This is a genomic window from Rahnella sp. CG8 (assembly GCF_023701875.1).
Lineage (GTDB): Bacteria > Pseudomonadota > Gammaproteobacteria > Enterobacterales > Enterobacteriaceae > Rahnella > Rahnella aceris.
Map to the genome: position 1 here is coordinate 1 of NZ_JABAED010000010.1, position 187,122 is coordinate 187,122.

The 187,122-nt window shown below is 53.3% G+C and carries 166 protein-coding genes, 1 tRNA gene and 3 pseudogenes; 87 read left to right on the plus strand and 83 right to left on the minus strand.

Annotated features, from left to right (window positions below; all coding sequences use genetic code 11):
* Nucleotides 1-419: 419 nt before the first annotated feature.
* Nucleotides 420-1,109: a FadR/GntR family transcriptional regulator gene (locus HGO41_RS11230; RefSeq protein WP_013577664.1), complete on the plus strand. Its 690-nt coding sequence runs from the start codon at nucleotides 420-422 to the stop codon at nucleotides 1,107-1,109.
* On the opposite strand, the gene rbsR is transcribed toward HGO41_RS11230, so the two are convergent.
* The 7 genes from rbsR to kup all read right to left on the minus strand — a co-directional run bounded on the left by rbsR (nucleotide 1,092) and on the right by kup (nucleotide 9,008).
* Nucleotides 1,092-2,102: a ribose operon transcriptional repressor RbsR gene (rbsR, locus tag HGO41_RS11235; protein WP_241916825.1), complete on the minus strand. Its 1,011-nt coding sequence runs from the start codon at nucleotides 2,100-2,102 to the stop codon at nucleotides 1,092-1,094. The two genes, HGO41_RS11230 and rbsR, sit on opposite strands and share 18 nt — an antisense overlap.
* Complete coding sequence (gene rbsK / locus HGO41_RS11240; RefSeq protein ID WP_250981034.1) at nucleotides 2,103-3,032, minus strand: ribokinase; 930 nt, start codon at nucleotides 3,030-3,032, stop codon at nucleotides 2,103-2,105.
* Between the two features lie 67 nt (nucleotides 3,033-3,099).
* Nucleotides 3,100-3,990 carry a ribose ABC transporter substrate-binding protein RbsB gene (gene rbsB / locus HGO41_RS11245; RefSeq protein ID WP_013577667.1) on the minus strand — a complete coding sequence of 297 codons (891 nt, stop codon included), beginning with the start codon at nucleotides 3,988-3,990 and terminating at the stop codon, nucleotides 3,100-3,102.
* Nucleotides 3,991-4,013: 23 nt separating this feature from the next.
* The gene (gene rbsC / locus HGO41_RS11250; protein WP_013577668.1) at nucleotides 4,014-4,985 is read right to left on the minus strand and encodes a ribose ABC transporter permease; all 972 of its coding nucleotides are present in this window, start codon (nucleotides 4,983-4,985) and stop codon (nucleotides 4,014-4,016) included.
* Nucleotides 4,986-4,991: 6 nt separating this feature from the next.
* Nucleotides 4,992-6,497 (minus strand): ribose ABC transporter ATP-binding protein RbsA, encoded by a 1,506-nt coding sequence (gene rbsA / locus HGO41_RS11255; RefSeq protein WP_013577669.1) that lies wholly within the window; start codon nucleotides 6,495-6,497, stop codon nucleotides 4,992-4,994.
* 7 nt (nucleotides 6,498-6,504) lie between these two features.
* A complete protein-coding gene (rbsD, locus tag HGO41_RS11260) occupies nucleotides 6,505-6,924 on the minus strand; it encodes a D-ribose pyranase (RefSeq protein ID WP_013577670.1) in 420 nt (139 codons plus the stop codon).
* Nucleotides 6,925-7,139: 215 nt separating this feature from the next.
* The gene (gene kup, locus HGO41_RS11265; protein ID WP_013577671.1) at nucleotides 7,140-9,008 is read right to left on the minus strand and encodes a low affinity potassium transporter Kup; all 1,869 of its coding nucleotides are present in this window, start codon (nucleotides 9,006-9,008) and stop codon (nucleotides 7,140-7,142) included.
* A gap of 267 nt (nucleotides 9,009-9,275) precedes the next feature.
* Between kup and ravA the strand changes: the two genes are divergently transcribed.
* From ravA to phoU, 23 genes are all read left to right on the plus strand, one after another.
* The gene (ravA, locus tag HGO41_RS11270; RefSeq protein ID WP_037033892.1) at nucleotides 9,276-10,784 is read left to right on the plus strand and encodes an ATPase RavA; all 1,509 of its coding nucleotides are present in this window, start codon (nucleotides 9,276-9,278) and stop codon (nucleotides 10,782-10,784) included.
* 2 nt (nucleotides 10,785-10,786) lie between these two features.
* The gene (gene viaA / locus HGO41_RS11275) at nucleotides 10,787-12,256 is read left to right on the plus strand and encodes an ATPase RavA stimulator ViaA (RefSeq protein WP_112197581.1); all 1,470 of its coding nucleotides are present in this window, start codon (nucleotides 10,787-10,789) and stop codon (nucleotides 12,254-12,256) included.
* 20 nt (nucleotides 12,257-12,276) lie between these two features.
* Entirely contained in the window at nucleotides 12,277-12,738 is a 462-nt protein-coding gene (asnC, locus tag HGO41_RS11280; RefSeq protein WP_013577674.1) for a transcriptional regulator AsnC, read from the plus strand.
* An 88-nt stretch (nucleotides 12,739-12,826) separates the two neighbouring features.
* Nucleotides 12,827-13,270: an FMN-binding protein MioC gene (gene mioC, locus HGO41_RS11285; RefSeq protein WP_013577675.1), complete on the plus strand. Its 444-nt coding sequence runs from the start codon at nucleotides 12,827-12,829 to the stop codon at nucleotides 13,268-13,270.
* Nucleotides 13,271-13,649: 379 nt separating this feature from the next.
* A complete protein-coding gene (gene mnmG, locus HGO41_RS11290) occupies nucleotides 13,650-15,539 on the plus strand; it encodes a tRNA uridine-5-carboxymethylaminomethyl(34) synthesis enzyme MnmG (RefSeq protein ID WP_112152011.1) in 1,890 nt (629 codons plus the stop codon).
* Nucleotides 15,540-15,668: 129 nt separating this feature from the next.
* Complete coding sequence (gene rsmG, locus HGO41_RS11295) at nucleotides 15,669-16,289, plus strand: 16S rRNA (guanine(527)-N(7))-methyltransferase RsmG (RefSeq protein ID WP_013577677.1); 621 nt, start codon at nucleotides 15,669-15,671, stop codon at nucleotides 16,287-16,289.
* Nucleotides 16,290-16,938: 649 nt separating this feature from the next.
* Entirely contained in the window at nucleotides 16,939-17,337 is a 399-nt protein-coding gene (atpI, locus tag HGO41_RS11300; protein ID WP_013577678.1) for a F0F1 ATP synthase subunit I, read from the plus strand.
* Between the two features lie 22 nt (nucleotides 17,338-17,359).
* Nucleotides 17,360-18,142 carry a F0F1 ATP synthase subunit A gene (gene atpB / locus HGO41_RS11305; protein ID WP_013577679.1) on the plus strand — a complete coding sequence of 261 codons (783 nt, stop codon included), beginning with the start codon at nucleotides 17,360-17,362 and terminating at the stop codon, nucleotides 18,140-18,142.
* A gap of 49 nt (nucleotides 18,143-18,191) precedes the next feature.
* Nucleotides 18,192-18,431, plus strand: coding sequence for a F0F1 ATP synthase subunit C (atpE, locus tag HGO41_RS11310; RefSeq protein ID WP_004093904.1), 240 nt, complete (start codon nucleotides 18,192-18,194; stop codon nucleotides 18,429-18,431).
* A 65-nt stretch (nucleotides 18,432-18,496) separates the two neighbouring features.
* The gene (atpF, locus tag HGO41_RS11315) at nucleotides 18,497-18,967 is read left to right on the plus strand and encodes a F0F1 ATP synthase subunit B (protein ID WP_013577680.1); all 471 of its coding nucleotides are present in this window, start codon (nucleotides 18,497-18,499) and stop codon (nucleotides 18,965-18,967) included.
* Between the two features lie 14 nt (nucleotides 18,968-18,981).
* Entirely contained in the window at nucleotides 18,982-19,515 is a 534-nt protein-coding gene (atpH, locus tag HGO41_RS11320; protein WP_013577681.1) for a F0F1 ATP synthase subunit delta, read from the plus strand.
* A gap of 12 nt (nucleotides 19,516-19,527) precedes the next feature.
* Nucleotides 19,528-21,069, plus strand: coding sequence for a F0F1 ATP synthase subunit alpha (gene atpA, locus HGO41_RS11325; protein ID WP_013577682.1), 1,542 nt, complete (start codon nucleotides 19,528-19,530; stop codon nucleotides 21,067-21,069).
* Nucleotides 21,070-21,140: 71 nt separating this feature from the next.
* Entirely contained in the window at nucleotides 21,141-22,004 is an 864-nt protein-coding gene (atpG, locus tag HGO41_RS11330) for a F0F1 ATP synthase subunit gamma (protein ID WP_013577683.1), read from the plus strand.
* A 32-nt stretch (nucleotides 22,005-22,036) separates the two neighbouring features.
* The gene (gene atpD / locus HGO41_RS11335) at nucleotides 22,037-23,419 is read left to right on the plus strand and encodes a F0F1 ATP synthase subunit beta (RefSeq protein WP_013577684.1); all 1,383 of its coding nucleotides are present in this window, start codon (nucleotides 22,037-22,039) and stop codon (nucleotides 23,417-23,419) included.
* A 27-nt stretch (nucleotides 23,420-23,446) separates the two neighbouring features.
* On the plus strand, nucleotides 23,447-23,869 hold the full coding sequence (locus tag HGO41_RS11340; RefSeq protein WP_013577685.1) for a F0F1 ATP synthase subunit epsilon: 423 nt from the start codon (nucleotides 23,447-23,449) through the stop codon (nucleotides 23,867-23,869).
* A 271-nt stretch (nucleotides 23,870-24,140) separates the two neighbouring features.
* Entirely contained in the window at nucleotides 24,141-25,511 is a 1,371-nt protein-coding gene (glmU, locus tag HGO41_RS11345; RefSeq protein WP_013577686.1) for a bifunctional UDP-N-acetylglucosamine diphosphorylase/glucosamine-1-phosphate N-acetyltransferase GlmU, read from the plus strand.
* Between the two features lie 132 nt (nucleotides 25,512-25,643).
* Entirely contained in the window at nucleotides 25,644-27,473 is a 1,830-nt protein-coding gene (glmS, locus tag HGO41_RS11350; RefSeq protein ID WP_037033885.1) for a glutamine--fructose-6-phosphate transaminase (isomerizing), read from the plus strand.
* Between the two features lie 184 nt (nucleotides 27,474-27,657).
* Nucleotides 27,658-28,530: a 23S rRNA pseudouridine(2604) synthase RluF gene (gene rluF, locus HGO41_RS11355; protein ID WP_013577688.1), complete on the plus strand. Its 873-nt coding sequence runs from the start codon at nucleotides 27,658-27,660 to the stop codon at nucleotides 28,528-28,530.
* A gap of 216 nt (nucleotides 28,531-28,746) precedes the next feature.
* Nucleotides 28,747-29,787, plus strand: a complete 1,041-nt coding sequence (gene pstS / locus HGO41_RS11360) for a phosphate ABC transporter substrate-binding protein PstS (RefSeq protein WP_013577689.1) — start codon at nucleotides 28,747-28,749, stop codon at nucleotides 29,785-29,787.
* Nucleotides 29,788-29,881: 94 nt separating this feature from the next.
* On the plus strand, nucleotides 29,882-30,838 hold the full coding sequence (pstC, locus tag HGO41_RS11365; protein WP_013577690.1) for a phosphate ABC transporter permease PstC: 957 nt from the start codon (nucleotides 29,882-29,884) through the stop codon (nucleotides 30,836-30,838).
* A 1-nt stretch (nucleotide 30,839) separates the two neighbouring features.
* On the plus strand, nucleotides 30,840-31,727 hold the full coding sequence (pstA, locus tag HGO41_RS11370) for a phosphate ABC transporter permease PstA (RefSeq protein ID WP_013577691.1): 888 nt from the start codon (nucleotides 30,840-30,842) through the stop codon (nucleotides 31,725-31,727).
* A 92-nt stretch (nucleotides 31,728-31,819) separates the two neighbouring features.
* Nucleotides 31,820-32,587 (plus strand): phosphate ABC transporter ATP-binding protein PstB, encoded by a 768-nt coding sequence (gene pstB, locus HGO41_RS11375; RefSeq protein WP_013577692.1) that lies wholly within the window; start codon nucleotides 31,820-31,822, stop codon nucleotides 32,585-32,587.
* Nucleotides 32,588-32,597: 10 nt separating this feature from the next.
* Entirely contained in the window at nucleotides 32,598-33,329 is a 732-nt protein-coding gene (gene phoU, locus HGO41_RS11380; protein ID WP_013577693.1) for a phosphate signaling complex protein PhoU, read from the plus strand.
* A gap of 84 nt (nucleotides 33,330-33,413) precedes the next feature.
* Here the strand turns inward: phoU and HGO41_RS11385 are convergent, their stop codons facing one another.
* On the minus strand, nucleotides 33,414-34,106 hold the full coding sequence (locus tag HGO41_RS11385; RefSeq protein WP_013577694.1) for a TetR/AcrR family transcriptional regulator: 693 nt from the start codon (nucleotides 34,104-34,106) through the stop codon (nucleotides 33,414-33,416).
* Between the two features lie 110 nt (nucleotides 34,107-34,216).
* Here HGO41_RS11385 and HGO41_RS11390 point away from each other — a divergent pair.
* Nucleotides 34,217-35,020, plus strand: a pseudogene (locus HGO41_RS11390) (sugar phosphate isomerase/epimerase family protein); the annotation flags it as partial.
* 16 nt (nucleotides 35,021-35,036) lie between these two features.
* On the opposite strand, the gene yieH reads toward HGO41_RS11390, so the two are convergent.
* On the minus strand, nucleotides 35,037-35,702 hold the full coding sequence (gene yieH / locus HGO41_RS11395) for a 6-phosphogluconate phosphatase (protein ID WP_037033882.1): 666 nt from the start codon (nucleotides 35,700-35,702) through the stop codon (nucleotides 35,037-35,039).
* A 152-nt stretch (nucleotides 35,703-35,854) separates the two neighbouring features.
* On the opposite strand from yieH, the gene HGO41_RS11400 reads away from it, so the two are divergent.
* A complete protein-coding gene (locus HGO41_RS11400; RefSeq protein ID WP_095924037.1) occupies nucleotides 35,855-37,192 on the plus strand; it encodes an NCS2 family permease in 1,338 nt (445 codons plus the stop codon).
* 74 nt (nucleotides 37,193-37,266) lie between these two features.
* Here HGO41_RS11400 and HGO41_RS11405 read toward each other — a convergent pair whose 3' ends face one another.
* The gene (locus tag HGO41_RS11405) at nucleotides 37,267-37,836 is read right to left on the minus strand and encodes an NADPH-dependent FMN reductase (RefSeq protein WP_013577698.1); all 570 of its coding nucleotides are present in this window, start codon (nucleotides 37,834-37,836) and stop codon (nucleotides 37,267-37,269) included.
* Nucleotides 37,837-37,927: 91 nt separating this feature from the next.
* Nucleotides 37,928-38,653 (minus strand): 4'-phosphopantetheinyl transferase family protein, encoded by a 726-nt coding sequence (locus HGO41_RS11410; protein WP_013577699.1) that lies wholly within the window; start codon nucleotides 38,651-38,653, stop codon nucleotides 37,928-37,930.
* Nucleotides 38,654-38,976: 323 nt separating this feature from the next.
* Between HGO41_RS11410 and HGO41_RS11415 the strand changes: the two genes are divergently transcribed.
* A complete protein-coding gene (locus HGO41_RS11415) occupies nucleotides 38,977-40,872 on the plus strand; it encodes a methyl-accepting chemotaxis protein (protein WP_013577700.1) in 1,896 nt (631 codons plus the stop codon).
* A 75-nt stretch (nucleotides 40,873-40,947) separates the two neighbouring features.
* On the opposite strand, the gene HGO41_RS11420 is transcribed toward HGO41_RS11415, so the two are convergent.
* Entirely contained in the window at nucleotides 40,948-41,835 is an 888-nt protein-coding gene (locus HGO41_RS11420; protein WP_250981035.1) for a LysR substrate-binding domain-containing protein, read from the minus strand.
* Between the two features lie 100 nt (nucleotides 41,836-41,935).
* Here HGO41_RS11420 and HGO41_RS11425 point away from each other — a divergent pair, with 100 nt between their 5' ends.
* Nucleotides 41,936-42,535 carry a short chain dehydrogenase gene (locus tag HGO41_RS11425; protein WP_015690617.1) on the plus strand — a complete coding sequence of 200 codons (600 nt, stop codon included), beginning with the start codon at nucleotides 41,936-41,938 and terminating at the stop codon, nucleotides 42,533-42,535.
* Between the two features lie 71 nt (nucleotides 42,536-42,606).
* On the opposite strand, the gene mnmE is transcribed toward HGO41_RS11425, so the two are convergent.
* The 5 genes from mnmE to rpmH all read right to left on the minus strand — a co-directional run bounded on the left by mnmE (nucleotide 42,607) and on the right by rpmH (nucleotide 46,460).
* Nucleotides 42,607-43,971, minus strand: a complete 1,365-nt coding sequence (mnmE, locus tag HGO41_RS11430) for a tRNA uridine-5-carboxymethylaminomethyl(34) synthesis GTPase MnmE (RefSeq protein WP_013577703.1) — start codon at nucleotides 43,969-43,971, stop codon at nucleotides 42,607-42,609.
* A gap of 112 nt (nucleotides 43,972-44,083) precedes the next feature.
* On the minus strand, nucleotides 44,084-45,718 hold the full coding sequence (yidC, locus tag HGO41_RS11435; protein WP_013577704.1) for a membrane protein insertase YidC: 1,635 nt from the start codon (nucleotides 45,716-45,718) through the stop codon (nucleotides 44,084-44,086).
* 2 nt (nucleotides 45,719-45,720) lie between these two features.
* Nucleotides 45,721-45,978 carry a membrane protein insertion efficiency factor YidD gene (yidD, locus tag HGO41_RS11440; RefSeq protein ID WP_013577705.1) on the minus strand — a complete coding sequence of 86 codons (258 nt, stop codon included), beginning with the start codon at nucleotides 45,976-45,978 and terminating at the stop codon, nucleotides 45,721-45,723.
* Complete coding sequence (rnpA, locus tag HGO41_RS11445; protein ID WP_071823635.1) at nucleotides 45,942-46,301, minus strand: ribonuclease P protein component; 360 nt, start codon at nucleotides 46,299-46,301, stop codon at nucleotides 45,942-45,944. Before rnpA ends, yidD begins: the two co-directional genes overlap by 37 nt.
* A gap of 18 nt (nucleotides 46,302-46,319) precedes the next feature.
* Nucleotides 46,320-46,460 carry a 50S ribosomal protein L34 gene (gene rpmH / locus HGO41_RS11450; RefSeq protein ID WP_009637487.1) on the minus strand — a complete coding sequence of 47 codons (141 nt, stop codon included), beginning with the start codon at nucleotides 46,458-46,460 and terminating at the stop codon, nucleotides 46,320-46,322.
* Between the two features lie 686 nt (nucleotides 46,461-47,146).
* On the opposite strand from rpmH, the gene dnaA reads away from it, so the two are divergent.
* From dnaA to HGO41_RS11480, 6 genes are all read left to right on the plus strand, one after another.
* Nucleotides 47,147-48,538 (plus strand): chromosomal replication initiator protein DnaA, encoded by a 1,392-nt coding sequence (gene dnaA, locus HGO41_RS11455; protein ID WP_014333276.1) that lies wholly within the window; start codon nucleotides 47,147-47,149, stop codon nucleotides 48,536-48,538.
* Nucleotides 48,539-48,542: 4 nt separating this feature from the next.
* Nucleotides 48,543-49,643 (plus strand): DNA polymerase III subunit beta, encoded by a 1,101-nt coding sequence (gene dnaN / locus HGO41_RS11460; RefSeq protein WP_013573353.1) that lies wholly within the window; start codon nucleotides 48,543-48,545, stop codon nucleotides 49,641-49,643.
* A gap of 127 nt (nucleotides 49,644-49,770) precedes the next feature.
* On the plus strand, nucleotides 49,771-50,859 hold the full coding sequence (recF, locus tag HGO41_RS11465; protein WP_250981036.1) for a DNA replication/repair protein RecF: 1,089 nt from the start codon (nucleotides 49,771-49,773) through the stop codon (nucleotides 50,857-50,859).
* A gap of 19 nt (nucleotides 50,860-50,878) precedes the next feature.
* Nucleotides 50,879-53,293 (plus strand): DNA topoisomerase (ATP-hydrolyzing) subunit B, encoded by a 2,415-nt coding sequence (gene gyrB / locus HGO41_RS11470; RefSeq protein ID WP_013573355.1) that lies wholly within the window; start codon nucleotides 50,879-50,881, stop codon nucleotides 53,291-53,293.
* Nucleotides 53,294-53,436: 143 nt separating this feature from the next.
* Nucleotides 53,437-54,252 carry a sugar-phosphatase gene (gene yidA, locus HGO41_RS11475; protein WP_013573356.1) on the plus strand — a complete coding sequence of 272 codons (816 nt, stop codon included), beginning with the start codon at nucleotides 53,437-53,439 and terminating at the stop codon, nucleotides 54,250-54,252.
* A gap of 26 nt (nucleotides 54,253-54,278) precedes the next feature.
* Complete coding sequence (locus tag HGO41_RS11480; protein ID WP_250981037.1) at nucleotides 54,279-55,541, plus strand: YidR family protein; 1,263 nt, start codon at nucleotides 54,279-54,281, stop codon at nucleotides 55,539-55,541.
* Between the two features lie 42 nt (nucleotides 55,542-55,583).
* Here HGO41_RS11480 and HGO41_RS11485 read toward each other — a convergent pair whose 3' ends face one another.
* The gene (locus tag HGO41_RS11485; protein WP_013573358.1) at nucleotides 55,584-55,961 is read right to left on the minus strand and encodes a YceK/YidQ family lipoprotein; all 378 of its coding nucleotides are present in this window, start codon (nucleotides 55,959-55,961) and stop codon (nucleotides 55,584-55,586) included.
* Between the two features lie 379 nt (nucleotides 55,962-56,340).
* Here HGO41_RS11485 and ibpA point away from each other — a divergent pair, with 379 nt between their 5' ends.
* Both ibpA and ibpB read left to right on the plus strand, forming a co-directional pair.
* Nucleotides 56,341-56,751 (plus strand): small heat shock chaperone IbpA, encoded by a 411-nt coding sequence (gene ibpA / locus HGO41_RS11490; RefSeq protein ID WP_013573359.1) that lies wholly within the window; start codon nucleotides 56,341-56,343, stop codon nucleotides 56,749-56,751.
* 129 nt (nucleotides 56,752-56,880) lie between these two features.
* Nucleotides 56,881-57,315, plus strand: a complete 435-nt coding sequence (gene ibpB / locus HGO41_RS11495) for a small heat shock chaperone IbpB (RefSeq protein WP_112152005.1) — start codon at nucleotides 56,881-56,883, stop codon at nucleotides 57,313-57,315.
* Between the two features lie 178 nt (nucleotides 57,316-57,493).
* Here the strand turns inward: ibpB and HGO41_RS11500 are convergent, their stop codons facing one another.
* Both HGO41_RS11500 and HGO41_RS11505 read right to left on the minus strand, forming a co-directional pair.
* The gene (locus HGO41_RS11500) at nucleotides 57,494-58,249 is read right to left on the minus strand and encodes a YopT-type cysteine protease domain-containing protein (protein ID WP_112152004.1); all 756 of its coding nucleotides are present in this window, start codon (nucleotides 58,247-58,249) and stop codon (nucleotides 57,494-57,496) included.
* 357 nt (nucleotides 58,250-58,606) lie between these two features.
* Nucleotides 58,607-59,857, minus strand: a complete 1,251-nt coding sequence (locus HGO41_RS11505; protein WP_119261057.1) for a valine--pyruvate transaminase — start codon at nucleotides 59,855-59,857, stop codon at nucleotides 58,607-58,609.
* Nucleotides 59,858-60,108: 251 nt separating this feature from the next.
* On the opposite strand from HGO41_RS11505, the gene HGO41_RS11510 reads away from it, so the two are divergent.
* Nucleotides 60,109-61,320 (plus strand): hypothetical protein, encoded by a 1,212-nt coding sequence (locus tag HGO41_RS11510; protein ID WP_250981038.1) that lies wholly within the window; start codon nucleotides 60,109-60,111, stop codon nucleotides 61,318-61,320.
* Between the two features lie 67 nt (nucleotides 61,321-61,387).
* Here HGO41_RS11510 and ghrB read toward each other — a convergent pair whose 3' ends face one another.
* The 10 genes from ghrB to HGO41_RS11560 form a co-directional block, all read right to left on the minus strand.
* Nucleotides 61,388-62,365: a glyoxylate/hydroxypyruvate reductase GhrB gene (ghrB, locus tag HGO41_RS11515; protein ID WP_153376198.1), complete on the minus strand. Its 978-nt coding sequence runs from the start codon at nucleotides 62,363-62,365 to the stop codon at nucleotides 61,388-61,390.
* Nucleotides 62,362-63,654 carry an MFS transporter gene (locus HGO41_RS11520; protein WP_112152000.1) on the minus strand — a complete coding sequence of 431 codons (1,293 nt, stop codon included), beginning with the start codon at nucleotides 63,652-63,654 and terminating at the stop codon, nucleotides 62,362-62,364. Before HGO41_RS11520 ends, ghrB begins: the two co-directional genes overlap by 4 nt.
* A gap of 43 nt (nucleotides 63,655-63,697) precedes the next feature.
* A complete protein-coding gene (locus HGO41_RS11525) occupies nucleotides 63,698-64,447 on the minus strand; it encodes a sugar phosphate isomerase/epimerase family protein (RefSeq protein ID WP_037033869.1) in 750 nt (249 codons plus the stop codon).
* A gap of 213 nt (nucleotides 64,448-64,660) precedes the next feature.
* Nucleotides 64,661-65,695, minus strand: coding sequence for a LacI family DNA-binding transcriptional regulator (locus HGO41_RS11530; RefSeq protein WP_013573368.1), 1,035 nt, complete (start codon nucleotides 65,693-65,695; stop codon nucleotides 64,661-64,663).
* A gap of 67 nt (nucleotides 65,696-65,762) precedes the next feature.
* On the minus strand, nucleotides 65,763-67,049 hold the full coding sequence (locus tag HGO41_RS11535) for an MFS transporter (RefSeq protein WP_112197566.1): 1,287 nt from the start codon (nucleotides 67,047-67,049) through the stop codon (nucleotides 65,763-65,765).
* Nucleotides 67,050-67,107: 58 nt separating this feature from the next.
* The gene (locus HGO41_RS11540; RefSeq protein ID WP_250981039.1) at nucleotides 67,108-69,234 is read right to left on the minus strand and encodes an alpha-galactosidase; all 2,127 of its coding nucleotides are present in this window, start codon (nucleotides 69,232-69,234) and stop codon (nucleotides 67,108-67,110) included.
* Between the two features lie 140 nt (nucleotides 69,235-69,374).
* A complete protein-coding gene (locus HGO41_RS11545) occupies nucleotides 69,375-70,382 on the minus strand; it encodes a LacI family DNA-binding transcriptional regulator (RefSeq protein ID WP_014411432.1) in 1,008 nt (335 codons plus the stop codon).
* A gap of 103 nt (nucleotides 70,383-70,485) precedes the next feature.
* Complete coding sequence (locus HGO41_RS11550; RefSeq protein WP_037033864.1) at nucleotides 70,486-71,148, minus strand: OmpA family lipoprotein; 663 nt, start codon at nucleotides 71,146-71,148, stop codon at nucleotides 70,486-70,488.
* Nucleotides 71,149-71,369: 221 nt separating this feature from the next.
* Nucleotides 71,370-71,813, minus strand: coding sequence for an N-acetyltransferase (locus HGO41_RS11555; RefSeq protein ID WP_013573373.1), 444 nt, complete (start codon nucleotides 71,811-71,813; stop codon nucleotides 71,370-71,372).
* Nucleotides 71,810-72,382, minus strand: coding sequence for a DNA-3-methyladenine glycosylase I (locus tag HGO41_RS11560; protein WP_037033862.1), 573 nt, complete (start codon nucleotides 72,380-72,382; stop codon nucleotides 71,810-71,812). Before HGO41_RS11560 ends, HGO41_RS11555 begins: the two co-directional genes overlap by 4 nt.
* A gap of 190 nt (nucleotides 72,383-72,572) precedes the next feature.
* Between HGO41_RS11560 and HGO41_RS11565 the strand changes: the two genes are divergently transcribed.
* From HGO41_RS11565 to HGO41_RS11620, 12 genes are all read left to right on the plus strand, one after another.
* Nucleotides 72,573-74,579 carry an autotransporter outer membrane beta-barrel domain-containing protein gene (locus HGO41_RS11565; protein ID WP_119261062.1) on the plus strand — a complete coding sequence of 669 codons (2,007 nt, stop codon included), beginning with the start codon at nucleotides 72,573-72,575 and terminating at the stop codon, nucleotides 74,577-74,579.
* A 78-nt stretch (nucleotides 74,580-74,657) separates the two neighbouring features.
* Nucleotides 74,658-74,906, plus strand: a complete 249-nt coding sequence (locus HGO41_RS11570; RefSeq protein ID WP_013573376.1) for a type II toxin-antitoxin system Phd/YefM family antitoxin — start codon at nucleotides 74,658-74,660, stop codon at nucleotides 74,904-74,906.
* Nucleotides 74,896-75,180 carry a type II toxin-antitoxin system RelE family toxin gene (locus HGO41_RS11575; protein ID WP_013573377.1) on the plus strand — a complete coding sequence of 95 codons (285 nt, stop codon included), beginning with the start codon at nucleotides 74,896-74,898 and terminating at the stop codon, nucleotides 75,178-75,180. The genes HGO41_RS11570 and HGO41_RS11575 overlap by 11 nt, the downstream gene beginning before the upstream one ends.
* A 121-nt stretch (nucleotides 75,181-75,301) precedes the next feature.
* A complete protein-coding gene (gene glyQ / locus HGO41_RS11580; protein ID WP_037033860.1) occupies nucleotides 75,302-76,237 on the plus strand; it encodes a glycine--tRNA ligase subunit alpha in 936 nt (311 codons plus the stop codon).
* Between the two features lie 7 nt (nucleotides 76,238-76,244).
* Nucleotides 76,245-78,314, plus strand: a complete 2,070-nt coding sequence (gene glyS / locus HGO41_RS11585; RefSeq protein WP_250981040.1) for a glycine--tRNA ligase subunit beta — start codon at nucleotides 76,245-76,247, stop codon at nucleotides 78,312-78,314.
* A gap of 210 nt (nucleotides 78,315-78,524) precedes the next feature.
* Complete coding sequence (locus tag HGO41_RS11590) at nucleotides 78,525-79,247, plus strand: DUF3053 domain-containing protein (protein WP_013573380.1); 723 nt, start codon at nucleotides 78,525-78,527, stop codon at nucleotides 79,245-79,247.
* Nucleotides 79,248-79,424: 177 nt separating this feature from the next.
* Complete coding sequence (locus HGO41_RS11595; RefSeq protein WP_121020031.1) at nucleotides 79,425-80,219, plus strand: DsbA family protein; 795 nt, start codon at nucleotides 79,425-79,427, stop codon at nucleotides 80,217-80,219.
* Nucleotides 80,220-80,453: 234 nt separating this feature from the next.
* Entirely contained in the window at nucleotides 80,454-80,633 is a 180-nt protein-coding gene (locus HGO41_RS11600; protein ID WP_013573382.1) for a hypothetical protein, read from the plus strand.
* A 30-nt stretch (nucleotides 80,634-80,663) separates the two neighbouring features.
* Nucleotides 80,664-82,208, plus strand: a complete 1,545-nt coding sequence (locus tag HGO41_RS11605) for an anti-phage dCTP deaminase (protein WP_013573383.1) — start codon at nucleotides 80,664-80,666, stop codon at nucleotides 82,206-82,208.
* A gap of 487 nt (nucleotides 82,209-82,695) precedes the next feature.
* Nucleotides 82,696-84,609 (plus strand): PTS mannitol transporter subunit IICBA, encoded by a 1,914-nt coding sequence (locus HGO41_RS11610; RefSeq protein WP_013573384.1) that lies wholly within the window; start codon nucleotides 82,696-82,698, stop codon nucleotides 84,607-84,609.
* A 134-nt stretch (nucleotides 84,610-84,743) separates the two neighbouring features.
* Entirely contained in the window at nucleotides 84,744-85,892 is a 1,149-nt protein-coding gene (locus HGO41_RS11615; RefSeq protein ID WP_250981041.1) for a mannitol-1-phosphate 5-dehydrogenase, read from the plus strand.
* Nucleotides 85,893-86,028: 136 nt separating this feature from the next.
* Complete coding sequence (locus HGO41_RS11620; protein ID WP_014411435.1) at nucleotides 86,029-86,577, plus strand: MltR family transcriptional regulator; 549 nt, start codon at nucleotides 86,029-86,031, stop codon at nucleotides 86,575-86,577.
* Nucleotides 86,578-86,707: 130 nt separating this feature from the next.
* Here the strand turns inward: HGO41_RS11620 and HGO41_RS11625 are convergent, their stop codons facing one another.
* Entirely contained in the window at nucleotides 86,708-87,316 is a 609-nt protein-coding gene (locus HGO41_RS11625; RefSeq protein WP_013573388.1) for a LysE family translocator, read from the minus strand.
* A 144-nt stretch (nucleotides 87,317-87,460) separates the two neighbouring features.
* On the opposite strand from HGO41_RS11625, the gene HGO41_RS11630 reads away from it, so the two are divergent.
* Together HGO41_RS11630 and HGO41_RS11635 are read left to right on the plus strand one after the other, a co-directional pair.
* Nucleotides 87,461-88,960: an aminotransferase-like domain-containing protein gene (locus HGO41_RS11630; RefSeq protein ID WP_250981042.1), complete on the plus strand. Its 1,500-nt coding sequence runs from the start codon at nucleotides 87,461-87,463 to the stop codon at nucleotides 88,958-88,960.
* 65 nt (nucleotides 88,961-89,025) lie between these two features.
* Nucleotides 89,026-89,385, plus strand: coding sequence for a YibL family ribosome-associated protein (locus tag HGO41_RS11635; RefSeq protein ID WP_013573390.1), 360 nt, complete (start codon nucleotides 89,026-89,028; stop codon nucleotides 89,383-89,385).
* 171 nt (nucleotides 89,386-89,556) lie between these two features.
* Here the strand turns inward: HGO41_RS11635 and yiiM are convergent, their stop codons facing one another.
* The 4 genes from yiiM to fdhD all read right to left on the minus strand — a co-directional run bounded on the left by yiiM (nucleotide 89,557) and on the right by fdhD (nucleotide 94,223).
* The gene (gene yiiM / locus HGO41_RS11640) at nucleotides 89,557-90,228 is read right to left on the minus strand and encodes a 6-hydroxyaminopurine reductase (protein WP_250981043.1); all 672 of its coding nucleotides are present in this window, start codon (nucleotides 90,226-90,228) and stop codon (nucleotides 89,557-89,559) included.
* A 103-nt stretch (nucleotides 90,229-90,331) separates the two neighbouring features.
* Nucleotides 90,332-92,278: a methyl-accepting chemotaxis protein gene (locus HGO41_RS11645; protein ID WP_112151993.1), complete on the minus strand. Its 1,947-nt coding sequence runs from the start codon at nucleotides 92,276-92,278 to the stop codon at nucleotides 90,332-90,334.
* Nucleotides 92,279-92,549: 271 nt separating this feature from the next.
* On the minus strand, nucleotides 92,550-93,170 hold the full coding sequence (gene sodA / locus HGO41_RS11650) for a superoxide dismutase [Mn] (protein ID WP_013573393.1): 621 nt from the start codon (nucleotides 93,168-93,170) through the stop codon (nucleotides 92,550-92,552).
* A gap of 210 nt (nucleotides 93,171-93,380) precedes the next feature.
* Nucleotides 93,381-94,223 carry a formate dehydrogenase accessory sulfurtransferase FdhD gene (gene fdhD, locus HGO41_RS11655; protein ID WP_250981044.1) on the minus strand — a complete coding sequence of 281 codons (843 nt, stop codon included), beginning with the start codon at nucleotides 94,221-94,223 and terminating at the stop codon, nucleotides 93,381-93,383.
* 145 nt (nucleotides 94,224-94,368) lie between these two features.
* On the opposite strand from fdhD, the gene fdnG reads away from it, so the two are divergent.
* The 6 genes from fdnG (at nucleotide 94,369) to exaC (ending at nucleotide 102,259) form a co-directional block, all read left to right on the plus strand.
* Complete coding sequence (fdnG, locus tag HGO41_RS11660; RefSeq protein ID WP_250981045.1) at nucleotides 94,369-97,416, plus strand: formate dehydrogenase-N subunit alpha; 3,048 nt, start codon at nucleotides 94,369-94,371, stop codon at nucleotides 97,414-97,416.
* 12 nt (nucleotides 97,417-97,428) lie between these two features.
* Complete coding sequence (gene fdxH / locus HGO41_RS11665) at nucleotides 97,429-98,340, plus strand: formate dehydrogenase subunit beta (RefSeq protein WP_131638504.1); 912 nt, start codon at nucleotides 97,429-97,431, stop codon at nucleotides 98,338-98,340.
* Nucleotides 98,337-98,990, plus strand: coding sequence for a formate dehydrogenase cytochrome b556 subunit (gene fdoI, locus HGO41_RS11670; RefSeq protein ID WP_112197178.1), 654 nt, complete (start codon nucleotides 98,337-98,339; stop codon nucleotides 98,988-98,990). The genes fdxH and fdoI overlap by 4 nt, the downstream gene beginning before the upstream one ends.
* On the plus strand, nucleotides 98,987-99,892 hold the full coding sequence (gene fdhE / locus HGO41_RS11675; RefSeq protein ID WP_112151989.1) for a formate dehydrogenase accessory protein FdhE: 906 nt from the start codon (nucleotides 98,987-98,989) through the stop codon (nucleotides 99,890-99,892). Before fdoI ends, fdhE begins: the two co-directional genes overlap by 4 nt.
* Before the next feature lie 85 nt (nucleotides 99,893-99,977).
* Complete coding sequence (locus HGO41_RS11680; protein ID WP_013573399.1) at nucleotides 99,978-100,619, plus strand: glutathione S-transferase; 642 nt, start codon at nucleotides 99,978-99,980, stop codon at nucleotides 100,617-100,619.
* Between the two features lie 101 nt (nucleotides 100,620-100,720).
* Nucleotides 100,721-102,259 (plus strand): acetaldehyde dehydrogenase ExaC, encoded by a 1,539-nt coding sequence (gene exaC, locus HGO41_RS11685; RefSeq protein ID WP_013573400.1) that lies wholly within the window; start codon nucleotides 100,721-100,723, stop codon nucleotides 102,257-102,259.
* A gap of 129 nt (nucleotides 102,260-102,388) precedes the next feature.
* Here the strand turns inward: exaC and HGO41_RS11690 are convergent, their stop codons facing one another.
* Complete coding sequence (locus tag HGO41_RS11690; RefSeq protein WP_013573401.1) at nucleotides 102,389-103,627, minus strand: MFS transporter; 1,239 nt, start codon at nucleotides 103,625-103,627, stop codon at nucleotides 102,389-102,391.
* A gap of 235 nt (nucleotides 103,628-103,862) precedes the next feature.
* Between HGO41_RS11690 and HGO41_RS11695 the strand changes: the two genes are divergently transcribed.
* On the plus strand, nucleotides 103,863-104,858 hold the full coding sequence (locus HGO41_RS11695) for an acyltransferase (RefSeq protein WP_217244445.1): 996 nt from the start codon (nucleotides 103,863-103,865) through the stop codon (nucleotides 104,856-104,858).
* A gap of 163 nt (nucleotides 104,859-105,021) precedes the next feature.
* Nucleotides 105,022-105,564 (plus strand): YjaZ family protein, encoded by a 543-nt coding sequence (locus HGO41_RS11700; protein ID WP_071823615.1) that lies wholly within the window; start codon nucleotides 105,022-105,024, stop codon nucleotides 105,562-105,564.
* A gap of 198 nt (nucleotides 105,565-105,762) precedes the next feature.
* On the opposite strand, the gene HGO41_RS11705 is transcribed toward HGO41_RS11700, so the two are convergent.
* The 5 genes and pseudogenes from HGO41_RS11705 to HGO41_RS11725 all read right to left on the minus strand — a co-directional run bounded on the left by HGO41_RS11705 (nucleotide 105,763) and on the right by HGO41_RS11725 (nucleotide 110,439).
* Nucleotides 105,763-106,677: a GlxA family transcriptional regulator gene (locus tag HGO41_RS11705; protein WP_250981046.1), complete on the minus strand. Its 915-nt coding sequence runs from the start codon at nucleotides 106,675-106,677 to the stop codon at nucleotides 105,763-105,765.
* Between the two features lie 47 nt (nucleotides 106,678-106,724).
* Nucleotides 106,725-107,267 (minus strand): annotated as a pseudogene (locus tag HGO41_RS11710) (isochorismatase family protein); the annotation flags it as partial.
* Between the two features lie 131 nt (nucleotides 107,268-107,398).
* Nucleotides 107,399-107,995, minus strand: a complete 597-nt coding sequence (locus HGO41_RS11715; protein WP_013573406.1) for a DJ-1/PfpI family protein — start codon at nucleotides 107,993-107,995, stop codon at nucleotides 107,399-107,401.
* Nucleotides 107,996-108,082: 87 nt separating this feature from the next.
* Complete coding sequence (idnD, locus tag HGO41_RS11720) at nucleotides 108,083-109,114, minus strand: L-idonate 5-dehydrogenase (protein WP_014411439.1); 1,032 nt, start codon at nucleotides 109,112-109,114, stop codon at nucleotides 108,083-108,085.
* A gap of 122 nt (nucleotides 109,115-109,236) precedes the next feature.
* Nucleotides 109,237-110,439 (minus strand): benzoate/H(+) symporter BenE family transporter, encoded by a 1,203-nt coding sequence (locus HGO41_RS11725; protein ID WP_013573408.1) that lies wholly within the window; start codon nucleotides 110,437-110,439, stop codon nucleotides 109,237-109,239.
* Between the two features lie 138 nt (nucleotides 110,440-110,577).
* Here HGO41_RS11725 and HGO41_RS11730 point away from each other — a divergent pair, with 138 nt between their 5' ends.
* Both HGO41_RS11730 and HGO41_RS11735 read left to right on the plus strand, forming a co-directional pair.
* On the plus strand, nucleotides 110,578-111,144 hold the full coding sequence (locus tag HGO41_RS11730) for a helix-turn-helix domain-containing protein (RefSeq protein ID WP_013573409.1): 567 nt from the start codon (nucleotides 110,578-110,580) through the stop codon (nucleotides 111,142-111,144).
* Nucleotides 111,145-111,172: 28 nt separating this feature from the next.
* Nucleotides 111,173-111,625 carry a GNAT family N-acetyltransferase gene (locus tag HGO41_RS11735; RefSeq protein ID WP_112151985.1) on the plus strand — a complete coding sequence of 151 codons (453 nt, stop codon included), beginning with the start codon at nucleotides 111,173-111,175 and terminating at the stop codon, nucleotides 111,623-111,625.
* Here HGO41_RS11735 and HGO41_RS11740 read toward each other — a convergent pair.
* Nucleotides 111,609-112,091 (minus strand): GNAT family N-acetyltransferase, encoded by a 483-nt coding sequence (locus HGO41_RS11740; protein WP_013573411.1) that lies wholly within the window; start codon nucleotides 112,089-112,091, stop codon nucleotides 111,609-111,611. The genes HGO41_RS11735 and HGO41_RS11740 overlap by 17 nt on opposite strands.
* A 14-nt stretch (nucleotides 112,092-112,105) precedes the next feature.
* A complete protein-coding gene (locus HGO41_RS11745; protein WP_013573412.1) occupies nucleotides 112,106-112,645 on the minus strand; it encodes a hypothetical protein in 540 nt (179 codons plus the stop codon).
* A 172-nt stretch (nucleotides 112,646-112,817) separates the two neighbouring features.
* Here HGO41_RS11745 and yfcF point away from each other — a divergent pair, with 172 nt between their 5' ends.
* Complete coding sequence (yfcF, locus tag HGO41_RS11750) at nucleotides 112,818-113,447, plus strand: glutathione transferase (RefSeq protein ID WP_013573413.1); 630 nt, start codon at nucleotides 112,818-112,820, stop codon at nucleotides 113,445-113,447.
* Here the strand turns inward: yfcF and HGO41_RS11755 are convergent.
* The 3 genes from HGO41_RS11755 to bhsA form a co-directional block, all read right to left on the minus strand.
* Entirely contained in the window at nucleotides 113,439-113,885 is a 447-nt protein-coding gene (locus HGO41_RS11755) for a GNAT family N-acetyltransferase (RefSeq protein ID WP_250981047.1), read from the minus strand. The genes yfcF and HGO41_RS11755 overlap by 9 nt on opposite strands.
* A 19-nt stretch (nucleotides 113,886-113,904) precedes the next feature.
* A complete protein-coding gene (locus HGO41_RS11760; protein ID WP_014411442.1) occupies nucleotides 113,905-114,540 on the minus strand; it encodes a LysE family translocator in 636 nt (211 codons plus the stop codon).
* A 158-nt stretch (nucleotides 114,541-114,698) separates the two neighbouring features.
* On the minus strand, nucleotides 114,699-114,956 hold the full coding sequence (bhsA, locus tag HGO41_RS11765; RefSeq protein WP_013573416.1) for a multiple stress resistance protein BhsA: 258 nt from the start codon (nucleotides 114,954-114,956) through the stop codon (nucleotides 114,699-114,701).
* A 403-nt stretch (nucleotides 114,957-115,359) separates the two neighbouring features.
* Here bhsA and HGO41_RS11770 point away from each other — a divergent pair, with 403 nt between their 5' ends.
* Complete coding sequence (locus tag HGO41_RS11770; RefSeq protein WP_013573417.1) at nucleotides 115,360-115,608, plus strand: GlsB/YeaQ/YmgE family stress response membrane protein; 249 nt, start codon at nucleotides 115,360-115,362, stop codon at nucleotides 115,606-115,608.
* A 63-nt stretch (nucleotides 115,609-115,671) separates the two neighbouring features.
* On the opposite strand, the gene HGO41_RS11775 is transcribed toward HGO41_RS11770, so the two are convergent.
* From HGO41_RS11775 to atzF, 10 genes are all read right to left on the minus strand, one after another.
* Nucleotides 115,672-116,025: a hypothetical protein gene (locus tag HGO41_RS11775; protein ID WP_250981048.1), complete on the minus strand. Its 354-nt coding sequence runs from the start codon at nucleotides 116,023-116,025 to the stop codon at nucleotides 115,672-115,674.
* A 29-nt stretch (nucleotides 116,026-116,054) separates the two neighbouring features.
* Nucleotides 116,055-116,471 carry a DUF2442 domain-containing protein gene (locus tag HGO41_RS11780; protein ID WP_013573419.1) on the minus strand — a complete coding sequence of 139 codons (417 nt, stop codon included), beginning with the start codon at nucleotides 116,469-116,471 and terminating at the stop codon, nucleotides 116,055-116,057.
* Nucleotides 116,472-116,704: 233 nt separating this feature from the next.
* Nucleotides 116,705-117,403, minus strand: coding sequence for an urea ABC transporter ATP-binding subunit UrtE (gene urtE / locus HGO41_RS11785; protein WP_013573420.1), 699 nt, complete (start codon nucleotides 117,401-117,403; stop codon nucleotides 116,705-116,707).
* An 11-nt stretch (nucleotides 117,404-117,414) separates the two neighbouring features.
* Nucleotides 117,415-118,212 (minus strand): urea ABC transporter ATP-binding protein UrtD, encoded by a 798-nt coding sequence (gene urtD, locus HGO41_RS11790; protein WP_013573421.1) that lies wholly within the window; start codon nucleotides 118,210-118,212, stop codon nucleotides 117,415-117,417.
* The gene (gene urtC, locus HGO41_RS11795; protein ID WP_014411446.1) at nucleotides 118,212-119,285 is read right to left on the minus strand and encodes an urea ABC transporter permease subunit UrtC; all 1,074 of its coding nucleotides are present in this window, start codon (nucleotides 119,283-119,285) and stop codon (nucleotides 118,212-118,214) included. Before urtC ends, urtD begins: the two co-directional genes overlap by 1 nt.
* Nucleotides 119,285-120,853: an urea ABC transporter permease subunit UrtB gene (urtB, locus tag HGO41_RS11800; protein WP_119261067.1), complete on the minus strand. Its 1,569-nt coding sequence runs from the start codon at nucleotides 120,851-120,853 to the stop codon at nucleotides 119,285-119,287. The genes urtC and urtB overlap by 1 nt, the downstream gene beginning before the upstream one ends.
* Before the next feature lie 140 nt (nucleotides 120,854-120,993).
* Entirely contained in the window at nucleotides 120,994-122,262 is a 1,269-nt protein-coding gene (urtA, locus tag HGO41_RS11805; protein ID WP_013573424.1) for an urea ABC transporter substrate-binding protein, read from the minus strand.
* A 69-nt stretch (nucleotides 122,263-122,331) separates the two neighbouring features.
* Nucleotides 122,332-123,054 (minus strand): GntR family transcriptional regulator, encoded by a 723-nt coding sequence (locus HGO41_RS11810; RefSeq protein ID WP_013573425.1) that lies wholly within the window; start codon nucleotides 123,052-123,054, stop codon nucleotides 122,332-122,334.
* A 28-nt stretch (nucleotides 123,055-123,082) separates the two neighbouring features.
* A complete protein-coding gene (uca, locus tag HGO41_RS11815) occupies nucleotides 123,083-126,712 on the minus strand; it encodes an urea carboxylase (protein WP_250981049.1) in 3,630 nt (1,209 codons plus the stop codon).
* A gap of 9 nt (nucleotides 126,713-126,721) precedes the next feature.
* Nucleotides 126,722-128,572: an allophanate hydrolase gene (gene atzF / locus HGO41_RS11820; protein WP_013573427.1), complete on the minus strand. Its 1,851-nt coding sequence runs from the start codon at nucleotides 128,570-128,572 to the stop codon at nucleotides 126,722-126,724.
* A 270-nt stretch (nucleotides 128,573-128,842) separates the two neighbouring features.
* Between atzF and relB the strand changes: the two genes are divergently transcribed.
* From relB to HGO41_RS11855, 7 genes are all read left to right on the plus strand, one after another.
* Nucleotides 128,843-129,304, plus strand: coding sequence for a type II toxin-antitoxin system RelB family antitoxin (gene relB, locus HGO41_RS11825; protein ID WP_119261071.1), 462 nt, complete (start codon nucleotides 128,843-128,845; stop codon nucleotides 129,302-129,304).
* Nucleotides 129,305-129,307: 3 nt separating this feature from the next.
* Nucleotides 129,308-129,601, plus strand: coding sequence for a type II toxin-antitoxin system RelE/ParE family toxin (locus HGO41_RS11830; protein ID WP_013573429.1), 294 nt, complete (start codon nucleotides 129,308-129,310; stop codon nucleotides 129,599-129,601).
* Complete coding sequence (locus HGO41_RS11835) at nucleotides 129,601-131,046, plus strand: alpha/beta hydrolase (RefSeq protein ID WP_112151980.1); 1,446 nt, start codon at nucleotides 129,601-129,603, stop codon at nucleotides 131,044-131,046. The genes HGO41_RS11830 and HGO41_RS11835 overlap by 1 nt, the downstream gene beginning before the upstream one ends.
* A 70-nt stretch (nucleotides 131,047-131,116) precedes the next feature.
* Nucleotides 131,117-131,575, plus strand: a complete 459-nt coding sequence (locus HGO41_RS11840; protein WP_013573431.1) for a MarR family winged helix-turn-helix transcriptional regulator — start codon at nucleotides 131,117-131,119, stop codon at nucleotides 131,573-131,575.
* Between the two features lie 134 nt (nucleotides 131,576-131,709).
* Nucleotides 131,710-132,132, plus strand: coding sequence for an organic hydroperoxide resistance protein (locus HGO41_RS11845; RefSeq protein ID WP_013573432.1), 423 nt, complete (start codon nucleotides 131,710-131,712; stop codon nucleotides 132,130-132,132).
* A gap of 271 nt (nucleotides 132,133-132,403) precedes the next feature.
* Nucleotides 132,404-134,083: a kdo(2)-lipid A phosphoethanolamine 7''-transferase gene (gene eptB / locus HGO41_RS11850; protein WP_131638498.1), complete on the plus strand. Its 1,680-nt coding sequence runs from the start codon at nucleotides 132,404-132,406 to the stop codon at nucleotides 134,081-134,083.
* 100 nt (nucleotides 134,084-134,183) lie between these two features.
* Nucleotides 134,184-134,260, plus strand: a tRNA-Pro gene (locus tag HGO41_RS11855).
* A 102-nt stretch (nucleotides 134,261-134,362) separates the two neighbouring features.
* On the opposite strand, the gene HGO41_RS11860 is transcribed toward HGO41_RS11855, so the two are convergent.
* The 11 genes from HGO41_RS11860 to HGO41_RS11910 all read right to left on the minus strand — a co-directional run bounded on the left by HGO41_RS11860 (nucleotide 134,363) and on the right by HGO41_RS11910 (nucleotide 145,231).
* The gene (locus HGO41_RS11860) at nucleotides 134,363-134,839 is read right to left on the minus strand and encodes a type II toxin-antitoxin system YhaV family toxin (RefSeq protein WP_014411451.1); all 477 of its coding nucleotides are present in this window, start codon (nucleotides 134,837-134,839) and stop codon (nucleotides 134,363-134,365) included.
* 6 nt (nucleotides 134,840-134,845) lie between these two features.
* Nucleotides 134,846-135,190 (minus strand): type II toxin-antitoxin system PrlF family antitoxin, encoded by a 345-nt coding sequence (locus tag HGO41_RS11865; RefSeq protein WP_013573435.1) that lies wholly within the window; start codon nucleotides 135,188-135,190, stop codon nucleotides 134,846-134,848.
* 81 nt (nucleotides 135,191-135,271) lie between these two features.
* Nucleotides 135,272-135,490 (minus strand): type II toxin-antitoxin system RelE/ParE family toxin, encoded by a 219-nt coding sequence (locus HGO41_RS11870; protein WP_041672954.1) that lies wholly within the window; start codon nucleotides 135,488-135,490, stop codon nucleotides 135,272-135,274.
* Nucleotides 135,491-135,572: 82 nt separating this feature from the next.
* Nucleotides 135,573-136,952, minus strand: coding sequence for an MmgE/PrpD family protein (locus HGO41_RS11875; protein WP_014411454.1), 1,380 nt, complete (start codon nucleotides 136,950-136,952; stop codon nucleotides 135,573-135,575).
* 19 nt (nucleotides 136,953-136,971) lie between these two features.
* Nucleotides 136,972-137,754, minus strand: a complete 783-nt coding sequence (locus HGO41_RS11880) for an ABC transporter ATP-binding protein (protein WP_014411455.1) — start codon at nucleotides 137,752-137,754, stop codon at nucleotides 136,972-136,974.
* A complete protein-coding gene (locus tag HGO41_RS11885) occupies nucleotides 137,754-138,620 on the minus strand; it encodes an ABC transporter ATP-binding protein (RefSeq protein WP_014411456.1) in 867 nt (288 codons plus the stop codon). Before HGO41_RS11885 ends, HGO41_RS11880 begins: the two co-directional genes overlap by 1 nt.
* Complete coding sequence (locus HGO41_RS11890) at nucleotides 138,613-139,548, minus strand: ABC transporter permease (protein ID WP_112197519.1); 936 nt, start codon at nucleotides 139,546-139,548, stop codon at nucleotides 138,613-138,615. Before HGO41_RS11890 ends, HGO41_RS11885 begins: the two co-directional genes overlap by 8 nt.
* Nucleotides 139,545-140,630 (minus strand): ABC transporter permease, encoded by a 1,086-nt coding sequence (locus HGO41_RS11895; RefSeq protein ID WP_013573440.1) that lies wholly within the window; start codon nucleotides 140,628-140,630, stop codon nucleotides 139,545-139,547. Before HGO41_RS11895 ends, HGO41_RS11890 begins: the two co-directional genes overlap by 4 nt.
* A gap of 29 nt (nucleotides 140,631-140,659) precedes the next feature.
* A complete protein-coding gene (locus tag HGO41_RS11900) occupies nucleotides 140,660-142,258 on the minus strand; it encodes an ABC transporter substrate-binding protein (protein ID WP_217244451.1) in 1,599 nt (532 codons plus the stop codon).
* Between the two features lie 349 nt (nucleotides 142,259-142,607).
* Nucleotides 142,608-144,047 carry a M20 family metallopeptidase gene (locus HGO41_RS11905; protein WP_037033813.1) on the minus strand — a complete coding sequence of 480 codons (1,440 nt, stop codon included), beginning with the start codon at nucleotides 144,045-144,047 and terminating at the stop codon, nucleotides 142,608-142,610.
* Between the two features lie 257 nt (nucleotides 144,048-144,304).
* Complete coding sequence (locus HGO41_RS11910) at nucleotides 144,305-145,231, minus strand: LysR family transcriptional regulator (protein WP_217244452.1); 927 nt, start codon at nucleotides 145,229-145,231, stop codon at nucleotides 144,305-144,307.
* A 728-nt stretch (nucleotides 145,232-145,959) separates the two neighbouring features.
* On the opposite strand from HGO41_RS11910, the gene dppA reads away from it, so the two are divergent.
* The 5 genes from dppA to dppF all read left to right on the plus strand — a co-directional run bounded on the left by dppA (nucleotide 145,960) and on the right by dppF (nucleotide 151,751).
* Complete coding sequence (gene dppA, locus HGO41_RS11915; protein ID WP_037033811.1) at nucleotides 145,960-147,567, plus strand: dipeptide ABC transporter periplasmic-binding protein DppA; 1,608 nt, start codon at nucleotides 145,960-145,962, stop codon at nucleotides 147,565-147,567.
* A gap of 200 nt (nucleotides 147,568-147,767) precedes the next feature.
* Entirely contained in the window at nucleotides 147,768-148,787 is a 1,020-nt protein-coding gene (gene dppB, locus HGO41_RS11920; protein WP_013573445.1) for a dipeptide ABC transporter permease DppB, read from the plus strand.
* A 10-nt stretch (nucleotides 148,788-148,797) separates the two neighbouring features.
* Complete coding sequence (dppC, locus tag HGO41_RS11925) at nucleotides 148,798-149,712, plus strand: dipeptide ABC transporter permease DppC (protein ID WP_013573446.1); 915 nt, start codon at nucleotides 148,798-148,800, stop codon at nucleotides 149,710-149,712.
* Between the two features lie 10 nt (nucleotides 149,713-149,722).
* Entirely contained in the window at nucleotides 149,723-150,748 is a 1,026-nt protein-coding gene (gene dppD / locus HGO41_RS11930) for a dipeptide ABC transporter ATP-binding protein (RefSeq protein ID WP_013573447.1), read from the plus strand.
* On the plus strand, nucleotides 150,738-151,751 hold the full coding sequence (gene dppF / locus HGO41_RS11935; protein ID WP_037033810.1) for a dipeptide ABC transporter ATP-binding subunit DppF: 1,014 nt from the start codon (nucleotides 150,738-150,740) through the stop codon (nucleotides 151,749-151,751). Before dppD ends, dppF begins: the two co-directional genes overlap by 11 nt.
* Before the next feature lie 60 nt (nucleotides 151,752-151,811).
* Here the strand turns inward: dppF and HGO41_RS11940 are convergent, their stop codons facing one another.
* From HGO41_RS11940 to bcsO, 9 genes are all read right to left on the minus strand, one after another.
* Entirely contained in the window at nucleotides 151,812-152,420 is a 609-nt protein-coding gene (locus HGO41_RS11940) for a mobile mystery protein B (RefSeq protein ID WP_013573450.1), read from the minus strand.
* The gene (locus tag HGO41_RS11945) at nucleotides 152,417-152,884 is read right to left on the minus strand and encodes a mobile mystery protein A (RefSeq protein ID WP_013573451.1); all 468 of its coding nucleotides are present in this window, start codon (nucleotides 152,882-152,884) and stop codon (nucleotides 152,417-152,419) included. The genes HGO41_RS11940 and HGO41_RS11945 overlap by 4 nt, the downstream gene beginning before the upstream one ends.
* A gap of 190 nt (nucleotides 152,885-153,074) precedes the next feature.
* The gene (locus HGO41_RS11950) at nucleotides 153,075-154,088 is read right to left on the minus strand and encodes a family 8 glycosyl hydrolase (RefSeq protein WP_013573452.1); all 1,014 of its coding nucleotides are present in this window, start codon (nucleotides 154,086-154,088) and stop codon (nucleotides 153,075-153,077) included.
* A 9-nt stretch (nucleotides 154,089-154,097) separates the two neighbouring features.
* A complete protein-coding gene (bcsD, locus tag HGO41_RS11955) occupies nucleotides 154,098-154,577 on the minus strand; it encodes a cellulose biosynthesis protein BcsD (protein ID WP_013573453.1) in 480 nt (159 codons plus the stop codon).
* Nucleotides 154,578-154,595: 18 nt separating this feature from the next.
* Nucleotides 154,596-158,558: a cellulose biosynthesis protein BcsC gene (locus HGO41_RS11960; RefSeq protein ID WP_250981050.1), complete on the minus strand. Its 3,963-nt coding sequence runs from the start codon at nucleotides 158,556-158,558 to the stop codon at nucleotides 154,596-154,598.
* An 82-nt stretch (nucleotides 158,559-158,640) separates the two neighbouring features.
* Nucleotides 158,641-161,130 (minus strand): cellulose biosynthesis cyclic di-GMP-binding regulatory protein BcsB, encoded by a 2,490-nt coding sequence (bcsB, locus tag HGO41_RS11965; RefSeq protein ID WP_126124567.1) that lies wholly within the window; start codon nucleotides 161,128-161,130, stop codon nucleotides 158,641-158,643.
* Nucleotides 161,127-163,226 (minus strand): UDP-forming cellulose synthase catalytic subunit, encoded by a 2,100-nt coding sequence (bcsA, locus tag HGO41_RS11970; RefSeq protein ID WP_013573456.1) that lies wholly within the window; start codon nucleotides 163,224-163,226, stop codon nucleotides 161,127-161,129. The genes bcsB and bcsA overlap by 4 nt, the downstream gene beginning before the upstream one ends.
* Nucleotides 163,227-163,256: 30 nt before the next feature.
* A complete protein-coding gene (bcsQ, locus tag HGO41_RS11975; RefSeq protein WP_013573457.1) occupies nucleotides 163,257-164,060 on the minus strand; it encodes a cellulose biosynthesis protein BcsQ in 804 nt (267 codons plus the stop codon).
* Entirely contained in the window at nucleotides 164,051-164,821 is a 771-nt protein-coding gene (gene bcsO / locus HGO41_RS11980; protein ID WP_013573458.1) for a cellulose biosynthesis protein BcsO, read from the minus strand. Before bcsO ends, bcsQ begins: the two co-directional genes overlap by 10 nt.
* Nucleotides 164,822-165,380: 559 nt before the next feature.
* Between bcsO and hmsP the strand changes: the two genes are divergently transcribed.
* From hmsP to HGO41_RS11995, 3 genes are all read left to right on the plus strand, one after another.
* On the plus strand, nucleotides 165,381-167,363 hold the full coding sequence (gene hmsP / locus HGO41_RS11985) for a biofilm formation regulator HmsP (protein ID WP_126124568.1): 1,983 nt from the start codon (nucleotides 165,381-165,383) through the stop codon (nucleotides 167,361-167,363).
* Nucleotides 167,364-167,599: 236 nt separating this feature from the next.
* Complete coding sequence (locus tag HGO41_RS11990) at nucleotides 167,600-168,883, plus strand: dicarboxylate/amino acid:cation symporter (RefSeq protein ID WP_013573460.1); 1,284 nt, start codon at nucleotides 167,600-167,602, stop codon at nucleotides 168,881-168,883.
* A 326-nt stretch (nucleotides 168,884-169,209) separates the two neighbouring features.
* A complete protein-coding gene (locus HGO41_RS11995; protein WP_250981051.1) occupies nucleotides 169,210-170,709 on the plus strand; it encodes a M16 family metallopeptidase in 1,500 nt (499 codons plus the stop codon).
* Nucleotides 170,710-170,881: 172 nt separating this feature from the next.
* Here the strand turns inward: HGO41_RS11995 and kdgK are convergent, their stop codons facing one another.
* Together kdgK and HGO41_RS12005 are read right to left on the minus strand one after the other, a co-directional pair.
* Nucleotides 170,882-171,820, minus strand: coding sequence for a 2-dehydro-3-deoxygluconokinase (gene kdgK / locus HGO41_RS12000; RefSeq protein ID WP_013573462.1), 939 nt, complete (start codon nucleotides 171,818-171,820; stop codon nucleotides 170,882-170,884).
* Between the two features lie 193 nt (nucleotides 171,821-172,013).
* The gene (locus HGO41_RS12005; RefSeq protein WP_013573463.1) at nucleotides 172,014-172,217 is read right to left on the minus strand and encodes a 2-hydroxymuconate tautomerase family protein; all 204 of its coding nucleotides are present in this window, start codon (nucleotides 172,215-172,217) and stop codon (nucleotides 172,014-172,016) included.
* A 323-nt stretch (nucleotides 172,218-172,540) separates the two neighbouring features.
* Between HGO41_RS12005 and pdeH the strand changes: the two genes are divergently transcribed.
* Together pdeH and HGO41_RS12015 are read left to right on the plus strand one after the other, a co-directional pair.
* Nucleotides 172,541-173,317: a cyclic-guanylate-specific phosphodiesterase gene (pdeH, locus tag HGO41_RS12010; protein WP_013573464.1), complete on the plus strand. Its 777-nt coding sequence runs from the start codon at nucleotides 172,541-172,543 to the stop codon at nucleotides 173,315-173,317.
* 211 nt (nucleotides 173,318-173,528) lie between these two features.
* Nucleotides 173,529-175,583, plus strand: a complete 2,055-nt coding sequence (locus HGO41_RS12015; protein ID WP_250981052.1) for an AsmA family protein — start codon at nucleotides 173,529-173,531, stop codon at nucleotides 175,581-175,583.
* A 51-nt stretch (nucleotides 175,584-175,634) separates the two neighbouring features.
* On the opposite strand, the gene HGO41_RS12020 is transcribed toward HGO41_RS12015, so the two are convergent.
* From HGO41_RS12020 to HGO41_RS12035, 4 genes are all read right to left on the minus strand, one after another.
* The gene (locus tag HGO41_RS12020) at nucleotides 175,635-176,405 is read right to left on the minus strand and encodes a CDP-diacylglycerol diphosphatase (RefSeq protein WP_013573466.1); all 771 of its coding nucleotides are present in this window, start codon (nucleotides 176,403-176,405) and stop codon (nucleotides 175,635-175,637) included.
* Nucleotides 176,406-176,464: 59 nt separating this feature from the next.
* The gene (locus tag HGO41_RS12025) at nucleotides 176,465-177,787 is read right to left on the minus strand and encodes an MFS transporter (protein ID WP_013573467.1); all 1,323 of its coding nucleotides are present in this window, start codon (nucleotides 177,785-177,787) and stop codon (nucleotides 176,465-176,467) included.
* A 287-nt stretch (nucleotides 177,788-178,074) separates the two neighbouring features.
* A complete protein-coding gene (gene yhjD, locus HGO41_RS12030; RefSeq protein ID WP_013573468.1) occupies nucleotides 178,075-179,199 on the minus strand; it encodes an inner membrane protein YhjD in 1,125 nt (374 codons plus the stop codon).
* 84 nt (nucleotides 179,200-179,283) lie between these two features.
* The gene (locus tag HGO41_RS12035) at nucleotides 179,284-180,183 is read right to left on the minus strand and encodes a LysR family transcriptional regulator (RefSeq protein ID WP_217244457.1); all 900 of its coding nucleotides are present in this window, start codon (nucleotides 180,181-180,183) and stop codon (nucleotides 179,284-179,286) included.
* Nucleotides 180,184-180,309: 126 nt separating this feature from the next.
* On the opposite strand from HGO41_RS12035, the gene HGO41_RS12040 reads away from it, so the two are divergent.
* A complete protein-coding gene (locus HGO41_RS12040) occupies nucleotides 180,310-181,068 on the plus strand; it encodes an SDR family NAD(P)-dependent oxidoreductase (protein ID WP_250981053.1) in 759 nt (252 codons plus the stop codon).
* Nucleotides 181,069-181,071: 3 nt separating this feature from the next.
* On the opposite strand, the gene HGO41_RS12045 is transcribed toward HGO41_RS12040, so the two are convergent.
* Complete coding sequence (locus tag HGO41_RS12045; protein WP_250981054.1) at nucleotides 181,072-181,818, minus strand: flagellar brake protein; 747 nt, start codon at nucleotides 181,816-181,818, stop codon at nucleotides 181,072-181,074.
* 329 nt (nucleotides 181,819-182,147) lie between these two features.
* Between HGO41_RS12045 and HGO41_RS12050 the strand changes: the two genes are divergently transcribed.
* The 6 genes and pseudogenes from HGO41_RS12050 to HGO41_RS12075 form a co-directional block, all read left to right on the plus strand.
* Complete coding sequence (locus HGO41_RS12050) at nucleotides 182,148-182,726, plus strand: cytochrome b (protein WP_250981055.1); 579 nt, start codon at nucleotides 182,148-182,150, stop codon at nucleotides 182,724-182,726.
* Nucleotides 182,727-182,757: 31 nt separating this feature from the next.
* Complete coding sequence (locus HGO41_RS12055) at nucleotides 182,758-183,300, plus strand: tetratricopeptide repeat protein (protein ID WP_013573473.1); 543 nt, start codon at nucleotides 182,758-182,760, stop codon at nucleotides 183,298-183,300.
* A gap of 80 nt (nucleotides 183,301-183,380) precedes the next feature.
* On the plus strand, nucleotides 183,381-183,836 hold the full coding sequence (locus HGO41_RS12060) for a sigma-70 family RNA polymerase sigma factor (RefSeq protein WP_250981056.1): 456 nt from the start codon (nucleotides 183,381-183,383) through the stop codon (nucleotides 183,834-183,836).
* Nucleotides 183,833-184,609 (plus strand): anti-sigma factor family protein, encoded by a 777-nt coding sequence (locus tag HGO41_RS12065; RefSeq protein WP_119261079.1) that lies wholly within the window; start codon nucleotides 183,833-183,835, stop codon nucleotides 184,607-184,609. Before HGO41_RS12060 ends, HGO41_RS12065 begins: the two co-directional genes overlap by 4 nt.
* Before the next feature lie 306 nt (nucleotides 184,610-184,915).
* Entirely contained in the window at nucleotides 184,916-186,565 is a 1,650-nt protein-coding gene (locus HGO41_RS12070) for a malate:quinone oxidoreductase (RefSeq protein ID WP_013573476.1), read from the plus strand.
* Nucleotides 186,566-186,750: 185 nt separating this feature from the next.
* Nucleotides 186,751-187,014 (plus strand): annotated as a pseudogene (locus HGO41_RS12075) (contractile injection system protein, VgrG/Pvc8 family); the annotation flags it as partial.
* Nucleotides 187,015-187,122: the final 108 nt, after the last annotated feature.

The following is a 187,122-nucleotide window of genomic DNA, read 5'->3' on the forward strand; positions in this document are numbered from 1 at the left end:
GATATTTTTTGCCACCGAAGTGGCTGATATCGTCTTGTGAGTGCCCACACAGATTGTCTGATAAATTGTTAAAGAGCATGCCGCGGTTCGCAAGGAATCTTATGCGGCGCGGGAGGCGTATATTACGTTTTCCCGCTGAAGAGTCAAGAGATTATTCATTCGAACATTCTTCTTTTTCTCTTCCCGTCCGGGCGACTTGTCAGTCGTTGTTCCCGGTCAGTGGAGGCGCATTATAGGGAGTTCTCAGAAGGCCGCAACCCCTAATTTCACTTTTTTCACCAACCGTTCATTAATCCGTCAATTTCGTCCAAAATGGACAAATACCGGTCGTTTTTCGCTAAAAACACACCAGTTTCAAGCCAGAGGCTGGAGTAGACTCTCCTTCATAATTAAGAGAAAGACATTCAGGAATACCTTACATGCTACTTAATGCACATCAACAGGCAGCTCAACGTAACCTTTCTTACCTGCTGGCGGAGAAAATTGCACAACGCGTTTTGTCTGGGGAGTATCCGGAAGGGGCTATTCTTCCTGGCGAGAATGAGTTAGGAGAGATTTTTGGTGTCAGCCGGACGGCCGTACGTGAAGCAGTAAAAACGCTGGCGGCTAAGGGAATGCTTTTACCCCGTCCGCGTATTGGTACCCGGGTAATGCCACAATCGAGCTGGAACTTTCTCGATCAGGAATTGCTGACCTGGTGGATGACCCGTGAAAACTTCGATCAGGTGATGGCGCATTTTATTGTTTTACGCAAAGCACTCGAACCTCAGGCTTGTGCGTTAGCCGCACTCGCTGCCAGTAAAGAGCAAAAGCATCAGCTCTCTCTATATATGTATGAAATGCGCCAGTTGCATAACAGCTTTGATCGGGAACACTGGATAACGGTAGATACGCAGTTTCACCAGCTAATCTATGAAGCGGGGAAAAATCCTTTTCTGACCTCTTTTGCGAATTTATTCAGTTCAGTGTATCAGAGCTATTTTCGGGCAATTACAGGCAATGAAGTGATTAAACTGGAACATCACCAGCGGCTGACGGATGCCATTCTGGCCGGTGATGCCAATGCCGCACTTCTGGAATGCCAGAGTCTGTTACTTGCTGATGAATGATCCCACAGACTGACGGACTACCAGCTCTGGGGTGAGCACTAAAACCTGAGGCTCTGAAGCCGGGTCTTGCAACCGATGCAGTAATGCATCAACCGCCAGTTCTCCCAGTGAGTCTTTAGGCTGATGGATTGTTGTCAGCGGCGGCATCATATATTGCGCCAGCTGGATATCATCGTACCCCATCACGGCTACATCATCGGGAACACGCAATCCACGCTGATAAAGTGCCTGATATACGCCAACAGCCATCGCATCGTTACTGGCGAAAACCGCATGCGGCGGTTCGGGCAGCGCCAGCAACTGCTGCATTGCGGCTAATCCGCCTTCAAATTCAAAATCACTACACACCTCATAACCAGGTAAAATCTTCAAACCGGCTTTTTCCATGGCCTGACGATATCCACTCAGCCGTTCCTGTGCGGTGGTTTTATCCAGCGGGCCGGTAATGCAGGCGATGCGATGATATCCCTGACGGATTAAAAACTCCGTCGCCATTTCGCCGCCCAGCAACGCGTTATCCTGAATAATATCTATCGCGCCATCAAACGGTGACCAGTCCATCATCACAATCGGCAGTGACGGATAACGGCTGATAACGTCTTTCGAGGGTCGGTGGTTTTCGGTGCACATGATCAGCAGTCCGTCGACCCGCTTTTGCAACAGCGTTTCCAGGCTGCGGTTCATACGTTCGGCGTCATTATCGGTATTACATAAAATGAGGCTGTAGCCGCGTTCATAACAACTACGCTCCACCCCACGCACCACTTCCGAATAGAAAGGGTTACTGCTGGCGGTCAGTAACATGCCGAGGGTGCGTGTCTGGTTCAGCTTAAGGCTGCGGGCCAAGGCGGAAGGCGCGTAATTGAGTTGTTCAACGGCAGCATTCACTTTCTCAGCGATGGATTCACTGACAAAACGATTCTTGTTGATCACATGGGAAACGGTAGAGGTTGAAACGCCCGCGAGGCGGGCGACATCTTTCATGGTGGCCAATCAGGCCTCCTGTTGTGCGAGGAAATCGTCTATTTCTTTGCGCCACGGGACGGAAGGTTGTGCGCCAGGACGCGTCACGGCAATCGCTGCGGCGGCGTGTGCGAATCGTACTGCGCTGTCCATCGGTTTGCCTTCCAGCAGGGCTGTGACTAACGCGCCGTTAAAGGTATCACCTGCTGCTATCGTATCGACGGCTTTTACACGGAACCCCGCCACTAACTTTCCTTCTCCGTTCTGGCTGAGCCAGATGCCTTTACTGCCCAGCGTAATGATGACAGTCGTGATGCCTTTGTCATGCAAAGCGTTTGCGGCGCGAGCGGCATCTTCATTACTGTCGACTTTAATTCCCGTCAGCTTTTCAGCTTCAGTTTCGTTCGGGGTGATTATATCCACCCGTGCCAGCAATTCATCGGGCAATTCACAGGCCGGAGCCGGATTAAGGATCACCTGCGTACCGTTGTCTTTAGCGATCTTCGATGCCGCGATCACCGTTTCAAGCGGAGATTCAAGTTGCATTAATAAAGCAGAAGCACCAATGACCTGCTGTTTATAGCGATCAAGATATTCAGGTGTAACAGCTTTATTTGCCCCCGCATCTATGCCAATAACATTCTCACCTTCCGCATTCACGAAAATCAGCGCTACGCCAGTGGTGGTGTCTTTAATGGCTTCGATGGGGTGCGTATCAATATGGTCACTGGCCAGCTGTTTGCGAACTCGCTCGCCAATATCGTCATCTCCCACACAGGCAATAAAAGAAATATCAGCGCCACTGCGACCGGCTGCAACAGCCTGATTCGCCCCTTTACCGCCAAAGGCTACGGTGTATTGCTTACCGATAACCGTTTCGCCCGGTTGCGGGAAGTGGTTGATATTCAGAATGTGGTCAGCGTTGATACTGCCGAGTACCACCAGTTTGCCGGTTTTCATGTGGAGATCCCTGAGTCAAATAGCGCCTCCATCAGGAGGCGCAGTTACAGCATCGATAAAAAGAGTATTACGGCTGAGCAACCAGTTTCAAATCAACAGGGATAACAGCCGGCACTTTCTCGCCTTTGAGTACTTTATCTGCAGTCTGAACGCCGATCACACCGATTTGTTCAGGACGCTGTGCCACAGTCGCGCCCATTTTGCCGCTGTTAACGGCTTTGATACCGTCGTCGGTGCCATCAAAGCCAACGACCAGCACATCCGTTTTACCGGCAGTCTGCAGGGCGCGCAATGCACCGAGCGCCATTTCGTCATTCTGAGCGAACACGGCCTGCACGTCCTGATGCGCAGTCAGCAGATTCTGCATGACGTTCAGGCCCTTGGTGCGGTCGAAGTCAGCAGGCTGGCTGGCGAGGATCTGGAAATGGTGTTTTTCAGCGGCCTGAGCGAAACCTTTACCGCGTTCACGGGCAACAGACGTCCCGGCGATACCTTCGAGTTCAATGACTTTAGCGTTTTCGCCCAGTTTTTTGGCGATGTAATCACCGGCCATTTTCCCCCCGAAGGCGTTATCAGACGCGACGTGGCTGGCGACAACACCCTTAGTAGCCTGACGGTCAAGGGTGATCACCGGGATTTTCGCCTGGTTTGCCATCGCAACGGCATTGCCTACCGCATCAGAATCCGTCGGGTTGATCAGCATCAGCTTGGTGCCACGAACCGTCAGGTCCTGTACGTTTGCCAGCTCTTTCGCCGGGTTGTTCTGAGAATCAAGAACCACCAGGTTATAACCCAGTTTGTCCGCTTCTTTTTGCGCGCCGTCTTTCATGGAGACGAAGAACGGATTGTTCAGCGTGGAAACGACCAGCGCAATGGTGTCTTTCGCCAGAACGTTAGCACTGAAAGAAGCGGTGATCGCTGCGGCGGAAACCCAGACAGCCAGTTTTTTCATATTCATGGTCATAAGTCCTGTAGGAGAGTTTATTTGTTGCTTTTGTTATCCACCAGAACCGCCAGCAGGATGACAACTGCTTTTACGATCATCTGGTAGTAGGAAGAAACACCTAATAAGTTCAAACCGTTATTCAGGAAGCCAAGGATCAATGCACCGATCAGCGTTCCAACAATGCGTCCTTTACCCCCGGACAGGCTGGTTCCCCCTAATACCACTGCGGCAATCGCATCCAGCTCATAACCCGTACCTGCGTTGGGCTGCGCAGAAGATAAGCGTGCCACTTCGATGATACTGGCCAGAGCGGCTAACAAACCACACAGGGAGTAGACGATAATTTTGACTTTATCGACGCTGATACCTGACAGACGCGTAGCGGATTCGTTACCGCCCAGCGCGTAGATATAGCGCCCCAGCCGGGTGTGATGCAGCATGTACCATGCCGCAATAAACACCACAGCCATCAGCCAGACGGGTGTCGGGATACCCAGCGGGCGACCGATACCAAACCAGCCAAAAACATCAGCGACATCATTAAAGCCGGTACTGATCGGGCTGCCGTTGGTGTACACCATCGTAATACCGCGCAGCAGCAACATCATGACCAGCGTAGCGATAAACGCCTGGACTTTCCCTTTGGCCACAATCATTCCGGTGACGCCACCCACAGCCGCACCTAACGCCAGCGCGGCGCCAACGGCAACAAACGCATTCACTTCCAGCCCGACAATCGAGGCGGCAACGGCGCCGGTCAGCGCCAGCAAAGAGCCGACGGATAAATCGATCCCGGACGTCAGGATCACCAGTGTCATGCCGACGGCCATAATGGCGTTAACGGACGTTTGCTGAAGGATGTTAAACAGGTTATTGACCGTAAAGAAATTCGGGCTCATGGAAGAGACCACGGCAATCAACACCAGCAGCGCAATCAGAGACTTTTGCTCCAACAACCACTCTTTACTGATCCAGCGCTTTTTGGCTGGCAATGTCTGAGAACTCATATCTGATTACTCCTGCGTCACGCCGTATTGCTTGCCGACAGCGGCAGCCATCAACACTTCCTGCGTAGCCTGTTCTATCGGGAATTCACCGCTTAAATGGCCTTCATGCATCACCAAAACCCGGTCACTCATACCGATCACTTCAGGCATTTCTGAGGAAACCAAAATGATACTCAGCCCTTCGCGCTTGAACTGGTTTATAAGCTGGTAAATCTCTTTCTTGGCACCAACGTCAACGCCGCGCGTCGGTTCATCGAGGATCAGGACTTTCGGCCGCGTCATTAATCCACGGGCAATTGCCACTTTTTGCTGATTACCGCCGGAAAGCAGGCCGATGGTCTGCATCATCGACGGCGTTTTGATATTGAAGAGGCGGATGAAATCGCCGACAGCCTGCTGTTCTTCCGCATGTTTAAGACGTCCGCCAGCGTGGCTGAAATAACGCAGCGCCGTCAGCGACATGTTTTCTTTCACTGACATGCCCAGAACTAAGCCATCGCGCTTGCGGTCTTCAGAGATATAAACAATGCCGTTTGCCAGCCCGTCCTGCGGTGAGTGTGTCACCACTTCGCGGCCATCGAGCGCCACATAACCACTTTTACGCGGTAAGGCTCCGTAGAGAATTTTCATCAGTTCGGTACGGCCTGCGCCCATCAGACCGGAAATCCCCAGAATTTCGCCGCTGTACAGATCAAAGCTGACGTTATCCACGCCCGGTCCGCTGACATCGCGTACCTGCAAACGCAGCGCACCGCGTTCATGATTAATGCGCGGGTATTGCTCTTCGAGGCGACGGCCCACCATCATTTCAATCAGCGTGTCTTCTTCAAGCGAACTGACCGGCCGCTCTGCAATAAACTGCCCGTCACGGAACACCGTCACGTCGTCGCAGATTTCGAAAATTTCTTTCATGCGGTGGGAGATATACACCACACCGCAACCGGCGGCTTTCAGTTCCCGGATCACGTTAAATAAAGAAGCGGTTTCGGTATCGGTCAGGGCATCCGTCGGTTCATCCATAATGATGACTTTGGATTCAAAGCTCAGCACTTTGGCAATTTCGACCATCTGCTGGTCGCCGATGGATAAATCGCCTACCAGCCGGTCGCTTTTGTAACGCAGATTCAGGCGCGCCAGCAGTTTATCGGCCTCGGCATACATCTTTTTCCAGTTGATGCGGCCAAAACCGTTCACAAACTCACGGCCCAGGAAGATATTTTCAGCAATCGTCAGTTGGGGGATCAGGTTCAATTCCTGATGAATGATACCAATCCCGGCTTCCTGAGAGGCTTTAGGGCCACTGAAAACCGCTTCCTTGCCAAGAAAATGCACTGAGCCGGCATCTTTCTGATAGATGCCGGTCAGCACTTTCATCATGGTGGACTTGCCCGCGCCGTTTTCTCCCACCAGCGCCATTACACGTCCCGGATAGACGCTGAGCGCCGCGCCGGAAAGTGCTTTTACGCCGGGAAAGGCTTTATCAATGCCTGTCAGTTGCAGCAAAGGTTGCATAAAGGCCTCAGAAGGTTACGCCAGCACACAGAATAACGTTCGCATAAGGCGAACATTCCCCGCTGCGGATCACAGCCCGACTTTTTTCGCTTTGTGCTTTGAATGACTCATGACTGACGTAATCCAAAGCAATGGTGTTTCCCTGGTGTTGTTCGAGTTGTGTCAATTGGGCGAGCAACGCTTCATGGAGTTGAGGATTTTTAGTGAGGATTTCCTCGGCGAGGATAGCCCGCTCAACCTGCATCTCATGTGTCACTACCTCTAAGACTTGTAAAAAGGTGGGAACTCCCTGGGTCAGGGCCAGATCGATGCGTTGGCAAGCTGCTGGCACCGGAAGTCCGGCATCGCCAATAACCAGCTGATCGGTGTGACCTAACCGGGCAATAACATGTGAGATTTCGGCATTTAACAGCGGTGACTTCTTCATTGTGAACTCCTACAGCGAAACGTTTCGCTCACCGATGAGTTTATAAAGATCCCCGGCCATCGCAACGGAGTTATGATGGAATTGTGATCAGCGTCGAAACGTTTCGCTGAATAATTAAGAAACCGCAGGGAAATTTGAGTTAGTCGTTTCAGAAAGGAGAAAGAGAAAATAAAACAGGGCACCCGAAGGTGCCCTGCGAGCAGTAGAAATGAGGATCAGATTTCTACCTGCGTACCGAGTTCGATTACGCGGTTCGGCGGAATTTCAAACTGATCTGGCGCGCGTAAGGCGTTGCGGCTGAGCGCCATAAAGAGTTTGCCACGGAAGTAGAGATACCAGGGGCGCTTGGTCAGGATCAGTGATTCGTGCGACATAAAGAATGACGTTTCCATCATCCGGCACGGCAATCCTTCCAGACCGCAACGGTGGAACACTTCCTCCACGTTCGGCGTTTCTTTAAATCCGTAGCTGGCGACCACACGCCAGAACGTCGGCGAAAGCTGTTCGATGGTGACGCGCCGGACGTTATGTACATAAGGCGCATCTTCGGTGCGTAACGTCAGCAGTACCACACGCTCATGCAACACTTTGTTGTGTTTGAGATTGTGCAGCAACGCAAACGGAATGACGTTGATGGCGCGCGACATATACACAGCCGTACCCGGAACACGCACCGGCGGGGATTTCTCCAGAGAGGCGATCATCGCTTCCAGGGAATTCCCATGCTCGTTCATGCGGCGCATAAGGCGGAAGCGCTCGCTTTTCCAGGTCGTCATAACGATAAACATGCCCAAACCCAGCGTCAGCGGCAACCAACCGCCGGAGAACAGTTTAGTAGCGTTCGCCGCGAACAGCGGGATATCCATAAACAGCAGACCGATCAGCAAAAGCCCGACCAGGAAAGGTTTCCAGTGCCAGTTTTTGAGTGCCACCGTACAGGAAAGAATACTGGTCAGCACCATCGTACCGGTCACTGCGATACCGTATGCCGCTGCCAGATTGCTCGAATGCTCGAAGCTGGCGATAACGATAACCACCGCAAAGTACAGCAACCAGTTAATGGCCGGGATGTAAATCTGGCCTGCTTCCATTTCTGAAGTGTGGATGATGCGCATTGGCGGTAAATAGCCTAAACGCACAGCCTGACGCGTCAGGGAAAACACACCGGAGATAACAGCCTGAGACGCGATAATGGTGGCCAGCGTTGCCAGCACCAGTAACGGGATCAAAGCCCAGTCAGGCGCCAGCAGGAAGAACGGGTTTTTAATCGACTCCGGATCTTTGAGCAGCAATGCGCCCTGACCGAAGTAGTTCAGCACCAGAGAAGGCAGCACCACGGTGAACCAGGCCAGACGGATCGGGAATTTCCCGAAGTGGCCCATATCCGCATACAGCGCTTCCACACCGGTAATCGACAGAACGACCGCGCCAAGTGCCAGGAAGGAAAACGACTTATGCTCGATAAAGAAGTTAACCGCCCACATCGGGTTCATGGCGCGAAGTACTTCAGGGTTCTGCATGATGCTGTTCACGCCGAGAACAGCCAGCGTCAGGAACCACAACAACATCACCGGCGCAAACAGTTTGCCCACGATGCCGGTGCCGTGTTTCTGAATAATGAAAAGCAGCGTCAGGACAGTAATAGATAAGGGAACGATATAAGGATCAAGTGAAGGTGCTGCGATTTCCAGACCTTCCATCGCGGAAAGAACAGAAATAGCCGGAGTGATCACCACTTCACCATAGAAGAAACTTCCGCCGATCAGGCCGAGAATGACCAAAACGGCAGTGGTGCGTGCCGAGGTGTTTCTGCCCGCCAGAGACATCAGCGTCAGAATACCGCCCTCCCCTGCGTTGTCCGCCCGCATCACGTAAGTGAGGTACTTGAGCGAAACAATGAGGATTAACATCCAGAAAATCAGAGAGAGAAAACCAAAAACGACGCTGGGTTCAACGTTGAAACCATAGTGACCAGAAAAACACTCTCTTAAGGTGTAGAGAGGACTGGTACCAATGTCGCCATAGACCACACCAATGGCGGCCAGGGTTACTGCTGGGAGTGACCGTTTATGTTCAGTGCTCATATTTCGTTTCTTTTTTGCTCGAACATCCGTAAGCGATGAGTGCGCTCGATCTTATGATGCCCACTAAAAGGCGCACAGTATGCACGAATAAATTGGATTGCCTACCCTTAAATGTGCAGCTAAACCGGCGTTCATATGAACGGGGTCACATTTCTGATAATAGAAAATTTTTAGTAATCAACAAGCTATAACGACAAAAATAAACGTGGCATATCGCTATTAGCCAGTACACTATTCAACAACTCAATGGAAACCGGAAGAGACAGTATGGCGCAATCTCCCCTTCTGGCAGAACGGATCGCCCGTCTTGCTAACGCATTAGAACATGGCCTGTACGAGCGGCAGGATGCCATAAGACTTTGCCTGCTGGCAGCCCTGTGCGGCGAAAGCGTTTTTCTGCTCGGCCCGCCAGGTATTGCAAAAAGCCTGATTGCCCGGCGCCTGAAATTTGCGTTCCGACATGCGCGCGCTTTTGAATATCTTATGACGCGCTTTTCCACGCCGGAAGAAGTCTTTGGCCCGCTCTCGATTCAGGCCCTGAAAGATGAAGGCCGCTATCTGCGTCTGACCGAAGGTTACTTGCCGGAAGCTGAAATTGTCTTCCTTGATGAAATCTGGAAAGCAGGCCCGGCCATCCTCAATACATTGCTCACCGCCATCAATGAACGCCGCTTCCGTAATGGCGAACGAGAAGAACCTATTCCGATGCGTCTGCTGGTCAGTGCGTCCAACGAATTACCCGAAGCCGATGGTGGCCTCGAAGCGCTGTACGACCGCATGCTGATCCGTCTGTGGTTGGATAAAGTGCAGGATAAGCAAAATTTTCGCTCACTGCTGACCAGCCGGAACAATGAAAACGCCAATCCGGTGGCAGAGTCCCTGAGTATCAGCGATGAAGAATACCAACAATGGCAGCCGGAGATCGACAAAGTCAATCTTTCAGACAGCTGCTTTGAACTGATCTTCCAGCTGCGCCAGCGCCTTGATGCCCTGGATACGGCACCTTATGTCTCTGACCGTCGCTGGAAAAAAGCTCTGCGCCTGTTGCAGGCCTGCGCATTTTTCAGTGGCAGAAAAGCGATCACGCAGGTGGATCTGATCCTGCTGAAAGACTGTTTATGGCATGACCTTAATACTTATAACCTGCTGCAAACCCAGATTGAGCAACTGATCACCGAACAGGCTTATCAGCAGCAGACACTGCTGATGAAAATTCAGCAACTGAATCAGCAATGGATGCAACATCAGCAGCAACAGAGTTCGCGTCAGTCAATCAAACTGAGCAAGAAAGCCGGCATTTTCAGCCGCAAGCCACAGTACAGCCTGCCTGAATCACTTAACACCACCAACCTGACCCTGTTATTGCAAACGCCTTTACATCTGCATGAAATAAAAGTCACACACCTGTTATTCGAACGCATCATCCTGGAAGAGTGGTTAAATAAAGGAGGCGTACTGAAAGCCAAACTCAACGGGATTGGTTTTGTACAAACCGTGGATCTGGAAATCGATGACAAACAACAACTTCTGGTGCTGGATGTTAGCCGTCAGAGCACGCCGCTGACGCTGCCGGGCCATGAGCATATTGCCGTTCCCGACGAAATGAAAAATACGCTGAGTGACCTGACCGCAAAACTGGCGCAGCAGAGACATGAATTCAGCCAGCAGCAAAACTGTCTGTTTGTTCCGGCAGAATGGATGGCAAAAATAGAAGCCAGCCTGCTTCAGGTGGCTGAACAGTTGCGTCATCAGCAACAGACATTCAGTGGTCACTGATCATGTTCAGTCTCGAGTCACTGGATCTTCTGCTGGCCATCAGCGAAGCCGAACTGATTGAAGAACTGCTCGTCGGCTTGCTGGCTGCGCCAGCGCTGACGGTGTTCTTCGAGAAATTTCCCCGTCTCAAGCGTGCCCTGACCAAAGATCTCCCAGAATGGAAATTGCGCCTTCGCCAGAGGATCCACGAAACGCCGGTTCCCCAAGAGCTGGCGAAAGAATTCTATCTTTATCAGCATTGCCAGCAGATCGACGCCACGGCTTTTCAGTCCGGACTGCCTTCCCTCATCGATGAACTGGAGCAACTCAGCTCTCCCTTTGCCACTGAAGCCCGCACCTTACAGGAGAATAATGAAACCTCACGGACGGCGAAAACCGGCAACAGCTTTCATACCTTGTTCCTCCAGCGCTGGCGCCTGAACCTGACCTTCCAAACGGTGAACGTTCATCATCAGTTACTCGAACAAGAACAGGAGCAGTTGCAGGAAGAATTGCTGCAACGACTGCAGCTCAGCAGCGAGCTCTCTCCTTTATTAGCGGAGAACGATACGGCAGCAGGCCGGTTGTGGGATATGAGTAAAGGGAAGCGTCTGCGGGGTGATATTCAGTCGCTGGCGCGTTTCGGCGCTTTTCTTCAGCAGCAGCCTGAGCTGATGCATCTGGCAGAACAACTGGGGCGCAGCCAGACGGTCAAAACCAGTCCGCATGAAGATGCAAAAATGGAAACTCACCGGCTGATGGTGCGCGAACCCGCAACGGTGCCGGAAGAAGTGAACGGCATTCATCAGAGCGATGATATTTTGCGCCTGATGCCGACGGAGCTGGTGACGCTGGGGCTGCCTGAGCTGGAATACGAATTTTACCGCCGTTTGCTGGAAAAGCGTCTGATGACATATCGCCTGCAAGGGGACGTCTGGCGCGAGAAAGTGGTCAAACGGCCTGTGGTCTATCAGCAACAGGAACCGCAACCGCGTGGGCCTTTTGTCGTCTGCGTCGATACATCCGGTTCGATGGGGGGATTTAACGAACAGTGCGCCAAAGCGTTCTGTCTGGCGTTACTGAAAATCGCACTGGCTGATAACCGCCGATGTTACATCATGTTGTTTGCCAGTGAAGTGATCCATTATGAACTGACCTCCAACGGCGGCCTGGATCAGGCGCTGCGCTTTCTGGGGCAGCATTTTCGTGGTGGTACCGATCTGGCCGCCTGTCTGAATGCCACACTGGATAAACTCGCTTCTCCGCAGTGGGAGGATGCTGATGCCGTGGTGATCTCGGACTTTATCGCCCAGCGGTTGCCAGATGAAGTACAAAAGAAGGTCAGGGCGTTGCAACGGGAAAAACATCACCGCTTTCATGCCCTGGCAATGTCGCACTATGGCAAGCCCGGCATCCTGCGCATTTTCGATCATATCTGGCGCTTCGATACCGGTATGAAAAGCCGCGTACAGCGACGCTGGCAGAGAAATTAAGCCTAAAGAGAAAGATAATCATGACTGAAATTTATCAGCTCGACGAGCTGGATCGCGGGATCCTGAACGCCCTGATGGATAATGCCCGTACACCATATGCTGAACTGGCAAAAGTGTTCACCGTCAGCCCGGGGACGATCCACGTCCGCGTAGAAAAAATGAAACAAGCGGGCATCATTACCGGCGCGCATATTACCGTCAATCCTAAACAGCTGGGTTACGACGTATGCTGTTTTATTGGCATCATTTTGAAAAGTGCCAAGGATTATCCGTCGGCACTGAAAAAGCTCGAAAGTATAGAAGAAGTGGTCGAAGCCTATTACACCACCGGGCATTACAGCATTTTCATTAAGATCATGTGCCGCTCGATTGATTCCCTTCAGCACGTACTTATCAACAAGATCCAGACAATTGACGAGATCCAGTCGACCGAGACGCTGATCTCCCTGCAGAACCCCATCACACGTACCATCCAGCCCTGAGCACTGATTTCTATACCCCTATTATCCACAGGTAGATCCCAGCTCATTCACAGCGTACAATAGCCTCCTTTTCCCGGGTGAGAGCATCATGTCTGACATTACCCTGATCAGTGGCAGTACGCTTGGCAGTGCCGAATATGTAGCAGAACACGTGGCTGAGAAACTGGAAGAAGCCGGTTTTTCCACTCAGATGTTCCATGGTCCGGAACTGTACGAAGTTCCGCAGGAAGGTATCTGGCTGATCGTGTGCTCGACACACGGTGCTGGTGAGCTGCCTGATAACCTGCAACCTTTTATGGAGCAGCTGGAAGATCAGCAACCCGATCTGTCAAAAGTACGCTTTGGCGCATTAGGTTTAGGCAGCAGTGAATATGACACCTTCTGTGGCGCGATCAGTTCTCTGGATCAAAAACTGACGTCATTAGGGGCAAAACGGATCGGTGATCGTCTTGAGATCGACGTGACTCAACACGAAATTCCTGAGGATCCGGCCGAGGTTTGGGTGATCAACTGGATTAATTTGATCAAATAAGTGTAAATTTCAGGCGATCAGATGTGGATAACTATGCTTAAAAGCAGGGTAAAACCCGTAGTTATCCCTCTAACAACTCCTGTACGCTTTTCATGCTGTGCATAACTCTCACTTCTGATCCCAGCTTATACTGTCCAGGATCACCGATCATTCACAGCATTCGATCCTTCTTAGCATACTGATCTTCATAAACAAAAAAGACTTATGCACAGAGGATCGCGATCCTAATAGAAGTATTAATAAGAGATCTTTAAATAAAAAAGATCTTCTTTTAATTAGTGAAGATCCCCGGGGACTTGTGGAAGCTCAAAACTTGAGTAGAATCCCTCCTCCCAACGCCATACAAAGAAAGTTCGCTTGAACGCCGAGGTGCAGTCGCATGTTTTATCCGGATCAATTTGACGTCATCATCATAGGTGGTGGTCATGCAGGTACTGAAGCCGCAATGGCTTCTGCACGCATGGGACGTCAGACCTTATTATTAACCCACAATATCGACACGCTGGGACAGATGTCGTGTAACCCGGCAATTGGCGGGATCGGGAAAGGACATCTGGTAAAAGAAGTCGACGCATTGGGCGGACTGATGGCTACGGCTATCGATCATGCGGGTATTCAGTTTAGGATACTAAACGCAAGCAAAGGCCCGGCAGTCAGGGCAACACGTGCTCAAGCTGACCGCGTTCTGTACCGTCAGGCCGTCCGTACCGCCCTGGAAAACCAGCCAAACCTGATGATCTTCCAGCAACCTGTTGAAGACCTGATCGTCGAAAACGATCGTGTGGTCGGTGCTGTGACCAAAATGGGGCTGAAATTCCGCGCTAAAGCGGTTGTACTGACTGTCGGCACCTTCCTGGACGGAAAGATCCACATAGGTCTGGAAAACTACAGCGGTGGCCGTGCAGGGGATCCTCCGGCGATCTCTTTGTCTCAACGTTTGCGTGAATTGCCTTTACGCGTTAACCGTCTTAAAACCGGTACACCTCCGCGTATTGATGCCCGGACCATTGATTTCAGTGTTCTGGCACAACAGCATGGTGATAATCCGGCACCGGTATTCTCGTTCATGGGCAATGTGTCGCAACATCCGCGCCAGATCCCGTGTTACATGACCTATACCAACGAAAAAACCCATGACGTGATCCGCAATAATCTGGATCGCAGCCCGATGTATGCCGGGATCATCGAAGGGATCGGCCCGCGTTACTGCCCGTCGATCGAAGATAAAGTCATGCGTTTTGCCGATCGCAATTCTCATCAGATCTTCCTTGAACCGGAAGGCCTGACCAGCAATGAAGTTTATCCAAACGGAATTTCCACCAGCCTGCCATTCGATGTGCAGATGCAGATCGTCCGGTCTATGCAGGGGATGGAAAATGCCGTTATTGTTCGTCCGGGTTATGCGATTGAATACGATTTCTTCGATCCGCGTGATTTGAAACCGACGCTGGAAAGTAAATTTATCGCCGGTCTGTTCTTTGCCGGACAAATCAACGGTACGACGGGTTACGAAGAAGCCGCTGCACAGGGCTTACTCGCTGGCATGAATGCTGCCCGTAGTGCCAGCGAAGAAGAGGGCTGGGCGCCACGTCGCGATCAAGCTTATCTCGGTGTGCTGGTTGATGACCTGTGTACGCTGGGCACCAAAGAACCGTACCGGATGTTTACATCACGCGCTGAATATCGACTGATGCTGCGCGAAGACAATGCCGATTTACGCCTGACAGAAAAAGGCCGTGAATTAGGTCTGGTTGACGATGCCCGCTGGGCGCGGTTCAACGAAAAACTGGAAATGATCGAACAGGAACGTCAGCGTCTGCGTGGTATCTGGGTGAACCCTCATCACGCGCAGGTTGAAGAGATTAATGCACATCTTTCTGCACCGCTTTCTAAAGAAGCCAGTGCAGAAGAACTGCTGCGTCGTCCTGAAATGACCTATGAGCTGATTACCCGTCTTTCTCCGTTCGCACCTTCTGTCCCGGATGTGCAGGCAGCAGAACAGGTTGAAATTCAGATCAAATATGAAGGCTATATCGCCCGTCAGCAGGAAGAGATCGAAAAACAGCAGCGTAACGAAAACACTGTGTTGCCTGTTGATCTTGATTACCGCCAGGTTAATGGTCTTTCCAATGAAGTGATCGCCAAGCTTAACGATCACAAGCCGACCTCCATTGGTCAGGCATCGCGGATCTCGGGTATTACGCCGGCAGCTATCTCGATCTTGCTGATCTGGCTTAAAAAACAAGGCTTACTGCGCCGTAGCGCATAACTCACCTCTCTTATGACCGCCCTTTGAAAACAAAGCGGCGGTCAGTTCTTACTTTTCCCATCTTTCTGAGTGTTTTATCATTTCTCAACCGGGCTGTTCCCGAATATCGACTCTTTCTGAGGATTCACTGTGCAAAAGAAACTGGACTCGCTGCTTGCTGCGGCAGGAATAGCGTTACCCGATCAGCAAAAACAGCAACTGATTGGCTATGTGGAACTGCTGCATAAGTGGAACAAAGCCTATAACCTGACGTCTGTCCGTGACCCGATGCAGATGCTGGTACGCCATATCATGGACAGCATCGTAGTAAATGAGCATCTGCAGGGCAGCCGTTTCATCGACGTAGGCACAGGCCCTGGTTTACCGGGAATTCCTCTTGCCATCGTTCGCCCTGATTCACACTTTACGCTGCTGGACAGCCTGGGTAAGCGCGTACGCTTCCTGCGTCAGGTTCAGCATGAACTGGGGCTGAAAAATATCGAACCGGTACAAAGTCGTGTGGAAGAGTTTGAGCCAGACCCGTTGTTTGATGGGGTGATCAGCCGTGCTTTTGCGTCCCTGCAGGATATGCTTTCCTGGTGCCATCACCTGCCACAAAAAGGGCAGGGGCGTTTTTACGCCTTAAAAGGGGTGAGCCCTGATGATGAAATGGCGCTATTGCCGGAAGGTATCACTTTGGAATCGGTCATAAAACTGCAGGTACCAGAACTTGACGGGGAACGGCATCTCGTCATTCTTAGCTCAAACTAAAGTTGCGTTTTATCAAAAAATATTTAAAAAGCGCATGTGTTATTGCAGTTAAAATGAGCAGGCTAATTATATAGCGGTGACAAACACTCAATCACCGCTTTTTTACAGACTGATAGCATTTCAGAGATGTTTTTATTTTAATCCGGACTGTAATAGTCACTTTTGAAATTGAACGGTCATCAACCGGCTGATATTGAACTTGTAATGAAAATGTTGTTATTTGTTGGGTTGTTGTGTCAATAAATCGTGGTTATTTTTAAAGAAGATTGTTTAACGAACAGTGTTTTATTAACAAATTGATTTATAAAGATTTTAAAAGGCCTGATTAGCTAAAGACATTCAAACAGTGCAGGGTATATAAAGTGTCATGAGTTAATTATGTGATCCAGTGCACGCTTCTTTGTCGGGTGATGAAATAACCGTATCAAACCAAAAAGGGCAAATTCAGCTATAGTTTGGTTGTCAAAATAGTCGTGAAGGGGAAAATTTAAATAATTGTTCACCTTTTCGCTACTTATCCATTGAATTCGTCCCTGTGCCCCGTATAATTTGCTCGGTTTTTGCTGCTTGACTCAAAACAGTAAAGGCAGTGATATACGGCATTCAGTCTACCTCCAGCTAGGTACTTGATACGGAGAGAACAAACGTCATGTCTGTATCCGGTATTTTACACAGTACAAATAGTGTGAAGGTTGCCAGAAAGCTGTTGATACTGCAGTTATTGACCTTTGTTCTGCTCAGTGCAGTATTTGGTTTTAAAAGCCTGGAATGGACCACATCGGCTCTTATGGGTGGGTTGGCCGCCTGGGTGCCAAATGTACTGTTCATGCTGTTTGCATGGCGCCATCAGGCGCAAACAACGGTCTCTGGACGGGTTGCCTGGTCCTTTGCAATCGGAGAAGCGCTGAAGGTGCTGGTTACGGTGATCTTAATGGTTATCGCACTTGGCCTGTTTAAGGCGGCTTTTGCTCCGTTGGGGTTGGCCTATTTATCGGTGTTGATGACTCAGATTTTGGCACCGGCCGTCATTAACAGTTACCGTACTTAACTACTAAAGGGTAAGAGGCATCATGTCTGCATCAGGAGAAATCTCTACTCCACAAGAGTATATCGGTCACCATCTGACTCAGCTTCAGATTGGGACGGGATTCTGGTCGATTAACATCGATTCGATGTTTTTCTCCGTGTTCCTCGGAGTACTCTTTCTGGTTATTTTCCATCGCGTAGCCAAAAACGCCACCAGCGGTGTCCCGGGTAAACTGCAAACCGCAGTTGAACTGGTCGTTGGTTTCGTCGACAGCAGCGTACGTGACATGTATCACGGCAAAAGCAAAGTGATTGCACCTCTCGCGCTGACCGTCTTCGTCTGGGTGTTTATGATGAACCTGATGGATTTGCTGCCAATCGATTTGTTGCCGACTATCGGTGAAAAATTGCTTGGTCTGCCAGCGTTGCGTGTGGTTCCTACGGCTGACGTGAACATCACGTTGTCCATGGCACTCGGCGTATTCATTCTGATTCTTTTCTATAGCATTAAGATGAAAGGCTTTGGCGGTTTCATTAAAGAACTGACAATGCAGCCATTCAATCATCCGGTTTTCATTCCGATTAACCTGATTCTTGAAGGTGTCAGCCTGCTGTCTAAACCAGTTTCACTGGGTCTGCGACTGTTTGGCAATATGTATGCGGGTGAGTTGATCTTCATCCTTATTGCTGGCCTGTTGCCGTGGTGGTCACAGTGGATTCTAAATGTGCCTTGGGCCATTTTCCACATCCTGATCATTACGCTGCAAGCCTTTATTTTCATGGTTCTGACGATTGTCTATCTCTCGATGGCATCTGAAAAACACTGATTTTCTTTCAACACTACTGCGTTTTAACTGAAACAAACTGGAGACTGTCATGGAAAACCTGAGTATGGATCTGCTGTACATGGCTGCCGCTGTGATGATGGGCCTGGCGGCAATCGGTGCTGCAATCGGTATCGGCATCTTGGGTGGTAAATTCTTGGAAGGTGCTGCACGTCAGCCTGACCTGATCCCTCTGTTGCGTACACAGTTCTTTATCGTTATGGGTCTGGTCGATGCAATCCCAATGATTGCGGTTGGTCTGGGTCTGTACGTGATGTTTGCTGTCGCCTAACACTGAGCTTGCTCACTGTTAATCGAACTACATCAAATAATTCACTTTGAAAGAGGCATTGTGCTGTGAATCTTAACGCAACAATCCTCGGCCAGGCTATCGCGTTCGTCCTGTTTGTCTGGTTCTGCATGAAGTACGTATGGCCGCCAATTATGGCTGCCATCGAAAAACGTCAGAAAGAAATTTCTGAAGGTTTATCTTCCGCAGAACGTGCCAAAAAAGAGCTGGACTTAGCGCAAGCCGATGCGACCGACCAACTGAAGAAAGCCAAAGCTGAAGCTCAGGTAATCATCGATCAGGCGAACAAGCGTAAAGCTCAAATCGTCGACGAAGCAAAAGCTGAAGCCGAGCAGGAACGTAACAAGATCGTGTCGCAAGCCAAGGCAGAGATCGACGCCGAACGCCAACGCGCCCGTGAAGAGTTGCGTAAGCAAGTCGGAATTTTGGCCATTGCTGGCGCCGAGAAGATTATCGAACGTTCCGTGGATGAAGCTGCTAACAGCGACATCGTTGATAAACTGGTCGCTGAACTGTAAGGAGGGAGGGGCTGATGTCTGAATTTGTAACTGTAGCTCGCCCCTACGCCAAAGCAGCTTTTGACTTTGCCGTTGAGCACCAAAGCTTAGACCGCTGGCAGTCCATGTTAGCGTTCACGGCTGAAGTCACGCGCAATGAACAAATTGAAGAACTGCTTTCCGGTGCTAGCGCGCCTGAAACTTTGTCTAAAACGTTTATTGCCGTATGTGGTGACGAACTCGACGACGCAGGCCAAAACCTGATTAAGGTAATGGCTGAAAATGGACGTTTACGCGTTCTTCCGCAAGTGCTGGAGCAGTTTATTGAACTGCGCGCCTCTCTCGAGGCTGTTGCTGAAGTTGAAGTGACCTCAGCAAATCCGCTTTCGGAAGAACAGCAGGCAAAAATTGCTGCTGCGATGGAAAAACGTCTGTCTCGCAAAGTTAAGCTGAATTGCAAAATTGACAAGTCTGTTCTTGCCGGTGTCGTAATCCGTGCAGGTGATATGGTGATTGATGGCAGCGTTCGCAGTCGTCTAGAACGCCTGGCAGACGTCTTGCAGTCTTAAGGGGACTGGAGCATGCAACTGAATTCCACCGAAATCAGCGAACTGATCAAGCAGCGCATTGCTCAGTTCAATGTGGTGAGCGAAGCTCACAATGAAGGTACTATCGTTTCCGTCAGTGACGGGATCATCCGTGTGCACGGCTTAGCCGATGTCATGCAAGGCGAAATGATTGCGCTGCCGGGTAACCGCTACGCTATCGCCCTGAACCTGGAGCGTGACTCTGTAGGTGCCGTTGTAATGGGCCCTTACGCTGACCTCGCCGAAGGTATGAAAGTAAAATGTACTGGCCGTATCCTGGAAGTTCCAGTTGGCCGTGGCCTGCTGGGCCGCGTGGTTAACACCCTGGGTGCGCCAATTGATGGTAAAGGTCCGGTAGAGCACGACGGCTTCTCAGCTGTTGAAGCAATCGCACCTGGCGTTATCGAACGTCAGTCGGTAGATGAACCTGTGCAGACAGGTTATAAGTCCGTTGATGCCATGATCCCAATTGGTCGTGGTCAACGTGAACTGGTCATCGGCGACCGTCAAACCGGTAAAACAGCTCTGGCGATCGATGCGATCATCAACCAGCGCGATTCCGGCATCAAATGTATCTATGTGGCTATCGGCCAGAAAGCGTCCACCATTTCTAACGTGGTTCGTAAACTGGAAGAGCACGGCGCACTGGCAAACACCATCGTTGTTGTTGCAACTGCATCAGAATCTGCTGCACTGCAATACCTGGCACCGTATTCCGGTTGCGCAATGGGTGAATACTTCCGTGACCGCGGTGAAGACGCACTGATCGTTTATGATGACCTGTCTAAACAGGCTGTTGCTTACCGTCAGATTTCCCTGCTGCTTCGTCGTCCACCTGGCCGTGAAGCTTACCCAGGCGACGTTTTCTATCTTCACTCCCGTCTGCTGGAACGTGCTGCGCGTGTTAACGCCGAGTATGTTGAAGCATTCACCAAAGGTGAAGTGAAAGGCAAAACCGGTTCCCTGACTGCGCTTCCAATTATCGAAACGCAAGCGGGTGACGTTTCCGCGTTCGTTCCGACCAACGTAATCTCGATTACCGATGGTCAGATCTTCCTGGAATCTAACCTGTTCAACGCCGGTATTCGTCCTGCGGTTAACCCGGGTATTTCGGTATCCCGTGTTGGTGGTGCTGCTCAGACTAAGATCATGAAGAAACTGTCCGGTGGTATTCGTACCGCTCTGGCACAGTATCGTGAGCTGGCTGCGTTCTCGCAGTTCGCTTCTGATCTGGATGAGGCAACCCGTAAACAGCTGAATCACGGTCAGAAAGTGACTGAGCTGCTGAAACAGAAACAATACGCTCCGATGTCAATCGTTGCGCAGTCTCTGATCATCTTCGCAGCAGAACGTGGTTATCTGGAAGACGTTGAGTTGTCTAAAGTCGGTAGCTTCGAAGCTGCACTGTTGGCTTACGCTGACCGTGAGCACGGCGAGCTTCTGCAGCAAATCAACCAAACTGGTGCGTATAACGATGAGATCGAGGGTAAATTCAAAAATATCCTCGATACCTTCAAAGCAACCCAGTCCTGGTAACACCTCGCGGCCTTGCTGCCCTGCCTCTGGCAGATAAGCAGCAGGCCGTTTGGTAATGAGGAGAAGCAGAGATGGCCGGCGGAAAAGAGATACGTAGTAAGATCAGCAGCGTGCAAAACACGCAAAAGATCACTAAAGCGATGGAAATGGTCGCCGCCTCCAAAATGCGTAAAACGCAGGATCGCATGGCGGCCAGCCGTCCTTATGCAGAAACCATTCGTGAAGTGATTGGTCACCTTGCGCTTGGTAATCTGGAATACAAGCACCCGTACCTGGATGAGCGTGAAATTAAGCGTGTCGGGTATCTGGTGGTGTCTACCGACCGTGGTCTTTGTGGTGGTCTGAACATTAACCTGTTCAAAAAACTGCTGTCAGAGATGAAAGGCTGGTCCGAAAAAGGTGTTGAAGTTGATCTCGCACTGATCGGTTCCAAAGCAGCCTCTTTTTTCGGCTCCGTTGGGGGCAACGTTGTTGCTCAGGTGACTGGCATGGGGGATAACCCTTCCCTGTCAGAACTGATCGGGCCGGTGAAAGTGATGTTGCAGGCTTTCGACGAAGGTCGCTTAGACAAGTTATGCGTTGTTAGCAATAAATTCGTCAATACCATGTCTCAGGAACCACGTATCGTTCAGTTGTTGCCTCTGCCACCAGCAGAAGACGGCGAACTGGCGAAAAAATCCTGGGATTACCTGTATGAGCCGGACCCTAAAGCACTGTTGGATACTCTCCTGCGTCGCTATGTGGAGTCCCAGGTTTATCAGGGCGTCGTAGAAAACCTGGCCAGCGAACAGGCCGCGCGAATGGTAGCGATGAAAGCCGCAACCGATAACGGCGGCAGCCTGATCAAAGAGCTGCAGTTGGTATACAACAAAGCTCGTCAGGCCAGCATCACTCAGGAACTCACCGAGATCGTCGGGGGAGCCTCCGCGGTTTAAGCTAGGTTTACGAATTACGTAGAGGATTCAAGATGGCTACTGGAAAGATTATCCAGGTAATCGGCGCCGTGGTGGACGTCGAGTTCCCTCAGGATGCAGTACCGAACGTGTACAATGCTCTTGAGGTAGAAAACGGTACCTCCAAACTGGTGCTGGAAGTACAGCAACAGTTAGGCGGCGGCGTTGTTCGTTGTATCGCAATGGGTACCTCAGACGGCCTGCGTCGCGGTCTGAAAGTGAACAACCTGGAACACCCAATTGAAGTACCGGTGGGTAAAGCGACTCTGGGTCGTATCATGAACGTATTGGGTGAACCAATCGACATGAAAGGTGCGATCGGCGAAGAAGAACGTCGTGCGATCCACCGCGCTGCGCCTTCTTATGAAGAGCTGGCAAACTCCCAGGAACTGCTGGAAACCGGTATCAAAGTTATGGACCTGATGTGTCCGTTCGCTAAGGGCGGTAAAGTCGGTCTGTTCGGTGGTGCGGGTGTTGGTAAGACTGTAAACATGATGGAGCTGATCCGTAACATCGCGATCGAGCACTCCGGTTATTCTGTGTTTGCAGGTGTGGGTGAACGTACTCGTGAGGGTAACGACTTCTATCACGAAATGACCGACTCCAACGTTATCGACAAAGTTTCCCTGGTGTATGGTCAGATGAATGAGCCACCAGGTAACCGTCTGCGCGTTGCACTGACCGGTCTGACCATGGCGGAGAAATTCCGTGACGAAGGTCGTGACGTACTGCTGTTCGTTGACAACATTTACCGTTACACCCTGGCCGGTACCGAAGTGTCCGCACTTCTGGGCCGTATGCCATCAGCGGTAGGTTATCAGCCAACGCTGGCGGAAGAGATGGGCGCTCTGCAAGAACGTATCACCTCGACCAAAAGTGGTTCAATCACCTCCGTACAGGCCGTTTACGTTCCTGCGGATGACTTGACTGACCCATCTCCAGCTACCACCTTCGCTCACTTAGATGCGACCGTGGTTCTGAGCCGTCAGATCGCGTCACTGGGTATTTACCCGGCGGTTGACCCACTGGATTCCACCAGCCGTCAGCTGGATCCACTGGTTGTTGGTCAGGAGCACTACGATGTGGCTCGTGGCGTGCAGTCTATTCTGCAACGTTACCAGGAACTGAAAGACATCATCGCGATCCTGGGTATGGACGAGTTGTCAGAAGATGACAAACTGGTTGTATCCCGTGCGCGTAAAATTCAGCGCTTCCTGTCCCAGCCATTCTTCGTGGCCGAAGTCTTCACCGGTTCTCCGGGCAAGTTCGTATCGCTGAAAGATACCATTCGTGGTTTCAAAGGCATTATGGACGGCGACTACGATCACCTGCCGGAACAAGCGTTCTACATGGTTGGCACCATTGATGAAGCAGTGGAAAAAGCCAAGAAACTGTAACGCTAGCTTGTTGTGAGAGAGGATGACATGGCTGAAAAAGCTTACCATCTGGATGTTGTTAGTGCGGAAAAACGTATGTTTACCGGCATGGTACAAAAGATCCAAGTGACGGGTAGCGAAGGCGAACTGGGTATTTTCCCGGGGCATGCTCCGCTGCTCACCGCCATCAAGCCTGGCATGGTGCGCATTGTTAAAGAACACGGTGAAGAAGAGTATATCTATCTTTCCGGTGGCATCCTTGAGGTGCAACCGAATGCAACGACCGTGTTGGCTGATACTGCAATCCGTGGGCAAGACCTCGACGAAGCGCGCGCGCTTGAAGCTAAGCGCAAAGCGGAAGAACACATTAGTGGTTCTCACGGCGACGTTGATTACGCTCAGGCGTCAGCGGAACTGGCTAAGGCGATCGCGAAACTTCGCGTTATCGAACTGACCAGAAAAGCGATGTAACAACATCAGTTAGAAAAGCGACCTTCGGGTCGCTTTTTTTTTGCTTTTAATAAAGTGCATTTTCAGTGTTTTTCCCAAGGCTAATTTTCGCTTTTAATGGAATACTTGGGTGATTAACCGACACTTTACCCTCAGTTTTTTTGGTGTAGTCTATACAGCATACAACCCTTGCAGGCTGCGGCCTGCGGGCGGTTTTTGAAGCGAAATATGTAGTAATCCGCGCACTGAACGGGTTACTTTTGTCACTCAAATTGGATTTGTCAGGTTACCTATGTCGAACAGCGCACTGAGTGTGGTGATCCTTGCCGCGGGCAAGGGGACACGCATGTACTCCAACCTTCCGAAAGTTCTTCACCCATTGGCTGGCAAGCCAATGGTTCAGCACGTCATTGATGCGGCCACGCAAGTGGGTGCCCGGAACGTGCATCTGGTCTATGGCCATGGTGGCGATTTACTGAAGAAAAATCTGGCAGGCAGTGATCTGAACTGGGTATTGCAGGCAGAGCAACTGGGGACCGGTCATGCGATGCAGCAGGCGGCGCCGTTCTTTGCCGATGATGAAGATGTGCTGATGCTGTACGGCGATGTTCCGCTGATTTCCGTCGACACCCTGAACGAATTACTCAAAGCCAAGCCCGATGGCGGCATTGGTTTACTGACCGTCGTGCTGGATGACCCGACCGGTTATGGCCGTATCGTTCGTGAGAATGGCATTGTTACCGGCATTATTGAGCAGAAAGATGCCAGCGAAGAACAGCTGAAAATTCAGGAAATTAACACCGGTATCCTGGTCGCTAACGGCGCGTCATTCAAACGCTGGCTCGGGCAGCTGAATAACAACAATGCGCAGGGTGAATACTACATCACCGATATTATTGCGATGGCGCATGCGGAAGGACATCTGATCGCCACCGTTCATCCGGCGCGAAACAGCGAAGTGGATGGTGTGAATAACCGCCTGCAACTTTCCCGTCTTGAGCGCGTATATCAGAGTGAACAGGCAGAGCGTCTGTTGCTCGAAGGCGTGATGCTGATGGACCCAGCGCGGTTTGATCTGCGCGGTGAACTGTCTCACGGCATCGATGTACTGATCGACACCAATGTCATTATCGAAGGTCACGTGAAACTGGGTGACCGCGTCAAAATCGGTGCGGGCTGCGTGCTGAAAAATTGCGTGATTGGCGATGACTGTGAAGTCAGTCCTTACAGCGTGTTCGAAGATGCGGTGCTGGAAAGCGGTTGTACGGTCGGGCCTTTCGCCCGTCTGCGCCCCGGCGCTGAACTGGCTGAAGGCGCGCATGTCGGCAATTTCGTCGAAATCAAAAAAGCGCGTCTCGGCAAAGGCTCTAAAGCTGGTCATCTCTCCTACCTTGGTGATGCTGATATTGGGGATAACGTTAACATTGGCGCGGGTACCATCACCTGCAACTACGACGGCGTAAACAAGCATAAGACCATCATCGGTAACGATGTCTTTGTGGGGTCAGATTCTCAGCTGGTAGCGCCAGTCACTGTGGGTAATAACGTGACGATCGCCGCCGGTACAACGGTCACGCGCGACGTGCCGGACAATGGTTTACTGTTAAGCCGGGTGCCGCAGGTGCATAAACCTGACTGGCAGAAACCGGTGAAGAAAAAATAAGCTGTTCATAATAATCCCCAACTCTCTACAAGGCTCGGGGAACCGCAAGTACACCGGAAAACGGGGCTTGCGGATAAATCAGGTCAGGCATCAAAAAAGGTCCCGAAAAGACCTTCAATAGGAATAAAACTGATGTGTGGAATTGTAGGCGCAGTAGCGCAACGCGATATTGCTGAAATTCTGTTGGAAGGTTTACGCCGTCTCGAATACCGCGGTTATGACTCAGCCGGTCTGGCTGTCATTGATGCTGACGGGAAAATGGGGCGCTTGCGTCGTCTGGGTAAAGTCCAGATGCTGGCTGATGCACTCGATGAACATCCTTTGCATGGTGGCACCGGTATTGCTCACACACGATGGGCAACCCATGGCGAACCTTCTGAAGCGAATGCTCACCCGCATGTGTCTGATTACATTGCTGTGGTGCATAACGGCATTATCGAAAACCACGAACCTCTGCGTGAATTGTTGATTGAACGCGGCTACCGTTTTGATTCTGAAACAGATACCGAAGTGATCGCGCATCTGGTGCATTGGGAACAACTCCAGGGCGGTACGCTGCTCGAAGTGGTCCAGCGCGTTATCCCGCAACTGCGTGGAGCCTACGGCACGGTGGTGATGGATCGCCGCGATCCGTCTGTTCTGGTCGCGGCCCGTTCCGGCAGCCCGCTGGTGATTGGTCGTGGTGTGGGTGAAAACTTCATTGCCTCCGATCAGCTGGCGCTGTTACCTGTGACCCGCCGCTTCCTGTTCCTGGAAGAAGGCGATGTTGCTGAAGTTAAGCGCCGTTCCGTCAGCGTATATGACAGAAATGGTCATGCCGTTGAGCGTGAAGAAATCGAATCCAAAGTGCAGTACGACGCCGGTGATAAAGGCGTTTACCGCCACTACATGCAAAAAGAAATCTACGAACAGCCGCTGGCCATTAAAAACACCCTGGAAGGCCGTTTCAGCCACGGCGAAGTGAATCTGAGCGAGCTGGGCGAAAAAGCGGACGAAATTCTGTCCCGTGTTCAGCACGTGCAGATTATCGCCTGCGGTACGTCATATAACTCCGGGATGGTGGCGCGTTACTGGTTTGAGTCACTGGCTGGCATGCCTTGTGATGTCGAGATCGCTTCGGAATTCCGCTATCGCAAATCTGCTGTTCGTCCGGGCAGCCTGATCATCACGCTGTCTCAGTCGGGTGAAACGGCTGATACGCTGGCAGCGCTGCGTCTGTCGAAAGAGCTGGGTTATCTTGGTTCGCTGGCAGTATGCAACGTGGCTGGTTCTTCTCTGGTGCGTGAATCCGATCTGGCGCTGATGACCAAAGCGGGCACCGAAATCGGTGTGGCCTCAACCAAAGCTTTCACCACGCAGCTGACCGTTCTGCTGATGCTGGTGGCGCGTATGGGCCGCCTGAAAGGGATGAGTCCGCAAGTTGAGCACGACATTGTTCACGCGCTTCAGGCGTTGCCTGCGCGCATCGAACAAATGCTGTCGCTGGATAAGACTATCGAAACACTGGCTGAAGGTTTCTCTGATAAACATCACGCCCTGTTCCTTGGCCGTGGCGATCAATATCCGATCGCGATGGAAGGTGCGCTGAAGCTGAAAGAGATTTCGTATATCCACGCTGAAGCCTATGCGGCAGGCGAGCTGAAACATGGCCCGCTGGCGCTGATTGATGCGGATATGCCGGTGATCGTGGTTGCGCCCAATAACGAATTGCTGGAAAAACTGAAGTCGAATATCGAAGAAGTGCGTGCACGTGGCGGTTTACTGTATGTCTTCGCCGATCAGGACGCGGGTTTTGTCGACAGTGACGGTATGAAGATTATTCAGCTGCCTCACGTTGAAGAAATCGTCGCTCCGATTTTCTACACCGTACCGCTCCAGTTGCTGTCCTACTACGTTGCGCTGATTAAAGGCACCGATGTTGACCAGCCACGTAATCTGGCGAAGTCTGTGACTGTCGAATAAGACTGTCCGGTTTCAGCCATGTTATCTCTAAGCGCCTCCCGGGGCGCTTTTCTCTTTCCAGAATGTTGTTCTCCGGTGACCTGCTCTCCCTTTGTCAGCAGCCGGTCACGATTCTCTTCTCTCAGGCTTCGTAACCCGCCCCGGATAAGGTATAGTTCGCGTTTTTCTGAAGGTACCCCTCTGAATGCTGACTAACTCCTCCATTCGTCTCAACAAATACATTAGCGAGAGCGGCATCTGCTCGCGCCGCGATGCTGATCGTTACATCGAACAGGGAAATGTTTTTATCAACGGCAGGCGTGCTGCGGTGGGTGCTCAGGTGTTTGCCGGCGATGTGGTGAAAGTGAATGGTCAGATTATTGAGCCGCGTGATGAAGAAGATCTGGTGCTTATTGCGCTGAACAAGCCCGTAGGCATTATCACCACGATGGAAGAGGGGGAGCGGGACAACATCCGCGATTTCGTTAACCACAGCAAACGCGTCTTCCCGATTGGCCGTCTGGACAAAGATTCGCAGGGCCTGATTTTACTGACCAATCACGGTGATCTGGTCAATAAAATCCTGCGTGCCGGTAACGACCACGAAAAAGAATATATCGTGACTGTCAATAAACCGATCACGGACGAGTTTATTGCCGGTATGGGCGCGGGTGTGCCGATGCTCGGCACCGTGACCAAGAAATGCAAAGTGAAGAAAGAAGCACCGATGGTGTTTCGCATTACGCTGGTGCAGGGACTTAACCGACAGATCCGCCGCATGACTAAGCATTTTGGTTTCGACGTCACTAAGCTTGAACGTGTGCGTATTATGAATATCAATCTGAAAGGATTACCGCTGGGCGAATGGCGTGATCTGACCGATGATGAACTGATCGAATTGTTTAAGCTGATTGAAAACTCTTCGTCTGAAGACAAACCGGCGAAAAAAGGGCCATCAAAACCTGCTCAGGCTAAAAAACCGGCTGTCACTAAAACGAAAAACAGCGAAAAACCTGAAGCAAATTCCGCATCCCGCAAGCGTTTTGCCCAGCCTGGCCGTAAGAAGAAGGGGCGTTAATTTACCTGCTTTTCATTATCCGCCGGTGTAATAACCGGCTTTTTCTGCTTAAAACTCCCGCATTTTGCCCGTATGGTTCGAATTGTGACCAGTGTCATAAAACTGTCATATAACGTACATTTTACTGTCACTAAACTGTCCTATTTTCCTCCTGTGCCAAACACTTTAATTAACGTCGACATCAGTCGGGAAGTTTAAAACCACCAGGAGTGGAACATGAAATTGATGCGTAACACCGTCGCCGGTCTTGTAGCAGCGACTTTCTCCCTCACAGCAATGTCTGCTTTCGCTGCCGCTAACCTGACTGGCGCTGGCGGTACCTTCCCAGCCCCTGTCTATGCTAAGTGGGCTGATGCATACCAGAAAGCAACCGGTACTCAGGTTAACTATCAGGGCATCGGTTCTTCCGGCGGCGTGAAACAAATCATCGCTAAAACCGTTGATTTCGGGGCATCTGATGCACCGATGAAAGAAGAAGATCTGAATAAAAACGGTCTGTTCCAGTTTCCTACTGTAATCGGCGGCGTGGTACTGGCTGTTAACATCCCGGGCATCAAATCCGGTCAGTTGACTCTGGATGGCGCAACGCTGGGTGATATTTACCTCGGTAAAATCAAAAAGTGGAACGATACGGCGATCACCAAGCTGAACCCGGGCGTGAAACTGCCAGACACTAACATCGCGGTGGTTCGCCGTGCTGACGGTTCCGGTACTTCCTTCGTATTCACCAGCTACCTGGCGAAAGTGAACAGCGAGTGGAAAGACAAAATCGGTGCAGGTTCTACTGTTAACTGGCCAACGGGTCTCGGCGGCAAGGGCAACGACGGCGTCGCAGCCTTCGTTCAGCGTCTGCCTGGTTCAATCGGTTACGTAGAATATGCTTATGCCAAGCAAAACAACCTGGCTTACACCAAGCTGGTAGATGCAGACGGCAAAGCCATCAGCCCGACAGAAGAATCCTTCAGTGCAGCCGCTAAAGGCGCAGACTGGAGCAAAACCTTCGCTCAGGACCTGACCAATCAGAAAGGTGATAATGCGTGGCCAATCAGCTCCACCACCTTCATCCTGATTTACAAAGACCAGCAAGATGCAGCGAAGGGCACCGAAGTGCTGAAGTTCTTCGACTGGGCTTACAAAAACGGTAACAAACTGACGACTGATTTGGATTACGCCGCACTGCCAGCTTCTGTTGTAGAACAGATCCGCGCAGCCTGGAAAACCAACATCAAAGACAGCAGCGGTAAAGCACTTTACTAGGATCTGACCTCGGGTCTGATATAGAGTACAAGTCTTCTGCTTCATTCCCTCTCCGGCCGGGGAGGGAATTAAATCTGAATTAAAAGAGAGTGGTATGGCTGAATACAAGCCGGCTATCAAGGCACCCAGCAAAAACGGTGACATCATCTTCGGCGCGCTGGTTAAACTGGCAGCGCTGATTGTGCTATTTATGTTGGGCGGCATTATCGTCTCGCTGTTTATTGCTTCCCTGCCGAGCATTGAAAAGTTCGGATTGTCCTTCCTGTGGACGAAAACCTGGGATGCACCGAACCAGCAATTTGGCGCACTGGTGCCGATTTACGGCACGGTCGTGACCTCCATTATTGCCCTGCTGATTGCTGTTCCCGTCAGCTTTGGTATCGCATTATTCCTTACCGAGCTGGCGCCGAACTGGATGAAACGCCCGCTGGGGATTGCTATTGAACTGCTGGCGGCGATCCCCAGTATTGTTTATGGCATGTGGGGGCTGTTCGTTTTCGCCCCGCTGTTTGCGCAGTATTTTCAGACGCCGTTGGGCGATGTACTTTCCGGTATCCCGATTGTTGGTGCCCTGTTCGCCGGTCCGGGTTTTGGTATCGGTATTCTGGCAGCAGGCGTCATCCTCGCCATTATGATCATCCCGTACATAGCTTCCGTCATGCGTGACGTGTTCGAGCAAACGCCGGTGATGATGAAAGAATCTGCTTACGGCATTGGTTGCACTACGTGGGAAGTGATCTGGCGCATCGTGCTGCCGTTCACCAAAAATGGTGTGATCGGCGGCGTGATGTTAGGTCTGGGGCGCGCACTTGGCGAAACCATGGCGGTGACCTTCATTATCGGTAACACCTACCAGCTCGATAGCGCATCGCTGTACGCGCCGGGCAACAGCATTACCTCTGCACTGGCGAACGAATTCGCCGAAGCAGAAGCCGGGCTGCATACGTCTGCACTGATGGAACTGGGTCTGATCCTGTTTGTCATCACCTTTATTGTTTTGGCGCTGTCGAAAATGATGATCCTGCGTCTGGCTAAGAAAGAGGGCCGTTAAGATGACGACACTCGAAATGCAAAGTAATACTGCATTACTGGAATCGCGTCGCAAACGTCAGGCGTGGCGCCGTCAGAAGAACCGTCTGGCGCTGATGGTCTCCATGCTGACCATGGCATTTGGTCTGTTCTGGCTGGTGTGGATCTTGTTCACCACGATCGTTAAAGGTGTTGACGGGATGTCGCTGGCGCTGTTCACAGAAAATACCCCGCCTCCGAATACGGCAGGCGGCGGTCTGGCTAACGCCATTGCAGGCAGCGGATTATTGATTCTGTGGGCAACGGTCATCGGTACGCCACTGGGCGTGATGGCGGGGATTTATCTGGCCGAATATGGACGTAAATCCTGGCTGGCTGAATTCATTCGTTTCATTAACGACATTCTGCTTTCCGCACCATCCATCGTTGTGGGCTTGTTTGTGTACACCATTATGGTGGCAAAAATGGGACACTTCTCCGGCTGGGCGGGCGTGCTTGCACTGGCATTGTTACAGATCCCGATTGTTATCCGTACCACGGAAAACATGCTGAAACTGGTGCCGGACAGCCTGCGTGAAGCGGCTTACGCACTGGGTACGCCGAAGTGGAAAATGATTTCGGCCATCACACTGAAAGCCTCAGTTTCCGGCATTATCACCGGGATCCTGCTGGCGATTGCCCGTATTGCCGGTGAAACCGCGCCGCTGTTGTTTACGTCGCTCTCCAACCAGTTCTGGAGCACCGACATGATGCAGCCGATTGCTAACCTGCCGGTCACCATCTTTAAGTTTGCGATGAGCCCGTTTGGCGAGTGGCAACAACTGGCGTGGGCGGGTGTACTGCTGATTACCGTGTGTGTGCTGCTGCTGAACATTCTGGCGCGTGTGATTTTCGCCCCGAAAAAGCAATAAGCGAATTTATTATCGATGGCAGGTGATAGCGGCTGCCATCACTGTTTACCCGGCGTCGCCATGCGGCGCGCGAATAAGAGAGATGTCTGAGAATGACTGACGCATCCAACAGCAAAATTCAGGTTCGCGATCTGAACTTTTATTACGGCAAATTCCACGCGCTGAAAAATATTTCCCTGGATATTGCTAAGAACGAAGTCACGGCATTCATCGGCCCGTCAGGCTGTGGTAAATCCACGCTGCTGCGTACGTTTAACAAAATGTACCAGCTGTATCCGGAACAGCACGCTGAGGGTGAAATCCTGCTTGATGGCGAAAACATTCTGGTTGATAAGCAGGACATCGCGCTGCTGCGCGCCAAAGTCGGCATGGTCTTCCAGAAACCGACGCCATTCCCGATGTCGATTTACGACAACATCGCGTTTGGTGTCCGTCTGTTTGAAAAGCTGTCCCGCACGGATATGGACGAGCGTGTGCAATGGGCGCTGACCAAAGCTGCATTGTGGAATGAATCTAAAGACAAGTTGCACCAGAGTGGTTACAGCCTGTCCGGCGGCCAGCAACAGCGTTTGTGTATTGCACGTGGTATTGCGATCCGTCCTGACGTTCTGCTGCTCGATGAACCTTGCTCGGCGCTCGATCCGATTTCTACCGGCCGTATCGAAGAGCTGATCACCGAGTTAAAATCTGATTACACCGTGGTGATCGTGACCCACAACATGCAGCAGGCTGCGCGTTGTTCAGATCGCACTGCGTTTATGTATCTGGGCGAACTGATCGAATACAGCGACACTGACTCGCTGTTCACTTCACCAGCGCGCAAACAGACTGAAGATTACATTACTGGCCGCTACGGTTGAGGTACAAAGAATGGACAACCTGAACTTAAACAAACACATTTCTGGCCAGTTCAATGCTGAGCTTGAACATATCCGTACGCAGGTTCTGGCGATGGGCGGCCTGGTTGAGCAACAACTGACTGACGCCATCACGGCGATGCACAATCAGGATGCCGAACTGGCGCAACGCGTCATCAAAGGTGATGACAAAGTTAACCTGATGGAAGTGGCGATCGACGAAGCTTGTGTGCGCATCATTGCCAAGCGCCAGCCAACCGCCAGCGATTTACGTTTGGTGATGGCGATTATCAAAACCATTTCTGAACTCGAGCGTATCGGTGACGTGGCAGATAAAATCTGCCGCACGGCGCTGGAAAAATTCTCACATTTGCATCAGCCGTTGCTGGTCAGCCTGGAATCGCTGGGCCGCCATACCGTAGAGATGCTGCATGATGTGCTGGATGCGTTTGCGCGTATGGATCTTGACGAAGCGGTGCGTATTTACCGTGAAGATAAAAAAGTGGATCAGGAATATGAAGGCATTGTGCGCCAGCTGATGACCTACATGATGGAAGATCCACGCACGATTCCAAGCGTGCTGACCGCACTGTTCTGCGCCCGTTCTATCGAACGTATCGGTGACCGTTGCCAGAACATTTGCGAATTCATTTTCTACTTTGTGAAAGGTCAGGATTTCCGTCATGTGGGCGGCGATGCGCTGGATAAATTGCTGACAGACGGTAAAGATGTGCCGAAAGAATAAGGGTTTACTGACATCGCTCCACAAAAAAGGCCTCTGACGAGGCCTTTTTGCTTTCCGATCTATACCCGCGTCCGGTCAGCGCAATTATTTCATCACATAGCGCAGCGCGACCTGTACGGCCAACTGCCGGTAATGGGCGGTCTGTAAATCCACCTCATCCGGATTTTCAAACAAAGCGCCGAACGTATATTGGTTGGCGACCTGGTGCACACACAGGCTGCTGATGAGGCGGTGAACGTCGCGCGCCTGCGCATCTTCCTTAAACAGATGGCTTTGTTTGCCGCGTTCAAGGATATCTTCCAGCAGCGTTAATGCCGTTTTGTTGATCTCACGGATGCTGGTGGACTGGCGGATAAAGCGGCCGCGCAGCATGTTTTCTGTCGATACAATACGGATAAATTCCGGGTGTGAGACATGGAAATCGAAGCTGGCTTCTACCAGTTTGACGATCGCTTCCGCAGGTGGCAACGAAGATAAGTCCAGCTCCAGCTCGTGCTGGCGAATACCGCGATAAACGTGTTCCAGAACCAACATGTACAGGGCTTCTTTGGTCTTATAGTGGTAGACCACCATACGTTTCGTGGTGCTGGCATTGGAGGCGATATTTTCCATGCGCGCGCCCATCAGACCGGATTCAGCGAATTCAGCCAGAGCGCTGTCGAAAATGCGCTGCCTGAGTCCTATCGGATCATTTTTACGTCCCGGCGCCGGGGAACTTTGGCTGCTCAGCGTCTTATCCTCTTCATTAACCACATTCTCGCCACAGAGATTAACCATTGCTTAGCCCAGTTACAATCTGTGCGTTCATACAACTTCGCCGCACTTGACGAATGTGGCGTGAGGGTCCACTACTGTAAGTATCGAAGCCTGACTAAAAGGACACTATTTTGCCTGCAACCACCCGGTTACATTCTATTGCGACAGTTTCAGTACCAGGAACCTTGCCTGAAAAACTTACCGCCATTGCGGCTGCAGGATTTGATGGTGTGGAAATATTCGAAGACGATTTGCTTAAAAGTCCTGTCAAACCGGCGGCTATCCGTAACCTCGCCGATTCTCTCGGCCTGCGCATTTTCCTGCTGCAACCTTTCCGTGATTTCGAAGGGGTTCCGGCAGAGAAGCGGGTTGAAAAACTCGCCAGCGCACGCCGCCAGTTCGACCTGATGAGCGAGCTGGGCTGCGATCATTTACTGGTGTGCAGCAACACCGATCCGGAAAGTTCACCGGAGCGGGAGGTGCAGATTGCCGATCTCGCCGCGCTGGCGGAAATGGCGGAGCTGTATGACATCCGTATCGGCTATGAAGCGCTGGCATGGGGTAAACACGTCAACCGTTACCGCCAGGCGTGGGATCGCGTACGCGAGGTGAACAGTCCGGCGCTGGGCATTGTGCTCGACAGCTTTCATATTCTCGCCGTGGGCGACAATCTTGACCGTCTGGATGAAGTGCCGCTGGAAAAAATCAGTTTCCTGCAACTGGCCGATGTACCGTTCAAAGACATGAACGTGCAGCAGTGGAGCCGTAGTTACCGCTGTTATCCGGGGCAGGGCGATTTACCGCTGGTGGATTTTGTCAGCACGCTGAACCGTAAAGGTTTCACCGGCCCCTGGTCACTGGAAATCTTCAATGATAAAACCCTGCCGCTGGCTGATGGCCTGCGATCTCTGACGGAGCTGGAAAAGCGGATGCAGGCGTACGAAAAATCACTCAGCGAGTGATCTGATACCCCATCTGACGCCAGATCCCCGGCAGTTCGCGCATGTCGTGGAAAGTGGTCACCAGCGGGTGATCGAGCGCAGGGTTATGCGGATCGGCGCAGTAGTAAAACACCGGGATGCCTGCGGTGATCCCGGCCTGTGCGCCTGCCACGGAATCTTCAACCAGAATGCAGTTTTCCACCGGCACGTTCATGACGTCGGCTGCTTTGTACAAGACGGCAGGATCGGGTTTCCAGCGCTGTAAATCATAGCCGCTGAATAACTTATCCCCCATAAAAGGCAGCAATCCGGTCAGGCCGAGAGAGTGCTGCATTTTGGTGACCGGGCCGTTTGAGACGACACACATCGGCACGGTGATTTGTTCCAGTAACTCGCGTGCGCCGTCAATAGGTTCAAGTTTGCTGTCGAAAAGACGGGCAACATGCTGGCGAAACACGACTTCCATTTCTTCTTTCGGCACGTCGATACCGTGCTCTTTATTGACGATCGCGACGATTTCGTAAAGTTTGACGCCTTTGTATTTCTTATACATTTCGTCGAATGAAACCGTCACACCAAAATGCGCGAACATTTCGACATAGGCTTCGCAGCACAACAATTCACTGTCCACCAGCGTACCGTCGCAATCAAAAAAGACACATTCAACCTGTGACATACTTTCTCCCTGTGAGCGTTTCATCTATTGGCGTGCATTATGGCACTGTACCCGAACGATAGATTTAATCCCATACATCCAGTGCTGGCGCTTTCGGGCTAAAATCCTTAGGATACCCCCCGATTGTTTTTCCCCCATTTTGGAACTCACCAATGAGCACACCACAGAGCAATGCGACTGCGGGTAAAGGTCTGGCTGAACGTCTGTTTAAACTGACGCAGCACGGCACCACCGTACGCACCGAAACTATCGCCGGTTTAACTACCTTCCTGACCATGGTCTATATCGTTTTCGTGAACCCGCAGATCCTGGGTGTTGCGGGGATGGATAAACAGGCCGTGTTCGTGACCACCTGCCTGATTGCCGCGTTCGGCAGCATCCTGATGGGCGTGATCGCCAACCTGCCGGTCGCTCTGGCACCGGCGATGGGTCTGAATGCGTTCTTTGCGTTTGTGGTCGTGGGCGCGATGGGGGTTTCATGGCAGATCGGGATGGGCGCGATATTCTGGGGTGCTGTGGGTTTGCTGCTGCTGACTATTTTCCGCATCCGTTACTGGATGATTGCCAATATTCCGGTCAGCCTGCGTGTGGGCATTACCGCCGGTATCGGGCTGTTTATCGGCATGATGGGGCTGAAAAACGCCGGCATTATTGTCCCGAACCCTGACACCATCGTGACCATCGGTAATCTGACCTCGCACAACGTGCTGCTCGGTGTGCTGGGGTTCTTCATTATTGCCGTGCTGGCGTCGCGCAATTTCCACGCCTCGGTGCTGGTGTCGATTATTGTCACGACAGTCATTGGCCTGATGATTGGCGATGTGCATTACACCGGTTTCTGGTCGATGCCGCCGAGCATCACCACGGTTGTCGGTCAGGTGGATTTGAAAGGCGCGCTGAATATCGGTCTGGCGGGCGTCATTTTCTCCTTCATGCTGGTGAACCTGTTTGACTCCTCCGGCACGCTGATTGGTGTGACCGACAAAGCCGGTCTGGCTGATGCGCAGGGCAAGTTCCCGCAGATGAAACAGGCGCTGTACGTTGACAGCGTGTCTTCCGTGGCGGGGGCATTTATCGGTACTTCATCGGTGGGCGCGTACATTGAAAGCACCTCCGGCGTTTCCGTGGGCGGTCGTACCGGCCTGACGGCGGTGGTGACCGGTTTACTGTTCCTGCTGGTGATCTTCATTTCCCCACTGGCGGGGATGGTGCCGGAATACGCGGCGGCCGGTGCGCTGATTTATGTCGGCGTGCTGATGACCTCCAGTCTGGCGCGTGTTTCCTGGGATGACCTGACCGAAGCGGTTCCGGCGTTCGTGACCGCGGTAATGATGCCGTTCAGCTTCTCGATCACCGAAGGTATCGCGCTGGGCTTCATCTCTTACGTGGTGATGAAACTGGGCACTGGCCGCTGGAAAGAAATCAGCCCGTGTGTGGTGGTCGTAGCCCTGCTGTTTGTGCTGAAAATCGCGTTTGTCGACGGGCATTAATCCGCTGACATCTGCTTAACGCCTGTAAAAAAACAGCCCGCATTGCGGGCTGTTTGCATTTCTGATGACCGGAATTATTGGCTGACGCGGCGCGTATAGTCGGCAAATGCCGTCAGCTGGCCGCGCAGGAAATCGAGCGTCCCCTGGTCGATGACTTCGCCGATTTGCTCATCCACTTTATTCTGGATCACACCACCCATAAATTCGGGTTTATTCATCACCATCGCATCCAGGAACACCAGAATCTGACGCAGATGATACTGACAACGTGCCCCGCCGACCGGACCCATTGAACTGGTCTGGATCAGCACGGGCTTACCGGCCAGTGGCTGATTCGGCAGGCGGGAAATCCAGTCGATCGCATTTTTCAGGCCGCCCGGAACGGAGTAGTTATACTCCGGCGTGACGATAATGACGCCATCCGCCTGACGGATTTGTTCCGCAATCGCTTCAACATCCGCCGGAAAGCCTTCTTCCTGCTGAATATCTGCATCATAGAGCGGCAGTGTACCGATGGAAGGCAACGCCTCAATGCTGATGCCCTCTGGTGCCACTTTTGGCAATGTGCGGGCGACCATTCCGTTGTAAGACGCTTTACGAAGACTGCCTAACAGTGTGACAAACTTCAGTGGTTGAGCTGACATGGGTAACTCCTGTTATGGATGACTTTGCGAAAGGAACTGCCTGTAACCATAAACGAAAAACGGCACGACGGGCGTAAACAAAAGTGAAGTTTTATTTAGCGGGTGGCAGGCTGATGAATTTCATGAAGTGTGGTGATTCAGATTGCTGGTCTGTGGCCAGGGTTTGTGTGCGGGTGAAGCCGTTTTCAGGTTCGTAACGCCAGCACTGCAAACGGATAATCGAGGGTGACTGCGCACATGACCAGATAATGGAACCTTCAATGTCGCTCATCACCTGCGCCTCGGGCGTTACGGTAGACCGTAAACGACCAGAAGCGGGATTCAGGCTGAGCGTAAGCGGACTCTGATCGTTCAGGCCGGACATTTTCAGCATGCTCTGGCGGATACACCACAGTTGCAGAGAGGATTCCACCGGATCGGATTGCATAGCAATCCAGGTTTTCTCCACCGCAGAAAGCTGTAATTGCTGTTGCTGATTCACCAGCGCACTGCGGGCATGAATGATTTCGAGATCGAGGCCGACTTTCCCTTCGCTGCTGATTAAAACACCGACGGTACTTCCTGCATACGCCAGACTGAAATCAGGCAAATCAGGGGATTCAAAACTCGGACGACCGCTGGGTAACGTGATGACGCTGGGAAGTTCCGCGATTCCATAGAGATAGAAAATCATTTCTGCCAGCAGAACGCGGCCGTTTAAGAAACGCTTGCGCTGTTTTTCGGAAAGGTGTTTTGCAAATAATACGATCTCTTGCGGCAACCGGTGTGTATCCGGTTCTGCATCCGTCATTGCCCATCTTGCAAAATGGCACGCCATTGTTCACTCCATGATTAATGGTTCGACCGCAGTTTCTCAATTGTTCTAAAGAATAACATTAAGAGAAATCATTAAAAACCGCTTAAACCCCGCAGTGCCACACACATTCTTCCCTTTTCATACAGTTTTTCATAAACATAAAGTGAAAGTAATCACAGTCTTAATCTCTTATTGGGAAAGAATCTCACTGGAATGATGTTCTGGATTTTTACTCATAAGATTCTTACACCAGATATATCTACTACAGCAACATAAAGAAACGCCAGAAAATGCCGTTACTAATTAAGCAGCGATCTCGCTGCTTTGCCTGCGAGTACCCAAAAATGTTAAAAACGACGCAATCCCGCTTTATCGCATTGATCAGCTTGTTTTTTATTGTGCTGATCATCGTTACGCTTATCGTGATCCAGGTGTATATCGCTCCCCAACTGAAACAGACAGAAAGTAATCTGGTTGCTAATCAGGTGGATGATGTCGCGGTGGCAATTAATGACCGCCTGAATAAAGTTGAGTCACAGGTTCGCACCATTACCCAGACTGTTGCACAAATGGACAGCGACAGTATCGATCGTTTACTTCCGGCACTGGTTGATCAGTACGGTGACTCTGCCGTGTTTGGCGGCGGGATCTGGCCTCTGCCGAACCAACGCGATCCGGCCAAAATCAAATTCAGCACCTTCTTTGCCCGTAATAATAATAATCAACTGACGGTCAATACTTTCTGGAACAGCGCCGAATCCCCAAACTATTTCGATCAGTCGTGGTATCTGGCGGCATCAAAAGGTGAAAAGGGTCAGTGTGTCTGGGCGCCTGCTTATTTCGATGACGCCAGCACCCAGCCGCGGACTAACTGTGCGATGCCGATTTACAAAGATGATAAGCAATGGGGCGTCGCCACCATTGACGTCACACTGGGGTTCTTTAACCAGCTGGTGACAGAGATGGAGAAAAAGGTTCACGCCAGGATTTATATCGTGGAAAAAGACGGCACCATCGTCGGTACCAGTCATTCCACGGATGAAAAACTGCCGAAACTGGCCTCACTGGGCGAAACTTCTCCGCTGGCGATGCAGATCCGCAAAAGTCTGGATCAGATCAACGGGCAGGCGAGTCTGGTGGCTGACTACGATAATGACGGCACGTCGCATACCATGTTTATGAGCAACATTCAGGGGCCGTGGTTTATCGCCACCGACATGCCGACCAGTCAGTTACTGGCGCGCAGCCACAGCATTCTGACGAGTCTCGGACTGGTTCAAATCCCGATGGTCTTGCTGTTGCTGATCGTTCTGATCGCCGCGATTAAAATTTTCATGCGCCAGCTGGCGGCACTGAATAAAAATATCGCCCAGCTTTCTGCGGGCGGTGCCGACTTAACCCGGCGCTTACCGGAAAGCCGCAGCCCTGAGTTCAATCAGATCAACCAGAACTTCAACGGTTTCCTGTCTTTCCTGCAATCCATTCTGCGTCAGGTTGGCGACAGCAGTCTGGCTATCACTTCGGCTTCGCGCCAGATTGCCAGCGGTAACCTGGACTTGTCAGCACGAACCGAAGAACAGGCCAGCTCGATTGTCGAAACGGCAGCCTCAATGGAACAGCTGACCAGCACCGTGAAACAGAACGCTGCCAATGCGGAAGGGGCTAACCAGTTGGCCCGTGATGCCTCGGCTGTTGCCGGGAGGGGCTCGGACGTGGTGAAACAGGTGGTTGAGACCATGGGCTCGATCACCCGCTCTTCACATAAAATCGTCGATATCATCAGCGTGATCGACGGCATCGCTTTCCAGACCAACATTCTGGCGCTGAATGCGGCGGTTGAAGCGGCGCGTGCCGGTGAACAGGGACGCGGTTTCGCCGTTGTGGCATCGGAAGTGCGCAGTCTGGCACAGCGCTCAGCCACTTCCGCGCGTGAAATCAAAAAGCTGATCGAGGATTCTGTGGCGGATATCGCCACCGGCAGCGAACTGGTGGCGACCGCCGGAACGACGATGGATGAAGTCATGGGTGGCGTGAACAACGTGGCGACGCTGATGAACGAAATCATGTCTTCCAGTCAGGAGCAAAGTCTGGGCATTGAGCAGGTAAATGTGGCTATCACGCAGCTGGATAACGCCACGCAGCAGAACGCCGCGCTGGTGGAACAGGTTTCTGCCGCTGCGCAGGCGATGCAGGATCAGACCGTTCAGCTGGAAACCGTGGTAGCAGGCTTTAAGCTCTGATTTCGTCTGATTAAAAGTGTTCAAAACTGAGCGGTAAGTGAGCGATCACTTACCGTTTTGTATTTTGCGTAAGGCTCAGTAAAAGGCGTGTTCAGTCATGAAGTTAATCAGGCTGGTCAGTTTGGCGCGCGGCCTGAAATCGGGCAGATAAACCAGATGCACTGCCCGGGGTTTCGGGATAAAAGACTCAAGTACCGGGATCAGTTTTCCGCTGGCGATATCTTCGGCCAGTAACACTTTGGGTTGCAGCAACAAACCGGCGCCTTCCAGTGCGGCAGCGCGCAGCGCATGACCGTCGTTGGATACATAGCGGCTGTTAACCGGCCACGCTGACGTGGTGCGCTCTGCATTCGCCAGATGCCAGCCTTCACTCTGATTCCAGACGGTATGCACCAGGCACGGGTGCGTTTTCAGATCTTCCGGCGTCGCGGGCGTGCCGAAACGCTGTAAATAATCTGCAGAAGCGCAGATCACCATTTCATAAGGGTTCAGCGGCTTGGCGACCAGCCGGTCATCGCCAATTTCGCCAATACGGATCGCCGCGTCAAAACCCTCTGCGATCAAATCTACCCTGGCGTTGCTCAGTATCAGTTCCACGTTTACTTTCGAGTGTTTTTGCAGATAACGGGCCAGCATCGGCGCCACCACGCTGGAGCCGAGTGATACGGGTGCGCTGATCCGCAGCAGTCCGGTCGGCACGCTTTGCAGGCTTTCCATCGCGCTTTCGGTGAATTTCATCTGCTCCAGCACCCGTTTTCCGTTCTCGTAAAACACTTCACCGGCATCCGTCAGGCTTTGCTTGCGTGTGGTGCGTTGCAACAGGCGGGCATTCAAATACTTTTCCAGCTGCTGAATATGCTTGCCGACCATCACTGCTGAAATCCCCAGCTTTTCCGCTGCTGTACTGAAATTCCCGGTTTCTACCACGCTGATAAAGACCTCGATATTCCGCAACTTATCCACATTACAAACCCTGAGTTAGAACAGAATGAATAATACGATTCTATATCTAACCCGTAGTTTGGTGAAAGATGGTTCTGCAAACAACGTTGAGGAATATCTGATGAAAATTTTAGTGATTGGCGGGACAGGTACATTGGGTAAAGCCGTGATTCAGGAGCTTAGCGCAGACCATGAAATTGTCACCGCAGGCAAAACCCGCGGCGATTTTCAGGTCGATATTACCGATGAAAACAGCGTAAAAGCGCTTTTCCAGAGTACGGGAAAAGTTGATGCGATTATTGCTACTACCGGCAGCCTGCACTTTGGCCCGCTGGTGGAGATGACCGCAGCACAGTTCAATATTGGTTTGCAGAATAAACTGCTTGGCCAGGTGCGCCTTGCGCTGATCGGTCAGTCATTCCTTAACGATGGCGGTTCCATCACGCTGACCAGCGGGATCATTGCTGATGAACCTATCCGTCAGGGGGCGAACGCCACCACGGTAAATGCCGCCGTCGAAGGCTTTGTCCGGGGCGCGGCGATTGAACTGTCACGGGGTATTCGCATCAATGTGGTCAGCCCGACCGTAGTAGAAGAGTCGCTGAAAGCTTATGGCCCGTTCTTCCCGGGCTTTGAGGCTGCACCGGCAGCGCGCGTGGCGAAAGCGTATCGTCGCAGCGTGGAAGGGGCGCAGACCGGACGCATTTATAAAGTCTGGTAAGGCGTAATCCTTTGAATAAAATAAAAAACCCACATTCTTCAATGTGGGTTTTGTTTGCTGCGAACAGCGGCTTATTTACCGATACAGAAACTCGAGAAGATACGCCCCAGTAAATCATCCGAGGTAAATTCACCGGTGATTTCGCTCAGCGATTGCTGGGCCAGACGCAATTCTTCCGCCAGCAGTTCACCCGCCCATGCGCCAAGCAGTTGATCTTTACCCTGAACCAGATGCTGTGCGGCCTGTTCCAGCGCCTGCAGGTGACGGCGACGGGCAAGGAATCCGCCTTCCATATTGTGATTGAAGCCCATCACCTGTTTCAGATGATCGCGCAGCAGATCAACGCCATCGCCGGTGCGGGCAGAAAGGCGAATAAGTGAGTGACCATTCACTTCCGTTTGTCCCAGCGCTTCGCCGGTGATATCCGCTTTGTTGCGTACAACGACAATAGGTAAACTCGCGGGCAGGCGGGCCATAAATTCGGGCCAGATGTCCGCAGGCTCGGTTGCTTCCGTTGTTGTACCGTCGACCATAAACAGCACTAAGTCAGCCTGTTCGATCTCATTCCATGCACGTTCGATACCAATGCGCTCAACTTCATCGCTGGCTTCACGTAACCCGGCGGTGTCAATGATGTGCAACGGCATGCCATCAAGGTGGATATGTTCGCGTAAAACGTCACGCGTAGTGCCCGCGATATCGGTAACGATCGCCGCTTCACGACCAGCCAGCGCGTTCAGCAGGCTGGATTTACCGGCGTTCGGACGCCCGGCAATCACCACTTTCATCCCTTCACGCAGCAGGCTGCCCTGACGTGCTTCGGCCCGCACGGCATCGAGATCACCCATCACCGTATTGAGTTTGGCTTCGATTTTACCGTCGGACAGGAAGTCGATTTCCTCATCGGGGAAGTCGATAGCCGCTTCGACAAAGATCCGCAGGTGAGTGAGTGCTTCCACCAGATGATGAATACGGTTCGAGAAAGCGCCCTGTAAGGAGTTAACCGCTGAACGTGCGGCCTGCTCGGAGCTGGCGTCGATAAGATCAGCAATCGCTTCAGCCTGCGCCAGGTCGAGTTTATCGTTGAGGAAAGCCCGTTCAGAGAATTCGCCAGGACGCGCAATTCGCACGTTTTCCAGCGCGATAATGCGTTTAAGCAGCAAATCCAGGATCACCGGCCCGCCGTGGCCTTGCAGCTCAAGCACGTCTTCGCCGGTAAAGGAGTTCGGGCCGGGGAACCACAACGCGATGCCCTGATCCAGCGTGCTGCCATCAGCATCCTGAAACGGCAGATAATCGGCATAACGCGGCTTGGGCAGTTTACCTAAGACAGCCTGTGCCACATCACGCGCCGCACGGCCGGAAATGCGCAAAATGCCCACACCACCGCGGCCGGGTGGGGTTGCCTGGGCAATAATGGTATCTGAGGTGCTCATAGCAATGATCTCTGTTGGTCTTTTTACGGATATGCAAAAGGCGATCAAATGATCGCCTTTCTTTTTTATCATCAAGTTTAGCGGTCAGGACGAAAGCCGTCCTGACATTCACTTATGACTTTTTCTTGTCGCGGCTGTGCAGGCCACGTTTTTCCAGCCCGCGATAAATCAGCTGCTGCTGGAGAATGGTGACCAGGTTACTGACGATGTAGTACACCACCAGGCCAGACGGGAACCACAGGAAGAACACGGTGAAGATGACCGGCATGAAGGTCATGATCTTCTGCTGCATCGGGTCAGTGACGGTGGTCGGCGACATCTTCTGGATGAAGAACATCGTGATACCCATCAGAACCGGCAGAATGTAGTACGGGTCTTGTGCTGACAAGTCATGGATCCACAGGATGAATGGCGCGTGGCGCAGTTCAATGGAACCAGACAGCATGTAATACAGTGCCAGGAAGATTGGCATCTGAATAACCAGCGGCAGACAGCCACCCAGCGGGTTCACTTTCTCAGACTTATACAGCGCCATCATTTCCTGACTCATGCGCTGTTTGTCATCACCGATACGTTCACGCATGGCGGCCAGTTTCGGCTGCAACATACGCATTTTCGCCATCGACGTGTACTGTGCGCGGGTCAGTGGATACATGATACCGCGAACAATAAAGGTGATAACGATGATCGAGAAGCCCCAGTTACCGACAAACCCTTGAATGAATTTCAACAGTTTGAACAGTGGCTGAGAGATGAACCATAACCAACCGTAGTCAACCGTCAGGTCAAGGTGTGGCGCGATAGCGGCCATCTTGTCCTGAATTTCCGGACCAACCCACAGGATAGAAGCAACTTGTTGCTGTGCACCTGGTGCAACGGTAAACGGTGTGCCTTTAAAGCCAATCGTTGAAATACCGTTATTGGTGGTGGTGAAGAAGGTATTGGTGTCTTTCGCTGATGGGATCCACGCCGTTGCAAAGTACTGCTGCAACATCGCAACCCAACCACCCTGAGTCGTGACATTCAGTGCTTCGCTCTTATCGAACGCATACTTCTGATATTTGTCATCACTTGAGGAATATGCCGCGCCGCGGAACGTGTGCAGAGCAAAGTTATTGCTGCCGGTATCACGGTGCTTAGGTAATTCGGTGGTTTGTTTCAGCTGACCGAACATGGTCAGTTCAAGCGGGGCAGCCGTGGTGTTGTTGATGTTGTATTCAACGTTTACCGCGTAAGAACCACGTTTGATCACGAAGGTTTTGGTGTAAATCGCACCGTTCGCCGCCGTGTAAGTCATCGGAATGCGCAGTTCAGACTGGCCTTCAGCCATTGTGAAGGTATCGGAGCTCGCCTTGAACAGAGGGCGTTCACCGTTAGCCGGATTGTCTGGACCGTTTTTACCTGTCAGACCACTTTGTGCCTGATAGAGGAAATTAGGAGTAGTTTCCAGTAACTGGAAAGGCTGGTCAGAGCCCAAAGTCGTTGGGTAAGCCTTCAGCAGAGCCTGCTCAATGTCGCCACCACGGGTGTTGATCGTTAATGACAGCACATCACTGTTAACTGTAATTAATTTGCCCTGTCCGCTATCAGGAACAGCCTGATTAGTAGCATCACCGTTTGCAGTGTTCGCAGTCTGTTGCGTGGTCTGGTTGGCCGGTTGCGGAGCGTGGTCCGTTTGCCATGCCTGCCAGATCATGAAAGACACGAACAGCAGAGCGATGAGGAAAAGATTGCGTTGCGAATCCATCGTTAGTGTTCTCTGTTATTGTCGGTTTTCGGCGGTACGGGGTCATCACCACCTGGGTTCAAAGGATGGCATTTTAATACGCGTTTCAAAGTCAACCAACTGCCTTTTAACATGCCAAAACGACCAATTGCTTCAATACTGTATTGAGAGCAGGTTGGTCGAAAGCGGCAATGCGGCCCGAGCAACGGACTGATGAATAGCTGATAACCACGTATCAGCTTTATCAGGATGCGGGAGCCTGTCGGCAATGTCGACGCCATAATTTCTCCAACGCTTCCGTCAGCGCGCGATTATCTAAATCGGCGACACCCTTTTTGGCTACTACCACAAAATCCATCGACGGCAGCGTATGCTGATTCAACCGGAAACTTTCGCGGGTAAGGCGTTTGATCCGATTGCGTTCATGTGCGCGTTTGACGTGTTTTTTTGCGACGGTGAGACCGATGCGGGGATGCCCCAGCTCGTTCAGGCGGCCGAGTATAGTGATTTGCGGCGTGCCAGCCCGTTGTGGCTGCTGGAAGACGAAAGTGAAATGACGGGGAGTTAACAAACGTAACTCCCTGGGAAAAGCGAGCTTAACCACTAAATAGGTTAGCTTTTATTACTTAGAAGCTGACAGACGGGTACGGCCTTTCGCACGACGGCGAGCCAGAACCTGACGACCATTTTTGGTGGCCATACGAGCACGGAAGCCGTGGCTACGGTTGCGCTTCAATACGGACGGTTGGAAAGTGCGTTTCATGGCGATTTCTACCTAAACTTAAATTATTACTGATCAGTAAACGCGAAGACATTTCGGCGAAAAAACGACCGGTGCCTTTGTCGCAACATATAAAGAAGCGGGATTGTAATAACTGTACAGTCCTGAGTCAATTTACATTGCCAGAAATGGTTCAAGTGTTTACCAGAATTGCCCGTGGTCACACCGCAATATCCATCTGGTTATGACCATCAGGAACACAGGCTTCACACGTAGGGCTGAAGATTATACGGACTCTGCCGCAAATCGCAAGGATCCTCGCCTGATCCTTATCCACAGGCGTGCGATCTTTCTCGCAGTATGATGAAATTTAACTCAGCGGACTCCTATTTTTTCACCAGAGTGATGATTACATCGCCTAATTTTAAAAGGATCGGCTAAGCTTACCCACTTGCCGATTGCTGCCTGTGGATAAAAAGGATCTAATCTGTCAGGAAGGGGAGGATCTCTGGGCCGGATTGCGTTATGATCCGCCATTCCGATCGCGATCCCGGCTGGGATGCTGTCGACAAAAACCGCAAAAAGCGGTTCGCACGTGACTTTACGCCACTGACAGGGTGGTGAGAGAAATTTTCCCCCATTAGCGGGCGGAACGTGTGCCAAAAATCATGATTTAAAAAATATCCTGATCCTTTTCTTTTTTGATACTTGTTCGAGTGGAGTCCGCCGTGTCACTTTCGCTTTGGCAGCAATGTCTTGCCCGTTTGCAGGATGAACTACCTGCCACAGAATTCAGTATGTGGATACGCCCCCTGCAGGCGGAACTCAACGACAATACGCTGGCGCTGTATGCCCCGAATCGTTTTGTTCTGGATTGGGTTCGTGACAAATACCTAAATAATATTAACGGCTTGCTTAACGATTTCTGTGGCACGGATGCACCGTTGCTGCGTTTTGAAGTCGGCAGCAAGCCGGTGATCCAACGCGTCAGCCAGCCTGTTGCGGCCAGCGTCAGTTCACAGGCTGCGCCTGCCATTCCGCGTCTGGCGCCTTCCCGTCCAAGCTGGGACAGCTCACCGGCTCAGCCTGAGCTGTCTTATCGCTCTAACGTCAACCCGAAACATACCTTTGATAACTTCGTAGAAGGTAAATCTAACCAACTGGCTCGCGCGGCGGCGCGTCAGGTGGCGGATAATCCGGGTGGCGCGTACAACCCGCTCTTCCTTTATGGTGGCACCGGTCTGGGTAAAACCCACTTATTGCACGCCGTCGGTAACGGCATCATGGCGCGTAAAGCCAATGCCAAAGTGGTGTACATGCACTCCGAGCGTTTTGTACAGGACATGGTCAAAGCCCTGCAAAACAACGCCATCGAAGAATTCAAACGTTACTACCGTTCTGTTGATGCGTTGCTCATCGATGACATTCAATTTTTTGCTAATAAAGAACGTTCGCAGGAAGAGTTCTTCCACACCTTTAATGCCCTGCTGGAAGGTAATCAGCAGATCATCCTGACCTCGGATCGTTATCCAAAAGAGATCAACGGTGTTGAAGATCGTCTGAAATCGCGTTTCGGCTGGGGTCTGACGGTGGCTATCGAGCCGCCTGAATTAGAAACCCGCGTGGCGATCCTGATGAAAAAGGCGGACGAAAACGATATTCGTCTGCCGGGCGAAGTTGCCTTCTTTATTGCTAAACGTCTGCGATCGAATGTGCGTGAGCTTGAAGGCGCACTGAACCGTGTGATTGCCAACGCCAACTTTACCGGCCGTGCGATCACTATCGACTTCGTTCGTGAAGCGTTGCGCGATTTGTTAGCGCTTCAGGAGAAGCTGGTCACTATCGATAATATTCAGAAAACAGTGGCCGAATATTATAAAATCAAGGTCGCTGACCTGCTTTCCAAACGGCGCTCCCGTTCGGTAGCCCGCCCACGCCAGATGGCGATGGCGCTGGCGAAAGAGCTGACCAACCACAGCCTGCCAGAAATCGGCGATGCGTTCGGTGGTCGGGACCATACCACGGTGTTGCACGCCTGCCGTAAAATCGAGCAGTTGCGTGAAGAAAGTCACGACATCAAAGAAGATTTCTCCAACTTAATCAGAACATTATCTTCCTAGCGCTATGAAATTTATTGTTGAACGTGAGCATTTGCTGAAACCACTGCAACAGGTCAGTAGTCCGCTGGGTGGACGACCAACGTTGCCTATTCTGGGTAACCTGTTATTACAGGTGACGGATGGCGCGCTGTCGCTGACCGGGACGGATTTGGAAATGGAGATGGTGGCGAAAGTCGCGCTGTCTCAGCCACATGAAGCGGGTGCCACCACGGTGCCGGCGCGTAAATTCTTTGATATCTGCCGTGGATTGCCGGAAGGCGCGGAAATTTCCGTCGCGCTCGACGGCGACCGCATGCTGGTAAAATCAGGCCGCAGCCGTTTCTCGCTGTCGACCTTACCGGCGACAGATTTCCCTAATCTCGACGACTGGCAAAGCGAAGTAGAATTCACCCTGCCGCAGGCCACGTTGAAACGTCTGATCGAAGCCACGCAGTTTTCTATGGCCCATCAGGACGTTCGTTATTATTTAAACGGTATGCTGTTCGAAACCGAAGGTGAAGAACTGCGTACTGTCGCGACCGACGGTCACCGTCTGGCCGTATGTTCTATGCCAATCGGCCAGTCTCTGCCGTCGCATTCGGTGATCGTGCCGCGTAAAGGCGTGATGGAACTGGTGCGTCTGCTTGATGGCGGTGACACCACATTGCAGCTGCAAATCGGCAGCAACAATATCCGTGCTCACGTCGGCGACTTCATCTTTACCTCTAAACTGGTTGACGGTCGTTTCCCTGACTATCGCCGCGTATTGCCGAAAAATCCGGACAAAACGCTGCAGGCAGGCTGCGATTTGCTCAAGCAGGCGTTTGCCCGTGCCGCGATCCTGTCCAATGAAAAATTCCGTGGCGTACGTTTGTATGTCAGCCATAACCAGCTGAAAATCACCGCGAATAACCCGGAACAGGAAGAGGCAGAAGAAATTCTGGATGTCGGTTACGAAGGCACTGAAATGGAAATTGGTTTCAACGTCAGTTACGTACTGGATGTGCTCAATGCACTCAAGTGCGAAGACGTTAATCTGTTGCTGACGGACTCTGTTTCCAGCGTGCAGATTGAAGACGCAGCCAGTCAGTCGGCAGCGTATGTCGTTATGCCAATGCGGCTGTAATCGGGCTATCTGACTTGTCATTTTGCGATCGGGCAGTGTTCGCAATGCCCACGCACCTGAGTATGCTCCGCTTACTGTAGCTGCACGCAAACTGACTGCGACGATGATGCCCTGGAATGGATAGTAGATGGCCTTAACGCGCTTACTGATAAAAGATTTCCGCAACATCGAGGCGGCAGATTTAGTTCCGTCGCCCGGTTTTAACTTTCTGGTCGGTCCCAATGGTAGCGGTAAAACCAGTGTGCTCGAAGCGGTCTATACGCTGGGGCATGGCCGCGCTTTTCGCAGTTTGCAGGCCGGACGCGTGATTCGTCACGATCAGCCGGAGTTTGTTCTCCATGCGCGTGTGGATGACGGCGGTGATCGTGAATTGTCGATTGGTCTGAGCAAAAGCCGTCAGGGCGACAGTAAAGTACGCATTGATGGCAGTGATGGCCACAAAGTGTCTGAACTGGCACAGATGCTGCCGATGCAACTGATCACACCCGAAGGCTTCACCCTGCTCAACGGCGGGCCGAAGTACCGGCGGGCATTTATTGACTGGGGTTGTTTTCATCACGACCCCGGTTTTTTTATCGCCTGGAGCAACCTGCGACGGTTACTCAAGCAGCGCAACGCCGCGCTGCGACAGGTGAGTCGTTATGCGCAAATTCGTGCCTGGGATCAGGAACTGATCCCGTTAGCCGGGCGTATTAGCGAATGGCGGGCAGCTTACAGCGACGCGATCGCGGCTGATATCAGCGCGACCTGCGCGCAATTCCTGCCCGAATTCGCCCTCAGTTTTTCTTTCCAGCGTGGATGGGATAAGGAGACGGAGTACGGCGAGTTGCTGGAGCGTAATTTTGAACGCGACAGAGCCTTAACCTATACCGCATCAGGCCCGCATAAAGCGGATTTCCGCATTCGTGCCGACGGCACGCCGGTGGAAGATTTACTGTCCCGTGGGCAGTTGAAGTTACTGATGTGTGCGCTGAGACTGGCGCAGGGTGAGTTTCTCACCCGACAGAGCGGGCGGCGTTGCCTGTATCTTCTTGACGATTTTGCCTCTGAGCTGGACACCGACCGACGTCGGTTGCTGGCTGATCGCCTGAAAGCCACCCAGGCACAGGTTTTTGTCAGTGCGATAAGCGCTGAGCAAGTGACCGACATGATGGGTGAAAAGGGCAAGATGTTCCGCGTGGAACAAGGTAAAATAGCCGTTCTATCACAGGACTAAAAATGAGCGAGAAACGTTGATGTCGAATTCTTATGACTCCTCAAGTATCAAGGTATTAAAAGGGCTGGACGCGGTGCGTAAGCGCCCCGGCATGTATATCGGCGATACCGATGACGGCACTGGTCTGCACCACATGGTATTCGAGGTTGTGGACAACGCTATCGACGAAGCCCTCGCGGGCCACTGTAAAGAGATTCAGGTCACGATCCATGCGGATAACTCTGTTTCCGTACAGGATGATGGCCGTGGTATTCCGACCGGCATTCATGAAGAAGAGGGCGTTTCTGCTGCTCAGGTCATTATGACCGTTCTTCATGCTGGTGGTAAATTCGACGATAACTCGTATAAAGTCTCCGGCGGTCTGCATGGCGTAGGTGTTTCCGTCGTTAATGCCTTGTCGGAAAAACTGGAACTGGTTATCCGCCGTGAAGGCAAAGTGCACACTCAGACTTACGTGCACGGCGAGCCGCAGGATCCGCTGAAAGTGATTGGCGATACTGACGTAACCGGTACCACGGTACGTTTCTGGCCGAGCTTCAACACCTTCACCAATCACACAGAATTCGAGTATGAGATTCTGGCGAAACGCCTGCGTGAACTGTCATTCCTGAACTCCGGCGTGGCAATCCGTCTGCTGGATAAACGTGATGGTAAGAATGATCACTTCCATTATGAAGGCGGTATCAAAGCCTTCGTGGAATACCTGAACAAAAACAAAACCCCAATCCATCCGACCGTATTCTATTTCTCTACGATGAAGGACGATATTGGTGTTGAGGTTGCGTTGCAGTGGAATGATGGTTTCCAGGAAAACATTTACTGCTTCACCAACAATATTCCACAGCGCGATGGCGGGACTCACTTAGCCGGTTTCCGTTCGGCGATGACCCGTACCCTGAACGCTTACATGGATAAAGAAGGTTACAGCAAGAAATCCAAAATCAGCGCCACCGGTGACGATGCCCGTGAAGGTCTGATTGCTGTGGTGTCTGTGAAGGTACCGGATCCTAAGTTCTCTTCACAAACCAAAGACAAACTGGTTTCTTCTGAAGTGAAAACGGCCGTTGAAACGCTGATGAACGAGAAGCTGGTGGATTACCTGATGGAAAATCCGTCAGACGCCAAAATCGTTGTGGGGAAAATCATCGACGCTGCCCGTGCCCGTGAAGCAGCCCGTAAAGCCCGTGAAATGACCCGCCGTAAAGGTGCGCTGGACCTGGCTGGCTTGCCAGGCAAACTGGCGGACTGTCAGGAACGTGACCCGGCTCATTCCGAACTGTACTTAGTGGAAGGGGACTCAGCGGGCGGCTCAGCAAAACAAGGCCGTAACCGTAAGAACCAGGCGATTCTGCCGTTGAAAGGTAAAATCCTCAACGTAGAAAAAGCGCGCTTCGACAAAATGCTTTCTTCTCAGGAAGTGGCAACACTGATTACTGCGCTCGGTTGCGGCATTGGCCGTGACGAGTACAACCCGGACAAACTGCGCTATCACAGCATCATCATCATGACCGATGCCGACGTCGATGGTTCACACATCCGTACCCTGTTGCTGACGTTCTTCTACCGTCAGATGCCTGAAATTGTCGAGCGTGGCCACGTGTTTATCGCACAGCCTCCATTGTACAAAGTCAAAAAAGGCAAGCAGGAACAGTACATTAAAGATGATGAAGCGATGGATCAGTATCAGATTTCCATTGCGATGGACGGGGCAACGTTACACGCCAACGCCCATGCACCAGCCCTGGCGGGTGAACCGCTGGAGAAACTGGTGGCTGAACATCACAGCGTGCAGAAAATGATTGGCCGCATGGAACGTCGTTATCCGCGTGCGCTGCTGAATAACCTGATCTATCAGCCGACCCTGCCGGGGTCAGATCTGACCGATCAGGCGAAAGTTCAGACCTGGATAGAATCGCTGGTCGCGCGTCTCAATGAGAAAGAGCAGCACGGCAGTTCTTACAGCGCGATCGTGCGTGAAAACCGTGAACATCAGCTTTTCGAACCGGTTCTGCGTATCCGTACACACGGTGTTGATACGGATTACGATCTCGATGCAGACTTCATTCAGGGTGGCGAATACCGCAAAATCTGTGCGCTGGGCGAACAGCTGCGCGGCCTGATCGAAGAAGATGCCTTCATCGAACGTGGCGAACGCCGTCAGCCAGTGACCAGCTTCGAGCAGGCGCTGGAATGGCTGGTGAAAGAGTCCCGTCGTGGTCTGTCGATTCAGCGATACAAAGGTCTGGGTGAAATGAACCCTGATCAGCTGTGGGAAACCACCATGGATCCTGAACAACGTCGCATGTTACGTGTGACCGTGAAAGATGCCATCGCTGCTGACCAGTTGTTCACTACGCTGATGGGCGATGCGGTTGAACCGCGTCGCGCCTTCATCGAAGAGAATGCCCTGAAAGCGGCCAATATCGATATCTGATAATGGCGTGAGCTGATAAAGAGTCCGAAACGGGAAACCGCTTCGGACTTTTTTTTTCGTCTGACGCGACCCGCATTGCGGCTGGCTTTACAGCGGGTAATCGCGTTAGCATTGCGCAAGATTTCTTAAACTCTGAGGATGCTATGGCTATTGAATTAATTGCAATTGATATGGACGGGACATTGCTCAATCCGCAGCATGAAGTGACCCCTGCCGTTAAAAAAGCGTTGTCAGAAGCACGGGCGAAAGGTGTGCAAATCGTTCTGGCGACCGGCCGTCCGTTCGTCGGTGTGCAGCGTTATCTGATGGAACTGGATTTACAGCAGGACGGTTGTTACTGCATCACCAACAACGGCGCGCTTGTGCACAATGCGAAAGATGGCAGCGTAATTGCCGAAGTAGCCCTCAAAATTGAAGATTATCACTACTTTGAACAGCTGGCGCGTGACCTTGGTGTGCATTTCCATGCACTGACCAAAACCGATCTGTTTACCGCCAACCGCCATATCAGCAAATACAGCGTACATGAATCCTTCACCACCGGCATTCCGTTGCAATTCTGCCCGGCAGAGGAAATGGATCCGGCACTGACCTTCCCGAAAGTCATGATGATTGACGATCCGGACTTGCTGGATCGCGCCATCAGTCAGCTTCCTGCTGAAGCAAAAGAACGCTACACCATCATGAAAAGCTCACCGTATTTCCTCGAGATCCTCGATAAGCGCGTGAATAAAGGTGAAGGCGTGAAAGTACTGGCGGAAAAACTGGGTATCGCGCGGGAGAGCGTGATGACGCTCGGTGATCAGGAGAACGACATTGCGATGCTGGAATACGCCGGAATTGGTGTCGCGATGGGGAATGCGCTGGACAGCGTAAAAGCCGTCAGCCAGTTCGTTACCAAAACAAACACGGAAGACGGCGTGGCGTTTGCGGTCGAGAAATTTGTTCTGAACGTCTGAGCTTGTACCGAAGGAACCTTGCAGCCATGGAAAAACAATTAACTTCTGATGCCCGCGGGCATCAGCTCACCAACATTAATGTCTGGACGCCGGACAGCCAGTGGCTGGTGTATGACGTCCGTCCGCATGGCGGTTCTTTTAGCGGTTCAACCATTGAGCGCGTGAATGTCGAAACCGGTGAGACGGAAGTCCTTTATCAGGCAAAAGACGGCGCGCATGTGGGAGTGGTGACCGTCAGCCCGGATCTTCCTGTCCGTTATGCGTTTATTCATGGCCCTGAAAATCCTGATGCCAGCTGGCAGTATGATTTTCATCACCGTCGCGGAGTTATTGTCACTGAGCCCGCGCGCGAAAAGGCCATCACGCTGGATGCGATGGACATTACCGCCCCCTTTACCGCCGGAGCCCTGCGCGGTGGCACACATGTTCACGTCTTCAGCCCGGATGGTTCGCGTCTGAGCTTTACCTATAACGACCATGTGTTGCATGAACGCGATCCGGCGCTCGATCTGCGCAACGTCGGCGTGGCGATTTCAGGATATCCCGTTATTCCGCCAAAGCATCATCCCCGTGAATACGATGGAAGCCATTTCAGCATGCTGGTCAGCGAAACCACGCCCTGTCCTCACCCCGGCAGCGATGAAATCAACCGGGCTTACGAAGAAGGCTGGATTGGCCGTGAAGGCTATCTGAAACCGGATGGCAGCCGTCAGCGGTGGGCGCTGGCTTTTATCGGCGACACGCTTTCCGCTCGTGGTGAAAAGCACCCGGAAATCTTTGTGGTGGATTTGCCGCGCAATGATGAGGATTACCGTCAGGCGGGTGATAAACCTTTGCAGGGCACGCCGGAAATGCTGCCTGCGTCACCCGCGGGCGTGAAACAGAGACGGATTACTTTTACTGAAAATGGTATTGCCCTGCAACCGCGTCACTGGTTGCGCGTATCGCCGGATGGCGCAAAGATTGCGTTTCTGATGCAAGATGAAACCGGAGTGGTTCAGGTCTGGACGGTGTCACCTAACGGCGGCGCGCCGGCGCAAATCAGCCAGTCTGAAAGCGGAATTCAATCAGCCTTCAGCTGGAGCCAGGACGGAAAATCACTGGCGCTGGTATGCGATAACAGCGTGATGCGGCTGGACATGGAAAGCGGAAAGATGCAGCGGTTAACGCAACGATCAGAAAACGCACCCTGTGCCGATGCCGTAGTGTATTCTCCCGATGGCAGCAAAGTGGCGTTTATGCGTCAGTGTAACGGCTATGCGCAGATTTGCGTGGCCGATAGCGATTAGCGAACGATGTAAACCGGTCGGAACAGGCCGGTTTTATTGTGACTACTTCTTATGTGTCGACGATTTTTGCTGACGCGGCGTGGTCGTCATGGGCGGGATGTGATCGATATCCACACCGTTACTCAGCGCAATATTGTGTTCTTCACTGGCTTTGACGCGATCGCGCGTCGTCACTTTCCCGCTGCGAAAATAATCATAAGGCAGCAATACCGTATCCAGCACGGCGCTGAACGGCAAATCAATCAACAGCAGCGGCGTCATCGCCCAGCTGGTGTCATCGCTTTTTATCATATTCACATCAGCACGTGCGCCTGAATAATATCCGGTGTCACCACCTGTATGGCTCATTACGCTGGAGCAACCGCTCGTCGCTAAAAAAACACATCCTGTCATCAGCGGCGTTAATGCAAATTTCGTCATGTTAGAACTCATCTTATGCTGTCAGGCTGAGCTTATACGTCAATGTGACTTATACCACTCAGCCCAAAAAATTAACAAAGCAAGCTGTAGCTCTGTGGCTGCGATCCCATTAAGTGTAATTACTATTTGAAATCTTGCAGGAATTCGCCTGCTCTCCCTGGATTTTAGCCCTGTCCCGCCATGTATTTTGGCTGTCATCATATAAACAACAGCCAAATTTTTTGTTTTTTCAGGCTTGAAATATGCCCTTTTGTCTCCATTTTAACTGTACGACGCAGGAGGAGAAACGCCGGAAGGGTTCTTCTGTCATCACTGTGACGCTGGTCTGTCCGCCTGGAAGGCTATTTAAAAAACTCGCTGAATATCAGGAGAAGTAGCAATGCGTAATTTTGATTTATCCCCGCTCTACCGTTCTGCCATTGGTTTTGACCGTTTATTTAATCTTATCGAATCGGGTCAGAATCAGGGCGGCGGCTACCCCCCTTATAATGTCGAGTTGGTTGACGAAAATCATTACCGGATTGCTATCGCGGTCGCAGGTTTTGCCGAATCTGAGCTGGACATCACTGCGCATGACAACATGCTGCTGGTCAAAGGCGCGCATGCACCTGGCGATACTGAGCGAACCTATTTATATCAGGGCATCGCGGAACGTAATTTCGAGCGCAAATTCCAGCTGGCTGAACATATTCAGATAAAAGCGGCCAATTTGTCGAACGGTTTGCTGTATATCGATCTGGAACGTGTCGTTCCTGAGTCGTCCAAACCACGGCGTATCGAGATCCGTTAATTCAGCGACCATCATCGTTGTTGACCGCCACGAAATGAAAAAGTTTAGGCTCGCCGTCAGGGAGCTGTACTGTCACATCCAAAAAGGATGACGACATTAATCATCTCGCTTCAAAGAAGGAGTTACATTATGCGTAATTATGATATTTCCCCATTACTGCGTCAGTGGATTGGTTTCGATAAATTAGCCAGTTCAATGCAAGGCGCCGATCAGGCTTTTCCTCCTTACAATATTGAAAAGTCTGATGACAACCATTACCGCATTTCACTGGCGCTGGCCGGTTTCCAGCAAAGCGAACTGAATATTGAAGTCGAAGGGCCGCGATTAACGGTCAGCGGCACACCGGCTCAGCCGGAAACTAAAGTGGAATATTTGCATCAGGGGCTGGTGATTAAGCCTTTCACCCTGAGCTTCACGCTGGCAGAGCATATGCACGTCTCGGCGGCTGAATTTACGCATGGCTTGCTGCATATCAATCTGGTTCGTGATGTACCGGAAGCATTGCAACCGCAAAAAATTGCGATTGGTACTGAAAAACCGGCGCTGGAAAATCAGTCCGAATAAACGTGATCTGTTTATGTTCCCCCGATGCGGGGGAACATAAAGCAGGATGTGATGAGGTATATATTATCTTAATCAGTAAGTAAAACGAGGTGTATTTATTTTGTTCAAGTCTTTCAAAGCGTTTTCCGTAATTGAAGCTCTTAGTGATGAGGTAAGCATGTATTTAGAGTGATGTAACTTAACGATAATATTCGTCAACTGTGATTCGGTTGTAGTTCTTGTAACACCCATCAAATACTATACAAAGTGCTTCCACAAAATGCATGATCTGTTTTGTGTTGTAGTCGTAAGATATTTCACCTATATTTGCATCAAAGAGTTTAATCATGTTCCCATCTGTTCTGATAGCGATGGAATGGCCTCCCTTGCAACCCTCATAAATACCTATTTCATATAAGCTGTCTTGCCTTAACGATTTTACCAGCCCTTCGATTCTTGCAGCGGTAGTACTGGCCTGCGGCAGAGTTGACGTTTTTAAGCAGATCAACCTCCCCTCATTCTTCATTATCAGATGGTATGCGTCTTCAGTACGCATGTAGTTTACCTTGGGGGAATGCCCTTTACGGTGAAAATTATCAAATAAACTTTTTTGTGCTTTTAATTTAGCTTGTTTATATGCCAACGCAGAGTTCTGTTCCTGAATATTCATTATTCCTAATATCAATCGATGCGATGCAGAGGTATTGATGAAACATTTGAAACTACTCCAATCTCTACCAGTAATTAAATATGCCGCAGAGAGGCCATAACAGGCTCCACGTAATCCGTACTGAATTTGTTTACTTTCTGAGTCTCTATGACTTCCTAACCATGCTCCACCAAGATTTCGGGGGTTGTTAGCTACCCATTTGTTTTGCTGTATGTACGTCACCTGATTAAAAAAACTGTATGTACCGTTTGTTTTATTAATATATTGACGTAATCTGTTAATCATTTTCTCACCTATTTTTTAAATCAAAAAATACATATTGCATAAAAATACGCCAGTGATAATAAAATTCCCATTTAATTGATTATGTAAAATACTAAAGCTCTTGACTGGGTTTTTATTTCTTTGATAAATAATGTTATTTTTTTGTTTAACTGTAAAAAATATAAAGTGATGTATATCTATATATAAAATGAATTGATTTTTTTGAATGAATGTGTATCTGGATGCGTTGAGGGAGATATAAATAACTTTATGATGTCATTGAGAATAAGATTGTTTTCTACTCATGAGTAAGGGTCCTTAGATTGATAAAGTGACCCGAAAGAATATCATTCCTTCTGGTCACTTTATTGTGAAAAATCAGCCTTCAGCGTGGGCTTTTTCTACTTCTTCTGCCAGAATTTTCACGCCGCGCTCGATCTGTTCCGCATCAGGCACGTAATTCATCCGCATGCACTGATGCGTATGTGGCCACGGATGCTCGAGACCCGGGAAGAAGTAATCGCCCGGCACCATAAGTACCCCACGTTGTTTCAGGCGCTGATACAGCACTTCGGTGGTGATCGGTAAATCCTTGAACCACAGCCACAGGAAAATCGCCCCTTCCGGTTTGTGGATCAGGCAACGTTCTTCCGGCAGATAACGGCGCAGCGTGGCGATAGTTTCCTGCACGCGCTGGAAATAGAACGGTTTGATCACTTCTTCGGAAAGGCGCAGCAAATCGCCACGGACAATCATTTCATGGGCAATCGCTGGGCCGACACTACCCGGCGACAGACTGATAATACCGTTCATATTACTGATCGCTTTGATGATTTTTTCATCAGCAATCACGATGCCACAGCGGGAACCCGGCAGGCCGAGTTTCGACAAGCTCATGCACAGGATAATATTCGGATTCCACAGCGGCGTGGCGTCAGTGAATACGATGCCCGGGAACGGCACGCCATACGCGTTGTCGATTAATAACGGAATATCTTTCTGCTGTGCCAGCGCATCGAGGCGGATCAGTTCTTCGTCAGTAATGACGTTGCCGGTCGGGTTGGTCGGGCGTGACACGCAGATCAGGCCGATATCATCGGTGATATTCAGATGATCGAAATCGACGTGATATTTGAACTGGCCTTCCGGCAGTAATTCGATGTTCGGCTTGGCTGAAACAAACAGATTTTCGTCCAGACCGGCATCGGCATAACCGAGATATTCCGGTGCCAGCGGGAATAATACTTTTGACATACTACCGTCGGCACGGCGTCCGGCGAACAGGTTGAACAAATAGAAGAATGCGCTCTGGCTGCCGTTGGTCAGTGCGATGTTTTGCGCGTCAAGCTGCCAGCCGAGTTCTTTCTGTAACATGTCTGCCAGCGCATGACGCAACACATCTTTGCCCTGCGGCCCGTCGTAATTGCACAGCGCTTCGGTCAGCTTGCCTGCGGCGAGCATTTCCGTCAGCAGCGTCTGGAAATAATCCTGCATCTCAGGAATTTGCGCCGGATTACCGCCGCCGAGCATCACCGCGCCAGGCGTGCGTAAACCGTCATTCATGTCGCCCATCAGGCGTGTGATGCCTGAAAAACGGGTAAATTTGTCACCGAAAGCAGAAAACGTCATAGAAAGCTTTGTATGTTATCGAAATGTGATACCCACCATAACGCCTGCAGCAAGGCAGTGCAATCGGACCAGCGGGTTTTGGCGTGGAGAAGTATTAAAAAAGATGAATACGGAAAATCATTCAATGTATTTTTCGAATATCCCTGAACGGAACCCTTTATGCTTAATGACAGAGTAATAAAAAACGGCTTATGATATTTTTTCTTTCTTGGCATAATTATGTTTAAGAATATATATATCAGGTTGATAAAATGAAAAGAAGCATACTTATACTGAATACTTTCACGGCAGGCGGAGGAGACCATGCGCTGGGAAAGAAAATAAAAGACATCGCGCGGAGCACCCAGGCTGAGGGGGCATTAATTACGGTGAATGCCAAAACAAGACATATTAATATGCAGGGAAAGGAAGTGTTCAGTCCGGGTAAAAAATTGGATTATGATGACCCGGTAATTATTGTGACGCCCTACAGTCTCCTGTCTCCCGATGTATTATCGACAGTGCTGGCTGATTTTTTCTATCAGCTGGACATAATCACATGCAACACCGTTATTCTCATTGATGAAATGGATGTCACCCGAGGTGCGGCTTCATCTGATCGTGATTATAAAGCTGCCCTGTTGAGTCTGTGCTTCGAAAACATCATTGTCCAGAGCCTTGGATTCGCTAAGAAATCGATGGGTTATTTACCCATGCCTGAGCAGGAAGTTATCAATATACAAAAATCAGCAAAACAGGAAATCATTAAATTACTGGACGGTTATAACTTATCGATGCCGGCAAATTGTAGCTTATATCTTGCCTATTTAAGTTCTGATACCGTGACAACCTGTGCTCAGATTTTTATTATTAATTCATTGATAGAAGACAGTGGCTTGCTGAATAATTCAGCTTATGTCCTGGTGTGCAGGGAAAAAGGGAGTATTGAACGATTACTGAAAAACCTCAAAGGTTCCTTATCAGGGTCAATTTATAATGATTTGTTTTCTGAATGTCACTATTCAACCATGCAAGACGAAAATATATTCCAGTGCCACGGCTTCTCCCGCGGTACGGGAAAGAAAAAAGTACATATCGTTATTACCCAAACCATTCCCGGCACGACGTTTAAAAATCTGACCAGTATCAGCAAGACTGGCATGATGTCGGGCGATCAAAGCCTTTCCGATTATTTGTCACTGAAAAAGCGGTTACCTTATTACGACAAGCAAACCTGGAAAGACCCTCTTATTAAAGGATTGAAGACCCGTGCCCGTGAACTGGGGGGCGAAGAATTGCTCAACAAATTTAAGTCGATGGTCGCCGGAAGAAAAGCCTTTACTGGCAGCCTTTCCTTTAAGCTTCTGGCACCCGACGATGCCCCGACGCTGGCGCTGAAAAGCAGTCTTCATGCGTTTAACAAGGAAATATATGCAAGAAAAGCTGACGGGAAAATCAGAGAGATATTAATGAAATACCTCTGACCCTTCGAAAATAATCGGGAGACCGGCCGCAGGATTGCGCCCGGACCGGTCTCGCCCATTCTTTATCTTACTTCTTCAGAACTTCCGGGTTCACGCAGAACTGTTTCACGTCACCCCTGAGTGCGGCGATCAGGTTATCCACTGCGCAGGCCGCCATATCGTAGCGGGTTTCATGAGTCGCAGAGCCGATATGTGGCAGCGCCACCACGTTTGGCAGGCTCAGCAGCGGAGAATCTTTTGGCAGCGGCTCAGTCTCGAACACGTCCATACCAGCACCATAAATCGTACCGGCTTTCAGCGCTTCGATCAGGGCTGGTTCATCGATAACCGGGCCACGACCTGCGCTGATCAAAATCGCGCTGGATTTCATCTTCGCCAGCTCTTCCTTACCGATCAGATGGAAGGTTTGTTCGGTCATTGGCAGCAAGATACAGACGAAATCAGACTCTTTCAGCAGCTCATCCAGCTCGCATTTACGCGCGCCAAACTTCTCTTCCGCTTCTTTATGCTGGCTGCGTGCATTGTACAAAATCGGCATGTCGAAACCGAAATGCGCACGTTGCGCCAGCGCCAGACCGATACGGCCCATGCCGACGATGCCCATGGTTTTATGGTGAACATCAATGCCGAACCAGTCTTCGCCAATGTTTTCATTCCATTCACCGGCTTTTACGCGCTCGGCCACATTTACCACGCGGCGGGCGGTAGAGAGCACCAGTGCCATCACCGTGTCAGCGACGGTATCGGTCAGCGCCGTCGGAGTATGCATCATCGGGATTTCGCGGCGGGTCAGTTCTGCCACATCGAAATTATCATAACCGACGGAAATGGTAGAAACCGCACGCAGGCGCTGTGCATGGTCGAAAAGTTCTTTATCAATTTTCCCGCCAGAACCCAGTAACCCTTCGGCGTTTTGCAGCGCATCAAACACCTGAGCACGGTTCTTATCCGTAATGCCATCAAATTCAGTGATGGTGAAATGCTCTTCAAGACGCTGATGCAGGTCGGCGGGTAATTTTTTATATAAAACGATAGACGGCTTCATGACTTACTCCCTTGGGTTAAGGAAACTTCTTTCGGCTGAATGTTGGCCTTTCGCGGTCTCACCAGCAGGGTTAAACCTGCGGAAACCAGTAACGACACGGCCATGAAAATAAATGAGGCTGCCGGACTGCCCGTATTGCCGTTGAGATAGCCGACAAACCAGGAGCCAAAGAATGAGCCCAGTGCGCCGAGGCTGTTAATCAAAGCCATCGCGCCACCGGACACATTTTTGGGCAGCATTTCAGGAATAATGGCGAAGAACGGCCCGTACGGGGCATACATTGCCGCAGCCGCAACCACCAGTAAACTGTACGAAAGCCAGAAATTGTTTGTGCCAGCGGCCCATGAACCAAAGAACGCCAGCGCGGCCACCAGCAATAACGGCCAGACAAACAACTTACGGTTTTGCATTTTGTCCGATGCCCAGGACACCAGGATCATGGCGATAGTGGCGGCCAGATAAGGGGCGGAAGATAACCAGCCCGCTTCGACCATGCCCATTGATTTGCCGTCGCGCAAAATCGACGGCAGCCAGAGCACAAAGCCATACACGCCAATGCTCCAGAAGAAATATTGCAGGCAAAGCAGCACCACATTGCGCGAGCGGAAGGCTTCCCGGTAACCGCCCACCGCCTGAATGTCTTTCTGCTCTTTTTCCAGTTGTGCGGCCAGCGCCTGTTTCTCCTGGTCGCTCAGCCAGCTGACTTGTTCAGGTTTATCTTTGACGGTAAACCACCAGATAACCGCCCAGATCACCGCCGGAATGCCTTCGAAGATAAACATCTCGCGCCAGCCAAAGGATTTGATCAGATAGCCGGAAAGCACCGACATCCACAACACTGTCACCGGATTGCCGAGGATCAGAAAGGTGTTAGCACGGGAACGCTCGGATTTGGTGAACCAGTTGCTGATATACACCAGCATGGCGGGCATCACGGCAGCTTCCACCACGCCGAGGGCGAAGCGGATCACTGCCAGCATCGGAATGTTGGTTACCACGCCGGTTAAAGAGGCGAATCCCCCCCAAAGCAATAAACACCAGAAAATCAGTTTCTTAACACTGCGGCGTTCGGCGTAAATCGTGCCGGGGATCTGGAAGAAGAAATAGCCCAAAAAAAACAGTGCACCCAACAGGGACGACATCCCTTTGGTAATGCCCAAATCGTTGTTGATACCGGCCGCTGAGGCAAAACTGAAGTTCGAGCGGTCGACATACGCCAGACTGTAAGTGATGAACACGATCGGCATGATGTACCACCAGCGGCGGGTGGCGATCCTGGACTGGTTCATAACTGTTTCTCCTGATAGTGCATCAGCACGGTCCCGACGGCGCTTACTGACGTAACAGTTCTACGTAATGGCGCGTCACCGCGGTCAGATCATCACCCTCAAGCGGGAATTCGATACCGCGTGGCACATCCTGAGGCAGGCTTTTCAATAAAGGTTCCCAACTGCCATCGCTGTCATCGAGCGCGACGGCATGCCATTTTCCGCTACGTTTTTGTGCAGCTTTGACATGCACATAACCCACATGACGCGCCAGACGCTCAGCGGCCACGGCCGGATCCTGTCCGACCCACAGCCAGTTGGCCATGTCGAACGTCATGCTTAACGGCAGATGCAGCGACTCAGCAGCAAACATAAAAGCGTTAATGCGTGAAAGAATGCCGCAATCCGGCGACTGGTCATTCTCAACCACCAGCTTCACCGGGCTTGACGCCAGCACAACCTTCAGCGGGGTCAGATCCTGGCCCGGCATAAATTCGCCGAGAGAAAACTTAATGGTGCGGGCATTGAGAATGCGCGCCTCTTCAAAATATTGTGATGCATCAGAATTAAGCTTGCCACCGGCTGAAAACAGCGGAAACGGCACGGAATACACCGCAAACAATCCATGACTTTTAATTTTTTCTGCCAGCGCTGGCAACGAATCCAGTTCTCCGGCAGTGAACAATTCGCGACGAATTTCCACACCGTCGGCCTTAGCATCAGCAATCACTGAAAGCAGCTCCGCCTGGCCGCCGCGGGCTTTTACCACGCTGTTGCCGTAGGCTGCGGTAACAATGACGATTTCTCTTTTCATGAATACTTATCCTGTGAAAGCGCCCTGTAATCTGGCGCAGGCAATCATTTCCGAAACCTTATTTTAGTGGAACAAATGACAGGTCGAGCCGTTGTTAACGTTTTGTTTCGTTTTATACAACCTAATTGGAACCGGTTCCAATCGACAGGACAAAAGCGCAAAAATATGATCCCGCTCACGAAGAACGGGCAGGTTCAGGGGGAAGAAGAGGGATCAGCGCGCTGCTGTAGAACCGCGCGCAATGAGTTCGCCGGAAAACTCCAGGTCTTTAACTGGCTCAGTATTGCCCTGAATGCGGGTCACCAGTTGTCTGAGCGCCGCCACGCCCATGTCGTAAGTCGGCTGCTTCAGCGTCGTAATGCCGACGCCCGCCAGTTCTGCCCACACCAGTTCGTCAAAGCCGGATAAACCGATGTCCGGCCCCCAGCGCAGATTCAGCCGCTGCATAGCGCGTGCAACCTGTAGCGTCAGTGCGCCGTTCACACACATCACCGCTTTGTGTTTATCCGCGTGCCGTGCCACAAAGTCCTTCAGCAGATTATCCAGCCCTCCGGTATTACTCAGCTCAATTTCACCCTGTTCGGCAATATACTGCGGAGATTGCTGCATGCATTTCAGAAAGGTGTGTAAGCGGTCAAAGCGGGTGTTTATATTGGCGGGTTCGCTGATGAAAAGCAGGGCTTCAAAACCCTGCTCCAGAAGATGACCGGTCATCATCTGAGTGGCTTCCACGTTGTTAAGTCCGATCACGTCGCAGGCGAAATTCGCCACTTTACGGTCAATCAGCACCATGGGTAAATTGGCCTGTTGCAGCGTAGAAATCGCCGCCTCGCGCATCCCGACGGCATTCACCACAATGCCATCGACGCGATAACTGCTGAGTAATTGCAGGTAATGCTTTTCCTGATCCAGCTCGTTATTGGTGTTACACACCAGCAGCGTCAGCCCTTCCTGACGGCAGGCGGCTTCAACGCCACGCATCACATCGACAGAATACGGGTTGGTGATATCAGCGAGGATCAGCCCGATTAGCCGCGTTTGCCCGCTTTTCAGGCTACGTGCCATCTGGCTGGGCTGATAATCGAGCAGGGAGATCGCCCGTCCGATGCGCTCTTTCAGCGAATCGGACAGCAGGTGTTGTTCACCGTTGAGATAACGTGAAACGCTGGTTTTACCGGTTTTGGCGGCACTGGCGACGTCACGTATCGTGGCGCGAACCGCAGCGCCCGGTTCCTGTTTTTTGCTCACAGCCTTTCTCCCTTCTTGCTCATCCCACGGAGACTAGCACAGAGTGCTGAAAGACTGCATCCGCAAGTCAGCGCAAACCTTCTGCCGTTTGCACCCCGGAAACCGCTTCAGGCTTCGGCCTGCTGCTCAGGGTAAACGCGGAAATGATCGTCACGCCAAAGGCAATACCGCCGAGGATCAGATAAGTATCACTGAATCCGATACGGTCATACAAACTGCCCGCGAAGGCCGAAAGGAAAATCGCCGCCAGTTGTTTGGCAAAGTTAAACCCGATCAGATAAATGGTCGCCGAGAACCGGACATCAAAAATCTGCGTGATGTATTTGAACACGCCAACCAGCAGGAACGGTACTTCCAGCGCGTGCAGCATCTTCAGCAAAATCACTTCAACCGCCGTGGTGGCAAATGACGAACCGACAATGCGGATCGACATAATCGTACCTGCCAGCAGCAAGGTGTTTTTCGCGCCGATGCGGTTAATGATCCACGGAGAACAGAACATAATCAGTGCGTTACACAACTCACCGGCGGTGGTGACGTAGCCGAACATTTCCGTGCCCTGCTGTGGCGACGCGAAGAAAGTTTTGAAGAACGTCGCGAACTGCTGATCGAACACGTCATACACACAGGCCACGCCGATGACATACAAAATCAGCATCCACAGTTTGCGCTCTTTCAGCAACATTGCCGCCGTTTTCAGCGAGAATTGCGGCTGATTGGCACCGAGTTTATCCAAAACCTGTGCGTTTTTGTTTTCCTGTGGACGGGCAATCAGCAGCAAAATCATCAAAATGATTGCGGCCCCGGAACCCATCCAGAACACGATATCCGGGTTGATATTAAACAGCACACCCGCCGTCGAGGCGCAAATCCCCCAGCCGAAACAGCCGAACATCCGCGCCTTACCGTATTCAAACGAACTGTTGCGGCTCACTCTTTCGATATACGCCTCAGTCGCGCCCGAACCGCCCGCGAAGACGAAACCGATATAGGCGCCGCCGAGAATGGCACCGAGCACAATATTCAGTTTTAACAACGGCGCGAAGACGTAAATGAAGAATGGCGCAAACAGGAACAGCAGCACGGCGATGACCCACAGAAGATGCTTCTTCAGGCCGAGCTTGTCTGAAATGATGCCGAAAATCGGCTGAAACAGAATGGCAAACAACGACATGCTGGAGAACACGATACCGGTTTCCGTCTTACTCAGGCCGATCACATCAGAAAGCCAGATCGGTAAAAACGGATAACAGGTCGCCATGATGAAGAAATACAGGAAGAAATAGCTGCCAAATATCCAGAAATTAGTATTGTTTTTGTAGAAGCAACGATCGGAGGTTTGTGTAGAGTTCATAGTGATTTCCTTGCCGAAACCATGAAAACCGGCACTCACGTACCGGCGTTTTTTGTTGTTATCTGATTTCTTCGAAGCCCAGCAGCAGGGCACTTTCCGGATCCAACACCGGCAGTGCCAGCCCGGCATTTGCCAGCCATTCGCCGCTCAATACCGGAGATTCATGCAGCCACGCCGGTTGTACGCGCATGGTGTGACCGCTGCCGCCGCCCGCCAGCAATGGCGGTTCATCCAGCACCGTCACGCGATAACGCGCATCAGGTCTTAGCCCCGGCACCCGCAACACACCGGGTAACGACCAGGTGGGCATCGCCAGTTGGCTGACCAGGAATACCGCGCGATCGGCGCTTTCACTGACCACGCCATTGATCAGCACCGTCTCGTCGTGTGTATCCACGCGGTAAACGTCGCCGCTGTGTAATAACGGGCGAAGTTGTTGATGAAGGCGGGTGTATTTCGCAAAACCGGCGCGTTCGGTATCGCCTTCTTTCACCGGATCCAGCTCAATCCCCATGTGACCGAACAGCGCCGTCAGGCCGCGAAATTCAATGCTGTGCTGGCGTGAGGTGGCATGGCACAGCTTGTTGCCGATGTGCGACCCCATCACTTCCGGCGGGAAGAAATAGCTCATGCCGCGCTGAATTTTCTGCCGCTCCAGCGCGTCGTTATTGTCGGATGTCCAGAAACGGTGGCTGCGTTTGAGCACCTCGAAGTCAATGCGACCCCCGCCGGACGCGCAGGATTCAAACTCAATCTGCGGGAACCGTTCGCCCAGCGCGTCGAGCAGGCGGTAAAACTGCTGCGTTTGTGACGTCAGTGCCGCGCGGCCTTCATGGCCGGGCTGGACAATTTCACGGTTCATGTCCCATTTCACATAATCGACGTCGTGCTCGCCAAGCAGCCAGCTCATGCGTTCCAGCAGATAATCAAAGACCTGCGGATTGTTCAGATCGAGCACGAACTGGTGACGTCCGCTCGGTTGCTGATAGCCCGGCAACGCCAGCAGCCAGTCAGGGTGGGCGCGGTATAAATCGGAATCCGGGTTAATCATTTCCGGCTCGACCCAGATGCCAAATTCCATACCGAGTTTTTTTACATGGTCGATCACCGGTTTCAGGCCGTTCGGGTATTTCTTCTCGTCGAGATACCAGTCACCGAGTGCGGCGCGGTCGTGGTCGCGGCCACGGAACCAGCCGTCGTCGATAATGAAGCGTTCCACGCCTAACGCGGCGGATTCGGTCGCCATCTGCATGATGTAGTCAGGATCGTGATCGAAATAAATCCCTTCCCAGGTATTGAGAAGCACCGGCCGCGGTTTTTCTGTCGGGAAGCGCAAAATCTGTTCACGCACAAACTGGTGGAATTGCTGACTCATGCGGTTCAGGCCGCTGGCTGAATAACTGGCATACAGCCAGGGCGTTTCCAGAGTTTCGCCTTGCCCGAGTCGTTGCTCACCGGGGAGATACAACGCTTCGGCTTGCACCAGACGGCGGCCGTCGATTTTGATGTCGGCGCGCAGCCTGTGGTTGCCGCTCCACCCCAGATGCATTCCCCAGACTTCGCCCTGTTCTTCGCTGAAACCCGGATGACCGATCATCATCGCCGGAAAATATTCGGAAGAGGTTTTGCCGCGACGGTTTTCCTGAATGATGCCGCCGTGATCCAGCCGTGTGCGGTGCGGCTGGAATTCTTTGATCCAGCGGCCATGAAAGGCCATCACTTCGGCGGCGCGTTCCGGCAGCGGCAGCGTCACGGCCAGTCGCGTCACCTGATACGTGCCGGGTTTGAGGTTGGTCAGGCTGTTACGTGCCTGCAAAACGCCGCTGTTATCGAGGCGTAACTCGCTGCGAAATTGCAGTCCGGCGATCGGGTCTTCGGTGGTAATGGTGAGCTGGTTTTCATCGTGCTTTACCTGCGTGGTATTGAATACCGGCGACCAGTCCAGCCCGTCGCGATGGCCTTCCATGCCCGGTGTGCCGAATGAACCGCGCCCTGAGTCGGCACTGACATTCACCGGCGCTTCGACATCAATCCGGCCATTGGGCACCGCGCGGCTCAGCGAAATAATGTCATTCGCTGAAAACTGGCTGAGGCGGTTTCCCCAGTAAAGAATTTCGGCGTAAGGCATGCAACGCACGATCAGGCTGGTATTCCCGCCGGTTAAATGAACAATCTGGTTTTCCATATAGTCGCTGCTCCAAACAAAGATTTGCGCTGATAAGACGCGATCAGGTGGAGTAACTATTGATCCGAAACGTTTCGGATGGGAAATGTAAATCGTCAGATTTGTGATATAGGGTGGAAAAATAACCGAAAGGGGAAGTATCAGCGTGGTGGATGTGCGGTAACGCCCGCCTGCAGTTCAGGCTGCCAGAGAACCTGTAAATCTTTCAGTGGCTCGTTGCGGATCAGCGACATTGTCATGGTGGCGATTTGCAAACCGACCGCTTCGCGGGTGCCCTGGCGGACTGCGGTCACCGCCACATCCGGCACGCTGTCACGGGGTAATCCGTCAAAAATGATGAGTGATATACCGCCACTGAGCAGTAAACCGGCTTCATGTAACGCCAGTGCTGCGCCTTCGCCGTGCATATTGCAGTCGCAGACAATCGCCGTTGGCGGTACCGGTAGCGCCAGCAATGCCTGCGTGGTCTGATAACCGGCGCGACGGCTTGGGCTGATTTTATGCATGTAGTCCGGGTTTTCCGGCAGGGCGTTGACCTGCAACCCGTCGAGATACCCCTGATAACGCTGTCCGATAAACGATTGCTGATTATTTTCGCCAAGAAACGCGATGCGCTGATGGCCGAGTGCGGCGAGATGATCGACCGCCATCTGCATACCGGCGCGGTTATCGAAATCAAACCAGGCGTAGTCCTGCGTCAGGCAACCGCTGCGGCCCAGTGCCAGGAACGGGAAATTGCGTTGCTGCAAATCCAGCAGGCGAGGGTCGTTATCAAGCGTATGCGCCACCAGCATGGCATCGACGCGTTTGCTTTCAATCAGACGCCGCCACGAAAAGGTGCCCAGTTCATCCGGCACCAGTAACAGGTCGATTTCATGTTTGGCCAGTTCACGGGTGATACAACCGACCATTTCGATAAAAGCAGAATTACTTAAAGGGTGGGAAGTGAAGGGAAAAATGAGGCCAACGGCGTCGATCTTGCCCATTTTCAACCGGCGGGCGAGGGTGTTGGGGCGGTAACCGCGCACATTTGCCGCCGCCTGAACACGGGCTTTGGTCTCTGCTGAAACGTCATCGTAACCGTTCAGCGCGCGGCTGACGGTGGTCACGGAAATACCGAGATCTTTCGCGATAGCTTTCAGAGACATACTGACACCCGTAACGCCGTTGAGGAGACACATTGCGGGAGAATATCACATGCCAGACAAAACGGGGCCATAAGGCCCCGTGATGAATAAGGATATTCAGAGTTTACTGCAACGGACTTAGCGTGATTTCTACACGACGGTTTTGCGCTTTCCCGGCTTCGGTGCTGTTGCTGGCAATCGGATTATCCGGGCCGGCGCCGGTGGTGTGTACGCGGCTGCCTTCAACACCTTGTGTAATCAGCGCACTGCCCACGCCGTCAGCACGTTGCTGCGACAGTTTCATGTTGAGCGCGCGGGTGCCGGTGCTGTCGGTGTAACCGATCACGTTGACGGCGGTTTTCGGATACTCTTTCAGTACCATCGCCACGCCGGTCAGCGTGTTAGCGCCTGCCGGTTTCAGCGTACTGCTGTTGGTGTCGAAGGTGACGTTGTTCGGCATATTCAGCACGATGTTATCGCCCTGACGGGTCACGCTGACGCCGGTACCTTTCATTTTGTCGCGCAGTTTAGCTTCCTGCACATCCATGTAATAACCTGCACCGCCGCCCAGTGCGGCACCGGCTGCGGCACCGATCAGCGCGCCTTTGCCGCGGTCGTGTTTAGAAGAAGACAGCATACCGACGCCTGCGCCGAGCGCGGCCCCAAGACCTGCGCCAATGCCGGATTTCCCTGCTTCTGATTCGCCGGTGTAAGGGTTAGTGGTACAGGCCGACAGGCCCAGGGTGGCGCAAAGTACGCCCGCAACCACAACTAATCTTTTGCTCATCTTATTTCCTTCAGGATGTTTATTATTCAGAACTTCATCGCTGCATTATGACTTCGCGCTTTCTGACAAGTTGCACAGAAAAAGGTGTCAAAACATAAACAAATGCAACGGGAGGACATCAGTCCTGCGGCGTTCTGGCGCTCTTTATGCGCAATTTCGGCACGTTAAGCAGTAGGAGAATTCCGGATATCCGTTTTTGTATTTTTACGGATTTTTGGAACTTATTCAGAAAGGGGATGATGCCAGCGCAGAATGTACGTTGGCATATCCGTGCCGGGATGGCGGGTGTTCGCGGTTATCTCAAAATTTTCCTTGCGATAGAACGAGACGGCGCGATCATTTTGTTGGTAAACCTCCAGCAGCAGCACCGGATATTCCTCCTTTGCCGCCGCCATCAGACGCTGCGCGGTGCCATCGCCGTAGTGTGAGGCTTCTACAAACAGCGCACCGATAAACTGCTGATTCATCACGCTGATAAATCCGCAAACCTGATCATCTTCGTCGCAATCGACCCAGGTTCTGGCTTTGGGCAGAAAATCTTCTCTGACCATTTGCAGGCTTTCAATCCAGTAGGATTCGGCGATGAACGCGTGTGAAAGCAAAGAACTGCGCAGCCAGAGCATCAGAATGGCTTCGGTGTCGGCGGGCCGCGCTGCACGGATCATGACGGCTGATTCGCCGGATGGCAGAAGCAATATGACTGATGATCGTTCACCAGCCCGGCCGCCTGCATAAAGGCATAACAAATTGTCGAGCCGGTAAACTTAAAGCCTTTCTTTTTCAGCGCCTTGGACATGGCATCGGATACGGCGGTGGTCGCCGGAACCCCTTCCGGGCCAAGCGGATTATTGATGACCGGTTGGCCGCCAACAAAATTCCAGATGAATTCAGAGAAGTCTTCGCCACCGGCCTGCATCGCCAGATACGCCTGTGCGTTGCCGATAATGGCTTTGATTTTGCCACGATGGCGGATGATCCCGGCGTCGAGCACCAGCCGCTCCACGTCGTCATCGGTCATTTTCGCAATGCGCACCGGGTCGAAGTGATGAAAATTCTGGCGATAGTTTTCGCGTTTTCTCAGCACGGTGATCCACGACAGACCGGCCTGCTGGCCTTCCAGACACAACATTTCAAACAATTCGCGGCCATCTTTAACCGGCACGCCCCATTCTTTATCGTGATACTCGAGGTAAATCGGTTCTTTCGAAACCCAGTTGCATCGGGTAGTCGCCATTCTGTCGTCCTTATAAGAGGCTTAAATGCGTGGTGTCAGTGTGTGGCTTCTCGGATAACTCTGCAACGTCGCAATTTCTAAATCCCCACCTTGACGCTGGTCGGATCTGAACAATATTTAAAGCCAATCATTACGTAATCCTTACGTTTAATCCTTGCGTTGAGCGTCATTATTGAGGGAAATCACCGTTATGGCAGGCAAGAATTCGTCGATTTTACGACTCTCTCAGGGAGCATTTGCCGTGGCACTGTGCCTCGGTTTACAGGCTCCCGCGAAGGCTTTTGACCAGCTTTATGTGTTCGGCGACAGCCTGAGCGACACCGGTAACATTGGTCGCTGGACCTTCGACAGCAGCACGCATCCGCTTTATGACGAGATCTTGGCGAACAACATCGGCACAACCTTAGCTCCTTCTTCAAAAGGCGGCCTGAACTATGCCGAAGGTGGCGGTGTGGCGGTGCCGGGGCTGGATTCTGATTACACCACCCAGGATCAGGTTAAAAGCTATCTGACGTCGACCGGCGGCAAAGCCGATCCGAACGGGCTGTATGTTCACTGGATTGGCGGCAACGATCTGGCCGCTGCGGCGCTGAGCCTGAATCCGGTTACGGCGGTCGAAATTGCCACCAACAGCGCGACGCAGGCGGCCTCACAGGTGAACGATTTACTGAAAGCCGGTGCTGGCACGGTTGTGGTGCCGACGGTGCCGAATATCGGTCTGACACCGGTGCTGATGGAAGGCGTGATCCAGGTCGGATTGCTGCCGGTGCAGCAACAGGCGCTGGCAGCGGCGTATCAGTATTTGAATGCACAAAATACGCCGGATGCCGATGCCCGCACCGAGGCCATTCACAATGCGCTGGCGGCCGCTGCGGCGAAAGGCTCGGGCATTCCGCTGGTACAGGACGTGATCGCCAAAGGGCTGGCGGCCGCGTATGACGCGCTGAAAGACGTGGCGGGCGGCCTGACCGACACCTACAACACCACCGAAGATATCGCGCTGGCGAAAACCGGCGGCAATATTGCACGCGTGGATATCAACGGGCTGTTCAACGAAGTGGTTGCCGATCCGGCGCGGTACGGTTTTGCCAATACTGCCGGTACGGCCTGTCCGGTCGGGACATCCGCCTCGGAATGTACTTCGAATCTGCCGGGTTTCGACAGCAGCAAAGCTTTCCTGTTTTCTGACCATTTCCACCCGACGCCTCAGGCGCACGCGCTGATTGCGCAATATATGCAGTCGGTGCTCGACGGCCCGCTGGAAGCTTCTGCGCTGAGTCAGGGTTCACTGGCGCTGGCGCGAAATACACAAGGCTTGCTCGACAGCCGTTATCAGCAGTTGCGTACGCAGGATAACGATGCGGGAACCTTCGGCATGTTTGGCGGTTATGCCGGGCAAAGTGCGGACAGCAAATTCAGCCCGTCGATGGGGCTGGGTGATGGCGACCTGACGGCTAACTCGCTGAATATCGGCATGGATTATCAGATGACCGATCGCTGGATGATGGGGCTTATGCTTTCCGGCTCCGATGATAAAGACGATCCGACAGATCATTACAGCTACCGTACGCGCGGCTGGATGGCGACCGCCTTCACCGGCATTAAAATCGCCGAAAATGGCTGGATCAACGGCGATGTGCACTACGGCTCGCTCAATTATGACGATATCAAACGCCGCATTACGCTCGGGCCTACCACCCGGACGGAGCGCGGTGAAACGGACGGCAAACAGATCGGCGGACGCGTCACCGCAGGCTGGGACTTCCCGGTTCTGCCGGTGCTGAAAACCGGGCCGGTGGCGCAATACAGCTGGGATTACAGCAGTGTTGAAGGTTACAGCGAGAAGGGCAACAACAGTACCTCGATGCGTTTTGGCGATCAGACTTCTCATTCACAAATCGGTGCGCTCGGCTGGCGGGTGAATGCCGAACTCGGCATCGTCAATCCGTATGCGCAGGTCACCTATGACCGCCAGTTTGGCGATAAAACCTACACCACCACCGGCGCGATCAAATCCACCCGCACGCGGTTCAGCCGCACCACCGGCGAACAGGACGACGACTGGGTGGATATGACCGCAGGCTTAAACGTGCAAATCACCCACAGCATTTCAGCATTTGCGGCTATTTCACAAACCACCGGACTGGATTCCGGCGAACAAACCTCCTACAACGCCGGGCTGAGTGCGCGGTTTTAAAAGATATTATTAAGAGTGCTTTAAATGATGTCTTTAAAAGCTATACTGACGGCATAGTATGAAAAAAGGAGAAAAACTATGCCGTTTGAAATACTCACTTCCTCAGCCGCCAGTATTACTGAACTAAAACGCGACCCGATGGGAACATTTAGTGCAGGCGAAGGCGAAGCGGTGGCGATACTCAATCGTAACGAGCCCGCTTTTTATTGCGTTCCGCCCGATGTTTACGCCTATTTTCTGAGTCTTGCAGAAGACGTTGAATTGAACCGCATAATGGATGCGCGGCAGGGTGAAGAAAGGATTAGGCTGACACTGGATGACTTATAAACTCAATTTTTTCAAATCAGCTTTAAAAGAATGGAAAGCACTTGCCCCAACGATCAAGGAGCAATTTAAAAAGAAACTGGCCGAGCGGCTGGAGAATCCTCACGTGGTTTCTGCCCGCTTATGTGGCCCCAAAAATAACCGCTATAAAATCAAATTAAAGAGTCTTGGTTATCGCCTGGTGTATCAGGTAGAAGATCAGGAAATCATCGTGACCGTTGTCGCGGTGGGTAAACGCGAAGGCAACGAAGCGTATAAACTGGCTGAGAAGCGCTAAATACTGGCGTCCCGAAAGCAAATCCGGCTGAACTGATGTGTCATTCTGGCTGATTATCTTCCGTGCAGCGGGTATACTGTCGCACTCTCTTTACACCCACTTTCTCGCGTGCGAATCCAACATGCAAAAGTTTGATACCAAGACATTTCAGGGCCTGATCCTGACACTGCAAGATTATTGGGCGCAGCAGGGCTGCACCATTGTTCAACCGCTGGATATGGAAGTCGGCGCGGGGACCTCGCACCCGATGACCAGTCTGCGCGCACTCGGCCCTGAGCCTTTTGCGGCAGCCTATGTTCAGCCATCACGCCGTCCGACCGACGGCCGCTACGGCGAGAACCCGAACCGTCTGCAGCACTATTATCAGTTCCAGGTGATGATCAAACCTTCACCGGAAAACATTCAGGAGCTGTACCTCGGCTCACTGAAAGAGCTGGGTCTTGATCCGCTGATCCACGATATCCGCTTCGTTGAAGACAACTGGGAAAACCCGACGCTCGGCGCCTGGGGTCTTGGCTGGGAAGTGTGGCTGAACGGCATGGAAGTGACGCAGTTCACTTACTTCCAGCAGGTCGGGGGCCTGGAATGTAAACCGGTAACCGGCGAAATCACTTACGGTCTGGAACGTCTGGCGATGTACATCCAGGGCGTGGACAGCGTGTACGATCTGGTGTGGAGCAACGGTCCGCTGGGTAAAACCACCTACGGCGACGTGTTCCATCAGAACGAAGTGGAACAATCGACGTATAACTTTGAATACGCCGACGTCGATTTCTTGTTCACCTGTTTTGAACAGCACGAGAAAGAAGCGCAAACCCTGCTGGCGCTCGAAAAGCCACTGGCACTGCCTGCTTACGAGCGCATCCTGAAAGCGGCCCATTGCTTCAACCTGCTCGACGCGCGTAAAGCGATTTCTGTGACTGAACGTCAGCGCTACATTCTGCGCATCCGTACCCTGACTAAAGCGGTAGCTGAGGCGTATTACGCTTCCCGCGAAGTGCTGGGCTTCCCGATGTGCAAAAAGAACGATGATCATCCGAAACTAGAGAATGAGTGAGCCATCCATGACTGATAAAACTTTTTTGGTGGAAATCGGCACGGAAGAACTGCCACCGAAGGCTCTGCGCAGCCTTGCTGAATCTTTTGCCGCTAACCTGACTGCGGAGCTGGATGCGGCGAATCTGCCTCACGGCGACGTAAAATGGTTTGCCGCACCGCGCCGTCTGGCGCTGAAAGTCTCTGGTCTGCATGAATCCCAGGCTGACCGCGAAGTTGAAAAACGCGGCCCGGCTGTGGCGCAGGCATTTGATGCCGAAGGCAAACCGAGCAAAGCCGCTGAAGGCTGGGCTCGCGGTTGCGGTATCACCGTTGATCAGGCCGATCGTCTGGTCACTGACAAAGGCGAATGGCTGGTTTACCGTGCGCACGTCAAAGGTGAAAGCGCGCAACAACTGCTGCCTGCGATGATCGCCACGTCACTGTCTAAACTGCCAATTCCTAAACTGATGCGCTGGGGCGATTCCGACGTGCAGTTCGTGCGTCCGGTGCATACTGTCACCCTGCTGTTAGGCGATGAGCTGATCCCGGCGAAAATTCTCGGTATCGATTCTGCCCGCACTCTTCGCGGTCACCGCTTCATGGGCGAGCCTGAATTCACGATTGATAATGCCGATCAGTATCCGCAAATTCTGCTGGAACGCGGCAAAGTCATTGCCGATTACGAGCAGCGTAAAGCGCTGATCAAACGTGACGCGGAAAAAGCGGCAAAAGAAATTGGCGGTATCGCTGATCTGAGTGAAAGTCTGCTGGAAGAAGTCGCGTCTCTGGTTGAATGGCCGGTGGTGCTGACCGCGAAATTCGAAGAGAAATTCCTGGCTGTTCCGGCTGAAGCGCTGGTTTACACCATGAAAGGCGACCAGAAGTATTTCCCGGTGTACGACGCCGCAGGCAAACTTCTGCCGAACTTCATCTTTGTCGCCAACATCGAATCGAAAGATCCGCAGCAAATCATTTCCGGTAACGAGAAAGTGGTGCGTCCGCGTCTGGCCGATGCCGAATTCTTCTTCAATACCGACCGCAAGAAACGTCTCGAAGATAACCTGCCGCGTCTGGAAACCGTATTGTTCCAGAAGCAACTGGGTACGCTGCGCGACAAAACCGACCGTATTCAGGCGCTGTCTGGCTGGATCGCTGAGAAAATCGGTGCCAACGTTGAGAACGCAAAACGCGCCGGTCTGCTGTCTAAATGTGACCTGATGACCAACATGGTCTTCGAGTTCACCGACACGCAGGGCGTGATGGGCATGCATTATGCACGTCACGACGGCGAGCAGGAAGAAGTCGCGGTTGCGCTGAACGAGCAATATCAGCCACGCTTTGCGGGCGACGAGTTACCGGCTTCGCTGGTAGCGTGCGCGCTGGCAATCGCTGACAAGATGGACACCCTGGCCGGTATTTTTGGCATCGGTCAACATCCGAAAGGCGACAAAGACCCGTTCGCACTGCGCCGTGCCGCGCTGGGTGTTCTGCGTATTATCGTTGAGAAAAATCTGCCACTTGATCTGCAAACCCTGACCGAAGAAGCGGTGCGTCTGTACGGCGACAAGCTGACTAACGAGAAGGTAGTAGATGATGTGGTTGATTTCATGCTCGGTCGTTTCCGCGCGTGGTATCAGGAAGAAGGTCACGCAGTTGATACCATTCAGGCTGTGCTGGCACGTCGTCCGACCAAACCGGCTGATTTCGATGCGCGCGTGAAAGCGGTGAGCTACTTCCGTACGCTGGATGAAGCGGCCACGCTGGCGGCGGCCAACAAGCGTGTGTCCAACATTCTGGCGAAATCCACGGATGTTCTGCTGGATCACGTCCACGCGTCCGTACTGAAAGAACCTGCTGAGCTGAAACTGGCGACGCATCTGGTGGTTCTGCGCGACAAGCTGGAACCGCTGTTTGCCGCCGGTCAGTACAAAGAAGCGCTGGTGGAACTGGCTGCATTGCGTGAAACCGTCGATACGTTCTTTGATACCGTGATGGTGATGGATGAGAACGAAGCGGTGCGTATCAACCGCCTGACGCTGCTCTCCAAACTGCGGGAGTTGTTCCTGCAGGTGGCGGATATTTCGCTGCTTCAGTAAGTTAAGTTTTTGCTCCCTCCCCCTGCTAAGGGGAGGGTTGGCCTCCCCCTTCGCAGGGGGAGGAGCAAGGCAGCTTATCGGATGCCAATTTCTACGCTTTTTTAAAAAGCGTTCTCCCCCCAATTGTTCTATCCTATAACCCGCATGGAATGCACAGCATCGGCAGGGAACTGGCCGGAAGAAGAACATTGAAATCAGGAGTCAGGACTCATGGCTGTAGGGATCAGAAGCGGTGCATTTTCTCGCTGGCTGGCGCCGTTTATCGCACTGCTGGTGGTGTTTCAGCTCACTGCATGCGGCGATAAAGAACCGGAGCAACGCAAAGCCTTTATCGATTATTTGCAAAATACCGTGATGCGTAGCGGGCAAAATCTGCCGTCGCTGAGTGAAGATCAGAAACAACGTTTTGGTAATTACGCGAATGACTACGGCATCATTCTGTCATTCTCCCGCCAGATGAAAGGTGCCGTTGAAGGTAGCCTGGTGCCGGTGGTGAGCGCGATTGGTCAGGTGCGTACGCCGCAGGATTACATGACTCAGCGCAGCGCGTTGCAACAGGCGGCCAGCACGCTGAGCTTGCTGAATGCGCAGTTGCGTGACTCAAAAGTGAAAGCCGACACCGCGATGGCGGCATTGAAACAACCGGACGATCTGAAAGCGGTTTATAGCCAGGTATACAACAGCGTGGTGACCCAGCCTGCTAACGTGCTGACACCACTGGTGCCTGCGCTGCAAAGCTTCACGCAGGATATCGCGTCTGTGGGTGATTTCCTGCAACAGCAGGGCACTCAGGTTGCTTTCGCCAACGGCGGCGTGCAGTTCCCGACGCAGCAACAGGCCACGCAGTACAACACTATGATGTCTAATCTGGTGGGCAAACAGCAGACATTGCTTCAGGCGCAAAAAGTCGCACAGGGCGATTTTAGCAACTAAGCCTGACTGATATCAGCAACGAAGCCACGTCATCTTGTACGTGGCTTTTTTATTGACTGAGATCCTGTCCGCCTGTTTATAAAAAATGACAATTTTTTGCCTGCAAATCCGGCTGAGTTCCTCTACTTTTGAAGGTAACTGTCCGTTTTTCCCCGTATTTCACTTTAAGGATTTTTGATGAAACGTCAGATGATGACTCTGTTGGCTTCTCTGGTGCTGGCGCCGACGCTGGCTTTTGCTGCCGACAGCGCAACCGCAGATTTCACCCCGGCGCAACAGGAAGCCATTGGTAAAATTGCGGCGGATTACATGTTGCAGCACCCGGAAATCCTGGTGCAGGTCAGTCAGAAACTGCAGGCACAGCAGGCTGATCAGCAACAACAGCAAACCCTGAGCGCGGTGTTGGCAAATTCTAAAGCTCTGCTGAACGACCCTGCGACCCCAAGCTACGGCCCGAAAGATGCAAAAGTCGCGTTCGTGGAATTCTTCGATTACCAGTGCCTGTATTGCAGCCACATGGCGCCGGTTGTTGAGCAGACCGTGAAAGCCAATCCGAACGTACGTTTCGTCTTCAAAGAATGGCCAATCTTTGGTGACCGCTGGAAAGCGTCCATCACTGCGGCTGAAACCGGTATGGCTATCTGGAAAGAAAAAGGCGCTCAGGCGTACTTTGATTACCACAACAGCATTTACCGCACCGGTCATGACGAAGGTAAGCTTACGGATGCCGATATCGCCGGTGCAGTGAAAGCCGCGAAAGCGACAGCGCCAACCGATGCACAGCGTAAAGCGACGCACGAAGCCATCGCCGCTAACGATGAGCTGGCCCGTACGCTGGGCTTCAGCGGTACGCCAGGGTTCGTGGTGATGCCAACCAGCGGCGCGACCGCTGAAAACACCAGCGTTCTGCCTGGTGCTGTGTCTGCTGAAGAATTGCAGGCAGCCATTATGAAGGCGCAGGGCGGGAAGTAATTTTTGTTTCAATCCGGCAGCCTGTGCTGTCGGATTTTCTTCTCAGGTATAGTTTGGAAAGCACTTCTCAGTATCGAATGTAACGGCTGAAACTGAGTAAATTTTTACTCACTTCGTGGGTTTTGACGTGGTAACCTTCTTTTCTTCATGGATATTCATCCAATGAAACAATCTCTGATTCTGGGATCTGCCAGCAGAGTTTACTCAATTTTTTACTGATTACATGGATAGCTTATGATTGTTCAATTCGCTGATTATGCTGCGTTGAAAACGGATGAACAGCATTCCGAATTCTCAGCAGTGGAGAGCACGGGATCAGAGCACGTTATTGATCTTTCGGCCCGGCGTCAGTCTGCTGCATATAAAAAGGCCATGGCTCAGGTTTTGGAAGAAGCAGCCAAGCTAGACTGGTAACATTCAGGCTGTCCAGTCATTGGAGTGTCTATGGCTGAACCGGCAAAAAAAATCATTTCATTACCTGCATCAAATCAATCATTCGGCAACAATAACAGCATTGATGATATTCGTGAGCGCCGCTCACAAGAACTGGTCATCGGACTTTGTGGGGCGAGTGGATCAGGGGTTAAAACCCTTAAAGAAAAAATCATCACTAAACTTAAAGCCTGTAATTATCATGTTGTGCATATAAGAATTAGCGATTTAATGGCAGACACCCTGTCAGCTGCTGAAGCGGCAGAGTTAAAGAAACTTGAAGGTTATGAGCATTTTATCCAGTTGCAAAATCTCGGTAATACTCTGCGTGAAAAACATGGCAATATCATTAACTCCGAATTGGTTATCCGGAAAATAAAAGTTATCAGGACGGCAAATTTAAATACGGGAGATTTTAAAGGAGCCTCAGGAAAATCAACCAGTAAAATAGCTTACATTGTCGATCAATTAAAACATCCTGAAGAAGTTGATCTCTTTCGTGAGGTGTATCGTAATAATTTTTATCTGATCGGCTTAGTGAGAACGATTAATGAAAGAGTTATTAATTTGAAAAAGGATTTTCTTAACGATCATCAGATTGCCGAAATAATCAGGCGCGACAGGCGTTCCGAGTACCCTTATGGTCAACATGTCGAGGACACATTGCAGTGTGCCGATTATTTTATCAGGAACATAAATAATGATCAGATTAAAAAATCGATAGCCCGATTTATCGACCTTGTACATGGCGCAAATAATGTGAGTCCCAGCCAGGATGAAACCGGCATGTTCACCGCGAATTCAGCCGCATTACGCTCTGCCTGTTTATCGCGTCAGGTGGGGGCTGCTATTACGGATGATAATTGCAATATCCTCTCCACTGGCTGCAACGATGTACCTGCTGCAGGTGGTGGGCTCTATTCCTGTGAAAGCAAGAGCGATAAACGCTGTTATAACAACGATGGCTGCCATAGTGATATGCACAAGGATTTAGTCAGGCGTGAGGTCGAAGCAGTGATCGCCCGTAGTGATCCGTCACGGGCGAATGAACTTGCAATACAGATTATGAAAACCCCAAAAATAAAGTCCCTGATTGAATACTCGCGTGCTATTCATGCCGAAATGGATGCAATTACTACGATGGCGCGTCTTGCGAATGCAAGTACTTGTGATAAGACACTTTATTGCACAACTTATCCTTGCCACAACTGTGCACGACATATTGTTGCCGCTGGATTGAAGAGGGTGGTTTATATCGAACCTTATGCCAAGAGTCTGGCTGAAGACCTTCACGGTGATTCGATAGCTCATGCCGACAGTACGGATAAAACTAAAAAGGTTATTTTCGAGAATTTTGAGGGAACGGCACCGAGACGGTATACAAAATTTTTCGGTTATAGCCGTCCGAGAAAAGATGACAGAGGCAAGCCAATTTCTTATGAAATCCCTGCTTCCCATCACGTTGATCCACAATATCTGGATAGTTATGGTGATTCTGAATCAAAAGTGATTTTGAATGTTACTCATAAGCTTCGTGATGAACCTGTCCCCGATTAAAGAAGAAGCGGGTATTCCGGATACCCGCTCCCCCTGTAATTTTCTTTCAACATCTCTCCCGTAAACTCAGTTTTCCTTTCCTCAGACACGTCTGAATGCTTTTTAAGCGAAATACACAAGTCCGGCGAAAAATACTTTGTGATCAATATCACGTTTTAATGATAAAGACTCGTTAACAAAAAGTGATTTAAGTCACATATTTGGCAGGGTCATGCTCAAATAATCGTCAGTGTAGCTCGGTTACAGGCTGTTTTTGTGATGATGATCACCAAAATGCAGGGGGTGAAGGCTGTATACGTGTGATCTGCGTCACGGGCTGTCGGGTGGCTACGCGAGGCCTATAATCACGTGGTAGAGTCCGCCTCGCAGACAGCAATTCGACGGACGGATTTTTAAAGCAGTGGCACAAAAACCGAAACAACCGTCACCGATAATTAACTGATATCACGCGCTCTATTGTCAGCGCGTATCAATAGGGGTGCGTTTTATGTTTTCACCAGACGTTAAGATCAAAGTTCAAAACTTTGGTCGCTTCCTGAGTAACATGGTAATGCCCAACATCGGCGCGTTTATCGCCTGGGGTATCATTACTGCTCTGTTCATTCCTACCGGCTGGATCCCTAATGAAACATTAGCGAAACTGGTTGGCCCGATGATCACTTATCTTCTGCCATTGCTCATCGGTTATACCGGTGGTCGTCTGGTCGGTGGTGATCGCGGTGGTGTGGTCGGCGCAATCACCGTAATGGGTGTTATCGTTGGTGCGGATATGCCAATGTTCCTCGGCGCAATGATTGTAGGTCCGCTGGGCGGCTGGTGCATCAAGCGTTTCGACCGCTGGGTTGACGGTAAAATCAAAAGTGGCTTCGAGATGCTGGTCAACAACTTCTCGGCCGGTATTATCGGTATGCTGTTGGCCATTCTGGCCTTCCTGGCAATCGGTCCGCTGGTAGAAGCACTGTCTAAAGTGCTGGCTGCAGGCGTGCACATCATGGTTATTCATAACCTGTTGCCGCTGGCGTCTATCTTTGTTGAACCGGCGAAAATCCTGTTCCTCAACAACGCTATCAACCACGGTATCTTCTCTCCGCTGGGTATCCAGCAGGCGACTGAAACCGGTAAATCTATCTTCTTCCTGATCGAAGCGAACCCGGGGCCGGGTATGGGCGTCCTGATGGCGTACATGTTCTTCGGTCGTGGCAGTGCTAAACAATCAGCTGGCGGTGCGGCAATCATCCACTTCCTGGGTGGTATCCACGAAATTTATTTCCCATATGTTCTGATGAACCCACGTCTGCTGCTGGCAGTCATTCTGGGCGGTATGACTGGCGTGTTCACCCTGACTGTGCTGAACGGCGGTCTGGTGTCTCCGGCTTCTCCGGGTTCTATCCTGGCGGTTCTGGCGATGACACCAAAAGGTGCGTACTTCGCTAACATCGCGGCTATCGTGGCAGCCTTTGCGGTGTCCTTCGTTATCTCTTCTTTCCTGCTGAAAACCACCAAAGCGAAAGACGGCGACGATCTGGACGAAGCAACACGCCGTATGCAGGATATGAAAGCCCAGTCTAAAGGCGGCAAACCTGCTGTTGCAGGCGTGGCGGGCGACCTGTCTACCGTACGTAAAATCATCGTTGCCTGTGACGCCGGTATGGGTTCCAGCGCAATGGGTGCCGGTGTGCTGCGCAAAAAAGTGCAGGATGCCGGGCTGACCAACATCAGCGTCACCAACAGCGCGATCAACAACCTGCCTGATGATGTGGATCTGGTGATTACTCACCGTGACCTGACTGAACGCGCCATGCGCCAGGTGCCACACGCACAGCACATTTCGCTGACCAACTTCCTCGATAGCGGCCTGTACACGGACCTGACTTCACGTCTGGTTGAAGTGAACAAAGCCAGCCAGTACAAAGAGAAAGTGACCACCACGCTGGGCGACAGCATCGTGACTGACAATGAAAACGAAAACCTGTTCCGCATTAGCGAAAGCAACATCTTCCTCGGCCTGAACGCGGCGACCAAAGAAGACGCGATTCGTTTTGCCGGTGAACAACTGGTGAAAGGCGGGTATGTTCAGGCAGAATATGTCGACGCGATGCTGGCTCGTGAGCAGCTGACCTCGACGTATCTGGGCGAATCCATCGCTGTGCCGCACGGTACCATCGAAGCGAAAGATCGCGTGCTGAAAACCGGTATCGTGTTCTGCCAGTATCCGGCGGGTATCCGCTGGGGCGATGATGAAGATGACCGTGCACGCCTGGTCGTCGGTATCGCAGCGCGCAATAATGAGCACATCAACGTGATCACCAAACTGACCACGGCGCTGGACGAAGAAGGTGTTATCGAACGTCTGGCGAACACCACCAGCGTTGAAGAAGTTCTGACTATTCTTCGCGGCTAAGGTTGAGTAATCAGTAGAGCGTTACTAAGCGGGTCTTGATAAAAGACCCGCTTGTTGATTCGGAGCCGGGCGGCTCCCAGCTTTACCCAAAGCTTTTTACCATAAAGTATGGCCCCCGATTTGAAGGAAATATTATGAAAGCATTACATTTTGGTGCAGGTAACATTGGTCGCGGTTTTATCGGTAAATTACTTGCTGATGCCGGGATTGAGTTGACGTTTGCGGATGTCAGCCCTGCCTTACTGGATGCGCTGAACAGCCGTAAAGGTTACGACGTGCACGTGGTCGGTGAACAGGCCACCGTTGAGCCTGTCAGTAATGTGAATGCCGTGAACAGCGCCGGTCAGGAGGCAATCAACCTGATCGCTGAAGTCGATCTGGTGACCACCGCCGTCGGTCCGACCGTGCTGGAAAAAATCGCGCCGAACGTCGCTAAAGGTCTGGTGCTGCGTCATCAGCAAGGCAACGAAAAGCCGCTGAACATTATCGCCTGCGAAAACATGGTGCGCGGTACCAGCCAGTTTAAACAGCACGTATTCAACGCCCTGCCGGAAGATGAAAAAGCCTGGGTTGAAGCGCACGTCGGTTTTGTCGATTCCGCCGTAGACCGCATCGTTCCCCCTGCGGCAGCGGGCACCACCGATCCGCTGGAAGTCACCGTTGAAACCTTCAGCGAATGGATTGTGGATAAAACCCAGTTCAAAGGAGAATTGCCGGAAATCGCAGGCATGGAACTGACGGATAACCTGATGGCGTTTGTTGAACGTAAACTGTTCACCCTCAACACCGGTCATGCCATCACTGCCTATCTCGGCCAGCAGGCAGGCCACGCGACAATTCGTGATGCGATCCTCGACGAGAAAGTGCGTCTGGTGGTTCGCGGTGCCATGGAAGAAAGCGGGGAAGTGCTGATCCGCCGTTACGGTTTTGACCCGGAAAAACATTTCGCTTACATCGAAAAAATCCTGACCCGTTTCGAAAACTCGTACCTGCATGACGATGTTGAGCGCGTTGGCCGTCAGCCACTGCGTAAACTGAGTGCGGGTGATCGTCTGATCAAACCCTTGCTGGGCACGCAGGAATATCGCCTGCCGAACGACAATCTGGTGAGAGGGATTGCGGCCGCGATGCATTATCGCAGCGAGCAAGATCCGCAAGCTAAAGAACTGGTAGAATTGCTGGAGAAAGTTGGGCCAAAAGCCGCCCTTGCCCAGATTTCAGGTCTGCCAGAAGATGGCGAAGTTGTGGCGAAAGCCGTCGCTCTCTACGAATCGATGCACTGATACTGCGTTTATTTTGATTTCGCCAACACCAGGCAAAGAAAGCCCTGTCGGGCGGGATGTTTCTGCCCGACATGCGCGCATCATGGATGACGCCAGGGGCGCTGTCAGCATCGGCTCTTTAATGCAAGTAAGCCCTATGGAAAAAGCTCAGGCGTTTGAAAACCGTGTACTTGAAAAGCTTAATGCGGGTAAAACCGTGCGCAGCTTTTTAATGACCGCTGTGGAGTTACTGGCCGAAGCGCTGGATATTCTGGTGGTGCAGGTTTTCCGTAAAGATGATTATGCGGTGAAATATGCAGTCGAACCGTTACTGACCGGCACCGGACCGCTCGGTGATTTGTCTGTACGTCTCAAACTGATTTATGCGCTGGGCGTGATCAGCCGTCATGAATACGAAGATGCAGAATTACTGATGGCGCTGCGTGAAGAGCTGAATTACGACGGTGAAGAGTATCGTTTTACCGATGATGAAATTCTCGGCCCGTTCGGTGAATTGCATTGTGTGACAGAACTGCCGCCAGCGCCCACTTTCCTGAAACCGGGCGAAGCCGACGAGTCGCTGATCGCCATGCAACGTCAGCGCTATCAACAAATCGTCCGCTCCACCATGGTCCTTTCCGTGACAGGGCTGATCGCCCACATCAGTAATCAGCAGCCTTCCAGGCTTTCTCCGGTGCAAAAATAAATCCCCGTCATACTTCGAGCCACAGATGCGTTGGCTGCGTTCAGTCACCCGAATCACTTACATGAGTAAGCTCATCGGGACTCCATCACTTGCCGCCTTCCTGCAACCCGAACTATTTTGGGGATTTGTTTTAGTTAAGCGCATGGCGCACTTCGCCGACCAGCAACCACAGCGCGGTTAATGCCATCATGCCGCCCATGATTGTGTTAAACATTTTCAGCTTCCATTCCACACGTAGCGCCTGACGTAATCTGTCACCCATCACGACCCACACCAGAATGCAGGGCAGATTGATCAGCGCGAAGCCGACACAAATCAGCAGCGTGTGATGCAGCATGTTGCCATCCGGCGGGGTAAACAGAATCGCCACGTTGGTCGCCATCAGCCACGCTTTCGGGTTCACTGCCTGAAATAACGCGCCATTAATCATGTTCATCGGTTGCTGTTTTGCGCCTTCTTTCGGCGAGCCGGAACGGTAAATTTTCCACGACAGCCAGAACAGATACGCACAGCCCACTGCCGCCATTGGCAGACGCACAACAGTCATCCAGCTCAGCAGAATCGCCAGCATGGAGGTCATCAGCGCACACTGCACCACGCAGCCCAGCGTAATTCCCAGCATCATCGGCACGCTGCGGCGCAGCCCGAAATTCACCCCGGAAGCCGCCAGCAACAGATTGTTCGGGCCGGGTGTAATTGACATCACGGTGACGTAACTGACAAAAGCGGTATCGATCATTTTGTTTTCCTGCATCCCCTGTTTTCCAGATAACCAGAGTAAACACTGCACAGGAAAGGTAACAGAACCAGAAATACGCTATTGTTATGGTTACAGATAGCATAACTAAAAACTGTACCCATGACTTTTCACGGAACTGACACCATGACTGATACAGCGGATTTCAGCGACACGCGATATAACCAACTGGCGGAACAACTGGCGGACGCTATCCGCCGTGGCACACTCGCACCGGGCAGTCGTTTGCCGTCCGTGCGACGCAGCGCACAAACCTGGTCAGTCAGTATCAACACCGTGGTAGCTGCTTACCGGCGGCTGGAAGATCGCGGCTTTATCGAGGCACGGCCGCAGTCCGGTTTTTATGTGCGTGCCGCGTTGCCCGCGCTGCACCATCAGCCGCAGGAACAGCCGCAGACGCCCGCCGCAGAACCGGCAGATGAAGTGCTGGATCTGATCGACAAAGTGTTCGCCTCGCAAATTGACCCCACCTACACCAACTTATCGCTGGCCTGTCCGCAGTCGAACGATTTTTACCCGACCGGAAAACTGGGGCGGATTATGTCGTCACTGCTGCGTCGTCAGCCCAATCTGATCGGGCAATACGCGCTGCCGCCGGGCAGCCCGGCGTTACGCCAGCAAATTGCGCGCCGTGCACTGACGCTCGGCATGATTTTAGAGCCTGCGGATATCACGATTACGCACGGTTGTATGGAGGCGTTACAGCTGGCATTGCGCGTTACCACCAAACCCGGCGACAGTATCGGGCTGGAAACGCCGACCTATTTTTATCTGCTGCCGATGCTGGCGAGTCTCGGACTGAAAGCAGTGGAAATCCCCACCGATCCGCAAACCGGCCTGTCGCTGGATGTGCTGGAAATGCTGCTGACCGAGAAACGGCTGAATGCAGTGATCGCCATGCCGACGGCGCAAAATCCGCTGGGCTTTACCATGCCGCTGGCGGCGAAAAAACGGCTGGCGCGGCTGATGAACGATCACCAGGTCCCCCTGATTGAAGACGGGCTTTACGCAGAAATTCAGTTTGGCGCGACGCTGTCTCCGGCGGTAAAAGCCTTTGACCGGGACGGCTGGATCCTGTTTTGCACCAGCTTTACCAAAACGCTGGCACCTGATTTTCGCATCGGCTGGGTGGACGGCGGACGCTTTGCCGATAAGCTGCATAAACTGAAAGCGGTATCGTCAATGGCAGAGTCCGCCTTGCTTTCCCAAACGCTGACGTTGTTTCTGGAATCGGGCGGTTACGATCATCATCTGCGGGTTTTACGCAAACGCTACGCGTCGCAGGTGGAACAGGCGCGCGCGTTGATCGCCCGTTACTTCCCGCAGGGCACCCGCGCCACGCAACCGGCAGGCGGCTTTGTTATCTGGGTGGATTTCCCGCCGGGCGTCGATTGCGTCACGCTGTTCCGCCAGTTACTGAAAGATAAAATCTGCATGACGCCGGGACAACTGTATTCACCGAGCGGTCGCTACGCCAATGGCCTGCGTTTATCGTGCTGTTATGTTTTCGATACCCGCTATATTTCGGCGATGATCCGCATTGGCGAGCGGGCGTGTGAGATGTGTGGTTTGCCGCCGGGGCTGGCAGAAACGCAGGAGCAAGCTGAAGAATCGCACACTTCCTGATACACTGACGTTTATTATTCCCAATTTACAGTCGTGCCCGCTGCGGCATGAACGGATCTGAAACCATGAAAGAAGTCGAAAAAGCCGAGATTAAACGCCTCAGCGACATGCTGGATGCACTTAATCACAAAGATGCGACCGTGATTCAGGCAGGTAATGCTGAGTTAATCGCCAAGCACGAAGAAGAGAAAGAAAAACTGGCTGCCGAGATCGCGCGTTTGAAAGAAGTGCGTGAGAAAAAACTCAGCACCGAAGCGCAGAAGCTGGAAAAGCTGTTCAGCCGTGAAATCACCAAGAAAGAACAGGCTGATATGGGCACGCTGAAGAAAACCGTTCGCGGTATCGTGGTGGTTCACCCGATGACTGCGCTGGGCCGCGAAATGGGCCTGAAAGCGGTGACCGGTTTCGCTAAGAAAGAATTCTGAACTAACACGCCCTCCCCTGCGAAGGGGAGGGTTGGGGTGGGGTATTAAAGCAGAATCAAAGAGTTGAAGTGTGCTTTGACTCGGGTTTTGTCTTTATAACCCCCTCCCAGCCTCCCCCTTCGCAGGGGGAGGAGCAAAGAAAAACCCCTCCAGCCATACCCGTTCTGTTTCTTACTTCCCAAACAATCTCCGCCCAAAATCCTCGATCTTGCGATTTACCAGCCGCATCTGCATGGTTTTACTCCAGCTCGCTGAAATCCCTGCAGCAGACATCAGACGGCGATACTGTTCCTCATCAAACGGCATGTTGAAGGCGATAGAAATCGCTTCTGCGACGGACACCTCACTGTTGCGCGTCAGCAGTTCCAGCGGCCGGTCGCCACTGACATTCCCCGTACTGACCACCCGATATAACCAGCCGCAGCGGCCGCTTTGTTGTAACAGCGGCGACAGGTTTTTGCAGTCGAGAAAATGGTTCAGTTTGTAGCAGGGCGCACGGGGTTGCGTGACCTGAATCAGCGCGTCGCCCCAGCGGAAAATATCACCGATATACACGTTATCTTCGGTCATGCCGAGTGTCGAAAGGTTTTCCCCAAACGCAGGCGGATGAAAACGGTCCTCTTCTTCGGGAAACTGCTGGCGCAACCAGGCGTAATGCTCGCGGGGAAAATGACACAGCGTGCGGTCAGCGCCACCGTGATAAGACTTCTCGGCCTGCTGATCGTTCTCCAGCCCGAGAGGCGTCAGAGCGACAGCGCCATCAACCTGACGTTTGGCAATCGCACTGGGTGAAAAGTCGGGATAATGCTCGATGGTACCGATGTACACGTCGGGATAATGCATAAGCTCTCCGCTGCTGAAATGTCACTCGCTCAAGCATAACCTGCATTCGGCAGCGGGAGTAGAAGGAATACCTGCGCACATGCGGGGTGCGCAGGTTCATCAGTCAGAACGTTTCCCAGTTATCCTGACTGGTTTTGCCTTGAACTGGCAGCGGCAGGGCCGGACGGCGCAGCGCGGCGGATGCCGGTGCGGCCAGCATATCGCCGTTATCGGCCAGGCGGAATACCGAGACTGCCTGCGTCAGCGTCGCGGCCTGATCTTCGAGTGAATCGGCGGCAGCGGATGACTGCTCAACCAGCGCGGCGTTCTGCTGTGTCGTGCTGTCCATTTCGACAATCGCCTGCGAAATCTGGCTGATTCCACGGCTTTGCTCGTCAGAAGCAGAGGCGATTTCACCCATGATATCGCGCACATGCGAGACGGATTTCACGATGTCCTGCATGGTGCGTCCGGTATTTTCCACCAGCTTCGCGCCGGTGTTAACACGTTCAACCGACTCGGCAATCAGCCCTTCGATCTCTTTCGCTGCCTGCGCACTGCGCTGTGCCAGTATGCGGACTTCCGAGGCGACGACTGAGAATCCGCGACCCTGTTCACCGGCACGCGCGGCTTCAACCGCAGCGTTCAGCGCCAGGATATTGGTCTGGAACGCGATGCTGTTGATGACGGACGTAATTTCGGCGATACGTTTTGAGCTGCCGGAAATCTGCTGCATGGTGTCGACCACTTCGCCGACTTGTTTGCCGCCGAGCGTTGCGGTGCCCGAAGCCTCGCTGGCCAGTTTGCTGGCGTGATGGGCGTTATCGGCGTTCTGTTTCACCGTCGCGCTCAGTTCTTCCATGCTGGCGGCGGTTTCTTCAACCGCGGCGGCCTGCTGTTCGGTGCGTGAGGAAAGATCGGTATTCCCGGCGGCGATTTCAGCCGCCGCGTGAGAAACCTGTGAAACGCCGGAGCGGATTTCATAAATCATCGTACTGAGATTCTGGCTCATCGCGGACACCGCGTTCATCAGCATACCCAGCTCATCGCGACGTGTGGTTGGATGCGCGACAGTCAGATCGCCCCGCGCAATCGCCTCCGCCGTTTTCAGCGTATCGCGCAGCGGCTGGGCAATCTGGCGGGTGATTCGCCATGCAATGATAATCCCCACCAGCATTACGATCAGCGTAATCACCATCATGATCATCTGTGCATTAGTGATGTCTTTATGCGTGTTATCCAGTTCATTTTTGAATATTTTTGCGACCAGTGTGTTCATCTCAGCGGCTTTTACTGTCAGCAGCTGCGAGTTCTTTTGTTCATCTTCGTAAGCCGGCATGTAGGCCATAACGTGATCTTTATAGGTCGCCAGCGCACTCATCAGCGGGGCGAGTGTGGCCTGCTGATCCGGTAACAGTAATGCGTTCAGCTTTTTAGCATTGGCCTGCGTATCATCAATTGACTTTAACAGCCTGGCTTCCGATTCCTTGTTGATGTTGAGCAACAGGCCGCGCACGTCATAACGCACGTTGATCAGTTTTTGAATGACTTCGGCCAGTGAAAGACGAATGGAAGGATCGGCATCTTCCACACGCAGCTGATCTTGTAAACGTTTCACAACGGCTTCGGTTTCGGAAAGATTCCAGCTGGCGCGTACCGCATCTTTGCGGTCGACGGCTTCTTTAAACGCGGCTTGTGCCTGCTGATATTCATGAATTTTTACCGGCACCTGCTCCAGTTCTGCCTGGCCAGCGGCATCCCATTTCAGCTTGTCTTTCGACTGCTCAATCAGTTGCGACAGCGCGTCTATGTTGTCCTGATTTTGTTTGAGATATGCCGGATTGTAATTGAGCTGATAAAGCGTACGGCTGAGGCGGGCATCATTGAGTAATGCGTTCATCTGATTACTGAAATCGACTTTTTCCGCACGCTGACTGATGTCGTTAAATTTAATCATTCCCGCAGTGGTAATGACGGCCGCGATCAAAAGCACAAGCCCGAAACCCAGACCCAGTTTGGTGCCGACCTTGAGATTGTTCATCCACTGCGAAAGACCCGATCCGTTACTCATAATCATTCTCCGTCAAACATCCCTTTTAAATAGACATGCGTTTTTGTGACGCCTTTGTGAACAATCTATCGGTAGGTTGTTTAATAAACTTTATAGGATCTGTCGCGTATTTTTGATTAATGCGAGCGGGGTCTAATAATGGTGGGAAACGGAAGAATAATTCGCTGTAAAACAGTGATCATGCATACAAATTCAGGACATAAAAAAGGCGGGTCACTGACCCGCCATTGGCGAAAACATCATCATGCCCGCGAAGGGCGGCAGGGCGAAATTACTTCGCTTCAGCCAGACGTTTTGCTGCTTCGTCCCAGTTTACAACAGCCCAGAAGGCTTTGATGTAATCAGGGCGTTTGTTCTGATATTTCAGGTAGTAAGCGTGTTCCCACACGTCCAGGCCCAGCAGCGGGTAACCGGAAGCGCCGGAAATGGCTTCGCCCATCAGCGGGCTGTCCTGGTTAGCAGTAGAAACAACCGCCAGTTTGCCGTCTTTCAGTACCAGCCATGCCCAGCCTGAACCGAAACGAGTGGTCGCTGCTTTCTCAAAAGTTTCTTTGAAAGCGTCAACGCTGCCGAAATCGCGTTCGATCGCAGATTTCAGTTCGCCCTGCAGGGTGGTGCCGGTTTTCAGGCCTTTCCAGAACAGGCTGTGGTTAGCGTGGCCGCCTGCGTTGTTACGCAGTGCAACTTTCTTGTCTGCAGGAACCTGATCCAGTTTGGTGATCAGTTCTTCAACCGGCAGTGCAGCCAGTTCCGGCAAGCTTTCCAGCGCAGCGTTAGCGTTGTTCACGTAAGCCTGGTGATGTTTAGTGTGATGGATTTCCATCGTTTCTTTGTCGAAATGCGGTTCGAGTGCGTCGTATGCGTAAGGCAGTGATGGCAGTGAATAACTCATGTTCATCGTCTCCATAGTGTAGGGCGGCACCGTCATTGTGAGCACCGCGTAATCAGTCGGATCATTATAGTTAATTAAATGATATTGAAAATGATTATCTATGCTCCATGCTTTGTGCGGGTACTCGTAAGCGCCTGTTATACGGGGCTTAGAACCAGATAACCGCAAACAATCCTAAATTGTCTAAAGGCACGCGGTGCTTAGAGAGAGTTAACGTAACCGCTGCGGATGCGTATACACCGTTGCCCGTCCCGGTTTACTGAAACCGACCAGCGTCAGATTGCATTTTTCGGCAACGTCGACTGCGAGCGTGGTGGCGGCGGAGACGGCAAACAGGATTTCGATGCCGCACATCGCGGCTTTCTGCACCATTTCATAGCTGGCGCGGCTTGATACCAGCGCGGCGCCGGATATCCAGTCGTTTTGTCTGGCACGCATACCGAGCATTTTATCGAGAGCTACATGACGGCCCACATCTTCGCCGCCACCCAGTAATTCACCTTCCGGCGTGATCCACGCGGCGGCGTGGGTACAGCCGGTAAGCTGGCCGATTTCCTGCACGGATTTCAGCTGGTGCAGCGCGTTGTCCAGATTCGCCAGATCAAAGGTTTGACTGAACGGCAGCGGCGCGAGCGGGCGGAATAAATCGCCTAACTGTTCGATGCCGCAGACGCCGCAACCGGTGCGGCCTGCCATGGCGCGGCGGCGTTCTTTCAGCCCGGCGAAACGGCGGCTCGATAATTCGATGTTAACCTCAATCCCGTTACAGTTTGGTGTCACCTCCATCCCGTAAATATCACTGACCGATTCAATAATCCCTTCTGACAGCGAAAAGCCCAGCGCAAAGGCCTGCAGATCTTTCGGTGAAGCCATCATGACCACATGCGAAATGCCGTTATAAACCAGCGCAACGGGCACTTCCTGAGCAATCCAGTCATCTTCCGGCTCATTGAGATGTGCGCGCTGCATCACCGTTTTTTGGCTGGCTCCGATGATCTGAGTCACTTTTTTGTCATCTTTTTCGCCCAGTTCGTTTACTTGATGGACATCCATTAGCAATAACCTTATAAACATTCCGGCTACATAAGCCGTACAAAAACTATGGGTACTTGGCTTTAATTTTAACGCTTCCGCATCAGCTGCGGAAAGCGCCAATTTGAAAAGCAATGTGTTAACAGATGATGGGAAGGAGTCTTTCATGCAAGTCAGCAGAAGACAATTATTCAAAATATGTGCGGGTGGTATGGCCGGCACCACGGCGGCATTATTAGGATTTACTCCTACCATGGCGCTGGCGGAAACCCGCCAATACAAACTGCTTCGCTCCCGTGAAACCCGCAACAACTGCACTTACTGTTCCGTAGGTTGCGGAATACTGATTTACAGCCAGGGCGATGGCGCGAAAAACGTCACTGAAAATATCTTCCACGTAGAGGGTGACGCCGATCATCCGGTCAGTCGTGGCTCGTTGTGCCCGAAAGGCGCAGGCGTGCTGGATTACATCCACAGCGAAGGCCGTCTCAGATATCCGGAATACCGCGCTCCCGGTTCCGATAAATGGCAGCGCATCACGTGGGACGAGGCGATTTCCCGTATCGCCCGCCTGATGAAAGATGACCGCGACGCCAACTTCGTCGAGAAAAATGAAAACAACGTGACGGTCAACCGCTGGCTGACCACCGGCATGCTGTGTTCTTCTGCGGCCAGTAATGAAACCGGTCTGCTGGATCAGAAATTCACCCGCGCGCTGGGTATGGTGGCGATCGACTGTCAGGCCCGTCTGTGTCATGGCCCGACCGTGGCGGCATTAGCGCCAACCTTTGGTCGCGGTGCGATGACGAACAACTGGGTCGACATCAAAAACGCCAACGTCATTTTAATTATGGGCGGAAATGCGGCAGAAGCGCATCCGGTCGGATTCAAATGGGTGATTGAGGCCAAAACCAAAAATAACGCCAAAGTCATCGTCGTCGATCCGCGTTTCAACCGCAGTGCCGCCGTGGCCGATATTTATGCGCCCATCCGCGCCGGTTCGGACACCGCCTTCCTGCTCGGCATGATCAACTATCTGATCACCCACAATAAAATTCAGACTGAATACGTCCGGGAATACACCAACGCCAGCCTGCTGGTGCGTGAAGACTACGAATTTAATGACGGATTGTTCAGCGGTTTCGATGCGGCGAAAAAATCCTACAACAAAGAAAGCTGGCACTATCAGCTCGATGAAAAAGGCTTCGCGAAACAGGATAAAACCTTACAGGACCCGCGCTGTGTGTGGAATCTGCTGAAAGAGCATGTTTCCCGTTACACGCCGGAACTGGTAGAGCGCCTGTGCGGCACCTCGAAAGAAGATTTTCTGCTGATAAGCTCGATTCTGGCGGAAACCTGCGCACGCGATAAAACCTCGACCATCCTCTATGCGCTGGGCTGGACGCACCACACCGGCGGCGCGCAAATCATCCGCTGTGCGGCGATGATCCAGTTGCTGCTCGGCAACGTCGGAATGCCGGGCGGCGGCGTCAATGCCCTGCGCGGTCACTCCAATATTCAGGGCTATACCGACCTCGGTTTGCTGTCGCTGAACCTGCCGGGTTACATGCCTTTGCCGTCGGAAAAACAGACTAATTTCACTGATTATCTGCATCAGATTACGCCCGCACCGCTGGTGGATGGACAGGTCAATTTCTGGAAAAACACACCGAACTTTTTCGTCAGTATGATGAAAAGCTTCTGGGGCGATCACGCCACGGCGGAAAATGACTGGGGCTTTGACTGGCTGCCGAAATGGGACAAAAGCTACGACGTGCTGCAACAGGCCGAGCTGATGACCGAAGGCAAGCTGAACGGGTATATCGTGCAGGGCTTCAACCCGCTGGCGGCCTTCCCGGACAAAAACAAATCCTCGCGTGCACTCTCGAAACTCAAATATATGGTGGTGATCGACCCGCTGGTGACTGAGTCCTCAAACTTCTGGCAAAACCACGGTGCAATGAACGACGTGCAGACCGCCGATATTCAGACCGAGGTGTTCCGTCTGCCGTCTTCCTGTTTTGCAGAGGAAAACGGTTCGATTGTGAACTCCGGTCGCTGGCTGCAATGGCACTTCCAGGCCTCTGAGCCACCGGGTGAAGCGCTGCACGACGGCAAAATTATCGCCCGTCTGTTTATGAAACTGCGTGAGCTGTACCAGAAAGAGGGCGGTGCCAATCCGCTGCCGGTAATGAATATGGCGTGGGATTATCAGGATCCGCTCGACCCGCTGCCGGAAGAAATCGCCCGCGAAGCCAACGGCAAAGCGCTGGCTGATATTCATGATGACCAGGGCAATCTGCTGGCGAAAAAAGGCCAGCAACTTTCGACGTTTGCCCATCTGAAAAATGACGGCAGCACCGCCAGTTTCTGCTGGATTTACACGGGAAGCTGGACGGAAGCCGGTAACCAGATGGCGCGCCGCGATAACGCCGATCCTTCCGGTCTGGGCTGTACGTCCGGCTGGGCGTGGTGCTGGCCGCTCAACCGCCGCATTCTGTATAACCGTGCGTCCGCTGATCCGCAGGGCCAGCCGTGGGATCCGAAACGCGAAATCATCCGCTGGGATGGCGCGAAGTGGATTGGTTTTGATGTCCCGGATTACAGCACCGCCGCGCCGGGGTCCGGTGTCGGGCCGTTCATCATGCAACAGGAAGGCGTCGGCCGTTTGTTTGCCACTGACAAAATGGCCGACGGCCCGTTCCCTGAGCATTACGAGCCGATCGAATCGCCGATTGGCACTAACCCGTTGCATCCGGCGGTGATTTCCAATCCGGTCGCACGCATTTTTGCCAGCGATTTGCCGAATATGGGCACCGCCAAAGACTTCCCGTATGTGGCGACCACCTATTCGATCACCGAATTGTTCCGCCACTGGACCAAACACGCGTTGCTGAACGCCATTGCGCAGCCAGAACAGTTTATCGAGATCGGCGAAGGTCTGGCCGCCTCGAAGGGCATTGCGCAGGGCGATGAAGTGAAAGTGTCTTCGAAGCGCGGATTCATCGTGGCGAAAGCCGTGGTGACCAAACGCATCCGGCCACTGACCATCGACGGTAAGCACGTTGATACCATTGGCATCCCTTGCCACTGGGGCTTTGAAGGCGCGACGCGTAAAGGTTATTTAGCCAACACGCTGACGCCGTCAGTCGGTGACGCTAACTCGCAAACGCCGGAGTTTAAGGCGTTCCTGGTTAACGTGGAAAAGGTCTAACGGAGGCGAATTATGGCAATGCAATCACAGGACATACTTCGTAAGTCCGCAACCAACGGGTTCACGCCAGCGCCGCGTGCCCGTGATCATCAGCAGGAAGTGGCGAAACTCATCGATGTCACCACCTGCATCGGCTGTAAAGGCTGTCAGGTCGCCTGTTCCGAATGGAACGACCTGCGCGATGACGTCGGGTTTAATACCGGCGTTTACGATAACCCGATGGATCTCAGTGCGAAATCCTGGACGGTGATGCGTTTCTCCGAAGTGGAACAAAACGGCAAGCTGGAATGGCTGATCCGCAAAGATGGCTGCATGCACTGCGCCGATCCGGGCTGCCTGAAAGCCTGTCCGGCGGAAGGCGCGATTTTGCAGTACGCCAACGGCATCGTCGATTTTCAGTCAGAACATTGCATCGGCTGCGGTTACTGCATCGCCGGTTGCCCGTTCAACATTCCGCGCATCAACAAACAGGATAACCGTGCCTACAAATGCACGCTGTGCGTTGACCGTGTGAGCGTCGGCCAGGAACCGGCCTGTGTGAAAACCTGCCCGACAGGTGCGATTCATTTTGGCACTAAAACCGCGATGCAGGATTTGGCTGCAGAACGCGTCAGCGAGCTGAAAGGCCGCGGGTTTGAACATGCCGGTTTATACGATCCGCAGGGCGTTGGCGGCACGCACGTGATGTACGTGCTGCATCACGCCGACAATCCTGAGCTGTATCACGGCCTGCCAAAAGATCCGGCCATCAGCGCGGCGGTTACCTTGTGGAAAGGTGTCTGGAAACCGCTGGCCGCCGTCGGCTTTGCAGTGACCTTCGCCGCGGCGGCATTCCACTTCCTCGGCGTGGGGCCGAATTACGTGAAAGAGGAAGAGCATACGGAAGGGGAAGATAAACATGACGATGAGGAGAAACGCTCATGAAAAAAGAGAAGTTAATCCAGCGCTATAACCTGGTGGAACGTCTCAATCACTGGATCGTGGCGTTTTGTTTTGTGACGCTCGCGCTCAGCGGCATCGGCTTCTTTTTCCCGTCGTTTAACTGGCTGATGAACGTTTACGGCACCCCGCAACTGGCGCGTATCCTGCACCCGTTTTTCGGCGTGGTGATGTTCGTCTCTTTCCTCGGTATGTTCTTCCGCTACTGGAAGCACAACTTGCCGGAAAAAGATGACATTGTATGGGCGAAAAATATCGGCAAAGTGCTGACCAATCATGAAGTCGGCGACACAGGCCGCTATAACTTCGGCCAGAAATGCGTGTTCTGGGCGGCGATCAGTTGCCTTGTGCTGCTGATGGTGAGCGGCGTCATGATCTGGCGTCCGTGGTTTGCTGGTTACTTCCCGATCCCGCTGATCCGTCTGGCGCTGCTGGTGCATTCACTGGCCGGTATTGGCCTGATTCTGGTGATCATCATGCACGTCTACGCGGCGACCTGGGCGAAAGGGTCGATTTCGGCCATGACCGGCGGCAAAGTGCCCGCGTCGTGGGCGAAGTATCACCATCCGCGCTGGTATCGTCAGGTGCGTGCTGAAGAGCTGAAAAAAGAACAAGATAAGAGGAAAGCCGGATGAGCATCCAGATTGTTCAACAGGACGAACTGACAGACGGTAAAACCACGGCGGGGAACATCCCGCCGGTACTGTTCGCCAACCTGAAAACACGGTATCAGCGCCGCGCCGATCGTCTGCGCGCGCTGGCTGAAAACAGCCCGCTCGACGGATATCTGAACTTTGCTGCGGCGATTTGCGACGCCCAGCAGCGCGTGCTGAAAGAGTTTCCGCTCAGTATCGACCTGAGTGGCGAATTAGAAAAAGCGGCCGGTAAACCGCCACTCGACTGCCGTCTGTTTCCGCGCACGCCGCACTGGCTGACCTTGCTGGATGCGCTGATCCTGGTGCTCAAACATGGCGCATCAGAGCCGGTGTCCGGCGTACTTGAGCGCCTCGAACATTCCCCGAGCCTGCAGCGGGAAATGATGGCGACGCAGTTGCTGAATCAGGATTTCAAACACGTTCCGGCCGATGAAGCCCCGTTTATCTGGGCCGCGTTGTCGCTGTACTGGGCGCAGATGGCGGCGCAGTTGCGGGGTGTCGGGCGGGCGGATTATGGCGAAAATCGTCAGTTCTGCCCGGTCTGCGGCAGTATTCCTGTGTCTGCGGTGATCAATGCCGGTGGCCTGCGCTATCTGCACTGCAATCTGTGTGAAAGCCAGTGGCATGTGGTGCGCGCCAAATGTAGCAACTGTGATGAAATGGAGCATCTGAACCTTTGGTCTATCGACGATGAGCAGGCGACGGTGAAAGCCGAAGCCTGTGACGATTGCGGCGCGTACCTGAAAGTGATTTATCAGGATAAAGATCCGCAGGCAGACGCCGTGGCGGACGACCTCGCCACGCTGCTGCTCGATGACCGGATGGAAGATAAAGGATTTTCCGGCAGCGGCATCAACCCGTTCCTGTTTCCCGCCGGGTAACCTGTTAATCTGGCAGCCGTGACTGGTAAACCCCGGCATGGCTGCTAGCTTTAAAAGAGGTTCCGGCGAAAACGAGGAGGGTCTGATGAAATTGATCGGCAGTTATACCAGCCCGTATGTACGCAAAATTTCTGTGATGTTGCTGGAAAAAGGCATCCCGTTTGATTTCATTAATGACACCCCCCACGAACCTGGCTGCAAAATCACGCAGTACAATCCTCTCGGAAAAGTCCCCGCGCTGGTCGCCGATGATGGCGAAATTTTCTATGATTCCCCGATCATTGTGCAGTTCATCGAACTGATGAATGTCGCGCCCACGCTGTTGCCGTGGCAGCCGCTGGAAGCGTTACGCGTGAAGCAAATTGAAGCGCTGGCCGACGGCGTCACTGATGCTGCCGTGGCGCTGGTGCTGGAAGGTCGCCGCGATGCGGATAAACGTAACGAAGCCTGGGTTTTGCGCCAGCGGGAAAAACTGCTGCGCGGGCTGGATGCGCTGGAAAAGCATGCGGCAAACCGTACATTGCTCAATTCTGAAAGCCTCAACGTGGCCGATATTGCCGTCGCCTGTTGTCTGGGCTATCTCAACTTCCGGCGTATTGCGCCGGGCTGGTGTGTCGAGCATCCCGAACTGGTAAAACTGGTTGAACGCCTGTTCCAGCGCGAGAGTTTTGCGCGCACCACACCCCCCGGAAGTGGTAACGCCAGCTTTGCAGCGAAAAAGGTGTGAGGCCGCTCGAAGACTTCTCTTTACAATCTGCCGGTGAGATTTTTAAAGCCTAAGCTTTGTGCAGCGCTCTGCTAATCCCTGTTGCATAAAGGAGTTCCATCATGGCCTATGATAAAAATCCTCATGCCGTCAAACCGGAAGAATACGGTTTCCCGCTGAAACTCAAAAAACAATACGACAACTTTATTGGCGGTGAATGGGTCGCGCCGGTAAAAAAAGAGTATTACGACAACCTGACGCCGGTTACCGGCGAAGTGCTGTGTAAAGTGGCCAGTTCCAGCACCGATGACGTCGATCTGGCGCTGGATGCCGCCCATCAAGCCAAAGACGCGTGGGGAAAAATGCCGGTGCAGCAGCGTGCAAACTTACTGCTGAAAGTCGCCGATCGCATGGAACAAAATCTTGAACTGCTGGCAAATGCCGAAACCTGGGATAACGGCAAACCGATCCGCGAAACCAGTGGTGCAGACGTGCCGTTAGCCATCGACCATTTCCGTTATTTCGCCTCCTGCGTACGCGCACAGGAAGGCGGGATCAGCGAAATCGACAGCGAAACCGTGGCCTATCATTTCCACGAACCGCTGGGCGTGGTGGCACAAATTATCCCGTGGAATTTCCCGCTGCTGATGGCGTGCTGGAAAATGGCACCGGCGCTGGCGGCAGGTAACTGCATCGTACTCAAACCGGCCAAACTGACGCCGCTGTCGGTTCTGTTGCTGATGGAACTGGTGCAGGACATTCTGCCTGCTGGCGTCATTAACGTGGTCAACGGCGCGGGCGGGGAAATCGGCGAATATCTGGCGACCTCCAAACGTATCGCCAAAGTCGCTTTCACCGGTTCGACGGAAGTCGGCCAGCGGATCGCCGGCTATGCTGCACAAAACCTGATCCCGGCTACGCTGGAACTGGGCGGTAAATCGCCGAATATTTTCTTCGCCGACGTGATGGATAAAGAGGACGAATTCTTCGACAAAGCGCTGGAAGGGTTCGCGCTGTTTGCCTTCAATCAGGGCGAAGTCTGTACCTGTCCGAGCCGTGCGCTGGTGCAGGAGTCCATCTACGAACGCTTTATGGAACGGGCAATCAAACGCGTGGAAGCGATCAAAACCGGTAACCCGCTGGATATGGAAACCCAGATGGGCGCGCAGGTGTCTGCCGGACAGATGAAAACCATTCTGGATTACATCGAAATCGGTAAAAATGAGGGCGCGGAAGTCCTGACCGGCGGTGCGAAGAAGAAACTTGAAGGTTCGCTGAACGAGGGTTATTACCTGCAACCGACCATCTTGCTGGGTAAAAACAACATGCGCGTCTTCCAGGAAGAAATTTTCGGACCGGTGCTGGCGGTAACGACATTCAAAGATATGGATGAGGCGTTACAAATCGCCAACGATACGGCTTACGGGCTGGGGGCGGGTGTCTGGAGCCGTGACGGCAACGTGGCGTATCATATGGGGCGCAACATTCAGGCTGGCCGTGTCTGGACCAACTGCTATCACGCCTATCCGGCACATGCGGCGTTCGGCGGTTACAAACAATCCGGTATCGGGCGAGAAACCCATAAGATGATGCTGGATCACTATCAGCAAACGAAATGTTTACTGGTGAGTTATTCGAGTAAACCGATGGGGCTTTTCTGATTCTGAGTTGCCATTAATACCCCACCCCAGCCCTCCCCTTCGCAGGGGAGGGGGCAGGTCGGCGTTTTTACTCCTCCCCCTGCGAAGGGGGAGGCGGGGAGGGGGTTTTGCAGGCGACTCAGTACGAAATCACACCACGCTGTTCGGCGGCAGCACCACCTGACGGCTGCGCAGGAAAACCACCACCAGCGCCAGCCAGGCGAGGCCGCTGATCAGGTTGAACATGTTAAACATCCCCGCACCGCCTTCGACATAAGCCACTTTTGCCAGCTCAATCCCAACCGTGAAAATCATCATGCTGATAACGCCCATGGCGGCGGAGACAGTCCCTTTGCTCATGTCGCTGGAGAACAGCGTCAGGCGGTACAAACCGGCATTCGCCACACCAATTCCGAACGCATACAGGCTCAGACCGGCGGTCATCCACAGATAGGCATGCGCAGAAAACATCGTAGCCACCGCAGCGATCAGCAAACCGACCACCATCGGGCCTGCGCCCAGTTTAATCAGATATTCGACGGTACGTTTGCCCGTCAGGCGCGCCAGCGTAACGTTACCGATAATCAGTGCGCCGAAAATCGGCACCTGTAACAGGCCATAATCGTAAGCGGCTAAGCCTTCGCCGCTGATTAAAATCACCGGCGACTGTGCAATCCATGTCAGCAACGGCAGGCTGGCAAAACCAATCGCCAGCGCGCCGCATACGAACTGACGGTTCTTCAGCACGTGCTTGTAATCGCGCAGCAGGCTTGGCATCGAGAACGGTTCGCCAAGGCGGGAAGCTGTTTCCGGCATCGATTTCCACAATCCCCATAGCGCGATAGCGGCGAGCACGGCGAAAATTACAAACATCGACTGCCACGGGGCAATGTGGATCAGCGCCGCACCGGCCAGCGGCCCGAGCAGCGGCGCAATCAGCGCGACATTCGCCATCATGGCCGTGATTTTAATACACACCGATTCTTCGAAGGATTCCTGTATCGCGGCGTAGCCGACCGCGCCGATAAAGCACAGGCTGATGCCTTGCAGGAAACGCATCACCATAAACTGTTCAATGTTTTGTACGAACAAAATGGCCAGACAGGTGATGATGAAAAAGCTCACGCCCGCCAGCATGACCGGACGACGCCCGCGCCTGTCTGACAGTGGCCCGAGCAGCCATTGCAGGAACATGCCGCCAGCCAGATAAGCGGTCATGGATGTTGGCACCCATTCTTCCCCGGCATTAAAATTAGCCACGACGGCCAGCATGCCCGGTTGGATCATATCGTTACCGATATAAGTCGCGAATTCGAACAGCACCAGGCACAGAGGGAACAAAAGCGCCTGCCGACCCAGAAGGGACGCAGTATTTGGAGAATTATGCATTTTAGTTATTCACAGACGTAAGGCTAATCGGTTGAAAATTAGCAGAAAATAAGAGACTGTCCGGGCGGGTTTCGCAAGCGAGGCAGTAATGCTGGCTATTTTGCCGATTATTTGAGCGCAACGCAATCTTCAGATTCACGTTCAGCACAATCTGAGAACGGCACTTTTGCCTTGTTAGCCCTCCAAAAGCTGGCTACGCTGCCAACAACCATCGGTAAGAAGGAAATTGCAGGGAATGAGCCAAAAAATCAGCTGGATAGATAATCTGCGTGGGCTCGCCTGCATGATGGTGGTGATGATCCACGCCAGCACCTCGCTGGTGGTCAATTTCGCTGCGGTCCATACCGCTGAATGGACAGTGGCAAACCTGCTCAATTCCGCCTCGCGCGTCTGTGTGCCGCTGTTCTTTATGATTTCCGGTGCGCTATTTTTGGGTGAAAAAAGTGCGCAAAAACGGCATTTTTGGCGCGTCACATTATGTTTGCTGTTCTACAGCGCCGTCTCGCTGATGTATATCCTCACGATGACAAAAATAGGATTTTGGCCGTCTTTGCGTCTGATTGTGGAAAAGCCGGTGTTTTACCATCTTTGGTTTTTCTACGCCATTATCGTGATTTACCTGATTTCCCCGCTGATTAACGTTAAAGCCGTATCCGGCAGATACCTGCTGATCGCCGGGACGTTGCTTGGCGTCCTGGCGAATCCGCAAATGCCTGCCGTGACATGGCAGAAAATCCATCTTTTGCCGCTGGATTTATACATCAGTGGCGATACCTTCTATTACGTGCTTTACGCCCTGATGGGCCGCGCCATCAGCCAGCTCAATACTGAAAAAATGGTAATCACGCTTACCGCCAGCGCCCTGTTTATCCTCAGCACGCTGGCGATTGCCACGGGTACGTACCGGCAGATGCAAATTAACCAGAATTTCGCCGACACTTTTTACGTCTACAGCGGCCCGCTGGTGTTTATCTCCGCCATCGCGCTGTTCGTGGTGTTCAAAAACGCGCTGACACACCGCATGCTGCCGGGATTTGCCCCGATCTCCCGTCATTCCCTGGCCATCTACGGCTTTCATGCACTGATCATCATTGGCCTGCGCAGCCAGCATCTCGACTTTCCGCAATATCCGCTGCTGAACATCGCCTTTTTGTTTATCTGCGGACTGGGTGGTGGATTATTACTGGCGATGGGGCTGGGGAAAATAGACCGGCGAAATTGGGTGAGCTGAAAACAATATTGATTATTTATACACATCATGAATGGTTGTGCATTATATTATCAATTCATTCCTCCTCATTTTATTAAATCGGCACGTCACGATTAATCTCTTTCATTATCTTTGTCATTTTGTTCCGGATATTATTTCGCTTCACTTATCCAGGCAAATTATCATGACATTCTGGCCGCCCTTTCAAATAAATGGTGTGATTTATACGCTTGATCATCTTCGGGCATCGACAATTGTTGCTGTCAGGCCAGCCAGTGACGATTTTCCAACCCGTAAGTTACGGATTTTTGTGGTCTACACTGATCATTGTTTCACGGCGCATCAGGCAGAATCTGAGTTGTGGGTTTATCCTCATGCTCCCGGAAAGCATCAGCGATATTTTTGTCCGCAACGTCATTCATATTCATTCCGCTTACCCGAGCTTATAAATAAACTCATTAATGAAAATGCGTTATTAGGCCGGGCGTTGCATCAGCATCAGGAAACATTTTATTATCTGGAAACACATTATATGGGTGTGGATTATTGTTTGTTTTTTGAAATAACAAAAAATAAACATCCGGTGGGTGACATACGATTAAAAGTGATGACAAGTTACCCGAGAGAGAAATGGGCTGGCCCGGTGGGCGTAAATGGATGGTTCAGTTTTTGGCATATTTTTGATGCGAGGATGAAAGGTCTTAAATTACCAACAAGGCGCAGATAACAAAAAAGCGACACGGGGTCGCTTTTTTGTTTTTACAGCTTCAGGCGGAGGTCTTTGGATTTTCATCTTATCGCGGCACGGCCAGCGGCCTTTACAGGCAGACACCGACGTACTGTTTAGCGTAGCCATTCAGTCCCACAAATCGTCAGCGGATAAAATTTTACTCAATTAATGCTCAACTTGCAATCAGCCTTGCGTTTAACGCCACCGCTCCTGCGCACGGCGCAATTGTCTTGCGGACGAAAATCCGGCGGCGAGGGCAGCTTTTTCGATGCCTGATCCCTGCTGAAGGCGCTGTTGTGCCACGGCGATACGCAGTTGCTCGTGGTAGTCACGCACGCTGATACCCAGATGCTGGCGGAACAAACGGGTGAGGTGGCGTGCGCTGATGTGCGCTCTGGCAGCGACCTCTTCCACCTGCCAGGCGGATTCCGGTTCGGCGGCCATCAGATTTTGTGCGCGGTGAACGGCGGGGTGCAGATGATTACGGTAACGCAGCCACGGAGAGAGTTGCGGATCATCACCGCCACGACGAAAATAGACCACCATTTCGCGGGCGACATCCAGCGCCGCCTGTGGCCCCAGATGCGTGGCGATCAGGTGCAGTGCCAGATCGATACCGGCGCTGATGCCCGCGCTGGTCAGCACGGAACGGTCTTCAACAAATATCCGGTTATCTTTTACCTGTGCGGCGGGTACCTGCTGGCGCAACTGCCCGATCACGTCGTGATGTGTCCTGCACTGATAGCCGTCGAGCAGCCCGGCTTTTCCGGCCAGCAGGCTGCCGGAGCAGATACACACCAGCGTTAAATTCCCCGCTTCAATGGCGCTTTTCTGCTGATGCAGCCAGTCGCAGGTCGTCTGCGCCACCATTGAGCTGAAGTTTTCAGCGGATTCCGCCACGCCCGGCATGATCAGAATGCTGCCCTCTGGCAGGCTTTGCGGCAGTGGCTGCAAATGGCTGACCATCAGGCCGGTAGACATCATGACTTCCGGCTGCGGCCCGATGTAGTGCAGCCGGAATTGCCCGCTCAGGCGCAGCGCTTCCGCCGGGCCGGTGAGATCTAACGACATCACGCCGGGGAGCGTCACAAAGTAGACATTTCGCTGCATAGTGCTTCATCCGTCCGCAAGGGAAAACGCTATCTTCACACAACGCGGTCAAGTTCCGCCAGCGCACCGGTCACGTCGGTGAGGGTGGCAAAGCGGTCGTCGAGCACCAGTTCGGTACGCAATTTGATCTCCTGCGCGCTCAGCGTGAGTCCGCTGGCGTGGGTCATCGGGAAGGTCAGTGTCGCTTCGGTGACAAAAGTCACCGAATAGCCGAGGTCGGACGCCACGCGGGCCGTGGTTTCGCAGCACTGCTCGGTACGCATACCGGCGATAATCAGATGCGTGATGCCTTTATCACGCAGCCAGCCGTCGAGGCCGGATTCCGTCAGGGCATTGTGGACGTGTTTATGGACGACATGTTGCGGCTGGTGTGTGAGGAACGTCATCGGCGTAACCAGACCGGAAGCCAGCGAAAAGTCGCCATCAGGATTGACGTGAAACACGTCGATAACCGGCACGTTGCGGGCCTGACAACCATCAATCAGGCGGGTTAATGCTGCGCTGAAAGCCGGTAAATCATCCTGCTGCCAGAAGTCTTTATGTTCGAAGGAACGTTGAACGTCGATATTTAACAGGGCGCTTTGGGTCATTTCCGGACTCCATCTGGTGAGTGTGAAGCCAGTGTGCGCCTGAATTGAAATGAGAAGAATGCCAAAAACGGACATGATGCTGACCAGGGCGGACGACCTGCGCCATCCGCCGTCGGTTCGGAATTTTTTGATCAAAGCTTCTGATCGGCGCGCCAGTGGTGATAGTCGATATGGTCGGCCTGGAAATTGGTCGTTTCAGCGTCGCCGGTCAGGCGGTACGCAAGCTGAAACGCAAAATCAAACGCCAGCCCTAATCCTTTGCCGCTGAGTAAGTTGCCGTCTTCTACAAACGACTGATTGACGTAAACGCCGTCTTTCACGTCTTTGTATAAATCGCCGGAACAGACATAGCGACGACCTTTCAGCAGCCCGTTTCCGCCCAGTACGCGCGCGGCAGCGGAGCACAGCGGGCAAATCAGTTTCCCGGCGTCGTCATGACGGCGGACAAATTCCACCACCTCTTTACTGGCCGCCAGCGCCACTGAACCTTCCGGCCCGCCGGGCATTACCACGGCATCGAATAAACGATCACCCTGCGCGGACAGCAGTTCGTTGGCCTGCATCTGAATGCCGTGATAGGTGCGCAGCGTCAGGCTTTTCTGGCAGGCTAATGTGGTGACCTGAATCTCCAGCCGCTCGAGAATATCGAGCACAATTACCGCTTCACCTTCTTCAAATCCGTCGGCCAGCAGCAGAGCGACCTGCTTTTTCGCGTTGTCCTTTACCATAATGCAAATGTCCTCTGAGGATAAAAATCAGAGGACATAATAAAATGAAACGGTGTTTTGATATTGTGACTGGTATTGCAGACCCGGTTAGAAAACCAGTTGCACTTTCGAGGCTTTGGATTTATCCAGGGCGTATTCCAGCGCTTCCACCAGGCTTTCCTGCGGGAATTCCGCCGACAGCAGCGGCATCGGATCGACCGTTTTATTCGCCAGCCATTCGACCGCCGTGTTGAATTCTTCGGTGAAGCGGAAGCTGCCGACCCAGTTAATTTCTTTGGCAATGAGCATCATCAGCGGGAATTCATTCACCACCGGTCCCATGCCGACCTGAACCAGCGTGCCGCGCGCGCGGGTCACTTCCAGACAACGGCGGATGGAAGACGGGTGGCCGGAGGCATCAAAGGAGACATCGAAAAAGCCTTTCTCCGCCTGATATTCACTGAAATCACCCTGTGCGGCGTCCAGCGCTTTACCTGCACCCACCGCCAGTGCCAGCGTGCGGCAACGTTCGCTCGGGTCCGTCACCACGATTTGCGCGGCGCCTTTGGCTTTCGCCGCCAGCACGATCAGGCAACCGATCGGACCGACGCCGGAAACAAACACCGTTTTGCCATGAATATCGCCTGCCTGATTGACGGCATGAATGGCGACGGCCAGCGGCTCGGCGAACACCATCAGACGGTCACTGACCTGATTGTCGTAAGGAATGCACTGGTTGCTGTCGACGATCTTATACTGCGTAAACGCGCCATTGATGTGCGGGAAATACATCGCGCTGCCGAAGAATTTCATGGTGGTGCACTGATTTTCGTCGCCGGAAAGACAGTATTTGCAGGCTTTGCACGGCTTACTCGGGTTCAGCGCCACTTTCTGACCAGGCTGCAAACGCGGGGTATCCGATTTCTCCACCACACCCACCACTTCGTGGCCGAGTACCATCGCCTCGCGCACTTTGAAATCACCCACCGCGCCGTGTTCGTAATAATGCAGATCCGAGCCGCAGATGCCGCCGCGGGTGATTTTCACCAGTGTACCTGCTCCGGTGTAGTCGAGGGTCTGGTTGATCACCGAAACGTCTTTTTTCCCGGTTACGACGCAGGATTGTGTGGCAATAGTCATGGAATTCTCGCTCTTTAAAGGGCCTGATTGCGCCCAGTAAAGAGGGTTTGCCGGTCATAAAATGTGATCGTCGTCACTTTGCGCCGTGTTACGAAAACCTGTTACCCATAACTTGAACGGACTCAACTTTTCCCGGCAGATTTATCACGATTGCGCGCCGGAATGCTGAGGATCAGATGGGTTATCACACCACCGGCCAGCCCCCAGAATGCCGAACCGACTCCCAGCAGCGTGACGCCGGAAGCAGTGATCAGAAACGTAATGATTGCCGCGTCGCGCTGACGCTCATTTTCCAGCGCGCGGTACAGGCTGCCAGCAATGGTGCCGAGCAGCGCCAGCCCGGCGATGGTGTGGATCAGCGCCTCCGGCAACGCAGTAAAGACCATGCCGATGGAACCGCCAAACACGCCCGCAATCAGATAGAAAACGCCTGCCGAGACGGCCGCCATATAGCGCTTTTTGGGATCAGGATGAATATCCTCACCCATACAAATCGCGGCGGTAATGGCGGCGATACAGATGGTAAAGCCGCCGAACGGCGCTAAAACTAACGCAGTCAGCGCTGTCCAGGAAATCAGTGGCGAAACAGGCAGATGGTAGCCGTGCGCTTTCAGTGTGGCGATGCCCGGCGCATTCTGTGAGGCCATGGTCACCACAAAAAACGGAATGCCAATGCCGATAATGGTGGAAAGTGTGAAATGCGGCATCACAAACGCCGGTGCGGCGAAGGTCAGCGTCTGACCGTGCAGGGCAATATCACCCTGTAATGCGGCGACGATCAGCCCGGCAACCAGCGCCATTACCACCGCATAGCGCGGCAGGGCGCGTTTTGCCAGCAGATACACCAGACACATGGTCCCTGCGAGGGCAAAATTGCTTTGCAGTGAGGTAAAGGCGTTCAGCCCGAAACGCAACAGAATACCGCCGAGCATCGCCGCTGACAGCGCCTGAGGAATGTAATGCATCAGTCTGGCGAATAAACCGGTCACGCCACACAGCAGGATCAGCCCGGTGGCAAACACAAATACGCCAATGGCTTCGTTAAGCGAAGTGCCGGGCAGGCTGGTCACCAGCAGCGCCGCACCGGGCGTTGACCAGGCCGTCACCACAGGCGTGCGGTAATACAACGATAGCCCGATGCTGGTAACGCCCATGCCCAGCCCGAGCATACTCAGCCAGCCGCCAATCTGCGCTACGCTGGCGCCCGCCGCTTCCGCCGCCTGAAAGATAATCGCCGCGGAGCTGGTATACCCGACTAAAACCGCGACAAATCCGGCGATTACCGCCGAAAACGTTAAATTCTGCAAACTGAGACGCGAGGCCATGGGCGAAATTCCTTCTGGTTAGCGGACGCTGGCGGTATGCTGTTGTGCGTTATAGCGCACATCTGCTGCGCTCAAGATATCACTGTGCGTTATAACGCACAATCGCGATCGGTAAAAACGATTGCCAGAGGAGTCAGGATGCAGGAACTCACCCACCATATTGGCAGCCAGCTGAAAGCCGTGCGCAGCGAACGCGGCTGGAGTCTCAGCCAGACGGCAGAACATACCGGCGTCAGCAAGGCGATGCTCGGGCAAATCGAGCGCGGCGAATCCAGCCCGACCGTCGCGACGCTGTGGAAAATCGCCAGCGGCCTGAATGTTTCGTTCTCGGAATTTCTCGAAACGCCGCCCGCGCAGTCAGCGGCGTTGCATCGCCACGGCTTACTGACTACGTTCAACAGTGACACTTCGGGCATGCGCGTGGTGCCGCTGTTTCCGTTCGATACCACGCTGCGTATGGACATGTTTGTTATCGATCTCGAGCCGGGCGGATGCAGCGAATCCACACCACACGAAGCCGGAGTGATTGAGCATGTGATTGTTATCGAAGGTGAACTGACGCTGACGGTTGACGGTGTGACGCGCGTGCTCAGCGCCGGTGAAGCTTTGCGTTTTGTTGCCGATTGTCCGCACGCTTACCGCAATGAAAGCGGTCATTCCGTGCGTTTCCACGACCTGATACATTATCCGCAGTCACGCCCGTAACGTTTTCATTTCCTGAGGAGAATGCCCGATGAGCCAGCCGCACGATGTGATGATCCGTCTGTTAACCCCCGCAGACCGCGAAGGTTGGGAAGCGTTATGGCGTGATTATCTGGATTTTTACCAGTCGGAGCTCGATCCGGCGCAATTTGATTACACTTTCCAGCGTTTATCACAGCCTGATTACGCCAGCATGTTTGGCTATGTGGCGGAGTACGAGGGAAAACTGGTCGGGCTGGTGAACTGTATCAATCACGATCATGGCTGGCACATGCAGCAGGTGGTGTATTTGCAGGATTTGTACGTTGACGACCGCGCCCGCAAACTGGGGATCGGGCAAAAACTGATTGAAGCGGTTTATGCTTACGCCGACGAAAACAATAAAGCCAACGTCTACTGGACTACCCAGACCTCAAATCATACTGCCCGCAAACTGTATGATCGTATTGGTACGCTGACCGAATTTATTAAATATTCCCGTTAAGTGGTTTACGCATATTCATTTTCGTTGTGACGTAACCGAGGCTGGCGTACAGCGCCTGCGCACCGGGATTGCTGGCAAAGACATTCAGTTCAATTGCCACACAACCCTGTTCCTGCAGGCGTTCTTCCATCAATCTGAACGCTGCCGCTGCATGACCCTGACGGCGAAATTGCGGATACACCGTCAGTTCGTACACGAACGCGCTGCGCACGCCATAACGTTCCACATTGGAAAACCATAAATAGCCCGCTGTTTCGCCGTTCTCTTTGGTTTTAATCTCAAAAAGATACTGATCCGGCGTATCAATACCTTGCGGCAGTGCACTTTGCGTAGAACTGCGAGCCCGTTCCAGCGCGGTATCCGCCTGCCAAAGACCGGCTGTTACGTTCTCTTCTGCATAATCTTTTGCCAGCTGTTCTGCGAAACCCTGGTAAAACGCAGCACTCATCGGCGCTAAAATAGTCATCCTTTCCCTCTGATTTATTTGTTGTTTTCCGGCTTCTTATAAGGCGTGACGTAGCATTCGCTGATGGTGGTGGAATGACTTTCCATCTGCGTGATGATGTAGCCTTTATCGGTCAGCGCCACTGAACTGTAGGGCGTTTCATTATTTTTATCTGAAATCACGTCTTCAAAAGACTGAATGATTTTGGCTTTTTCACTGGCGCGCGTCGGATCATCCATCCCGTCGACCCGGATCATCGCCTGTTTAAACTGATTACGGAATCCTGTTTTCCCCGCCTTGCTTTCAATCACGGCCTTGATGTTCACCGTGATGTCATTACCGAGCAGAAATAAGGTGTTGCTCTGATAAACCAGCACATTCTTGCGTTTCGAAACCACGAAGCCGTTCTCGATAACTTTCATTTTGCTGTTGTTGGCGTAAGTCACATCATCCAGGCAAATGGTTTTATCGCCGACCTTAAACTGGCTGAACCGCGCTTTGATTTCTTTCGGCGTAGATGCCGCCTGCGAGCAGAGCGGTGCAAGCAGCAAAAGAGGTAAGAGCCATGACTTCATAGGAGTTTCCTGAACAGGTGCTGAATCAGCCGACATAACAGCAGTATAGGGAGACGTGCGCAGGATGCGAACGTTTATCTTTGCGGGGTACTCTTTTACCTGACCGGGCGACACAAACTGTTTTCTGCGCTATGTTTTTCTTCCTTTGTTTTATTTCTTTCAGGAGTTTGCCATGAGCCAGCCTTCGCTGATTTTGTATTCCGATGCCAATTTTTTCAGCCCATACGTGATGTCTGCTTTTGTCGCGCTGACCGAAAAAGGCATTCCCTTTGAACTGGAAAAGGTAGATCTGGCTAACGCGGAAAACCTGAAGGAAAATTATTCGGCGATTTCCGTCACCCGCCGCGTACCGACATTAACCAATGGCACGTTTGTGTTATCCGAGTCCTCTGCGATTGATGAATATGTCGAAGAGTTGTTCCCTGCGCCCACGTTCCCGGCCATTTACCCGGCTGACCCTGAAAACCGCGCCAAGGCCCGTGAAGTACAGGCATGGCTGCGCAGCGATCTGATGCCTATTCGCGAAGAGCGTTCAACGGAAGTGGTTTTTGCCGGTGCGAAACGTCCGGCGCTCAGTGCAAGCGGACAGCAGGCGGCTGAAAAACTGTATGCCGCCGCCGCGTTTTTGCTGGGCGACAAAGAATATTTATTTGGCGAATGGTGTATTGCGGACGTGGATCTGGCGCTGATGCTTAATCGTCTGCATCTGAACGGCGATCCGCTGCCGGAGAAACTGGCCGCTTACGCAGAGGCGCAATGGCAGCGGCCATCGGTGAAGGAATGGCTGGCGCTTTCAGCTTAACGTTTTCGTCAGAAAGAACCGCGTATGCGTCGAGGGCGCATCGTCCGGCGCGCGGGAATCAGGGATGTAATCCTCCAGCGCCATTTGCATGCTATAGCCCATACGTTCGTAGAAAGGCCGGGCCTGGAAACTGAACGTATCAACCAGCGAGTAACGGCAACCCCGGGCTTTGGCTTCCTCTTCCGCTTCCCTGATGAGCTGCGTGCCGACATCTTTGCCGCGCAGCGTTTCATCGACCCACAGCATCTTTATGGACATCCAGTAGCCGACGGTTTCAGCCACGATACCGGCCAGTTTCTTGCCATTCTCATCTTCCACGAAAATGCCTAACTCGCGGAAGGTCGGTTTCGGGATAAAGTTTCTGTTGAAATCCCGCAGTGCCGTTTTGATCTCCTCGAGATCGCTTTCGGTCGGGGCATGGGTGAGACGAGTCTTCATGACATTTTTCCTTTTTCCGTTAACGTTTTGTCGTAGCGAGGCGAACTGCAAAAGCGATAAACACGGTGCCGGTGAGCCGGTCCAGCGTTCTGACCACTGCCGGACGGCGCAACCAGCGCGACAGCGGGCGGGTGGCCGAAATCATGGTGACCGACCATAACGTCCCGATCACCGCATGCATGGCGGCGAGGCCGAAAATGTACGGCCCGACCGGATAGCCGGTGGCGACGAACTGCGGCAGAAAAGAGACATAAAACACACCGACTTTCGGGTTAAGCACGTTGCCAAAAAGGCCTTTAACGAACGGCGAGTTCCCGATGCGTAAGGCGGTGCGGCGGCTTTGCGGCGCATCCATGTTCATTTCGTTGCGGGGGTTGAACAACATCTGCAGGCCGAGCCAGGCCAGATACGCGGCACCGATCCATTTCAAGACATTGAAGGCGATTTCAGAGGCAGCGAGCACGGCGCCGAGGCCAAGTGCTACCATCGCGCCCCAGACCAGACAACCGGTGCTGATGCCAAAAGCGGTGGACAGCGCCTTTTTACTGCCCTGACTGGCGGCAGTGCGCAGCACCAGTGCGGTATCGAGACCGGGGGTGAGGGTTAAAATGCCAGCGGCAAGCGCGTAAGAAAGCAGGGATTCGGTAACGGTCATTGGCTTTTCCTGATGAGCGAAAAAACCAGAATAGTGAAGCGGACGGCAGAGATGCAATCGCGAATTTAAATGAAATTCGGCATAAAAATACTGGCAAATAAAAAAGCCTGTGGAAGTCGGGCTTCCACAGGCTTTTCAGAGGGTTTTCGCGCAGACGATTATTTGTAGATTTCAGCGTCAGCGTGCAGTTTGTTGTTCCCGGTCACGGAGATGATGCGGTAAGAAGATGCACCGGCATCTTTCGCTTGTTGTGAAAGTTTCGCTTCCAGGCCACTGATAGAGGTGGAGTTGGCGGCGGAAATCACCCCAATTTTCTGCATGTCACTTGATGGCTGAGTAATCTGCTGAGCCGCGAAGCTGCCGAAAGAAATCAGGGAAAGGGTTGCAGCTACAGCAAAAATTTTGACGTTTTTCATGATGATTTATCCATTCAGGTTATGAGAGTGAAAGGTGGTTGCCTTTCGATGAATGTATAATAGGCGTGATACCCGGAGATGAAAAACGGATTGATTTGAGTATCTTGTTCAAAATATTTGGTCTACTTTTTACGCAATTTTACGTGCGAATGCGGGTAGCTGACGAAACCGCATTCGTGCTGACACAGCCTGAAACTGCCTTAGGTTTCTCTGCATTTCTTCCCTTCCTGCTGATTTTGGGCGGTTTTGTAGAAAGGGTGCTAGACTTTATCTGCAGTTCAAGAAGAGGGCGTTCGTGCAAAACACACGTTCTGCTCGCAGAGCCTGAAACGTTCTGCTCTTGTTTGGCTAATTTGGCTGAACAATATTCACGGTAACGGAAATTTATTCGGAGGAGTCGAAAATGGGAATTTTATCCTGGATTATCTTTGGTCTGATTGCAGGTATTCTGGCGAAATGGATCATGCCGGGCAAAGATGGCGGCGGATTCATTCTGACCGTAGTCCTGGGTGTTGTAGGTGCCGTTGTGGGTGGTTATATCAGTACTTTCTTCGGTTTTGGTCGCGTAGACGGATTCAACTTCGGTAGCTTCGTGGTCGCCGTGATTGGTGCGATCGTCGTACTGTTTATCTACCGTAAAGTCAGAAGCTAAGGTGTCGACCTTAGGTTGAGATGTGAAAAGCCGCGCAAGTCGCGGCTTTTTTGTGTCTGTTAATCACCCCACCGGCGACGTCGGCAACCGTACGATGTCCTGATTATCATTACCCATCCAGTAAACGCCTTCCTTCGCCCAGAACGGTCCTTCGATAAAGTCGAGCAGGTCGGAATACTCTTCGTAAAATTGTTTGCCGTCGCGGTTGTAGACACGCATATAGCCGGAATAATGCCCGCCGTCGCCCGGCATGGTCATGCGCGGAATAAATTCGAAAGTTTTATACTCGCGCACCACATACTGTTTGTTCGGACTCCATTGCTCGGAGACGAGTTTCCCTTGTTTCCACCACTGATGGCCTGCGGCGATCACCGCCAACAGCACCGCCAGCATGATCCAGCGCTTGCGCTGACGCATCAGAGCTTCCTGACTTTTGATTTTGGGCATTAACGTAACTCTGTATTTTTACGCGGACGTCCGCCTTTTTTACCATTTTCCCGGCTGGCACTGGCTTTAACGGCGCTGCGCATGGCACCGTTAATTGAGGCAACAATTTTCTGTAAGTCGCTGGCATCAAAAAGAATTTTTGCAAGTAATCCCGGCAGGTAAATATCCACATTACAGGCCGGAATACGCAGTGCTTTGCTGAAACCATCGACTGCTGCGGTGTTCAGTTGTTCCTGCGTCGCGTGCTGAAGTTCTTCAATCAAATCAATGTTAATAAGATACCCGACGCCGTTGCCGTGCATGATCATAAAGGCATGTTGTTCAGGACGGTATTCGACCGAAACAGGGCGGGAAGGGTCATTAGCCGTTTGCTCCCCGCGCTTTAACGCCGCATCAAATCGTGTCATTGGTGCCATGGATCTTCTCCCATTCAGCATTGAGCGTGACGATATTTGCTTCTAAGTAACGAAACAAAGCTTTGATCTCCGCGTCGTAAATGAACATGGCGCAGCAGGTGATCATGGCTGTAAACCATAATCAACTATCCTGAAAAGCGGAGAATTGTGGGCATGAGTTTATCCATAAACCTAGCAGTTAGGTTTATGGTAGACCTGAAGGGATGAATTAGCGAGCGTTACTTTATCAGGGACTAAATCGCCACCAGCCCGCGCACGCCTTCCGCCTCCATTTCTGTCCCGCGCCCGCGTTTCACAATGCTGCCGCGCGACATCACCAGATAGCTGTCGGCCAGTTCGGCGGCGAAATCGTAGAATTGTTCGACCAGCAGGATTGCCATGTCACCGCGGGCGGCGAGCTGTTTGATCACCGCACCGATTTCCTTAATCACCGACGGCTGAATGCCTTCGGTCGGTTCGTCGAGGATCAGGAGATTCGGTTTGCAGGCCAGCGCACGGCCAATCGCCAGTTGTTGCTGCTGGCCGCCGGACAAATCCCCGCCGCGGCGATGCTTCATTTCCAGCAAGATCGGGAACAGATGGTAGATTTCATCCGGCACCTGTTTAGCATTGCTGCCGGAAAAACGCGACAGCCCCATCAGCAGATTTTCTTCCACGGTCAGACGCGGAAAAATTTCGCGTCCCTGCGGGACATAGGCAATGCCCGCCTGTACACGCTGGTGCGGTTTTCGGGAATTGATCACCTGATCCTGCCAGGTGATGGTGCCGGATTTCGCCGGTATCAGCCCCATCAGGCATTTGAGCAGCGTGGTTTTTCCGACGCCATTACGCCCGAGCAGGCACGTCACTTCGCCGATTTTTGCCTCAAAAGACAGGCCGCGCAGAATGTGGCTGCCGCCGTAAAACTGATTCAGTTCATTTACCTGCAACATAATGCGACTCCTCAGCGCCCTAAATACACGTCGATAACCTGCTCGTTGGCCTGCACTTCACGCAGCGAGCCTTCAGCCAGTACCTGACCCTGATGCAGTACGGTGACGTGGTCAGCGATGGTTTCCACAAACCCCATATCGTGCTCGACCACCATCAGCGAATGCCTGCCAGCCAGTTGTTTGAACAGTTCTGCGGTGTATTCGGTTTCGGCATCGGTCATGCCTGCCGCCGGTTCATCGAGCAGTAACAGATGCGGTTCCTGCACCAGCAACATACCGATTTCCAGAAACTGTTTCTGACCGTGCGAAAGCAGGCCCGCCGGTCGGTGGCGCTCAGCGGCGAGGCGCAGCGTGCCAAGCATTTCATCGATACGGTCACGCTGCTCGCTGTTCATTTTTGCGCGCAGACACGCCCATACCGATTTATTGGTTTTCTGCGCGATTTCCAGATTTTCGAATACCGTCAGCGCTTCAAATACCGTCGGTTTCTGGAATTTCCGCCCGATGCCTGACTGCGCAATCTGCACCGGATCCAGTTTCGTCAGATCGGTACGCTGGTCGTAAAAAACACGGCCACTTTGCGGTCGGGTTTTGCCGGTGATCACGTCCATCAGCGTGGTTTTCCCCGCGCCGTTCGGGCCGATCACGCAGCGTAATTCGCCAACGCCGATGTTCAGCGACAAATTGGTCAGCGCCTTAAAGCCGTCAAAGCTGACGTTGATGTTTTCCAGTTGCAAAATCGGGTCAGTTTGTTCGCGGTGCCGGTCCGCCCGCTGCGGTTGGGTAAACAGGTCTTCGGTCATGGTCATCAGGATTTCCTCTTGCGCAGCAGGCCAATCACGCCTTGCGGCAGGAACAGTGTCACCAGAATAAACATGCCGCCGAGCACAAATTGCCAGTATTCGGGAATGGCGACGGTGAACCAGCTTTTCGCGCCGTTGACGATGCCTGCGCCAATAACCGGGCCGATCAGCGTGCCGCGTCCGCCGAGTGCTACCCAGATGGCGGCTTCGATAGAGTTGGTCGGCGACATTTCGCCCGGGTTGATAATGCCGACCTGCGGCACGTACAGCGCACCCGCCAGACCGCACAGCATGGCGGAAATCGTCCAGACGAACAGCTTGAAACCTTTCGGATCGTAACCGCAGAAAATCAGCCGGTTCTCAGCGTCACGCACTGCCGTCAGCACGCGGCCATATTTACTTCTCGCCAGCGCAAAGCCCAGCGCCAGACTGGCGACCAGCACCAGAACCGTGGCTAAAAATAATCCCACGCGGGTGCCGGTGGCGGTGACCGGAAAGCCGAGCAGGGTGGTAAAACCGGTGAAACCGTTATTGCCGCCAAAACCGGTTTCATTGCGGAAAAACAGCAACATACCGGCGTACGTCAGCGCCTGCGTCATGATCGAAAAATAGACGCCTTTGATTTTTGAACGGAAGGCGAAATAGCCGAACACAAACGCCAGCGCGCCGGGCACCAGCACAATCAGGCACAGCGCCCAGGCGAAATGCTGCGTACCTGCCCAGAACCACGGCAACTCGGTCCACGACAGAAACGACATAAAGTCCGGCAATCCGCTGCCTGCGGCCTGCCGCATTAAATACATGCCCATCGCATAACCGCCGAGGGCGAAAAACAGCCCGTGGCCGAGCGACAGCAAACCGGCATAACCCCACACCAGATCGAGCGCGATCGCCACGATCGCATAACAGAGGATCTTGCCGATCAGTGTCAGCGTGTACGTGGAGATCGCCAGCGGATTACTGGCGGGCAACAGCGCCAGAAACGGCATCACAATCAGGATGATGAGCACCAGCGTGCCCACCGAAATCGCAATCTTCGGCGCTTTTTGTACGCCGGTAATCGTCAGAGGCTGGCTCATCAGTCAATCACCCTGCCTTTGAAGGCGAAGAGTCCCTGAGGACGTTTCTGAATAAACAGGATAATCAGCGCGAGGATCAGGATTTTCCCCAGTACTGCGCCGATTTCCGGCTCAAGAATTTTGTTCACGATGCCCAGACCAAAGGCCGCCACCACGGTGCCCGCCAGTTGTCCGACACCGCCAAGTACCACCACCAGGAAGGAGTCGATGATGTAGCCCTGACCGAGTTCCGGGCCGACGTTACTGAGCTGCGATAATGCCACGCCACCTAAACCGGCAATGCCGGAACCGAGGCCGAACGCCAGCATATCGACGCGCCCGGTGGGTACCCCACAGCAGGCCGCCATGGCGCGGTTCTGGGTGACGGCGCGTACGTTCATGCCCAGCCGGGTTTTATTGAGCAGCAGCCAGGTCAGGCCGAGCACCAGCAACACGAAGATGATCACCGCGATGCGGTTGTACGGCAGCACCAGATTCGGCAGCAACTGAATACCGCCGGAGAGCCAGCCGGGATTCGCCACTTCGACGTTCTGCGCACCAAACAGCATACGTACGCCCTGAATAAGGATCAGGCTGATGCCCCAGGTCGCCAGCAGGGTTTCCAGCGGACGACCGTATAAATGGCGGATGACCGTGCGCTCCAGTGCCATGCCAATCCCCGCCGTAATGAAAAAGGCTACCGGCAGCGCCACCAGCGGATACAGCGCCAGCAGGCCAGGGGCATAGTGCTGAAACAGCGACTGCACCATGTAAGTCGAGTAAGAGCCGAGCATTAACATCTCGCCGTGTGCCATGTTAATCACACCCAGCAAACCGTATGTGATCGCCAGTCCGAGTGCGGCCAGCAGCAGAATCGAGCCGAGCGATAAGCCGGTAAACGCCTGACCCAGTAAATCGCCAATCATCAGGCGATGCTGCACCGCTTTCAGGCTGGCGAGCGCGGCATTACGCACCGTGGCATCAGGCTCGGTTTTCGGATCCGTCAGGCTTTGCAGGCGGCCCTGAGTATCCGGATCGCCCGACGTGCCGAGCAGTTCAACGGCTTTCAGGCGCACCTGCGGACTGGCATCAGCCAGTTGTAAATTTGCCAGCGCGATGGAAAGGGCGTCGTGAACGGTGCTGTCTTTTTCCCGTTCAAGACGACGGGTCAGCAGCGGCAACTGATCGGCCTGCGCTTCGCGCTGTAAGGCTTTGGCGGCCTGTAAACGGACCGCGCTGTCGGTGCTCACCAGACGGTGTGCGGAAAGCGCATTGGCAATCAGAATACGCAGGCGGTTGTTCAGCCAGACTTTTTTGGTGTCACCCTGCGGTTTAACGTCGCCTTCCAGCGGCGTCAGTTGATCGCCATTTTGCGCAAACGCATGTTTTGCTTCGTCGATGACGACGTTTTCCTGCTTCAGTGCCTCGAGCAGTGGCAGCCTTTCCGGCTGCGGGTCTGCCGCCCATTGCTGTAATAACGTGGCCTGCTGGCTGCGGCTGGCGGCAGCAAAGTCATTCGCCGCACCCGCCTCTGCCAGCAACGGAAGGCAACAAAGCAGGAAAAGCAGTGATCGGATGAGGATTCTCATAATGTTCTCGCCGCATAAAGTTGATGCTGGTTTGCTCCTCCCCCTGCGAAGGGGGAGGCGGGGAGGGGGTTTTGCAAACAACACAGTTGCCATTAATACCCCACCCCAGCCCTCCCCTTCGCAAGAAGGAGCTAAAGCAATCAGTTAGTCGTTTTTACCGGGGTATCTGGCTTTTTATCGTTACCCGCGATGTACGGGCTCCACGGCTGGGCGCGGATTGGTTTGTCGGTCTGCCAGACCACGTTGAACTGACCGTTGGATTCGATTTCGCCGATCATTACCGGTTTGTGCAGGTGATGATTGGTTTTATCCATGGTCAGCGTGAAGCCGGACGGTGCAGCGAAGGTCTGTCCGGCCATCGCGGCGCGGACTTTATCCACATCCGTCGTACCGGCTTTTTCCACCGCCTGCGCCCACATATGGATGCCGACATAGGTCGCCTCCATCGGGTCGTTGGTCACCGCGTTATCGGCGTTTGGCAGTTTGTGCGCCTTCGCGTAAGCCTTCCATTCAGCCACGAATTTCTTGTTGGTCGGGTTATCAACCGACTGGAAGTAGTTCCACGCCGCAAGGTCACCGACCAGCGGTTTGGTGTCGATACCGCGCAGTTCTTCTTCACCGACCGAGAACGCCACCACCGGCACATCCGTCGCTTTCACGCCCTGATTCGCCAGCTCTTTGTAGAACGGCACGTTGGAATCGCCGTTGATGGTGGAGATCACCGCAGTTTTGCCGCCAGCGGAGAATTTCTTAATGTTGGAAACGATGGTCTGATAATCGCTGTAACCGAACGGCGTATAGACTTCTTCGATGTCGCTGTCTTTCACGCCTTTGGAATGCAGGAAGGCGCGCAGAATTTTGTTGGTGGTACGCGGATAGACATAATCGGTGCCGAGCAGGAAGAAGCGTTTGGCCGCACCGCCGTCTTCACTCATCAGGTATTCCACCGCCGGGATCGCCTGTTGGTTAGGCGCGGCACCGGTGTAGAACACGTTTGGCGACATTTCTTCGCCTTCGTACTGCACCGGATAGAACAGCAGGCCGTTCAGTTCTTCAAACACCGGCAGCACAGATTTACGCGACACCGACGTCCAGCAACCAAACACCACCGCGACTTTATCCTGCGTCAGCAACTGGCGGGCTTTCTCAGCGAACAGCGGCCAGTTGGAGGCTGGATCGACCACCACCGGCTCGAGCTTTTTGCCGAGCACGCCACCTTTGGCGTTGATGTCGTCAATGGTCATCAGCGCGATGTCTTTCAGCGGAGTTTCTGAAATGGCCATGGTGCCGGAAAGCGAATGCATAATACCGACTTTGATGGTCTCGGCTGCCTGCGCGCTCCAGGCTAAGCCCATGCTGACTACGGTAGCGGAAAGAGCAAAGGCTTTAATAAAACGTCGACGTTGCATAGATGTACCCTCTGAAGAAAAGTTAAGAGAACGCTGGTATGTAGAAAGTCGAAAAAACATTTAAAAAAGTCATGACGGGTTGCCCTCGTCACTCTCCGCCCTGGCCCGGTGCAACATGTGCAGAGTAATTTTGCGTACCTCGGCCTTACTGACGGCAATATGATCGTGTAACTGGCGCTGTGCCTCCTCGGTTTGTTGTTGGATGATGGCGAGCAAAATGCTCGCGTGTTCTTTATAGGTGGCGTTAACCCGCTCACCTTTGGTGAAATCCAGCCGCCGGATGATGCGGATTTTCTCCGTCAGCTCGCGGTGGATTCGCGCCATTTCGGCATTACCCGCCGCGGCCACCAGCGTCATGTGAAACTCCTCGTCATAACGCGAGACCACCTGACCATCTTGCAGTTGCGGCTGATCGATCCAGAACGCTTTCAGTTCAGCCAGTTGTAAGGGCTGAGCGGCTGGCGGCAACGCACACAGACGTTTCACTGCTTCCAGTTCCAGCACGATACGCAGATCGTACAACTGTTCGAAAAAGTCGAAATCGAACGGGCGAACCTGCCAGCCACTGCGGAAAAACACTTCGACATAGCCTTCATGTTCCAGCCAGAACAGCGCCTGACGTACCGGTGTGCGGCTGACTTCCATGCGGTCAGCGATGTCGTTTTCGCTGAACCGGTCACCGGGCAGCAGGCGGAAGCTGAAAATGTCGTCTTTCAGCTGCTGATAAATGCGTTCCGCCAGCCCTTCCGGGCGGCTTTTACTGCGTGAAGATTTAGGTCCCGTGAGTTGCATGAAATATTCCCTGTTGTTCCCGATAGTTTTAAACGGCTGTGTCCAGCCACAACAACGCATCACCTGGCCCGACCGGACGGCCTTGCTGGCAACTGATTTTCAGGACGGTACCGGCGCACGGCGCGTTCACCGACAGTTCCATTTTCATGGCTTCGACGACGATCAGCGGCTGGCCTTCTTCGACCTGCTGGCCCGGCTGTACCAGGATTTTCCAGACGTTGCCGTTAAGGTCAGCGCTGACTAAATGGCCGCCCTGATCCGCGTCGTCTTCCACTAACTGCACGGCATTGGCTGCTGCTTCCACCGCGGCGCTTTCAGCCTCATGCCAGTGCGCCACTTCGCGGGTAAAAGCGTCGGTTTGCCGGGTGCGGAAATCAGCAATGTCGGCGGCGTTGTCGGCGAGAAATTGCGTATAGTGCGCAAAATCAAATTCCGTCTCTTCGATGCGGATTTGCGCCCGTCCTTCGCGGAAGGCTTCGCGCTGAATGTCCAGCTCGGCTTCGGTGACTTCATAGAACCGCACCTGATCGAAGAACTGCAGCAGCCCCGGCTCGCCGTTTTTGAACTGCTCGTTTTTCAGGAACTTGTTCCAGATCGGCAGCGTGCGCCCGACCAGCTGATAGCCGCCCGGCGAATCCATGCCATAAATGCACATGTACATGCCGCCGATACCGACCGTGCCTTCGGCGGTAAACGTGCGCGCCGGGTTGTATTTGGAGCTCAGCAGGCGATGGCGCGGATCGACCGGCACCGCGCACGGTGCGCCGAGATACACATCCCCCAGCCCGAGGATCAGATAGCTGGCGTCAAAAATGATGTTTTTCACATCTTCACGGCTCGCCAGCCCGTTGGTGCGCTGGATGAAATCGACGTTATTGGGCAGCCACGGTGCTTCTGCGCGCACGGTTTGCTGATAGCGTTCGACCGCGCCGAGCGTGGCGGAATCTTCAAACGCCATCGGCATGTGCACGATACGGGTCGGGATTTTGAGCTGGCTGACATCGGCCAGGCTGTTTTCCAGCGTCAGTAAATGCTGAAGCAGCGCCGTCTGATGCAGCACGCGGCTGTCGTAGCGGATTTGCAGCGAACGCACGCCCGGCGACAATTCCTCAATGCCCTGCTGACCGGCGGCTTTGATGGCATTCATCAGCAGATAAATGCGCATGCGTACCGCCAGATCCAGCACGTTATCGCCGTACTCAATCAGCACGTAGCCGTCGCCCGCCTGACGGTATTCCACCGAAGGGCGTTCTGCCGTGGCCGGTAATGCCGCAAGAATGGTGGCGGATGCAGTGGTGTCCGGCAGCAGGGATGGCACCGGCAGCGCCATCGCGTTGACTGGCATCAGCGAATCGAGCGTGCCTTGTTGTGCCCGTTCCAGCGCCTGCGCCTGTTCAAAACTGATCGGATGGAAACGGATTTTATCGCCCGGTTTCACCTGTCCGACTTTCCACAGTTCGGCTTTGGCGATGGTTACCGGGCAGACGAAACCGCCGAGGCTTGGCCCGTCGCGGGTCAGAATCACCGGGAAATCGCCGGTGAAATTAATCGCGCCGATGGCGTATTCGCAGTCATGCACATTCGACGGATGCAGACCGGCTTCGCCGCCGTCCTGCCGCGCCCATTGTGGTTTCGGACCGACCAGCCGCACGCCGAGACGGTTGGAGTTGTAGTGCACCTGCCATTCTGCGGCGAAGAACGTATCGATGGCGTCTTTGGTGAAGAAATCCGGCGCACCGTGCGGCCCGTAAAGCACGCCGATATTCCAGATGTCGCCGTAAGGCGGCACGATATTTTCGGCTGCCTGCGGTAAACCGACCGGCGCGGGCGTGGTGCAGGCCGCGAGTTCCGGCTGTGAAACAGTCAGCATATCGGCGACGCGTAACGTGCGACCGGCGTGCCCGCCAAACTGCCCGAGTGCAAAGGTCGACCGGCTGCCGAGATACACCGGCACGTCGAAACCGTTACGCACGGCGAGATAGGTGCGGCAACCCTGTGTGGCGCGGCCAAGTGTCAGTGTCTGACCGGCTTTCACATCCACCGGCTGCCAGTAAGAAACAGCTTCGTCATCAAGCGTTGCCGGGCAGCGTGCGCCGGTCAGTGCGATAACGGCGTCGCAATGGAAACGCAGTGTGGGTCCCTGCAACGTGAATTCCAGACCGGCGGCATCCGGATGATTGCCGACAATGCGGTTGGCGAGACGGAAGGCAAAATCGTCCATCGGGCCGGACGGCGGCACGCCGATATCCCAGTAACCGAGGCGTCCCGGATAATCCTGCACACTGCTGTAAGTGCCGGGCGCGATCACTTCGATGGCGTTGGGCGAGTAGTCAAAACTGTCGAGCATGCGCGTCCACATTTTGGCGTCGCGGAACACCGGCGTGGCGACGACCTGACGCAGATAATCAATGTTGGTAGCGATACCGTGCAGGCGGGTGGCGGCCAGCGCGACGGACATTTTCGCCAGTGCGTCCTGCCGGTCGGTGCCATGCACAATCAGCTTGGCGATCATCGGGTCGTAAAACGCCGACACTTCACTGCCGGTAGACACCCAGCCATCGACGCGGACGTCTTCGGGGAAAAACACTTCGGTCAGCACGCCGGGGCTTGGCTGGAAATTCTTCAGCGGATCTTCTGCGTAAATACGCACTTCCATCGATGCGCCCTGCGGGGCTTTTTCCATTGCTGGCCAGTCCGTCGATTCACCGGCGGCGACGTTCAGCATGCATTCGATCAAGTCCAGACCGGTGACCATTTCGGTGACCGGATGCTCAACCTGCAAACGGGTGTTTACTTCGAGAAAATAAAATTCGTCGCGCGCGGCGTCATAGATAAATTCAACCGTACCGGCGCTGCGGTAGTTCACCGATTTGCCGAGCTGCACGGCGGCGCGATGCAATGCTTCGCGGCTGGCCTGCGGCAGATCCGGCGCAGGGGTTTCTTCCACCACCTTCTGATTGCGGCGTTGCAACGAACAGTCACGCTCGCCGAGGGCCACCACGCGGCCTTTACCGTCGCCGAAAATCTGCACTTCAACGTGGCGGGCGCGATCGACAAAGCGTTCCAGAAACACACCGGCATCACGGAAAAACTGCTCGCCGAGACGTTTCACGCTGTCCCATGCGGCACGCAATGCCTCGTCGTTATCACAGCGCGTCAGGCCAATGCCTCCGCCGCCTGCGGTGCTTTTCAGCATGATGGGATAACCAATTTCGGCGGCAGCTTTCACCGCGTCATCAATGCTGTCGAGCAAACCGGTGCCCGGCGTCATCGGCACATTCGCGGCACCGGCTAATTCGCGGGCGCGGTGCTTGAGGCCAAACTCGCGGATTTGTCCGGCGGTCGGGCCGATAAACGCAATGCCCGCTGCTTCGCAGGCATCGGCGAACTCTGCGCTTTCGGATAAAAAGCCGTACCCCGGATAAATTGCCTGCGCGCCGGTTTCTTTTGCGGCGGCCAGAATTTTGTCGATCATCAGGTAGCTTTCGCTGGCCTTTTCGCCGCCCAGCGCGATGGCGATATCCGCCTGTGTGACGTGCGGGGCATTGCGGTCAGCGTCGGAATATACCGCGACGCTGGTGACGCCCAGACGTTTCAGCGTGCGGATCGCACGGCAGGCGATTTCGCCACGGTTAGCAATTAAAACGGTGGTAAACATGTGCGTTCCTCAGCTTTTTACCGGTGATGAATTCAGACTCTGGATGTAACTTCTCCAGCCGCCAAACGCGGTGATATCCGTGGCTCCGCCAGTCGCCCATGGCTCGCAGATAAAGCCTTTCACGATGCGGCCATCGGCCAGTTCGAGAGAACCGATCCCCAGCGGTGCCGGGATTTCAGCGACGAATTCCCCGAAGCGCGCCAGCGGGATATCCCACAATTCGACGATAATTGCGCTGCCGCTCTCAGCCCGCACCAGCCCCGGCTTCGGCGGTTTAGTGTTGGCGAGGGCGAAGAGTTTGTAGGTGGCAGCAGTGGTGGTTTGTTCGACGCGTACCGCGTGGCGGCTGGTGAGCTGGAAATTCAGCGGCATGCCGGTCAGATGAGCGCCGACCACGGCAACGCGCACGCTGGCGGCACTGACCGGCGCGGATGTCATGAATTCTTCAGGTTTCATCGTAAGCCCGGTCGCGCCAAGCGGCAGGCTCAGGCTGCGCTGCCACTGACGCCCAAAACTGGCCAGTGCGTCGTCATGCCAGGCCGGAGCGATCAGCGTGATCCCGGCGGGCAGGCCGTCGGCGCGCAGGCTGCAAGGCAGCGCCAGCGCCGACAAATCCGCCAGATTAGTGAAGTTGGTGTAAATACCGAACTGTGAGTTGTAGAGCACCGGTTCCCGAACCAGCTCTTCCTGGGTGCGGATGGTCGGCGACGTCGGCACCACCAGCGCGTCAAACCCTTCCAGTGCCAGATTAATTTTGCGCGCCAGCTCCGCCCGTAAATATTCGGCGCGCCAGGCATCGCAGGCGGTGTAGTTCAGGCCATTGGCGACAATCCCGCGTACGACCGGATCCATTGCTTCCGGGCTTTCTTCAAAAATTTCGCCGACCGCCACGGTGCGTTCTGCCACCCACGCGCCGTAATACAACTGCTCAGCCAGTTCGCGGAACGGCGTGAAATCAATCGTTTCCAGCGTGACGCCATGGTGGCGCAGGCGATCCAGCGCCTCACTGAAAGCGGCCTGTGCCAGATCGTCCCCAAAAAATTCCAGACGGTCAGGCATGGCGATGCGCGGCTGTGCGGAAAAAGCCACCGGCGCGGTATGCGGATTTTTACGCGAATAGGCATCGGCGGCGTCATATCCGCCTGCGGCATGGGCCACGGTTTGGGCATCGGCGACGGTCAGGGCGAAAATCGAGACGGCATCGTTGAGGCGACAGGCCGGAACCACACCGGTATTCGACAGCCAGCCTTTGGTCGGTTTCAGCCCGACAACATTGTTAAAGCCCGCCGGAACGCGACCGGAACCGGCGGTGTCGGTGCCCAGCGAAAACGCCACCAGACCGCGGGCCAGAACGGAAGCCGAACCCGAGCTTGAGCCGCCACTGACGTAATCAGGATTGAACGTATTGCGCACCGCGCCGTACGGCGAGCGGGTGCCGACCAGTCCGGTGGCGAACTGATCGAGATTAGTTTTACCGATCACCACCGCGCCTTTGGCTTTCAGATTGGCGATGACGGTGGCATCCGCTTCTGCGGTATAAGCAAACGCAGGGCAGGCCGCCGTGGTCGGCCAGCCAGCGATATCCATATTGTCTTTGACGGCGAACGGCACGCCAAACAGCGGCAGGGCGCTCAGGGAGCCTTCAGCCTGATCGCGCAGGGTTTCAAGACGGGTGATTTGTGCTTCAAGCTGTTCTGCCGTGGCGAGATAAATCCAGGCATTGTCTGTGTCACTCAGGCTCCCCAACACCAGGGAAAGCGTAGTGCGCAGGCTGTCGGGCGCACTGCGGTAATGCTGCTGCCATTCCCGCAGGGTAAAACCGCGAAAAGGTGATGCGACTGTTTCTGAAGCTGAAGCCATATTGTGAATCCCATCTGGTATACAAGATTGAATTCATCTAAGCAAAGCCTGTGCCAAATCATTATCTATTGATTTTGCTGGGTTTATGTTTCGTTGTATGACCGGTCTGTATATTTGTTGCACCACGGACGGAATGCAACTGAACAAAAATGGGGCGAAAATTTGCGCGATGGCTCGCATCAAAAAGATAAATCTGGCTCAGTAGAGGTATCGGTATATAGTTGTATGAACCGATGATTTATTATTATTTGCAGAAAGGCTGGCAGGGATATGTCTAAAGAAACTATCGACCATTCAACATTAATTTGTCTGGCAGAAGCTGGCGCGGTCAGCCAGCTCAGCGTGGTCGCACAACAGGGAGGGTGGATAATAATGATCAGATACGGCGAACATCAGCGGACCCTTATCGCACAACGTAGCGGTAAAGTGCGGGTTTTCAAGCGCTTCGACACGCTGGCGGCTTATTTAAAAGACATGGGCATAAACCAGTTCGAAGTGGATATTACCGACTATGATCCTGTAGGGAGCGGTAAAGGAACTCGCCCCGACCGGTCGGCAGCGCTAAAAAGGGCGCATGAAGCTGCCGCGATGGATGAAGCCACCTATGATCTGTGGTTCAGGAAACGGGTTCAGGAATCACTGGATGATCCGCGCCCCGTCATTCCTCACGAACAAGTGAAGGCTGAGTTTGCAGCCCGGAAAGCCGCGTTACTTAAGGAACAGGAAAAGTAACGAATGACCAAAATGCTGGTATGGAAACCACACGCGCAGGATGATCGCGAGCATATATTCAGTTATGTCGCGGGTGAGAATCCTCATGCTGCTATTGAGCTGGATGATGATTTTGATGCCGCAGCAGAGCGCATTTTACTAAGTCCCGACATGTATGCAGCAGGACGCGTTACCGGAACCAGAGAATGTATTATCCGTAAGCATTTCAGGATGGTATATCGCGTGACTGACACCGAAATTCAAATCATCAGGCTGGTGCATAGCGCTCAGCATTGGCCAGAGGAAACCCCTATTTAATGCAACTTCGTCATCTCTCTGAACGCCTGAAAAAGCTGTTACTGGCGCTGGTTCTGGTGATTATCACGCTTTTGGCTGTGCGTACTTATGACGCCTTACAAGGGCCGCCGCTTGAACCGTGGCACAAACTGGTGCCGGACGAACTGAGTACGGAGCAACTGGATAAAAGCGACTGGCCGGCGTATCTGCGCGCGGAGCAGCAGGCGTTTGTTGAAGTGAAGCAGCAGGTGACGGACAAACTCGACAGAGAAGATCGTATTCCGCTTAACCGCTATTACGATCGCAGCCCGATTTATCCCGAGCATTTTGCACAGGACTGGAACCGCTCTTATGAGCTGATGCCCGACGGTAAGCCAGCCGGTGCAGTGGTGCTGTTACACGGTCTGACCGATTCCCCTTACAGCCTGCGGCATATTGCGCAGGATTATCGTCGCCGCGGATTTGTGGTTGTCGGTATCCGCCTGCCCGGTCACGGCACCGTGCCCGGCGGCCTGACGCGGGTGGACTGGGAACAGTGGCTGGCGGCAACGCGGCTGGCGGTACGTGAAGCGCGTCGCGCAGCCGGGACAGATGTACCGCTGCAACTGGTGGGTTTCTCCAACGGCGGGGCGCTGGCGATGAAATACACGCTGGATTCCCTTGATGACCCTGCGCTGGCGAAACCTTCGCGTGTGGTGCTGATTTCCCCGATGATTGGCGTGACCAGTTTTGCGCGCTTTGCCGGATATGCGGGCTGGCCGGCAATTTTCCCGGCCTTTGCCAAAACCGCCTGGCTGAACCTGATGCCGGAATTTAATCCGTTTAAATACAATTCTTTTCCGGTGAAAGCCGCCCGTCAGTCCTATCTGCTCACCCATGTTTTGCAGCAGCAGATCAGCAAGGATGCGCAATCCGGCAAGCTGGCGCAGTTGCCACCGTTGCTGGCGTTTCAGTCGGTTGTTGACTCCACCGTCAGTTCCCGCGCCGTGGTGACGGCGTTGTTTAACCAGCTTCCCGCCAATGGCAGCCAGCTGGTTCTGTTTGATATCAACCGCAGTGCCTATGTCGGCCCGCTGCTGCGTCCTTCCTCTGAAACAGCAGCAGAGCGCCTGTTGCCTGCGCCCCCGCGCGCTTATCAGACGACGGTTATCACCAATGCCTCGCCGGACGATGCCGCCGCTGTCGCGAAAACCACTGCGGCGGGGCAAAATAGCACGTCAGTTACGCCACTCGGCCTGAATTATCCGTCGGAATTCTATTCGCTGTCGCATGTTTCGCTGCCTTTTCCGACGGACGATTCGCTGTACGGGCGCAATCCGCAAGGTCCGGCGCAGTTTGGCATCCGGCTGGGAACACTGGCTGCCCGTGGAGAAAATGGCGCGCTGGTGGTGAGCATGGATCAACTGATGCGGGTTTCATCCAATCCGTTTTATCCGTATATGTTGCAGCGAATTGAAGGTTTCTGATTTCTGCTGATTAAATTCACGGAAATAGCTTGCGATAATATCGTGCACTATATATATTGGCGGCATGAACATGAAAACAGACAGCGACCCAACACAACACCGCATGCTGCATCTGGATCAACAGATGTGTTTCGCGCTTTACTCTGCGAATCTGGCACTGCATAAAGTTTACCGTAAGTTACTCGGGGAACTCGGGCTCACTTATCCGCAATATCTGGTGATGCTGGTGCTGTGGCAACGTGATGAAGTCACGGTGTCTGAAATCGGCGAAAAACTGTTTCTGGATTCGGCGACCTTAACGCCGCTGTTAAAGCGTCTTGAAGCGGCAGGTTTACTGGTGCGTCAGCGCGCCAAAGCAGATGAACGCCAGGTGATTATTTCCCTGACTGATGCGGGTAAGGCACTACGTGAAAAAGCACAGGACATTCCCGAAGCCATTGTGTGTGCGACGGAATGTGATATCGGCGAACTCGTGGCGCTGAAACAGCAGCTCGAAGTATTACGGGCTAAACTTCAGGATAAAGCGTAGCGCTGATTGTCTTAAGAGTGTTAACCAGACGAGTCCGAAGGTGCTTCTGCGGGTCGTCAGGTAAAGTTAATTAAGTAGTGTGCGATTAAATCGTTTGAAACTAATAAGTATTTATCACAGATAAGGAACGAAATATGTCTATTGAAAAAGTTGTGTATCGTGCTCATGCATCCGCTACCGGTGGCCGTGATGGCCGTGCGACTTCCGATGACGGCGTTCTTGACGTCAAACTGGGCGTACCAAAAGAGATGGGCGGTATGGGTGGCGGTACCAACCCTGAGCAACTGTTTGCCGCCGGTTATTCCGCGTGTTTCCTCGGCGCACTGAAAGCCGTGGCCGCGCAGGAAAAAATTAAGATCCCTGCTGACGCTAAAATCGAAGGTGCGGTAGGCATTGGTGCTATCCCGGGCGGCTATGGCATCGAAGTACAGCTGGATATTACCCTGCCGGGCTTTGAACGCAGCGAAGCCGAAGCGCTGGTGGCAAAAGCGCATCAGGTTTGCCCGTACTCCAACGCGACCCGTGGCAATATCGACGTCACGCTGAACGTTAAATAATGTTCTGATACACAACGCCTTCACCAGGGGAATGTTGTGATGTATAAAAGCAAAAAATCTCAGGAGGCTTCGGCCTCCTTTTTGCATTACCAGCGCGTATCCACAGACCAACAGAAAATATTCGGAAAGAAAATACGACGTCGCTGCGCATGCGGAATAATCCAGAAAGCTGCATAAAACCGCATTCTCAGCATAATCTGTGAACCAGTCCGCCATAAACATGTCACAATGATTCCAAATCTTTCAAAATACGTTAGGAAAGTCACTTTTCATGAATAGAGTGAAGACTCTATCGCAGCAAAATATCTCTTTATTGTTAGCGATTTACATTGGCATTTTTCTGAATGTCTCTGTGTTCCAGCGCCGCTTTGCTGCATTGGTCAATCATTTCACGTCGGCTGAACTGGTTCAGGCCGTCACCGAAGTCTGTGCCATCGTCTTATTTACCTTCTTTGTTCTGCGCTTGCTCTCGCTGGGCGGGCGGCTGTTCTTCCGCATTATCGCCAGTTTGCTGGTGCTGATTTCCGTTGCCGCCAGTTATTACATGGTGATGTTCAACGTGGTGATCGGCTACGGCATCGTGGTGTCGGTGATGACCACCGATATCGATCTGAGCAAAGAGATCATTGGTTATCATCTGTTTATCTGGATGGCGCTGGTCAGCGCGGTACCGCTGTTCCTCATCTGGAAAAATAATCTGCGTCTGACATTGATCGAACAAATGAAAACGCCGGGGCAGCGTGTGCTGCCTTTAGCGGTGCTGCTGGCGGCGGCATTGCTGGTGTGGTTGCCGCTGCGTTCCCTGGATCACGCGCAGAGTGTGAATGAGAAGAAAACTAACGTCGATTTGCCAAGCTACGGCGGTGTTGTCGCGCACTCCTATCTGCCGTCTAACTGGCTGGCTGCACTGGGTTTGTATGCCTATACGCAGGTGGATGAAAGTCAGGATGCCGGTAATTACTTTGATCCGGCGAAGAACTTCACTTACGTTGCACCTGCTGACATCGACGATACCTACGTGGTGTTTATCATCGGTGAAACCACCCGCTGGGATCATATGGGGATTTTGGGCTACGAGCGGGATACCACACCGCGCCTGTCCAAAGAGAAGAACCTGGTGGCGTTTCGCGGGACATCCTGCGATACGGCCACCAAGTTGTCACTGCGTTGTATGTTCGTGCGTGAAGGCGGTACGGCGGATAATCCGCAGCGTACGCTGAAAGAACAGAATATTTTTGCGGTGATGAAATCACTGGGCTTCACTTCAGAGCTGTTCGCGATGCAAAGCGAGCTGTGGTTCTACAATAATGCTGACACCAATAATTTCTCCTTCCGTGAAATTATCGCCTCGGAAAAACGCAACGATGGCAAGCCGGTCGATGACATGTTGCTGGTCAATGAGTTAGAGCAATCACTGAAAACACATCCGAAAGGCAAGCATCTGGTGATCCTGCATACCAAAGGCTCGCACTATCTGTATTCCCAGCGTTATCCGCGCAGTTACGCCCGCTATACCCCGGAATGTAAGAGCAACACCTGCACCAAAGCGGAACTGATTAATGCCTTCGATAACAGCGTGTTGTACACCGATACCTTTATTGACAGCGTAATTGATCAACTGCGTGATAAGAAAGCGCTGGTGTTTTACGCTTCCGATCACGGCGAATCTATCGATGAGAACTCGCATCTGCACGGTACGCCGCGCGAGATGGCACCACCGGAGCAGTTCCGTGTGCCGATGATGGTGTGGGCTTCTGACAGTTTCCTCGAACAACCGGACCACAAGCTGGCGTTTGAGCAGTTGCAGGCGCAGCAGCGGGTCGGTGCGAAGAAACGTCACGTTGAGTTATTCGATTCGATTTTAGGCTGTCTGGGTTATACGTCGCCGGACGGTGGTATTAATCCGGCGAATAACTGGTGTGCAAAACCGCAGACAGAACAGAAGCTGTAGGTTATTTTGGCGGCGTATCGGATAATTTATGGGCAGTCAGTTCGGATGTTATAAAAAGCCGTTGACGCTCTGAGGGGGTCGCAGTAAGATGCGCCCCATTCGGCGAGTAGCGCAGCTTGGTAGCGCAACTGGTTTGGGACCAGTGGGTCGGAGGTTCGAATCCTCTCTCGCCGACCATATTTGAAAAACCTGCTTTTTAAAGCAGGTTTTTTTTCGTCTGTAAAAAGCCCGCGGCCTTCTGGTTGCGGGCTTTTTGCTTTGTGGCGTGTATGAGGGAGACTAAGGTAATTCTTCCGCCGCTACCTTCCCTGACGCCTCGCAAAGTGCCTGCCAGTTGTCTGGCGGTTCACCGCTTTTCAACATCTTGCGAAACATCCGGTATGCGTCTGTTTTGCTTTCGTAGGCGCGTAATTCTTTATCATCATTCACCCAGGCGTAAATAATGATCCGGCTTTTCAGGTTGTAGCGGAAAAACAAACGGTACTGCTGGAAGAATTTTGCCCTGAACCAGTGTGAGAATTCCCCGCCTAACGTATCGCCCTGACGGAATTCAACACGCGCCGGATCCTGCGGGATAACGTCAAACATCAGCTTATTGATCGCAGCCAGCCGTTTGGTGGCGTTCTTACTTTTATAGCCCGCCGGATCTTTGCGGCGCAGTAAAACAACCTGATCAGTGAGTGCCTGTATTTGTTGCAGGATCAGAGGATGAGCGAGAAGGGTCCATCCGTTAATCTCCATGGCCTGATTGTGCATAATCCTTTACTCGTCATCGTCAGAAAGCGGGCTCTCAAGATCGATAGCCATCCCGGCGGTCAGTACATTGATTTTTTCATGCAGGGATAATGTTACCGGCTGCATATTTTCCGGGTTATTGAGCATATCTTTTGCCACAAAACCGAGAAAAGCACTGATAACAGGGTCTTCCGCTTCTTCGAGTTGCCTCGAAATAACCACCTGCCCGTCTGGCAAAATCTTGTACTGGATCCGATCATTTTCGGTGAGATTTAATGCCTTACGGATAGTGGCCGGAATGGTGGTCTGGAAGCGGCGGGTGACTTTGGATTCGGCTTCGAATTTTATTCCCCATAGTGCCGAGGCTGACATAATGAGACTCCATAATGATGCTTATTTGAGCAATTTTGTCAGCGTAATGCATTTGCATTGCCAATGCAAATGCATTGCTTTTTACTTCATCATCTTCAAATCGCCTTTGCGGTGATTTTTATGATCCTGATAGAAATTCTCATGCGAATCCAGGCTCAGAAGATACAGTTCAATTTTTTCTTCACGCCAGCAATAACCCAGCAAAGCCTGCTGCTTTTCCAGCGGAAATTTATGCACCCTCAGGTAACTGAGATCGCCTTTCTTGAGTTCCCTGAGCCGCGAGAATAGGCGTTGCCTCACACGTAAGAAAGGGGCATTTTCGCCGGATTTTCATCCCTGCGAGGCATCACGTAAAAATGTCCGGCACGCCGTTTTCCTGCAATCAACCCTGCGCACCGTCCCGCAAAGATTCACCCAACAACGGGGCTAAAAAACCTAAATCCTCCTGCTCCTCAAGCCGGTTGAGCTGACGAAAAAGGTCGCTGGCGTTGCTCATCGTGGTGCAACAATCAGTGAATTTTCGCAGTCTGTCGGCGTCACTGAACGGTTCGCTGTTGCTGCCTTTCGCCAGTTTGCGGGCTGCCTGTAACGTGCGGCCATCGCGCAGGGTAAGCGTTACTTCATGTGTCAGGCGATCGCCCGGCGGTGTTTCTGCTTCCTGTTCCGGCGTATAGCAGCGCAGGGATATGCGCGCCAGACGTGCCGGTTCAGTGAGTTCTGCGACCCGCGCTGGCGTGAAATCAGCGACGCTCAGCGAGCCGTTGCGCAGCCAGGTATCGACGCAGTATTGCATCGAAAAGCGCGCCTGCATTTCATTGACCGGCAGCGGATACGCCAGATTGCGCAGATTGGCGATGCCGACCAGCGTATCAACGGTCAGCACGTCATCATCACTGAAATCATGCTGCGCACGCAGGTCGTCCAGGGCGTCGATAATCATGTGCGTCGAGCCGCAGCACGGGTGACGTTTGGGCATCACGCCGGTGGTTTCTATGACGTGAAAATGGGTGCCCAAAATGGCCGGAATATTCCAGCCCGGCGGCGTCAGGCCGCCAAACATTTCCAGAAAGCCCTGCGGCGCGTCCAGAATATCAATGCGTCCCTGCATGTGTTGCCGGGCAAAATTCGCCGCGTCAACTGCATTACGGGCAGCCCATCCTGCGTGCAGCGGTTTGATCGGCGTGCCGAACTGACCTTTGGTGCCGGAGGCAAAACTGACGGCATTGCTTAACGCTCTGGCGATACCTGCCTGATCTAATCCCATCAGCCAGGCGACACCTGCCGCACTGCCGATGCAGCCGACGGTCGAGGTGCCGTGCCAGCCCGCAGTGTAATGCGAAGGCGCGACGCCGGAACCGACAAACGCCTGCGCCTGCAAACCGATCAGATAGGCTTTCACCAGTTGTTCGCCACTGGCATGGATATCATCAGCGACTGCCAGTAATGCAGGTACCAGCACCGCAGACGCATGGCTCATGCCCGGCGCAAAATTATCGTCATAATCGATGGCGTGCGCGGCCGTGCCGTTGACCATCGCGGCGATGGCCGCAGGTGCGCGTCCGCCACCGGCTAAACGGCAACGGGCTTGCGGGGTAAAATAGCTTTCGCTGGCGGCACGCACGGCACGACTGGAGAAATCATCCTGTCCGGCGTACAGGCAGGCCAGCGTATCGGTGATCGCTTCCCGGGCTTTGCGGCGCGCGGTGGTGCTGAAATCAGGCTGGCTGCAACACCAGCGGGCAATGGCTTCAATCACATTCATGATGTTTCCTTCAACGGCTTCAGTGGCGGCTGGCAGCAAGAAATTGTTGGGTATAAGGCTCGCGGGCCGCGCCGCTGCGGATTTCGGCGGCGGTCAGTTCTTCCAGCAGTTTTCCCTGATGCATGATGGCGACGCGGTCGCACAGGTGCGCGACCACCGCCAGATCGTGCGTCACCATCAGATAGGTCAGATTGCGTTCGCGGCGCAGTTTTTTCAGCAGATTGAGGATTTCCGCCTGCACTGACACATCCAGTGCGGATGTAGGTTCATCAAGCAGCAGCACCTGCGGTTCAATGATCAGCGCCCGTGCCAGTGCCACACGCTGGCGCTGACCGCCCGAAAGCTGATGCGGATAGCGGTAACGAAAGGCATCGCTCAGGCCAAGCGCATTCAGCACGTCGCTGATGCGTGCCTCCCGCCGGTCCATGCCGTGGATCACCAGCGGTTCCAGCAGCGTGTGGTAGACCATTTTGCGCGGATGCAGCGAGGCATACGGATCCTGAAACACCATTTGTACCTGCCGGTAATAGTCTTTATTGCGCACCGGATGTTGTTCGCGGTTCTGATACAAAATCGCGCCGCTGTAACGGGTGTTCTGGCCGGTCAGCGTGCGCAGAATGGTCGATTTTCCGCAGCCTGACTCGCCAATCAGCCCGTAACTTTCGCCTCTGGCGATGTGCATTGTGACGCTATCGACCACGGTTTTGCTGTGAGTGCCTTTGCCGAAAGCGATGCTCAGATCGACGGTTTCGAGCATCCGGTCGGCGGTCAGCGGCGGCGTGGGATTCATGAAAGTGGTCATCAGCAGGCTTCTCCGTAGCGATATACCGGGCCGGTCAGCCACGCCGGGTCGCGTGCCGGAATAGCGAGCATGTCCACCGGATGCTGTAAATCCGGCTGACTGGCGAGCAGGGCGCGGGTGTAAGGATGTCTGGCGTTATGCAGCTGATCTGCCGAAATTTCTTCGAGAATACGTCCGGCGTACATCACCAGTGCGCGGTCGCAGAAACTCGACACCAGCCCGAGATCGTGGGTAATAAACAGCAGGCCGGTTTTGCGCCGTGCCAGCAACGCGTCCAGTACGCTCAGCACCTGCTGACGCACCGTGACGTCCAGCGCCGACGTGGGTTCGTCGGCGATAATCAAATCGGGTTCAGGGATCAGCATCATGGCGATCATGATGCGCTGCCCCATGCCGCCGGAAATCTCGTGCGGATACAGGTCAAACACCCGTTCCGGATCGCGGATATTCACCGCTTCCAGCATCGCCAGTGCTTTCACGCGGGCTTCTTTTTCACTGACATGAAAGTGAATGCGGTATGCCTCATTAATCTGATGACCGACGCGCATCAGCGGATTCAGCGAGAATTTCGGGTCCTGCATAATCATCGAAATCCGTTTGCCGCGGATTTTGCGCATCTGGCGCTCGCCGGTACTGAGCAGGTCGATATCGCCAAACTGCATGCGGTCGGCGCTGACGCTGGCACCCTGCGGCGTCAGTTTCAGCAGTGAACGGCCGGTGAGCGATTTACCGGAACCGGATTCGCCGACAATCGCCACTTTTTCACGGCCAACTGAGAAGGAGATACCGCGCACTGCGTGGTTTTCCTGCCGGTGGCCTTTGAACGTAATGTTCAGGTTTTGCACATCAAGCAATGTTTCAGTCATGGCGCAGATCCAGTACGTCGCGCAGGCCGTCACCGAACAGGTTGAACGCCAGGCTGGTGAAAAGAATCGACAGGCCGGGAATGGCGGCAATCGTCCAGTGAGTCATCATGAACTGGCGGCCGGAAGAGAGCATCGCGCCCCATTCCGGACTGGGTGCCTGTGCCCCGAGGCCGAGAAATCCGAGGCCGGAGGCGGTCAGGATAATCCCCGCCATATTCAGCGTCAGGCGCACCACCACCGAAGGCAGACACATCGGAATGATGTGGCGCAGGATGATGCGCATCTGCGACGCACCCTGCAAACGCACGGCGGCGACGTAATCCATTTTGCGGATAGACAAGGCTTCGGCGCGTGCCAGACGGGCAATCGGCGGCCAGGCAGAAAGTGAAATCGCGATAATCGCATTCTCGATACCCGGGCCGAGTGCGGCGACAAAACCCAGCGCCAGAATCAGACTCGGGAACGCCAGAAAGATATCGACGATGCGCATCAGAATGGTGTCCGTCCAGCCGCCAACGGTGCCCGCCAGCGTGCCGACCAGTAATCCGAGGGGACCGACAATCAGCGCCGTCAGGCCGGTGATGTAGAGCGTGATACGCGCGCCATAAATCAGGCGGCTGTAAATATCGCGCCCGAGTTCGTCGGTCCCCAGCCAGTATTCGCGGCTCACCGGCGCCAGACGCAGTTGCAGGTTTTGGGCATAAATATCGTGCGTTGCCAGCCACGGCGCAAAAATCGCCACTGTGACGATAAACAGGATGACGATCAGCCCGAACAGCGCCGAAGTATTACGGCGAAAGCGTCGCCACTGATTCAGGCTTTGCTGCACGCGCGCCTGCCACGGTGTGGCCGGAACCGGCGCGTCGAGCCATGCCCGCAGGGAAAACGCCGGGCGCGCTGTGAGATGAGGTTTAGCGGAGTCGGTCATGATTGCTCCTGACGGGTTCGCGGATCAAAGATGCGGTAAAGCAGGTCGCAGATAAGGTTCAGCGCCACAAAAATCACGCCGATCAGTAACGAGCAACCCACCACGGCGTTCATGTCGCCCGCCAGCATGGCGTTGGTGAGATAGCGGCCAAAACCCGGCCAGGCGAATACCGTTTCGGTCAGCACCGCGCCTTCGAGTAAAAAGGCGTAAGACAGCGCGACGACCGTCACCACCTGCACCGCCACATTACGAAAGGCGTGGATCCACACACTGCGTGCCCATGACAACCCTTTCACCCGGGCGGTGATCACATATTCCTGTCCGAGTTGTTCAATCATAAAGCTGCGGGTCATGCGGCTGATGTACGACAGCCCGCTGAGGCCAAGAATCGATGCCGGTAAAATCAGGTGGCTGAAAACGTTGCGAAACGCCTCCCAGTTTCCGGTCAGTGCGGTGTCGATGAGATAAAATCCGGTGACTTTCTGCACGTCGAATTCATACATAAAGTCGATACGCCCCGGCCCGCCGATCCAGCCGAGTCCGGCGTAAAACAATACCAGCCCCATCAGACCCAGCCAGAAATTCGGCGCGGAATGGCCGAGCAGGCCGATAAAGCGGATGCAGTGATCAAACCAGGTATTGCGGTACATCGCCGATAACACGCCTGCCGGAATGCCCAGACAGGTGGCGATCAGTGCCGCCAGCGTCGCCAGTTCCAGCGTGGCCGGAAACACGCGGGCAATGTCGGTGGTGACCGGATTGCCGGTGGTCAGTGCGTTACCGAAATCCAGCATCGCGACGTTTTTCAGGTAGATCAGAAACTGTTCCCACAGCGGTTTGTCCAGCCCGAGCAGGTGATACATCTTCTGATAGGCTTCCTGACTGGCGTTATCGCCGAGCACTGATACCACCGGGTCAATCGGCAGCAAGCGCCCGATAAAAAAGGTCAGCGCCGCCAGCCCCAGTAACGTGCAGAACACGGAAACCAGCAATTTACTCAGCCGGGCGGCGCTTTCGCGCAGCCGCAGCCAGAGAGGTTCAGCAGGCGCTATGCCTGCTGTGGTCGGATCGAGGTGCGACATCGGGCGCTCCTTGGTTTTTTATGGAAGGCTTATTTGGATGCCAGTGCGTAATAAACGCGGAAGCCGTTCCACGTCCAGTCTTTGACCTGTCTGGTCAGCCCGGCGGTGTTGTACATCTGGAACATGATCGCCATCGGGCCTTGCTGCATCTGCTCTTCCTGCAAGGTGTGATAGAGGGCAATACGTTTTTGCTCATCGGGTTCGAGCAGCGCTTCGGTGACTTTTTTATTCATCGCCGGATCGAAATACGAAGCACGCCAGCTCGGATACTGGGTTTTCTTGGCTTCTTTGCTGTTGTCCGGGTTGTAGACCAGACGCGAGGCGTTACCGTGCGCATCCGGCACCGAGGTCTGCCATGCCATCATGGCGCTCTGGAATTCACGCCCGCGCACGCGGCTGAATAACTGGGCATTGGCCATGCTTTCGATGGAGAGTTTTACGCCGATTTTCGAGGCATTTTCCTGCGTGCTCTGGGCGATAGGCGCCGAGTGCGGCAGGGTGCCGATGATCAGTTTGGCGGAGAAACCGTCGGGATAACCGGCTTCGGTCAGCAACTGTTTGGCTTTCGCCAGATCCAGTTTGAACGGCTGTCCGGCATCTTTATCCAGCGCACCAAAGGCGCCGAGCTGGGCGAAACTGGCGCGCGGCACACCGAGATACGGCATCACGGTGGAAGCCAGCCCCTGATAATCAATCAGATAACGCATCGCGAGGCGCACTTTCGGGTTTTTGAAAATCGGGTCTTCGCTGTTAAAGGTCCAGAAGAACAATTGCGGCTTGAGGACTTTCTCCACCTTCACCTGACCGCCTTTGTCCAGATCACGTAAATCGTCCGGCGCCAGGTCACGGGCGATATCCACATCCCCCTGTGTCAGCAACAGGCGCTGCGTGCCGGTTTCCGCAACGTGGCGGATCAGGATGCGTTGCAGTTTCGGTTTCTCGCCCCAGTAATCTTTATTCGCCTGCAACACCACGCCTTCACCGGCATTCCAGCGCATCAGCTGATAGGCACCGACGCAGGCGGTGTGCGTGGTCAGGTATTTGTTGCCCATGTCGTCGCCAACGGCATTTTTCTCCACCAGCGCCTGATCCAGCGTGGTCGACACGTTATTGGCGGCGATAGCCTGTAAGACCAGATTGGTCGGGTACGGCTGGTCGAATTTCATCACCAGCGTGTCGTCGTCGGGCGCGGTAATGCGTTCTTTGACGTTATCTTTGGTAAAGCCATATTCAGTCAGGGTGGCGGAATTGCCGAAACCGAGCAGCACCACGCGCTGCAACGACCAGGCGACGTCTTTCGCTGTGGCTTTATTGCCGGACGGGAACGTCATGCCGGTATTGAGATGGAAGGTGATTTGTTTGCGATCAGGCGAGATATCCCAGCTTTTTGCCAGGCGCGGAATAACGCGGGATTCGTCTTTCGGATCGAAATCCACCAGCGTGTCGCAGGTGTTTTTGATGATTTCATTAGTGACCACTTCGCCAATCTGCGCCGGGTCAAAGGTGCTGATTGCGTCAATATTCCATGCCATCACCAGCGAATCCGCAGGCGTCGCGGCCTGTGCAGCCGTACTTCCCCATGTGAGACCAATCATTGTGGCGAGGATTTTTGTTCTGGTGTTGAGCATAAATCGGGTTCCTTTGATTAAAAAAAACGAGCGTAAAATAGTGAATCTCTGTCAGCCCCTTTCGCAGAAAGAGAAGGCGTATTCGGTCAACTCCCTCCCCTGCGAAGGGGAGGGTTGGGGTGGGGTATTAATGGCGTCGCCGGAGTTGCCTGCTAAACCCCCTCCCGGCCTCCCCCTTCGCAGGGGGAGGAGCAAAGACTCGATCGGCTCCCTCCCCTGCGTAGGGGAGGGTTGGGGTGGGGGATTAATGGCATCACCGGAGTTGCCTGCTAAACCCCCTCCCGGCCTCCCCCTTCGCAGGGGGAGGAGCAGACCCACTCCCTGTCATCAGAGAGGGTGCTTCAAACTTTTATTCAGGACGTGGCTGAACCGGCGGTTTGACTTCCGGCGGGATCGGGCACACATAAGGGGTTTCAGCGGTCAGTTCCTGATGCGCCTGTTTGGCGGCTGCCATCAGTGCGCTGTCGGTCAGGGTGTCGATGGCGGTGGCGGCCATGATTTTGGCGACGTAAGCCAGCCCTTTATGCGCGGCAGGCATTTTCCCCTGCGCGGTGAGCTGCCACGAGTGACCCGGTGTCCCGATGGCGTAAGTCGGGACATGCGCCTGCACGGTCGGCATTTTCCAGCTGATATCACCGACGTCCGTTGAACCCAGCATCAGTTCGCCGGAGGTTTCCAGCGGGACAATGAATTCACATAACGGTGAGGCGTCCTGCGGTTTTTTGAGGCCGATGCGGCGGTAGGCGCTTTGCAAATCCTGCGGGCTGAGCGTGGCCTGAATTTCAGCGGCAAAGGCTTTGTCAGCCGCGTCGAATTCCAGCGGACCGAGCAGTTCGAAGTTACGCTGCATGGCTTCTTCCAGCGGGCGGTTGCCCAGCAGGTTGGCCACGGCGCTCATGATGCTGATATCGACGGTGGTTTCGGTCATCAGCGCCGCGCCCTGTGCGACTTTTTTCACGCGCTCGTTGAGTTCAAACATGGCATGTACGTCGCGTGAACGGATGGCATAACGCACGGCGGCACGCGCCTGCACCACGTTCGGCGCGATGCCGCCGGAATCGAGCATCGCATAGTGAATGCGGGAATCCTGCGGTACGTGTTCGCGCAGGTAGTTAACGCCGACGTTCATCAGTTCAACGGCGTCCAGCGCACTGCGTCCAAGATGCGGCGAGGCGGCGGCGTGCGAGGAGCGGCCGTGGAAGACGAAATCCATGCGGGTATTGGCCAGCGATTCGGCGCGGGCAACTTCAGTAAAGGCATTCGGGTGCCAGGTGATGGCGACGTCCACGCCGTCAAACGCCCCGGCGCGCGCCATAAAGGATTTGGCGGCGCCACCTTCTTCCGCCGGACAGCCGTAATAGCGCACGCGCCCCGGCGTGCCGGTTTGTGCCAGCCAGTCTTTCAGCGCCGTAGCTGCCAGCATGGCGGCAGAACCCAGCAGATTGTGCCCGCAGCCATGCCCCTGACCGTTGCCCGGTAAAGGTTCAGGGCGGGCAATCCCGGCTACCTGGCTCAGCCCCGGCAGCGCATCGTATTCGCCCAGAATGGCGATGATCGGGCCGCCTTCACCGGCTTCGCCCATCACGGCCGTCGGAATGTCGGCGACATTTTCAGTGACGCGAAAACCCTGTTCTTTCAGCATCGCCGTGTGTTCGGCAACGGAACGGTATTCGGTATAGCAAATTTCAGGCATGCCCCAGACGCGATCGCTCAGGGCGGTGAACAGGGCTTTTTTGGCGTCGACCAGGCTCCAGACGGTTTCTTTATTCTGCGCAGATGCGTTATTCAACGGAGACTCCTTGTGCCAGTGGCTACAGTTTTATGAGGTCAGTGTGTCGGAGGAACCTGTTCAGAATGTGTGCAGAAAAGGCAAAGATCCAATGAGTCTTTCAGCTGACCCATTCCAAAACCGCATAGATATTTTGAGATATGCGAAAACAGAATAGTCAGCGTGACTCTCTGAATAGAAAGGAGAAATTACAGGTTGCGGGGAGCCTCACGCGGGAGCCTAGCGTGGAAAGGGAACATTTTTATCGCCGGAACCGGTCAGGCGACGGCGCGGGTCTGGTGCAACTGGCTGGCTTTATTCCACAGCCGTTCAGCCTGTGGTGTACGAAATTTTTCCAGCCGGTAAAGACGGATGCTGGCCTGAATATCCCAGCTTCGTTCTCCGGCGCGGATAAGCGAGCCGTTCGCCAGTTCCTCGCAGATCAGGCTGGTGGGCAACCACGACACGCCGCAGCCGGAAATGGTCATCGCTTTCAGGCCGCTGCACATCGGATTTTCATACACCGGCTTCAGCGGCAGCGGGCGCGACGCAAACAGGGCACTCAGCGCGTGGGCAAAAAAGGACCGATTGCCGTAACTGAGATAAGGAAGCTGGACGCGGGTGCCGCCAAAGGGGCTCAGCGGGAACAGGGGCTTGCCGCCATCGTCTGGTGCACAGACGGCCAGCGCATTCTCTTTTCCCAGTTCGATATAGGGAAAGCGTTCGAGCTGTTTCATCAGCGGAACGGAATCATGGGCGTAGGTCAGCAGAAAATCCGTTTCGCCATCCAGCAGCAGGGAAATATTGCCGCTGAATGACGGCTGCTGATCGCACAAACGAATGTAGCCGTACTGATGCGACGGGTCGATCTGGTTGATCCAGTCGGGGAAAAAGGTCAGGGAGAGCGTATTGAGCGCGGCAAAATGCACGATGGCGTGCTTCTGCGCATGGCGCTCACGCAGGTCGCTGCGCAGTTGTGTCATGGAAAACACCAGATCTGCCGCAGTATGCAGGAAGTCCTGGCCTTCCGGCGTCAGGCGTATCGGGTAGGTTTTTCGGTCAAAAAGCGGCACGCCAAGCCATTCTTCCAGTTGCTTAATTCGTCGGCTCAGCGCGGACTGGGTGATGTTTCTTTCACTGGCGGCTCGCGTAAAGCTATAGCACTGAGACACACTGAGAAAATCTTCAAACCACTTCAGTTCCATCAGAAAACCTCTGGCGGGTAATAAGCCCGTAATAACAAGCAATAAATGCGCCAGAGTTTAAAAACTGCTTAACATATTGGTTTCAATCCATGTCCGCCCGCAACCCGGCTTGTGCCGGAAAAACAGACAACATCAGTACGCTAAATCACCTGCACCACCAGCGTGCAATTGCGCTATTTTGGGGTATTTTGCGGGTGCCAGTGCAAACGCTTTCGCTGATGACTCGACGCCGTTTGCTGCACTTGTCAGCATTTTCCGCTGGTTTCCACCCCTATCTCAAAAATAACCGTTCATATATTCATCATTTAGCCAGAAATTTTTAGGGATTTAAAATGGGCGAAACCCCCAGGAATATTCTTTTACAAAGGGGATTGTCTGGTTATTCACTGCGCAAACTGAACATTCATCCTGATTTGGTTAACAAAATGTTTTTTTATGTTTGTTTGTTGTAACTCACAGTCTGTGTAAATGCCTGATGGTTATATTGACGTCAAGGAAAGGAGTTGCCAAATTGATAGCCCCAAGGAAGACCAGTGATTATTTCCGGTAAGATTTTGTAAAGACAGCTTTACAGATCGAAGGAAAAAAATGGCAGTTCACCATGCTCTGGTTGGACTTATTGCAGCACACGAGCAAACACAGTCACCCGCAAATAAAAATAAAGGGTGACGTGAGCTGTATACACAACACACACATCCACATCACCATTAATCGATGGAGCAGAAGCGATGACAATCTCTTTAGGTAAGTCGGGGCTACTGAAATTCAGTATGGGCCTGATTGCGCTGACCGTTGCGGCCAGTGTCCAGGCAAAAACGTTAGTGTATTGCTCTGAAGGTTCACCTGAAGGCTTCAACCCTCAGTTGTTCACCTCTGGCACCACGTATGACGCAAGCTCCGTGCCTATCTACAACCGTCTGGTTGAATTCAAGATCGGGACCACTGAAATCCAGCCGGGTCTGGCTGAGAAGTGGGACGTGTCTGCTGATGGCAAAACCTACACTTTCCATCTGCGCAAAGGCGTGAAGTGGCAGGACAACAAGGAATTCAAACCGACCCGTGATTTCAACGCGGACGACGTCGTGTATTCCTTCGAACGTCAGCTGGACAAAAATAACCCTTACCACGGCGTTTCCGGCGGCAGCTACGAATACTTCGAAGGCATGGGTATGGGCGATCTGATCAACAAGATCGTGAAAGTGGACGACAACACCGTGCAGTTCGTGCTGAACCGCCCGGAGTCTCCGTTCCTGGCTGACCTCGCGATGGACTTCGCTTCTATCCTGTCTGCGGAATACGCTGACAACATGCTGAAAGCGAAAACCCCTGAGAAAGTCGACCTGGATCCGATCGGTACCGGTCCGTTCCAGCTTCTGCAATACCAGAAAGATTCACGCATTCTCTACAAAGCCTTCCCGGGCTACTGGGGCACCAAGCCGCAGATCGACCGTTTAGTCTTCTCCATCACGCCTGACGCTTCCGTGCGTTACGCGAAACTGCAGAAAAACGAATGCCAGGTGATGCCATACCCGAACCCGGCTGACATCGCGGCAATGAAGAAAGATAAATCCATCAACCTGATGCAACAGCCTGGCCTGAACGTAGGTTATCTGTCCTTCAACGTTGAGAAGAAACCACTGGATGAAGTGAAAGTGCGTCAGGCACTGACCATGGCTGTGAACAAAAAAGCCATCATCGATGCGGTTTATCAGGGTGCTGGCCAGCCGGCTAAAAACCTGATCCCACCAACCATGTGGGGCTACAACAAAGACGTTGTGGATTACGAATACAATCCTGAGAAAGCCAAAGAGCTGCTGAAAGAAGCCGGTCACGCAGACGGTTTCGCTATCGACCTGTGGGCGATGCCGGTACAGCGTCCGTACAACCCGAACGCACGCCGTATGGCTGAAATGATCCAGGCTGACTGGGCAAAAATTGGCGTGAAAGCCAACATCGTGACTTACGAGTGGGGCGAATACCTCAAGCGTGCTAAGAACGGTGAGCACCAGTCTGTGATGATGGGCTGGACCGGCGACAATGGGGATCCGGATAACTTCTTCGCTACCCTGTTCAGCTGTGCAGCGGCGAAAGACGGTTCCAACTACTCCCGCTGGTGCTACAAGCCGTTTGAAGATTTGATCCAGCCAGCCCGTGCTGAATCTGATCACGCCAAACGTGCCGCGCTGTATCAGCAGGCTCAGGTTGTGATGCATGACCAGGCACCTGCGCTGATCATCGCTCACTCCACCGTATACGAACCTGTTCGCAAAGAAGTCAAAGGGTATGTCGTCGATCCGCTCGGCAAACACCACTTCGAAAACGTCTCAATGGAGTGATCGCTTACTGAATAACCCGGGAGCTGCGTTGTGTGGTGCTCGCAATCTTCGCCTGCCTGAAGGTATGTCTTGATTGCTGTGCTCCTCCGCCTTGCTCGCGGGCCATTCAGTACAGCCTTGATTCTCAAGAAAGAAATGTGAGCCACAATAAGCCCGGCGAGCTACGGTTCGCCGGGCATTTTATACAGAGAGTACGGGATATGTTGCAGTTCATACTCCGACGTCTGGGGTTAGTTATCCCAACGTTTATCGGCATTACTTTGCTGACTTTTGCCTTCGTACACATGATACCAGGCGACCCGGTCACCATCATGGCAGGCGAACGCGGTGTTTCCCCCGAACGTCACGCCCAGCTGATGGCAGATATGGGGCTCGACAAGCCTCTTTACCAACAATATTTCCACTACGTGAACGGTGTGCTGCATGGCGACCTGGGCACGTCCTTAAAAAGCCGCACCCCTGTCTGGCAGGAATTCGTACCGCGCTTCAAAGCAACACTGGAACTGGGCATCTGCGCGATGATCTTCGCGATCATTGTCGGTATTCCGGTGGGTGTGCTGGCGGCGGTAAAACGGGGATCGATATTCGACCACACGGCTGTGGGGATCTCGCTGACCGGCTATTCGATGCCGATATTCTGGTGGGGGATCATGCTGGTGATGCTGGTCTCGGTGCAGCTTAATCTGACGCCCGTATCGGGGCGAATAAGCGATACCGTCTTCCTGGATGACAGCCTGCCGCTGACCGGCTTTATGCTGATCGACACGCTGTTCTGGGGCGAACCGGGTGATTTCGTGGATGCCGTGATGCACATGATTTTACCGGCCATCGTACTGGGCACCATTCCGCTGGCGGTGATTGTGCGTATGACCCGTTCTTCCATGCTGGAAGTGCTGGGCGAAGACTACATCCGTACCGCGCGCGCCAAAGGCGTCAGCCGTATGCGGGTGATCGTCATCCACGCGCTGCGCAATGCGCTGTTGCCGGTGGTGACCATCATTGGTTTGCAGGTTGGTACGCTGCTCGGCGGCGCTATTCTGACGGAAACCATCTTCTCCTGGCCGGGACTCGGCCGGTGGCTGATCGACGCACTCCAGCGCCGCGACTATCCGGTCGTGCAGGGCGGGGTGTTGCTGGTCGCTACTCTGATCATCGTGGTTAACCTGCTGGTAGATGTGCTCTACGGCGTGGTCAACCCGCGTATTCGCCACAAGAAATAAGGGGCGCACAATGTCTCAAACCACTGAGCCGGTCGCTAACGAGTTAGTGACGGCTGCGCCAGTGCCGATGCCGCCTTTGCGCGAATTCTGGCATTACTTCAAGCGTAACAAAGGGGCCGTTGTCGGCCTGGCTTACATCATTATCATGCTGGTCATTGCGATTGGTGCGAACGTGATTGCACCACATCTGCCTGCCGAACAGTTCCGTGACGCGCTGTTGCGCCCGCCTGTCTGGATGGAAGGCGGGAGCTGGAAATTCCTGCTGGGCACCGACGACGTCGGCCGCGATATTCTGTCGCGTCTGATGTACGGCGCGCGTTTATCGCTGCTGGTCGGTTGCCTGGTTGTCGTACTGTCGCTGATCCTCGGCGTGGTGTTCGGTCTGTTTGCCGGTTACTACGGCGGTGTGGTTGACGCCATCATCATGCGTGTGGTCGATATCATGCTGGCCCTGCCAAGCCTGTTGCTGGCCCTGGTGCTGGTGGCAATTTTTGGCCCATCGATTGTTAACGCCTCGCTGGCGCTGACCTTCGTCGCCTTACCGCACTATGTCCGCTTAACCCGCGCTGCGGTGCTGGTGGAAGTGAACCGCGACTACGTCACCGCGTCGCGCGTGGCCGGTGCCGGTTCTGCCCGTCAGATGTTCATCAATATTTTACCTAACTGCTTAGCGCCGCTGATCGTTCAGGCATCGCTTGGCTTCTCCAACGCCATCCTTGATATGGCAGCGTTGGGCTTCCTCGGTATGGGCGCACAGCCGCCAACGCCGGAGTGGGGCACCATGCTGTCGGACGTCTTACAGTTTGCTCAAAGTGCCTGGTGGGTCGTGACCTTCCCCGGCGTGATCATTCTGCTGACGGTGCTGGCATTTAACCTGATGGGTGATGGCCTGCGTGATGCCCTCGACCCTAAACTTAAGCAGTAAGGGGTTGGAGATGGAAACAACATTAACGAATGATGTTCAGGTCGGTAAAACGTTGCTGACCGTGGATAAACTCTCCGTTCACTTTGGTGACGAAGGGACGCCGTTCCGCGCCGTAGACCGTATCAGTTACAGCGTGAAACAGGGCGAAGTGGTCGGGATTGTCGGTGAATCCGGCTCCGGTAAATCGGTCAGTTCACTGGCGCTGATGGGATTGATCGACTTCCCCGGTAAAGTGATGGCTGAAAAACTCGAGTTTGGTGGCCGTAATCTGCAGGGCATCAGCGAAAAAGAACGCCGCCAGATTGTCGGTGCCGAAGTCGCGATGATTTTCCAGGATCCGATGACCAGCCTGAACCCGTGTTACACCGTCGGTTTCCAGATTATGGAAGCCATCAAGGTGCATCAGGGCGGCAACAAAAAGACCCGTCGTCAGCGCACCATCGATTTGCTGAATCTGGTCGGTATTCCGGATCCGGCTTCGCGTCTCGATGTTTATCCGCATCAGCTTTCCGGCGGGATGAGTCAGCGCGTGATGATCGCAATGGCGATTGCCTGTCGCCCGAAATTACTGATCGCCGATGAGCCAACCACCGCGCTCGACGTGACCATTCAGGCGCAGATTATTGAACTGCTGCTCGATCTGCAACAACGCGAAAACATGGCGCTGATGCTGATCACCCATGACCTGGCACTGGTGGCCGAAGCCGCGCAGCACATTATTGTGATGTATGCCGGACAGGTAGTGGAATCGGCAAAAGCCACGGAAATCTTCCGTGCGCCACGCCATCCGTATACGCAGGCGCTGCTGCGCTCACTGCCGGAATTCGCCGCAGATAAAGCGCGTCTGCAATCCTTGCCGGGTGTGGTGCCGGGTAAATATGACCGTCCTAACGGCTGTCTGCTGAATCCGCGTTGCCCGTATGCAACCGATCTTTGCCGTAAAGAAGAACCTGCGCTGCGTGACCTCGCGAACGGGCGTCAGTCGAAGTGCCATTATCCGCTGGATGATGCCGGGAGACCTACTTATGAGTCCTGATAACACCCAACCGCAGCCGCTGTTGCACGCGATTGACCTGAAAAAACATTACCCGGTGAAGAAGGGCATCTTCGGCCAGGAACGCACGGTGAAAGCGCTCGACGGCGTGTCGTTTACCCTCGAACGCGGTAAAACGCTGGCGGTGGTCGGGGAGTCCGGTTGTGGTAAATCCACGCTGGGCCGCCTGCTGACCATGATTGAAGTGCCGACCGGCGGTGAGCTGTATTACCGTGGTCAGGATTTGCTGAAACCTGACGCAACCGCTGAAAAGCTGCGCCGTCAGAAGATCCAAATCGTGTTCCAGAATCCTTACGGATCGCTCAACCCGCGTAAGAAAGTCGGGCAGATCCTCGAAGAGCCCTTGCTGATCAACACCAAACTTAGCCGCGAAGAACGTCGCGAAAAAGCCCTGGCGATGATGGCGAAAGTCGGCCTGAAAACCGAGCATTACGACCGCTATCCGCACATGTTCTCCGGCGGCCAGCGTCAGCGTATTGCTATCGCCCGCGGTCTGATGCTGGATCCGGACGTGGTGATCGCCGATGAACCGGTCTCCGCGCTCGACGTTTCCGTGCGTGCGCAGGTACTGAACCTGATGATGGATTTGCAGCAGGATTTAGGGCTGTCGTACGTCTTCATCTCCCACGACTTGTCCGTGGTTGAACACATTGCTGACGAAGTGATGGTGATGTATCTGGGACGCTGCGTGGAGAAGGGGCCGAAAGACGCCATCTTCAGCAATCCGCGTCATCCGTACACACAGGCGCTGTTGTCCGCGACACCGCGTCTGAACCCGGACGAACGCCGTGAGCGCATCAAACTGACCGGCGAGCTGCCAAGCCCGCTGAATCCGCCAGCCGGTTGCGCGTTCAACGCCCGCTGCCGCCGTGCGTTCGGCACCTGCAAGCAGTTCCAGCCGCAGCTGAAACAGTACGGCGATCAGCTCGTCGCCTGTTTTGCCGTCGATCAGGATGAAACCGGTACGACGCAGACCGTTGCGTAATACCGGCTGAACAGCTGATATGAGAAAGCCCGCGAAAGCGGGCTTTTTTGTGGGTAATATTTAGTCAGAAGCAAATCTGATAAGGCGCCTATAATCGCCATTGTCGGCTTCTCTCAGAGCGAGAATGTATTCAGCGCGATGTGCATCTGGTGAAACGAGTTCGCCTGCTGATATCCCCCAGGGAAAGAACCCCCTTCCAAGCGCGCGACGAAGCACGTCGCAAAATATCCGGGAATGCCTTCCATTCCCATTGGGAAAAGGGTGGATCCATACAATGTCTCTGTGAAGTCTCAGGCAGATTTCATCGGGTGGGTAAGTTTCGTTTTCAATCCAGAAAATTGCATTATCGAGAGTATCTCTGACACGCATTGAGATCATATAAGGCGGCGTATTCCCGATGTTTACTTCTCTGCGTCTGAGTTGCCCCGCCCATTCCCACGTTTTATTGAACATGTTGCGGTGTAATCGAAGACAGAAATCGACAGTTAAGATCTCTGTGTAAATCAGCTTCTGACGGCTGAGATGCGCTAATGCCTGCTGTATGTTCGTTTTTTCAAATTGATTCAGGTCTTCCCGGGTAAAGATGTAGTCGGGAATTAAACCGGCCAGATCGTCAGGGCTAAGTTCCGTTGCCCCTTCAGGAAGGCCATTATTGATGGTTTCGCTCATTTTTCATCCCAGAAATCCCGAGGCCATTTTTGTAATAGGTCGCTTTTAAGCTTGTCTTGTGTCGATTCTTGGAACGCTGATGATGTGGATTGCTGTTCCAGTGACATATGAATTTCAGTGTACTGATTAAGGAATTTCGCTTTTTTCCCGGCCTGCTGCTCTCTTAGTTCTTGCAGCGTTCGCCCTTGCTTTGGCTGCAAAAAGTATACAAGCTCACAATCCAAGCCCTCAGCGATTTTTTCCAGTGTATTCAGCGTTAGCGACCCTTCAATTTCACCTTTTTCTATCAGCGAAATGCGCGACTGACTTAAACCACATCGTTCGGCAAGGGAGCGGGTGCTCATACCCAGCGCGCTTCTGAGAAGTTGTATCCATCCTTTTTTTGGGCGCTTGGCTTTGCGTCGAGGTTTCATTTCATTGAGAAGGTTGTCTACCTGTTTGATTTTTAATTCTTTATCCCACATAGAGAAACCTTTTAATTGCATATTTACAATAGATTTATTGATTTTCAATATTAAATATACAATCAAATTTGGATAAATCAATTGTATATATACAATCATTTTAGAATTAATCGATTGTATATATGCAATCGATTACAACAAAAAAGGCCAGTCAGCATCCACTGACTGGCCTTACTATTTCAGAGTACGCTTATCCTTTATGACTTGCCCACCAGCTCAGCAGTTGCAGGGTGGAAGAGTAGTAATCGTCTTTCGGTGCCAGGTTCGGGCTGATGGCGCCAGCGTTGGCCATGGTGAAATCGCGCACGGCTAATAATCCCGGTGACATGTTGTAGCCCGCTTTGGTGCCGGTCATGACATCAATCCAGGCGGGTGTGGCGTCGCGTGGGGATTTTTGCCACCACAGAATAAACGGTGCCAGTTGCGGGCTGCCGGGATGCGCCCAGCCGAGATACAGCGGGATACGCACGGCATCGTAACTGAAACGCGTTGGCCAGCGGCTGGCCGGTTTCAGGGTGCCATCGGCCTGCATATCCACCCAGTCCGTCGGTAAGCGGAAATCGCCAAACGCCATTTTACTGAGCATCGCGGTGCTGCTTTCATCCAGATCTTTCCAGACTTTCAAATGGCTGTGCGCATAAAATGCCTGCCAGGCAGGGAAGATGAAATAGGACGGATTGACGGTCACGTTGCTGGTCTGATTGAAACCCTTCACGCCCGGCAGCATCACTTTGTAACCGGCGTAATCAATCACATTGTATTTGATCAGCGCCGTCTGCAATTTTTCAGAGGCTTTGGTGTAACGGCTGTCGTTCCACTTATCACCCGCCAGCAACAGCGCCCAGGCCATCAGCGTATCGCCATCAGAGGCGTTGTTGATATCTGCCACATGCGGAGTGCTGTTCGGGTCATACCGCCATGAATACAGGCCGATATCTTTGCGATAGAGCGTCGTGTTTGCCCACTGCCACAGCTTGTCGAACGTCGCCTGATCGTCATTGAACACCGCCAGCAGCATACTGAAACCCTGACCTTCGGTGTGACTGACGTTTTTATTGGCGGTATCAATGATTCGTCCATCTGGCATCAGAAAGCGACTTTTATACGCAGACCAGCCAGCATCCTGAGCCATTACAGCGGAACTGAAAAACGCGAAAATAAGGCCGAACCACAGCACCAGGCTGTAGCGCCGAAATAACGACATAGAGATTCCTTACAAACCATTTTGATAACGAAAAACGAATGCGCCTTCCGGTGTGCTTTCCTGCCAGCGCAGCGGAACATAGGGTTGCCCGCCTTGTGATAACAACCACTCAGCATACAGTCCTTCAAACAGGGCGATGAGCGCAATAGGCCACAACGCATCATCCTGCCCTTGCGGTGATGCCGGCCAGGCAATGTGCACCAGCGCCAGTTGTTGCGAAGTCGCTTCCAGCTTCACGACACCCCAGTCAAAACGGCTGAGAATATGATTGATATTGTCTTCCAGTTCGCCAAGGGTCGCAGAGGCGGGAAGCGGATGCTGGCGTGCCAGGTTATTGCCCATCAGGGTCAGAAAGCGGCGGCCATCTTCGTCATCGGCGGACGCCAGAATACCTGAAAATAGCACCTGTACCAGGCTTTGCCAGCCGGGTGTGGTGTGGCGCTGGCGGTAATATTCCTGCGCGACCTGAGTATAGTTATGTTCTTGCATGGTTTTATTTCACCGCGATTAATTTTGGCCCATCAGATAACGGAAGTAGACCTGCGCTTTACTTTCGTTGTAATCGCCGAAAGTATCGTAGCCAACCTGTCCGCCAATCTGCATGCTTTTGTTCAGATGATAGTTGCCGCCGACGCCCGCATTCCAGCCGATGCCATTTTGTGTTTTACCGCTGTAATAAGCTTCTGTGCCGTAGCCCTCAGCCACCAGATCTTCCAGTTGTTTCTGCAGGTCCGGGTTATTCGGGAAGTAGGCGCTCTTATCCTGCGAATAAGACTGATAGCCCACCGCGCCGGACAGTTTCAGATCCCAGTCGTCATATTTCTGGGTGTATTCCACCGGGAAGGAGACGCTGACATAGTTTTGCGGGCTGAAGTAACCGCCCTGACCGAAGCTGTAATAGCTGAGGTTTTTGTCGAAATCCATGTAACCGACGTTGATGCCGGTTTTCAGTTCACGATCGTCATAACGGAACGGACGTACATACAGACCGGCATTGGCGTTCACCGATTTGTTGCTCTTCACGTTGTTACCCAGATAGCTGTAATAACCCGCTTCGGCGTAAAAACCAGCATCGCCATCGTCGTACGACAGATTGACGCTGCCGCCGTTTTTAGTGACCTGACCCCATTCCTTGCCGCTGTAATTATCTTTGGTGCCGACGTAGGACAGAATACTGTCAGTGACGGCACGACGCTCAGCTGTCACGCGCAGGGTTGTGAAGTCAGTCAGTTTCGGTGCCCATTGCACGCCACCGACCAGCGAGTTCAGATCCTGCCCGAGCGGCGTACTGCCGATATCGGCTTTATAGCTGTCACCGGTCAGCGCAGCGTTCACTTCTACGCCGGTTGCGCTTTGATTGCCTGCGGCTGGCGCCGCATAAGTCGTTGGATCCGTACCCGTAATGGTGTTGTAGGCCACGCATTGATCGGAGGTTGCGTTAGCTGACGTACAGTTGGTGCTGGAATTCGCCGCTGCCGCTGCCTGCAGTTTGGCAAAGGTGCTGTAGCTGGCGATATCCAGACCCGCCGCTGCGGCTGCGGCAGCCACATCTTTCTGCGCCGACTGTGCTGCAGCCAGTGCGCCCTGACCGAAGCGGGAATTGCCGGTACCGGACGGGCTGCCTGCGCTGAGGGAAACCGGCGTGACGCCAATACTCAGACGTGACGTATCAAACGGCACGAAGGCAAAGGTCATCGGTGCTTTGGCTTCGGTCAGCTGGCTGAGACCGCTTTCGCCGTCACGGCCACGGATCGACATATCACCCTGCGCCCAGGTCGCGGTCTTGCCCTGCAACTCGTCGAGCATGTCGTCGATCTGTTTTTCCGTGGCATTACGCTGTGTGACCGCTGTCGGTTCGGTCGTTGCCGCCGGAATATTTCCCGGCGTGGAAACCTGATCTGATACCTGCCACGGCAATACGGCACCGTAAGAAGATTGTGTCGCCGGTCGTGAGGCGGAGGTGCGTGTTGAGCGGTTGATGAACGGGTTGTCGCTGATCTGCAATCCGGCCACCTGCGCCTGACTGTCTGTGCCTTCCAGCCCGATCATCTTGCCCTTCGCAGAACGCAGTAACGCCAGCGCCTGCTGATGATCGCCCTGTGCTTCGGCGACGCGCGCTTCGAGTAACAGACGGTCCGGCGTACGCGGTCCGCGCAGGCCTTCCATCAGCGTTTTAGCACGCTGGTTATCGCCTTCGCCCAGCGCAACGTTAATCGCACCGACGCGTGCATCCTGTGTCGGTGTGTCGTTGCTCATCAGGTAGTTATAGACCTGACCGGCTTGCTTATTGAGTTTTCCGGACTGATACAGGCGCGCCATCGCCAGCATCAGGTCGCGGTTTTGCGGATCAGCCTGCAACGCGACGACCAGTTTGTCGTAGGCCGCTGCGTACTGACCCTGTTCGCGCAACTGGTCAGCCTGGGTGATCACGAAACCGTTACGCAGGCTCGCCAGCGCTGTCGGTGACGTGCCGGACTGGATTTGTGGATTTTGCAGGAAGGCTTGCGCCTCATTGCTCAGACCGGCCTGATTCAGCACGCTGACCTGATCGGCGTAATCCCCGGCATTGCCTTTGACGCCCTGACGCATATTCTGGCGAACCAGTTGCACCGCCAGCGGAAGCTGACCGGCCGCCGCCAGGTTTTTCGCCAGCGCGCCGACATCCGCAGGCGCGGCTGGCGGATTCTGTGCCAGCGCACGCAAGGTGTTAGACGCAGCGGCGGCATTGCCCTGTTGCAGATAGCTTTCGGCATCGGCCATTTGCGCATTGAAGTTGGCGCGCTGCGCCAGTTCACGCATCCCCTGATTCTGACTGCTGCGCGGAATACGCGAGAGCAGGGCGTTGGCGGTTGACCAGTTTTTGGTTTCTGACGCGAACAGGGCCGCGGCGTACAGATCGGCAGAAGAGGCACCCGGACGCGCAGACGGCGCCATGATTGACTGTGCCTGCGCGGTTTGCCCCTGCGATTGCAGGATGCGCGCCATATCCAGTTTCACCCAGACATTCGACGGCTGACGTTCCCGTGCCTGCTGAAGAATATTCAGTGCGCGCTGCGGATCGTTGTTCGCTACGGCCTGGGCGGCCTGACGGCGCATTGGCTCGATAACATCCGCCACGGTCGGCGGGTTCATTTTGGCCTGAATCCCGGCTGGCAGCGTTTTCAGCACCTGACTGGCTTCGGCGGTTTTGTTCTGCTGACGCAGCACGTAATACAACCCGGCGCGGGCATCGGCATTATCGCCCAGCGCGCTGTATTGTTGCTCAGCCCCGGCCAGATCGCCTTTGCGGCGCAGAATATCCGCACGCAACAGGCTGGCTGACTGACCTTTCTCACCACCGACCTGCGTCAGCGGGGTGACGGCCGCCAGTGCGGCGTCGTAACTGCCGGAGCCGGCGGCGTCTTTGGCTTTCGCCAGTTGGGCGTAAAACGCGGAATCCTGTGCCTGATTGCTCAGCTGGGCGCTGTTCGGGCCGCCCTGTGCGGCAGCTTTGCTCAGATACTGTGACGCCTGCTCAAAGTTACCGCTGCGCTGCGCGATATAACCGAGACCGGCCAGTGCATCGGCGTCATTCGGGTTATCGGCCAGTACGCTTTCAAACTTAGCTTTCGCGCTGTTGACGTCGCCGCTGTTCAGTGCCGTGAAGCCCTGACCTTTCGCCGCGCCGCCGATGTTTTTCTGGAAGTAAGTCATCACCCCGGTGTCGTTCGGGTGACGTGCCTGATAGCCCTGATAAAAATCACGGTCAGCTTCCTGCGGCGTCATCCACAATAATGCCTGACGTAATGAGCGGTCGGCTTCGGTGCTGGAACCGGCCATCGTGCTCAGTAATTTTATACCGTCGCGGCGGGTGGATTCCTGATACGTCAGCACCTTACCCAGACCAAGGCGCGCCTGTGTGTCGTCAGGACGCGAGGCGACACGCTGTTGTAACCCGGCAATGGCCTGCGGCTGGAGCGACTTGTCGCCCGCCATCGTCAGATAATATTCGGTCGCCAGGCTGTCGAGTGGCTGGTTGCCGTTAAAGATCGTGCGGTACGCCGAAAGCGCACCGCTGACGTTGCCCTGCGCGGCCATCTGGCGGGCAGAAGCCAGCTGAGCCGGCGGGATTGACTGCATGGCTTTGGCGCTGTTGAGCGATGTCAGACGCGGATCGTCCGGCGAGGCAGCGGCCAGTTTTTCGCGCCACTGACTGGCTGCGGTTTTATCGCCACTTTGCATGGAATACAGCGACATCAGGTACAGCGCCTGCGCATTGTCTGGCTCAACCAGCAGCACTTTCTGTAAGGCGTCTTTCGCCAGGTCGTCATGGGCGCGTTCATGCCAGTAAGCGGCCTGATCAAACAACGCCTTCATGGCAGGATTGGTGGTATCCGCTGCAAAGGTGGTGGCACTAAAACTCGCTACTCCGGCGATCCCTACCAGATAAATAGCCCTGATCACCGCCAGGGACAGTTTATGTTTCTTCATTTTCCAGCTCCGGTAATCGCCAGAGAGTCGCCGCCCGAAATCGGGGCGATCTTCATTGTTTTTGTTTTAAAGCCGATGCTTTTCATTTCTGACCCAGACGTTTGGCCGCGTGACGACGCAGGACAACGAACAGGCTCAGGCCAACCACCAGCGAAAGCAGGGTCGCAATCAACGACAGGATCACGATGTGTTTGCTGGCATACCAGAGCACCATCATGTACCACGGCATTTGCCCGGTCGGGAATTGCTGACCCACTGAGAAGCTGCGGATGCCATTTTCATCGGTAATAATCGCCAGATCGCCGCGCACGTTGGCGTTGATTTTGGGTGATTTCAAATCGTTATGGATTTTCAGCAACTGTTGATCGTCTGTACCGGTTGCCAGCACGACCACATGGTCGGCAGACCAGCGCGAACGGTAGCTGACGAAGCCACGCCATGCGCCGGTTGAGGACAGATAACGGTCTGCATCGACCGGCTGGCGGTACCAGTCACCGGTCAGCCAGGCGACAACGCGCTGCATTTCGGTCGGCGTTTTTACGCCCATTGAGCCACCGTTGATGCTGAAAGGAGAGTCCGCAAGTAACTGCTGGTTGAATGGCGTGTCGCCCAGCGTGGTGACGGCCAGAATATCGCGGTCAAACAGCGGGTTATTTTGTTCATCACCGTTCAGGCCGAAGGCCACCTGCACATGATTCACCGGCATGCCTGTGGCTTTACCGGCGCGTGAGGCCAGGTTCAGCAGGGTGTGGATTTCATCCGCTGTCGGCGTTTGCGGCAACAGCATCAGGGTGTCGGAGAAATCAGCCAGTTTGGAGTACGGATAAGACGCGCCGACGAAATACGACAGGTTCGGCAACTGGGCGAAGTGGTAGCTTCCGCTCAGGTCGATGAAAGATTTTGGATCGATACGGCTCTTAATATTGTCGCTGGTCAGAATGCTGCACGGCGCATCTTTTTTCGGCTTGATGTCGAAATAGAATTGCAACTGGTTGTCGCCGTAAATCAGGTAGGGCGCGAGTTGCAGCGTGTAGCGTTCCTGACGGCTGTCACCGCCCAGGCGACGCCAGATATTTTCCACCAGACCCACTTTGTTGACGGTCAGGCTGCGCAGGAAGTTGCTGTTGATGGAGACGTTGAGTCTTGAACTGTCTTCATCAATCCAGTTTTCGGTGGGGAAACGGTAATCAATGCGCACCGGAATATTGTGTCCGTCCCACATGAACAGATCTGGCGCAGCGCGGAAGGCGACCTGAATGCCGTCGTGATAAATGCCGTTTGAAATCAGCGAATCTTGATCTTTACCCGCCAGTTCACCCAGCGTCACCGGCCGTGAGGTGTCAATCCAGCGCGGCGCGTCATACGGTTTGCTGGACGGAATGGTTTGCTGGGCCACATCCAGATGGTCGGTGTTGTTCGGCATCCCGCCACTGATCAGGCGATACGCAGCCTGACGCAGTTGGTTATCGTCATTACCGAGTACCAGCAGCAGCTTGTAAACCGGATTGATCGGGTTATCGATAATCTGAATCGATGCGCCGTTGCTCGCCGGCAACGTCAGTGAACCGATTTTATCCCCCGGCTTGCCGAACAGAATGCCATTCTGATCCGGCAAATCATTCAGGATGACCGGGAAATCGACGCTGCGATAATCGGACAACATGCCGAGATAAGAAGAGACCATCGCCGCAGCGCTGATATCGCCCGGTTTCATGGCAGCAGAGAAGCCCATGGTGATTTTGGACTCCTGCATCTGCAGGCCATCAAAGAACGGACGCGGGAAGTTACCCAGATTACGGCCAATATTCAGTTGCTGACCTTCCAGCCCGATGCTGGTGGTGGGCAAAATAGTGACCCAATATTTATCCGACTGATCTTTCTCGCAGGTCATGGTGTTGCTGTCATGCACGCGGAAGCTCAGGTTGTTGTTGGATACCACCATGGCTGCCGGAATATCGAGATCGTAAACATCGCCGCCGTTGCTGCTCTGATTCAGCGGCAGGTTACCCAGCGGCTGGCCGTTGAGCATCAGTTCGAGTGTGGTATCGCGGGCAATCAGCGCCGGAGAAATTTTCAGTGCCAGCGACAGGTGCGCGTTGGTCACTACTTCATCGGCAGGCAGGGTGAAAATGATACCGGACTGCAACTGGCCGCCGCTGAGCGTCAGCCCGTTCGGCTGGCCCATTTCGGCAACGGTGACGTTGCTGGTCACCGGCTGAACCAGCGGCATTACCGGCGCAGCGGCAGCGGAAGGATCGGCAGTTACATCAGGCATCGCGGGGCTGTTATTCACCGGCGTGGTATCCGTCTGTGGTGCATCTGCGGCCGGGGCTGGCGTTGTGTCACCGGCTGGCGCCGTTTCACCCGGCATCGGCATGACCGGCGGTAGCCATGACGGCGCGGCTGGCAGGCTGGTTGCCGGATCAACGGCTGGTGCCGGCGCGTCTTCCGCCTGTGACAACGGCAGACTGCTGAACGTCAGCAACAAACCGGTGGTGATTTTTCTGAACAGGGATGCGCCCCGTGCAGCCAATAAACGGCGCTTACTCATGAGGTTATAAGGTCGGTTCATGCTGCTTCACTCTTGCTGGTGGCGTCAGCGGGTTTATTTTTAGCACGGCGTTCCTTCCACGTGTTATAGAACAACTCGAACACGCAACGGATGATGCTTACCAGCGATCTGAACGGGTTATCCGGCGGGTATTCTTCGCCAATCCAGGCATCAGCACGGCATAAGACCACGCGAACCAGCTCGCGGCGTTTCGATAACGGCAGGTTTTCAAATTGCAGACGCAACCGCTCTTTGTCTCCGCTGATTTGCGTCACCGGGAAACTTTCCGCGCCGGAAGACAACTGAATTTCTACTTCTTCAATTTCTTCATCCAGATAGCGCACGTCCGGCGTCACCAGTTGCACACCGCCCATCGACATATCGATAGTGGTGGTGCGCAGTGAAATACCATTGGCGTAATGAATAATCGCCGGGATGGCCACATCGATACGGATAGTTTTACGTACCTGACGGGTTTCTTTCGCTACTGCAATCGCTGCCAGCAAAATCAGCACGCTGAAACTGCCCCACGCGATATTCAGCGCAATAACATTTGGGTCGATGGCAAAGTAATTGTGGAAGATGGCGCGCACGATGCCGTAACCGATGCCGATAATCATCAGGATGGCGACAATCAGGTGAGGTTTGACGATGTTGAAGTCGAAGAACCCGACGTCCAGCAAACCGCCTTTATCCGTCACGTTAAACTTGCCGCGTTTTGGTGCGAACATCGTCACCAGCGTGGGCAGGATCAGGTGGAAGGCCATCACGGTCTCGTAAATCTCACCCCAGAAGGTGTAGCGGAAACGCCCGTTCATGCGGGAGTTGATGTACAGCGACATCACCAGGTGCGGCAGCGCGTAAGCAAAAATCAGGCTGGCGGACGAGGAAATAATGTTCAGGTTGAACAGCAGGAACGCCAGCGGTGCGGTCAGGAACACCACACGCGGCAGACCAAACTGGAAGTGCAGCATGGCGTTCAGGTAACACAGGCGTTGCTGCCATTTCAGACCGCGGCCGAGCAGCGGATTATCCACCCGGAAAATCTGCGTCATACCGCGCGCCCAGCGGGTACGCTGAATGACGTGCAGACCCAGACGTTCGGTCGCCAGACCGGCGGCCAGCGGGATATCCAGAAACGCGGTATTCCAGCCACGACGCTGCATTTTCAGCGCGGAGTGTGCATCTTCGGTAACCGTTTCAACCGCAAAACCCCCCACTTCTTCCAGAGCCACACGGCGGATAACCGCACAGGAGCCGCAGAAGAACGTCGCATTCCAGTTGTCGTTACCTTGCTGAACCGGGCCGTAGAACAGGGCACCTTCGTTGGGCATGGTGCGGCCCGCAGACAAGTTACGTTCAAACGGGTCAGGTGAATAGAAGTAGTGCGGTGTCTGGATCAGCGCCAGACGCGGGTCTTTCAGGAAGCTGCCGACCGTCGCCTGCAGGAACGCGCGGGTGGCCACGTGGTCACAGTCGAATACGCAAATCAGCTCGCCTTTGGTGAGTTTCATTGCATGGTTCAGGTTGCCGGCTTTGGCATGGGAGTTGTCGTTACGGGTGATATATCCCACGCCGGCGTCAGCGGAGAACACCGCAAATTCGTCCCGTTTACCGTCATCCAGAACATAAATTTTGATTTTATCTTTCGGATAATCGATGCACTGCGCCGCCAGCACGGTGTCACGTACTACGTCGAGACTTTCGTTATAAGACGGAATATACACATCGACGGTTGGCCACAGCGTGGTGTCATCCGGCAAAGGTTCGATGGTGCGTTTTAATGGCCAGGTGGTTTGCAGATAGCCCAGCAACAAAATTAGCCAGACATACAGTTCGGCAAGGAATAAGCCGATCCCTAAAATAGCTTCTATTGTTGAATTAAAATGCAGCGTTTCCGTCGCACGCCAGTAAATATAACGCGTCGACATCATGACGGACATGATGACCATCACCACGCTAATCCGTCGGCTTTTACTGATGCCAAGCAGGAATAACAGACCGATGCTGATCAGGCCAAAAATGTACTGCTTCTGGCTGTCCATCGGGGTAATGATGATGACTGCTGCCACCGGCAGCAGCAGAAGTACAAGAAGAGAAAACAGGAATTTATTCATCGCTTTTGGGGTCGCTGTTAACAGTGATAGCTAATAACTGCCAGATTTAGGCGCGGCGTGTAATTCACCATCACCGACTTTAATCCCTAAAATGGCGGCGACTTTTTTGCTGATCAGTTCAATATCAAATGCCGAAGCCGATACCGGACTGAAATCAATAATAGAGCGCTGCGAGGCATTGGCCTCTGGCACACATTCATCCCTGTGGATTGTGCCTAATAATCTTTCATTTAAACGCTGTTCGAAAAATTGGGTGACGTCGCGGCTTAATGTCCGGCGGGTGTCACTTTGGTTAACAACATAATATTCACCCAACTTGTTATTCAAAGGGGTGCCAATTAATTTGTTTTTTTCCATTAAGGGTAATAAAGATAATGATGCGGTGTCGGCCAGCATTACCACCACATGTAAATCAGCAATGGCCTGAACGGCTTTTAATGCCGGACTCGGGCCGGGAGGGAAATCCGCGATAATAATTAATCCCGGATAATTCAGGACGGTATTTAATCCGCGCTGTAAAAAATGCGGATCGCTGGCAAGCTGATGTTCGAATTCCAGCCGCTGATCTTCCGTCACTTCGCCATAAGGTAAGACAAACGTATTGGAACCCGCTTTCAGGATGAACTGGCTCCAGTCGGATTCATTACCCGAACCGGCGACAAAACCGCGGGTATCGGCAATAGGCACACCGAAATGAAGGCGAAGGGCGTTCTGCACATCAAAATCGATGACCAGCACTTTACTGCCACTGCGGGCAAGCGAATAGGCCAGGTTGGAGGCCACCGTGGTTTTTCCTACCCCACCTTTCGGTGAACAAACGCAAACTAACGGCATGAGGCAATCATCTCTAACAGGGGTTGAAGCGGTGTGTCGCGATGTAAATAAGCGCTGGCAGGCTGCGGCGCTCGCTGTTTAAACATTTGTTTAAAGCGCTGGTTAACCTCAGCAGACGCCGGGGATGCGGGCACCACTGGCGCTGGATTTTGTACCGGCGGCTGGTGGTAAACCGGCGCGGCGGGGTGTTGTTCTGGCTGAGGCGTCTGAACCGGCGCAGGTGCAGGCTTTGAAGGCGCTTCGGGCATTGCTTTACGCAATGAATCGAGTAAACCTGAGCCGCTGTCAGGAATGACTGACTGGGCGTGCAATGTCGGTGCTGTGTGAACAGGCTGATGTTGCGCGGGCTGCACGGACACGGGGGCTGGCTGAACGGGTGCGGACGGCAGCGTTTCGCGCAGGGCATCAAGCAGACCAAAACCGGCTGGCGGAGGAGTAACCTCCGAAGACATCGGCGTGGCTGGTGTGTGCATAACAGGCTGTGCGGCAGAAGCATGCGGTTTCTGCTGCTCATTGACAGACTGAGAAGCAGAAAGCGAAAACTCATCCGCAGAAATGGATTGTGGCGTTGGCTGCGTGGTACGGCCGTTATCAAGTGGACCGGCAGGCTCTTCGCTGGCTGAGACTTGTTTAATCAACGTCCACTGATTCATTGAACCTGTTATGGATTCTCCCGTTGATTTTTCATTAAGCTCTTTATAATCAAGATTTTCCAACTTCGTCTTATCCATAAAACGTTTAATGTCATCATATTTATTCATAAATCCCGCCCGATAGGATTATATATTTCGGTGTTTTCTGGACGTCAAAACGACTGTGATTGGCCGTTAACAAAGAGTGTAAAAAGATGAATATTTTTAAAGTTTTATGTGGGAATAGGACTCGTCTTAATATATCAGTTCTTTTACAGCATAGAGCAGTTTTTACAAAAAATAGGATTAACCCGCATAAAAAACAACACGGGCATAACTGGCTGGCGCAAAAGGTTTTTGATGTTGTTTTGCGATGCGTTTTTGTTAAATTAGTATAATGTTTGGTTTTTTATGTGATGAATAGCACATAATATTCATCAGGTGCGCCGGGCTCAGGATGTTCTTATGCTGTGAATTATTCGATTAACCTGAGTAATGTATGTTTTCTCTAAGTTGAACAACATAAAGAATATTCATTGTAGGTGTGTACCGGCAAACATGTTGTTTTTTATAGCCAAAACTTCGTCTTTAACCTCGAAATAACACGTTATAAGGTATACTGCGCACAAGTACCGTTTCTGCCCGGATGGGCGCGGAAAATCATGTCGGTGGTTGATGGAGAATTAAGTTGCGGGTCAGGCGTTCATTAACGATTAAACAGATGGCGGCCGTGTCGAGCATTGCGGCCATCACCATTTGTATTTTTATCGTCATCCAGCTGTTCCACTTTGTACAGCAACGGAGGGACGATTACGCCCAGCAACTTGAGAATATTGCGCATTCTGTTCGGGTTCCGCTCTCGCAAGCCGTGCTGGATGTTGATCTGGAAGAAACGCAGGACATTCTGAATACGCTGCAACCGGTGGGCATTCTGAGCCGTGCCGACGTCGTGTTACCCAATCAGATCGCCGCACTGCATACGCATTTCCCACCAGGCCGCCCGGTGCCGCAATGGGTGACCCGCGGTTTCAATCTGCCGGTGACGATCTCCGTACCTCTCTATTCTGCGGCTGCCAGCCCTAAAGCCCCCAAACCCCTGGCTTATCTGGTCCTTCAGGCTGATTCCTACCGCATGTATCAGTTCATCATCAGCGCGCTCTCGACCATGCTGACGACATATCTGTTGCTGGCGCTGATCCTGACCATTTCCGTGAGCTGGGTTATCAACCGTTTGATCGTGAAACCGCTTCGCGCGATTGCCAGCGATCTGGAATCCCTGCCGGAAAGCGAGGTGCCAGGCCATCAGCTGACCCTGCCGCAACGCCACGAAGACGATGAGATCGGCATGCTGGTGCGCAGCTACAACCGCAATCAGCAACAGCGGGAGAAGCCGCAATGCACTGCCCGTGAAGCACTGCTGCCTTCTCAAACCATGCTAAATAATGAAGAACAGTTTATGCAGCATCTGGAACACCGCCTGCATTGCGCTGAACCGCAAAAAAGTTTCCACCTGCTGTTAATCGGCATTGAAAGCCTGCGCGATGATGGCCATGTGGATTGCCCGCTGATCTCTTCCATCATGAATGTGTTGCCTGAGAACTGCCTGCTGGCGCGCCTGAGTTATAACGAATTTGCTCTGCTGGCGGCGGATATTCCGCGGCCCTTTATGGCGATGCGTCTGGCGCGGCAAATCATGGAGCGCATCAATGCGCCGCAGGAAAGTCATGCTGGCAATATGTCTCTGCATCCGACCGGCAGCATCGGCATCGTGCAATACACCGGCGAATTCCCGGTGAGTGCGCAGCAACTGATGGTGAATGGTCGTGCGGCCAGAGTCTCGGCCTATCAGCAGGGGAAAAACCAAATCCTGTTCTTCGAGCCGGAACTGACCGAAAAAATTCAGAAACGCTTACTGCAGGAAAACGAAATCCTGCATGCGATGGAACAGAATGATTTCACGCTGTTTATCCAGCCGCAGGTGAATATGGCAACCGACACGGTGGTCGGGGCGGAAGCCCTGCTGCGTCGTAAAATGGCCGATGGAAGTTACGGCCTGGAAAGCGATTTTATTGTGCTGGCCGAAGAAATCGGCGTCATGAGTCAGCTGGGTTACAAAATTCTTGAGCTGGGCTGTCAGATCCTGGCGGACTGGCAGCAACGAGGCATTCCCCTGCCGCTGTCAGTCAATCTCTCCGGCGCGCAGGTACAGCAGCGTAACTTCCTGCCGGAACTGCGCAGCCTGCTGAGCCGTTACAAAATTAATCCGGGACAACTGGTGCTGGAAATCACGGAAACGGCCCGCATTGATGATCTCGATCGCGCGCTGCTGTTGCTCAGCGAACTTCGCGCCGTGGGTGTTTCCATCGAGCTTGATGATTTTGGTCTGGGTTACTCCGGGCTGGAATACCTCAACCGGCTGCGCACATTGCCTATTGATGTCATCAAAATTGACCGCAGCTTCGTCAGCGTGCTGCCGCAGGATGAAGTGATGGTGAATATTGTGGCCTCGATTGGTCGCGCCATGAATATTCAGCTGGTAGCCGAAGGCGTAGAAACTGAGGAACAACGTCAGTGGCTGCTTAAGGAAAATATTCAGCTCGGACAAGGCTATTTATTTTCCGCGCCGCTTTCCAAAACTGACTTCGAACGGAAATTCTGCCAGCCTTCCTGACCTGTACCACGGACAGGAAAACCTCTTCTTGTCCGGCATTTCCCCCTCCTGACGCTTTTTTTACTTACATTACTTCCTGCTGAATCCTTTCCGCTCCGGTTTTTCATGACTCGTGATTGCGGAGGGAAACGAAATATTTCCATCATGTTGTGCTTGTGTTATTTACCTGCTGCCACTCATTACCTTTGACCTTACAAAAAATAGAAGTCGGCGCAATCACTTCAGGATGGGTATTCATGAAAAAATCACTCTTCAGAAGCCTGTATTTTCAGGTGCTTTTGGCTATTACCGTCGGTGTTCTTCTGGGGCATTTCTACCCTGAGATTGGCGCTCAAATGAAACCACTTGGTGATGGTTTTGTTAAATTAATCAAGATGATCATCGCGCCGGTGATCTTCTGTACTGTCGTCACCGGTATTGCGGGTATGGAAAGCATGAAAGCGGTCGGCCGCACCGGTGCGATTGCGCTGCTGTACTTTGAAATTGTCAGTACACTGGCGCTGATCATCGGGCTGGTGATCGTCAATATTGTACAGCCGGGAGCCGGGATGAACGTGGATCCTGCCGCGCTGGATGCCAAAGCGGTAGCGGTTTACGCCGAGCAGGCGCAAAGCCAGGGCATCATTCCGTTCCTTCTGGACGTGATCCCCTCCAGCGTGATTGGGGCATTCGCCAGCGGGAACATTCTTCAGGTGCTGCTATTTGCTGTGTTGTTTGGCTTTGCGTTGCACCGTCTGGGCCACAAAGGCCAGCTGATTTTCAATGTGATCGAAAGCTTCTCTCAGGTCATTTTCGGCATCATCAATATGATCATGCGCCTCGCACCGATTGGCGCATTTGGGGCCATGGCGTTTACCATCGGCAAATACGGCGTCGGTTCGCTGGTGCAACTGGGACAACTGATCCTGTGCTTCTACCTGACCTGTATTTTGTTCGTGGTGGTGGTGCTCGGGCTTATCGCGCGCTTCACCGGTTTCAGCATCTTCAAGTTTGTGAATTACATTAAAGAAGAGCTGCTGATCGTGCTGGGCACGTCATCTTCTGAATCAGCGCTGCCGCGCATGCTGGATAAAATGGAGCGTCTGGGTTGTAAGAAATCGGTGGTCGGGCTGGTCATTCCGACCGGCTATTCCTTCAATCTGGACGGCACCTCGATTTATCTGACGATGGCAGCAGTCTTCATCGCGCAGGCGACCAATACCCATATGGATATCTGGCATCAGATCACCCTGATTGTGGTGCTGCTGTTGTCTTCAAAAGGGGCGGCAGGCGTAACGGGCAGCGGATTCATCGTGCTGGCGGCAACGTTGTCTGCTGTGGGCCATTTACCGGTTGCAGGACTGGCACTGATTCTGGGCATTGACCGTTTCATGTCCGAAGCGCGTGCGCTGACCAATCTGGTGGGTAACGGCGTCGCCACCATCGTGGTCGCAAAATGGTGTGATCAGCTGGACGAAGGGCAGTTAAAAGCGACCTTAAACGGCCAGAAGGGTCTGACAGAAGCCGAAAAGTCCGCCTGAAATTTCTGAAAAATGGTGGCTGAATGGATGAAAATATTGAGAAAGGTTTCTAAAAACGCATTTATTTAGCCCCAAACCCACCTAATATCCACCGGTTACTTGATGCAACCGGTGGATTATCTTCATAATATGTCCCTCAAATGCCTCATCTGGCGTTCGTTCCCATAATATTTTTGCGGGCTGCGTGACATTGCGAAAAATGCGCGGTCTAACGAAGGGCTGTATTTTCCGTCCTTAAACTTACGCATTCAATTCCTGTGGGCCAGTCGACCGACACCGGCAGGACAGCATATTGAAAATTGGATTGTCATTACGTAGGGGTTCACATGCAGGGCACCAAAATCCGTTTACTCATTGGTGGATTGCTGCTGGCAGCAGCCGCAAGTCATGTGCAAGCTGAAGCATTACAACCAGATCCGGCCTGGCAGCAGGGGAAACTGGACAATGGATTTACCTGGCAGTTGCTGACCACGCCGCAACGCCCGAGCGATCGCATTGAATTACGCCTGGTGGTTCGCACCGGCTCGCTGGCGGAATCAGCCCAGCAAACGGGCTATGCCCATTTCCTTCCCCGCCTTGCGCTGATGCACAGCGAAGGCTTCAGCACGGCTCAGCTCCAGTCTCTGTGGCAGCAAAGTATCAATCCGCAGCGGCCATTGCCGCCAGCGGTCAGTTCTTATGATTTCACGATGTACAACCTGAGCCTGCCCAATAACCGTCCTGAGCTTCTGAAAGATGCTCTGAACTGGCTGGCAAATACGGCGGGCAAAGTGTCTGTCACCCCGGCGCTGGTGAGTGCAGCCCGTCAGGAATCTCAGGATCCGGTAGGTTCTCTGCCTCAAAATACGCAGGATGCCTGGTGGCGTGCGCGGATGGCCGGTTCGACGCTGGTTGGTCACAATCCAAACCATTTACCCACCAAACCTGTCAATATCGAGGCATTAATCAAATTTTATCATCAGTGGTATACGCCTGATGCGATGACGTTATTTGTCGTCGGTAATGTCGACAGTCGTGGCCTGAGTGAACAAATCAATCGCACGTTCTCGTCACTCAAAGGCAGCCGCCAGACGCCGCAGACGTTGCCCACGCTGTCTGAAGTGACGACAAAATCCATGACCGTCATGGATGAAAATCTGACTCAGGATCGTGTCTCATTAATGTGGGATAACGCCTGGCAGCCCATTCAGGATTCACAGGCACTTGCCGCATACTGGCGCAGTGATCTAGCCCGCGAAGCGTTGTTCTGGCATTTGCAGCAACAACTGAAAAGTGCGTTTGAAACCAAAAAAGACACCCCGGCACCTGGCCCGGGGCTGGGTTTCGACTGTAATGTGCAATATCAGCGCGCGCAGTGTGCAATCCGCATTGAAGCACCGCAGGCTAAGCTGACGGAGCTGTTTAAACGTCTGTCAGAAGAACTCCTGGCTGTTCGCGATAAAGGCATTTCTCAGGCTGAATTTGACGCACTGATTGCGCAGAAAAACGATCAGCTGAGCAAACTGTTCGCGACTTACGCCCGCACCGATACCGATGTGCTGATGAGCCAGCGTTTGCGTTCCCAGCAAAACGGTGTGGTAGATATCGCCCCAGAACAGTATCAGCAATTGCGTCAGCAGTTCCTTTCCACGCTGACCCTGCCGGTGCTGAATCAGGAACTGAAGCAACAGCTTTCCCGCGCTCCTGCGTTATTAGTGGCGCAGCCAAAAGGGGAACCTGAGGTGAATGCCGCAGAGCTGCGGGCGGTTTATGACAAGATAATGGCACCGGTGGAAACCGCGCCTGCGGTTGATGCCCCAGCGGCATCGGCGACGACTGCGCAATAAGTAGATCGTTGAGTAAGAATTCGGTCGGCTCCCTCCCCTGCGAAGGGGAGGGTTGGGGTGGGGTATTAAGGTCTAAATCAAAAAGTTTAAGTGTGCTTTAGCAAAGAGTTAGTCATTAAAACCCCCTCCCAGCCTCCCCCTTCGCAGGGGGTGGAGTAAAGAAAAACTCCCCTTATGCCCGCCCCGGCATAAACTCCATCGGAATGATCGCACCGCGATGCTGGATAACCGTACTCGCTGTTTCATGTCCACGCACTGCGGCTTCCACCGCGCTGCCACCGGTGAGCCTCACCGCCAGATAACCGGCGCTGAAGGAATCTCCTGCTGCCGTCGTATCAATGACTTTCTCTTTCGGCAATTTCACCGCAGGGACATCATGCAACTCGCCTTCAGCGCTGGAGACGATGCAACTGTCGGCTCCGCGTTTGACGACCACTTCGCTGACGCCCAGCGCATGGGTGCGCGCAATCACGTCGTCGTACGGCTTCTGGCCCCACAACATATCTTCGTCATCGAGGGTCAGGAAGGCGATGTCGGTGCAGGAAAGCATGGCGTTATACGCGGCCTGCGTCTGTTCTTTGCTGGCCCACAGACGCGGACGGTAATTGTTATCGAAAATCACTTTGCCACCGCGTGAACGGCAGGCTTTCAGCAAGGTCATCAGACGGTCACGGCTTGCGTCGCTGAGGATCGCCAGACTGATACCGCTCAGATACAGATAATCAAATTCTGCCAGTTTCCGGCAAATCTCTTCGGATTGCGGACTGTCGAGCCAGTAGCGCGCGGCAGCATCATTGCGCCAGTAATAGAAGGTGCGCTCGCCGGTGCTGTCCGTTTCAATCACATACAAACCGGGTAACTTGTTTTCAAGGCGCTGGGTCAGATCCGTGTGAACCCCTTCCTGCTGCCAGGCCTGCAACATTTCATTGCTGAAACTGTCATTGCCGAGCGCGGTGACGTAATGCACGTTCAGCGCATCAGGGGAAACCTGGCGGGAGATATAAACAGACGTGTTCAGCGTGTCGCCACCAAAACCGCGGTGGAGCGCATCGCCTTTCTGAGATAATTCGATCATGCATTCGCCGATAACGGCAATGTTTTTGCTGGTCATGGTACCTGGCCTATGTCTGAAGCATTAAAACGAAAGGAAAGAAAAGACCGTCATTATTGCGCTCTAGTCTCTTCATAAGAATGCGGTCAGTCAAATAAATTAAAACAAGGTTTTATTTTTGTAGGCAGCAGGCAAAAAAACGAAGAAAAAACGAGGGGAAAAGTGGAAGCGTCAGCACTTCCACCTGAGGCAGTTACTTATTTTCCTGACGCAGTTCGGTCACCGGACGGCCACCCACTCCCCAGTTATCGGTGTCGACCTCGTCAATGACGACCACGGTCGTCGCCGGATTTTTGCCCAGCGTGTCCACCAGTAATTGTGTCACCCCGGCGATCAGCGCTTTCTTCTGTTCAGCTGTCGCGCCTTCGCGGGTGATTTTGATATTAACGTAAGGCATTTTTTTCTCCGGCTTGTGAATGAGGCGTCAATAAAATATTCAGTGCTTCCACTGTAGAGCCTGTGTAAAAGAACTTCCAGCCCGGCTTTTTGGCTGATTTAGGCGCACAGATTGTAAGGTTATATCGAGTGATTAAAGTTTCCCCGCGCAGCGCCGATAGATAACTCTACTAAAGAAAGCCAGGAAACCGGGCTACTTTGCCTCCATGAAACACAGTGTTCTGCGAACACACGCTGTTGACATGAATCACATTGTAGTCACGCGACACATGTTGCCGCATGTCCCCCTGATAATCTGATTCTTATTCATGACGGCAGAAAAATATGATAACTAAGATGATGTTAGGGCTGATTACGCCTTCTTTTACCGCCATAGAGCGCGTAAAAGCACAGTCTTACTGGCGTCAGTGTCAGAGAGTGTACCGTTTTCAGCCTATTTATCGCACCACAGGAAAGCTGTTGGGAATTGAATTGCTGACAGGGATTTTTCACCCTGCGAGCCCGCACAAATTCATTTCGCCGGAAGAATATTTTGTCGCGATCGCTGTGGGCAAACGTTTGCAAATCGTGCAGGAGCAGCTCGACCTGTTGCAGCGCTGGCAGCATCTGTTCATTGAAAACGAATTACTGGCGTCGATTAACGTAGATGGTCAGGTACTGGAAATGCTGCAATCTGATTCGGCGCTGCGCGCGCAAATCAGCGCGATGCCGTATGTCCGTTTTGAACTGGTTGAAAGCGCCGAAAATGCGCTGAGTATCCCGCTGTCGCAAATCGAGCAATCTGACCGGTTGTGGCTCGATGACTTTGGTCAGGGTATCGCTAACTTCTCTTCCTTCACCACCTGGCATTACGAATACATCAAAATCGCCCGCGATCTGTTTATTTTGCTTGGCCAGAGTGAAGAGGGGTCGCGGCTGTTTTACACGCTGGTGACGCTGATGAACCGCTATAGCAAAGGCGTGATTATTGAAGGCGTTGAAACGGCCTCTGAATGGGCGATGGTCTGCAATTCTGATGCGCTGGCGGCACAAGGCTATTATCTGGCGCGCCCCACCATTTTCGACAATCTGGATAATCTGCCCATACATTTCAAAGGATAATGGATCACGCCTGACCTGCTGAGGCAAACTCTCAAAGTTGCTGGTGACTCGTTGTGGTGTGATGCATTTTCATTTCACTGATTTAAAAAGCATTACCTTCCGACTTCCTGCCTGATATGCCCCCTTCATGAATGCCCCTTTCTGCAAGCTGTTGAGAATTCTACTATGGTTAAAACTTGGGATTGGTTAACTGTCTGAAAGGAACAGATTTATGACGCGCACAGGTAAAGTGATTTCCTGGGTTGTGGGTGTGATTATCATTGCGTTGATTGCTGTCGTGATTTTCATTGCGACATTCGACTGGAACCGCCTCAAACCGACCATCAATCAAAAAGTCAGCACCGAACTGAACCGCGCATTCGCGATCCGCGGTGATTTAGGCGTGGACTGGTCGCGTCAGAAAGACGAAGCGGGGTGGCGCGCGTGGGTGCCGTGGCCGCATCTTCATGCTGAAGATATCGTGCTCGGTAACCCTTCCGATGTGCAAACCGGCGAAAAAGACGCGCAGATGGTGAAACTCGCCCGCGTTGACGCCAGCATTGCGCCACTCGCCTTACTGCATAAAGAAGTGCTGATCCCGCGCATCTGGCTGAAACAGCCTGATGCTTCATTGCTGCGTCTGGATAATGGCAAAAATAACTGGACGTTCAATCTCGCCAACAGCGATACGCAGGATCCGGCGCAGCCGCCGTCTGCCTGGTCATTCACGCTCAATGATATCGTGTTTGATCGCGGGCAAATTGACTATAAAGACGCGAAACTGAAAGCTGATTTCCGCGCCGTGATTGATCCGCTGGGCAAACCGCTGCCGTTCACGGAAGTGGTCGGTGATAAGAAAGATGCACCGAAAACCAAAACCCCGCCTTATGTGTTTGGCTGGAAAGGTGACGGTAAATACAACGGTGAATCGCTTTCCGGCAGCGGCAAAATCGGTGGCATGCTGGCGCTGAAAGACCCGGATGTGCTGTTCCCGTTACAGGCAGATGTCCGTTCCGGGAATACGCGGGTGGCCGTCGCGGGGACATTGCAGGATCCGATGAATCTCGGGGGGCTGGATTTACGTCTGAAATTCTCCGGCCAGACGCTGTCTGACTTGTATGGCCTGACCGGCGTGCTGCTGCCGCAAACGCCACCGTATTCCACCGACGGGCATTTATCGGCGACGTTGCATGATAAAGACGGCGCAATTTACCGTTATCAGAACTTTAACGGTGAAATCGGCGACAGCGATATTCACGGCTCACTGACTTATCAGGCCGTTAAACCGCGACCTAAACTGACCGGTGAGGTAGTTTCAAAACAGCTGCGCTTTGCTGATCTGGCTCCGCTGATTGGTGCCGATTCTAACCAGGACAAAGCCAAACGTGGTGAAACTACCCGGCAGCCTGCCGACAAAGTATTGCCGGTGGAGAAATTCGATACCAAAAGCTGGCGGGTAATGGACGCTGATGTGAAATTCAGCGCCAAACGTATCGAGCATGGTAAATCCCTGCCGCTGAGCGATTTGAGTACTCACCTGAAACTGACCGACGGCGAGATCCTGCTCGACCCGCTGCGTTTCGGTCTGGCTGGCGGTAATCTGAATTCCACCATCCGCCTCGAAGGTGACAAATCGCCGATGCAGGCGCGCGCCGATATCCATGCCCGCAAACTGAAGCTCAAGCAATTGCTGCCAAACGTACAGTCAATGGAGCGCAGTCTGGGCGACCTGAACGGTGACGCCACGCTGACCGGCACCGGGAATTCGGTCGCAGCGCTGCTCGGTACCAGCAACGGTGATATGAAAATCCTTATTAACGATGGCGTGATCAGCCGTGGCCTGATGGAACTGGCGGGGCTGAATGTCGGTAATTACGTGGTGAGTAAACTGTTCGGCGATGATGAAGTGGCGATCAACTGCGCGGCCGCCAACGTCAATGTGAAGAACGGACTGGTCACGCCACGGCTGTTTGTGTTCGATACTGAGAATGCGGTGATTAACATTACCGGCAACACCAATATGGCAACCGAACGGCTGGATCTGTCGATCAACCCTGAAAGCAAGGGCGTGCGTATCCTGACCTTACGTTCACCGCTGTATGTTCGTGGCACCTATAAAAATCCGGATGCCGGCGTGAAACCAGGGCCGCTGATTGCCCGCGGTGCCGCAGCCGTCGCGCTTGGCGCTGTCGTTGCCCCGGCTGCCGCGCTGCTGGCGTTGATCTCTCCAAGTGATAATGAAGAAAACCAGTGCGGCCCGATCTTGCAGCAGATGAAACAGAAGTAATCGTGTTGGATTAACGCCTCCCCCTGCGAAGGGGAAGGCCGGAAGGGGGCTTTAAGGCTGAGGCACCGGATCCAGTACCGCACATTTGTGGTCCTGGATTTCTTCGGTGGAGGCGTTATTGAGTTTGAGTAGGTCACGCTCGCTGGCGAGCAGCAGGAAATCGCCGCCCGGCAGGCTGACCATCGCCATGCCGAAATGTCCCATCTTTTTATCGGCTTCAGGCACACCTTCGGCCAGAAGCCGGAAAGCGCCTTTCTCATTCAGCTCAGCCTGCGTCACTTTACGCGCCAGATAGGTGTGTCCGAGCAGCTTATCCGGCAGTTCCTGCCAGTTATATCCCATCTGCCCGCCATCTTTGCTCAGCGTGGTTTTTACCTGTGGCAAAAGACAGGAGATGTGGATGTGCAGCTGATTCTGCGACCGTCCGTATTGCGAGTTAATCGCCAGCGAGACATTGCTGTCATCAATCGGTTTACCGTATTTATCCGCCATAAAATGCCGCGCATTCCATGCCTGGCTGAAAAAGTTTGGCGTTGACGGTTCCAGCAACGCAGGGCTTTCCATACCGGTGATCCGCGCGGTCGGCATCAGCAAATATTGCAGCGGGCCGTTCAGATCTTTCAGCACCACAAAACCCTGTTGTTCATCGACCTGCGCGCAGGGCTCAGGTTTGCCCGTGCTTTGCTGATTCGGCACGCATTTTTTGCTGATGATGTTCCACAGAGCGTTGGGATTGGAGGTGTGTGGCCAGAAATACCAAAAGGCCGCAGTAATAAGGATAAGCAGGATCAGAACAGGCAGGATAAATCGACGCAAGCGCATAAGAGACCTTCGCAGAAGGCACCGTGCCGGGCGCAAACCGGGCACGGTATCCGGGTCAGTTACAATGACTGATGGGCGGTTTCTTTGGACAGCAGCAGCGCGATCAGCGTCAGCGTTGCCATTGAAGCCAGATAAACGCCCACATAGAACAACCCGTAATGGGTTGCCAGCCAGGTGGCGATGTACGGCGCGACAGATGCGCCCAGTATCGAAGACACATTATAGGAGAAGGACGCGCCGGTATAGCGAACTTCTGTCGGGAACAGCTCCGGCAGCAGCGCACCCATCGGACCGAAAGTCAGCCCCATCACCATGAAACCACACAGCAGGAATACCATCACCAGCGCCTGTGAACCGGCACCCAGAATGGTCGGGAAGCACAGGGCGAAGACGATCATCAGCAGCGTAATACAAATCATGGTTTTGCGACGGCCAAACTTATCCGCCAGCTGACCGGCAACCGGCACCATCACGCCGAAACCGACCACGCCGATCATCAGCATCAGCAGGAATTCATTGCGCGGAATGCCCAGCCCGACCGGCTTTGCGGCAGTGCCGTAACCCAGTGAATACACGGTCATGATGTAGAACAGCGTGTAAGTCGCAACCATGATAAAGGTGCCGAGAATCGTCGCCTTTTTATATTTAGTGAACAGCGTGCCGATTGGCACTTTCACCTGTTTACCGGCTTTGGCAATTTTGGCAAATACCGGTGTTTCGTGCAGGGAAACGCGCACATACAGACCGACGATCACCAGTACCGCAGAAAGCAGGAACGGCACACGCCAGCCCCAGGAAATAAACTGTTCGTCGGTCAGCAGCCACGACAGCAGCAGGAACATGCCGTTCGCGAAGAAGAAGCCAATCGGTGCGCCAAGCTGCGGGAAAGAACCGTACAGGGCGCGTTTCTTCGCCGGTGCGTTCTCGGTGGCGAGCAGCGCCGCGCCGCCCCATTCACCGCCAAGGCCCAGACCCTGACCAAAACGTGCCAGCGCCAGCAGCATCGGTGCGAAAACGCCAATGGTTGCGTAGGTCGGCAGCAGGCCGATCACCACGGTAGACACGCCCATCGTCAGCAAAGAGGCCACCAGCGTGACTTTACGTCCGACGCGGTCGCCGAAGTGGCCGAACAGCGCGGAGCCGATCGGCCTGGCGACAAAGGCGATGGCAAAGGTCGCGAGAGACTGTAGCGTGGCCGCCGTCGGGTCACCCTGCGGGAAGAAAATGTGCGGGAAAACAATCACCGCAGCAGTGGCATAGATATAAAAGTCGAAGAATTCAATGGCCGTACCGATAAGCGATGCCACGATGACTTTGCTGCGGGAGTTCTGACTCACCAATTGCGCGTCAGCTTCTAATTCTGGAGTGATAGTGGCTTGCATAAGTGTTTCTTATTTGTAATGAGTGGGAGGGATCTAATGTAAATAAATGTATATCGAAAAGGCATCTTATGCAGAGCGCGGCGGTATTTCAACGCAGCGGAAGCCGCGAAAAAAGGCGTTTAAAGCCGGATCGGGGGATTATTTTATCAGGGCAGGATTTCGCCAGTCATAAGTTTGGCGAATGGGTAAAAGGCAGAGCAACTGACTGCAAAACCGCAAAATAAAAGTACGGCTCTCAGTCAGTTATTCTGGTTTTCACGGCGGCGCCATGCCTGACTTAGCATTATTCACTGCTTTTTAACTTCATCTTCAGCATTAACTGTGGATATATGCATTTCGTCTGGCACGATGAGGTTGTCCGGCGTGTATTCACTGTCGTTTTCCGTGGCATTTTTCGCGTGTTTGGCGGCTTTTTGCTTCGGATCCGGCATCGGCGGGTCATCTTTGTATTTCGCCGTCGCTATCCACGCGGCGACAAACAACGTCAGGCGGGCGAAGAAATAGAAGAAAGCCATCAGGCCGATCACTGAACCAAAGGCTGCGCCGGAAGGTGAGGTCGCCAGCTTCGGCAGTGTCATGGTCATCACGAATTTAATCACCTCAAAACCCATCGCCGCCAGCAACGTCCCGCGCAGCAGCGCTTTTTTGCGTGGTTTGTGGCGCGGCAACATCCAGAAAATCCACAGGAACAGCAAATAGTTAGCGGCAATGGAAATCACCAGCGTGATACTGGTCATCACCGGGCGGAGCCAGTCAATGCCACCCAGACCCAGCGCATCGACAATGGTTTTTTGCGCGGCACCGGCAATCGACGTCAGCGACAGCGTGATAATCAGCGCCAGCACCAGCCCGGTCAGGGAAATAAAATCGCGAATATAGCGGCGGTAAATTTTCTCCTGATCCTGCGGATTACGCTCCCAGACATCGCGCGACTGGGCACGGATCGCCTCGCGCAAATTCCCCATCCAGCTCACGCCGGAGTAAAGCGCAATCAGCAAACCGGATAACCCCACGGCAGTACGCTGCTGGATGGCAGTATTTACCGTGCTTTTCAGCGTATTCGCCAGATTCGGGTCACTGATGCTGTTGACGATTCGGTTGATCAGTTCTGCCAGCAAATCAGGATTTGAGGCCAGCACAAAACCGACCGCAGCGAAGGACACCATCAGAATCGGGATCAGCGACAGAAAGGAGAAATAGGTGATGGCCGCGCCAAACTGGCTGCCAAGGCGATCGTTAAAGCGTTCCGTGGCACGCAGCAAATGTGCCACCCAGCCCCAGGACTGCACGTATTCCACGAGTCGTGAAAATCTGCCGATGTTTTTATCCACCGTCTGATTGCCGGTTTTGATGTTGATCAGCGGGGTCGGTTTTTCCTGTGTGGCCGGTTCTTGTTTTGAAATGATGGGCATTGATCCATGTTGTCCTTAAAAATTCATCCGGCCTTAAGTATAGACGCCTGAGCGGTGAGGGCTAAGCCAGAGGCGTCTGAAAGCTCAGGCAATGAACGTTTGGGTGATATCGGTCAGCCAGTCCATAAACACTTTAACGCGGCGTGACAGATTCAGACGATGGGGATAAACCAGCGTCACCGGCATTGGCGGTGCACGGAACTGCGGCAAAATACTGACCAGCTGACCACCCGCCAGCGCGTCACGTACACCAATCAGCGGAACCTGAATGATGCCCAGGCCGTTGATACAGGCGCTGACGTAGGTTTCGGTGCTGTTAACCGTCACCGCGCCGCCGCTTTTGACCGTTTTCACCTGTTTGCCGTCGAGATATTCAAAGGCCGACGTATGGCTGCCGAGGATTTGTTCATAATGCACCATGGCGTGTTGTGCCAGCTGGTCAGGGTGATCCGGCGTGCCGTAGCGGCGCAGATAACCGGGGCTGGCGCAGTTAATCATGCTGAGATGCCCCAGCGGACGCGCAATCAGCCCGGAATCTTTAAGGGTGCCGGAGCGGATCACACAGTCAAACCCTTCCCGCACCACATCCACGCGGTGATCGGTGCAGCTCAGTTCAATTTCCAGCGCCGGATAACGGTTAAGAAACTCCGCCAGACGCGGTAACACCAGATGCGTCGCCATACCGGTGGTCATATCAACCCGCAAACGTCCGCTGACACTGGCCGGATTCGACTGAAACATCGATTCCAGTTCATCCATGCTGGCCAGCAACTCTTTGCAGCGCTGATAAAACACCTGTCCGTCCTGTGTCAGTTGTACGCGGCGCGTTGAGCGGTGCAGCAAACGTGCCGACATCCGCGTTTCCAGTTGCTGCACCAGCCGCGACACACTGCCTTTGGGCAATCCCAGGCTTTCAGCCGCGCGGGTAAAATTACTCAGTTCAGCGACGCGCACAAACACCTGCATTGATTGAATTTTATCCACAATTTGCCTGATTGTTGTTGAGAATGAGACAGTGAAAATCATTATGGCTCATTTATCACTCTGCGGTAATCCAATAGGCTGTGTTTCATCCGATGCAGAAGGTACAAAAAGCCAATGAGGTCAGATATGAACCGTAAAATCGCAATAGTGACCGGCGGAAGCCGTGGTTTAGGTAAGAATGCCATTGAAAAGCTGGCAAAAAAGGGCGTTGACGTGATTCTGACTTACCACAATCAGGCCGCTGCGGCACAGGAAGTGGTGATTTCTGTCGAAGCACAGGGTGGAAAGGCCGTTGCGTTGCAGCTCAATACCGGTGAGTCCGGCAGTTTTGATGGCTTTGTTGTGCAGGTAAAAGCGCAACTGCAACAGATCTGGCAGCGCGATACTTTTGATTTTCTGATCAACAATGCCGGGGTAGGTTTACATCAATCTTTTGCCGATACTACCGAAGAACAGTTTGATCTGATGATGAATGTCCATCTGAAAGGGCCGTTCTTCCTGACGCAAAAACTGTTACCGCTGATGGCCGACGGTGGCCGCATCCTGAATATCTCCAGCGGGCTGGCGCGTTTTGCTCTGCCGGGCTCATCGGCTTACGCCATGATGAAAGGGGCCATCGAAGTGCTGACCCGCTATCAGGCGAAAGAACTCGGCGCACGCGGGATTACCGCCAATGTGCTGGCTCCTGGCGCAATTGAAACGGATTTCAGTGGGGGTATGGTGCGCGATAATCCGGATGTGAACAGACTGGTTGCCAGCAATACTGCGCTGGGCCGCGCCGGTTTGCCGGATGATATCGGTGATATGGTGGCGCTGATGCTCAGTGATGAAGCGGGCTGGATGACCGCCCAGCGCGTTGAGGCCTCAGGCGGTATGTTTATCTAAACGTTAATCGTGCTGGAAACGCTTCGCTTTCATATGCTGCTGTTTTTCCAGCTCAAAAATCGCCCGTTGCAGGTCGCGTTCCTGCGCGGGTGATAAATTCGGAAACTTAAAACTCAGCCGCTGCGACGTCACGGTTTCGCCTTTATTGCTCACCGATTTACGCACCATCGCGCCGAGATACTGCAGATCTAATGTAAAGGTTCCCAGCTCCGCTAGCTGAATCAGCGAATCTTTCAGCATTGACCCGCTGGTGATTTCCGGCGGTGTAGACCCTTCAATCTCCAGCCCCAGCCCGCCAAGTGAGATATCACGCACGCGATAAGCAAACTCAGAGGAATCAGGCAATATTCCGCTGCAACGGAAATCCGACATCCGCGGTACACTCACGCGGAAATACTCACGGCGCTGAATGAAATACAACACGGGCGGAAGATCGCAGGTAAATGTCGGCAAACCTTCATAGCTGACCTGGCGGACTCTGCTGCAGGAAAACTCAACCTTGGCACCGGCCGGTTCCGCAACAAACGTCAGTGTGCCGGCTTCAGCGGCCAGAGTGTTCTCGTAATCTGAACTGCCCAGATCGAACAGGAACTGATGGTTGTCAGCATCAACGTCCAGAATTTTACTGATAAATTGTCCGCGGGAATGGCTGACCATGACCAGGGTCTGGTTCTTCTTTAAGTCTCGCAGAACGGACAAAATTGCCAGCGTGTTCCGCTTCGCAAACGACTCTTTCGATACTTCGCTCACCTGCCACACCTCATAAGAAATAAATGCAAAATTATGGCGCAGCCGTTGACGTATAAGGCGCCCAATACGGATTATCGGCCACTCAGAGCAAAACTTTATCGCGCAATAACGTCTATTTTGACCCGCAAAAAGGGACAATCCGGGCGCGCAGGGCGCTGTTTGCGCGTCTCTGATTTATATATAGGCTATCTTTTCGCGTTCTGATGCCTATTTTCTCCTCAATTTTTTCATTTAAAACCTCACCGGAGAAAATTATTTCCCTTCACGGCGAATAAAAATCGCTGCTCAGGTGTTTACCTTTATATCGAACACTGACGGGCACGGTTTTTATGCAAACTTCATCTTCTGTTCTTCGCAGCCGTTACGACGGCCTGACTATTTTGCTGCACTGGCTGACGGCGCTGGCCGTCATCTTCCTGTTTGCCAGCGCGCATATCTGGGAAGTGCTGGAGCGCGGCACGCCGCTGCGCAAAGGGCTGCAATCGGTGCATATCTCGGTGGGGATCCTGCTGGCGGCGATTATTATCGGGCGTCTTTTATGGCGTTTGTTTACCGTCAGCACCGGTCGCAGTAAACAGCAACCGGTCGCCATGCCGACGCTGATGAAAGCCGCCGCGCACCTGACCCATCTGGCGCTCTATTTATTGCTGGTCGCGCAAATCATTCTGGGCTTTTTATTCCGCTGGTCGCAGGCCGAACCGTTCTACTTCTTCGGTTTGTTCCCCATTCCTGACGTGTTCAATTTCGACAGTGTGATGACCAGAACTTTCGGTTCGTTGCACAACAACGTTGCCTGGGCGCTGATCATTATTGCGGGTATACATGCGCTGGCGGCACTGTTCCACTATTACGTTCTCCGCGACGGCATTTTGCGCCGCATGTTACCGGGCAGCACAAGCCGCCCGTAAGTCATCAGTTAATTCCCTACAGGACATCATTATGAAGACAAAAACGGTAATACAGGCGCTGTCGGTTGTGTGTCTGGCGGGCAATCTGCTGTTTTTCAGCGCCGCCGCTAACGCGATGGGTGATGATTCCGACGCTAAAAAAACGCCGGACTGCCCGAAGGGGCAAATCTACGACAGCAAAACTAAGAGCTGCATGGTGGATAAAGGCAGCATGATTTCCGATCAGGATAAAACGCAGTACGCTTATCATCTGGCGAAAACCGGTCGTTATCAGGAAGCGCTGACGGTGCTGGATACGCTGAAAGATCAGAACACCAAAGAAGCCTGGAACTATCGCGGCTATGCCACCCGTAAACTCGGGCGCACCGACGAAGGTATCAGCTATTATCAGAAGTCGATTGCGATTGACGCGAAGTATGCCAAAGTCCGGGAATATCTCGGCGAGGCTTATATGATTAAAGGGCGTCCTGATCTCGCCAAAGCCCAGTTAGCGACCATCAAAGGCTTGTGCGGCACCGGCTGCGAAGAATACCGCGACCTGAGCGCCGCCATCGACGGTCATCCGGAATCCTGATCACGGAGAATCGATAAATCTCACCGGCAGACTTACGTTCTGAACTGAGCCAGTGCCTGTCACGTCTGTGGCGCTACGCGATGGTGCTGTCGCGCAAGCATGATGTGGCGGACGATCTGGTGCAATCCACCTGCGTGCGGGCGCTGGAACGCTGCGCGCAGATTAAGGACAGCACCGGTGTGGATCGCTGGCTCTTTTCTATCCTGCACTCCATATGGGTTAACGAACTCAGGGCGCAGTACGTCCGTCAGGGGCAGGGTTTTGCTGATGTTGATGAAACGCAGGCGCCCGCCGATACGCTGTCTTTCGAGGAACGTCACTGGCATACGCAGGTTATGCAGCGGGTGAACCGGCTGCCGGAAGCCCAGCGCAACGCAGTGTTTCTGGTGTATGTCGAAGGTTTCACCTATCAGGAGGCGGCGAAGACGCTTTCCGTCCCCATCGGTACCATCATGAGCCGTCTGGCGACCGCCCGGCTGACGCTGGCAAAAGACACCGGTACCGCCACCCAACCGCAGCAGGGAGAGAAAAAATGACCCGTGAAATCCCGGCTGCGCCTTACGCCGATGAAGTTCTGGTGGCATACCTCGATAACCAGCTAAGCGAATCTCAGCGTGCAAAATTTGATGCACAACTGGCGCAGGACGACGTGCTGGCGCAGCGGCTGGCGCAGATGTCACGCAGCAATTTACCGTTCCACGACGCCTTTGGCGCGATGTTGCAGGAAGCGCCGGTCGGGAAATTACAGGCTGCGCTCGATGCTGTCCCTGACGCACGGATTGCCGGTTCGTCCGGATTCAGCCGTCGCGCACTGCTCGCCGCGTCGTTAAGCTTTCTGGCCGTCGGGCTGCTGGGTGGACGTTATTCCACGCTTTTTGCTTCTGACGATAACTGGCGCGCGCGCGTGGCGGATTACATGTCGCTGTATACCGCGCAGACGCTGGCGGATGTGGATGATTCTGCCGGACAACAAAAAATCCAGCTCGCGCGGGTGCAAAACACCTTAGGCATTGCACTGAGCCCGGCGGCGCTGGCGGTGCAGGGCGCGGATCTGAAAGATGCCCGTATGTTGCATTATGACGAATATGACATCGCGCAAATTACCTATCTTGACGCGCGGTACGGCCCGATGGCGCTGTGTATTACGCGCAGCGAGCACAGCGACAATACGGCATTGCAGCGAGAAATCCGCCGTGGAATGAACGTGGTTTACTGGCGCAATGCCGGTTACAACTTCATGCTGATTGGCCACAGTCCGGCACCGGCTCTGGCCGCGCATGCCGCGGCTTTACAGGCGAATCTGGCCTGAATGATTTCGTCACGTCACTAACTTATGTAATTATTTAAAGTATTAAACTATTTTTAATGCACGTAACGATAATGTTAAATTGTTTACGAAATCTCGATAATATGAGTATTCGGTAACATTTGTGTGGTTGATTTGTCGTTCTTCGCCGCGGTTTTCGTTGCTCCCCATTATTGTCCTTTCATACTCTGTGGAAATAATCGCTTATTTCCCACCGCACCGCCGGGTTGTTGATTTCGTTTATCCAGAGGAAATCTGGATAGCTTTCACCTGCAAAACTAAAACTAAACATTCAGAGAAACAGACGTCATGAGAAAGATACTCGCCATGATCCTCTGCCTTAACGTGGTTGCTTTCAGCCAGTCAGCGTTGGCAGAAGATGAAAAGCCCGTTGATGTGTTACTGATCGGCGGCGGCATTATGAGCGCGACGCTGGGGACATACCTTCAGGAATTAGAGCCAGACTGGTCAATCGACATGGTTGAGCGTCTGGACGGCGTAGCGCTGGAAAGCTCCAACGGCTGGAACAACGCCGGTACCGGCCACTCTGCGCTGGCAGAAATGAACTACACACCGGAAAAAGCCGACGGCAGTATCGATATCTCCAAAGCGGTCGAAATCAACGAATCCTTCCAGATTTCCCGTCAGTTCTGGACCTATCAGGTTGAGAACGGCGTGCTGCACAACCCGCGTTCCTTCATCAACAGCACGCCGCACATGAGTTTTGTGTGGGGTGATGACAACATCAATTTCCTGCGTAAACGTTTTGCGGCATTGCAGCAAAGCACGCTGTTCCGTGGCATGGAATATTCAGAAGACCCGGCGCAAATCAAACAGTGGATCCCGCTGGTGATGGAAGGGCGTGATCCGGCGCAGAAAATCGCTGCGACCCGCATTCCGATTGGTACCGACGTAAACTTCGGCGAAATCACCCGTCAGCTGGTGGCCTCGTTGCAGAAGAAGCCTAACTTCTCCCTGAGCCTCGGTCATGAAGTGCGCGACATTAAACGTAACCCGGATAACACCTGGGACGTGACCGTTGCCGACCTGAAAAACGACGGCAAAGAAAGCGTTATCAAAGCGAAATTCGTGTTTATCGGTGCAGGCGGCGCGTCCCTGACGCTGCTGCAAAAATCCGGTATTCCTGAAGCGGATAACTACGGTGGCTTCCCGGTGGGTGGCGAGTTCCTGGTGACTGAGAACCCGGACGTGGTGAAACGTCATCTGGCGAAAGTGTACGGGAAAGCGTCTGTCGGCTCACCGCCGATGTCCGTTCCGCACCTCGATACCCGTATTCTGGATGGCAAACAGGTTCTGCTGTTCGGGCCGTTCGCCACCTTCTCCAGCAAGTTCCTGAAAAACGGTTCCCTGTGGGATCTGTTCGGCAGCGTGAATTTCTCCAACATCATGCCGATGACCCACGTGGGCATCGACAACTTTGATCTGGTGAAATATCTGGTCAGCCAGGTGATGCTCTCCGATGACGACCGTTTCGATGCATTACGTGAATACTTCCCGGATGCGAAGAAAGAAGACTGGCGTCTGTGGGAAGCCGGTCAGCGTGTGCAGATCATCAAAAAAGATGAGAAAGAAGGCGGCGTTCTGCGTCTCGGCACCGAAGTGGTCAGCTCGAAAGACGGCAGCATTACCGCGCTGCTGGGCGCTTCTCCGGGCGCATCCACTGCGGCTCCGATCATGCTGCACCTGATGGAAAAAGTGTTTAAAGACAAAGTCGCCACACCGGAGTGGCAGGCCAAACTGAAGGAAATCATCCCTTCATACGGCACTGAACTGAACGGCAACGTGGCGGCAACCGAGAAAGAACTGGGCGACACCAGCCGCGTTCTGATGCTCGACAACCCGCAACCGAAAGCGGCGGAACCGGCTCCGGCGGCGGACAATTCTTCAGCCCCTAAAAAGGGTGAAGAACAGAAGCAAGTGGCAGACGTCGCGTTGTAATCTGATTCCGTAAAAAGTGATCGTAAAGGCGTGGGCAACTGCGCCTTTTTTCTTCATCTCCCTTCATATATCTCTTTGTGAACACGTAAATTCCATTAAACTATTCCCACAATTTCACCATGTGAATACAGTCTCCTCACACCCCGAAAAGCAGGATGCTTTTCACATGCCAACCAGGGACCGGAATGGATACACTTTCCCGCTACTCGCTTGATATCTGGAACAGCCCTTACAGTCTGGACGTGCTGAACTTTCGCGGCGAGGAACAGCTCAGCGAGACTTTTTCCTACACCGTTGACGTCACCAGCCCCGAACCGGATATCGGTGCCGCGCAGATGCTGCGCCAGTTCGCCAGCTTTACGATGGGCACGCCTTTCCAGCCAGAACGCGTCGTGTACGGCGTTATACGTGACTTTCAGCGCCTGTCGACCTCCGCCGACGAAACCCTTACCGGATCCGGACTGGGAACGTTACACCTCGCTTGATGCGGCAACGGACAGCCTTTTAACGAAATAACAGGGACAATCACCAATGGATGACGATTTCGAAAAGGCGCT

Coding starts and splice junctions, on each gene's coding strand:
- HGO41_RS11230 (WP_013577664.1), top strand. CDS start 420: ATGCTACTTAATGCACATCAACAGGCAGCTCAACGTAACCTTTCTTAC.
- rbsK (WP_250981034.1), bottom strand. CDS start 3,032: ATGAAAACCGGCAAACTGGTGGTACTCGGCAGTATCAACGCTGACCAC.
- rbsB (WP_013577667.1), bottom strand. CDS start 3,990: ATGAATATGAAAAAACTGGCTGTCTGGGTTTCCGCCGCAGCGATCACC.
- rbsC (WP_013577668.1), bottom strand. CDS start 4,985: ATGAGTTCTCAGACATTGCCAGCCAAAAAGCGCTGGATCAGTAAAGAG.
- rbsA (WP_013577669.1), bottom strand. CDS start 6,497: ATGCAACCTTTGCTGCAACTGACAGGCATTGATAAAGCCTTTCCCGGC.
- rbsD (WP_013577670.1), bottom strand. CDS start 6,924: ATGAAGAAGTCACCGCTGTTAAATGCCGAAATCTCACATGTTATTGCC.
- kup (WP_013577671.1), bottom strand. CDS start 9,008: ATGAGCACTGAACATAAACGGTCACTCCCAGCAGTAACCCTGGCCGCC.
- ravA (WP_037033892.1), top strand. CDS start 9,276: ATGGCGCAATCTCCCCTTCTGGCAGAACGGATCGCCCGTCTTGCTAAC.
- viaA (WP_112197581.1), top strand. CDS start 10,787: ATGTTCAGTCTCGAGTCACTGGATCTTCTGCTGGCCATCAGCGAAGCC.
- asnC (WP_013577674.1), top strand. CDS start 12,277: ATGACTGAAATTTATCAGCTCGACGAGCTGGATCGCGGGATCCTGAAC.
- mioC (WP_013577675.1), top strand. CDS start 12,827: ATGTCTGACATTACCCTGATCAGTGGCAGTACGCTTGGCAGTGCCGAA.
- mnmG (WP_112152011.1), top strand. CDS start 13,650: ATGTTTTATCCGGATCAATTTGACGTCATCATCATAGGTGGTGGTCAT.
- atpI (WP_013577678.1), top strand. CDS start 16,939: ATGTCTGTATCCGGTATTTTACACAGTACAAATAGTGTGAAGGTTGCC.
- atpB (WP_013577679.1), top strand. CDS start 17,360: ATGTCTGCATCAGGAGAAATCTCTACTCCACAAGAGTATATCGGTCAC.
- atpE (WP_004093904.1), top strand. CDS start 18,192: ATGGAAAACCTGAGTATGGATCTGCTGTACATGGCTGCCGCTGTGATG.
- atpH (WP_013577681.1), top strand. CDS start 18,982: ATGTCTGAATTTGTAACTGTAGCTCGCCCCTACGCCAAAGCAGCTTTT.
- atpA (WP_013577682.1), top strand. CDS start 19,528: ATGCAACTGAATTCCACCGAAATCAGCGAACTGATCAAGCAGCGCATT.
- atpG (WP_013577683.1), top strand. CDS start 21,141: ATGGCCGGCGGAAAAGAGATACGTAGTAAGATCAGCAGCGTGCAAAAC.
- atpD (WP_013577684.1), top strand. CDS start 22,037: ATGGCTACTGGAAAGATTATCCAGGTAATCGGCGCCGTGGTGGACGTC.
- HGO41_RS11340 (WP_013577685.1), top strand. CDS start 23,447: ATGGCTGAAAAAGCTTACCATCTGGATGTTGTTAGTGCGGAAAAACGT.
- glmU (WP_013577686.1), top strand. CDS start 24,141: ATGTCGAACAGCGCACTGAGTGTGGTGATCCTTGCCGCGGGCAAGGGG.
- glmS (WP_037033885.1), top strand. CDS start 25,644: ATGTGTGGAATTGTAGGCGCAGTAGCGCAACGCGATATTGCTGAAATT.
- rluF (WP_013577688.1), top strand. CDS start 27,658: ATGCTGACTAACTCCTCCATTCGTCTCAACAAATACATTAGCGAGAGC.
- pstS (WP_013577689.1), top strand. CDS start 28,747: ATGAAATTGATGCGTAACACCGTCGCCGGTCTTGTAGCAGCGACTTTC.
- pstC (WP_013577690.1), top strand. CDS start 29,882: ATGGCTGAATACAAGCCGGCTATCAAGGCACCCAGCAAAAACGGTGAC.
- pstA (WP_013577691.1), top strand. CDS start 30,840: ATGACGACACTCGAAATGCAAAGTAATACTGCATTACTGGAATCGCGT.
- pstB (WP_013577692.1), top strand. CDS start 31,820: ATGACTGACGCATCCAACAGCAAAATTCAGGTTCGCGATCTGAACTTT.
- phoU (WP_013577693.1), top strand. CDS start 32,598: ATGGACAACCTGAACTTAAACAAACACATTTCTGGCCAGTTCAATGCT.
- HGO41_RS11385 (WP_013577694.1), bottom strand. CDS start 34,106: ATGGTTAATCTCTGTGGCGAGAATGTGGTTAATGAAGAGGATAAGACG.
- yieH (WP_037033882.1), bottom strand. CDS start 35,702: ATGTCACAGGTTGAATGTGTCTTTTTTGATTGCGACGGTACGCTGGTG.
- HGO41_RS11400 (WP_095924037.1), top strand. CDS start 35,855: ATGAGCACACCACAGAGCAATGCGACTGCGGGTAAAGGTCTGGCTGAA.
- HGO41_RS11405 (WP_013577698.1), bottom strand. CDS start 37,836: ATGTCAGCTCAACCACTGAAGTTTGTCACACTGTTAGGCAGTCTTCGT.
- HGO41_RS11410 (WP_013577699.1), bottom strand. CDS start 38,653: ATGGCGTGCCATTTTGCAAGATGGGCAATGACGGATGCAGAACCGGAT.
- HGO41_RS11415 (WP_013577700.1), top strand. CDS start 38,977: ATGTTAAAAACGACGCAATCCCGCTTTATCGCATTGATCAGCTTGTTT.
- HGO41_RS11425 (WP_015690617.1), top strand. CDS start 41,936: ATGAAAATTTTAGTGATTGGCGGGACAGGTACATTGGGTAAAGCCGTG.
- mnmE (WP_013577703.1), bottom strand. CDS start 43,971: ATGAGCACCTCAGATACCATTATTGCCCAGGCAACCCCACCCGGCCGC.
- yidC (WP_013577704.1), bottom strand. CDS start 45,718: ATGGATTCGCAACGCAATCTTTTCCTCATCGCTCTGCTGTTCGTGTCT.
- yidD (WP_013577705.1), bottom strand. CDS start 45,978: ATGGCGTCGACATTGCCGACAGGCTCCCGCATCCTGATAAAGCTGATA.
- rpmH (WP_009637487.1), bottom strand. CDS start 46,460: ATGAAACGCACTTTCCAACCGTCCGTATTGAAGCGCAACCGTAGCCAC.
- dnaN (WP_013573353.1), top strand. CDS start 48,543: ATGAAATTTATTGTTGAACGTGAGCATTTGCTGAAACCACTGCAACAG.
- recF (WP_250981036.1), top strand. CDS start 49,771: ATGGCCTTAACGCGCTTACTGATAAAAGATTTCCGCAACATCGAGGCG.
- gyrB (WP_013573355.1), top strand. CDS start 50,879: ATGTCGAATTCTTATGACTCCTCAAGTATCAAGGTATTAAAAGGGCTG.
- yidA (WP_013573356.1), top strand. CDS start 53,437: ATGGCTATTGAATTAATTGCAATTGATATGGACGGGACATTGCTCAAT.
- HGO41_RS11480 (WP_250981037.1), top strand. CDS start 54,279: ATGGAAAAACAATTAACTTCTGATGCCCGCGGGCATCAGCTCACCAAC.
- HGO41_RS11485 (WP_013573358.1), bottom strand. CDS start 55,961: ATGACGAAATTTGCATTAACGCCGCTGATGACAGGATGTGTTTTTTTA.
- ibpA (WP_013573359.1), top strand. CDS start 56,341: ATGCGTAATTTTGATTTATCCCCGCTCTACCGTTCTGCCATTGGTTTT.
- ibpB (WP_112152005.1), top strand. CDS start 56,881: ATGCGTAATTATGATATTTCCCCATTACTGCGTCAGTGGATTGGTTTC.
- HGO41_RS11500 (WP_112152004.1), bottom strand. CDS start 58,249: ATGATTAACAGATTACGTCAATATATTAATAAAACAAACGGTACATAC.
- HGO41_RS11505 (WP_119261057.1), bottom strand. CDS start 59,857: ATGACGTTTTCTGCTTTCGGTGACAAATTTACCCGTTTTTCAGGCATC.
- HGO41_RS11510 (WP_250981038.1), top strand. CDS start 60,109: ATGAAAAGAAGCATACTTATACTGAATACTTTCACGGCAGGCGGAGGA.
- ghrB (WP_153376198.1), bottom strand. CDS start 62,365: ATGAAGCCGTCTATCGTTTTATATAAAAAATTACCCGCCGACCTGCAT.
- HGO41_RS11520 (WP_112152000.1), bottom strand. CDS start 63,654: ATGAACCAGTCCAGGATCGCCACCCGCCGCTGGTGGTACATCATGCCG.
- HGO41_RS11525 (WP_037033869.1), bottom strand. CDS start 64,447: ATGAAAAGAGAAATCGTCATTGTTACCGCAGCCTACGGCAACAGCGTG.
- HGO41_RS11535 (WP_112197566.1), bottom strand. CDS start 67,049: ATGAACTCTACACAAACCTCCGATCGTTGCTTCTACAAAAACAATACT.
- HGO41_RS11540 (WP_250981039.1), bottom strand. CDS start 69,234: ATGGAAAACCAGATTGTTCATTTAACCGGCGGGAATACCAGCCTGATC.
- HGO41_RS11545 (WP_014411432.1), bottom strand. CDS start 70,382: ATGTCTCTGAAAGCTATCGCGAAAGATCTCGGTATTTCCGTGACCACC.
- HGO41_RS11550 (WP_037033864.1), bottom strand. CDS start 71,148: ATGAGCAAAAGATTAGTTGTGGTTGCGGGCGTACTTTGCGCCACCCTG.
- HGO41_RS11555 (WP_013573373.1), bottom strand. CDS start 71,813: ATGATCCGTGCAGCGCGGCCCGCCGACACCGAAGCCATTCTGATGCTC.
- HGO41_RS11560 (WP_037033862.1), bottom strand. CDS start 72,382: ATGGCGACTACCCGATGCAACTGGGTTTCGAAAGAACCGATTTACCTC.
- HGO41_RS11565 (WP_119261062.1), top strand. CDS start 72,573: ATGGCAGGCAAGAATTCGTCGATTTTACGACTCTCTCAGGGAGCATTT.
- HGO41_RS11570 (WP_013573376.1), top strand. CDS start 74,658: ATGCCGTTTGAAATACTCACTTCCTCAGCCGCCAGTATTACTGAACTA.
- HGO41_RS11575 (WP_013573377.1), top strand. CDS start 74,896: ATGACTTATAAACTCAATTTTTTCAAATCAGCTTTAAAAGAATGGAAA.
- glyQ (WP_037033860.1), top strand. CDS start 75,302: ATGCAAAAGTTTGATACCAAGACATTTCAGGGCCTGATCCTGACACTG.
- glyS (WP_250981040.1), top strand. CDS start 76,245: ATGACTGATAAAACTTTTTTGGTGGAAATCGGCACGGAAGAACTGCCA.
- HGO41_RS11590 (WP_013573380.1), top strand. CDS start 78,525: ATGGCTGTAGGGATCAGAAGCGGTGCATTTTCTCGCTGGCTGGCGCCG.
- HGO41_RS11595 (WP_121020031.1), top strand. CDS start 79,425: ATGAAACGTCAGATGATGACTCTGTTGGCTTCTCTGGTGCTGGCGCCG.
- HGO41_RS11600 (WP_013573382.1), top strand. CDS start 80,454: ATGATTGTTCAATTCGCTGATTATGCTGCGTTGAAAACGGATGAACAG.
- HGO41_RS11605 (WP_013573383.1), top strand. CDS start 80,664: ATGGCTGAACCGGCAAAAAAAATCATTTCATTACCTGCATCAAATCAA.
- HGO41_RS11610 (WP_013573384.1), top strand. CDS start 82,696: ATGTTTTCACCAGACGTTAAGATCAAAGTTCAAAACTTTGGTCGCTTC.
- HGO41_RS11615 (WP_250981041.1), top strand. CDS start 84,744: ATGAAAGCATTACATTTTGGTGCAGGTAACATTGGTCGCGGTTTTATC.
- HGO41_RS11620 (WP_014411435.1), top strand. CDS start 86,029: ATGGAAAAAGCTCAGGCGTTTGAAAACCGTGTACTTGAAAAGCTTAAT.
- HGO41_RS11625 (WP_013573388.1), bottom strand. CDS start 87,316: ATGATCGATACCGCTTTTGTCAGTTACGTCACCGTGATGTCAATTACA.
- HGO41_RS11630 (WP_250981042.1), top strand. CDS start 87,461: ATGACTGATACAGCGGATTTCAGCGACACGCGATATAACCAACTGGCG.
- HGO41_RS11635 (WP_013573390.1), top strand. CDS start 89,026: ATGAAAGAAGTCGAAAAAGCCGAGATTAAACGCCTCAGCGACATGCTG.
- yiiM (WP_250981043.1), bottom strand. CDS start 90,228: ATGCATTATCCCGACGTGTACATCGGTACCATCGAGCATTATCCCGAC.
- HGO41_RS11645 (WP_112151993.1), bottom strand. CDS start 92,278: ATGAGTAACGGATCGGGTCTTTCGCAGTGGATGAACAATCTCAAGGTC.
- sodA (WP_013573393.1), bottom strand. CDS start 93,170: ATGAGTTATTCACTGCCATCACTGCCTTACGCATACGACGCACTCGAA.
- fdhD (WP_250981044.1), bottom strand. CDS start 94,223: ATGGATGTCCATCAAGTAAACGAACTGGGCGAAAAAGATGACAAAAAA.
- fdnG (WP_250981045.1), top strand. CDS start 94,369: ATGCAAGTCAGCAGAAGACAATTATTCAAAATATGTGCGGGTGGTATG.
- fdxH (WP_131638504.1), top strand. CDS start 97,429: ATGGCAATGCAATCACAGGACATACTTCGTAAGTCCGCAACCAACGGG.
- fdoI (WP_112197178.1), top strand. CDS start 98,337: ATGAAAAAAGAGAAGTTAATCCAGCGCTATAACCTGGTGGAACGTCTC.
- fdhE (WP_112151989.1), top strand. CDS start 98,987: ATGAGCATCCAGATTGTTCAACAGGACGAACTGACAGACGGTAAAACC.
- HGO41_RS11680 (WP_013573399.1), top strand. CDS start 99,978: ATGAAATTGATCGGCAGTTATACCAGCCCGTATGTACGCAAAATTTCT.
- exaC (WP_013573400.1), top strand. CDS start 100,721: ATGGCCTATGATAAAAATCCTCATGCCGTCAAACCGGAAGAATACGGT.
- HGO41_RS11690 (WP_013573401.1), bottom strand. CDS start 103,627: ATGCATAATTCTCCAAATACTGCGTCCCTTCTGGGTCGGCAGGCGCTT.
- HGO41_RS11695 (WP_217244445.1), top strand. CDS start 103,863: ATGAGCCAAAAAATCAGCTGGATAGATAATCTGCGTGGGCTCGCCTGC.
- HGO41_RS11700 (WP_071823615.1), top strand. CDS start 105,022: ATGACATTCTGGCCGCCCTTTCAAATAAATGGTGTGATTTATACGCTT.
- HGO41_RS11705 (WP_250981046.1), bottom strand. CDS start 106,677: ATGCAGCGAAATGTCTACTTTGTGACGCTCCCCGGCGTGATGTCGTTA.
- HGO41_RS11715 (WP_013573406.1), bottom strand. CDS start 107,995: ATGGTAAAGGACAACGCGAAAAAGCAGGTCGCTCTGCTGCTGGCCGAC.
- idnD (WP_014411439.1), bottom strand. CDS start 109,114: ATGACTATTGCCACACAATCCTGCGTCGTAACCGGGAAAAAAGACGTT.
- HGO41_RS11725 (WP_013573408.1), bottom strand. CDS start 110,439: ATGGCCTCGCGTCTCAGTTTGCAGAATTTAACGTTTTCGGCGGTAATC.
- HGO41_RS11730 (WP_013573409.1), top strand. CDS start 110,578: ATGCAGGAACTCACCCACCATATTGGCAGCCAGCTGAAAGCCGTGCGC.
- HGO41_RS11735 (WP_112151985.1), top strand. CDS start 111,173: ATGAGCCAGCCGCACGATGTGATGATCCGTCTGTTAACCCCCGCAGAC.
- HGO41_RS11740 (WP_013573411.1), bottom strand. CDS start 112,091: ATGACTATTTTAGCGCCGATGAGTGCTGCGTTTTACCAGGGTTTCGCA.
- HGO41_RS11745 (WP_013573412.1), bottom strand. CDS start 112,645: ATGAAGTCATGGCTCTTACCTCTTTTGCTGCTTGCACCGCTCTGCTCG.
- yfcF (WP_013573413.1), top strand. CDS start 112,818: ATGAGCCAGCCTTCGCTGATTTTGTATTCCGATGCCAATTTTTTCAGC.
- HGO41_RS11755 (WP_250981047.1), bottom strand. CDS start 113,885: ATGAAGACTCGTCTCACCCATGCCCCGACCGAAAGCGATCTCGAGGAG.
- HGO41_RS11760 (WP_014411442.1), bottom strand. CDS start 114,540: ATGACCGTTACCGAATCCCTGCTTTCTTACGCGCTTGCCGCTGGCATT.
- bhsA (WP_013573416.1), bottom strand. CDS start 114,956: ATGAAAAACGTCAAAATTTTTGCTGTAGCTGCAACCCTTTCCCTGATT.
- HGO41_RS11770 (WP_013573417.1), top strand. CDS start 115,360: ATGGGAATTTTATCCTGGATTATCTTTGGTCTGATTGCAGGTATTCTG.
- HGO41_RS11775 (WP_250981048.1), bottom strand. CDS start 116,025: ATGCGTCAGCGCAAGCGCTGGATCATGCTGGCGGTGCTGTTGGCGGTG.
- HGO41_RS11780 (WP_013573419.1), bottom strand. CDS start 116,471: ATGGCACCAATGACACGATTTGATGCGGCGTTAAAGCGCGGGGAGCAA.
- urtE (WP_013573420.1), bottom strand. CDS start 117,403: ATGTTGCAGGTAAATGAACTGAATCAGTTTTACGGCGGCAGCCACATT.
- urtD (WP_013573421.1), bottom strand. CDS start 118,212: ATGACCATGACCGAAGACCTGTTTACCCAACCGCAGCGGGCGGACCGG.
- urtC (WP_014411446.1), bottom strand. CDS start 119,285: ATGAGCCAGCCTCTGACGATTACCGGCGTACAAAAAGCGCCGAAGATT.
- urtB (WP_119261067.1), bottom strand. CDS start 120,853: ATGAGAATCCTCATCCGATCACTGCTTTTCCTGCTTTGTTGCCTTCCG.
- urtA (WP_013573424.1), bottom strand. CDS start 122,262: ATGCAACGTCGACGTTTTATTAAAGCCTTTGCTCTTTCCGCTACCGTA.
- HGO41_RS11810 (WP_013573425.1), bottom strand. CDS start 123,054: ATGCAACTCACGGGACCTAAATCTTCACGCAGTAAAAGCCGCCCGGAA.
- uca (WP_250981049.1), bottom strand. CDS start 126,712: ATGTTTACCACCGTTTTAATTGCTAACCGTGGCGAAATCGCCTGCCGT.
- atzF (WP_013573427.1), bottom strand. CDS start 128,572: ATGGCTTCAGCTTCAGAAACAGTCGCATCACCTTTTCGCGGTTTTACC.
- relB (WP_119261071.1), top strand. CDS start 128,843: ATGTCTAAAGAAACTATCGACCATTCAACATTAATTTGTCTGGCAGAA.
- HGO41_RS11830 (WP_013573429.1), top strand. CDS start 129,308: ATGACCAAAATGCTGGTATGGAAACCACACGCGCAGGATGATCGCGAG.
- HGO41_RS11835 (WP_112151980.1), top strand. CDS start 129,601: ATGCAACTTCGTCATCTCTCTGAACGCCTGAAAAAGCTGTTACTGGCG.
- HGO41_RS11840 (WP_013573431.1), top strand. CDS start 131,117: ATGAAAACAGACAGCGACCCAACACAACACCGCATGCTGCATCTGGAT.
- HGO41_RS11845 (WP_013573432.1), top strand. CDS start 131,710: ATGTCTATTGAAAAAGTTGTGTATCGTGCTCATGCATCCGCTACCGGT.
- eptB (WP_131638498.1), top strand. CDS start 132,404: ATGAATAGAGTGAAGACTCTATCGCAGCAAAATATCTCTTTATTGTTA.
- HGO41_RS11860 (WP_014411451.1), bottom strand. CDS start 134,839: ATGCACAATCAGGCCATGGAGATTAACGGATGGACCCTTCTCGCTCAT.
- HGO41_RS11865 (WP_013573435.1), bottom strand. CDS start 135,190: ATGTCAGCCTCGGCACTATGGGGAATAAAATTCGAAGCCGAATCCAAA.
- HGO41_RS11875 (WP_014411454.1), bottom strand. CDS start 136,952: ATGAATGTGATTGAAGCCATTGCCCGCTGGTGTTGCAGCCAGCCTGAT.
- HGO41_RS11880 (WP_014411455.1), bottom strand. CDS start 137,754: ATGACCACTTTCATGAATCCCACGCCGCCGCTGACCGCCGACCGGATG.
- HGO41_RS11885 (WP_014411456.1), bottom strand. CDS start 138,620: ATGACTGAAACATTGCTTGATGTGCAAAACCTGAACATTACGTTCAAA.
- HGO41_RS11890 (WP_112197519.1), bottom strand. CDS start 139,548: ATGACCGACTCCGCTAAACCTCATCTCACAGCGCGCCCGGCGTTTTCC.
- HGO41_RS11895 (WP_013573440.1), bottom strand. CDS start 140,630: ATGTCGCACCTCGATCCGACCACAGCAGGCATAGCGCCTGCTGAACCT.
- HGO41_RS11900 (WP_217244451.1), bottom strand. CDS start 142,258: ATGCTCAACACCAGAACAAAAATCCTCGCCACAATGATTGGTCTCACA.
- HGO41_RS11910 (WP_217244452.1), bottom strand. CDS start 145,231: ATGGAACTGAAGTGGTTTGAAGATTTTCTCAGTGTGTCTCAGTGCTAT.
- dppA (WP_037033811.1), top strand. CDS start 145,960: ATGACAATCTCTTTAGGTAAGTCGGGGCTACTGAAATTCAGTATGGGC.
- dppB (WP_013573445.1), top strand. CDS start 147,768: ATGTTGCAGTTCATACTCCGACGTCTGGGGTTAGTTATCCCAACGTTT.
- dppC (WP_013573446.1), top strand. CDS start 148,798: ATGTCTCAAACCACTGAGCCGGTCGCTAACGAGTTAGTGACGGCTGCG.
- dppD (WP_013573447.1), top strand. CDS start 149,723: ATGGAAACAACATTAACGAATGATGTTCAGGTCGGTAAAACGTTGCTG.
- dppF (WP_037033810.1), top strand. CDS start 150,738: ATGAGTCCTGATAACACCCAACCGCAGCCGCTGTTGCACGCGATTGAC.
- HGO41_RS11940 (WP_013573450.1), bottom strand. CDS start 152,420: ATGAGCGAAACCATCAATAATGGCCTTCCTGAAGGGGCAACGGAACTT.
- HGO41_RS11945 (WP_013573451.1), bottom strand. CDS start 152,884: ATGTGGGATAAAGAATTAAAAATCAAACAGGTAGACAACCTTCTCAAT.
- HGO41_RS11950 (WP_013573452.1), bottom strand. CDS start 154,088: ATGTCGTTATTTCGGCGCTACAGCCTGGTGCTGTGGTTCGGCCTTATT.
- bcsD (WP_013573453.1), bottom strand. CDS start 154,577: ATGCAAGAACATAACTATACTCAGGTCGCGCAGGAATATTACCGCCAG.
- HGO41_RS11960 (WP_250981050.1), bottom strand. CDS start 158,558: ATGAAGAAACATAAACTGTCCCTGGCGGTGATCAGGGCTATTTATCTG.
- bcsB (WP_126124567.1), bottom strand. CDS start 161,130: ATGAACCGACCTTATAACCTCATGAGTAAGCGCCGTTTATTGGCTGCA.
- bcsA (WP_013573456.1), bottom strand. CDS start 163,226: ATGAATAAATTCCTGTTTTCTCTTCTTGTACTTCTGCTGCTGCCGGTG.
- bcsQ (WP_013573457.1), bottom strand. CDS start 164,060: ATGCCGTTAGTTTGCGTTTGTTCACCGAAAGGTGGGGTAGGAAAAACC.
- bcsO (WP_013573458.1), bottom strand. CDS start 164,821: ATGAATAAATATGATGACATTAAACGTTTTATGGATAAGACGAAGTTG.
- HGO41_RS11990 (WP_013573460.1), top strand. CDS start 167,600: ATGAAAAAATCACTCTTCAGAAGCCTGTATTTTCAGGTGCTTTTGGCT.
- HGO41_RS11995 (WP_250981051.1), top strand. CDS start 169,210: ATGCAGGGCACCAAAATCCGTTTACTCATTGGTGGATTGCTGCTGGCA.
- kdgK (WP_013573462.1), bottom strand. CDS start 171,820: ATGACCAGCAAAAACATTGCCGTTATCGGCGAATGCATGATCGAATTA.
- HGO41_RS12005 (WP_013573463.1), bottom strand. CDS start 172,217: ATGCCTTACGTTAATATCAAAATCACCCGCGAAGGCGCGACAGCTGAA.
- pdeH (WP_013573464.1), top strand. CDS start 172,541: ATGATAACTAAGATGATGTTAGGGCTGATTACGCCTTCTTTTACCGCC.
- HGO41_RS12015 (WP_250981052.1), top strand. CDS start 173,529: ATGACGCGCACAGGTAAAGTGATTTCCTGGGTTGTGGGTGTGATTATC.
- HGO41_RS12020 (WP_013573466.1), bottom strand. CDS start 176,405: ATGCGCTTGCGTCGATTTATCCTGCCTGTTCTGATCCTGCTTATCCTT.
- HGO41_RS12025 (WP_013573467.1), bottom strand. CDS start 177,787: ATGCAAGCCACTATCACTCCAGAATTAGAAGCTGACGCGCAATTGGTG.
- yhjD (WP_013573468.1), bottom strand. CDS start 179,199: ATGCCCATCATTTCAAAACAAGAACCGGCCACACAGGAAAAACCGACC.
- HGO41_RS12040 (WP_250981053.1), top strand. CDS start 180,310: ATGAACCGTAAAATCGCAATAGTGACCGGCGGAAGCCGTGGTTTAGGT.
- HGO41_RS12050 (WP_250981055.1), top strand. CDS start 182,148: ATGCAAACTTCATCTTCTGTTCTTCGCAGCCGTTACGACGGCCTGACT.
- HGO41_RS12055 (WP_013573473.1), top strand. CDS start 182,758: ATGAAGACAAAAACGGTAATACAGGCGCTGTCGGTTGTGTGTCTGGCG.
- HGO41_RS12060 (WP_250981056.1), top strand. CDS start 183,381: ATGGTGCTGTCGCGCAAGCATGATGTGGCGGACGATCTGGTGCAATCC.
- HGO41_RS12065 (WP_119261079.1), top strand. CDS start 183,833: ATGACCCGTGAAATCCCGGCTGCGCCTTACGCCGATGAAGTTCTGGTG.
- HGO41_RS12070 (WP_013573476.1), top strand. CDS start 184,916: ATGAGAAAGATACTCGCCATGATCCTCTGCCTTAACGTGGTTGCTTTC.